We start from the raw sequence: 226,078 nt of genomic DNA, 5'->3' as shown, positions 1-226,078 counted from the left end.
GACGGCTTCCTGCCGGCCCTGCTCGACTGGGCCCGCGCGAACGACGTCGTCTTCATCGCCGACGAGGTCCAGACCGGCTTCGCCCGCACAGGTGCGATGTTCGCGTCCGAGCACTTCGACATCGTGCCCGACCTCATCATCACCGCCAAGGGCATCGCGGGCGGCCTGCCACTCTCCGCCGTCACCGGACGCGCGGAGATCATGGACGCCCCGCACGCCGGCGGCCTCGGCGGCACCTACGGCGGCAACCCACTCGCCTGTGTCGCTGCCCTTGCGGCGATCGAAGCGTACGAGGAGGAGGACCTCGCAGCCTCGGCCCGGGCGATCGAAACCCGTATCGTCGACCGCTTCACCGCGGCACAGGCCTCCGACCCCCGCATCGGTGACATCCGCGGGCGCGGCGCCATGATGGCGGTCGAGTTCGTCGACCCGGCCACCGGCGAGCCCGACGCCGCCCTCACAGCACGCGTCGCGAAGGCCGCCCACCAGGCCGGGGTCGTCGTCCTCACCTGCGGCACCTACGGCAACGTGGTCCGCTTCCTCCCGCCGCTGACCATCCCCCTCGAGCTGCTCGACGAAGGACTCGACGTCGTCCTCGAGGCGCTCGCCGCGAACTGACGCCCCGCCCGCCGGTTCCTGAGCCTGTCGAAGGGCCGCCCTTCGACAGACTCAGGGACCGATGTGGTCGTCCCCGAGCTTGTCGAGGGGCATGCACGCTGAAACACTGTGACCGACAGCACCGACACCACCAAGGAGCTCCACCCATGACCGACGCACGTGAAACCGATCTGCTCGCCAAGGTCCCGAACGGCCTGTTCATCGGAGGCGTCTGGCGCGACGCGACGGAGGGCGCGACGCTCGACGTGAGCGACCCGTCCACCGGCGACGTCATCAAGACGATCGCCGACGCCTCGGTCGCCGACGGCACCGCGGCCCTCGACGCCGCGGTCGCCGCCCAGGACGAGTGGGCGGCGACCGCTCCCCGCACCCGCTCGAACATCCTCCGGAAGGCCTTCGACCTCCTCCAGGAGCGCCGCGAGGAGTTCGCCCTCCTCATGACGCTCGAGATGGGCAAGCCCCTCGCCGAGGCGAACGGCGAGGTCACCTACGGTGGTGAGTTCCTCCGCTGGTTCTCCGAGGAGGCCGTTCGCATCTCCGGACGCTACGGGTCGAACCCCGAGGGCACCGGCATGATGACCGTCTCGCAGCACCCCGTCGGTCCGTGCTTCCTCATCACGCCGTGGAACTTCCCACTCGCGATGGCGACCCGCAAGATCGCCCCGGCGCTCGCCGCCGGCTGCACGGTCGTCGTCAAGCCCGCCGAGCTCACGCCGCTCACGACCCTGTACTTCGTGAAGCTGCTCGAGGACGCCGGGCTCCCCGCCGGCGTCGTGAACGTCATCACCACCTCCAGCTCCTCCGCAGTGTCCGGCCCGATCATCGCCGACCCACGGCTCCGCAAGCTGAGCTTCACGGGCTCGACGGCCGTCGGTCAGAAGCTCATCGAGCAGTCCGCGAAGAACGTCCTCCGCACCTCGATGGAGCTCGGCGGCAACGCCCCGTTCGTCGTGTTCGAGGACGCCGACCTCGACAAGGCCGTGGAGGGCGCGATGGCCGCCAAGTTCCGCAACATCGGACAGGCGTGCACCGCAGCGAACCGCTTCATCGTCCACCGCGACGTCGCGGACGAGTTCGCGAAGCGCGTCACGGACAAGGTCAACGCGTTCCGCATCGGTCGTGGCACCGAGGACGGCGTGACGATCGGCCCGCTCATCGACGACCGCGCGGTCACGAAGGCGAAGACCCTCGTGGGCGACGCCGTCGAGCGCGGCGCCGAGGTCCTCACCGGCGGCGAGGCCGTCGACGGACCGGGCACCTTCTTCCAGCCGACGGTCGTCACCGGCGTCGTGCCGGGGTCCGACATCCTTCGCGAGGAGATCTTCGGCCCGGTCCTCGCGATCGTGCCGTTCGACGACGAGGACGAGGCCGTGCGGCTCGCGAACGACACCGAGTACGGGCTCGTCTCCTACGTGTTCACCACCGACCTCGCCCGCGGACAGCGCATGATCGGCCGCCTGCAGACCGGCATGATGGGCCTCAACGTCGGCGTCATCTCGAACGCCGCAGCACCGTTCGGTGGCATCAAGCAGTCGGGTATCGGACGCGAAGGCGGGCTCGAGGGCATCCACGAGTACCTGTACACGAAGTACACCATGACGCCCATCGGCTGACCGCCTCGGTCGGCACAACGGAAACCGTCGCCGATCGTCGATCCGACCGGCGACCTCGCCATCCCCGGTTCCATCCGACCGCCGGATCCGCCATACTCGACTATCGGCGCCGGTCCCGAGCACCACCCGACACCAGCGCATCACCCCAGTCCCGAGCACCACCCGGTATCGAGAGCACCACCCGGCCCCGAGCACCACCCCGGTCACCCGAGCACCACCCCGGTCCCTGAGCTTGTCGAAGGGCCTCGAACAGGAAGACACCTCATGAGCGCTATCGAACGCGACGTCGTCATCATCGGCGCCGGGGCCTCCGGGCTCACGGCCGCCACGAAGCTCCGCGCGGCGGGCCTGTCCGTCGCCGTCCTCGAGGCGCGTGACCGCGTCGGTGGTCGCCTCTGGACGAACCACATCGACGGAGCCATGCTCGAGCTGGGCGGCCAGTGGGTCTCCCCCGACCAGACCGCGCTGCTCGCCACACTCGAGGAGCTCGGACTCGACACCTACTCCCGCTACCGCGAGGGCGACAGCGTCTACGTCGATGCCGAGGGCGTGCGCACCCGCTTCACGGGCGACATCTTCCCCGTCGCCGAGTCGACCGCGGCCGAGATGGAGCGACTCATCACCCTCCTCGACGAGCTCGTGGAGGAGGTCGGCGTCACCGAGCCGTGGGCGCACGCCCGGGCGAAGGAGTACGACCGCATCTCGTGGAGCGCCTGGCTCGCCGAGCAGACGGACGACGTCGAGGCACGCGACAACATCGCCCTCTTCATCGCCGCCGCGATGCTCACGAAGCCCTCCCACTCCTTCTCGCTCCTGCAGGCGCTGCTCATGGCGGCGTCCGCCGGCAGCTTCACCCACCTCGTCGAGGCCGACTTCATCCTCGACAAGCGCGTCGTCGGCGGCCTGCAGCAGGTTCCGATCAAGCTCGCCGAGGCCCTCGGCGACGACGTCCACCTGTCCTCGCCCGTGCGTCGCCTCGAGTGGTCCGACGCCGGCGTCTCGGCCGAGGCGGACAGCGTGACGGTCAACGCGCGGTACGCGATCGTCGCCGTCCCGCCGAACCTCTACTCCCGCATCGACTTCCAGCCGCCGCTGCCGCGCCTCAGCCACCAGATGCACCAGCACATGTCGCTCGGGCTCGTCATCAAGGTCCACGCCGTGTACGAGACGCCGTTCTGGCGCGAGGACGGCCTCTCGGCGACCGCGTTCAGCCCGTACGAGCTCGTCCACGAGGCCTACGACAACACGAACCACGAGGACCCGCGCGGCACGCTCGTCGGGTTCGTCTCGGACGAGCGCGCCGACGAGGTCTTCAAGCTGAGCGCCGAGGAGCGCCGCGAGCGGATCCTCACCTCGCTGTCCCACTACTACGGCGAGCAGGCCCTCTCCCCCGTCGTCTACTACGAGAGCGACTGGGGCAGCGAGGAGTGGACGCGCGGTGCGTACGCGGCGAGCTTCGACCTCGGCGGTCTCTCGCGCTACGGCGCCATGCAGTCGACGCCGGTGGGCCCGATCTACTGGTCGACGAGCGACCTCGCCGCCGAGGGCTACCAGCACGTCGACGGCGCGATCCGCAAGGGCGCCGACACCGCCGAGGCGATCATCGCCCGCCACCAGGCGTAAGCGTCTCCCGGTTCCTGAGCCTGTCGAAGGGCCTCGGTCCCTGCCCTTCGACAAGCTCAGGAACCGCGTGTCGAACGGCGCTCCGCTCCCCGACCAGAGTCCGCTTCCCGCCCTTGTCGAGCGGGCACCCCCGTCGATACCCTGCACCAACGAAACACCCGCACACCGCCGTGCATCCTGGTCCCGGTCCCTGAGCTTGTCGAAGGGCGCACCCGATCGAAAGCGAACACCAGATGAGATACATCGTTGGCTACACCGATACGCCGGCGGGACGCGACGCGCTCGCGCTCGGCATCCGGATCGCTCGGACCACCGGCGCCCGGCTCGACATCGTCCTCGTGCTCGCGAACGAGGAACGCCCGACGATCACCCCGGCCGATCCCGGCTACGAACGGTTCCTCCGTGAGACGGCCGAACGCTGGCTCGCCGAGGCGCTCGACGCGGTCCCCGCCGACATCACGGCCAAGACGCACCTCGTGTACGACGAGTCGTTCGCGGAGGGCCTCTTGGAGGCCTCCCGCATCCTCGAGGGCGGGCTCATCATCATCGGTGCGGCGCGCGGCGGACTCCTCGGCCGGTTCACGCTCGGCAGCGTCGCGAACACGCTCCTGCACTCGGCGGTCGTCCCGGTCGCCCTCGCTCCGGTCGGCAGTCGCGACCTCCTCGACGCGCAGCCCACCGGCGGCACGGTCAGCCGGATCACCTGCGCGATCGGCACCCGTGCCGGCGCGCACCAGCTGCTCGACGCGGCCATCGTCGTCGCCAAGAACGCGGTCATCCCGCTCCGCCTGGTCTCGCTCGTCGCGCTCGACCAGCCCGAGGGCGCCGAGCACCCCGAGGCGACCGCCCGGGCCGAGTCGCACGCGGCGGAAGTCCTCGCCTACGCGACCGAGCACCTGCCGAAGGACATCGACGTGACCACCGAGATCGCCTCGGGCACCCGCATCGAGGACGCCGTCTCGCACCTCGAGTGGAAGCCCGCGGAGATCGTGCTCGTCGGTTCCAGCCGACTCGCCACCCCGAAGCACCTCTTCCTCGGCTCCACGGCAGCGAAGATGCTGCGGGAGCTCCCCGTACCCATGGTGGTCGTGCCCCGCGACTCCGTGCTGACCCTCGGAGACCCGACATGACTCCTCCCGAAACCACTCCCCCGCGCGACGTCGCCCACCCCGAGACCACCGCGACGGGCGCCCTCTCCAAGAAGGGCCTCGGCGCCGGCACCGTCGGCCTCGTCGGCGCGATCGTCATCGGCATCTCGTGCATCGCCCCGGCGTACACCCTGACCGGTGCCCTCGGTCCGACCGTCGCGGAGGTCGGCACCCACGTGCCGGCCATCTTCCTCGTCGGCTTCATCCCGATGCTGCTCGTCGCCTTCGGCTACCGGGAGCTCAACAGCCGCATGCCGGACTCCGGCACCTCGTTCACCTGGGCGACGCGCGCGTTCGGCCCGTGGGTCGGTTGGATGGCCGGTTGGGGCCTCATCGCCGCGACCATCGTCGTGCTCTCGAACCTCGCGGGCATCGCGGTCGACTTCTTCTACCTGATGCTGTCGCAGATCTTCCAGAACCCCGACATCGCCGGCCTCACGTCGAACCCGTTCATCAACGTCATCACCTGTCTGGCGTTCATGCTCGGGGCGACGCTCATCTCCTACCGCGACATGCAGACGACGCAGAAGCTGCAGTACGTGCTCGTGGGCTTCCAGTTGCTCGTGATGGTGCTGTTCGGCATCGTCGCCTTCGCGCACGTCGCGGGCGGCGACGCGTTCGACGCCCTCCCGATCTCGCTCGACTGGTTCAACCCGTTCGCCGTCGGGTCGTTCAGCGCCTTCGCCGCCGGACTCTCGCTCTCCATCTTCATCTTCTGGGGTTGGGACGTCACGCTGACGATGAGCGAGGAGACGAAGGGGTCGAGCTCGACGCCAGGCAAGGCCGCCACGGCCACGGTCGTCATCATCGTCGTCCTCTACCTGTTCCTGTCGGTCGCGCTCATCAACTACGCGGGCGTCGGCGACGGCGAGTTCGGGCTCGGCAACGAGGACATCCAGGGCAACGTGTTCTTCTCGCTCGCGGGGCCCATCCTCGGTCCGCTCGCGATCCTCGTGTCGATCGCGGTGCTGTCGTCCTCGGCCGCCTCGCTGCAGTCGACGTTCGTCTCCCCCGCGCGGACCCTGCTCGCAATGGGGCACTACGGCGCGCTGTCGCCGAAGTTCTCGAAGGTGCACCCCAAGTTCTTCACGCCCGGCTACGCGACGATCGTCTCGAGTGTCGTCGCGTCGGTGTTCTACGCGGTCATGCGCTTCATCTCCGAGGACGTGCTCTGGGACACGATCACGACCCTCGGCATGATGATCTGCTTCTACTACGGCCTGACGGCGTTCGCGTGCGTCTGGTACTTCCGGAAGCAGTGGTTCTCGAGCGCACGGAACTTCTTCTTCCAGTTCTTCTCCCCGCTCGTCGGCGGTCTCATCCTGGGCGTGCTCTTCTTCACCACGATCATCGAGAGCGCCGACCCCGACTACGGCAGCGGATCGAACATCGGCGGTGTCGGGCTCGTGTTCATCCTCGGCATGATCATCATCGTGGCGGGCATCGTCATCATGCTCATCCAGGCGAAGCTCCGACCGGACTTCTTCCGCAACAAGACGCTCGCCCGCGGCATCGCCGGCGACGCGAACGAAGCGGACGCCGCCCTCCCGGAATGACCCGCTGACCACGACGCCCGTCCGACGCACCTCGTCGGACGGGCGTCGTGCGCTCGGCGCTAGACTGTTCGCATCCCCGCCGCGTCGCAACGAAAGAGACCTCCGTGCCGACCATCGTCGTAGAAGTCATGCCGAAAGCCGAACTGCTGGACCCCCAGGGCAAGGCCGTCGCCGGCGCCCTCGCGCGTCTCGGCAAGAGCGAGTTCACCGATGTCCGCATCGGCAAGCGCTTCGAGCTCACGGTCGACGGCCCCATCACCGACGCCACGCGCGCCACGGTGCAGCAGATCGCCGACGACATCCTCTCGAACGCCGTGATCGAGGACGTCGTGGCCATCCACTACCCCGAGGGCTCCGAGGCATGACGACCCGTATCGGTGTCATCACCTTCCCCGGTTCGCTCGACGACCGCGACGCCCAGCGCGCGGTCCGCATGGCGGGTGCCGAGCCCGTCGCGCTCTGGCACGGCGACCACGACCTCCAGGGTGTCGACGCCGTCATCCTGCCGGGTGGCTTCAGCTACGGCGACTACCTCCGCGCCGGCGCGATCGCCGCAGTCTCGCCGATCATGACCGAGCTGAAGGACGCCGCCGGCAAAGGCATGCCGATCCTCGGGATCTGCAACGGCTTCCAGATGCTCGTCGAGGCGCACCTGCTGCCCGGTGGCCTCATCCGGAACGCCCACCAGCAGTTCATCCGTCGCGACCAGCTGCTCACGGTCGAGAACGCCGACACCGCCTGGACCCACCAGTTCTCGAAGGGGCAGGAGATCACCATCCCGCTCAAGAACGCCGACGGCGGCTACATCGCCGACGCCGAGACCCTGGCACGCGTTGAGGGCGAGGGCCTGGTCGCCTTCCGCTACGCGGGCGTGAACCCGAACGGTTCCCTCGACGACATCGCCGGCCTCACGAACCCGGCCGGCAACGTCGTCGGGCTCATGCCGCACCCCGAGCACGCGATCGAGCCGGGCTTCGGTCCCGACACCCCGCTCGCCATGCGCTCCGGTGTCGACGGTCTCGCCTTCTTCACGAGCGCTGTGCAGGCCCTCCAGGCGGTCTAGCAAACACACGTCGTCTCCACGCCCGTCCCGATCCGTCGGGACGGGCGTGTTGCGTCGGTGGAGGGATCCCGCAGCGCCGCCCAGGTCCCTGAGCGCCGCCCGGTCCCTGAGCCTCAATCCGATCCCTGAGCCCCACCCCGGTCACTGAGCCCCAATCCGGTCACTGAGCCCCAATCCGGTCTCTGAGCCTCAACCCGGTCCCAGAGCGCCAATCCGGTCCCCGAGCCCCAATCCGGTCCCTAAGCCCCAATCCGGTCCCTGAGCCCCAATCCGGTCCCTGAGCTTGTCGAAGGGCGGCCCGCACCACCGGCTACCATCGACACTGGTCGGACCAATCGAGGGGGCAGCATGGCGGAGCCGCTCGAAGCGCTCGTGGCGAGGCTCGTTGAGCTGGCCACGCCGGAGCCCGGCACCACCGCGCGGCGCCTGCCTCCGGAACGCGAGCTCGGCGAGGCACTGCAGATGAGCCGCGGCGCCCTTCGCGAACAGCTCGCGGTCCTCGAACGGCTCGGCTTCCTCCACCGCACCCAGGGTCGGGGCACCTCCATCGACGCTCCGGGCGACGACTTCGTCCGCAGTTGGTTCACCATCTCCCGTCAGCTGGGCTACCTGTCCGACGATCAGTTCGCCCGCTCGCGCATGATGCTGGAGGAGACCGTCGCCGAGGCGGCGGCCGGGCTCGTCACCGACGAAGCGGTCGCGGTGCTGCGCGACGACGTCGACCGCATGATCGCCGCGACGCTCGCCGGGGATCACGATGCGGCGCTCGAGGCCGACGTCGACTTCCACAGCCGACTGAACGCCATCGTCGACGACCCGATCTTCCGACTCATGCACGAGGGCTTCAGTCACGTGCTGCGCGAGACGATCCGGCAGCGTCGACTCCGCGCGATCGAGGTGGAGCAGCCGGACGAGCGTGGCGTCCGGCGGACCGACAGCGTGCACTACGCCGTCGTCGACGCCCTGGCCGCTCGAGACGCCGAGGCCTCCCGACGCGCGATGCGCCGGCACTTCGAGGACTGGTTGCAGCTCGAAACCGACGACGGCGCGAGCTGACGCGTCGCGACCCCGACGCCGTCCGGCAACCTCAGCCGATCCCTGAGCCTGTCGAAGGGCCCGCGGAACACATCCAAACCGGCGCACCCTCCCACTCACCAACCCCGTCGACGAGCAACCCTTCCCCGCTCCCTGAGCTTGTCGAAGGGCCAACGATGGAACCCCGCGAGTCCGGCCACACCCCTCCGGCCTCCGAGTCTGTCGAAGTGCCCACGTCAGCACTTCGACAAGCTCAGTGACCGGAAGAGGTGCATGCGAAAACCCTCCGGTCCCAGAGCACCCCCTCCGGTACCCGAGCAACCCCCTCCGGTCCCTGAAGCACCCCCTCCGGTCCCTGAGCTTGTCGAAGGGCACACGGAGGAACCCTGCGAATCCGGTATGCCCCCTCCGGTCCCTGAGCCTGTCGAAGGGCCCACGAGCAACTTCCACAACCGCTTCGACTCAGCATCTGGAATGTCAGCGGTTCGTGGTGGACTTGTTCCATGACCGAGACCACCTCCGCCGCGATCCGCGCGAGCGACGAGTGCGCCGCGCGGCTGGTGGAGTTCTCGGACGAATACGCGGAGATCCAACGGCTGCGAGCAGCGCTCGATGCACGAGAGGCCCGGCTCCTGGCCCGCTCCGCCGCATACGCGGACGCCTTCGCAGACGTCACGGTCCCGGCGATCTTCCCGCCGGCCGAACGACTGGCCCTGTCGCGCCGCTCCACCTGCGCAGCCCTCGCGATGGCAACCCGAACGCCTGAGCAGACGGTGCAGCGGGCGACGAACGACGCCGAGCGCCTCGTGAATGATGCTCCGGCCGTGCTCGCCTCGCTCGAGGCCGGGCGCATCTCGGCACGGCACGCGCAGACGATCATCGACCAACTCAGTGACGTGCCGACCGCAGGACGGGCGGCGTTCCTCGCTGAGGTACTCCCGGTTGCGGAGGAGACGACCAACGCGAACCTTCGCAGGCGCGCTCGTGTCCTGCGGGAGCGTCTCCACCCCGAATCGATCACCGCCCGAGCGGTTCGCTCCGAAGCTGACCGCCGGGTCGAGTTCGAGCCCGCGGCCGACGGCATGGCGTGGGTGCACTTGTTCACGACGGCGCCCATCGCGCAGGGCATCGTCGAGCGCGTCGAAGCGGCCGCGGCGGAGTCACGTAAGGCGGGCGACACTCGCACCTGCGCTCAGCTGCAGGCGGATGCTCTCGCGGCGCTCGCGCTCACCGGTGTGACCCCGGACGACGTGATGTCGAGCCTGGTGCTTCCGCATCCGATCGAGGTCCAGGAGCACATCAAGCCCACCGTGCAGATCACCGTCCCCGCGCTCACCGTGGCCGGCGTCTCCGACGCACCCGGCATGCTCGACGGCTACGGTCCGATCGACCCCGAGACCGCCGCCCGCATCGCGGTGAACGCGCCAAGCTTCACCCGGATCCTCGTCCAACCCGAAACCGGCGCGATCCTCTCCGTCGGACGCAACCAGTACCGCGTTCCCGCCGACCTGCAGCGCGCAGTGCGCCTCCGGGACGGCACCTGTCGCGCACCAGGCTGCGGCAGACGCGCCCGGGCCTGCGACCTCGACCACTCGGTTGCCTGGGAGGACGGCGGGGCAACGGATGTCGGCAATCTCGCCTGCCTGTGTCGACATCATCACCGGATGAAGCATCTGCCCGGCTGGAACCTCGACCACGGACCCGGTGGCTTCCTCGAGTGGACGACACCCGACGGGAAGCACCATCGAACGGAACCGGATCCCGCACCGTTCTGAACCCCGCCGCAGTCCCTGAGCCTGTCGAAGGGTTCCTCGTGGGCACTTCGACAGGCTCAGTGACCGGGCTGGCCTGTGCTCGCACGCTTTCGGTCCCTGAGCCTGTCGAAGGGCACTCGGGTCGCGCCGCCTCGATGAGCGGGAGAGGTTCACCCGGAACGCTGAGGAGTCCTCGTGGGCACTTCGACAAGCTCAGTGACCGGGCTGGCCTGTGCTCGCACGCTTTCGGTCCCTGAGCCTGTCGAAGGGCACTCGGGTCGCGCCGCCTCGATGAGCGGGAAAGGTTCACCCGGATGGCCCGGTCCCTGAGCCCGTCGAAGGGCAGCTGAGCCGCGCCACCTCGGTCATCGGGCTAGGGTTCCCCGAATCACCCTCGATCGCTGAGCTGCGCCGCAGTGCGCCTGTCGACGGGTCCTCGGGGGCATTTCGACAAGCTCAATGGCCGGAAGGAGCCGCGTACCCCGTGTCGACGGGCAGCCGGGCGCCCACCACCGGGCGCTTGCCCGTGTCGACACCGGCGGCTACGATTGGTCCAACCAATCCACCGGAGGACGCCATGGCATCGACGCCACTGCCCGCACGCACCATCACCTTCGTCGGTATCGGCGCGATCGGCCTGCCGATGGCCACCCAGCTCGCCGCGGCCGGCCACCGGGTCACGGGCGTCGACCCCTTCCCCGCCGCACGGGAACGCGCGGACGCCGCCGGCATCAGCGCGGTCGAGTCGATCACCGAGGCGCCACAGGCCGACACCGTCGTGGTCATGGTCGCGACGCCCGACCAGCTCGCCGAACTCGTCACCCTCGCCCTCGCCGCCACCGATCCCTCCGGCCAGACCTGGATCATCATGAGCACCGTCGGCCCCGCCTCCGTCGTCGAGCAGGCCGCCCGTCTCGAAGCCGCGGGCGCAGCGGTCGTCGACGCACCGGTCACCGGCGGCGTGGCACGCGCCAGCACCGGCGAGCTCACCATGTTCGTATCCGGATCCCCCGCCGCCACCGCGGCCGCAGCGGAGCCGCTCGCCGCCCTCGGCACAGCCAGGCTCGTCGGCGAAGCCATCGGCGACGGCCAGGCGATCAAGGTCGTCAACCAGCACCTCTGCGCGGTGCACATCGCCGCTGCCGCCGAAGCCCTCGCCCTCGCGTCCTCGCTCGGACTCGACCCGGCGGCCGTCCTCCCCCTCGTCGAGTCCGGTGCAGCCGCGTCCTGGATGCTGTCGGACCGCGGACCCCGCATGCTGCAGGACACCGATGCCCCGGTGATGAGCCGCGTCGACATCTTCGTCAAGGACACCGGCCTCGTCGCCGATGCGGCGAGCGCCGCCGGAGCCGCGACCCCCGTCCTCGACGCGGCGCGCGAACGCTTCCTCGCCGCTGCGGCGTCCGGCCTCGGCGCACGCGACGACTCCCGCGTGATCGAGACCTACCAGGATGCCGGCCACCCCCGCCAGGAGACGCGCGCATGAAGACCCTGATCCTCGACGACGGCACGTCGCACCGCCCAGGAGCCCCACGCACGACGCCCCAGCCCCTCGGAGCCGCACGTTCCACCACCCAGGAGCCCCACGCATGAAGACCCTCATCCTCGACGACGACCCCACCGGCACGCAGTCGGCCTCCGGCGTCGACGTCCTGCTGGAGTGGGACGCCGACCTCATCGAGCAGGCCCTCGGCGGAGCCGACGCGGTCTACCTGCTCACCAACACCCGCGCCGTGCGGGAGGACGAGGCCGTCGCGCTCCTGGAACGCACCCGCGAGCAGGCGGCGGAGGCCGGCCGTCGTCTCGGAGAACGCATCCACATCGTCCTCCGAGGTGACTCGACCCTGCGCGGGCACGTGTTCGCCGAGACCGCCGTCTTCACCGGGGACCGCAGCGTCATCGTGTTCGTCCCGGCCTTCCCGGAGGGCGGGCGGACGACCATCGACGGCACCCACTACGTCCGGATCGGTGACGAGACACTGCCGGCCCACGAGACGGAGTACGCCCAGGACCCCGTGTTCCCGTTCCGCTCGGGACACCTGCCGGACTACGTGCGCGAACAGTCCGGGCGGGAGGCCGCCCACTTCGGTCTGGCGGGTCTTCGCGACGGCGCCGCCGAGTTCCGTGCAGCGCTCCGTGACGCCGCTCCCGGAACGGTGCTCCTTCCGGATGCGGAGACGGGAGACGACGTCCGGATCGTCGCGCAGGCCATCACGGCGGCCTGGGCCGACGGATCCGACGTGGTCGTCCGGTCGGCGTCCCCCCTCGCTGCGGCCATCGCGGGCGTCGAGAGCGACGGGCTCCTCCCCTCGCCGCTCGTCGCGGAGCCGGTCGCCGCGCTCCTCGTCTGCGGCTCCCACACCATCGGTGCGACGCGACAGCTTGCGCCCGTCGAGGCGGCGTTCGGCCCCGCCGAGATCGTCCCCACGAGCGACGCCCTCCAGGATGCCGCCGCCACCGGACGGGCCGTGGCGGACGCCGCTCGAGCGCGACTCACCGCGACGGGGTTCGCCGCGATCTCGTCCGAGCGGGAACGGGACGCCTCGCACAACACGCTCGACCACGGCGAGCGGGTGATGATCGCGCTGACGTCGGCGACCGCTGCGCTCCGACGATCGGTGGAGGTCGTCGTGTCGAAGGGCGGCATCACCTCCGCCGAGGTCGCCCGGGTCGGACTCGGCGCCAGACGCGCGCGCGTCCTCGGACAGGTGCTGCCCGGGGTCTCGGTGTGGAGCGTGGTGACACCCGAGGACGAGGAGAAGCTCTACGTGGTCGTCCCGGGGAACGTCGGCGACCCATCGACGCTCGTGGACGTCCTTGCGGCACTCGGCCGGACCGCCTAGCGTCCGAGGATCTCCGACGCGTTGTGGTCGATCCACGCCATCAAGGGCATCAGGTGCTCGTTGAGGTCGCGACCGCGGTCGCTCAGGCTGTACTCGACACGGGGCGGGATCTCGGGGTGTGCGACGCGGACGACGAGGCCGTCCTCCTCGAGCGTGCGGAGTGTCTGGGCCAGCATCTTCTCGCTGATGCCCTGGACCACCCGTCGCAGCTCACCCCAGCGATGGGTGCCGTCGGACAGCGCCAGGAGGACGAGGACGCCCCACTTGCTGGTCACGTGGTCGAGCACCGTGCGCGAGGGGCAGGCGGCAGGCAGGATGCCGTCGGTGAATCCGGGGCGTCTTCCCAGCTGCGTGTCTACGCTTGTCATGGCTCATTCCTTACTTATCGGACAGTAGCTTACCTCAAAGTGGGTACTGCAGATCGGGAAGTAATGTGATCGGAAGCGGGTTCCTCCTCAGCGAACCCCATCGAAAGGACCCTCACATGTCTCTCGTCGTCACCGGAGCCACCGGCCAGCTCGGCCACCTCGTCGTCGAGCACCTGCTCGCCCGCGGCACCGACCCCGCCACCATCGTCGCCACCGGCCGCCGGACCGAGGCGCTCGCCGATCTCGCCGCGCAGGGCGTCCGTACCTCGAAGGTCGACTTCGCCGACCCGGCCACCCTCGACGCCGCCCTCGAGGCCGGCGACACGGTCCTGCTCGTCTCCAGCAGCGAGGTCGGCCAGCGCGTCGCCCAGCACGCCGCGGTCATCGACGCCGCCAAGCGCGCCGGCGTCGCCCGCCTCGTCTACACGAGCGCGCTCCGTGCCGACACCTCCCCGCTGATCCTCGCCCCCGAGCACAAGGCGACCGAGGAGCTCATCCACGCGTCCGGCCTCCCCTTCACCATCCTCCGCAACGGCTGGTACACCGAGAACTACGGCCAGTCCGTCGACCAGGCCAAGGCGACCGGATCGTTCGTCGGGAGCGTCGGCGACGGTCTCGTGTCGAGCGCGTCGCGCACCGACTACGCGGAGGCGGCCGCCGTCGTCCTCACCACCGACGGACACGAGGGCAAGGCCTACGAGCTCGCCGGCGACGTCGCGTGGTCGCACAACGAGCTGGCGCAGGCGATCGGCGAGGTCATCGGCCGCGAGGTCGCGTACCAGGACCTCTCCCCCGAGGACCACCTGAAGGCCCTGCTGGCCGCCGGTCTCGATGAGGGCACCGCGGGATTCGTCGTCGCCCTCGACGGCAACACCCGTGACGGGCTCCTCGCCGACACGAGCGGCGACCTCGGTCGGCTGATCGGGCGTCCGACCACGCCCCTGATCGAAGGACTGCGCACGCTCGTCGCCTAAGCCGCGTCCACACCTCCTGCAATCAGCCGGGCCCGGAGCACATGCTCCGGGCCCGTTCGCGTGCGCTGACGCCACGGCTGGAGGAATCCGTTGCAGAAACGCGATCCGACGCACGAATCCGTCACCTCGATCCGGGTTATGCTCTCGATACCGCTAGCGCGCCGAGGATGACGCGCCGGCCAGACGGCACCACCGACGCTTCGAGCAGGTGATATGACGAGCAACGCGGACACGGTCTTCACCGGAGGCACCGTCTTCCGGAACGCCCTGCTCACGCCGCAGACCGGTGCCGTCGCCGTCTCCGACGGCCGGATCGTCGCTCTCGACGCCGACGCACACGCGGCGATCGGTCCCGACACCGAGATCGTGGACCTCCGAGGCGGTCTGCTGCTCCCCGGCTTCGTCGACGCGCACGTCCATCCGATTGAGGCCGGACTCGAACAGCTCGCGTGCGACCTGTCGGCCGAGCGCACCCCCGAGGAGTACCTCGCCACGATCGCCGCCTACGCCGAGGCCCACCCCGAGCGCCCGTGGATCGTCGGCGGCGGCTGGCAACAAGCCGCCTTCCCCGGCGGCACCCCGCTCGCCGCTGACCTCGACCGGGTGGTGCCGGACCGCCCCGTCTTCCTCCAGAACCGCGACCACCACGGTGCCTGGGTGAACACCGCGGCACTCCGCCTCGCCGGCATCGACCACACCACACCGGACCCCGCCGACGGCCGGATCGAGCGGGACGCGGACGGCACCCCGAACGGCATGCTCCACGAGGGTGCCCGCTCGCTCGTGTCCCGGTTCGTCCCCGTCGACACCGATGAGGACGTCGCGGCCGCCCTCATCGCAGCTCAGCAGACCCTCCACGGCTTCGGCGTCACCGGCTGGCAGGATGCGATCGTCGGCGACTACGGCAGTCACACCGACACGAGCGACGCCTACCTGCAGGCGATGGCGGACGGGTCACTCACCAGCGACGTCGTGGGGGCGCTCTGGTGGGACCGGGATCGTGGACTCGAGCAGATCGACGAACTCATCGCACGCCGCGACGCGATCGCACGCCGCGCCGCAGCCCTCGGGACGACGACCGGGCGCTTCACGGCGGGCACCGTCAAGATCATGCAGGACGGCATCCCCGAGAACCGGACCGCCGCGATGATCGACCCCTACCTCCGCACCTGCCACTGCGGAGACACCGCGCCCGAGCGCGGCATCTCCTTCCTGGAGCCCGCGACCCTCGTCGAGGCGGTCACGAGGCTCGACGCCGCCGGATTCCAGGTCCACTTCCACGCGATCGGCGACCGGGCGGTCCGCGAGTGCCTCGACGCCCTGGAGGCAGCGCGGGAGCGCAACGGCGAGAGCGACAACCGGCACCACATCGCGCACGTGCAGATCGTCCACCCCGACGACCTGCCGCGGTTCGCCCGACTCGGCGTCACGATGAACATGCAGGCGCTCTGGGCCACGTGGGAGCCCCAGATGGTCGAGCTGAACCTGCCCCTGCTCGGCGAGGATCGCGCCTCCTGGCAGTATCCGTTCGGCGATGCGGCACGACTCGGCACCCTGCTCTGCGCCGGATCGGACTGGCCCGTCACGACCCCCGACCCGTGGCAGGCCCTGCATGTGGCCGTCAACCGGACGCTGCCCGTCGACGATCCAGACCACCACCCCGAACCGCTCAACCCGGGACAGTCGCTGACGCTCGGAGCCGCGATCGCCGCGTACACGCACGGGTCCAACCGGATCGACCACCGCGACGACACCGGAGTGATCGAGGTCGGCGCCGTCGCAGACCTCGTCCTCGTCGATCGCGACCCGTTCGCCGGCCCCACCACCGAGATCGCGCACACCAGGACCGTCGGGACCTGGATCGCCGGACGCCGCGTCTTCACCTCCACCACCACATCAACCGAGCAAGGAACCTGACATGAAGAACCGATACCTGCTCCCGGCCGCACTCACGGCCGCCGCCGCGCTGCTGCTCACCGGCTGCGTCAACAACGAGGTCGCCACACCCGACGCCACCGGCTCAGCTGCCGCGGTGACCGTCGACAAGGCCGCCGAGGCACTGCTCCCCGACGACATCCGTCAAGCCGGCAAGCTCATCCTCGGCACCGACGCGACCTACGCGCCCAACGAGTTCAAGGACGCGAACGGCGACCCGATCGGTTGGGAGATCGAGCTCGCCGACGCGATGGCCGGCAAGCTCGGCCTCACCACCGACTACCAGGTGGCGAAGTTCGACAACATCATCCCGAGCATCACCGGTGGCAAGTACGACGTCGGGCTGTCGTCCTTCTTCGACACCAAGGAGCGTCAGCAGCAGGTCGACATGGTCGACTACTTCACGGCCGGGATCCAGTGGGCGACCCTCGCGGGCAAGTCCGTCGACCCCGACAACGCCTGTGGGCTGAAGGTCGCCGTCCAGAACGGCACGACGGAGGCCCTCGACGACGTCCCCGCCAAGTCACAGGCCTGCACGGACGCCGGCAAGCCCGCGATCGAGGCCCTCGGCTACGACACGCAGGACGAGGCGACGGCAGCGGTCACGCTCGGCCGCGCCGACGCGATGACCGCCGACTCCCCGGTCGTGCAGTACGCCGTCCAGCAGAGCGACGGGAAGCTCGAACTCTCCGGTGACGTCTACTCCACGTTCCTCTACGGCATGCCGATCGCCAAGGACCGTGGCGACCTCGGCAAGGCCCTCCAGGCCGCCCTGCAGTCCCTCATGGAGGACGGCACCTACGGCTCGATCCTGAGCAAGTGGGGCGTCGAGTCCGGTGCCATCGACAAGATCGACATCAACGGCGCGACGAGCTGACCGTGAGCGACTCCAGAACCACCGGAACGGCGTCCGCGCCCCCGGTGCCGTTGAAGGTCGTCAAGCTCCGCCATCCGTGGCGGAACGTGTTCGCCGTCATCATCGTGCTGTTGCTCGTCGCCTTCGTGGTCGACGCGGCGACGCGACCGGCGTACGACTGGCCGGCCGTCGGCAAGTACGTCTTCGACCGGCGGATCACCATGGCAGCGCTCATCACGCTGCAGCTGACGGTGTACTCGATGATCGGCGCCATCGTCCTCGGCGTCGTGCTCGCGATCATGAGACTGTCGCCGAACCCGGTGCTCAAAGCCATCGCATGGGGCTTCGTCTGGCTGTTCCGCGGGACGCCGGTCTACGTGCAGCTGGTCTTCTGGGGCCTGCTCGCGACGATCTACCCGACGCTCAACATCGGACTGCCGTTCCTCCCGCCGATCGCGCAGCTGCCGACGGACGCCGCGCTGAACACGTTCTGGATCGCCGTCATCGGGCTGGCGCTCAACGAGGCCGCCTACATGTCGGAGATCGTGCGCGCCGGTCTGCTGTCGGTGGACCGCGGACAGGAGGAGGCGTCGACGGCGCTCGGGATGAGTTGGGCGCAGACGATGCGGCGGGTCATCCTGCCGCAGTCGATGCGGATCATCATCCCGCCGACCGGCAACGAGGTGATCTCGATGCTCAAGACCACCTCGCTCGTGACGGCCGTCCCGTTCACGCAGGAGCTCTACACGAGGTCGCGGGACATCTCGTCCGAGACGTTCAACCCGATCCCGCTGCTCATCGTCGCGTCGCTCTGGTACCTGCTGTTCACCTCGATCCTGATGGTGGGTCAGTACTTCCTGGAGAAGCGGTTCGCGCGCGGGCTCACCAGGATCGACGCGGGGGCACCGGTCACGACCGAGGCCATCCAGGTCCAGGAGGCCGAGGCGCGCGCCAAGCAGAGTCCTGCCGACGGCGAGAGCGGAGAACGACGATGACGATCACGGACACGACCGACATGGTCCGCGCGGAGGGCGTGGTGAAGTCCTTCGGCTCGAACACGGTCCTCAAGGACATCTCGCTCACGGTACGACGCGGCGAGGTGATGTGCCTGGTCGGGCCGTCGGGCTCCGGCAAGTCGACCTTCCTGCGCTGCATCAACCACCTGGAGCGGGTCGACGGCGGACGGTTGCTCGTCGAGGGTGACCTCATCGGCTACCGCGAGCGGGGCGACAAGCTCTACGAGTTGAAGCCCAAGGAGGCGGCGAAGCAGCGGCGCGACATCGGCATGGTGTTCCAGCGGTTCAACCTGTTCCCCCACATGACGGCGCTCGAGAACATCATCGAGGCACCCATGCAGGTGAAAGGCCAACGGCGCGCGGTCGCCGAGCAGCGCGGCCGGGAACTCCTGGACCGGGTCGGTCTGAGCGACAAGGCGGCGGCGTACCCCGGCCACCTGTCAGGCGGTCAGCAGCAGCGGGTCGCGATCGCGCGGGCCCTCGCGATGGACCCGAAGCTCATGCTGTTCGACGAGCCGACCTCGGCACTCGACCCGGAGCTGGTCGGCGAGGTCCTCGACGTCATGAAGGGACTCGCGAAGGACGGCATGACGATGATCGTCGTCACGCACGAGATGGGGTTCGCCCGGGAGGTGGCCGACTCACTCGTGTTCATGGACGGCGGCGTCGTCGTGGAGACGGGAGCACCCCGCGAGGTGCTCGCCAACCCGCAGCACGCCAGGACGCGGGCGTTCCTGTCGAAGGTGTTGTGAGCACGAACGCCGCCCGCTCCCCCAGACTGGGGCGAGCGGGCGGCGTTCCACCCGAGGACGGGCGGGCGAAGGGGCTCAGTGGAGCTTCTTCTGGACTTCCTTCTGGGCCTTCGCCGTGGCCTTCTTCGCGTTCTTCACGGCCTTCTTGCGCGCCTTCTCGACGCGAGGGTCGTTCCAGAACTCTCCTGCGGCGTGCTTGATCTCGCGGTACCGGGTGCGTCCGGCCTTCGCGCCGAGCGTGTAGGCACCGAAGGCGATGAGGCCGACGATGATGAGGAGGATCTTCTTACCCATGGTGTTGCTCCCTCTCCCACGGATCGCCGTGGGGCGTTGATGTGTCCCGATGGTTCATCCCGCGACACAGGCATTCTGCGACGCGCGGCTGCGGATCAGCCGATTCGGACGGGGGCTTGCAATTGCGCCGGCACGTCCGGATCAGTGACGGTCACTGGAGGACGCGCTTCGGCTTGGCGGCGCGGAAGCCGCCACCGACCTCGACGAGGACGGGGAGCTCGACGCCGAGCAGGCGGTCGAGCGACTCCACCGCCGTGCTGACGGTCTCCACCGCTGTGCGGGGCGAGACGCCGCGCCGGCAGGTGACGGCGACCTTGAGCGCCTGCGCCCGGTTCACCTCCCAGGCGGAGACGCGGACGGATGAGAACGCTTCGGTGTCGTCGAGCGCATCGCCGAGCGCGTTGGCCGCGACGTCCGTCTCGAGCACGATGTCGCCGTGCTCGACGGTCGCGCGATGCACGACGCCGGAACGGCCACGACCCTGACGCAGGACGAACGGGATGAGCAGGGCGGCGACGATCACGAGCAGCACGATCCCGACGATCGGGACGAGGACCGGGGCCGTCTGTCCGGCGTCCGCGCCGGGCGCAGCGGCGAACGGGTTCCAGGCGAACCAGCCGTCGATCGTGTCGAGCACCGCGTCACGGTTGTCGCGCCACCAGTCGGCGACGACGGGCACGGTGACGACGGCGAGCGCCGCCGCCCCGATCACGACGAACACGAGTCCGATGAGGAGGATGAGCAGACGGTTCAGTCCGCGGTTGGTGGAGTTCACTGTCCGACCTTCCCGTTGGACGAGATGGAGGTGGTCGCCCGGAGCGACGGCTGCAGGCCGAACGCGTCGAGGTCGGCGGCGACGGCGCGGTCGACCTCGGACCGGTCGACGGGCATGCCGCTGGCGGGGGTGATCCGGATCGCGGCGCTCCGCCGGCCGACGGCCACGGAGGTGCCGTCAGGATGCGTGGCAGCCGTCGTCGAAGCGCGCTGTGCGAGGGCCGACGCGATGACCTCGTCATCGACGACCGCGAGTACGCGCCCGGTCGACAACAGATGGCGGTGACGACGCCCCGGTCCGAGCGCGATCCCGATGAGGACCACCCCGAGCAGGAGCACGAGTGCGCCTGCGACGGCGAGGATGACGGGCTGCGTCGTCGGCAGGCTGGCCGCGGCTCCCGGGATCTCACTCGGGGCGACGAGGAGCGGGCGGACGCCGATGAGGGCGAGCACCGTCTCCACGGCGATCCAGAGCGCGACGAGCACGAGCAGGACCGCGAGGAGGATCGCGGCGGTCGAGCGCGGCGAGTGCAGTTCGCGGCGAGCCAGACGCCGGAGCACCCGCGTCGGGCCGGTGACCGGGGTCGTGGCTGCTGTTGCGGTCATGAGACGCGTCCTTCCTGGTCGATCTCGAGTCCGCTCACGCGGATGGAGACGCGCGAGACGCTCGAACCGGACAACTGCTCGACGCGAGCGGCGATGGCACCGGTGGCGGCCGAGACCCGTTCGACGATGGAGCCCCCTGAACGCTGGAGCGCGTCGGGGGTGGCCGAGACGCGCGCCAGTGGGATCGCGCGCATCGGCGAGGTGACGATGAGCGCGAGTGCACCCCGGTCGTCGGCGAGCTCGACCTTCACGCGTCCCGCCGGGACCCCGAGCGATTCGGCCGCGATGTTCACGGCGACGTGCTCGAGGGCCTTCGCGGTGATCCGCGTCCGGCCCGGCCCGCCGTGCGGGTGCACGACGGGAGCTTCGGCGACCGAGGGGACACCCCGGTCGAGGACGGCGGTGGTCATGACGAGACGCGCTTCCCGCGGACGGCGTCGACGATCGCGTTCAGATCGGTCTGGCCGGTGACGATGCGGGCCACGAGGGCGCCGATCCCCATCGCGACCGCGACGAACACGAACGCCCAGAACCCGAAGGCCACCCAGCTGAGTGCGAGGACGGCGCCGATCAGGATGCCGGTGTTGGTTGCGGTCACTGGACTCGCGCCTCGGCGTTCTGGTCCTCGTCGTCGGACGGGATGAAGACGTCGCTGACGGTCACGTTGACCTCGGTGACCTCCATGCCGACGAACTGCTCGATCGCGCGGATGATGGAGGCACGGACCTCGCTCGCGACGGCCTGCAGGTCGACCGGGTAGTCGGCGACGATCACGACGTCGACGGCGACCTGGGTCTCGCCGACCTCGACGCGGATGCCCTGCGACAGGTCGGAGGAGCCGATGGCGTCGCGGATGGCACCGAAGGCACGGGCTGCGCCACCACCGAGGGCGTGCACGCCGCGGACCTCGCGGGCTGCGATGCCGGCGATCTTCGCGACCACGCCGTTGTCGATGACCGTCTTGCCGTGGGTGTTCGTCTGCGTGGCGGCGTTGTTCTCGCCGACGACACCCTTCGTGACGGTGGGCTTCGGGGAGTTGGTGGTGTTCGACATGGTGTTGCCCTTCCTGGTTCGTCTCGAGCGAGCGGTTGATCGCTTCGTTGGTGATAGGACGCAACCATCGCACCGATCGTCACGGTCGATCTCGAAGCTCGTGAGGAGACCGCGAATCAGGCACCGCACCGTGACGAATCGGCGTCGACCTCCGTCGCCCATCCGAGGATCTGTTCGTCGCCGCGCGCCGCTAAGATTGGTGGGTCCGGCATCCCACCACTTCCTTTGGAGTCCTGCCCTCGTGACGACCACCACCCCCACCAGCTCCGCCGTCGCCGACACCGTCGAGAACGCCGTCGCGACACCGGACCGCGAGCAGCCCTACGGCGCCCTCGGCCTGAAGGCCGACGAGTACGCGAAGATCCGCGAGATCCTCGGCCGTCGTCCCACGAGCGGCGAGCTCGCCATGTACTCGGTCATGTGGAGCGAGCACTGCTCCTACAAGTCCAGCAAGATCTACCTGCGCCAGTTCGGCCAGAAGGTCACCGACGACATGAAGAAGAACCTCATGGTCGGCATGGGCGAGAACGCCGGCGTCATCGACGTCGGCGAGGGGTGGGCCGTGACCTTCAAGGTCGAGAGCCACAACCACCCCTCCTACATCGAGCCCTTCCAGGGTGCGGCCACGGGCGTCGGCGGCATCGTCCGCGACATCATCTCGATGGGTGCCCGACCGGTCGCCATCATGGACCAGCTCCGCTTCGGCGACATCGACCACCCCGACACCGCGCGCGTCGTGCACGGTGTCACCGCCGGCATCTCCTCCTACGGCAACTGCCTGGGCCTGCCGAACATCGGCGGCGAGACCTACTTCGACAAGGTGTACCAGGGCAACCCGCTCGTCAACGCCCTGTCGGTCGGTGTCCTGCGTCACGAGGACCTCCGCCTCGCCAACGCCTCGGGCGTCGGCAACAAGATCGTCCTCTTCGGTGCCCGCACCGGTGGCGACGGCATCGGCGGCGCCTCCATCCTCGCGTCCGACTCCTTCGACGCGAACGGCCCGACGAAGCGTCCGGCCGTCCAGGTCGGCGACCCGTTCGCCGAGAAGGTGCTCATCGAGTGCTGCCTCGAGCTCTACCGCGACAGTCTCGTCGAGGGCATCCAGGACCTCGGTGCCGCCGGCATCTCCTGCGCCACGAGCGAGCTCGCAGCGAACGGCGACGGCGGCATGTTCGTCGAGCTCTCGCACGTGCTGCTGCGCGATCCCTCGCTCACGCCCGAGGAGATCCTCATGTCGGAGTCGCAGGAGCGCATGATGGCCGTCGTCGAGCCGGGCAAGCTCGACGCCTTCCTCGCGGTCACCGACAAGTGGGACGTCGAGACCTCCGTGCTCGGCGAGGTCACCGACACCGGTCGCCTCGTCATCAACTGGCACGGCGAGGAGATCGTCAACGTCGACCCCTCGACCGTCGCGGTCGACGGCCCGGTCTACGAGCGCCCGGTCGCCTACCCCACCTGGATCGACGCCCTGCAGGCCGACTCCGCGTCGGCCCTCCCCCGCACCGACGCCCCTGCCGAGCTGGAGCAGCAGTTCCGCTCACTCCTCGGCTCGGCGAACCTCGCCGACAAGAGTTGGATCACCAACCAGTACGACTACTACGTGATGGGCAACACGGCGCTGTCCTTCCCCGACGACGGCGGCATGATCCGCGTCGACGAGGAGTCCGGCCTCGGCTTCGCCATCGCGACCGACGCGAACGGCCGCTACTGCCAGCTCGACCCGCGCCAGGGCGCGCAGCTCGCGCTCGCGGAGGCCTACCGCAACGTCGCCGTCACCGGTGCCGTCCCGGCCGCCGTCACCGACTGCCTGAACTTCGGCTCGCCGGAGAACCCCGAGGTCATGTGGCAGTTCTCCGAGGCCGTCGCCGGCCTGTCGGACGCCTGCCTCGAGCTCGGCGTGCCGGTCACCGGCGGCAACGTGTCGTTCTACAACCAGACGGGCGACGTCCCGATCTTCCCGACGCCCGTCGTCGGCGTCCTCGGCGTGATCGACGACGTCGCGCGCCGCATCCCGAGCGGATGGCAGGACGAGGGCGACAACCTCTACCTCCTCGGCACCACGTCACTCGAGCTCGACGGCTCCGCCTGGGCCGGGACGATCCACGACCACCTCGGTGGCCTGCCGCCGAAGGTCGACCTCGCCGGCGAGAAGACGCTGGCCGAGCTGCTGCACGCCGCTGCCAAGGAGGGCCTCGTGTCCTCCGCCCACGACCTCTCCGACGGTGGTCTCGCTCAGGCGCTCGCGGAGAGCGTCATGCGCTTCGGTGTCGGTGCCCGGGTCTTCCTCGGTGAGCTGCTCAGCCGCGACGGTGTCGACCTCACGACCGCGCTCTTCTCCGAGTCGACCGGTCGCGTCATCGTGTCCGTGCCGCGCGAGGACGACGTCAAGTTCCAGGGCCTGTGCGAGGGTCGCGGCTACCCGGTGCTGCGCATCGGCGTGACCGACGCCTCCGCCGTGGGCGACGCGACGGAGCCCGCCCTCGAGATCCAGGACGTCCTGACCATCCCGGTCTCCGAACTGCGCCGCGTCTCCAAAAGCGTCCTCCCGGAGCGGTTCGGCCCGGTCATCGGCTGAGCGACCCGCCTGCACACAGCCCCTGCGCCCGACGGTGTGGGGGCTGTGCTGTGTCAGGAGAGGCCAGCGCGGCGCCGACGCGTGAGCTGCATCGAGGTGGCCGCTCCGTCGCCAGAGGATCAGATCGCCGGGTGGGCGGATACCCGAAACCCACCCACCCGACTCACCACCGGGCGCCCAAGCCAGGAACCCGAATGTCCTGACCGGCGTCTCCGGCAGTGGTGTCGCAAGCGACGACTTCAGCATATCAGCATTTGGAATGCTTCACGGAAGCGTCGCGGCCATCCCCCACAGTCGTTCCACGGCCAGTTCCGCAGCGATCGCGTCCCCCTCCGCGACCGCATCCCGGAGGATCGGGAAGTCCACCGCGAGTGACGGCCAATCGAGCCAGTCGGTGTCGGCGGTGACCTCGAGTTGCGGCGACAGCAGCGCGAGTGCGTCGCGAGCGGTCGTGACCAGGATGCGATTCGGGCAGAGGGCGACGAGATGGTCCATGAGCGGCCACGAGAGCTCGGCGTAGGCGACCGGGTCCTGCAAGCCGATCACTCGCGACACCTCGTCCAGCTCGGCGACGAGCGCCGCTCGGTCGGCATCCTCGAGGACGGGCACGGTCACCCGCGTCACGCCACCCAGCAGCGCCCCGAGCGTCTGGAAGAGATGGATCCGCCGATGGCGGGGTCTGCTGGCCGTCGAATCTGCCGACATGCGTCCCACCTTCCTGCCGCTCCGAGGTACGCCGTGCGCGCCAGGATAGCAAGGCTCGGCGCACCCGGCTGCACCTGTGCATCCGGCATGTTCACCAACACATGAGGCACAAAACTATCCAACACACCTTGGATATCGGTATTCTGAACTGGTCATATCCCAGCTCGACGATCGGAGTCCCATGCCTGTTCCCAAAACCGTCGAGACGAGCCCTCGGAAGCTCCTGCGCGACATCGTCTTCGAGCAGCTCCTGACCGCGATCGAAGACGGCACCCTCGAGCCCGGCGAGCGCCTCAACGACGAAGAGCTCGAGAAGTGGCTCGGCGTCTCGAGGACCCCGATCCGCGAAGCGATCAGCAAGCTCGCCGACATCGGACTGGTCGAAACCGCACCGCAGCGGTACACCCGCGTCGCGAAGCCCACCGCCGAGCAGTACGCCGAAGCACTGCGCCTCCTGAACGGCTTCCACGAGCTCAGCGCACGGTGGAGCATCCCGCAGTTCACCGACGAGGACGTCGCGGCGTTCCGCGAACTCGGCGACGCCGTGCTCGCGGACATCGAAGCGCGTGACAAGCACGTCCTCCGGTCGTCCTCCGCCTTCGCCGACTTCATGGTCGAGCGTTCGGGCAACTCGCTGCTGCAGCAGGTCGCCCGTCAGATGAACACCCGGGTGACCTACACCTCGCTGCCGACGATCGACTTCTTCCAGTGGGACATCTTCGCCGCGTACGTCACCGGGCTGGTCGCGGCCGCCGAGGCACGTAGCGCCGAGGAGGCCGAGCGCGTCATGCGCAAGCAGGCCGAGGCCACCGACGCCTTCCTCGAGCAGGTCATCGCCGCCGGTGGAGGACTGCCCGCCGCGAGCTAGCCTGCGAACAGGACCATCGAGCCGCAGATCGTCACAGAGCCGCCTCCCGATCGGGAGGCGGCTCTGCACGTTGTACGGTGGACCGTCGGTCGCGTGACCGCGCATCATCTGGCCACGGACCCGATCGGAGCACTGCAGTGGGGATCCTCCTCTGGCTCTTCGACGCGACGTTCAGGGTCGGCGACCAGGTGGTCCTCTGGCGGGAGGTCGTCGGCAACCTGTTCGGCCTGGCGAGCGCCCTCGGCGGCATGCGTCGCCGCGCCTGGGCCTGGCCCGTCGGCATCATCGGCAACGCGCTCCTCCTGACCGTCTTCCTCGGCGCGGTCTTCCACACGCCGAACCCGACCAACCTCCTGGGGCAGGCGGGCCGCCAGCTCATGTTCATCGTCGTGTCGATCTACGGCTGGGTGCAGTGGCGACGGGTCGAGCGGGTCGAGGCGACGACCGGTCCGGTCGCCGTGATCCGGCCCCGCTGGGCCGGCTGGCGGGTGCGGCTCGTCCTCGTCGGCCTCCTGCTCGGCGGCACGCTGCTCCTGATCCCCGTGTTCCGGGCACTCGGTTCCTACGAGCCGGTCTGGGCCGACGCGTGGATCTTCATGGGCTCCCTGCTCGCGACCTGGGGGATGGCGAAACGCTGGGTGGAGTTCTGGCTCATCTGGGTCGCGGTCGACCTCGTCGGCGTACCGCTCCTGTTCGGCGCCGGGTACTGGGTCTCGGCGTCGATGTACCTGTTCTACGGGGCGTTCACCCTCGCCGGTTTCTTCGTGTGGGCCCGCGGCGAGCGCGTCGCCACGTCGCGCTGAGCTGACGCCTCGGTGCCGGCGTCCGGGCCGCTCGGCGGGAACGTGACGGTCACCACCAGCCCACCCTCCGACCGCGCGGTGAGCTCGAGCGCAGCCCCGTGCACCTCGGCGATGCTCTCCACGATGGCGAGCCCGAGCCCGCGTGACCGCTCCGGACCCCGCGCGACCCGGCCGCCGGCGCGGTAGAACGGTTCGGTGAGCCTCGCGACCACGTCCACCGGGATCGACTCCCCGGAGTTCTCGACCCGGAGGACCACCGCGCCGCCCGCCGGACCGCCCGACCGGCGCACCGAGACCCGCACGAAACCACCGTCGACGTTGTGCCGGACGGCGTTCTGCAGGAGGTTCCCGCACAGCTGGTGCAGCATGGCCTCGTCGCCCCAGACCGCGAGGTCCTGCACCTCGGCCGTGCAGTCGATCCCGCGCGCTCGAGCCGCGGAGGCTGCGGCGACGCTTGCCTCGGAAGCCAGCTCTCCGAGTGCCACGTTCTCACCCCGCAGCTCCGAGTGCTCGAGGTCGGCGAGGTCGAGCACGGCCTCGACGGTCTGGATGCTGCGCGTGTTCGTCTCACGGAGCCGGGCGATGAGTCCCCTGACGGTGTCGTCGTCGAGGTCGTCGCTGGTCGCGGCGACGTCGAGCATCGCCTGGGTCGTCGCGAGCGGGGTCCGCAGCTCGTGCGAGGCGTTCGCCGCGAACCGTTGGTGGGCGCGGAACGATCGGTCGAGCCGCTCGAGCATGTGGTCGAAGGTGTCGGAGAGGTCGGTGATCTCGTCCCGCGGGCCGGCGAGGGCGACCCGATGGTCGAAGGATCCCGTCGCCGCCCGCTGCGCGGCCACGTTGATCGCGTGCAGCGGGCGCAGCAGCCGGCCCGACAGGATCCAGCCACCCCACGCGCTCGCCGCCGCGAGGACGACGAGCACGATGAGCGACCAGACGAGGAGCGTGTTCAGGATGTCGCTCTGGTCCGAGACGACGAGGGCCGCAGTACCGTTCGCCGAGGTCAGCCCCTCGGCCGGCTGGTAGGTGGCCGCCCCGGCGACCTCAGTCGGCGCGGTCGCCCGCCAACGGGTCGCGCCGTCCATGGCCTCGTCGGCCCGCACCGCGGTGATCGCGTACGTCGGGACGTACCGCATGAAGGCGTAGATGAGCGCGAGCATGATCGAGCCGGCGACGGTGAACAGCAGCGCGTACGTCAGCGTCAAGCGCAGACGCACCGTCAAGCGGTTCGGGCGGCTGAGCAACCCCGCTGCGTCGGAACGCGGCATCAGTCGCCCTCGATCCGGTAGCCCGCCCCCGGGACGGTCGTGATCACCCACGGCGAGCCGAGGCGTCGGCGGAGGTTCGAGATGGTCACGCGGATGGTGTTCGTGAACGGGTCGACGTTCTCGTCCCAGGCCTTCTCGAGGAGGGTCTCGGCGCTCACGACCCCGCCGTCGGCGAGCAGCAGCTGCTCGAGGACCGCGAACTCCTTCCGTGACAGCTTCACGTACACGCCGTCGCGGAAGACCTCCCGCCGGAACGGGTCGACTCGCACTCCGGCACGCTCGAGGACCGGAGGGCGCGACTCCGCCGTGCGCCGGGCGAGCGCGCGGAGCCTGGCCACGAGCTCCGGGAACTCGAACGGCTTCACCAGGTAGTCGTCGGCGCCGAGGCCAAGGCCGGACACGGTGTCGTCGAGTCGACGTGCCGCCGTCAGCATCATGACGCGGACACCGGGATGCTCGGCGACCACCGTTCGGCACACCTCGTCGCCGTGGGTGCCCGGCAGGTCCCGGTCGAGGAGCAGGACGTCGTAGTCGTTGATCGTGAGCGCCTCGAGCGCTGCGTCGCCGTCGTGCACGACGTCCGCGGCGATCGCCGCCTGCCGGAGACCGGCTCGGACCGCCTCGGCGAGGTAGACCTCGTCCTCGGCAACCAGGACGCGCATGATGTTCCTCTCGATGGGGTGTGGGGACTCCGGGATCGTACGGACGCTGATCGAGCAACCCCCGAGTGTCGGCTATCTATCGTGCCGTTCGAGACGTTCAGAGAACGTCAACGTTTTCCTTGACGCCCCGACAACGCGCCGCCGAGTGGACTGGTCGTCACCAGTCAGCCCCACCCACTGAGGAGAGCAGATGTCCGACATCACCATCACCCGTTCCGTCCGCCGTCCGGCCGGCAGACTCGCCGCATTCATCGCGATCCCGTTCCTCATCGGATCGTTGGCGGCCTGCAGCTCGGGCTCGCCCGACTCGAGCAGCCAGACCCCGAAGGCGGTGCAATCGTTCGACGACTGGCAGGTCGCCTTCGCCTCCTGCATGCGCGATGAGGGGGTCGACATGCCCGACCCCGAGCAGAACGGCTCTGGCGGTGCGTCCGTGACCCTCGGCGACGGAGACCAGGATGCCTTCCAGGACGCCTCCGCGACCTGCATCGACCGTCTCGGGACGCCTCCAGTACCCACCGGAGGAAACCCCGCGGTCGCCGACGCCTTCGAGCAGCAGCTCGAGATGGCCGAGTGCTTCCGCGAACAGGGATACGAGATGGCCGACCCGGTGGAAGGGCAGGCCATGCAGATCCCCTCCGACGTCACGGAAGAGGTGATGGAAGCCTGCGGTCTCTCGTCCGACTCGAGCGCGCCGCTCGGCTCCACCGACCGATGAGCAACCGACGACGAGGGGTCGTCGTGGCCGTCTGCGTCGGCGCCGTCCTGCTTGCAGGCGGCGCCGCCGCGGCGGTCACGCTGGCACCGACGCAGGGGACGAACCAGGAAGAGCCGGTCAGCAGCATCCGCACCGGCACCGCACCGATCACCGCCGGCGACCTCGCGGGCACGACGCAGGCGAGCGGCACCCTCGACTACGCGGACCAGCGCACCATCGGCGGTGGAGCCGGGATCGTCACGGCGGTGCCCGCTCCCGGCAGCACGGTCTCGCTCGGCGGCACCCTCTACGCCCTCGACAACGTCCCGGTCGTGCTCCTCCACGGACCGCTCCCGACCTGGCGGGCGTTCGAGTCCGGTATGACCGACGGACCGGACGTCCGGCAACTCGAGATGAGCCTCGCGGCCCTCGGCTACTTCGACCGTGAACCGGACGACGAGTTCGCCGCGTCGACCGTGCGTGCCATCGAGCGGTGGCAGAAAGCCCTCGGCGTCGAGGAGACCGGACGCCTGGAGCTCGGATCGGTCGTCTTCATGACGGGCGACGTGCGGATCGCATCGGTCGACGCCGCGGTCGGCACCACCGCCTCGGACAAGATCGTCACCGTCTCGTCCCTCGTGAAGCGCATCGACGTCCCGCTGAAGCTCGCCGATCAGCGGCTCGGCGTCGTCGGGACGAAGGTCGACGTCAACCTCCCCGGCGGACAGCGGACGACCGGCACGGTCACCGATGTCGGCGTCCCCACCGAGTCTGATGCGGACGGACAGAAGAAGGTCACGATCCCGGTCGGCATCACGCTCGACGATCCGGCGGCCGCAGCCGATCTGCAGCGCGCGACCGTGACGGTCGGCTTCCCGACGGAACGACGTGAGAACGTCCTCTCCGTCCCGGTGGAAGCGCTCATCGCGATCGATGACACGACGTTCGGCGTCGAGGTCGTCGAGGGGAACGGGAAGCGCCGTCAGGTCCCGGTCACGACCGGTCTGTTCGCCGATGGTCGGGTCGAGGTCTCAGGCGACGGCATCCGCGAAGGTCTCGACGTCGTGGTGCCGGTGTCATGACCGAGACCATGACGGCATCGTCCGCCGCAGCCGATCGGCCGGCCTGTCCACCGATCATCCACCTCGAGGGCGTCACCCGCGAGTACGGTGAGCCGCCCACGCTCGCGCTCGCGGGTGTCGACCTGACGGTCGAGGAGGGTGAGTTCGTCGCCATCGTCGGACCGAGCGGCTCCGGGAAGTCGACGATGCTCAACCTCATCGGGACCCTCGACCGACCGACCGGTGGGACCGCCCGCATCGCGGGTTCGGACGTCGGACGCCTCTCCGACGCGAAGCTCTCGGCCCTCCGCGCGTACCGCATCGGCTTCGTCTTCCAGCAGTTCCACCTCGCCGACGGCTCGACCACGGTCGACAACGTCGCCGACGGCCTCATCTACGCCGGGGTCCCCCGGGCCGAGCGCCGTCGTCGCGCGGTCGTCGCCCTCGAACGCGTCGGCCTCGGCCACCGTCTCGGTCACCGCCCGACCCAGCTCTCCGGCGGTGAGCGCCAGCGGGTCGCGATCGCACGCGCCGTGGTCGGTGACCCGCCGTTGCTCCTCGCCGACGAACCCACCGGCAACCTGGACTCCGTGTCCGGCGCGAGCATCGTCGAACTGCTGCACGAACTCCACGAGGCCGGCACGACCATCGTCGTGATCACGCACGACGCCGAACTCGCTGCGCGACTCCCCCGCCAGGTGGCGATCCGCGACGGCCGGATCGTGAGCGATTCGGGGCTGGCCGCATGAACGAGGACCACATGAACGCCGACCACGATCGACGGTCGCGGCTCCTCGGTCGCGACGTCCTCCGGCTCGGGACGACGGGTCTGCGGGCACGGCCGACGCGCGCGGTCCTGTCCGCCCTCGGGATCGCGATCGGCATCGCGGCGATGATCGCGGTCGTCGGCATCTCCTCGTCCAGTCAGGCCAAACTGCAGGCGCAGCTCTCCGCTCTCGGGACGAATCTGCTGACCGTCCAACCGGGCCAGAACCTCTTCGGTGAGGCAGCGACCCTGCCCACGAACACCGTCGGCAAGGTGGGACTGGTCGACGGTGTGGAACAGGCCGGCTCCGCCGCAGTGCTGAACGGCGTCCTCGTCTACCGCAGCAGCCTCATCGACCGGGCGTCGAGTGGGGGCCTCGGCGCAGCGGCGGTGACGGAGAGCCTGTTGGACGTCGTGGGCGGTACCCTCGCCACCGGTGAGTGGCTGAACCGGGCGACGGCGAGCTACCCCGCGGTCGTCCTGGGGTCGAAAGCCGCGGAACGGCTGGGTATCGCTACGGTCGGCTCGATGATCCAGCTCGGCGACCAGTACTTCACGGTGGTGGGCATCCTGGATTCGCTCGACCTCGCCCCGGAACTCGACACCACGGTGATGATCGGTGAGACCGTCGCCGCCGAACGCTTCGGGTACGACGGCAAACCGACCACGGTCTACGAACGGTCCTCCGACGAACGCGTCGAGGCCGTCCGCGAGCTCCTCCCCCGCACCGTGAACCCTGCTGCACCCGAGGAGGTCGAGGTCTCCAGGCCGTCGGACGCCCTCGCCGCCAAGCAGGCCGCCGACCAAGCCTTCACCGGTCTCCTCCTCGGACTCGGTTCCGTCGCCCTGCTCGTCGGCGGCATCGGGGTGGCGAACACGATGGTCATCTCGGTCCTGGAACGCCGACGCGAGATCGGCCTTCGTCGCGCCCTCGGGGCCACGCGGGGCCACATCCGGTCCCAGTTCCTCACCGAGGCACTCCTCCTCTCCGCGCTCGGCGGGGTCGCGGGCGCCGCGATCGGTACCGGCGTCACGAGCGTCGTCGCCGCGGTGAACGACTGGCCGACGGCGGTACCCCCGGAGGTGCTGCTCGCGGGCGTCGGCGCGACCCTGGTGATCGGGGCGATCGCCGGCCTCTACCCGGCGATCCGAGCAGCCAGGACGCCACCGACCTCGGCCCTCAGCGGCTGAGTCGGGGCCGCCGCCTGGCTGCTCCGACGCGGGCCCGCTCCAGGAGACCCTGGATCGGGCCCGCGCGGCCGGGTAGCGTGCAGCCCATGGACATCAGACTCGAGAACGTCGGGATCGCGGTCCGCGATCTCGAGGCGACGATCGCCTTCTTCACCGACCTCGGCCTCACCGTACTCGGCCGCGACACGGTGAGCGGCGAGTGGGCCGACACGGCCGTGGGCCTCGACGGCAATCACGCCAGGATCGCGATGTTGCAGACGCCGGACGGTCACGGACGCCTCGAACTCTTCGAGTACCTCCACCCGGACGCGATCGAGACTGAGCCGACACTGCCGAACGAGATCGGCATGCACCGCGTCGCATTCGCCGTCGACGACATCGACGAGGCGCTGGCGATCGCCGCCAGACACGGCTGCTTCCCGCTCCGTGGCGTGGCGGACTATCAGGGCGTCTACAAGCTCAGCTACGTGCGCGGGCCGAGCGGCATCATCGTCATGCTGGCCCAGGCGCTGCAGCCGGATCGATCCGGCGAGTCCGCCTGACGTCAGTCGGTGACCGACTCGGTCAGGGCGCGGACGATGGCCGGGAGCGTGCGCATCGCGAGCTCGCGCGGTGAGCCCTCATCGCCGTCCGGGTCCATGAGCACGGCCGTCTGGATGGCCGACTCGTAGAGGGCGACGACGATGTTCGCGATGTCGGGCGTCGGGATCGTGAACCGGACGTGTGCGAGTCCGGCCGCCTGGTCGAGCCACGCGGCGAGCTGGCGGCCGGCACTCTCCTGGTGCTGGAGGTAGCGGGCTGCGACGTCGGCGTCGCGCATCGCCAGCATCCGGAACTCCGACTGCACGAGGCACCAGCGGCGGTCGTCCGGCTGGAGTTCGAGGAAGGCACGGATCAGGGCCTCGAGCGAGCCCTCGGTGTACCGGCCCGCTGCATCGAGGAGCGACGGGCTGACCGCCTGCAGTCCGGCCTCCAGACGATCGAGTCGGAGCTGGTTCTCGCGTGATTCGAGGGCGAAGAACAACTCCTCCTTCGAATCGAAGTTGGAGTAGAAGGCGCCACGGGTGAAGCCCGCGCGCTCACTGATCTGCTCGACGGACGCCGCGTGGACGCCGAACTCGGCGAAGACCTCGTAGGCGGCGTCGACGAGCCGCTCGCGTGTCCGCTGCCGACGCGCGGACTCGACCGGAGCCTCGTCGCTCGGGGACTCGACCGCTTCGTGCACGCGCATCCTGACACCTTACTGACAGCTCGACCGACTTCTTGCCGATACACCACTGTATCCAATACAGTCGTGTATCGGATACACCGCTGTATCGATCCTGTTCGAATATTTCCGTCGGCTCGCCTGCAAGCAGCGCCGACCTCCCTAGGAGCGACGCGTGTCCTCACTGCTCTACACCCTCGGCCGCTGGGCGTTCGGCGCCCGCAAGCTCGTGCTGATCCTCTGGATCGCCGTGCTCGCCCTCGCGGGTGGCGGCGCGCTGCTCTTCAACCAGGGAACCGACAACGCCTTCTCCATCCCCGGCACGGAGTCGCAGGAGGCGCTCGACTCGCTCGACCACACCTTCCCGCAGGTGGCCGGTGCCTCGGCACAGATCATCGTCGTCGCACCGAAGGGCGACACCGTCGCGGACGCCGGGGTCCGGTCGGCGATCGACGACGCCGTCACCGCCCTGGGCGACATCGGGCAGGTCGAGCAGGCGGTCTCCCCCTTCGACGAGAACGTGACGGGGGCGGTCTCGGAGGATCAGCGGGCGGCGCTCATCTCGATCCAGTTCGACGGCGCGCAGACCGACATCACCGCCGCCACGATCAGCGACGTGGAGGACGCCGAGGCGAGCCTGGCGAAAGCACTCCCGGCCGGCGCGGAGTCCTCTCTCGGCGGGCAGCTCTTCAGCAACAGCCTCCCGACACTGAGTGTCATCGAGCTCGTCGGCGTGGTCGTCGCGCTCGTCGTCCTCATCCTCACCTTCGGCTCCTTCCTCGCCGCGGGTATGCCACTCATCACCGCACTGCTCGGGGTCGGCATCTCGATGGCGCTCATCTTCGTGGCGACGGTCTTCGGGCCGATCTCCTCCACGACGCCGATGCTGGCGCTCATGCTCGGACTCGCCGTCGGGATCGACTACGCGCTGTTCATCATCTCGAGACACCAGGACGGCCTGCGCAGCGGGCTCGACCCGGCCGAATCAGCCGCCCGCGCGACCGCGACGGCCGGTTCCGCCGTCATCTTCGCGGGCCTCACGGTCATCATCGCCCTCCTCGGGCTCGCGGTCGCGAACATCCCGTTCCTCACGACGATGGGTGTCGCCGCGGCTGTCGGTGTCGCGATCGCGGTCGTCATCTCGCTCACCCTCATCCCGGCCATGCTCGGCTTCGCCGGCGAACGCCTCCGGCCCAAGGCGAAGCGGGCCAGGAAGCGCGCGGCGGCCCGGGGCGCTGCCGAGCCGGTCGACGGCCCACAGGACTCGGTCCCCGCGCACCACACCGCGGTCCCTGAGCACCACCACGCGGTCCCTGAGCACCGCACCGCTGCCCCTGAGCACAACACCGCGGTCCCTGAGCCTGTCGAAGGGCACCCCAACCGCTTCTTCCTCGGCTGGGTGCGCGGCGTCACGCGACTCCCCATCGTCACGATCGTCGCCGTCGTCGCCGTCCTGGGCGCCCTCGCCATCCCCGCCCTGTCACTCCGACTCGCGCTCCCCGACGCCGGTTCCCTGCCGGAGGGCGACGGAGCCCGCACGACGTACGACCTCGTCTCCGAGCACTTCGGTGAGGGCTTCAACGGGCCACTCATCGTCACCGGCGGCATCGTCGGCAGTACCGACCCGCTCGGACTCATGGCCGACCTCAAGCAGGAGATCGAGGGACTCGACGGCGTCGCCGCCGTCCCGCTCGCCACCCCCAACGCGACGGCCGACACCGGGATCATCCAGGTCATCCCGAGCGGCAGTCCCGACTCCCAGGCGACGAAGGACCTCGTCGCCGAGATCCGAGGACTGCACCAGTACTTCCAGGACGAGTACGACGTCGACCTCCAGGTCACCGGGTTCACGGCCATCGGGATCGACATCTCCGACCGCCTCGGCGGCGCCCTCCTCCCCTTCGGTCTGATCGTCGTCGGCCTGTCGCTCGTGCTCCTGACGATGGTCTTCCGCTCCATCTGGGTACCGATCAAGGCGACCCTCGGCTACCTGCTGTCGGTAGCCGCGTCGTTCGGCGTCGTGGCCCTCGTCTTCGAGCACGGCGTGTTCGCCGAGGCCCTCCACGTCGCGAGGACCGGTCCGGTGATCAGCTTCATGCCGATCATCCTCATGGGTGTCCTGTTCGGACTCGCGATGGACTACGAGGTCTTCCTCGTCTCCCGGATGCGCGAGGACTTCGTCCATTCGGGACTCGCGAGGCGGTCCGTCGAGACCGGCTTCCTCGGCTCGGCGAAGGTCGTCACCGCCGCCGCCGTCATCATGTTCGCGGTCTTCGCCGCCTTCGTGCCGGAGGGCGACACGAACATCAAGCCGATCGCCCTCGGGCTCGCGGTCGGCGTCTTCGTCGACGCGTTCATCGTGCGCATGACCCTCGTGCCGGCGGTGCTCGCGCTCCTCGGCGACCACGCCTGGTACCTGCCGAAGTGGCTCGACCGCATCCTGCCGTCGTTCGACGTCGAGGGCGAGGGCCTGCAGCGCGAACTCGAGCTGCGCGAGTGGCGCAACGGTGACGAGGTCGCCATCGCCGCCGCCGGGGTCACCCTGGCCGGCGCGGACGGCCCGCTGTACGAGGACGTCGACACGACGGTCGCCGTCGGTGGCGTGCTCGCGGTGCAGGGCGCGCGCCCGGTTTCGGTCACCGCCCTCCTGCTGACGCTGGCCGGTCGCCTCGAACCCGACCACGGTCGACTCAAGGTCGCCGGCCTGGTCCTGCCGGTCCGCGCCGGGGCCGTCCGGTCCCGCGTCGCGTACGTCCGTCTCGACCACGGCGAACCCGTCGGGACGCTCGCTTCGGCGCTGGCCGAACGCCCGGCCGTCATCGTCCTCGATGGGGTCGACACCGTGCCGGACGACGACACGAGACGCGGACTGTACGAGCACCTCCTGACGGCGACCAGAGCCGCGGAACGCTCGCGTCGGCCGCTCACGATCGTCGTCGGCACCGCGGACGCGACCTCGCTCGCCGACGTCCTGCCGACCGCGGCGCCGGAGGTACTCGACCTCGACCGCGCCGCCAACTCCTCAACTCCCACCGCCATCGCTGAATCGAAGGTCGACGCATGAGCACCATCCTGAACCGCCTCGAACGGGCCCGCTCCGGCAAGGGCATCACGGTCGTCTCGATCATCGGCCTCATCCTCGTGCCGCTCGTCATCGCCGGCGGACTCGTCTGGGCGCTGTGGAACCCGGCGGAACGACTCGGTCAGGTGACCGCCGCCATCGTGAACGACGACAAGCCGGTGACCGTCAACGGCCAGACCGTGCCGCTCGGACGCCAGCTCTCCGCGGGCCTCGTCGACGGCGACCAGAAGACCAACTACACCTGGGTCATCACCGACGCGTCCGACGCGAAGGCGGGCCTCGCCGACGGTTCGTACACGGCCGTCGTGACGATCCCGGAGAACTTCTCGAAGGCGGCGACCTCGTTCTCGGGCGACGCCGCCGACGCCGAGCGCGCCCGCCTCGACGTCACGACGAGCGACCGCAGCAAGCTCGTCGACGACGCCATCTCCCAGACGATCACGCAGACCGCGGCCTCGCTCCTCGGTCGGCAGCTCACCACCACCTACCTCGAGAACGTCTACGTCGGGTTCAACACCCTCCACGACCAGCTCGGTGAGGCCGCCGACGGTGCGAAGCAGCTCTCGACGGGCGGACTCTCGCTCGCGCAGGGTGCGCAGCAACTCGCGAACGGCACCACGCAGCTCGCCACGGGCGCGACGCAGTTGTCGTCGGGTGCGACGCAGCTGAGTGACGGGGCCGGGCAGTTGTCGAACGGTCTCTCCGCGCTGTACGCCGGCACACAGCCCGACGCATCGACCGGCAGCCCCGGGCTCGTCCTCGGTGCAGCAAAGCTTGCCGGCGGTGCGAAGGAGCTGGCGGACCGCGTCTCGCAGCTCTCGACCGCCGCAGACGGCACGGCAGCCGCGACCACGCAAGTGGCACAGCAGCTCGCACTGCTCAGCGCCGGATGCGCCGCCTCCGGCGCGTCCGAGACGTACTGCGAGGGAATCGCGCAACTCGCCACGACCAGCGACGTGATCGCGAACGGCGGTTCCCTCGATCCCTCGAACCCATCGGTCGAGTACCCGGGGACCACGGCACTCGCGGCTGGAACCGCGGCGATCGCCTCCGGAGCGCAGGAACTCTCGACCGGTGCGGCGACCTTCTCCGCAAGCCTTCCCACGCTGGTGGACGGCATCGCCACCATCAACGCCGCTGCGGCACAGGTCGCGTCGGGTGCATCCGCCCTCGCCGACGGCGCCGCGCAGTCGGCGACCGGCACGACCCAGCTCGCCGACGCGTCGAACCAGCTTGCTTCGGGCGCCGGAACGTTGTCCGGCGGGATCACCTCGCTCGCGTCCGGGCTGCAGAGCGCGGTCGACAGCCTGCCGACCTACACGAGCTCCGACCGGCAGACGCTCGCGGACGTCGTCGCCGACCCGGTCTCGGCCGGCGATTCGGCGACGGTGTCCTTCGGCACGAACAGCGCTCCCTTCTACGCGGTCCTCGCGCTGTGGCTCGGCGCGCTCGCGAGCTTCCTCGTGCTGCGACCGGTGCCCACGCGGGCGTTCGGATCCACCCGCTCATCGCTGCGGCTCGCGCTCGGTGCCTTCGTGCCGGCGGGGGCGATCGGGATGCTGCAGGGCCTGCTCGTCGCCGTGATCACCGCACCGCTGCTCGACCTCGACGCGGGCGGCTGGCTCGCCTTCGCCGGGATCGCCGTGCTCGCGGGCCTCGTGTTCGCCGCGGCGAACCAAGCCCTCAACGCCCTCTTCGGCGGTGCGGGACGGTTCATCTCGATGATCGTCGCCATCATCGGCCTGGCGACCGGGATCATCGCGACGGTTCCCCAGGTGCTCGACCAGATCCTCACCTTCCTGCCGATCGCACCGGCGCTCGGTGGCCTGCAGGCGATCGCGATCGGCGACACGGGAGCAGCGGCCGGCGTCGTCGGCCTCGTCCTCTGGCTCTTCGGATCGCTCGCAGCGACGACGTTCGCGATCGCCCGGGCGAGGACCACCTCGGTGAAGGCGCTCGTCCCGGCCGTCGCCTGATGCCCGGCGAGAACCCCGCCGGTAAGCTGGGGTGATGAGCAGCAGCGAAGACCGGGAACTGGCCGAATGGGGCGAGCAGCGCAAGCGTCGTCAGCGGCTCATCGCCTGGGTCCTCGTCGTCGCGCTCGTCCTCGGTGGAGGCGGCGCGACCGTCCTCGGCTTCATCTTCAACTAGCCGACCGCCCTCCCTGCCCGGTCGCCAGCGCGGTGCGCTGACGCGAGCGCGCCCCACATGCGCGAGCGCGGGTCTCCGGAGGGTCGCGCTCACGCCCTGGACCCGCGCCCGCGCCGGAACCGAGCATCTCGGGTCAGCGCACCGCGCTGGCGCCGGAACCCGACGTCTCGGGCCAGCGCACCGCGCTGACCGTCGTCAGGGTCGGGCGTCGTGCAGGTCTCGCTGCTTGACGATGCGCTCCGGGTTCGCAGGGCGCATACCGACGATGATCTTGCCCCGCGCGTGCAGCCGCTCGAGATCCTCGAACGCGTCGATGATCAGGTCGAACGGGTAGAACGCCGAGACGACGACCTTCAACGCGTGGTCGGCGGCATACTCCGCGAGGCGTTGCAGCTGCTTCGTGGCGTGCGCGGCGAACTCCTCGTCCGGCTCGAGTGCGGCGAGCTCGATGGCCTTCCGATCCTCGCTCGACCGGTACTTCTCCGGTGGAACACCGAGCTCGAACGCGAGCTCCTGGCCGTCCTGACCGAAGTTGTCGATGAACGCCGTCACACCTTCGGGCGCGAGCTTGCGGATCCGATCCGCCATGCCCTCGCCATAGACGACCGGCTTGACGCCCTGCTCCCGCAGGAAGTCGTGATTGCGCTCACCGCACGTGCCGATGACCCGCACGCCCGCGAACTTCGCCAGCTGCGCCTCGATGTTCCCGACCCCACCGGCCGCCGCCGAGATGACGAGGGTGTCACCCTGCTTGAGGTGCAGCCCGTCGAGCGTCTCGAGCGCCGTCAGCCCAGCGAGGTAGAGCCCGCCGGCCTCCTCCCAACTCACCCGTTTCGGCTTGCGGACGAGGGACGACGCCGGGACGACGACCTGCGTGGCGTGGGCGCCGCGGACGGAGTGTCCGATCACCTCGTCGCCCCGCTTCCAGCCTTCGACGCCGGTCCCGACCTCGCGGATCAGTCCGGCGAAGTCGCTCCCCTGCCCCGTCGGCAGCTCGATCGGCACCGTCTCGGCGAGGTGCCCCTCGCGGACGAACGCCTCGATGTGGTTGATGCCGCTCGCGAGGACGTCGACCACGACCTCGCCCCATCTGGGATGCGGCATCTCGGACTCGATGAACTCGAGTACGTCGGGCCCGCCGTAGCGGGCATAGCGGAGTGACCTCGTCGTCTGCTTCGAACCGAACATGGTTCATCTTCCACCTGCCGGTCGCTAGCCGATCGAACTATCAGCTGGCTTACAGGTTCACCGGACGGCCTCGCATCACGACGCCCGCTCGCCCAGGAATGGGCGAACGGGCGTCGGCTGGCCCATTTTTGGGCGACTGAGACGGGTCAGCCCTTCACCGCTCCAGCGGTCAGGCCCTGCACGATGTACCGGCTCGCGAACGCGAACAGCACCATCGTCGGGATGATCGTCAGCACGGCGGCCGCCGACATGGAGCCCCAGTCGATGTTGTAGCTCGTGATGAAGCCGTTGAGCGCCGTCGGGATCGTCTTGTTCGCGTCGCTGTTGATGAGCGTCACCGAGAGGAACAGCTCGTTCCAACAGTTCACGAAGTTGAAGATGAACGCCGCCACGATCCCGGGCTTCAGCACCGGGACGAGCACCCGGAAGAGCGCGCCGAACCGCGAGCAGCCGTCGATCATGGCCGCCTCCTCGAGGGCGTCGGGGATGTTCTCGAAGAACCCTCGGAGCATGACGGTGCAGAACGGGATGCACACCGCGATGTAGATGAGAATGAGCCCGAACCGGTTGTCGACGAGCTTGAGCTGCGTCATCAGCAGGTACAGCGGGCCGAGCGCGATGAACGACGGGATCATCTGCGTGGCGAGGAACGCCAGCAGGATCGCCCCCTTGCTCCGGAACTCGAACCGCGCCAACACGTATGCCGACAGCATCGAGATGAAGGTCGCCACGACGGCTGCGATCGTCGCCACGATGAGGCTGTTGACGACGTAGGTGCCGAACTGCGCCTTGCTGAACAGGCCGAGGTAGTTCTCGATCGAGAACACCTCCGGCCAGTACGTCAGCGGGTAGGAGAAGATCGCGCCCGGCTTCTTGAACGAGGTGACGACGATCCAGTACAGCGGGAACACCGTGATGACGAGCCACAGCCCGAGGAAGAGGAACTTGACGACCTTCGCGGTCCGTGTCTCCTGGTCGATCATGCCTTCACCTTCTTCTCACGCATGGACAGCAGGTAGAACGCGGTGAACACCAGCAGGATCGCGACGACGATGAGGCCGATCGCGGAGGCCCGGCCGTAGTCGCCGCGCTGGGTGGTCGCGATCATCCAGGTCGTCAGGATGTGGGTCTGGTTCGCCGGACCGCCGCCCGTCATGCCGTAGATGATGTCGGGGAAGTTGAAGATCCAGATGACGCGGAGCAGCACCGTGAGGGCGAGCGTCGTGCGGATGTACGGGATCGTGATCTGGAAGAGCATGCGCGCCTTGCCCGCGCCGTCGAGCGCCGCGGCCTCGAAGAGGTCCTCCGGCACCGACTGCAGGGCGGCGAGGATCATGATCGCGAAGAAGGTGACGCCGTACCAGACGTTCGCGACGATGACGGCGAACATCGCGGTGTTCGGGTCGGCCAGCCACGGGATCGGGGTGTCGATCAGCCCGACCTTCTGGAGCAGGTCGTTGATCACGCCGAACTCGCTGTTGAACATCCAGCGGAACAGGATGCCGATGAGGAAGCCCGAGATGGCCCACGGGAAGAAGATCATCGCCTGGTAGAGACCGCGGAAACGGAACTTCCGGCGCAGCCACAGGGCGATGCCGAAGCCGATGACGAACTGCGGGACGATCGAGGCCACCACCCAGAGCACGGTGTTCGCGACGACCTTGCCGAAGGCCGGGTCGGCGAAGACGGCCAGGAAGTTGGCGAATCCCACCCACGACGTGTCGGTGAGGTTGGCGAGGTTCCAGTTGCGGAACGCCATCTGCGAGCCGGCGATCATCGGGTAGTAGATGAAGATCGCCACGAAGATGAACGCGGGGGCGAGGAAGGCGAGGAGGCCGAAGCCGCGGCGCACCGTGAAGGTGCGCCGCCGACGCCCGCCGGCGGTCCGCGAGGGACCGGCCGGGGGTGTCGGGGTCGCACGCTGCTGCGTGCGACCCGCTTCGTCAGTGGTGGTCGTCATGGACGGTTACTCGCTCTTCCACTTCTCGGTCCAGTACTCGTCCCAGCCCGCGAGGAGCTTCTCCGGCGTCAGCTGGCCGATGAGGACCTGCTGGATCTCCGAGTCGGACTTCTGGATCCATTCGGTCCACCAGGAGGAGCCGCGCGGCTGCGTGACGCTCAGGTAGGTGTCCGGGTTCTCGTTCATCGTGACGTAGCTGGCCCACGGGCCGGTCTTGTAGAAGTCGCTGTCCGCCGCGCTCTTGACGATCGGGACGAGGCTGTTCTCCTGGGCGAAGGTGGTGGCCTGCTTGTCCTCGGAGAGGAACTCGATGAGCTTCGCGGCCTCCGCTTTGTGCTCGCTCGACGCCGCCGTGCCCCAGCCGGCGGTCGCCATGGGCTGCGCAGCCTTGCCGGTCGGACCGGTCAACAGCGGAGCGGTGCTCCACTGCTCGGCCGTGATCGCCTCGGACTGCTCGACGGTCGCGATGACCTCCGGGTCCTGCAGGAGGAACGCGGTCGAACCGTTCGAGAAGCCTTCGACCATCTCGGGGTAGCCCCACGCGACGGACGACGGCGGCGAAGCCTCCTTGAAGAGGTCGAAGTAGGTGTTGACGGCATCGAGCGCCTCCGGTGCGGAGAAGATCGTGTCGCCGTTCGTCAGCTTGAACGCGTTCTCGGTGTCGAGGTCGTCGGCGACGTAGGCCTCGATGGCCGCGACGACGTTGCTGTTCGCGTTGGTGCCGCCACGGAAGGCGTAGCCGAACTGGTTCTTCGAGGGGTCCTGGATCGCCGAGGCCTGCTCGAGGAGGTCGTCCCAGCTCGTCGGGGGCCCGTCGAAACCGGCTTCCTTGATGAGGTCGGTGCGGTAGAACAGGCTCAGCCCGTAGAAGCCGTAGGGCACGTAGTAGACCTTGCCGTCCTCGCCCTTCGCGTACTTCGTCGCGTTGTCGGTGAGGTCGTCCCAGCCCTTCCAGTCCTCGAGCTCGCCGCTCATGTCGTCGAGCCAGCCGTTGGTGGAGAAGGGGCCGACGGTGATGTCGCGGACCTCGAGCACATCGACGCCGGAGCCGGACTGCAGCATCTGGGTGATCTTCTGGTCGGCCTGGTCGGTCGGCGGCGAGATGAGCTCGACCTTGATCTTCGGGTTGTCGGCCTCGAAGTCCGCGATGAGCGACTTCAGGACCTCGGTCCGGGCGGGGTTGGTCAGGCTCTCGACCATCTGCAGGGTGACGGTGCCGTCGCTCGCGCCGCCGGCACAGGCCGACAGGGCGAGGCCGGTGACGACGGACAGGCCGATGGCTGCCGTTGCGCGTGACTTCCTCATGCTCGCTTCTCCTTTGAGTGGTGCTGGTGGGGGTGCTGCGGGGGTGGGTGCTGTGGTGCCGGTGCGGTGCGGTGGTGCTGGTGTGGTGGTGTCGGGTCGGGCGGTTCCGCGCTCAGCTCGTGGCCGCGCGCTCCTCGTCGGCCCATCGCGCGAGCACCGGGACGGCGTGCTCGGCGAAGTGTTCGAAGTCCTCGGGGGTGTTGTAGACGTGGGTGGAGAGTCGGACGTAGCCGATCCCGTCGAGGCTCGTGAACGCGCCCTCGACACCGAGCTCGGCGGAGACGCGGTCGCGGAGGCCGTCGGCGGTCGCGTGGGTCGTCGCGAGTCCGGTCGGGAGCTTGACGAGCCGGAGGGCGTTGACGGGCATGCCCACGTCGACGTGGCTGTCCTCGCCGGTGATGGCGGTCACGGCGTCGGCGACCACCTCGACGGCGTAGTCGGCGAGCTCGGTCAGGTAGTCCCTGGCGGCCGACCAGCCCCACATGTCCTCGATGAACCCGAGCGACGTCGCCGCGGCGAGGTAGCTCGTGACGTCGACCGTGCCCTGGGTGTCGAAGCGCTGCGGGAACGGGTACGGCGAACCCCAGGAGTCGATGAGCGGGTAGAGCTCCTGCGCGAGCGGGCTGCGGGCGACGAGGACGGCGGCACCGCGCGGGGCGCACCCGAACTTGTGCAGGTTGCCGACCCAGAAGTCGCAGTCGAGGTCGCGCATGGGATCGGCGTACAGGCCGGGGACGTGCGCGGCGTCGACGAGCGTGGGGATGCCGGCGGCGCGCGCGGTGGCGGCGATCTGCTGGACCGGCAGGAGTCTCGCGGTCGGCGAGGTGATCTGGTCCATCACGACGAGCGCCGTGCGGTCGCTGAACTCGGCGACGACGGCGTCGTGGGCGGTCTGTGCATCGGCGTCGAGCGGGATGCGGGCGGTCCGGACGGTGCCGCCCCAGCGACGCGCGAGTCGCTCGGCACCCATCGTGACGGCGCCGTAGCCGTGGTCGGTGACGATGATCTCGAGGCCGCGCTGCACGGGGAGGCTGGAGAAGACGACGCTCGCTCCGGCGCTCGCGTTCGGAACCATGGCGAGCTGGTCGACCGAGGCCCCGAGGAAGTCGGCGATCCCGACACGGGCCGCGCCGACCTTGGCCGGGAGGGCCGGGAACCAGGTGAGGGGTGCCGCCTCCATCTCGCGGCGGAGGGCCTGCTGGTGCTCCTGCGCGACGATCGGGACCGCCCCGAAGGACCCGTGGTTGATGTGACGCTTGGTCGGATCCAGCGTCCACCCGGCCGTTGCCGGTCGGCCGTCGCCGAGCGTGAGCGGCGCTGGCCGTGCGATGGTGCGAGTGTCCACAGTGACGTTCCTCCGAGTCGATTATGCAGTGGATTGTCCGATAACCATAGGGGCAACGTTTGATGACTTGGGTTTCTGTCGTGTTACAAGTGATCACCCAGGTCGTTTCGGGATCAACTCATCGGATGACTTGACGTTCGAGCATGGATTCATCAGACGTCTGGCAGCCCTGGGCGGCTCGCGTATCACCGGCGAGTGCCCGCTACGATGGCGGGACTACCCCTGAGGAGGAGCCGCATGTCCGCAGTCGACACCGCGTTCCACGGCCTGCGACACATGATCGCGTCGGGACGGCTCGTGGCGGGGCAGCGGTTCCCGGCCGAGAACGAGCTCTGCGACGAACTCGGCGTGTCCCGCGGGTCCCTGCGTGAGGCCGTCCGCATGCTGGCCGCCCTCGGGATCATCGAGTCGCGGCACGGCTCGGGCACCTACGTGTCGATGCTCCGGCCCGAGGAGATCATCGGCAGCCTGTCGCTCACGGTCGACCTCCTCCCCCTCGACGGTCTCCTGCAGATGTACGAGCTGCGGCGGGTGCTCGAGACCCATGCCACCTCGCAGGCGGCCGCTCGCGCGAGCGATGAGGTGCGCGCCGAACTCGCCGAACTCGTGGAGGCGATGGAACGGACGACCGACCCCGCCGAGTCGAGCGAGCTGGACCACCGGTTCCACGAACTCATCGCGCGGACGGCCGGGAACGCCACGCTGACGGCCCTGCTGCAGGTCTTCCGGTCGCGCTCGCGAGCCTACGACGTCTTCAGCCTCCCCGCCGGCGACGAGCTGCGTCGCGTCAGCAACCGCGGACACCGGGCGATGACCGAGGCGATCCTCTCGCGCGACCCCGTCGGCGCGGCCGGGGCGGCGTCAGCGCACGTCGCGCAGACCGAGGAGTGGTTGCGGGTCCTGCAGCCGCCGGCGACCCCCGCCGACTGAGGTCTGGTTGCGCCAGCGCGGGTCCGGTTGCGCCAGCGCGGTGCACTGACGTCAGCGCGGGTCTGTGGCGCGAGCGCGGGTCTCCGGAGGGGTGCGCTCAGCGCCATGCCCTGCGGTCACCCCGGTTGAGGCGCAGTCACGCGAGCGCACCGCGCTGGGGCCGATTCCCCCGCGCTCTTGCCAGCGCGGTGCGCTGACGCCTGTGGTCACGGGGTCGGGAGGATGGGCGTGCCGATGAGCCGCTCGAGGTCGGTCCAGAGCGCCGCCGCGACGTCCCGGTCGGTCGTGATCGCTGCCGGGGTCTGCCGCACGGCGTCGCCCTTCGTGAGCCACTGGGGACCGTAGAACCAACCGCCGTCGGCCGCTTCGTCGGTGATCGCCCGGAGCGTCGGCTCGGCACCCCGCTGCTTGCTCTGCGCGTAGACGGACTGCAGGGCGTCGGAGAAGCGGCGCCCGCGGGTCGGCTCGTTGACGCCGGGGACGCGACGGTCGAGTCCGTTGACCGAGTAGCCGGGGTGCGCGACGAGTGCCCGGACGGTGCTGTGCGACGCCGCGAGCCGACGGTCGAGCTCGAAGCCGAGCGATGAGAGGGCGATCTTCGACTGGGCGTACGCCTGCCAGCCGCTGTACTCGTCGCGGAGCTGCAGGTCGTCGCCGTGGAACCGGACGAGCAGGGTGGAGAGGCTTCCGAGGAGCACGACGCGCGGCGCGGAATCGTGCGCATCCGCCGTGCGCTGCAACACCGGCAGGGCCTCGGCGAGCAGGGCGGCGTGGCCGACGACGTTCGTCGCGAAGACCAGCTCGATGCCGTCGGACGTCTCCTGCCGCTCCTTCGGCATGTGCACCATGCCGGCGTTCGCGACGAGGGCGTCGAGGCGGTCGAGGTCCGCGAGTCGCTCGCCCGCCGCACGCACCGAGTCGAGCGAGGAGGTGTCGAAGGGGAGGTGACTGAGTCGGGCATCGGGCACCTTCACCCGGATCGCCCGCATCGCCGCCTGCGTCTTGGTCGCACTCCGCGACGCGAGAACGACCTCCGCGCCCGCTCGCGCGAGTCCGAGACTCGTCCAGAAGCCGAGGCCGGCGTTCGCTCCGGTGACGAGGACGACGCGTCCGGTCTGATCGGGCAGGGAGTCGGCGTTCCAGGTCATGGACTCATGATGGCGCAGGACGCTGGACACCGCCCGAAGAAGCGCCACCCCTTGCCCTGGCTCACCCGAGGTGCCAGCGCGGTGCGCCGACGTGACCGCGCGCGAATCGGGCCGAGCGCGGACGAACGGGCCTGACCGCACACGAACGTGCGTGACCGCGGGCCACACGCGTGGGCGCGACCCTCCGGAGACCCGCGCTCACGCCACAGACCCGCGCTCGCGTCAGCGCACCGCGCTGGCGGAACGGAACACGAAGGATCAGTGCTGGTTGGCGAGACGCTCGTGGTGGTGGATGACCTCGGCGACGACGAAGTTGAACCACTTCTCGGCGAAGGCCGGATCGAGGTGCGACTCCTCGGCGAGCGCCCGGAGACGGGTGATCTGCCGCTGTTCGCGAGCCGGGTCGCTCGCAGGCATGTCGTGCTCGGCCTTCAGGCGACCGACCTCCTGGGTGCACTTGAACCGCTCCGCCAGCAGGTGGACGAGTGCCGCGTCGATGTTGTCGATACTGCTCCGCAGGCGGCCCAATCGCTCGGTGGCCGCCTGGGCGTCCGCCGCAGCGGCGCCGGTCGTGGGTTCGGGTTGCTGCTCGGCCTGGCTCATGCGAAAACTCTAGCAACGCGCCGTGGGCCGGAGACGGGTCGCCGGGCGATCCCCCAGCCGGTTCACCGCGGATCCTCGACGAGACATCCCGCCTCGAGGTGCACCCGCGCGTCGGCCTCCGCGACCGCGACCGGATCATGCGTCACCTCCACCACCGTCGCGCCACGGTCGGCCTCCGCCCGGAGCACCTCGCGGATCGCCAGCCCGGCAGCATGGTCGAGGCCGACGGTCGGCTCGTCGAGCAGCAGGAGGTCGGCCTCACGCGCGAGCGCCTGCGCGACGAGGACCCGCTGGCGCTGCCCGCCCGACAGCTCGCCGAAGGAGCGCCCGGCGAGGTGCAGGACGTCGAGGCGGGTGAGGCTCTCGTCGACGATGCGTCGGTCCCGAGCCCCGAGTCGACCCCACCAGCGACGCAGCGTCGGCCAGCGTCCCATCGACGCGACGTCGCGCACCGTGACCGGGAAGCGCTCAGGCACGGCGCTGCGTTGCGGGACGTACGCGGCCGACCGACCGTCGAGGCCGTCGACGCCGCCCGAGGTCGGTCGGTGGAGGCCCGCGATCACCGCGAGCAGCGTGGACTTCCCCGCTCCGTTCGCCCCGGTGACGACGGTGATGGCGGCCGCCCCGACCTCGACTGAGATCCCGTGCAGGACGCGCGCGCCGTCGTACTCGGCCGACACGTCGTGGAGTCGGATGCCGGACCCGACGGGCCGTCCCGACATCGGAGGGCGAGGGGTGCTCGTCGCGGATCGCATGTCTTCACCCTATCAATACTGAGAATCATTTTCATGTAGAGTGCTCGACCATGACCTGGATCACCGAGCCGTTCACCGCGGCCTTCCTCCTGCGCGCCCTCGTCGGCGGTCTGCTGGTGGCGGCCGTCTGCGGTGTCGTCGGCACCTGGGTCGTCCTCCGCGGCCTCGCGTTCCTCGGGGAGGCGATGGCCCACGGCATGCTGCCCGGCGTCGCCACCGCGGCACTCCTCGGCCTGCCGCCGGTCGCCGGCGCGGCCGTCAGCGCGGTCGTCATGACCGCCGGCGTCAGTCTCGTCTCGCGGCGCGGCAGGCTGTCCCACGACACCTCGATCGGTCTCCTCTTCGTCGGCATGCTGGCCCTCGGGGTCATCATCGTGTCGTCGAGCAGATCGTTCGCCACGGACCTCACGGCGATCCTCTTCGGCGACATCCTCGCCATCCGGCCCGCGGACCTGGTGGGCCTCGCCATCGCACTCCTCGTCACCGTGGGCGTCGCGGTCGCATTCCACCGCCCGTTCGTCGCCCTCGCCTTCGACCGCCGGGTCGCCCAGACCATGGATCTCCGGCCGCGACTCGCCCATGCGATGCTCGTCGGCCTCGTGACGCTCGCAGTCGTCGCCTCGTACAGCGCCGTCGGCACCCTGCTCGTCGTGGCGCTCCTCCTCGGGCCGCCCGTCGCCGCGGCCCACTGGGCGCGTCGCATCCCGCTCATCATGCTGCTCGCCACGGGTTTCGGCGGCCTCGCCGTGCTGCTCGGCCTCCTCCTCTCCTGGTACGGCGACACCGCGGCCGGAGCGTCCATCGCCGCCTGCTCGATCCTGCTCGCCACGGTGTCGTGGGGCGCGCGGGCGCTCGTCGGGCGGCTCCGGCGGCCCATCGACCGACACCTCGACCACCCCGACGACCACCTCACCGAACCGACCCACCTGGAAAGCGCACCGTGCACCGACTCCTCCGACCGACCATCCGACCAGGCGGCATCCGCCCGACCGACGACCGGCTCCCCCGCGCCACACGCACCGCGCTCGCTCTCGGCGCCCTCGCACTGACGCTCAGCGCCTGCGCGCCGCAGGGGTCGGCATCACCCACCGCGACGGCCTCGGACGAACCGCGCGGACACGGCTACGTCGAGGGCGCGAGCGAGCTCCCCGAGCCGCAACTGCACCTCGCGACCGCGGACGTCGACGGCACCGTCGAGCTGACCGACCTGCTCAGCGAGGAGCGCACGACGCTCGCCGAGCTCGGCCCGATCTCGGCGCTCACGGGCGACGGGCGGTTCGTCGCCGCGCAGTCCGACCCCGCCGGCACCGTGACGATCATCGACACCGGTGTGTGGACGGTCGACCACGAGGACCACCAGCACTACTACCGCGCCGAGGCGCGGGTCGTCGGCGAGATCGAGGGCGACGGACCAGCGACGATCACCGCCGGTTCGACGACCACCGCCGTGCGGTTCGCCGATTCGGGCGAGACACTCCTCCTCGACACCGCCGCACTCGGCACGGGCGACATCACGCAGTCCGGTCGGATCCGAACCTCGCCTGGTGCTCCCGGAATCACCGTGCCGATCGGCGAGACGGTCGTCGCGACCGACGGGACCGGCAAGCTGCATCTCCATGGCATCGACGGCGACCTCCTCGACCCCTCGTCGGCGTCCGTGACCGCTGCCGACGCCGTGCTCGCCGGGTGCACCGATCCGGCCGGCAGCATCACGACCAACGTCGGCGTCGTCATCGGCTGCGCGGAGGGCGCGCTCCTCGCCGTCGTCGACCGCAGCTCGAGCGGGGCCGACCCGGTCCCCACGTTCGAGGCGATCCCCTATCCGCAGGCTGTCGCCGCCGCCGACCGCGCGACGTCCTTCCACGCGCGTCCCGGCCGTCCGACGGTCGCCGCCGTCGCCGGCACCTCCGGCGCCTGGCTGCTCGACACCCGCGAGCGCAGCTGGGCGCTGCTGCCGACCCCGGCACCCCTGCAGCTGGTCACTGCCGTCGACGACCGCGACCAGCACGTCGTCGGCCTCACGACGACCGGCGACCTCCTCGTCCTCGACGGTGCCACCGGCACCGTGACGGGGACCGCGGCCGCACTCGTCGGTGCAGCCGACCTCGCCACGGGCGTCCAGCTGGAGGTCGACCAGAACCGCGCCTACCTGAACACCCCGGGCACGCGCACCGTCTCCGAGATCGACTACGGCGACGCCGCGCGGATCGCCCGCACCTTCACCTTCGACACGGCACCGGCGTTCCTCGCCGAGACGGGACGCTGACCATGCGAGCGACCATCCCCCGGACGACCGCCCTCCTGCGCACGACCGCCGTCCTCGCGGCCGGCCTCGTGCTCGGAACCGGCCTGACGAGCTGTGCGGCGAGCGCCGACGACCGCCCGCTCGTCGTCGTGACCACGAACATCCTCGGCGACGTCGTCGGTGAACTCGTCGGTGACCAAGCAGAGGTCATGACCCTCATGCCGCCCGACGCCGATCCGCACTCCTTCGAGATCTCCGCGCGGCAGGCGGCGCGCATCACCGGTGCGCAGCTGCTCGTGTCGAACGGCCTGGGACTCGAGGAGGGACTCACCCAGCACCTGGAGACCGCGGCCGACGAGGGGGTGCCGATCGTCGAGGCCGGCTCGCTCGTCGACGTCCTCGAGACCGCGTCGGGCGCGACCGATCCGCACTTCTGGACCGACCCGACGCAGATGACGTCGGTCGTGGACGGGGTCACCGAGGCGTTGCTCGAGGAGATACCCACGCTCGACGCGGCCGAGCTGCAGGCGAACGCCGCCACGTACGCGGCCGAGCTCGAGGCGCTCGACGCCGAGATGGCCGAGGCGTTCGCCGCCATCCCGGCCGAGCAGCGGAAGCTCGTCACCAACCATCATGTGTTCGGGTACCTCGCCGCCCGCTACGACTTCGAGGTCATCGGCGCCGTCATCCCGAGCGGCACCACGCTCGCGGCCCCCAGCGCTTCGGACCTCGACGAACTGTCGACCGCGATCGAGGAGGCCGGCGTCCGGACGATCTTCGCCGACTCCTCGCAACCCGACCGGCTCGTGCAGGTGCTCGCCGACGAGGCGGACGTCGACGTCGCCGTCGTCCCGTTGTTCACCGAGTCGTTGACCGCCGAGTCGGGCGACGCCCCCACCTACCTCACCATGATGCGCGCGAACACCGAGCGCATCGCCACCGGACTCTCGCCCTGAGCGGGCGTCCACGAACCGATAGGAAACCATGCAGCAGCACCACCGCAGTCCCCTGGCATCGCGCCTGAAGCACGGCCGGGTCCCGTTCCTCGCCGTCGGCACCGCCGCGGCCATCCTCCTCACCGGATGCTCGACCGCGAGCGGCTCCGCGCCCGACCCGAGCGCGTCGACCTCCGCCGACCCGCAGAGCCGGATCACCCTGACCTACGACGGCGGCCTCCTCGTCCTCGACGCTGCATCCCTCGAGGTGGTCGGCGACCTCCCCCTCGACGGGTTCAACCGGGTGAACGCCGCCGGCGACGGGCGGCACGTGCTCGTCACCACGACGAAGGGCTTCCAGGTCCTCGACACCGGGACGTGGACGGACGAGGACGGCACCTCGAAGCAGGCCGACCCGGTCCTGACCGACCTCGTCTTCCCCGCCGACACCGCAGGCCACGTCGTCCGTCACGCCGACAAGACCATCCTGTTCGCCGACGGCTCCGGCGACACGACGATCTTCGACAGCGCTGACCTCCTCGAAGCCACCGACGAGCTGCCCGAGACCGAGACGATCCCGTCGGAGGCCGCGCACCACGGAGTCGCCATCGAGCTCGAGGACGGCACCGTGCTGTCCACGATCGGCACCCCGGACGCCCGGACCGGTGTCCGGGTGCTCGACGACTCGCGCACCGAGATCGCCCGCAACGAGCAGTGCCCGTCGGTGCACGGTGAAGGCACCGTCAAGGACGAGGTCGTCGTGTTCGGCTGCAGCGACGGCGTACTCGTCTACGACAGTGGCGTCTTCACGAAGATCCAGGCGCCGGACGCCTACGGGCGCACGGGCAACCAGTACGTCAGCGAGACGTCCTCCATCGCGGTCGGCGACTACAACAGCGACCCCGACGCCGAGGGCTACGACCTCCGCCAGCTCGCGTTCACCGACACGGTCGCGAAGACGACGAAGATCGTCGACCTGCCGGAGGGCGTCGGCTACACCTGGCGCGACGTCGCCCGAGGGCCGAGCGACGAGGTCATCGTGCTCGGCAACGACGGTTCGCTGCACATCCTCGACGAGCAGACGGGTGCCGTCACCGACACCATCGAGGTCATCGACGCCTGGGAGCCGCCGGCCGAGTGGCAGGACGCCCACCCGGCGCTCGTCGTCCAGGACGGTGTCGCCTACGTGACCGACCCGGCGACGAAGTCGATCCACGCCGTGGATCTCGCGTCGGGCGACATCACGACGGGTGAACTGCCCGGCGTCCCGAACGAGATCGCGGTCGTCACGGGCTGACCCGACCTCACCGAGAGCGCCCGTTCCGTCCTCCCCGCGTCATGCAGGGGACGGAACGGGCGCTCCCGTCGTGCGGGCCGGGCGGTCAGACGCGCTCGGGCGCTCGGAGCACCCCGGAGACGACCGGACGGGTCGCGCGAAGGGCCGCCCACACGAGCCCGATGCCACCGGCGAAGCACCCGACGATGACGAGGACCGACAGCGGGGCGAGGATGACACTGATGCTGGCCATCGGCAGGACGAGGAGGACGCCCAGTCCGGCCGAGCCCAGCGCGACCACCCGCAGGGGCAGCATGACCGCGCGACCGCGAGCCCGTTCCATGACGTCCCGCGGCACCCCCAGGCGGTCGAGGCTGACGTACAGGTCTCGCCGGTCGAGGACCGCCGACGCCTGGTTCACCCCGACGGAGCACGCGACCATGAGGAACGACGCGACGAGCGTGATGATCACGCCGGTGCGGATGTCGTCGATGAGGATGGCGCTCTCGCGGTCGAGGTCGGAACCTCCGGCGGCGTCCATGAGCGCCACCCCGGTCCCGGCGACGACGGCGACGAAGCTCGTCATCGCCACGCCACTGACCTGACGCCACGCCGCCTTCGGCGACTCCAGGATCGTGCGGGCAGCGAGGAGCCGCTCCGGTGTCTTGGCACGCTTGGCCGACCCACGGCCGATCACCCCGACGACCCAGGGGCCGATCAACCCGAGCACCCCGACGCCGGCAGCGAACCCCACCCCCAGGACGGCGATCATGACGGCGACCTCCTGCAACCCCGTCACGACGGAGAGCATGCCGTAGGCGACGATCACGACGACGACCCCGACGACGATGCGCAGCCAGTGCACGGTCGGCGCCTGCTGCTTCGTGCGGACGCCGAGCGGGCTCACGTTCACCGCGCGGAGACCGATGGCGGCACTCGCTGCTGCGAGCAGCACGACACCGAGGATCACCGCGGCGATGATCGGGACACCGACCCAGACGCCCTCGACCCCGATCGGGGAACCACCGAACGGGATGAGCCCGACGAGCGGCAGCATGCCGAGGTACAGCAGGATCCCGGCGAACGCACCGAGGAGGGCGACCCCGGCCGACTCGAGGACGGTCATCGCCGTGACCGTGCCGGGTGTCGCGCCGAGGAGTCGGAGGGTGGCGAGTCGGTCGTCGCGGCGCCGGGCGGAGAGCCGCGCGGCCGCCCCGCCGAGCGAGCCGAGCGGGACGAGCAGCAGGGCCAGCGCCAGCACACTGAGCACCTGGTAGATGAAGGCCGTCTCACCGGTCCACCGCCAGAACATCATCGCGCCGCCGAGCACCGTGAGTACGAGAGCGGTGGTCACGGCGAACGCGACCGCCGGGAGCACGATCGTCGCAGGGCTCTGCGCGCCCGGGCGGGCGAGCATCCAGGTGAGACGGACGACGTGACTGCGACCGCTGCCGGCGGGGACCGGGATCCGGGTCGGTGCGACCCCGACTGCGGCGGTCACGGTCGGGCTCCGTTCGGGACGACGCCGGTCGCCTGACCCGGGTGGGCCTGCGGCGGGTACGGCTGCGCAGCGGGCTGGGCGTACGGCTGCGGCGGGAACGGCTGCCCGGCGGGCTGCTGCTGGTACGGGGGCTGCTGCTGGTACGGGAGCTGCTGCGGCGGGTACGGCTGCTGCACCTGCTGCGGCACGGGTGCCTGCCCGGTCGCGAACTGCTGCGGCGGGGTCGGCGCGCCGACCCCGCCCGGCTGCCCGACGATCCGACCGTCGGCCAGGCGGATGGTCCGCGAGCACCGCGCGGCGACCGTCTCGTCGTGCGTCACGAGGACGAGCGTGCGTCCCTGCCCGGTCGTCGCGTGGAGCAGGGCTCCCATGACGTCGGCTGAGGTCCGGGAGTCGAGCGCGCCGGTCGGCTCGTCGGCGAAGACGATGGGGGCACCGGTCACCTGGGCGCGGGCGATCGCGACGCGCTGCGCCTGACCACCGCTCAGTTCGCCGATCCGTCGGGTCTCCATGCCGGCCAGTCCGAGGGCGGCGAGCCACGCCGCCGCGCTCGTTTCAGCGGCGATGCGCGGTGTCCCGCCGAGCATCAGCGCGATGGCGACGTTCTCGACGGCGGTCAGCTCGGGGATGAGCAGGCCCTGCTGGAAGACGAAGCCGAAGGACTCGCGCCGCAGCTGCGACCGGTGCCGTTCGTCGAGCTGGTCGACGCGGACGACGCCCGTCGGGGTGCTGAAGGCGATCGAGCCGGTGTCGGGGGTGACGATCCCGGCGAGCGCATGCATGAGCGTGGTCTTGCCGGAGCCGGAGGCACCCATGATGGCGACCGACTCACCGGGGAGGATGTCGAGGTCGACGCCGGCGAGGGCGACGGTCGGCCCGTACTGTTTCGTGAGTCCGCGTGCGGAGAGGATCGAAGTGTTCATGCTCCCATCGTCGGCGGCAGGTGTCCCTCGGCGCGTCGGCCGGGCGATGCAAGCTCCGCCGCCCGGGTCATCCGCGAGGTGGACCCGGCGTGGACCTCGCGGTCAGTTGCCGCGGCGGCGGTACTGGGCGAAGACCGCCGCGTCGGCTGCCCAGCCCGCACCGAGGAACCGGAGGCCTGTTCCGGCGTCGGTCCCGTCGGTTCCGGCCGCGGGCGCTTGCGTCGGCTCGACCGAGGCGGTGAGGTCGACCCCGGCAGCGCCGGCGGCGACGTGTGCCGTAGCGCTGACGCGCTCGGCGACCACTCCCTGCTCCGCGGCCTCGTCGCGCCGGCTCGGCATCGGCTCCGTCAGCGGGACCGCCCGCAGCGGTGCGGTGACCCGGGTGTGGACGGCGTGCGAACGGGTGATCGATGACATGTTCCCATCGTCCTGAACCCGAGCACCCGGCACATCCCGCAGTCGGGTGATCCTGCAGGGCCCGGTCTCATCCTCCGGTACCACGACAGCTGTCGGGCAAACGGGCGGTGGGCAATACGCTTGCGGCATGACGAGTGCACCCCATCGCCACCAGCCGCTGCGTCCGGCGGCACGTCAGCAGCGGGTCCGGTTCCGCGCCCATCGCCCGGCCGAGGTGACGACCACCGTCAGGACGACCCTCCAGCGCCCATTCGCGATCGGCTTCGTCGGAGCACTCGGTGCCCTCGCGGCCATCCTGCTCGTCCTCACCCTCGGCTCACTGTCGACCATCCTCGTGTCCATCGCCGTCGGCCTCTTCATCGCGCTCGGCCTCGATCCGGTCGTCGTCCGGCTCGAGGCACGCGGCATCAAGCGCCCGTTCGCGATCGCGATCGTCTTCGCCGTCTTCGCCGTCCTGCTCGCGCTCCTCCTGGCCCTCGTCATCCCCGTCGTCACCCGGCAGGCCGTCGAACTCGTGAGCAACGCCCCGACCTTCCTGACCGGCATCCAGGACCAGGAGTGGTTCCGGTCCCTGAGCGACTACCTCGGTCCGGGCGTCGACCTCCAGGGCGCGCTCGACTGGCTCTACGGGGTGGCCGCCGACCCGAAGACGTGGGTCGTCCTGGCCGGCGGCGCCCTCAACCTCGGCGTCGGCATCGCGAACGGCTTCTTCGGCGGCTTCATCGCCCTCGTCCTCGCGCTCTACTTCCTCGCGTCCATGCAGGCGATGAAGAACGCGTTCTACTCCTTGGTGCCCCGTCGCTCCCGGCCGCGCGTCGTGTCGATCACCGACCAGATCACCGCCTCGATCGGCGGATACGTGAGCGGCATGGTGGTGCTGGCCGGGATCAACGCCGTCCTCGGGCTCATCATGATGCTCATCGTCGGGGTGCCGTACGCCGGGATCCTCGCCGTCGTCATCTTCTTCGTGACGCTCATCCCGCTCGTCGGCTCGATCATCGCGACCGTCGTCGTCGCGACCGTCGGGCTGTTCGACTCACCGACGACGGCACTCATCGTCATCGTCTACTACCTGGTCTACATGCAGATCGAGTCGTACGTGCTGACGCCGCGGGTCATGAACAAGGCGGTCGCGGTGCCCGGCGCCCTCGTCGTCATCGGCGCGATGGTGGGTGGTTCGCTCATCGGGCTGCTCGGCGCCCTCGTCTCCATCCCGGTGACGGCGTCGATCCTGCTGATCATCAAGCAGGTCGTCGTGCCACGGCAGAACGCGAAGGCGTAGCGCCCCTCAGGCCGCCTGCACCGGGACGGGACGACCGGCGAAGCGGATGCGGACGGACTCCCCCGCCTCCAGTCGTTCCGTCGCGCCGTGCTGCACCGCGACCAGCGTGCCGTCCGGCAGCTCGACGGTCGTGCGACGCACCGGGCCGAGGAAGCTGGACGTGAGCACGACCGCAGCGGACCCGACCGCGGGCGCCGTCGCGTCGGTGAACACGACGTCCTCAGGCCGGACGAGCGCGACGACGGCCCCGCCCCCCCGCTGCTCGCCGATCACCGGCAGCAGCTGGCCGAGCACCTCGACCCCACCGGGCACGAGTGTGCCGGGGAGCCGGTTGCTCAGGCCGATGAACTCCGCGACGAACGGCGACGACGGCCGCGAGTAGAGCTCCTCCGGCGTCCCGATCTGCTCGATGACACCGGCGCGCATGACGGCGACCCGGTCGGCGACGGCGAGCGCCTCCTCCTGGTCGTGCGTGACGAAGAGGGTCGTGATCTGCAGCTCCGACTGGATCCGACGGATCTCGTCGCGCAGCTGGACGCGCACCTTGGCGTCGAGGGCGCTGAGCGGCTCGTCGAGGAGGAGGACCCGAGGCCGCGTGACCAACGCCCGGGCGAGGGCGACGCGCTGCTGCTGCCCGCCCGAGAGCTGGTGGGCGTAGCGGGCGGCGAGGTGGCCGAGGCCGACGAGGTCGAGGCTCTCGGCGGCACGCGTCCGTCGCTCGGCCGCGGGCACCTTCCGCATGCGCAGGCCGAACTCGACGTTCTCGAGCACCGTGAGGTGTGGGAAGAGCGAGTACGACTGGAACACCATGCCGAGGTCGCGCCGGTTGGTGGGCACGGACACGACGTCGACGCCGTCGATGAGCACGCTTCCCGAGGTGATGTCCTCGAGTCCCGCCAGGCTGCGGAGCGCGGTCGTCTTCCCGCACCCCGACGGCCCCAGCAGCGCGACGAACTCGCCGGGCGCGAGGTCGAGGCTCACGCCGTCGAGGGCGCGGGCACCCGAGCCGTAGTCCTTCACGACGCGATCGAACCGCACCGCTGCGCCGGCCGGGCGTCCGTCTCCGGGCGTCGCTGCGGGTGCCGACTGGTCGATGGTGGTCATGGTGTCTCCCTGATGCGTCGGATCGATCCGACGCGGCCGATGATGAACAGCAGGACGAATGCGAAGGCGAGCGCCAGCAGGGCGAAGGCCACCGCGACGAAGGGGTCGCTCTTCGACACCTGCACGAGCGAGGTCTGCAGCGTGTTGCGTCCGAGGAGCGACGCGATCGTGTACTCACCGAGGACGACGGCGACCGAGATGACCGACGCTGTCAGCACGCCACGACGCAGGTTGGGCAGCAGGACGCGGACGAGGACGGTCCCCCAGCCGGCGCCGAGCGTGCGTGCGGCCTCGGCGAGGGTGCCGACGTCGACCGACTGCAGGTTCGCGGCGATCGCCCGATAGGCGTACGGCAGCACCGTGATCCCGTAGGCGAACGCGAGCGTCCACGGCGCACTGCCGAGGAGCCTGGCCACGACGGAGTAGACCGGTGCGAGTCCGACGACGAGCACGATGGCCGGGACGGTGATCGGGATGATGCAGACGAACTCGAGGACGCGCTGCAGCTTCGGGAAGCGGAGCTTGACGAGGATCATCGTCGGCAGCAGGAGCACCACGACGATCAGGACCGTCACCGCGGCGAGCACGACGGAGTTGCCGATGCCTTGGAAGAGCACCCGGTACTTCCGCGAGTTCTCCGGGTCGAGGATCGCGGCCCAGTGGCCGAGGTCGTGGCCGCCGTCGATCCCGGCGCGCAGGGTGAACTCGACCATCGACAGGATCGGGACGGCGAACACCACCGCGACGACGACGAGGATGATGCGGCTCGTGAGCTTCGACGGCGTGGCCGAGTCGCGGACGGCGCTCATCGCTGCCACCGTTCCGTCCGCGCCTGCAGGGCGGCGTAGGCCGTCATCATGACGACCATCACGACGATCATGCCGATCGCGAGCGAACCGGCGAGGTTCTCGCGGCCGAGGACGGTCTCGCTGATGAGCGCACCGCGGATCTGGAGCGGCACGATCTGCGCCCCCTGGCTGATGAGCGCGGCGGCGGTCGCATAGCTCGAGAACGCGTTCGCGAACAGCAGCAGGAGCGACCCGAGGAAGGAGGGGGCGAGGATCGGCATCGCGATGCGGGTCCAGTAGGTGAAGCGCGTGCCGCCGAGGGTCGCGTTCGCCTCGGACCAGGTGCGCTTCAAGCCCTCCATCGCCGGCATGAAGGTGATGACCATGAGCGGCACCTGGAAGTACAGGTACGGCAGGAGGAGCCCGGGGACCTGGTAGAGCCAGACGCCGTCGGCGAAGAGGTCGACCCCGAGGCGGTCTTTGAGGAACACCGTCACGAGGCCCTGGATGCCGATGGTCGCGATGAAGGCGAAGGCGAGCATGACGCCGCCGAACTGGGCGAGGACACTCGAGGCCGCGTCGACGAAGGTGCGGATGATTCCGTCGGGCCGGACCGCGAGGAGCGCGTAACAGACGAGGGCTCCGATGACGGCTCCGGCGACCGCGGTGACGGCGGAGACCCAGAAGGAGCTGGCGAAGGCCCCGAGGACCGCCGGCTCGGCGAGCGCCGTGAGGTTGTCGAGCGTGAACGCGCCGTCGCCGTCGAAGAAGCCGGTGGCGAGGGCGAGGAACGTCGGGACCGCGAGGAAGAGCAGGGTGTACAGCGCGAACGGCGTCAGGCCGAGGAGCGCCCAGCGCGGACGGCGGCGGGGCCGCGCCGCGGCGGGTTCGGCCGAGGATGCGTCGGTCGGCGGGAGCGAGACGGCGGGGCCGGCGTGTGCCGACCCCGCCTCACTCCGCCGGGTGGCGGAGGCACTCATCAGGAGATCGCTGCCGCCCACTTCTCGGCGAGCAGCGAGGTGGCCTGCTCGGTCTGCTCGGGCGTGAACTGCACGAGGTCGGCGGGCATCTCGCCCACGGCGTCGAGGGCCTTCTGGTCGACGGTGTCGGCCTCGACCATCGCGGCGAGGGTCGACGGGTACGCGCCGGCGGCGAGGTACAGGTTCTGCGCCTCGGGGCTGAAGATGAACTCCTGCCAGAGTCGCGCGGCCGCGGGGTGCGGGGCGTCCACGTTGATGGCCTGGTTGTAGTAGCTGCCGACGGCCGAGCCCGGGAGGACGGTGGTCTTCCAGTTGCGCTGGCCCTCGTTCTCGGTCGCCGCAGCGAGGTTGTTGTAGCTCCAGTCGATCACGACGGGGGTCTCACCCGAGGCGATGGTCGCGGGGGTCGGGTCGAGGGGCAGGAAGTTGCCCGCCTGGTTGAGCTTCTGGAAGAAGTCGACACCAGGCTGGATGTCGTCGGCCGAACCACCGGACTGCAGGGCGGCGAGGTAGACGCCGGCTGCGGCGGCACCGGCCTGGGTCGGGTCGCCGTTCAGCGCGACCTTGCCCGCGAACTCGGAGCCGAGGAGGTCGTCGAGCGACTTCGGTGCCGGGACGGCGTCCGCGTCGTAGCCGATGGAGACGAGGCCGGTGTAGTCGTAGACCCACAGGCCGGTCTTCTCCTTCGAGCCCTCCGGGATGTCGTCCCAGTTGGCGACCTGGTAGGGCGCGAACTGGTCGAGGTTGTCGAGGGCGACGGCGGAGCCGAGGTCGAAGACGTCGGGAGCGGTGTCCTGGCCCTGCTGGTTCTTCGCGGCCGTGATCTCCTCGGCGCTCGAGACGTCGGGGTCGGCCGAGTTGACGGTGATGTCGTACTTGTCCTCGAACGCGGAGATGATCTTCCCGTAGTTCGCCCAGGTGTCGGGGAGGGCGATGACGTTGAGCTGGCCTTCGGCCTTCGCCGCCTCGACGAGCGCGTCCATCCCGCCGAAGTCCTCGGCGGAGGTCGCCTTCTTGGCGTCGACGTCGGAGCCGGCTCCGGTGTCCGCTCCGGCGGAGCATGCGGTGAGCGCGGTCGCTGCGAGCGCGACGATGGCGAGGGCGGTCATACGCCTGGTGTTCACGGTTCCTCCAGTGACGTCGGCGGCCGCCCGTGCTGTCGGGCCGTCGGATACCGCGTCCGTCGTCTGGAGGACAAGCTAGGGTCGCGACGTAGCGCGATCGGGGCCTGCCGGTGTCGCGCAGGTGAACAGTGCCCTTCGACAAGCTCAGGGACCGGGCCGGGGGGGGGGGGCTGAGGGACCGCCCTTCGACAAGCCCAGGGACCGGGCGCCGCGTCAGCCGCGGAGGGCCACGGGGCCGGGGCTCCTGGCGAGGCGCTCCTCGAGACCGGCCCGGACCTCCGGCCACTCCTCGGCGAGCACGGAGAACAGTGCGGTGGTCCGCCACGTGCCGTCGGCCCGCTGCTTGTCGCGGCGGATGAGCCCCTCGAACGTGGCCCCGAGGCGCAGGATCGCGGTGCGTGAGCGCTCATTGCGCTCGTCGGCCTGGATCTTCACCCGGCCGAAGCCTGCGTCGAAGGCGAGTCCGAGGAGCAGCAGCTTCGTCTCGGCGTTGACGGCGGTGCCCCAGACGCGCGGGTCGTACGCGGTCCAACCGAGGTGGGCGGCCTCCCCCGGCTCGTCGAAGTCGCCGAGCGTGGACGTGCCGACGAGGAGCCCGTCGTGTTCGCCGCCGACGAGCCGGATGACGTAGGTGTTGCGCACGCCGGTCGTGAAGTAGCCGTCCGCGAAGGCGTCGAACTCGGCCTGCGTCGTCGGCAACCCCGCAGGTCCGCCGCCGTAGCCGCCGGCGAAGACCTCCGGGTGCGCGATCGCCGTGAACAGCTCCGGATAGTGCGCGCTTTCCAGCGGTTCGAGGCGGATGGTCCGGCCGTCGATGGGACGGGGCTCAGGGCGTCGTGCGGTCACCGTTCCACCGTATCCGGTGGCGGGCGTCGCGCGAGGACCGGTCTCGCGGTCAGGCGAGGATGAGGCAGGTGGGCGAACCGGCGTCGAGCGTCCCGAGGAGCGTCGTCGGGACCCCTGTGCGCTCATCGAGCCGGAAGCTCGCGATGGAGTTCGACAGCTGGTTCGCGACGTGCAGGAAGCGACCCGACTCCCGGTGGTGGCGCGGCATCGTCCCGCCGCACTCGACGTCGGCCACGGCCTCGACCCGCGAACCGTCGCCGGTGACGCGCAAGGTCGCGATGCGGTCGCTCCCGCGGACGCCGACGTGCAGCTGCTCCCGCGAGGCGGCGAGGCTGATCTCGGCACCCGTGTCGCCCTCGGACACGCCCTCCGACGTCGCGACGGTCGCTGCGAGCATGTGCCAGTGCCCGTCCGTTCCGTCGACGCCGAGGGTGAAGACCTCGACCGAGTACTCGGTGATGACGTGGAGGTGCCCGCTCGGGTGGACGACGAGGTGTCGCGGACCCGTGCCGCGCGGGAACACCACGGTGTGGTCGAGCACCAACCGCGATCCACGGAGCTGCCAGATGCGGACCGTGTCGTGGCCGAGGTCGGTGGTCGCGATGCGGCCGTCCGGGAGGAGTGCCGAGGCGTGCGCCCGCGACGGTCGGGACGGCAGCGCCTCGTCGACAGCGGCCTCCAGCGCGAGGAGCGTGAGCGCGTCCTCACCGGCGTCGGCTGACTCCGCCGCGAGCGCGGTGGGTGACGCCCAGGGGTCGACCGACGCCTCGCCGAGACGCGGGTCGCCGGCGAACGCCGCGTTCTCCGCGAGCGGCACCGTCACGACCCGACCGTCGCCGTAGCAACTCGCGATGAGGATGTCGGCACCGGGGACCGTCGCGACGTGGCACACCGAGTCACCGGCTTCGATGGGCTTGCCGAACGGCGCGAGCCCGAACTCTCCGGAGCGTTTGAACGCCTCGACCGCCCCGGTCGACTCGCTCGCCGCGTAGACGATCGGCAGCGTCGGGTGCAGGGTCAGGAACGAGGGCGACTGCGCCTCCGACGACTGCACGAGGCGGAGGGTGCCCGCCTCGTCCTGGCGCAGCAGGCTGATGCCGGCACCGGTGCCGTCGGCCTCCGAGGTGTAGGAACCGAGCAGGAGATAGGGGTTGTCGTCGCTCACCCCCACAGTCTCCCATCTGCGCCGTCGGACACCGGCGCCCGCTCAGGAGATGCGGCGGGCGCGGACGCCGGCCGCGTACTCCTTCGGGGTCATGCCGATCGCCTCACGCACGATCCGGATGAGCGTCGCGCGGGTGATCCCGAGCGCGTTCGCGAGGGTGACCAACGAGAGGTCGGGATCGTCGTCGAGGGTCGCCAGAGCGCGCCGGACCCGCGGGTCGAGCGCACCGGCGTCGCGCTGGGCACGCACCGCCGGCCGAGGCCTGACCTCACCGCTCGTGAGCTCCTCGACCGGTGGCAGCCCGGGCAGGGACGGCTGACTGGATTCGTCCACCATGGCGCGTTCGACGCTCGTCGTTCGCTACTCGGATCAGTCGACGAGGTCGTGACGCACGACGATCGCGTCGCGCCCGGGACCCACGCCGATCGCGGAGATGCGCGAACCGCTCATCGCCTCGAGCGCCAGCACGTAGTCCTGGGCGTTCTTCGGGAGGTCCTCGAAGCGGCGGACACCGGTGATGTCTTCCTGCCAGCCGGGGAACTCCTCGTAGATCGGGACGGCGTGGTGGAAGTCGGTCTGCGAGACCGGCACCTCGTCGACCCGGACGCCGTCGACCTCGTAGGCGACGCACACCGGGATGGTGGCGAGGTCGTCGAGGATGTCGAGCTTCGTCAGGACGAAGTCGGTGACGCCGTTGATGCGCGCCGCGTACCGGGCGATCGGGGCGTCGTACCAGCCGACGCGACGCGGACGACCGGTCGTCGTGCCGAACTCGAAGCCCTTCGAGCGGAGGTAGTCGCCGGACTCGTCGAACAGCTCGGTCGGGAACGGGCCGGCGCCGACGCGGGTCGTGTAGGCCTTGACGATGCCGATGACGCGGTCGAGGCGGTTCGGTGCGACACCGGAGCCGGTCGCGGCACCACCCGAGGTCGCGTTGGAGGAGGTGACGAAGGGATAGGTGCCGTGGTCGACGTCGAGCATCGTGGCCTGGCCACCCTCGAAGAGGACGATCTTGCCGTCGTCGAGCGCCTCGTTCAGCACGAGCGCGGTGTCCGCCACCATCGGGCGGAGTCGCTCGGCGTAGGCGAGGAGGTCGGCCACGATCTCGTCGACCGAGATGGCGCGGCGGTTGAAGACCTTGACCAGCAGGTGGTTCTTCTGGTCGAGGGCGCCCTCGACCTTCTGGCGCAGGATGTTCTCGTCGAAGAGGTCCTGGATGCGGATGCCGACGCGGTTGATCTTGTCGGCGTAGGCCGGGCCGATGCCACGGCCGGTGGTGCCGATCTGACGCTTGCCGAGGAAGCGCTCCGTCACCTTGTCGATGGTGCGGTGGTACTGGGTGATGACGTGCGCGTTGGCGCTCACGAGGAGGCGCGAGACGTCGATGCCGCGGGCCTGGAGTGCCTCGAGCTCGTGGAACAGCACCTCGATGTCGATGACGACACCGTTGGAGATGACGGGGACGACGCCGCTCGTCAGGATGCCGGACGGCAGGAGGTGGAGCGCGTACTTCTCGTCACCGATGACGACCGTGTGCCCCGCGTTGTTGCCGCCGTTGAACTTCACGACGTAGTCGATGCGGTCACCGAGCAGGTCGGTGGCCTTCCCCTTGCCTTCGTCGCCCCACTGGGCGCCGACGATCACGATTGCTGGCATCTGGATGCCGCCCCTTCCGGATTCTCGTGTGCCCGGCGGATCCGCTGGGGAACCACGCCCTGACAGGCCGGACGCCCACCCTCTGCGGGCGGGCGTCTCGTGCACGCACCCCTCCATCGTACCGGAGGAGGGTCACGGGCACCGAGTCCCAGGCTGCGCTCGATACCATGAGGGGATGTTCAGGCCTCGGGCGGCCGTCCTGCCTGCCGATCGCCCTCGACGACCGTCCTCTCGACCGACCGAACGGAACCCATGACCTCCCTGCCGCGCCTCGTCGCCTTCGACCTCGACGACACCCTCGCCCCGTCGAAGTCCGCGCTCGACCCTCGCATGGCCGAACTGTTCGTTGCGCTCCTCGAACGCACCTCGGTGTGCATCATCTCGGGCGGCCAGATCGTGCAGTTCCAGAACCAGGTGCTCGACCGGCTCGGAGCCGCGTCGCCCGAGGCCCTCGGCCGACTGCACCTCATGCCCACCTGCGGCACCCGGTACGACCGCTTCGACGGCACCGCGTGGGTCACCGTCTACAAGCACGACCTCACCGACGACCAGAAGGCCCGCGCCATGGGCGCTCTCGAGACCGAGGCCAAGCGACTCGGCCTCTGGGCCGACGAGACCTGGGGACCGATCCTCGAGGACCGCGGCTCGCAGATCACCTTCTCCGCCCTCGGGCAGGCCGCGCCGGTCGCCGAGAAGACCGCCTGGGACCCCGACGGCGCGAAGAAGGAGTCGCTGCGCGCCGCCGTGCAGGCGCTGCTCCCCGACCTCGAGGTCCGATCCGGCGGCTCGACCTCCGTCGACATCACCATGGCGGGCGTCGACAAGGCGTTCGGCATGACGCGGCTCGCCGAGCACACGGGCATCCCGCTGGAGGAGATGGTCTTCGTCGGCGACCGCCTCGACGAGGGCGGCAACGACTACCCGGTCCTCGCGCTCGGGGTGCCGTCGGTGGCCGTGCACGGCTGGCAGGACACGGCGGCGTACCTGGAATCGCTCGGCCTGTAGGGCGTCGGTCCGGCCCTTCGACAGGCTCAGGAACCGGGGACGCGGCCTGCCCTTCGACAGGCTCAGGGACCGGGGAGGGAGCTCAGGAACCGGGACCGACAGGCTCAGGGACCGGGGAAGGGCTAGTCGGAGCCGAGGATGACGATCGCGGAGGTCGGCGGGGCCGCCGCCGCGACGAGGTACTCGATCTCTTCGGACGCAGTGGGGTCGGCCTCGCGCAGGAAGGTGTCGAGACGCTCGACCTCCTCGGTCTCGCCGATCGCCTTCGCGGAGCGGCGGAGCGCGTAGAGCGAGCGCAGCACCCCGCGGTTCGGCGCGTGCGACCACGGGATCGGGCCCTGACCGCGCCAACCGGCAGCACGGAGCGAGTCCAAGCCGCGGTGATACCCGACCCGTGCGGCCGCGTAGCCGGGGATCGGCGACTGCGGGTCGTGGACCGCGTCGGCGAGGAGTGCCCAGCCGAGCGAGGAGCGGGGGTGGGCCGCGAGGAGGTCCGCCAGCGCCTCGATCGAACCGACGGCCGCGTGGAACTCGGCATCGGTGGCGCTGTCGTCCGGCAGCAGTGTCGGAGGGGTTGCCATCAGATTCTCACCGGTCATCGTTCAACCATAGCTCCGTTCCCCGGGCCCGGCGTGGGAGGAACCTGGCAGCCCTCGCTGAGAGCTCGCCGCATCCACGAACGTCGATATTGCACACCGCTGTGCAAGATAGTACGATCGCTGTCATGACCACCACCCAAGCGCCCGCGAGCGGGTCGCGCGCCCCTCGTCGCGACGCCGCCGAGAACCGCGTCGCGCTGCTCGAAGCCGCCCGCCTGGCGCTCCGCAGCGACCCCGACGCCAGCCTCGAGACCATCGCGGCGGCCGCCGGCCTCACCCGCCGCTCGGTGTACGGACACTTCGCCACGCGCGACGAGCTCGTGAACGCCGTCGTCGTGGCGGGGGCCGAGCGCGTCGCCTCGTCGATCACGGCCGTCCAGGGCGACGACCCGCTCACCACCATCGCGCTCATCGGCGACGTCCTGTGGGCCCAGGTGGACCACGTCCGGATCATGGCGCCGCTCGCCGTCCGCGGGCCGCTCCGCGCCGTCACGGCGGCCGCCCTCGAACCCGTCAGGACCCTCCTCCTCCGCACCGTCGAGGCGGGCGTCGCGGACGGCTCCATCCGCCCCGACATCGACGCAGGCGTGCTCGCCCGACTCGTCGAGAGCACGGCCGTCGGGGTACTCGAGGAGGCGACCCGATCCGGCCTCTCGACGAGCGCCGGCCGCCGACTCGTCATGCTCGCCACCCTCGGGGCGGTCGGTCTGTCGTGGCAGGACGCCACGGCGGTCGCCGACCGCGCCGACACCGAACGACACACCACCGGTATGAACGAGGAGTCCTCCCATGCGCGTTGAACTCGACGGCGTCTCCAAGGGCAAGGGCGGCATCGTCCTCGAGCCGACCTCGCTCTCCTTCCGGACGGGCGAGGCGACCTTCGCCCGCGCCGAGACCGAGCAGCGGCCGACCGTCCTGGGCCTCATCGCCTCCGGCCGGATGAAGCCCGACACCGGGACCGTCCTCGTCGACGGAGCGACCGACCGCAAGACGATGCGCCGCGTGATCGCCCTCATCGACGCCCCCGACGTCTCCGAACCGGCCAGCGGCGTCGCGGTCTCCGGCGTCGTCGCCGAGGAGCTCATGTTCGCCGGCCGGGCGAGCCACCCCTTCGCCGTCGCGCGGCTCCTCGAGTCATTCGACCTCGCGCACCTCGCGAAGCAGCCGATCTCGACCGTCGCGCCGACCGACCGCGTGCGGCTCCTCACCGAGCTCGCGATCCTCCGGGAGGACGTCACCGCGCTCGTCCTCGTGTCCCCCGACCGCCACGGCGGCGACCCGCTCGAGTGGTGGAACCTCGCCCGCAAGCTCGCCGCCCGCGGCTACGGCGTCCTCGTGATCGCCGGCGACGCCTCGGCGACCGCCATCAACGCCACCGCCGACGCCCCGGTGTCCGAGAACGCCACGGACGAACTCGTCCCCCTCTTCCAGCAGGACTGGTCGTGACGCGCCTCATGCGTCACGACCGCCCGGCACTCCCCTCCGTCAGCACCACCCGTCCCCAGAAGGACCTCCTGTGAAGATCTTCACGATGATCCGCGCCGAACTGTCCCGCCTGTGGGCCACGCCCATGTCGCGGCTCGCCCTCGTCGCCCTCATGTGCGTCCCGTTGCTCTACGGCGGCCTGTACCTCTGGGCGAACCAGGACCCGTACGCCAAGCTCGACCAGGTTCCCGTGGCGCTCGTCGTCGAGGACACCGGTGCGCCGGCGACCGACGACACGACCGGCGATGCGACAGGCGAGACGGAGAACTACGGCGACGACATCGCCGACCAGCTCATCGAGGACGGATCGTTCGCCTGGCACGAGGTCAGCGCGGCCGACGCCGCCCGGGGCGTGAACGACGGCACCTTCGACTTCAGCGTCACGATCCCCGCCGACTTCTCGACCTCCCTCACCTCCGCGTCGGGCGACGCCCCGCAGCAGGCGACGGTCCAGCTCACGACGAACGACGCCAACAGCTACCTGGCGACGACGATCGGTGAGCAGGCGGTCAAGCAGATCAAGGCGACCATCGTGCAGACGGTGAACCGCCAGGCCGCCGGCCGGTTCCTCATCGCGCTCGACACGATCAAGACGAAGCTCGTCGACGCAACCTCGGGCGCGACGCAGCTGGCCGACGGCGCACAGCAGGCCTTCGACGGCGCCGGGACCGCCCAGGCCGGTGCGGCGACCCTCGCCTCCGGCACCGCGCAGATCGCCTCGGGGACGGCCAGCCTGCCCGCCCAGACCGACCAGCTGGCCTCGGGCGCCGAGCAGGTGGCGTCCGGGACGTCGACCCTCGCCGGCAAGGGCGACGAGGTCGGCGCGGCCGCCCAGCGACTCGTGGACTCGATCCCCACGGCCCGTGCGCAGATCTCCCAGACCCTCGCGGAGAACGGCTTCACCCCCGAGCAGATCGCCCAGGTGCTGGCACTGCTCGACCCGGTGGCCGCCGACGCCACGACGGCGAACGAGCGCGTCCAGACCGTCGTCTCGCAGGTCGACCAGCTCAACAGCGGTGCCCAGCAGGTCGCCGGGGGCGCCCGGACGCTGAGCGACGCCATGCCCGCGCTCGCCTCGGGGACGCAGCAGGCCGCCGACGGTGCCGCATCGTTGCAGACCGGCCTCACGACCCTGCAGACGGGCCTCGGCACCCTCCGTGACGGCATCGTCACCCTCCGCGACGGTCTGCAGTCCGGCGCGGACGCCATCCCCGCGACCACCGCGGACTCCCGCGAACTCCAGGCCAAGACGATCGCCGATCCGGTCAAACTGACCAACTCCTCGGTGACGAGCGCGGGCACCTACGGGGCAGGACTCGCTCCGTTCTTCGTCAGCCTCGCCGCCTGGATCGGCATCTACGCGCTCTTCCTCATCGTCAAGCCGGTCTCGCGGCGCGCCATCACCGCGCTCCACAGCCCCATCAAGGTGACCGTCGCCGGTTGGCTCACGCCGGGCCTCCTCGGCACGATCCAGATGGTCGCGCTGTTCGGGATCCTCGCCGGCGCCCTGCACTTCGAGGTCCACAACCCGCTCGCGACCTACGGGATGATGGCGCTCGCGTCCCTCACCTTCGCGGCGATCATCCTGACCCTCAACGTGTGGTTCGGCAGCGTCGGGCAGTTCCTCGGCCTCGTGCTCATGGTCGCCCAGCTCGTCACCGCCGGCGGGACGTTCCCGTGGCAGACACTCCCGGCGCCGCTCGCGGCCCTGCATCACGTGCTCCCGATGTCCTACGCGGTCGACGGCATGCGCCAGTTGATGTACGGCGGACGGATGGACGCCGCGCTGCAGGACGCCGGGGTCCTGCTCGCCTGGCTGGCGATCGCGCTGAGCCTCTCGGCGATCGGCGTGACGCGGATGACGCACGCCAGGACGCTCCGCGACCTCCGACCGAGCCTCATCGGCTAGGCACCGGTCGAGCGCGCAGGAGCTCGCGCAGGAGCGTCGTCCTCGGGTGGGACGACGCTCCGGCGCGTGTGGTCCGCCTGCTGCGTGCGACGCCCATTCGGGTCGGGCATCGTTCGACGTCGGCGTCTGAATGCCGCGTCGATCCGGGTTCGGGTCCGCCCGACAGCGTTGCACTCCCTTGAGTGATCGACCGGAGGCGCGATCATGACGCGGAACGCGGCAGATTCTCTGGAACGTCGTCGAGCCACCGGACGGACCGGCCGTCGTCCGTGGCGGAGACCCCGCCGTCGTACCCCGGAAACACCGGAGGCCGCCGGGAGTGGGGGGACTCCCGGCGGCCACCGGTGCGACGGAACGGGCGCGTTCCGTCTGGAACAGCTGAGCGGCGTGGTTCGGGCCACGGCGACCAGCTGCGGGTGCAGCGCGCTGATCAGCTGGAGAGCAGCGACGCCTCCTCGCGCTGTTCGGCGAGCATCCGACGACGGGTCGCGAACGCGGCTCCGGCCCCCCAGATGAGGAGCGACGCGAACAACGCACCGGCCGGAGCGATGAGCTCGCCCGAGCCGGTCTGTGTCGCACTGATCGAGCTCGACGCCTCGTCGACCCGGGCGTCGGCCTGAGCCGGCGCGGCGACGCCGACGATGAGGGCGACCGCGAGGGCTGCGGGGACGGCGAGCGCGGCGATGCCACGGACCTTGGACGGGCGGGTTCCTCGTTCGGGCGAGGCTCCCAGGGCAGAACGGTGCGTCATCTTCGATTCATCCTTCGGGTGACCGCCGATTCGCACCGCACGGATTCGGGTCCGTACGGTGGCCCTCGGTGGCTTCGGGTGCCGGAGGGATTCGGGTTCAGCGGTGGAGTGTTGCTCCGCTAGACAGTATGCCGGGCGGTGTCGGCACTTTGGGGGACCACGGGGTCAATTGAGGGAATCTTGAGGTGTTCCTGAGGTAGGCGCAGACCTGCCGTTGGAAACCACCCGCGGACGGGGGCCAACCCGATCAGGATGCGTCGAAGGAGACGTGCTGCATGACCCAGGCGTGCATCGCGACGGCCGCTGCCGCGGACGCGTTGATCGATCTCGTCGACCCGAACTGGGTGATCTCGAGCACCGCATCGGCCGCGGCGAGCGCCTCCGGTGAGAGCCCCGGCCCCTCCTGTCCGAAGAGGAGGAGGCACCGCTCGGGAAGCCTGAACGTCTCGATCGGAACCGATCCCGGCACGTTGTCGATCGCGATGATCGGCAGCTCGGCCGCCGACGCCCAGGCGACGAGCGCCGCGACGTCGACGTGGTGCTCGACGTGCTGGTAGCGGTCGGTCACCATGGCTCCACGTTTGTTCCAGCGACGGCGTCCGACGATGTGGACGGTGTCGGCGGCGAACGCGTTGGCGGTGCGCACGATCGACCCGATGTTCATGTCGTGCTGCCAGTTCTCGATGGCGACGTGGAACGGGTGGCGGTGGTCGTCGATGTCGGCGACGATGGCCTCCATCGACCAGTACCGGTAGCGGTCGACGACGTTCCGGGTGTCGCCGTCGCGCAGCAGCGCGGGGTCGTACCACGGGTCGTCCGGCCACTCCCCCTGCCACGGACCGACGCCAGCCATCGGGCTCTCGGCCTGATCGGGACCGGCGACCGGGTCGTCCGGGTGGAGCGGGGTCTCTGGCACCAGCCAACCCTACCCGCGCCGTGCCACACTGGAGGTCCGGGCCCGACGCCGCGCCACCCCCGCGGCGCAGCGCTCGCGCAGCCCGCACGGAGCACCTGGAGGAACGCATGTCACGACGCGACGAGGTCGAATGCTGGCTCACCGACATGGACGGCGTGCTCGTCCATGAGAACCACGCCCTCCCTGGTGCCGCTGCGCTCCTGCAGCAGTGGCAGGACCAGCGGACGCCCTTCCTGGTACTCACCAACAACTCGATCTTCACCCCGCGCGACCTGAGCGCCCGACTGCGTGCCTCCGGGCTCGACGTGCCCGAGGAGTTCATCTGGACTTCCGCACTCGCGACGGCCGCCTTCCTGGCCGAGCAGGAGCCGGGCGGCTCGGCGTTCGTCATCGGGGAGGCCGGGATCACCACGGCCATCCACGAGGCCGGCTTCACCATGACGGAGACGAACCCCGACTACGTGGTCGTCGGCGAGACCCGCAACTACTCGTTCGAGGCCATCACGAAGGCGATCCGTCTCATCGCCGGCGGCGCGCGCTTCATCGTGACCAACCCGGACGCGACCGGACCGAGCAAGGACGGCCCGCTTCCGGCGACCGGCGCCATCGCGGCCCTCATCACGAAGGCCACCGGCATGGAGCCGTACGTCGTCGGCAAGCCGAACCCGATGATGTTCCGATCGGCGCTCAACAAGATCGGCGCCCACTCGGAGAACACCGGCATGATCGGCGACCGCATGGACACCGACATCGTCGCGGGCATCGAGGCCGGTCTCCACACGATCCTCGTGCTCACGGGCATCAGCGACGAGGCCGAGATCAACCGCTACCCGTTCCGTCCGAACGAGATCCTGAGTGGCGTCATCGACCTCGTGAAGACCGAGCCCGTCGAGGTCGAGATCTAGGCCCCCCGCCACCACCAGCCACACCGATCCACTCCGCCCCGCCACGCACCGAGGACTTCCATGCGCGCCGTCGTCTACGACCAGTTCACCGCCGAGCCCGAGGTCCGCGACGTCCCGGATCCGGTGCCGTCCGACGCCGGCGTCGTGGTGCGGGTGGAGACCACGGGGCTCTGCCGGAGTGATGCGCACGGCTGGCTCGGGCACGACGACGGCATCGCCCTCCCCCACGTGCCCGGCCATGAACTCGTCGGGCGCATCCACGCCGTCGGCCCCGCCGTCGAGCGGTTCCGCGTGGGCGACCGCGTCACGGTGCCCTTCGTGTGCGCGTGCGGACGCTGCGCCCAGTGCCTCGCGGGGAACGGGCAGGTCTGCCCGAACCAGACGCAGCCGGGCTTCACCCACTGGGGGTCCTACGCGGAGCTCGTCGCCCTGCACGACGCCGACGTCAACCTCATCCCGGTGCCCGAGTCCCTCGACGCCGGCGCCGCCGCCCTCCTCGGGTGCCGCTTCGCGACGGCCTTCCGCGGGCTCGTCCATCGCGCCGAGCTCCGCAGCGGGGAGCGCCTGCTCGTCGTCGGCTGCGGCGGCGTGGGGCTGAGCGCGGCCATGATCGGCGTCGCGCTCGGTGCCGAGGTCATCGCCGTCGACATCGACGCCTCTGCCCTGGCGCGTGCGGCGTCGATCGGCGTCACGCACACGATCGACTCGAGCGGGCTCGACGAGGCCGCCGTCCTCGCTCGCATCGCCGAAGCCGCGCCGGCGGGCGTGCAGGTGTCGGTCGAAGCCCTCGGGCGCGAGTCCACGATGCGCCTCAGCCTCCTCGCGCTGGCACCGATGGGCCGTCAGGTGCAGATCGGGCTGTTCTCGAGCGAACCGACCCTCCCACTGCCGCGCATCATCTCGCAGGAGCTGTCGCTCCACGGCAGCCACGGCATGCCGGCGTCCGACTACTCGGAGCTGCTCGACCTCGTCGCGAGCGGCGCGCTGCGCCCGCAGCACCTCATCGAACACCGCATCGGCCTCGACGAGGCACCGGCAGCACTCGCCGCCCTGGCGTCCGGCGACCGCTCGACGGGCGTGACCGTCATCGACGTCGCCTGACCCGCGTCGGCGTCAGGTGCGTCGTCAGACGGTGTCCGGGGCTCCGGCCATCGACCACCCTGCGGACACGCTCGGCATCGTGGCGTCGGCAGCCGCACCGGCCGCGTTCGCGGCACCGACGAGCGTTCCGAAGTAGAACGCGAGCAGGAGCAGGACCGCTGCACCCAGGCCGACGACCGCCCAGAGCAGCGCCTTCGGGATGCCCTGATCCGCGTGCTCTCCGCGGTATTCGGGGAGATCGCGATCGGGAGCGGACTGCGTGGCCTGAGGCGGCAAGGTGGCGCCGACGATACCCGCAGCCGCGGCCGGGGTCGTGAGCGCGCTCGCGCCGTCGAGTTCCGGGAACGCGACCGTCTCGCCGGGGAGCGCGGCCGGGGCCGTCTGCGGCACGTTCGCGACCGGTCCCTGCGAGGGGACGGCCGCGGCGTGTGCGCCGAAGACGGAGACCGAGGCGGGGATCACGGGTGTGGGCGCGGTGTTCGAGGCGACATCGGGCTCGGCCACCGGGGAGGTGTCCGCAGCGTCGTCGTCGTCTCCGGCAGCGTGGGCCCCGGTTCGTCGTGACCCGCCGGTGTCGTCGTCGGCGTCCGTGCCGTCGACATCGGTACCGTCGGCGGCGACGAGGCCCGGGATGGGGGCGAGCGGGAGATCAGGGTCGGCGATCGCGTCGGCCTGGAGCGACCACCCACCCTCGGCGGCGAAGGCGTCGGCAAGCGACCGTGCCGAGGCCGCCTCGGCCGTGGCGGTGGCGTCTGGCTGATCGGACGGCTCGGACGGCTCGGACGGCTCGGACGGGGCGACCGTGGCCGTGTCGTCGACCTGCTCGGTGTCGGCGGGCGGTGTGGCAGCCGGCCCGCCGTCAGTCGCGGCGCCATCGGCCGAGGCGATCTGGACCGCATCCGTGTCGGGTCCGAGGTCGAACAGCGACTCGAGCCGCAGCTCCTCGCTGACCGGCTCGGGCTCGCCGACCGGCTCAGGGTCGATCGAGACCTCGTCAGCGAGCAGGGCATCCGACGCGGCGGCATCCGTGGTGGGATCGGTCGCACCGTCGGCGACTGCGCCGTCCGGCACGAACGACGGAAGCGGTGTGACGCCCGCTGCAGCGAGTGGGACGGCGTCGAACTCGACGATCTCCTCGTCGAACTCGTCGTCGAGCTCCTCCGGGTCGACGGCGAACACCGGGGTCTCGGGAGCAGGAGTATCGGTGACGGGGGTCGGTGCCGTCTCGAGAGCGGAGTCGGCGTCGAGGTCGGCCGAGGTCTCCGTGTCGTCGGTGTCGTCGCCCGAGCCGAGCCCGGAAGCGACGCCCGCAGCGGTTGCGGCCCCTGCGGCGGCGAGGCCACCGGCCGCGACGGCTGCGTCGAACCCGCCGAGCGACAGCGTCGGGAAGAGGTCGACCGTGTCGTTCGCGGCGGGGACGATCGGTGCGGCGTCCGGCGCGGAGCTGTCGGTCTCGGTCGCGTCGTCGGTCCAGCTGGCGAACTCGTCACCGGGTCCGTCGACGAGCGGGCGACCGAGCGTGACGGCGGCGAGGCCCGGAGCGAAGGGCTGGACGTCGCCGGCGATGAACGCGGCATCGGGCACCTCGCCCTCGAGCGCGAGCTCCGAGGGGGACTCCGCACTCACGGCTGACGACTCGGCGCCCTCCCACTCCACCGGCGGGACCGGGATGGGCTGGGTCGTGGGAGCCGCGTGCACGAGCGGGTCGAGGGCGTCGTTCGGCGCGAGGTCCCACACGAATGGCGCGGTGCCGAAGGGGCTGACCGTGGGCTCGGGTTGCACGCCGTCGAGGGAGATGAGCTCCGTGATGGAGCGCTCGGCCTTCGGAGTCGGCGGGCCGAAGGCTGGTGGGACGTCGGCGGCGTCCGTCGCGTCGTCGTCGACCGACGCATCGTCACGGCCGGGCTCGGCGTCCGTGTCGGCGTCGGGTGTCGGCGCCGGAGGAACCGCTGCTGCTGCGGCTGCGGCACCCGCCAGGGCCGAGAAGCCCGGACCGCCGAGGCTGTCGAACGGCCGCGTCTCATCGAGCGGCTCGGCATCGACGTCGGGGACCGTCTCGGGCCACGGGACGTCGGCTGGTGAGGTCGGCTCCGCTGCGCTCGCGGGCGACGCCGCTGCGACCGTGTCCCAGCGGAACGGCGCCGCGGGGGTGATCGGTTCGGAGGCGACGATGCCGTCGGATGCGGGCTCGGGGTCCGAGTCGGTGGTCGGCTCGACCGGCTCGCTCGCGGACGGGGACGTCGCCTCATCGGTGGCGGCGACGGCGACGGACTCGTCCGCGGTATCGAGCTGCTGGGGCGCCTCGTCGACCGGCTCAGCGTGCGGTTCCTCGGACGCCTGCTCCTCCGGTGCCGCCGGCGCGGCGCCGAACGTCGCACCGAACGGTTCCGTCAACCAGGCCAGCGGATCCGTGCGCGGCGCGGAGGCTTCGGCAGTCGCCGGCTCGGCGGTCCAGACGTCGTCGGTAGCTGCTTCGTCGTCCGGGGCTTCGTCGAGTCCTGAGTCGGCGGGCGCCGAAGCATCGATCGTCGTGTCACGGACCTCGACGGTCTCGCCACCGAGGACGTCGTCGCCGAACGTCTCGGAGAGACTCCAGGAGCCCTCCGGGAGATCGTCGTCGTCCAGCTCGGTGTCGGGCGTCGTCGCGGAGCCTGACGGCACATCGTGGTCCGCGGCGGGCGGCGTCGGCGTCACCGGCGGGGCGGTGGGCAGCAGCGGTGCGGCGGGCGTGCCGCCGGCGGTCGTCGCGGTGGAGGTCGTCGCGGCGGTCTCCTCCGCTTCGACCGCGGCCCAGGCCGCCGGGTCGTCGGCTGCGAGTGCCCGGGCCGTGGGCAGGACGGCCGTCGAGACGTCCTCCGGGGCCACTGGAGCGATGTCGGTGTCGTCGCTGCCACCGAGGCTCCAGGGCTCGTCGTCGACCGGTGGCAGGACGACCGGGTTCGTTGGCGCGGGCCGGAAGGTACCGGCGGGCGCGTGCTGGAGGACGGAGTCGGTGTCGACCGTCAGCTCGTTGCGGGCGGGCGGCACCGGCGATGCCGGGGCGGGGGTCGGTGGAACGACCGGGAGCTCGAGGGCGTTCGGGTGCCGCAGACCCTCCGACCGGGCAGGAGCTTCCTCGGGCAGCGGGTCGGCCGGGGCTGCAGGCGTGGCGGTTGCGGCGGGCTCCGCGCTGGGTGCATCCGGCGTCTGCGGTGCGGGGACCGGTGTCGGGTCGTCGGCCGGGTTCGGTACCTGGCTCTGCCACCAGGCCAGGAGTTCGGCCTCGCTCGCGAACTCACCGGGAGCGGCGGCCGGGGCGGCGGGGGCCTGCTCGGCGGCAACGGGCGTCTGCTCGACGGGAGCGGGCAGCGGCTCGACCGGAGCCGGCGTCGGCTCAGCGGCCGTCGGGGTCGCGGGCGCATCCGGCACGGAGGGCGCGGAGGGCGCGGACCACTGGGGCTCGGCCCGGACCGGCGCGGTCACCGGCGAAGCAGCGGGCTGGGCAGCGGCGTCGCCGACGACCGGGAGGACACGCGTCCGGTCGTCGTCGTCGTCGACGGGCACCGGAGCGACGGCTGCCGACGGCTGCTCGTCGACCGCGTCGGTGTCGGGCTGCGTCTCGATCGCCTCCGTGTCGTCGGCGTCGAGCTGCGAGAGCAGCCAGTCGGTTCCGTCCGCGGGTTCGTCCGGCAGCCCGGCCCCGCCGCGTCCGGTTCCGTCGCCGGACATCAGACGAGTCCCAGGTCTTCCAGGCCGATCGCGGCCAGGTACTGGTAGCCCGCGGCCTCGATGATCTCGCGGGCGCCGGTCGCGCGGTCGACGACGACGGCGACGGCGACCACCTCGGCTCCGACCTTCTCGAGCGCTTCGGCCGCCTTGAGCGGTGACCCACCGGTGGTCGAGGTGTCCTCCAGCACGATCACGCGCTTGCCCTGGAGGTCGGGGCCCTCGACCTGCTTGCCGCGGCCGTGGTCCTTCGGCTCCTTGCGGACGACGAACGCGTCGTAGGTGAGTCCGCGCGCGGCACCCTGGTGCAGGATCGCGGCGGCCACCGGGTCGGCACCCATGGTGAGGCCACCGACCGCGAAGACGTCGGGGACGTCTGCGATGAGGTCGATCATGACCTGCCCGATGAGGGGCGCGACGCGGTGGTCGAGGCTCACCTTGCGGAGGTCGACGTAGTACGTCGCTTTCTTGCCGCTCGTCAGGGTGAAGTCACCGTGGAACACGGCTTCCGCCGAGATGTGGTCAATGAGCTGAGCTCGTGCGTCCGTCACGTCGACGAGTCTACAAGCTGTGACCCCCATCGCCGCAGTCGCCCGGATGGGGGCGGTCCGCATCCCCGACGCAGGAGAGCCCCGGCGTGTCGGGCACGACTCGCCGGGGCTCGGGGACGCCACACCGCCACGTCCTGCGTCGGGGCGGCTGCGTCCGGGGGTCAACGCGCGGTGCCGGAGCCCGGGTCCTCGGGACGATCGGCTGCGAGCAGCTCCGCCTCGGTCGCGCCGCCGTAGCCGTCCGTCTCCGGGTCTCCGTGCAGGCCGCCCGAGACCGCGTACTCCTCCTCCGGCGACATGACGAGCCGGTGGCGACCCCAGACGGCGAAGGCGACCAGCATGACGACGTACACGACGACGATCGCGATGATCGCCGGGAGGAACGTCGGGTTGAGCAGGAAGCCGACGAAGATGAGCGCGGCGATGACGGCCGCGATGACCGCCCCCGGCACACCCCAGGGGCTGCGGTAGGGCCGCTTGGCGTTCGGGAACTTCTTCCGGAGCAGCAGGAACGCGATCATCTGCATGAGGTACGCGAGCACCGCACCCCAGACCGCGATGTTCAGCACGATCGCCCCGGCGACGCCGCCCGATCCGCCGGCCGCGTCGACGATGAGCAACGCGATGAACCCGATGATCGCCCCGGCCACGAGGGCCACCCACGGCGTCTGCCGCTTGCCGGTGAGGGAGAGGAACCGCGGGTAGTACCCGGCGCGGGACAGCGAGTACATGTTGCGACCGTAGGCGAACATGATGCCCTGCAGCGAGGCGAGGAGCCCGATGAGGGCGAAGAGGGCGAGGACCGCCGCCGCACCGTCGCCGACGATGGCCCGGAAGCCGTCGAGCAGGGGCTCGCCCGCCGTACCCGTCGCCTCCGCACCGATCACACCGGTGTTGAGGAACAGCACGAGCAGACCGGTGACGATCAGGGTTCCACGAGCCCAGAACCCGGCCTTCGGGATGTCGCGCACCGGGTTGTGGGACTCCTCCGCCGCGAGCGGCAGCTCCTCGATGCCGAGGAAGAACCACATCGCGAAGGGCAGGGCGAACAGGATGGGGAGGACGCCGTGCGGCAGGAACTCGGTCTGGCCCGCGTCGGGGGCGATGTCGAACAGGTTGGCCCAGGCGAACTGGCCGGAGAAGATCGCCATCGCGGAGAACACGAGCAGGATGCCGATGGAGATGATCGAGACGACGATCGCGAAGCGGAAGGAGATGCTGGCGCCGGCGGAGTTCAGCGCGATGAACGCGACGTACAGGATCGCCCACCACACGGGCGACGGCATGGAGAACCCGAGCAGCTCGCTCGTGATGGCGTCGGCGTAGGAGGCCGAGAAGTACACGATCACGGCCGTGGTCGCGACGTACTCGATGGTCTCCGCGAGGCCGGTCACGAACCCGCCGAGCGGACCCATCGCCGCTCTCGCGAACGAGTAGGCCCCGCCGGTGTGCGGCATCGCCGCGGCCATCTCCCCGATCGAGAAGATCATGCCGTAGTACATCGCGACGAGGATGACGAAGGCGATGAGCATGCCGCCGAACCCGGCGAAGTCGATGCCGAAGTTCCAGCCGGAGAAGTCGCCGGAGATGACCGCCGCGACGGCGAGGCCCCAGAGGCCCCACACCCCGGCGGACCGCTTCAAGCTGCGTTTCTCGAAGTACCCCTCGCCGGCCGCGGTGTAGGTCACCCCGGAGATCTTGCGCGTGTCGTCAGCCATCGATGCGTCCTGTCGCTCGGGTTGCGCGCTCGTCGGGCTCGCACAACGTCCTCAGATTCGGTTGGCCCGACTCTAGGACCTGCAATGGTCGCGTGTACATACCTTTGTGAGGAAATCCGTCTCACAAAAGCTTCGATCCGCCGGAGCTGCTGTGATGTAATGGTCGAGTTCGCGACCTTTCAGTTCTCCATCGAGGCAGAACGCCGACGACGGGTCCCCCGGATCAACGAGGAGCTGCCATGCACCCACGCTCAGGAAACCTGACGCTCGAGGAGCTCACGACGGCCGTCGCCGCGCGCGAGATCGACACCGTGATCCTCGCGTTCACCGACATGCAGGGCCGACTCGTCGGCAAGCGCGTCTCGGCCCGCCTCTTCGTCGAGGACGTCGCCGAGCACGGAGCGGAGTGCTGCAACTACCTGCTCGCGGTCGACGTCGAGATGAACACCGTCGACGGCTACGCGATGTCGAGTTGGGAGCGCGGCTACGGCGACATGGCGATGATCCCCGACTTCTCGACCCTCCGCCGCGTGCCCTGGCTGCCGGGCACGGCCCTCGTCACCGCCGACCTCCAGTGGCTCGACGACGCCCCGGTGGTCGCTTCGCCCCGTCAGATCCTCATCGCCCAGCTCGAGCGGCTCGCCGAACGCGGCCTCGTCCCGTTCGTCGGCACGGAGCTCGAGTTCCTCGTCTTCGACGACACCTTCCGGGAGGCCTGGGCGAAGGACTACACGAAGCTGACCCCCGCCACCGACTACAACATCGACTACGCGATCCTCGCCTCGACCCGCATGGAGCCGTTGCTGCGCGACATCCGCAACGCCATGGACGGCGCCGGCATGTACTGCGAGGGCGTCAAGGGCGAGTGCAACCTCGGGCAGCAGGAGATCGCGTTCCGCTACGACCACGCCCTCGTCACCTGCGACAACCACTCGATCTACAAGAACGGGGCGAAGGAGATCGCCGACGCCCACGGCAAGAGCCTCACGTTCATGGCGAAGTTCGACGAGCGCGAGGGCAACAGCTGCCACATCCACATCAGCCTCCGCGGCGAGGACGGTTCGGCCGTGTTCGCGGACCCCGACGCGCCCGACGGCATGTCGAAGCTCTTCCGGCACTTCCTGGCCGGGCAGCTCGCCGCGATGCGCGAGCTGACGATGTTCTTCGCCCCGAACATCAACTCCTACAAGCGCTACGTCGACGGCAGCTTCGCCCCGACGGCCGTCGCCTGGGGACACGACAACCGCACGTGCTCACTCCGGGTCGTCGGCCGGGGCCTCGGCATGCGCGTCGAGAACCGGGTGCCGGGCGGCGACGTCAACCAGTACCTCGCCGTCGCCGCGCTCATCGCCGCCGGACTGCACGGCATCGAGAACGAACTGGAGCTCGAGGACCCGACCAGCGGCAACGCCTACACGGGCGGTGCGCCCCGCGTCCCGACGTCGCTCCGGGAGGCGGCCGAGCTCTTCTCGCAGTCGACGATCGCCCGCGAGGCCTTCGGCGACGAGGTCGTCGACCACTACCTGAACTTCGCGAAGGTGGAACTCGCCGCCTTCGACGCCGCGGTGACGGACTGGGAGCGGGTGCGCGGCTTTGAACGCCTCTGACCCGAACGTCCCAGCGACCGACCCGCCCGTCTCGAGCGCCCCGCTCATCGGCATCACGACCTACCTCGAACAGGCCCAGACCGGGGTGTGGGACGTCCCGGCGTCCTTCCTCCCGAAGGTGTACCTCGACGCCGTGACGGATGCGGGTGGGATCGCGGTCCTCCTCCCACCCCAGCCGGTCACCCGTGCCGTGGCCGCATCCGTGCTGGCGCGGCTCGACGGCCTCATCGTCTCGGGTGGCGCCGACGTCGACCCCGGCCTGTACGGGCAGGTCGCCCACCCGCGCACGGGTCGGCCACGGACCGACCGGGACGCCTGGGAGGAGGCGCTGCTCACGGCGGCGATCGACGCCGAGCTGCCGTTCCTCGGCATCTGCCGTGGCGCGCAACTGCTGAACGTCGCGCTCGGCGGGACGCTCGTCCAGCACCTCCCCGACCTCGTCGGCGACGACTCCTTCCAGCCCGGCGAGGGCGTCTTCGGGCCGAAGACCGTCGCGATCGACGCCGACTCGCGACTGGCCGCGCTGCTCCGGCAGGACGACGACGAGCTCGACGTGCACGTCTACCACCACCAGTCGATCGACCGCGTCGCCGACGGACTCGTCGTCACCGCCCGCACCGAGGAGGGCGTCATCGAGGCGGTCGAGCTGCCGACGGTCCCCTTCGGTCTCGCCGTGCAGTGGCACCCCGAGGAGGAGACGGCCGACCGGCGTCTCTTCGCCGGGCTCGTGGACGCCGCGCGTCGACACCGCGACGCCGGGACCACCGCAGGACTCAGCACCACACCCGGCACCGAGAGCAGGAGCACCGCACCGTGAGCTACACGATCCTCAATCCGGCGAACGAACACGTCGTCACGACCGTCGAGCACCTCGACCTCGCCGAGACGGACGCCGCCATCGCCCGCGCCGCCGTCGCCCAGCGGTCCTGGGCGGCCGTCAGCCCCGCCGACCGCGCCCAGGCGCTCCGCCGCTTCGCCGCATCGGTCGACGCCGACCGCGAGCACCTCGCGAGCCTCGAGGTCGTCAACTCGGGCCACCCCATCACCCAGGCGCGGTGGGAGGCCGGACACGTCCGCGATGTGCTCGAGTACTACTCGGCGTCACCCGAACGGCTCTTCGGTCAGCAGATCCCCGTCGCCGGCGGCATCGACCTGACCTTCCACGAACCGCTCGGCGTCGTCGGCATCATCACCCCGTGGAACTTCCCGATGACGATCGCCGCCTGGGGGTTCGCGCCGGCGCTCGCGGCGGGGAACGCGGTGGTCCTGAAGCCCGCGGAGTGGACGCCGCTGACGAGCATCCGCCTCGGGGAACTCGCCCTCGAATCCGGCCTGCCCGAGGGCCTGTTCCAGGTGTTGCCTGGCCGCGGGTCGGTCGTCGGCGAGCGCTTCGTCACGAACGAGACCGTCCGGAAGGTCGTCTTCACCGGGTCGACCGCCGTCGGCAAGCGCATCATGGCCGGCGCGGCCGAGCAGGTGAAGCGGGTCACCCTCGAACTCGGCGGCAAGAGCGCCAACATCGTGTTCGCAGACGCCGACCTCGAACGCGCGGCCGCCGCCGCCCCCTACGGCGTCTTCGAGAACGCGGGCCAGGACTGCTGCGCCCGGAGCCGGATCCTCGTCCAACGGAGCGTCTACGAGCGGTTCATGGAGCTGTTGGAGCCGGCCGTGCAGGGTGTGGTCGTCGGCGATCCGAACGACGAGGCCACCGAGATGGGGCCGCTCGTCTCCGCTCCGCACCTGGCCGCCGTGCGCTCGTACGTGCCCGAGGGTGCGCCGGTCGCCTTCACCGGCAGCGCCCCGGACGGCCCGGGGTACTGGTTCGCGCCGACCGTGCTGACGCCCGGCCGCGACGACCGCACCGTCCGGGAGGAGATCTTCGGTCCCGTCGTCGCCGTGCTGCCCTTCGAGGACGAGGCCGACGCCCTCACCCTCGCGAACGACACGGAGTACGGCCTCTCCGGCTCGATCTGGACCCGCGACATCGGCCGTGCGATGCGGGCCGCTCGAGCGGTGGAGTCGGGCAACCTGTCGGTCAACTCCCATTCCTCCGTCCGCTACTCCACCCCCTTCGGCGGGTTCAAGCAGTCGGGTCTCGGGCGCGAGCTCGGTCCCGACGCGCCGCTCGCCTTCACCGAGACGAAGAACGTCTTCCTCGCCGTCGACTGAACGACCCGCACCACCCCGGTCCCTGAGCTTGTCGAAGGGCGGGGCAGAGAGAAAGAGCACCACATGACCATCACCCCCATCGACCTCACCCAGCGGCTCGCCGGGAAGGTCGCCGTGATCACCGGCGGCGCGAGCGGCATCGGCCTCGCCACCGCGAAGCGCTTCGCTGCTGAAGGCGCGACCGTCGTCATCGGCGACCTCGACCCGACGACCGGCCAGGCGGCGGCCGAGCTCGTCGGTGGGCTCTTCGTCCAGGTCGACGTGACCGACCAGGCGCAGGTCGACCACTTGTTCGACACCGCGGCCGAGACCTACGGCTCGGTCGACATCGCCTTCAACAACGCCGGCATCTCCCCACCCGACGACGACTCGATCGAGACGACCGAGCTCCCCGCCTGGGAGCGGGTGCAGGACGTGAACCTCAAGTCGGTCTACCTGTGCTCGCGCGCCGCCATCCGCCACATGGTGCGGCAGGGGAAGGGCTCGATCATCAACACGGCGTCGTTCGTCGCCGTCCTCGGTTCGGCCACCTCGCAGATCTCGTACACGGCGTCCAAGGGCGGAGTGCTCGCGATGAGCCGCGAGCTCGGCGTGCAGTTCGCGCGGCAGGGCATCCGCGTCAACGCCCTCTGCCCGGGTCCCGTCAACACCGCGCTGCTGCAGGAGCTCTTCGCGAAGGATCCGGTGCGCGCGCAGCGGCGACTCGTGCACATCCCCCTCGGTCGGTTCGCGGAGCCCGAGGAGTTGGCCGCCTCCGTCGCCTTCCTCGCGAGCGACGACTCGTCCTTCATCACCGGGTCGACGTTCCTCGTCGACGGCGGCATCTCCTCCGCCTACGTGACACCGGAATGAGCTGACGACATGCCCGGACGGGGGACGCGACCCCGGGGAAATAGACTGATCCGATGAGCGAGACGCGGAAGGGCGACGAGGCGACCGAGGTGCTCAGCGCCGAGCTCCTCCTGCGTCCGGGCCGCGCCGGGAACGCCTTCGAGGAGACCGTCCAGCGGCTCCTGCAGTCCATCCGTCTCGGGCTCATCGAGCCGGGCGGTCGTCTGCCGGCCGAGCGCGAACTCGCGACGATGCAGGGGGTCAGCCGAGACACCGTGCGGGATGCGATCGCCGCGCTCACCGAGGCCGGTTACCTGACCTCGCGGCGTGGGCGCTACGGCGGGACGTTCGTCATGGACGAGCTGCCCGACGACGAAGCGATCAACGCGGCCGACTCCCCCGAGGTCGGCCGGGTCACGATCTCGGCGGCGGAGATCGAGGACACGCTCACGCTCCGCAGCATCCTCGAGGTCGGTGCGGCGCGCGAGGCGGCGCAGTGCAAGCTCTCCGGAGCAGACCGTGAACGCCTGTGGCAGGCGCTCGGAGACTGCCGGGACGCGGCGCCCGCCGACTACCGCCGCCACGACTCCCGTCTCCACCTGCTCATCGCGGAGCTCGTGGGTGCCCCCAGCCTGCTGCCGCTCGTCGCCGAGTCGCGCATGCGGGTCAACGAACTCCTCAACGGCATCCCCCTGCTGGCCGTGAACATCGCGCACTCCGACGAGCAGCACGAGCGCATCGTCAAGGCGATCCTGCGTGGTCACCCCGAGGAGGCGGCGCAGGCGATGGCCGAGCACGTCGCCGGCTCCGAGGCGCTCCTCCGCGGCTTCCTCGCCTGAGCGCCACCCCGGTCCCCGAGCCTGTCGAGGCGGACATGGAACGACCTCCCGGCGACGAGTCGCGAGGAGGTCGGATGCGCCGGTCAAGCCGGCGGGTGCGAGGTCCTAGAAGGACTTCGGGTAGGTGCGGGCCGGGATGGCACGGTAGCCGTCGCGCTTGACGACGACGACCGATCCGACGGCCGCACTCGCAGCGAGGAGGGCGATGATGCCGAGATAGATGGTCATGGTTCTATGAAACGCCCGTTTGTCGTGAAGGACAAGCGAACAATACTGACGTCACTCGGTAGCATCCCTACATGGATGTCCGCCGACTCGACCTGCTCCGCGAACTCGCCGAACGCGGCACCGTGCACGCCGTCGCCGAAGCTACGCATCGCACCCCGTCCGCGGTCTCCCAACAGCTCAAGGTCCTCGAGCGCGAGGCCGGCCTGCCGCTCACCGAACGGCGTGGTCGCGGCCTCGTCCTCACCGACGCCGGCCGAGCACTCGCGGCCAGCGCCACGGACGTCGCCGTCGCGATCGAGCGGGCGACGAGCGTGTGGGACGAGTACCGCAACCGTCCGATCGGCACCGTCACGGTCGCGACCTTCCCCACCTTCGGGCAGATGGTCGTACCCGCCGTGCTCCGCACGCTCGAAGCGGTACCCGGCCTGCGGGTCGTCGTGAGCGACCGAGACCCCGACCTCGAGGACTTCCCCGACCTGGCGGCCGACTTCGACATCGTCATCGCGCAGGCGATCAGCGGCGAGCGCAACTGGGTCCGTCGCGGTCTCCGCATCACGCAGCTGCTCTCCGAGCCGCTCGACGTCGTGCTGCCGGTCGGGCATCGCCTCAGTGGCCAGACCGTCCTGACCCCGGCGGACCTCGCGGACGAGTCCTGGATCGGCGTGCCGGTGGGCTATCCGCTCGACCGCCTGCTCCGCAGCATCGAGGCCGAATCGGGCGGCGAGCTCCGAGTGGTGCAGCGGGTGAGCGACAACCGCATCGCCGAGGCGATGGTCGCGGCGGGCCTCGGTATCGGCCTCCTCCCGCGCTACACGGCCAGCGGTCCGGAGCGCGGCATCGTCCTCCGTCCGCTCGCGGGGCTCGACGCAACGCGTCGGATCGTCGCGCTGTCGCGTCCCGACCGCGCCGAACGGCTGGCGGTGCGGACCGTCCTCGACGCGATCCGCGTGGAGGCGCAGTCGGTCGCCGCTTCGCACACCGCGCCGGAGCCCGAGGAACTCACCACGCCCCGCTGGGTGTGAGCGGGACCGTTCTCAGGAGTCCGTCGGTGCGCCGGTGGCGGCGACGACGGACACACCGCAAGAGTCCTGAGAACGGTCCCGCGGGGACGGTCAGCCCTCGGCCCGACCGGCGCCGCTGCGCTCCCGGCGGTACCGCTGCACGCCGCGCCAGACCGCGATGCCGACGGCGATCACGACGCCTGCGATGACCACCTTCTGCAGGATGCCCGCGTACTCCTCGACGATGTGCCACTGCTCGCCCAGGAAGAACCCGGCGAGCACGAAGATGGTGTTCCAGATGGCGCTGCCCGCGAAGGTGAGCAGGGTGAACCGCAGGACCGGCATGCGTTCGACGCCGGCGGGGACCGAGATGAGGCTCCGGAAGATCGGGAGCATCCGCCCGAAGAACACCGCCTTCGAGCCGTGCTTCTGGAACCAGGCCTCGACGCGGTCGACGTCCTCGACGTGGACGAGCGGGACCCGCTCAGCGAGGCGGCGCATGCGGTCACGTCCGAGGACGGCGCCGATCGCGTAGAGGGCCAGCGCGCCGATCACGGAACCGGCCGTCGTCCAGATGAGGACCTCGACGAGACCGAGCTTGCCCTGACTGGCGGCGAATCCGGCGAGCGGCAGGATGATCTCGCTCGGCAACGGCGGGAAGAGGTTCTCGAGGGCGATGGCGAGCCCGGCTCCCGGACCGCCCAACGTCTCCATGATGTCGACCGCCCAGTCGGCGACCCCTCCGAGGGCACTGTCCCCTCCGGTCGAGGCTGCGGACAGGCTGAACGTGGCGGCGGTGGACGTCGTCATACCCTCGACGCTACGCGACACCCGCTCGCCATCCCTGGGAACCTCCGCTCAATCCCCCACCCGTCGGTTCCACCGAACCGGCCGTTTCTCAGGACCTCTCCGGCGTGGCGACCCTCCCCCGGGGCGACACGCCGGAGGTCTCCTGAGAAAGGAAACCGATAGCGTTGGGGCATGCGCATCGCCACCTGGAACGTCAACTCGATCCGTACCCGCGTCGGCCGCGTGGTCGACTGGCTCGTCCGAGAGGACGTCGACGTCCTCGCCATGCAGGAGCTCAAGTGCAAGCCCGAGCAGTTCCCGATGGAGGCCTTCACGAAGGCCGGCTACCAGGTGGAGCTCCACGGGCTCAGCCAGTGGAACGGCGTCGGCATCGCCAGCCGCCTTCCGATGGAGGACGTGCAGATCGGCTTCCCCGACATGCCGGGCTTCGGCAAGCCACCGGCGAGCCTCGCGCTGGACGGTCCCGGCTTCGACGCCGACGGCCTGCCGCTCGAAGCGCGAGCCATCGGCGCGACGGTCGACGGCGTCCGCCTCTGGAGCCTGTACGTCCCGAACGGCCGCGCGGTCGGCGACCCGCACTACGACTACAAGCTCCGCTGGCTCGCCGCGCTCGAAGCCGACACCCGCTCCTGGCTCGCCGAGAACCCCGAGCTGCCGCTCGCACTCATGGGCGACTGGAACGTCGCGCCGCTCGACTCCGACGTCGGCGACCCGAGCTTCGGCCCGGGCTCGACCCACATCTCGGCACCGGAGCGCGCCGCCCTCGCAGCCTTCGTCGACGCGGGACTCCAGGACACCGTCCGACCGTTCGTCCCCGAGGGCTACACCTTCTGGGACTACAAGCAGCTCCGGTTCCCCCGCAACGAGGGCCTCCGGATCGACTTCATCTACGGCTCACAGGCGTTCGCGGACCACGTCGTCGAGGCGTCGATCCACCGCAACGAGCGCAAGGGCGACAGTCCGAGCGACCACGTTCCCGTCGTCGTCGACCTCGACTTCACCCTCTCCGAGGAAGAGGACGACGACTCGCCGATGATCTTCGGCTGAGCCGGCGCCCCCTCACTCGAGTCCGGTCAGGCGTTCCGACGCCGGCGGGCGAGCAGGAGCGCGAGGGTTCCGAGTGCCACCACGCCACCGCCGAGGACCGCGGGAGCGAGCGACGAGACGCCCGTGTCGGGCAGCCTGGCCGCAGCACCGGCCACCGGTTCGGCCACGACGACGCCGTCGGCGCCGACGGTCACCTGACGCTGCAGGCTGTTCACGCCGGTCGCCGCGTCCCAGGTGCCGACGTTCGCCGTCTGGACGGCGTAGAGCGGGTTCGCCGCGACCGACTCGTGCGTGGCCGGCAGCGACAGCGCCGTGTCGTAGCGACCGGCCGGGACGTCGGCGAGTGACGCCTGAAGTGTGACGGTCTCCCCCGCACCCCAGGTGCGGGCGTCCGAACCGAACGGGACGCGCACCGTGCGCTCGGCGTTCGACAGCACGAGGTACGCGAGCCGGCTGTTGTACGGAGCCGCCCAACCGTCGTTCCGGACCGTGAGCGAGAGCGTGTCGTCCACGACCGAGCTCTCCGTCATCACGAAGCGGTAGCCGAGTCGCTTCGCGGTGGTGTCGAGGTTCTCCCGGCCCCAGGACTGCAGGACGTCCTGGAGGTAGTCCCAGTTCAGGTAGCTGAAGTTGTATCGCTCCATCTCGGCCGAGGCGGTCGCCCACTCCGACCGCGGCGGGTTCACGTTGCAGGTCTCGCCGCCGACCGGCACCCAGTCGCTCTCCTGCGCGAGGTAGTCCTGATCGAGGGAGATCGGGTCGGACAGGTAGGTGCCCCAGTCGTCGGGTGCCGCGAGGAAGCAGTCGTTGTGGTGCCCGATGCGCGAGATGGCGCTGCCGTCGAACGCCTGCGCCTCGGTGATGGCCCCAGCGGTTCCGGACGGCACCCCGAGGATGTTCTGCTTCATGTTCATGGTCCGCACCTGGATGGAGCGGTCAGCTGGAACCGCCTCGAGGAGCGCCTCGACGACTGCGCGACGCTTCGCCCAGTCCTCGTCCGTGAGGACACCGGGGTTCGCCGGGTCCGCGGCGAAGTGGTCCGTGTAGTAGCCCTCACCCCAGAGGCCGACGAAGCCGGCCTGCACGACCGAGATGACGTCGGCGTTGTCCTGGAAGATCGGCGTGAGCTGCTCGATGTGGTTGAGCACGATGTCGAGCGGTGCGTCGCCGTAGGGCGGTGTATAGGGCCAGTCACCGCCCGCCAGGTACGCGAAGCGGGGGATGATCGAGATGCCGGCGGTGCGAGCCGCGTCGAAGTCCGCCTGGACGAGCGCGAGCCAGGCCGGGTCGAGGGTCGGCTCGGCCACGAATCGTTCCATGTAGAAGACGCGGACGAGTTCGGTGATGCCCTCCTCGCGGTAGGCCGCCAGGGTGGCGACGTCGAGCGGCGTGTACCCCGGCCCGCCCTCGGTCCCCTCGGGGTAGTAGTGCGTGTTGTTCGTGTGGTCGAAGCCGCGCTCGGGATTTGCGATGATCGCATCGCTCGGCTCGTAGGCGACCGTGTCGGCCGGGGTCGGGGCAGGTGCTTGCGCCGCAGCGCTCAGCGGTGTGGCGACGACGATGCCGCACGCGGCGAGCACGGCGACGAGACGGAGACGACGGTTCACGGGAACTCCAGCGGGGTCCGGTGGTGCACGGAAGAGGTTGCCCACATCCTGCTGAACCGACACCCGAGGTGCAAGAGAATGCTCGAAACCGACCCGAAGTGATCACTATCGCTTAGCGATTCCCCGTGAACCGCCGACCCGCCGGTACCCGCGCTCCCGCTAGGACCGCGGTGCGCCCCCGCGCTTCCGCTTGTTCGCATCGATGGCGGGACGCTCCGCGACCACCGGCCAGGTGCCCGTGTGCCCCTCGCGTGCGGCCGCAGCGGCGAGGATCCGCGGCTTGGCGGCGAACCATCCGACGATGAGCAGCGGGATGAGCACGACGAGGGAGGCGAGCACCCAGCGGCCGGTCTCCGAGAACCCCATCGTCACGAGGACGAACGCGAGGAACGCCAACGTGAGGTACGACGTGAACGGCGCCCCGAAGAGGCGGAACGACGGCCGCTCGACCTTGCCCTGCTTCGCCCAGCGCTGCAGCTGGATCTGGCAGAGGATGATCGTCGCCCACCCGCCGATGATGCCGATCGCCGAGATCTCGAGCACGATTTCGAACGCCTTCGACGGCACGAGCGCGTTGAGGCCGACACCCAGCAGGGTGAGTGCCGCCGTGAGCAGGATGCCACCGAACGGGACGCCGTTCTTGCTCATCTTGCCGGTGAACGCGGGGGCCGAACCGTTGACGGCCATCGACCGGAGGATGCGGCCGGTCGAGTAAAGCCCCGCGTTGAGGCTCGACAACGCCGCGGTCAGGACCACGAAGTTCATGACCGACGCCGAGATCGCCCCGGCCTGCTCCGACCCGATGTGCGAGAAGAAGGTGACGAACGGGCTCTCGCCGGCCTCGTAGGCCGTGTACGGGAGCAGGAGCGAGAGGAGCAGCACCGAGCCGACGTAGAAGATCGCGATGCGGAAGATGACCGTGTTGACGGCCTTCGGCATGATCTTCTTCGGCTCGGCCGTCTCACCTGCGGCGGTCCCGACGAGTTCGATCGCCGCGTAGGCGAACACCACACCGGAGATCGCGATCATCGGGGCGAACGCCCCGACGGGGAACAGCCCGCCGTTGTCGCCGATGACCGAGAACCCGACCGCACCGATGTCGGTCCGGCCACCGAAGATGATGAAGCAGACGCCGACGATGAGGAAGATCACGAGCGCCGACACCTTGATGAGCGCGAACCAGAACTCCATCTCGCCGAACAGCTTGACGGAGACGAGGTTGAGCGCCAGCACCACCACCAGAGCGGCGAGCGCGAAGACCCACTGCGGGAAGTCCTCGAGCTCCTTCCAGCCGAACAGCTTGCCGAAGGTCTTGATGTAGAGCGCGGCCGCGGTGACGTCGACGATCGAGGTCATCGCCCAGTTGAGGAAGTACAACCACCCCGCGCCGAACGCCATCTTCTCGCCGTAGAACTCCCGGGCGTAGGAGATGAACGAGCCCGAGGACGGACGGTGGAGGACGAGTTCACCGAGGGCGCGCAGGATGAGGAAGGCGAAGAACCCGCAGAGCGCGTACACGAGGATGAGCGCCGGGCCGGAGCTGTTCAGGCGGCCACCCGCACCGAGGAAGAGCCCCGTGCCGATCGCACCGCCGATCGCGATCATCTGGATCTGCCGCGGCTTGAGGGTCTTGTGGTACCCCTCCTCCTCGCTGGAGAAGTCCTGCACGGCGAGCATCTCGTCGCCGACGGTCTCGCGGGATGCGGCCCAGTCTCCGGAACGTTCGTGTCGTGGGGTCGTGCCTTCGGTCATGTCGTCCCATCGGGTCGGGTCCGACGGCGCTCCGCCGGACTGGACGGTGGTATATCTCAGTCGTGCCCGCCCAAGAGTAGTCGCGATCGTTCGGCTTTTCCGGCCATCGCTGTCCATGCTTCGGAGGACAGCGGCGCTTCGGACGGACCGGTTCCCGGGGGTCAGGCGAGCAGGGCGGCGACGACGACGAGGACCGGTACGGAGAGGATCGTCGTCAGCAGGACCGTGTCGCGGGCGAGCGTGACGCCCTGCTCGTACCGGCTGGCGAAGTTGTAGACGTTCTGGGCCGCCGGGAGGGCTGCGAGGACGACCGAGGCGAACAACGGCGTGCCGCTCAGCCCGAAGCCGAAGTGCGCGATGAGGTAGGCGAACCCGGGCATCACGACCGATTTGATCGCCGTCGCCACGAAGATCTCCCGACGTCCGCTGCCGGCCTGCAACGGCCGCATGCCGTGCAGCGACATCCCGAACGCCATGAGGATGAGCGGCACGGCCGCGCCGCCGAGGAGCTCGAACGGAGCCATGACGGGCTCGGGGAGCCGGACGCCGAAGAGGTTGACCACGACGCCGATGATCGACGCGACGATCATCGGGTTGCGGAAGGGTTGCGTCACGATGCCGAGGAAGGAGACGGAGCCGCGCTGTCTGACGTCGAGGATGGTGAGCGCGATCGGGGCGAAGACGAGGAGCTGCAGCAGGATGACCGGGGCGACGTAGCCGGCCTCGCCGAGGACGTAGACCGCCACCGGGATGCCGATGTTGTTGGCGTTGACGTAGCCCGAGCCGAGCGCGCCGATCGTCGCGACCGAGAGGTCCTTGCGGAGCCACACGGCGTTCAGCAGCACGAAGAGCGCGGCGGCCGACAGGGCACTCGCGAGGGCGACCCAGATGAAACTGCTGAACACCTCGTGCAGGTCGGCCGTGGCGAGCACGGTGAACAGCAGCGCCGGGTTGGTGACGAAGAACGCCACCCGGTTGAGCACGTGCCCGGTCGTCGGGCCCCCGACCTCGAGACGCCCGGCGAGGTAGCCGACGAGGATCACGGTGCCGATGATCGCGAACCCCGTCAGCACTCCGCCCATGCCGTCCAGCCTAGGTGCAGCCCGTCCGGCGGCCCGGTCGAGCCGACGGTTGTGGAGCGGGCGGTCGGCGTGGAGAATCTGGGGAGGAGAGCCGGGCACCACCATCGCCCCGCGATCCGCTCCCACCAGGAGCCCGCACCAATCACCCACGAGGAGATCCGACGATGACGTCATTCGACCCGGTCGCGTCCAGCGACGCGATGCACAGCACCACCCTCCCCCACGAACGCCTCTCCATCAGCCGCGGACCGCGCTCCGGGCTGACCATCAGCGTCGCCCTGCACTCCACCGCCATGGGGCCGGCCCTCGGCGGCGCGCGGCTCTGGCGGTACGGGTCCTGGCTCGAGGCCGTCGACGACTCCCTCCGCCTGGCCGCGGGGATGACGATGAAGAACGCGGCCGCCGGTCTCGCGCACGGCGGCGGCAAGTCCGTCATCCACCTGCCCGTCGGCACGACCCTCGACCCCGCGGAGCGCCGCGACGCGATGCTCGACCTCGGCGACGCGGTCGAAGCGCTCGGCGGCGCCTATCGCACCGCGGAGGACGTGGGCACGACCGCCGAGGACATGGCCGTCGTCGCCGAGCGGACCGACCACGTCAGCGGGCTGCCGGCTGACCGCGGTGGCGTCGGCGAACCGAGCGAGGCGACGGCTGCCGGCGTGCACGCGGCCATCACCGCGACGCTCGAGACGGTCTTCGGCACCCCGCTCGTCGCGGGCCACCGGGCGACGATCTCCGGGCTCGGCCAGGTCGGCGGCCGTCTGGCCCGACGGCTCGCGGCCGAGGGTGCTCGCCTCATCGTCACCGACGTCGACCCACGGAAGCGCGCCCTCGCCGAGGAGATCGGCGCCAGCTGGATCGAACCGGGCGACGAGCACCTCGTCGAGACGGACCTCTTCGTGCCGTGCGGCGTCGGCGGCGCCCTGAACGCCCGGGTGATCGGGCAGCTGCGGTGTCGCGCCGTGGTCGGGGCGGCGAACAACCAGCTCGCCTCCCGCGCCGACGCGGTGGCCCTCGAGGAGCGCGGCATCCTGTGGGCGCCGGACTTCGTCGCGAACGCGGGCGGCGTGATCTACCTCGCCATGGCGTCCGAACCGGGCGCCGATGCCGCGGCCATCGAGCAGCGGGTGTCGGCGATCGGGCGGACCGTGCAGTCGATCTACCGGGACGCCGCAGCGGAGGGCGTCACGACGCTCGTCGCCGCCGAACGCCTCGCGATGGCCCGCATCGATGCGGCCGGCGGGATCCTCGCAGCGGTCTGACGACGACGAACGGCCCGTCCACCCGGAGCGGGTGGACGGGCCGTCGATCGCCGGTGTCAGGCGAGGTCGAGGGATCGCGTCAGAGCTTGACGACCATCTTCCCGGTGTTGGCGCCGCGCATGAGCGCGAGGAACGCGTCGAGCGTGTGGTCGAGGCCCTCGTAGACGGTCTCGTCGAAGACGACGTCGCCGTTCTGCAACCAGGCGCCCATCTCACCGGAGAACGCCGGGAAGTGCTGCGTGTAGTTGCCGACGGTGAAGCCCGTGAGGGTCAGCCCGCGGGTCACGATGTTCGACAGGTTGCGCGGGCCCTCGGCACGCTCGGTGTCGTTGATCTGCGAGATGACGCCGCAGAGCGCTGCGCGTCCGCCGTCGTTGAAGGCGTCGATCGCCGCTTCGAGGTGCTCGCCGCCGACGTTGTCGAAGTACACGTCGATGCCGTCGGGTGCCGCGGCAGCGAGCTGCTCGGTGACGGGGCCGTCCTTGTAGTTGAACGCGGCGTCGTAGCCGTACTTCTCCGTCAGCAGGGCGACCTTCTCAGCCGATCCGGCCGAACCGATGACGCGCTTCGCGCCCTTGAGACGGGCGATCTGGCCGACCATCGTGCCGACGGCACCTGCAGCACCGGAGACGAACACCGTGTCGCCCTCCCGGAACTTGGCGACCTCGAGCAGACCGACGTACGCGGTGAGGGCCGTCATGCCGAGGACGCCGAGGTAGGCGGACAGCGGGACGCCGGGGAGCTCAGGCACGACGCGGAACCCGCTGGCGTCCTCCTGGACGAGGTCGCGCCAGCCGAACTGGTGCAGGACGACGTCGCCGACGGAGAAGCCCTCGGCGGCCGACTCGACGACCCGGCCGATGGCGCCGCCGGTCATCGTCTCACCGAGCTGGTACGGCGCGACGTAGGAGCGGGCGTCGTTCATGCGACCGCGCATGTAGGGGTCGACGGAGAGGAAGAGGTTCTGGACCCGGAGCTGGCCGGGCGCGAGCTCCGGGAGTTCGACGGAGACGGTCCGGAAGTCGGACTCGGTCGGCCAGCCGACCGGTCGCGAGACGAGCTGGATCTGGGTGCTGAGCGCGGGGGTGTTCATGTGGTGCCTTTCCTTGGTGCGGTGATTCGGTGGGCGGGCGCAGCACGTCGTCGGGTTGCGGACGGGGTGACGCCTGGGGCGTCGCGGAGGTGTCAGACGGCCAGTGCGATGACGAGCGCGATGAGTCCGAGCAACGGGGTGGTCCCCTGGACGATCGCGGCGCGGGCCTTCGTGCGGTCCGAGGTGATGAGGACGAGCGAGGCGAGGAGCATGGAGCCGGCCGAGGCGAAGACGAGGGCCGCGCCGATGCCGGTCGAGCCGGTGATGAGGAAGACGATGCCGACGATCGTGCCGATCGCGAGGAACAGGTTGTAGAACCCCTGGTTGTACGCCATCCCGCGGGTGGTCTCGGCCTCGAGCTCCGAGGTGCCGAAGGTCTTGCGGGTGGCCGGCTCGGTCCAGCGCAGCGACTCGAGCACGAAGATGTAGACGTGCAGGAGGGCGGCGATGCCGACGAGGACGAGACTGACGACGAGCATGGGACGGGCCTTCCGGGAGATCGGCGTCGAGTCGTCCGGACGGAGCGACATTCTGTACCGATGGGTCTACTATAATAGTAGAACGCTCGGTCCACAACCCCGTCACACGGATGCCGAGCGAGGAGGAGGCACCCATGGGACGCACGCAGGAGTTCGACACCGTCGCCGTCGTCCAGGCGGCGCGCGACGTCTTCTGGGACCGCGGGTACGAGGCGACCTCGCTCGCCGACCTCGAAGCGGCCACCGGCCTGCGGCGGTCGAGCCTCTACCACGCCTTCGACAGCAAGCGCGGACTGTTCGACGCCGCCGTGCAGGACTACCTCGACACCGTCATCCGACCGCGCCTCTCGGTCCTCGCGCGGGCGACGGACGGCAGAGCCGGGCTCACCACCTACTTCTCCGGCGTGCAGACGGTCATCGCGACCCTGCCCGACGACTCACCCCGCCGCGGTTGCCTCCTCCTCAACAGCGCGGCCGGCCTCGCGGCCCACGACGATGCACTGCGCGAGGTCGTCGACGGCTACCGGGCCGAGCTCACCACCGCGGTCTCGGACGCCCTCGCCCTCGCCCGTCCCGAGGCGGACGCGGACGAACTCGCCGCGGCCGCGCGGCAGCTCACCTCGTTGTCGGTCAGCGCGCTGCTGCTCGCCCGGGTCAACCGGGAGGAGGCCGTCGCCATCCTCGACGTCGCCCTCACGCAGGTCGGCAGCTGGTAGTGGACGCATAACACCGGAACCCTCCGGATGTCTCCGGCGGACGCCAATGTGACGCTCTGTTTCGGCGGCCGAGAGCGGTGCATCACCCTCGCGTAGCATGGCGGGCACCCCACCCCTGGAGCCCGAGACCCATGACGAACGCTGCCCCAAGCCCGCTCGCCGCGAGCTCGCCGGTCACCCGCGACGCCGTCCCCGTCGGCTCGGCGGATCGTGCCTCCACGGTCGCGTTCGCCGGGGTCGGCCGCACCTTCGCGAGCGGTGCCGGCAAACGCGCCGACGCCCCGCGGCCCGTGCTGCGCGACGTCACGATCACCGCCGAGGCCGGCGAGGTCGTGGCGATCCTCGGCACGAGCGGCTGCGGCAAGTCCACCCTGCTGCGGATCGCGGCCGGTCTCGACCACCCGACCGCCGGCTCCGTGCTCATCGACGGTACACCCGTCGCCGGCATCGACCCGCGCACGGCCTTCGGCTTCCAGGAGCCTCGACTCCTCCCCTGGCGCACCATCGCGGCGAACGTCGCACTCGGTCTGCCCAAGCGGACACCCGCAGCCGATGGACGTGCCCGCGTCGCCGAGCTGCTCGAACTCGTCGGGCTCGCGGACTTCGCCGAGCACCGCCCACGGGAGGTCTCCGGCGGCATGGCGCAACGCGCCTCACTCGCCAGGGCCCTCGCCCGCCGGCCGGGCGTCCTGCTCCTCGACGAGCCGTTCGGCGCCCTCGACGCCCTCACCCGGCTGAAGATGCAGGACCTGCTGCTCGCCATCCACCTCGCCGCGCCCACCACCATCCTGCTCGTGACGCACGACGTCGACGAGGCCCTCCAGCTCGCCGACCGGGTCATCCTCCTGGGTCGCGAGGAGGGACAGCCCGGTTCGACCATCGCGCAGACCGTGACCGTCCCCGGCAACCGCCCGCGCGACCGCGGGTCAGCAGAGCTCGCCGAACTGCGCGGCCGCCTCCTCGACGGACTCGGCATCGACCGCCACGGTCTCGCCCGCGGCGACCAACGGCTGCCGTCCATCCCGCACTTCCCGTACTGAGCCACCCACCACCTCCGCCGTCATCCCGCACCGATCCACAGCAAGGACCAACGCATGACCTCACGACGCCGCTTCACCACCTCCCGCGCCGGGCGCGTGGCCCTCGTCGCCGCGACCGCCGCCGCAGCACTCCTCCTCAGCGGCTGCGTCGCGGGCGAGAACGCTCCTGCGGCCGGCGGCGACAGCACCGCCGGCACCACCGAGGGCGGCACGCTCAACATCGACTTCGCGACCTACAACCCGCTCTCCCTCATCATCAAGGACCAGGGCTGGCTCGAGGACGCACTCGACGACCAGGACATCACCGTCAACTGGGTCCAGTCGGCCGGCTCCAACAAGGCGAACGAGGCGCTGCGGGCCGACGCGATCGACGTCGGGTCCACCGCCGGGTCCGCCGCGCTCCTGAACCGGGCGAACGGATCGGCCATCCAGGCGATCGACGTCTTCTCGCAGCCCGAGTGGTCGGCGATCGTCGTCGGCCAGGGCTCGACGATCACGGACGTCGCCGAACTCAAGGGCAAGAAGGTCGCCGCGACGAAGGGCACCGACCCCTACTTCTTCCTCCTGCAGGCACTGGAGGAGGCCGGCCTGTCCGCCTCCGACGTCACGATCGAGAACCTCCAGCATGCCGACGGCTGGGCGGCCCTGCAGAACGGCTCCGTCGACGCTTGGGCCGGTCTCGACCCGATCATGGCCGGCGCCGAGGAGGCGGGCGCGAAGCTCATCTACCGCAACGTCGACTTCAACAGCTACGGCATCCTGGCCGCGACCGAGTCCTTCATCGACGAGCGTCCGGACGTCGCGCAGACCGTCGTGAACGCCTATGAGCACGCTCGTGAATGGGCTGCGTCGAACCCCGACGAGACGGCGCAGATCCTCGCGGACGCCGCTGGCCTCGACCTCGCCGTGGCGACGAAGGTGATCACGGAGCGCTCGAACCTCGACGTCGACCCGGCCCCGGGCAAGGCGCAGGAGCAGGTCCTGTCGATCATCGGCCCGATCTTCGTGGAGTCCGGCGACGTGTCGTCGCAGGACAAGGTCGACGACGCCCTGGCCGACCTCTTCAACCCGAGCTTCGTGGACGACGCGGACCCGTCCGCCATCGGCACGAAGTAGTCCGGCACCTTCCCAACCTCGGTCCCTGAGCCTGTCGAAGGGCCCATGACCCCGTCCCGAGAGGAACCCGTGAGCGACCAACCCGGACTCGGCACCCCGACCGCAGGCCTCGCGGGTGCCCAGGCGACCCAGTCCGGCCGCGAAGCGCGCGCCGTCCTCGGGTCCCGCAGGATCGTCGTCGTCCTCGGCGGCTTCCTCGTCCCCGTCGTCATCCTCGGGGCCTGGCAGCTCGTCACCGCGTTCGGCCTCGTCCCGGCCTCGCAACTCCCGGCACCCGCCGAGGTCTGGGCGGCCGGCGTCGATCTCGCGCAGCGCGGCTGGCTGCAGCAGGACGTCGCCATCTCGGTGCAGCGCGTGCTCATCGGGTTCCTCATCGGTGCCGTGCTCGGTCTCGTCCTCGGCGCGGTCGTGGGGCTCTCGCGCCTCGGCGACATCCTGCTGTCGACGACCTTCGCGGCGATCCGCGCCGTCCCGTCGCTCGCGTGGGTACCGCTGCTCATCCTCTGGCTGAAGATCGGTGAGGAGTCGAAGATCACGCTCATCGCGATCGGCGCGTTCTTCCCGGTGTACACGACGGTCTCCGCCGCGCTCCGCCACGTCGACAAGCACCTGGTCGAGGCCGGCCGCGCCTTCGGGCTGAACGGTGTCGCGTTGTTCCGGACGGTGCAGCTGCCCGCCGTGACGCCCTCGGTCGTCTCCGGCCTCCGGCTCGCGCTGGCGCAGTCGTGGCTGTTCCTCGTGGCGGCGGAGCTCATCGCCTCGTCCATGGGACTCGGATTCCGCCTGGTGGACTCGCAGAACAACGGCCGGGTCGACCGCATCTTCTTCGTCATCATCGTGCTCGCGCTGCTCGGCGCGATCACCGATGCGCTCGTCGGTGTCCTCGACCGCTGGATCAAGCGCCGCTGGGGGTAGCGGCCCGCCGAGGCCGACCGTGCAGTTCCCCAGCGCGAACGGCCGAATGTTGCAGCGAAGTCGCTCCTGACGCAAGAAATCCGCACCCCCTCCGCCCCTACGCTCGAAGGAATCGTCACCCACCCCGGGCGACGCCTGCGCACGCGGAAGGAGGTTCACCATGTCGAACGTCGCCACCACCCACACGAAGAGCATCGTCGGAGAGCCGGAGGTCGTCGAAGACGCCGCCGCACTCGTCGGGCACCCGGCCTGGACGGACCTCAAGGCCGCCGCGACTGCGCTGCAGGCCGTCCAGGTGAAGGACGGCTCGATCCCCGAGGCGAGCGACCACGAGTCGGCGGCAGGGCACGTCGCCACGATCGTCGCGAGCGTCCGCACCCTCGCTCCGAACTTCCCGCACGACGCCGAGTACCTCGACGCCCTCGTCGCCGACTTCGACCGCTGGGAGCGCGACGGCTTCGGCGTCCCGGACTTCCTCGACTCGCTCGTCGCCTTCCACCCCGAGCGGCATCGCGTGGACGGCCTGGGACACCTCGTCGTGTTCCCGATGGTCACGCAGAACGGTTCGACCGACCGCCACATCGAGGCCGTGCTCGTCGAGGTCATCTGGCCCGAGTTCATCGCCGCGCTCGAGGCCGGCGACTACACGAACGCGCTCTTCGTGCCGATCCGCTTCCTCGACTTCACGCCGGGTTACGACACGAACTCAGCGGTCCTCTTCCCCGAGACGGTCGCGATGCGCGCGATCCCGGCGTTCACCTGGGGCGCGATCTTCCAGGACCGCGAGGCGGCCCGGTACCGTCGGGTCGTCCGAGCCGCTTCCGAGATCACCAAGCTCGAGCTCCCGGCCGACGCCGCGTCCCTCCTGGACGACCAGCAGCTGGCCGAGGAGACCTTCGTCATGTGGGACCTCATCCACGACCGCACGCACATGCGTGGTGACCTCCCGTTCGACCCGTTCATGATCAAGCAGCGGATGCCGTTCTTCCTGTACTCGCTCGAGGAGCTGCGCTGCGACCTCACGGCGTTCCGCGAATCGGTCCGGCTGGAGCGCGCGCTGACGACCCGCGCGGAGACCGAGACGCTCGACGCGGCGGACGTGGCGATCCTCGAGCACGCGAAGCTCGTCCAGTACGCGATCATCTTCGACCGCATCTTCCGGTTCGCCATCACCGGCTCACGCGTCCGGAACTACGACGGCGTCGGCGGCCAGCTGCTGTTCGCGTGGATGCACCAGCACGGCGTGCTGCACTGGACCGACACCAGGCTCACGATCGACTGGGACGAGGTGCCCGACGTGGTCGTGCGGCTCGGTGAGAGCATCGACGAGCTGTACTGGCGATCGATCGACCGTCCGAAGACCGCGCACTGGCTCGCCGCGTACGAGCTCGTCCGGACGACGCTGACGCCGCACCCCGCGTCGCAGTGGGCGCGTGGGCTGTCCGACGAGATCCTGAGCGGACCGCCGCGCGGGCTCACCGACGCGGTCCTCGACGACGAGTTCCCCCTGTCGATGTTCTATGAGGCGCTCGGCAAGAAGATGGCGGACGTCATCACGTCGACCGCCGGGATCACGGGGCGATCCGCGGCCTGACCCGACCGTGCCGCGGAGGAGCCCGGAGCAGCACTCTCCTGAGTGCCGCTCCGGGCTCTTGTTCGAACGCCGGACCGCCGCGCTCCGTCGCTCGACGGATGTCCCAGGCGGGGCGTCGCGCTAGCGTGGACGGCATGAGCGAGCCCGCCGTCGACCAGCAGGAGGAACGCCCGGTCGACCCCTACGACGCCGAGTGGCGGCGTCCGGCCGCGACGCCGTCGGAACAGCGATCCGACATCATCCTCGCCATCGCGCTCGGCGTCGGCACCCTCCTCAGCCTGACGCTGTACACGATCGCCGGGTTCTACCCCGAGCCCGCACCGATGTGGGCGTCCGTCCTCTGGGCGATCGGCATCACCGCGCCGCTCGCGTTCCGTCGCCGCTTCCCGTGCTCGGTGGCCGTCATCGTCGCCGTCATGTTCATCGTGGGCGGCACGGTGCTCGTACCCGAGGTCCTCTTCACGAACATCGCCCTGTTCCTCGCGATCTACACGGTCGGGGCGTGGGTCCCGAACCGACGCCGAGCTGCGCTCGTCCGCGTGCTCATCATCGTCGCGATGTTCGTCTGGCTGCTCGTCTCCATGTTCATCCAGGCGACCGACCCCGACGCCTTGCCCAGCCTCTCCCGGGTGGGGGTGTTCTCGCCCCTCGTCGCGTTCCTCCTCATCCAGATCCTGACGAACATCCTCTACTTCGGAGCCGCGTACTTCTTCGGCGAGCGCGTGTACCAGTCCTCCCGTGAGCGGGCGGCGCTCGAGCAGCGCACGGCCGAGCTCGAGGCGGAGCGCGCCCGGTCCGCCCGGCAGGCGGTCGCCCTCGAGCGGGTGAGGATCGCGCGCGAGCTGCACGACGTCGTCGCCCACCACGTCTCGGTCATGGGGGTCCAGGCCGGCGCCGCGCGCACCGTGCTCGATGCGGACCCGGCCGCCGCGCGGGATGCACTCACGAACGTCGAGCTCGGCGCTCGGAGCGCGATCGACGAGCTGCGCAAGATGCTCGGCACCCTCCGCGCGCACGGCGAACCGACCGACGAGGAGAGCAGCCCGTCGACCGTCGGCGTCGGCCAGCTGGGTCGGCTCGCCGACGAGTCGACGGCGAACGGGCTGCCGACGAGGTTCGAACTCGTGGGGACACCGGTCGCGATCCCGGCCGTCGTCTCGTTCAACCTGTACCGGATCGCGCAGGAGGCGCTCACGAACGCCCGCAAGTACGGCGGTACCACGGCGACGGCCGAACTCAGGCTCCGCTATCTGGACGACGCGGTCGAACTCGAGGTCACGAACACGGGGACCGTCCCGACGGTGGCCCGACGCGGCGGGCTCGGGCTCATCGGGATGCGGGAGCGCGTGGCGTCGTCCGGTGGCGTCCTCGAGGTCGGGGCACGCGCCCGCGGCGGCTTCCTCGTGCGGGCCGCCATCCCGCTCGGCCGGCCGGGCGACCAGGCGATGGAGCCCGTCGCCGCGTCCATCGCCGACGCCCGCCTCGCCTCCGCCGCCGCAGGACGACCCCAGACCACCACCACGAAGGACCAGGCATGACCGAGCAGCCCACCCGCATCCTCCTCGTCGACGACCAGGAGCTGCTGCGTGCGGGCTTCCGCATCATCCTGGGCTCACAGCCCGGGATCGAGATCGTCGGTGAGGCGTCGGACGGTGCCGAGGCCGTCGCGCTCGCGACGACGCTCGCGCCGGACGTGATCTGCATGGACGTCCAGATGCCGGGCATGGACGGCCTCGAGGCCACCCGTCGGATCGTCGCGGATCCGGACACCAACGCCGCCGTCCTCATCCTCACCACCTTCGACCGCGACGACTACCTGGCCGAGGCGCTCCGTGCCGGCGCGAGCGGGTTCCTCCTGAAGAACTCCTCGCCGGAGGAACTCGTCGCGGCGGTCTCGGTGGTCGCGGGCGGGGAAGCGCTCCTCTCCCCGGCGGTCACGCGCCGGGTCATCGAGGGGTTCACCCGTCAGAGCCCCGTCGTCGAGGACGCCGCGCAGGACCCCGCCGTCCCGGCCGGGCCGACGACCGGCGCCGACTATGAGCAGCTGACGGAGCGCGAGCGCGAGGTCCTGCAGCTGGTCGCCCAGGGCCTGTCCAACCAGGAGATCGCGACCACGCTCTTCGTCGGCGAGGCGACCGTGAAGTCGCACGTCTCGAAGGTCCTGCAGAAGCTCGCCCTCCGTGATCGCATCCAGGCGGTCATCTACACCTACGAGCACGGGCTGGCGTCGCCGCGCAGCTGAGGGTTCGCTCCGTCTCCGCGCAACCCCGTCGGTCGGTCGGATGCGAGGAGTAGCGTGACGACCATGGAATTTCGATACCTCGGCAACAGCGGACTCAAGATCTCAGAGATCATCTTCGGCAACTGGCTGACCCACGCCTCGCAGGTGGAGAACGACGTCGCCACGGCGAGCGTTCGCGCCGCCCTCGACGCCGGCATCACCACCTTCGACACGGCCGACGCCTACGCGAACACGGCGGCTGAGCAGGTGCTCGGCGACGCCCTCAAGGACGAACGACGCGCGAGCCTGGAGATCTTCACCAAGGTCTACTGGCCCACCGGCCCGAAGGGGCACAACGACGTCGGGCTGTCGCGCAAGCACATCATGGAGTCGATCGACGGTTCGCTCACGCGTCTCGGCACCGACTACGTCGACCTGTACCAGGCCCACCGCTACGACAGCGAGACGCCCCTCGAGGAGACGATGCAGGCCTTCGCCGACGTCGTCCGGGCGGGCAAGGCGCTCTACATCGGCGTGAGCGAGTGGAACGCCGAGCAGCTGCGCGCCGGCCATGCCCTGTCCAAGGAGCTGGGCTTCCAGCTCATCTCGAACCAGCCGCAGTACTCGATGCTGTGGCGGGTCATCGAGGAGGAGGTCGTCCCGACCTCGCGCGAACTCGGCATCTCCCAGATCGTCTGGTCGCCGGTGGCGCAGGGCGTCCTCAGCGGCAAGTACCTGCCGGGCGCAGAGCTCCCGCAGGGCAGCCGGGCCACCGACGAGAAGGGCGGCGCCGACACCATCAAGCGCTTCCTCGACGACGAGGTGCTGACGGCCGTCCAGCAGCTGAAGCCCATCGCCGACGAGCTCGACCTCACCATGGCGCAGCTGGCGCTCGCCTGGGTGCTGCACAACGACAACATCGCCGGTGCGATCGTCGGGGCCTCGCGTCCCGAGCAGGTCACCGCGAACGCCGCCGCGGCCGGTGTGAAGCTCGACGACGCGGTCATCGTCCGCATCGACGAGGCCATCGGCTCCGTCGCCGAGACCGACCCCTCGAAGACGGTCTCCCCGGAGTCCCGCCCCGCCTGATCCAGCGCTCGGCTGGTCCACGACGCCCGGTATCCCCCACTCGACGGAGAAGGGGACCGGGCGTCGTCGCGTCAACCCGTCCTACGGCGGATGCCGGTGGCACACCGCGCCGCGTAGCGTGATCGCCATACCGGGAGAACCCGACGCAGGACACTCGGTCCAGCACGCAGATCACAGGAGGCGGCCGATGCTCGAACTCAGCCACATCGACAAGTCGTACGGCGAGCGGAAGGTGCTCGACGACGTGAGCTTCCAGGTCGCGCCCGGCCGCATGACCGGGTTCGTCGGCGGGAACGGCGCCGGCAAGACGACGACGATGCGCATCCTGCTCGGTGTCCTCGCCGCGAACGCCGGAACCGTCACCCTCGACGGCACCCCGCTCACCCCGGAGGACCGCCGCCGGTTCGGCTACATGCCGGAGGAGCGCGGCCTCTACCCGAAGATGCGGGTCGAGGAACAGCTCGTCTACCTGGCCCGCCTCCACGGGTTCACGACCCACGCCGCCAAGCGCAACGCCGGCGAGCTGCTCGAGCGTCTCGGCCTCGGCGAGCGCCGGAACGACGCCCTCGAGAGCCTGTCGCTCGGCAACCAGCAGCGGGCGCAGATCGCCGCGGCGCTCGTGCACGACCCCGACGTCCTCGTCCTCGACGAGCCGTTCTCGGGCCTCGACCCGATGGCCGTCGACGTGGTCGTCGGCGTGCTCAGCGAGTTCGCCGCAGACGGCTCCCCCGTCCTGTTCTCCAGTCACCAGCTCGACATCGTGGAACGCCTCTGCGACGACCTCGTGATCATCGCCGGTGGCAGGATCCGCGCCTCCGGCTCGCGCGAGTCGCTCCGTGAAGCCCACGCCGGCAACCGCTACGAGCTGCTCACCGCGGCCGACACCGGCTGGCTGCGCGAGCGTGCGGGGATCTCCGTCGTCGACTTCGACGGTGGCTACGCCCTCTTCGACGCCGACGACGCCCAGGCGGCGCAGGCCGTGCTCCGTGAGGCACTGACCCACGGTGACGTCACGAGCTTCGCCCCCCTCCGCCCCACCCTCGCCCAGATCTTCAAGGAGGTCATCCAGTGACCACGGCAACCGAGTCCCCGATCCAGCCCGCCGGTCGTCGTCGCTCCGGCCCGGCCTCCCCCAGCCTCGTGCAGAGCATCGGTCTCGTCGCCGAGCGCGAGGTCAAGATGCGTCTGCGCAGCAAGACGTTCCTCATCTCGACAGGCATCCTGCTCCTCGTGATCCTCGCCGGCATCGTCGTCGGCGGGTTCCTCGCGAAGAACACCGCCTCGGAGACCACGAAGATCGCGGTCGTCGGGAACGCGGGTGCGGGACTCGTCGACGGCAAGACCTTCGACGTGACCGAGGCGGCCGACGTCGCCGCAGCTGAAGCCCTGGTGAAGTCGGGTGGTGTGGAGGCGGCGATCGCACCGGCCACCGACGACAACCCCACGGGTGTCCAGGTCATCTTCGACTCCGAGGCCTCCAGCACGCTCATCATGCAGCTGAGCGCGCAGCCGCAGGTCACCATCCTCGATCCCGACGCGGACGGCTCCGCGGGCTTCCTGCTCTACATCGTGTCGCTCGGGTTCGGTCTCGTGTTCTTCGTCTCCGCCACCACCTTCGGGGCGTCGATCGCGCAGAGCGTCGTCGAGGAGAAGCAGACCCGCGTCGTCGAGATCCTCATGTCCGCCATCCCCGTGAAGGCGCTCCTCGCAGGCAAGGTGCTCGGCAACAGCATCCTGGCGTTCGGGCAGATCCTGGCGATCGCGGCGCTGTCGGTGATCGGACTGACCGTGACGGGCCAGACGGAGCTGCTCGCCGGACTCGGGACCCCGGTCGTCTGGTTCGTGGTCTTCTTCGTGCTCGGCTTCATCCTGCTGGCCGCGCTGTTCGCCGCTGCCGGATCGCTGGTCTCGCGTCAAGAGGACATCGGTTCGACGACGACCCCGATTACGATGCTGATCATGATCCCGTACTTCGCCGTCATCTTCTTCAACGACAACCCGGTGGTGATGACGATCATGTCCTACGTGCCGTTCTCGGCAGCCGTGGGCATGCCCGTCCGTCTCTTCGTCGGCTCGGCGCAGTGGTGGGAGCCGATCCTGTCCCTGCTGATCCTCGCGATCACCGCGGCGCTCGTCATCCTCGTCGGCTCGCGGATCTACGAGAACTCGCTGCTGAAAATGGGTGGCCGGGTCAAACTCTCGGAAGCGCTCAAGGCATGAGCGGGCTCGGCGGGATCGACGAGGTCTTCAACCCGGGCGCCTTCGAGGCCAAGCAGTTCCTCGACGCCGAGCAGCGCCTCCCCGCGCCGGCCCCGCTCGCGGGCGATCCGGCGGGCGACATCTACGGCGACGAGCCCATCGTGCTCGACCTCGTGGACGAGGACGAAGAGGACCAGGACGCCCGACTGACGCCCGAGCAGGCCGCCGCGCTGGCGGCCGAGCAGCCGGCTCAGCCCTCCGCCGAGGACGAGCAGCAGGCCGCCGTCGCCTCCTCGATCGCCGTGCACGCGCTCGCCTACGAGCACGCGCTCGCGCAGGAGACCCCGGACGCGGAGCCGGAGCCCGGTGCGCACGCCGACGTCGACGCCGCGATCGACGCCGTGCCCGAGGAGGTCGTCCCCTCCTCCGACGGCCCACGTCACGCCGCCGACTGACCCTGTTTCCCGGTTCACAATTCAGGAGCGCCTCGGCGCGTCCCCGCCGACATGCACGGTGCGGGGGCGCCACGCCCGGGCGCTCCTGAATTGTGAACATGCCCGACGGCGACCCGAGCACGCAGGAAGTCGGCCCGCGATGCACGGAAGCTGCGTGTGGCATGCGCGAGGATGGATCAGTGACCGACTCTCTGCATGACACCAGCATCCGTGGCTTCGCCTCCGACAACTACTCCGGCGTCCACCCCGAGATCCTCGACGCCCTCGCGGCGGCCAACGGCGGCCACCAGATCGCCTACGGCGAGGACGACTACACCCGTCGGCTGCACGAGGTCTTCGCCGATCACTTCGGCCGCGACGTCGCCGTGTTCCCCGTCTTCAACGGCACCGGCGCGAACGTCGTCGGTCTGCAGTCCATGCTCCCGCGCTGGGGTGCCGTCATCTCGGCGTCGACCGCGCACATCAACTCCGACGAGGGCGGTGCGCCGGAGCGGGTCGGTGGCATCAAGCTCCTGACGGTCGACGCCCCCGACGGCAAGCTCACGCCCGACCTCATCGACCGCGAAGCGTGGGGCTGGGGCGACGAGCACCGTGCACAGCCGCTCGTCGTCTCGATCACGCAGACCACCGAGCTCGGCACCCTGTACACGCCCGAGGAGATCCGCGCGATCGCCGACCACGCGCACGGTCACGGCATGAAGCTGCACCTCGACGGCGCCCGCATCGCCAACGCCGCAGCAGCCCTCGGCGTCCCACTGCGCGCGTTCACCGCCGATGCCGGCGTCGACGTGCTGTCCTTCGGTGGGACGAAGAACGGACTCATGTTCGGCGAGGCCATCGTCGTGCTCGAACCGTCGGCATCGGAGGGCCTCGTCTACCTGCGGAAGCTCAACATGCAGCTGGCGTCCAAGATGCGCTTCGGTGCGGCGCAGCTCATCGCCCTGCTCGAGCCGGCGGCCGACGGTGGCGACGGGCTCTGGCTCCGCTCCGCGACCCACGCGAACGCGATGGCCGCGCGCCTCCGCACCTCCCTCGAGGCCCTCATCGCCGTCGGCGAGGCACCGGGACTCGGCTTCAGCCAGCCGACCCAGGCCAACGCGGTGTTCGCGACCCTGCCAGCGGGCGTCCCCGACCGCTTGCGCGAACGCTTCCGCTTCTACGACTGGGACGCCGCGAAGGGCGAGGTGCGCTGGATGTGCTCGTTCGACACCACGGAGGACGACATCGACGCGTTCGTCGCCGCGATCCGCGAGGAACTCGCCCGCGCGTAGCGGCCGGTCACGATGACGTCGGGCCTCTGCGCGTCGACCCCCGATATGGCAAGGTTGGAGATCGGGCTTCCAACCGGATGAGAGAGACGGTCATGCACTATCAGTCGACGCGGGGCCACGATCTGCCCCAGCACTTCTCGGACATCCTCCTCGGCGGGCTCGCCCCGGACGGCGGCCTGTACCTCCCGGCCGAGTACCCGCAGCTGACCGCTGAGGAGCTCGAGTCGTGGCGCGGGCTGTCCTATGCCGACCTCGCGTTCGCCGTGCTGTCGAAGTTCGCCGACGACATCCCCGCCGCCGACCTCCAGGACATCACCCGTCGCACCTACACCGCCGAGGTGTACTCGAACGGCCGCGCCGGCGACGACGCCTCGCTCATCACCCCGCTGCGCACCCTCGGCGAGGAGGGCGGCACCGAGCTGCAGCTCCTCGGCCTCTCGAACGGCCCGACGCTCGCCTTCAAGGACATGGCGATGCAGTTGCTCGGCAACCTCTTCGAGTACACGCTCGCGAAGAGTGGCGACGAGCTCAACATCCTCGGCGCGACGTCCGGCGACACCGGGAGCGCGGCCGAGCACGCCATGCGCGGCAAGACCGGCATCCGGGTCATCATGCTGAGCCCGCACGGCCGCATGAGTAGCTTCCAGCGCGCGCAGATGTTCAGCCTCCAGGACGACAACATCGTGAACCTCGCCGTCGAGGGGAACTTCGACGACTGCCAGGACATCGTGAAGGCCGTCTCGAAGGACGCTCCGTTCAAGGCACTCCACGCCGTCGGTACGGTCAACTCGATCAACTGGGCCCGCGTCGTCGCGCAGGTCGTGTACTACGTGCACGGTTGGCTGCTCGCGACCGACGGTCCGGGCCAGAAGGTGTCGTTCTCGGTGCCGTCCGGCAACTTCGGCAACGTCTGCGCCGGGCACATCGCCCGCTCCATGGGGCTCCCGATCGACCAGCTCGTCGTCGCGACGAACGAGAACGACGTCCTCGACGAGTTCTTCCGCACGGGCGTGTACCGCCCGCGCTCGGCGGCCGAGACGCACCACACCTCCAGCCCGAGCATGGACATCTCGAAGGCGTCGAACTTCGAGCGCTTCCTCTACGACCTCGTCGGTCAGGACGCGACCCGCCTCGGTGAGCTGTTCCGGTCCCTCGACGAGGAGGGCGGGTTCGACCTCTCCGGGACGCCCGAGTTCGAGCGGATCAGCGAGTTCGGCTTCGTCTCCGGTCGCAGCACGCACGCCGACCGCGTCGCCACCATCCGCGACGTGCACGAGCGCTACGGCGTCACGATCGACCCGCACACCGCCGACGGCGTCACGGTCGCCCGCCGCCACCTGCGCGAGGGCGTCCCGATGCTCGTCCTCGAGACCGCGCTGCCGGCGAAGTTCGCCGAGATCGTCCGCGAGGCGCTCGGCGAGGAACCGGAGCGACCGGAGGCGTTCGAGGGCATCGAGGGGCTCGAACAGCGCTTCGAGATCGTGCCGGCCGACGTCGACCGCATCAAGGCGATCATCGTGGAGCACACCGGCCGCTGAGAGGCCCGCCTGCTCGAGCCGCCCGTCTCCCGAGCCACTCCGTTCCCCGAGCCTGTCGAGGGGCGCCGTCACTCCCCGAGGCTCATCGGTTCGACCAGCACGCCGAGTCGCGTCCGCACCCACCACGCGCCCGTCTCGCGGCGTTCGCGGCCCGTTGTGAACCGGTAGCGCCAGACGGTCACGCGGATCCACCGCGGTGGGCCGTCGGGGAACGGGTTCTCGCGCAGCAGCGCGAGGGCCGCCCGGTCACCCTGCAGGAGTCGTTCGAGGTACCGCTCGAACCACGCCGTGTCGCGGACACCGAGGGCCAGGAACCAGAGCAGCCAGTCGAGTCGCAGATGGTACGGTGCGAACTGCGGCGGCCGACGCAACGGGTCACCGGGTTTCCCACGGAACCCGTACTCGCGCCAGCCGGTCTCGTCGCCCAGGTCGGCGGCGTCGGTCCCCTCGACGATCAGCTCGCGGCGCACCTTCGTCACCGTGCCGAACGCGCCGTAGGCGTTGACCAGGTGATAGCGGTTGAAGCTGGCGTTCATCAGCTGGCGACGGGAGAACAGGTTGATCAGCGGGCGGATGCTCAGGAGGACGAGGCCCGCGGTCACGGCGAGGACGAGCAGCGTCCACCAGGGCGGCGACGAGCCTGAGCCGTCCGTCGCAGCACCGCCCGACGACGGCAGCCACGGCAGCGCGGCTCGGAGGCTGGTGTCGGAGACCGCCGCGAATGCGAGGACCACCGTGATCCAGTTGAGCCACGCGAAGTTGCCCGTCACGATGAGCCAGAGCTGACTCAGGATGATGAGACCGGCAGCGATCGAGGCGACCGGTTGTGGCGCGAACAGGAACCACGGCACCCCGAGCTGCACCACGTGGTTGCCGACGACCTCCACGCGGTGCGCCCACCGGGGCAGCCGGTGCGCGTGCCAGCTGAACGGGCCGGGCATGGGCTGCGTCTCGTGGTGGAACTCCATCGCGGTCAGGTCGCGCCACTCGCGCCCGCCGCGGATCTTGATCATCCCGGCACCGAACTCGAGACGGAAGACGAGCCAGCAGAGGAACAGCAGCACCGGGGCGGGCGGCGGCACCTCGCGGGACCCGAGGAAGGCGACGATGAACCCCGCCTCCAGCAGCAGCGTCTCCCAGCCGAAGGCGGTGAACGTCTGGCCGACGTTGACGATCGAGAGGTACCCCGCCCACAGCAGGAGGAAGGCGACCATCGGCACCCAGGGCGGCCCGAGCTGCGGCAGGCCGACGACGAGGGTGGCTGCGACCAGGGTGCCTCCCCAGGCGACGATCAGCAGCAGCCGATCGGAGTAGCGCCAGTGGAAGAGGCTCGGCGACTGCCGGAAACGGACTCGACGGAGGAACGCCGGGACGGGGAGCAGCCCGCGTTCACCGAGCAGCGCCGGGAACTGGTTCACCGTCGACACGAACGCGACGAGGAAGACGGCTGCGACACCGCGTTGCAGGACCTCCCGGGCGAGCAGGGCGTCGGTGGCGTCGAACCAGGTCCAGGTCATCCGCGTCCCCCTCACCGCTCGGCTCCGGCGGGAGGGCCCGAGGCTCCCGCGCCGACAGGATAGATCCGTCGCGCAGGCGACACCAGCCCTGAACACCGGCTCATACACCGACCTACGCTGACGGGCATGACCGACACCACTTCAGGACCAGACGACCAGACCAGCGCCCGGCAGGAGCCGATCAGCCAGGGTGCGGGCGCTCCACTGCTCGGTGAGCCGATCGACGACGGCGCCACCGTCCCGGACGGCACCGACGGACCGCTCGTCACCGACGCCCAGGACGCCCGACCGGACGGCCACGACGGATCGGACCTCGACGACACGGGCGACGAGGTCCCCATCGACCGGCCGACGGACGATCACGCGTTCGATCCGTTCGACGACACGCGGGTCGGCCCGGGCGACGAGGAACTGGCGGACGACATCGACGACGCCGACGACGGCTCCGAGCTGCAGGACGACGGCACGGCGCCGGAGCTGGGCGAACAGCGCAGAGGATAGGCCTCGGACGGGCGGTGGCCAAGCCCCCGCGGGCGGCGCGCGCACCGGCCTACGCTGCCTGCATGACCGATCCCATGGATGCAGCAGCAGCAGATGCCCAGCGCGACGCCCTCGCGCACGGTGGACCCGGCGCCCAGGCGCACGTGCCCGGCGAGGACTCGACCGACAGCTCCGTCGGCGGGGTCGTCCCTGACGGCGACGCGTTCGACCGTTCGGGAGACGACGCGGCCCCCGGCGACGGCGGCCTGAGCAACGCCGGTGACGGCGTCGGTGGCGACGACGTGGTCGGCGACGCCGGCCTCGACGGAGCCGACGACACCGAGGACTCCGTCGAGGACCTGGACGACGCCGACGACCTCGCGGACCGCGCCCCGGTCGGCGACAGCTTCGGCGAAGGCCCGGAGTAGAACGGAGTCGCACCAGGGCGGACGCCGCTCCGGTCACTGAGCAGCGAGGAATCACACCCGGGCGCGCGCCGCTCCGGTCCCCGAGCCTGTCGAAGGGCGCTCAGGGGACGAGGATGAGCTTCCCGCTCGGGTGACCCGACTCGCTCTCGCGGTGCGCATCGGCGGCCTCGGCGAGAGGCCGGACGGTGCCGAGCTCGAAGCTGAAGCGACCCTGCTCGACGAGGGACGCGACCGCCGGGATCGCCTCCGCCCGCCAGGCCTGCTCCTGCGCCGTGAGCGGGAGCGGGTTCCCGCCGGACCACGCCTGGATCCCGAGGTCGGCCGCCTTCGCACCGACGACGATCGTGCCGATGTGCTGCCGGTCCTCGACCAGCTCGAACGAGGTCTCGAGCGCCTCGTCGGTGCCGACGGCGTCGAGCACCCGGTCGACGCCCTGCGGGGCGGCCTCGCGCACGCGCTCGACGAGCCCGGGACCGTAGGTGACGGGGATCGCCCCGAGCTCCCGCAGGCGCGCATGGTTCCCCTCGCTCGCGGTGGCGACGACGGTCGCTCCCCACGCGACGGCGAACTGCACTGCCGCGTGCCCCACCGAGCCCGATCCGCCGTGGATCAGGAGGGTCGTCCCCTCGGTCACGCCGAGCGACCGGAGCGCCTGGTAGGCCGTGCTCACGGGGATGCCGATCGCCGCCGCCTCCTCGAAGGAGATGGCCGCCGGTTTGCGGATGATCTGGTCGGGCGTGACGACGACATGGGTCGCGTACGTCCCGGAGGCGTTGACGACGACGACCTCGTCGCCGATCGACCAGCCCTCGACCCCGTCGCCGACCTCGACGACGACGCCGGCGCCGTCGCTCCCGACGCGTCGGGTGCCGTGCAGCTCGCCGCCGCGGACACCGCTGCGGAGCTTCCAGTCGATCGGGTTCACGCCCGCGGCGCGCACCTCGACGACGAGTTCGCCGTGGCCCGCCTGAGGCGTCGGCACCTCGACGAGCTCGAGGACGTCGGCCGGGCCGAGCTCCTGGTACTGGATGACGGTCGCCATGTCGTTCCCTTCTCGAGACGCGCCGTGCGCGCTCCTGATCGACGTCCGCCGCGCATCGCGACGGCCCTTCGAGGCTACTCCCGACGCTCCTCCCGACGCTCCTCCACAGCCCCTCGGAACCTCCGGACCATGACGCCGCATGACCCGCGGATGGCACCGGCCCCGGCCTCCCGCGTAGCGTTGCAGCATGCCTCCCACTGATGGATCGACGTCCGCAGCGCCCGCCGCCACCATCGCGAACCTCCTCGCCGAGACGCGCAGCTACGCCCCGCCGGCCGACCTCGCCCAGACGGCGAACGTCGGCCCGGAGGAGTGGGCTCGCGCGGCCGCCGACCCGGTGGCGTTCTGGGAGGAGCAGGCCCGACGCCTCGACTGGGTCACCCCGTGGGAGACGGCGCACACCTGGGACCCGGCTCGGCCGGTCGCAGGGTCCGACCCGTCGGACCCCGAGCCCGAACTCACCGTCCCCGCGGCCACCTGGTTCGCCGGGGGAACGCTCAACGTGGCGGTCAACTGCGTCGACCGGCACGTCGACGCCGGACGAGGCGACAAAGTGGCCCTCCACTTCGAGGGAGAGCCGGGCGACCGCCGCTCCATCACCTACGCCGAGTTGCAGCGCGAGGTCGCGAAGGCGGCCAACGCCCTGACGGCACTCGGCATCGGCCAGGGCGACCGCGTCGTCATCTACCTGCCGGTCATCCCCGAGACGGTCATCGCCACCCTCGCCGTCGCCCGCATCGGCGCCATCCACTCCCTCGTGTTCGGTGGGTTCTCGGCCGAGGCGCTGCGCTTCCGGGTGGAGGACACCGAGGCGAAGCTGCTCATCACCACCGACGGCCAGTACCGCCGGGGTGCGGCCGTGCCGGTCAAGCAGAACGCCGACGCCGCCGTCGACGGTGTGCCGTCCGTCGAGCACGTGCTCGTCGTCGCACGCACGGGCGACGAGACGCCGAACGTGCCCTGGACCCCCGGCCGCGACGTCTGGTGGCACGACACCGTGGGTGTCGCCGCCGACACCCACGAGGCCGAGGCGTTCGACGCGGAGAACCCGCTCTTCATCATCTACACGAGCGGCACCACCGGGAAGCCCAAGGGACTCGTCCACACGTCAGGTGGCTACCTCACGCAGGCGTCCTGGACCCACTGGGCGATCTTCGACGCCAAGGACGACGACGTCCACTGGTGCACCGCCGACCTCGCCTGGGTCACCGCGCACACCTATGAGATCTACGGTCCGCTCTCGAACGGGCTCACCCAGGTGATCTACGAGGGCACGCCGAACACCCCGCACCAGGCACGGCACTTCGAGATCATCGAGCGTTACGGCGTGACGACGTACTACACGGCGCCGACGCTCATCCGGACCCTCATGACGTGGTTCCCCGAGGGGCCGCCCGCCGAGTACGACCTCTCGACCCTCCGGCTCCTCGGTACCGTCGGCGAGGCGATCAACCCCGAGGCCTGGATGTGGTTCCGCGAGCGCATCGGGCGCGGCGAGACCCCGGTCGTCGATACCTGGTGGCAGTCGGAGACGGGGTCGGCCGTCATCGCGCCGCTCCCCGGTGCGACCACGATCAAGCCGGGTTCCGGCAGTCGCGCACTCCCCGGCCTGGAGGCGCTGGTCGTCGACGAGGACGGCGAGACGGTGCCGTACGGATCCGGCGGGTATCTGGTCGTCAGCCGCTTCGGGCCGTCGCTCGCGCGCACGGTCTGGGGCAACCCGGAGCGCTACCGCGACTCGTACTGGGCGAAGTACTGGAAGCAGGGCTACTTCTTCTCCGGCGACGGCGCCAAGTGGGACGAGGACGGCGACATCTGGGTCCTCGGGCGCGTCGACGACGTCATCAACGTCTCGGGCCACCGCCTGTCGACCATCGAGATCGAGTCGGCCCTCGTGTCGCATCCCCACGTGGGCGAAGCCGGCGTGGTCGGCGTGCACGACCCGATCACGGGGAGCGCGATCGCCGCGTTCGTCATCCCGTCCTCGCGATCCCACGGTCCGGAGGCCGACGGCGAGGCGTACTGGTTGGAGCGCTCCGCGGCACTCCGCGAGGCACTGCGCTCCCACGTGGCGAACGAGATCGGCCCGATCGCGAAGCCCCGCGACGTCTTCGTGGTCCCGGACCTCCCGAAGACCCGCTCGGGGAAGATCATGCGGCGTCTGCTCGGCGACATCGTCGACCAGCGGCCCCTCGGCGACACGACGTCGCTGCAGGACGAAGCGGCCCCGCACCGGATCGCCGAGATCGTCACTGCTGCACGGACCCTTCAAGCCCGGGAATAGCGCCCCGATCGATGCAGTTGCATCCATCGTCAACGGCGACGCAACCTCTGTCCACTTCCCTTGTTTCGCTTGGAGACCGCATGTCCATCGTCACCCGTACCGCCCAGACCGACGCCCCCATCCTCGACGTCCTCGCCGACCGCTGGAGCCCCCGCGCCTTCGTGAGCGAGCCCGTCGCCGCAGCGAAGATGGCTTCGGCCCTGGAAGCCGCGCGTTGGTCGCCGAGCGCCAACAACGTGCAGCCCTGGCGGTTCATCGTCGGCACCAAGGGCACCGCCACGTTCGACACGATCGCTGAGCAGCTGGTGGCCTTCAACCGCGGTTGGGCCGCTCAGGCCGGCGCGCTCATCGTCGCCGTCGCCGAGACGCTCGACGACGAGGGCAACGAGCGCCCCTGGGCCATCTACGACCTCGGCCAGGCGATGGCGCACCTGAGCATCCAGGCCCACAGCGACGGTCTCTTCGCGCACCAGATGGCCGGCTTCTCCGCCGACGGCATCCGCGAGGCGTTCTCGCTGCCGGATGGCCTCGTGCCGTTCACCGTCACCGCGCTCGGCGAGCTCGGCGAACCCGAGCTCCTGCCCGAGGGCATGCTCCGCGACCGCGAGACCGCTCCGCGTGAGCGCCGTCCCCTCGCCGACCTCGTGATCGTCCAGGAGTAGTCCGCTCGGTTCCTGCACCACCACGCTGCGCAGTCCGGTCCGCCGGGCTGCGCAGTCGTCGTTCGCGGGGCTCATTGTCGTCGTAGCCGGTCCCTGAGCGCCGTCCCCGGTCCCTGCCCTTCGACAGGCTCAGGAACCGCCTGTCGAAGGGCGTGTCCGTCGCGCCGCTACAGCCCCGCGACGAGGTTGATGACGGTCGCCAGGATCACGGAGCCGAAGAGGTACGACAGCAGGGTGTGCTTGAGAACGGTGCGGCGCAGCTCGCTGGACCGCAGCGTCGTGTCGGAGACCTGGTAGGTCATGCCGAGGTCGAACGAGAGGTAGGCGAAGTCGCTGTACTGCGGCGCCTCCTCCTGGTTGAAGTCGATACCGCCCTCCGGCGCCGCGAAGTACATGCGCGCGTACCGCAAGGTGTAGATCGTGTGGATGAGCGCCCAGGAGAGCGCCACGCTCACGACCGCGAACCCGGCGAGCACGCCCTGCTCGACCCCTGAGGACGCCCTCGCCTGCAGGATGACGACACTCAGGGCCACGAGGCTCCCGACACTCGCAAGCACGATGAGCACCTCACTCGTCGTTCGCCCGGGCTCCTCCGAGGTCGCGTGTTCGCGCGTCCGCTCCGGGCCCATCCGCCAGATGCGGATCCAGAGGGAACCGACGAAGACCACACACGTGGTCCCCCAACCGGCGAGGATCGCCCCCGCCCAGAACCAGTTCAGGCCGACGATCACGCCCACGGCGACACCGACGAGGGCGGAGACGGTCAACCGGAGCTTCGCGCCGTGCCGCACCATGATCGTTCCGGACGTCGATGAGCTCACGAGCTGATCGTGGCACCGTCCGTGGAGCGCATGACGCAGGCTCGCGGCCGACGCCGCACCTCACACCGCTTCGACGAACAACTCCTCCAACTCGGCGAAGACGCCGACGGCGAGGCGCTCGAACTGCTCGGCGCTCAGCAGGATCGTCTCGCCCGGGACGAGGCCGGTGAACGACGTCCCCTCGGCGTACTGCAACACGGTCCCCACCGTGAACACCCGGTCGTGGTCGAGGATCGACGCGACGATGAGTTCGAGCTCGTTGAGCGCCCCGGGACCCTTCCCGAGCACCGAGCGCACCCGGTGGACGAACGGCCGGTCGAGCACGAGGGTGAGGCCGGTGAAGAACTCGGGGTCGACCACGGCCAGCGCTGCGGGGTCCGCTCCGGCCTCGGCCAGCGTTTCGCGTCCGGCGACGAGCGCGGCGATCATCGACTTCGCCTCGTCGACCTCTCGCTGTTCGAAGGTCTTGCGTCCCAGCATGGGTGTCTCCTCGGCGTCGCGGATCAGGTGCGCTTCACGCTACTCCCCGGCATGCCCGGATCACAGCAGGCCTCGCGCGTCCGGTGGTCAGGCCTGCTGCCGCTCGCGACGCGGGACGTGGAGCGACACGACGCCGGCGTCGCGGTTGATGCGACGGACCCGCGCCCGCCAGATGAGCGCGAACGCGACGACGAGCACGACCATGGCCGGCACCACGAGCGCCTTGAGCACCGGCAGGCTCGGGAACAGCAGCCCCCAGAGCACGGTGTTGCCGTCCCAGAGGCCGTGCATGACCGCGACGAGCAGGTAGGTCAGGAGTACGCCCACGGTGATCCGGAACCGGCCGTTGCGTGTGGCCGCGAACAGCGCCGCGGCGAACAGCGCCGTCCACAGTGGGTGTCCGACCGGGTCGAAGACGGTCCGGGCGAACGCGGCCCCGGCCGCTTGGAACGCCGGGTGCGAGAGGATCGTCTCGAGTGGTGGCGAACCGGCGGCGAGCTTCTGGGAGGCCTCGACCCCGTCCGCCCACCCTTGCCCGATGTACCAGAGGTTCTCGAGGACGGCGAAGCCGATCCCGACGGCGCCGCCGACGAAGAGCCCGCCGCGGGCGGTCTTCACCGGCAGCCGCCACGCCACGATCACGACGGCGATGATCTTCGCCAGCTCCTCGGCGACCCCGGCGAAGAACAGCCCGATGTCGTGAGGGTTCTCACCGGCATCGGTCGCGGCGACGCCGATGAGGGAGTCGAAGGTGCTGCCGAGCGTGATGGCGATGAAGCCTCCGACCAGGACCGCCCAGAGGAGCGTCGCCGTCGTGACGCCGTCGCCCGGCTGAAGACGTCTGGCCATCATGAGCAGCAATGTCGACGCGGCCAGCCCCGAGCCGAGCAGGATCCACGCGGGGATCACCGCCGGGTTGCCGAGGAGGACGTGCGGCACCAGCAGCAGGAACAGCCAGAGGGCCAGGCCGCCGAAGAAGAACCAGGCGGGGGCGTGCGCGTGACGCCAGAGGGGCACGGCGGTGTCGCTGGTCTCAGGCGTCGTGCTCGGGGCTGCGTGTGACATCGGGTCCTCTCAGGGCGCGCCGACCGGGCCCACCGCGAGGATCACGCTAGTGCGCGGCATCCGTCGCACACCAGGGGGTTCCTCCCCCACTCGGGGGTCGCGGCCAGCGCGGTGCTGTCGCGCGAGCGCGGGGCATACGCGTGAGCGCGCCCCTCCGGAGGGGCGCGCTGACATCGGTGGGTCGCGCTCGGGTCAGCGCACCGCGCTGGCCGCAAGCAGCCGGCTAGGCCGGGACCACCGCTCGCTCGACCGTGAGGCCGTCGCCGTCGCTCGCAAGCCCGACGTGGACGGTGTCGCCGTCGCGGATCGAGCCGTCGAGGATCGCCCGCGCGAGGCGGTCGTCGATCTCCCGCTGCATGAGTCGACGCAGCGGACGCGCGCCGTACATCGGGTCGTATCCGCGCTCCGCGAGCCACGCACGGGCGTCGGGCGTGACGGCGAGGTGGAGCCGACGCTCACCCAGTCGACGCTGCAGGCGGTCGATGTACAGCTCGACGATCTGGCCGAGCTCCGCCTCGCTGAGCGGCTGGAACACGACGATGTCGTCGAGACGGTTGATGAACTCCGGCTTGAACGCCTGGCGCACGAGCTGCTGCACTGCCTCCTCCTTCTGCTCGAGGGAGAGCGAGGCATCCATCAGGTACTGCGAGCCGAGGTTGGAGGTCAGCACGAGGATGACGTTCCGGAAGTCGACGGTGCGCCCCTGTCCATCGGTCAGCCGGCCGTCGTCGAGCACCTGCAGGAGGATGTCGAACACCTCGGGGTGCGCCTTCTCGACCTCGTCGAGCAGCACGACGGAGTACGGGCGTCGACGAACGGCCTCGGTGAGCTGCCCGCCCTGCTCGTAGCCGACGTACCCAGGAGGCGCGCCGACGAGCCGGGAGACCGAGTGCTTCTCGCCGTACTCGGACATGTCGATGCGGACCATGGCCTTCTCGTCGTCGAAGAGGAACTCGGCGAGCGCCTTGGCCAGCTCGGTCTTGCCGACGCCGGTGGGGCCGAGGAACATGAACGAACCGGTCGGGCGGTCGGGGTCGGAGATGCCGGCCCGGGTGCGCCGGACGGCGTCGGACACGGCGGCGACCGCACGGTGCTGCCCGATGAGTCGGCGGGACAGCTCCTGCTCGAGGTGCAGCAGTTTCTCCGTCTCGCCCTGCAACAGGCGACCGACGGGGATGCCGGTCCACGCGGCGATGACAGCGGCGATGTCCTCGGCGGTCACCTGGTCGTTGACCATCCGGGGCTCGCCGTCGGTGTCCTGCTCGGCCGACTCCGCGAGCGCGAGTTCGCGTTCGAGCTGCGGGATGTCGGCGTAGAGGAGCTTGGACGCCTGTTCGAGCTTGCCCTCGCGCTGGGCGCGTTCGGCCTTGCTCCGGGCGGCGTCGAGCTGCTTCTTGAGGTCGCCGACCCGGTTGAGGCTCGCACGCTCGCGCTCCCAGCGCGCCTGCAGCTCGCCGAGCGCGGCCTGGCGGGTCGCGAGGTCCTCCCGGAGGCGGGCGAGGCGCTCCTTGGAGGCGTCGTCCTTCTCCTTCTTCAGGGCGAGCTCCTCGAGCTTCAGGCGGTCGACGCTGCGTCGCAGTTCGTCGATCTCGACGGGTGCCGAGTCGATCTCCATGCGCAGTCGGCTGGCAGCCTCGTCGATGAGGTCGATCGCCTTGTCGGGCAGCTGCCGCGACGTGATGTAGCGGTTGGACAGGGCTGCTGCGGCGACGAGCGCGTTGTCGGCGATGGCCACCTTGTGGTGCGCCTCGTACCGCTCCTTGAGGCCACGGAGGATGGCGACCGTGTCCTCGACGCTCGGCTCACCCACGAACACCTGCTGGAAGCGACGCTCCATGGCGGCGTCCTTCTCGATGAACTCGCGGTACTCGTCGAGCGTGGTCGCGCCGATGAGCCGGAGCTCACCGCGGGCGAGCATGGGCTTCAGCATGTTGGCCGCGGCGACGGACCCCTCGCCGCCACCGGCGCCCATGAGGACGTGGAGCTCGTCGATGAAGGTGATGATCTGTCCGTCGGACTCGTCGATCTCCTTGAGCACCGCCTTGAGGCGCTCCTCGAACTGCCCGCGGTACATGGCACCCGCCACGAGCGCGGAGAGGTCGAGGGAGATGAGCTGCTTGCCCTTGAGGCTCTCGGCGACGTCGCCCGCGACGATGCGCTGGGCGAGGCCTTCGACGACGGCGGTCTTGCCGACGCCGGGCTCGCCGATGAGGACGGGGTTGTTCTTGGTGCGTCGCGTGAGCACCTGGCTCACGCGGCGGATCTCGGCGTCGCGGCCGATGACCGGATCGAGCTTGCCGGAGGCGGCGATCTCGGTCAGGTTGACGCCGTACTGCTCGAGCGCGCTGCGCTGATCCTCTTGCTGAGGCGTCTGGCCTGCTGGCATGGGTACGGTCTCCTGTTCAAAACTTGAGTTGATGTGACTCAAGTTTACCACCGCCACTCTCTGCCGACAAGATGCGATCGGCAGGTGATCTCCAGCGCATCGAAGGGTAGGCTTACCTATCGATGCCTCGCCTCAGTGAACAGACCCCCGACTCGATCTTCATCCTCCTCGCAGCCGTCGTCCGGCGCATCGAGCAGGTGAGCCCGAGCTATCGGCGATTCACGTTCACCGGTCCCGAGGTCCAGCACATCGCGGACAACCGTCACGACCAGCGCATCAAGCTGCTCTTCCCGCTGCCCGACACCGGCTTCGACGAGCTGCCGATGCACGACGACTGGTACCAGGCGTGGCGACTGCTGCCCAACGACAAACGTCACCCGATGCGCACGTACACGATCCGCGAGGTCCGGCCCGAGCTCGCCGAGTTCGACGTCGACATCGCGCTGCACGGCCGCGTCGGCCCCGCGTCCACCTGGGCGATGGACGCGAAGGTCGGCGACGAGCTCGTCGTCAACGTCCCCAACGCCCGCTCAGCGGTACCGGCCGGCGGCATCGACTGGCACGCGCCGGCCACCGTCGACCAGGTGCTCCTCGCCGGCGACGAGACGGCCCTGCCCGGGATCGCCGGGATCCTCGAGCGCCTGCCGAGCACCGCGCGCGGGATCGCCGTCGTCGAGCTGCCGCACGAGGACGACATCGCCGCCCTGTCCACGAAGCCCGACGGGGTCGAGGTCGTCGTCCTCCCCCGCGGCGACCAGCCCGTGGGCACCCTGCTCATCCCCGAGGTCGAGCGCATCGCGAGCCGCCTCGCGCCGAGCGTCGACACCGCCACGATCGCCACGCAGCCGGCACTCGAGGACGTCGACGTCGACACCGAGCTGCTCTGGGAAGCGCCGGTCAACGCGACCGGAGGCCCCGTCCTCGAGAGCGCACCGCTCTACGCGTGGCTCGCCGGAGAGGCGTCGGCGATCAAGACGCTCCGCCGACACCTCGTCTCCGGGTGCGGCGTCGACCGCAAGTCGGTCGCGTTCATGGGCTACTGGCGACACGGCAAGGCCGAAGACAACCGATGAGCCGGTGAGCGCCGACCTCGACAGCCTGCGGCTCCCGACCGCGGCCGCCCGCGCACGAGAGACGTCGACCGGCATCGCCCGATCGACCGCGTCGCGCTGGCTCCTACTCGTCGCCGCGCTCGTCGTGCTCGCCGCCATAGCCGCGGGCAGCCTCTTCATCGGCTCGGGGACGATCAGTGCCGCCGAGGTCTGGCGGGCGCTGTCACAGGGCGGCGACGACACCAACGCGATCCTCGTCACCGGGTTCCGGGTGCCGCGCATGCTCCTGGCCATCGGCGTCGGTGCGGCGCTCGGCCTCGCCGGAGCCATGATGCAGGCCGTCACGCGGAACCCGCTCGCCGACCCCGGCATCCTCGGCGTCAACGCCGGGGCGTACATCGCGGTCGTGCTCGCCGTCGCCATCGCCGGCACCGCCGACCTGAGCTCCTACGTGTGGTGGTCCTTCGCCGGCGCGGGCCTGGCCTCCGTCATCGTGTACGTGATCGGCTCCCGGGGCCGTGCCGGGGCGACCCCGGTCCGCCTCGTGCTCGCCGGCGTCGCGCTCTCCGCCGCGCTCCAGGGGGTGACCTTCGCCATCACGATCCGCAATCCCGACATCTTCGACAAGATCCGCTTCTGGCAGGCCGGCTCGCTGCAGAACCGCCAGATGGACGTGTTCCTCGGGGTGCTGCCGTTCCTCATCGTCGGGGTCGTCCTCGCCCTCGTCGTCTCCCGGTCGCTCAACGCCGTCGCCCTCGGAGACGATCTCGCGACCTCGCTCGGCACGAAGGTGCTCCGGACGCGGGTGCTGTCGGTCGTCGCGATCACCCTGTTGTGCGGCTCGGCCACCGCGGCAGCCGGACCGATCGCCTTCCTCGGACTCATGTCGCCCTACCTCGCCCGGGCCGTCGTCGGACCGGACCAGCGCTGGGTACTGCCGTTCACGATGGTGTTCGCGCCGATCATCTTCCTGCTGTCCGACCTCGTCGGGCGGGTCGCCGTCCCCGGCGAGATGCCGGTCGGGATCGTCACGGCGTTCGTGGGTGCCCCGCTCCTCATCGTGCTCATCCGCCGTTCGAAGGCGCAGGGGCTGTGACCGCGGTCGCCGAGCCGGGTCGGCGCACCGTGAGGGTCGGTCGGGTCAGCTGGGTGGTCCACCGGCGTGAGCTGATCGTCGTCGGCGCTCTGGTCGCCGTCATCGCGGGGGTCGGCGCCTTCGCGCTCACCCAGGGCGAGTACCGCATCCCGCTCGACAAGCTGCTCGCCGCGGTCACCGGTTCCGGCTCGGAGAGCGTCCTGCGCATCGTATTGGAGTGGCGTCTACCGCGAGTGGTGATCGCCGTGGTCGGCGGGATCGCGCTCGGGCTCTCCGGCGCGATCTTCCAGTCCATCACCCGGAACCCACTCGGCAGTCCCGACATCATCGGGTTCAACTCCGGTGCATTCACCGGCGCGCTCATCGTCACCCTCGTCGTCGGCGGGAACTATGCGGCGATGGTCTCCGGGGCGTTGATCGGCGGGCTCGCGACGGCCCTCGTCGTCTACCTCCTCGCGTGGTCCCGGGGCGTCCAGGGGTTCCGGCTCATCGTGATCGGCATCGCGATCAGCGCCGTCCTCAACGCGTTCAACGACTACCTGCAGCTGCGGGCGGACCTCAACGCCGCCATCGCCGCTGCCAGCTGGGGCATGGGTTCGCTCGCCGACCTCGGGTGGCAGGACGTCGTGCCCGTGACGATCGCGGTCGCGGTCCTCGTCCCCATCCTCGCGCTCATGTCCCGCCGACTCGGCATGCTGGAGTTCGGCGACGACATCGCGAGCGCCCTCGGCATCCCGGTCGAACGCACACGGCTGCTGCTGCTCGTGATCGGCGTCGCCCTCACCGCGACCGTCACCGCGGTCGCCGGCCCGATCGTCTTCGTCGCCCTCGCCGCACCCCAACTCGCCCGGCGGCTGACGAGGTCCGCCGGCATCACCCTCGTCCCCTCGGCCGCCATGGGTGCGGCGTTGCTCCTCGTGAGCGACGTCGTGGCTCAGCGGATCATCGCCCCGGCCGCCCTGCCGGTCGGTGCGGTGACCGTGACCCTCGGCGGCATCTACCTCATCGCCCTGCTCATCACGCAGGCGGGAAAGCGCTGACATGAAGACCGACAGCCCCACCACCAGACTCGCCGGAACAGCTCTCCGCGTCGGCTACGACCAGCGGACCATCATCCACGAGCTGGACATCGCGATCCCCGACGACTCGTTCACGGTCATCGTCGGCCCGAACGCCTGCGGCAAGTCGACGCTCCTGCGTGCCCTCGCCCGGCTGCTGAAACCGACGCAGGGACAGGTCGTGCTCGACGGTCAGGAGATCACGCGGTACCCGTCGAAGGAGGTCGCGAAGCGCATCGGGCTGCTGCCGCAGACCTCGATCGCTCCGGACGGCATCTCCGTGATCGACCTCGTGTCGCGTGGCCGATACCCGCACCAGTCGATCCTCCGACGCTGGTCGGCGGCCGATGAGGCGGCGGTGCTCGCGGCGATGGAGGCGACGAACGTCACCGAGCTGTCCGGTCGCCTCGTCGACGAACTGTCCGGCGGCCAGCGCCAGCGCGTGTGGGTGGCGATGGCCCTCGCTCAGGAGACGCCGCTGCTGCTGCTCGACGAGCCGACGACCTTCCTCGACATCACGCATCAGGTGGAGCTGCTCGACCTCTTCACCCGGCTGAACCAGGAGGGTGGCCGCACCCTCGTCGCGGTCCTGCACGACCTCAACCAGGCTGCGCGATACGCGACGCACCTGATCGCGATGCGCGACGGTCACGTGGTCGCGCAGGGTGCGCCGGCGGACATCGTGACGGCCGAACTCGTCGAGGAGGTCTTCGGGCTCCGCTGCCGGATCATCGACGATCCCGAGTCGCACACGCCGCTCGTCATCCCGCTGATGGGCGCGCACTGACCCGTGGTTCTGGCCGGTGTCAGCGCGGTGCGCTGACGCGAGCGCGGGTTTGTCGGCGTGGGCGCGCCCCGCTGACGTGAGCGCGGGTCTCCGGAGGGGTGCGCTCACGCCGGTGGGGCGCGCTCACGAGGTGGACGCGTCCCGGTGTCAGCAGCCGATGGCTGGTTTGCCGGGTCGGCAGGGTTTGTCGACGCCGACGGTCGAGTTGCGCACGATCTGCACCGTGTGCGGTTCTTCGGTCGGGATCGAGAGGGTTCCGACGACGGGAAGCCACCCGCTGTCGCCGATGCGGTATTCGGCGGCGTACTCGACTTCGACGGTGATGGTCTTGGTCCCGACCGTCGTGTAGCGGTGGCTGGTCGGGGTCTTGGAGAACTCGGCCAGTCCGAGGGCAGTCCAGCTGGATCCACCGGTCCGGACGGTCGCACTCTCGCCGTCGCCGTAGTCGAAGGTGAATCCGACGGGGATGAAGTTCACCTCTGCGACCTGGCCGAGGAGGGTGCCGGTGCGGGTGTGGCCGGAAGCAGCTGCGATGACGTTGGTGTGGAGCCCTCGGACACCCCAGGCGGCGGGTTCGGTGGTGACGGTGGGGGCGGTTGGGGCGAAGCTGGCGACGTCGCGGATCGTGACGGGGGCCGCCGGTGCTGCTCCGAGGTCGGTGCCGAGGTCGCCGGGGGTGAAGGTGTAACACTCGTCCGGCCGCATGAGGCTGCAGACCGTCCGCTCACCGTTGGGCCCGTCGGTCACACCGGGCGGCAGCTCCGCCGAGCCGCCTCCTTCGTCGTCGCCTCCGCCCGTTCCGCCGCCGGAACCAACGCCAGTGCCCGGGCGTTCGACGCTGCCACCGATGTCGACCGAACCGTTACCGATGCAAGCGCCCGAAATTGCCCCGCCAGCGTCGCAGCTGGCGGCGACGGCGGCGGACGCCAGCCCGACGCCGCCCACGAGCATGAACCCGATGGCCAGCGCAGTACCTACTCTCCGCATGAGGGCCCCTCCTTGATGACTTCGTGCTTCGCCAGCACGTAGGGACGTTGATCAGCAGCACCCGGAGCAATGTGAACTGCCCAGGTGCGCTTGGCTGGGCGTTCAGGCTTGATGACCGATGCTCCTGCCCCATCCGTTGCTTGCAAGCCAGTCATGTCCACGCAGGCGGATCCGACGATCAGGACGTCCGCTGCGTCAGCTTTCGAGTACCAGTCCCTGATCGTGAACACCTCCAGCGAAGCCGCGCCGGAAAAGGTCCATCCGAGCTCCTGAAGCTTGGACAGGCTCTCGTTCTCGAACGTTCGGAGCTCTCCGGTTGTCACCTCATCGATGCGAGCAGGATCGACTCCGCCGTCTGCGACGACCCGGTTCCACACGCCCAAGTAGCTCTCATAGGCCTCAGTGCCGGCCGCCAGCGCCTGTTCCTCGTTCTCGAAGACCGGCGGCGAACTCTTCGGAGGCGGCGCGGGTTCAGGTCCCGTGCACGCGGTGAGGGCGAGCAGTCCCGCCGTGAGAACGATCGTAGAGACAGAGCGAGAGCGCGAGGTCCGTGGCATCCCTCGACGCTAAGCGCACCCAGACTCCCGCCCAGGGTTATCCACAGAGCAGATATGCCTACACCGACATATGCCGCGCAAGTAGTCCGTGTGCCAGCGCGATGCGCTGACGCGAGCGCACCTCAGGGGACGTGAGCGCGGGTCTCCGGAGGGGTGCGCTCGCGTCAGTGACCCGCGCTCACGTCAGCGCACCGCGCTGGCCGAAGCACAAGCGTTACCGGGACGTGACTTGGGAAGCTTAGGCTTACCTCATACCCCACGTCTTCAACGGAAAGCAGAACATGCGCCGCATGCCCCGCACCCTCACCGCCGTCGCCGCCCTCGCGGTCGCAGGCCTCGCCCTCGCCGGCTGCACCGCCGGGTCCTCCACCGACGACGCCTCCACCGGCACGCTCGGCACCGTCGACACGATGTTCGGCGAGGTGACCGTCCCGGAGCCCGCCGGCGACCTCACCGTCGTCGCCCTCGGCTGGTCCGACGCGGAGATGGCGCTCTCCCTCGGCGTCGTGCCCGTCGGTGTCTACGACTGGCAGTCCTTCGGCGCCGACAACAAGGCCGTCGGCCCGTGGGCCACCGACCTCTTCGGCGACGTGACCCCCGAGATCATCGAGGACAGCGGCGACACCGTCAACTACGAGCAGATCCAGGCGCTCGAACCCGACCTCATCCTCAACACCCGCTCTGCCGGCGACGAGAAGCAGTACGAGCGGCTCTCGGAGATCGCCCCGACCGTCTTCGCGCCCAAGGGGACCGCCGCGTTCGCGACCCCGTGGGACGTCCAGCTCGAGCAGGTCGCCGCCGCGCTCGGCAAGACCCAGGAGGGCGACGCGCTCGTCTCCGCCACGAAGCAGTCGATCAACGAGGCCGCCGACCTCCACCAGGAGTTCGCCGGGCTCACCACCGTCGCCGCGACGAAGTTCGGCGACGCCTACGGCGCTTACCTCGAGGGCGACGGTCGCTTCGACATCCTCGCCGACCTCGGCTTCCAGCAGAACCCGGCGGTCCTCGACCTCGAGGCCTCCGGTTTCTACGCGGCGGTCTCCGCCGAGCAGGTGTCCGCGTTCGACGCCGATGTCGCCGTCCTCCTCCCGATCGGGTTCAGCGCAGCGGACACCACCGCCGACCCGCTGCTCGCGAGCCTCCCCGTGGTGCAGGACGGTCGCGCGATCGTCCTCGACCCCGCCGACGAGCTCACGCAGGCCTACAGCGCGGCGTCCGTGCTGAGCATCCCCGTCGTCCTCGAGCAGCTCGTCCCGAAGCTCGCCGAGGCCGCCGCCAAGGTCGCGAAGTAGGGTCCGGCCCACCAGCACCACAGCAGGAGATCCGCGCGAGAGCCGGACGGAATCGCGTCTTCCGTCCGGCTCTCGCGCTGTTCTCCGGCTCTCACGCTGAGCGCCCCGACGCTCAGGCCGGCCGGGACAGCTTCCGCAACCGCGCGAACCCCAACGCCGCGACAATCACGAGCACCCCCACCAGCAGGACGACGGCCGCACCCGGCGCCACCGGCGCCAGCGCGGTCAACCCACCACCGACGAGGATCGCCAGCAGGACGGCGTCCGACTGCCAGAGCAGGACGTTCAGCGAGGACGCATCGCCGAACGGCGTCGGGACGGGCATGAGCAGCAGGATCGGCAGTGGTCCCTTCGCCGCGTCGAACGTCCGGAGCACGACGATCCACACCGCGAGCAGCGGCCACCACCCGAGCGGCTGGAGGAGCGCCATACCGCCCGGTGCCGCGGAGGCGAGCACCCCGAGCAGGTCACCGATCCCACCGATCACGACCGCGGCCAGCAGCGGGGCGACGGCTCCGGCGAGCACGAGCGAGCGGGGGCTCCGACCGTAGAGCGTGGGCGTCCCCGCGCTCTCGACCCCGTGTCGCACCGCGTCGCACCAGACACCCACCGCGAGGTAGGCGAGCAACGCCGCGGGGACGGCGAGCATCCACCGCACACCGTCCGGGAGCCCGAAGGAGAGACCGACCGACGCGCCGGACGCCGCCAGGACGAGGGAACCGAGGGCGACCCGCCCGGGTGTCCGCCGAGCTCCGACGATCGACCGCCTGAGGACGACGAGCCAGAACGGCCCGGTCATCCGCAGCGGGACACGGCGACCGCTCGTCGGGGAGGCTCGCAGCCCGCCGACGGCACCCGAGGCGTCACCGCTCTGCAGCATCATCCCGACCCGCTGCCAGCGCAGCGCCTGGTCGAGGAGGGGTCCGCTCCGCAGTCCGTCCAGCGCCCTCGGGACGAGCAGGAGGGAGACAGCACCGAGCACGACGAGCGCGACAGCCGGCCACCACGACACCGGCACCCCCACCGACGCGAACCAGCCACCTCCACCACCCCAGGTGAAGAGCCGCGCCCAGTCCCCCGTCGCGAGTGCACCGCCGAGCACCATGGCCTCGATGCCACCGGCCACCGGCGACCAGAGGAGCCCCAGCCATCCCCACGGCGAAAGGAGCAGCATGCCGGGGACGAGGAGACCGAGCACTCCGCCTGCACCGGCGACGATGACGACGGCGGCGACCGTCCGTCGCGAACCGTGCTGACCGAGCAGCCACGCCACCGCGAGGAGCAGGGAGAAGCCCACGGCACCGATCACGAAGGCCACCACGGCGGCGGGCACAGTCGGTCCGGTCATGCCGATCACCGAGGCCGTGTCGGCGGCCACTCCCACCGAGACGGTCGCCCGCTCCCCCGGCACCAGGAGTCGCGACAAGCCGACCACCCCGGCCACGAGGACCGAGAGCCCCGCGAGTGCGAGCGCCGAGGTGACGAAGGGACGACGCAGCGTGAGTCGACGCGGCAGTGGCGAATCGGCGAGGAACTGCACCGCCGCAGGTCTCGGCACGACCGGTCCCCTCGTCCGACCACCGAGCACGACGACGATCGTCGCGATCGCCGAGAGCAGCGCGACCGCCCCGGGCCGGACGGCCGCCACGACGCCCGCGGCATCCGGCTCGATCAGTCCGAGGACAGCGAACCGCACGAGCGGAGCGCCCACGATGAGTGCGACGAGCAGCGCGGCATAGACGACGAACGCGACGTCGGCGACCCGCGGACGCCCGTCGCGCGCGGCGAGCACCGCCCGGCCGGCGCGGAGGATCCGACGGTCGTCGCGCGAGATGCGCCCGGTGCCGGTGCTCACGGGGCTTCGACCGTGATCGCCTCGTCCGCGACCCGTTCGACGAGCCCGGCGTCGTGGCTCGCGAAGACGATCGCCGCCCCGCGCTCCTTCGCGAGCAGGATGCGGTCGGCGACGAGGCCACGCCGCTCGGCGTCGAGGCGCTGCTCCGGTTCGTCGAGCACGAGGACGTCGAAAGGCCGGACGAGCGCCGTCGCCAGGGCGAACAACTGCGACTGACCCGAGGACAGCTCGGTGGCGAAGCGGCGCGCGAGCGTGTCGATGCGCAGGGCCACGAGCAGCTCGTCGGCGGCGTCGTCCGCCGCCTGGCCGGTCACACCCCAGGTCGTCGAGATGTAGCGCAGGTGTTCGCGCAGCGTCAGGTCCGGCGCGTAGGCCGGGGTGCCGATGAGGGCTGAGACGGAGCGACGCACCGTGCGGTCGCGGTCGTCGATGGTCCGGCCTCCGATCGTCGCCGTCCCGCTCGACGGGCGCAGCCGTCCGCTGAGGATCCGCAGCAGGGTCGTCTTGCCCGATCCGTTCCGCCCCCGGACGGCGAGCGCCATCCCCCGCTCGACCCGGATGTCCGTGGGCGCCAGCAGGGTCTCCCCGTCGATCACCGCTCCGACGCCGTCCGCCTCGATCAGCGGCTGCATCGCGGCAACCGACTCCCCCTCGTGTCCCGACATCGTCCCATCCTCGCAGGCGTCCGCCGAGGTGTCCTCCACCGCACGGCGGATCGCGCGGTCGGGCGTGGGGCTCAGCACGCCGGTCGAGGGTGCAGAATGCAGAGCATGGGAATCGTCACCGGGCGCCGGAACGCGCGTCCGCCGAAGCAGCGCCGCGGTGGCGGACCACCCGAGGGCGACGCCTATGACGAGGTCGTGCGGGAGATCCGCGCCGGACGCCTCGACGCCGACGCAGGCGCCGAACGACTGATCGAGCGGCTGACCGACGCGGAGCTCCTCGGTCTGCTCGACGGCGACTCCCCGCGCCGACTCCTCCCGCTGATCCCCGTGCTGCTCCACCGGCGTCCGTTCGTGGCCGGAGCCGTCCCCCGGCTCGGGATCCCGGGGGTCCGGTTCAGTGACGGCGCCCGCGGGGTCGTCATCGGCGAGTCCACCGCGTTCCCCGTGACGATGGCGCGGGCGGCCACCTGGGACCCGGTGCTCGAGGAGCAGGTGGGTGAGGCGATCGGTGCGGAGACGCGGATCCGCGGGGCGAACTACTCGGCGTCCGTCTGCGTCAACCTGCTCCGCCATCCCGCGTGGGGCCGCGCACAGGAGTGCTACGGCGAGGATCCGGTGCTGACGGGCCGGATGGGATCGGCCATGACCCGAGGCGTCCGCGTCCACACGATGGCGTGCGTGAAGCACTTCGCGCTCAACTCCATGGAGGACGAGCGGTTCGAGGTCGACGTCTCGGTGGACGACCACGCACTGCACGAGGTCTACCTGCCGCACTTCAAGGCCGTGATCGACGCCGGCGCGGACTCGGTCATGAGCGCCTACAACCGGGTGCGGGGCGAGTACATGGACGTCAACCGTCCGCTGCTCACCGAGGTGCTGCGGGAGGAGTGGGGCTTCACGGGCTTCGTGACGAGCGACTGGGTCTTCGGGACCCATGACGCGGTCGGCAGCCTGGAAGCCGGGATGGACGTGGAGATGCCGCTCCGCCTGCGACGGGCACACGAGTTGCCCGCCGCCCTGCGGGCAGGCACCCTCCACCACGCCACCGTCCTGCGCTCGGCCCGGCGCATCCTGCGGACGACCCTCCTGCACGCCGCGACCCGCACCGAACCGCAACCCTCGGCGGACGTCGTCGCCGGCTCGGCCCACCGCGCGCTCGCCCGACACGTCGCCGAGGAGTCGATCGTGCTCCTCGCCAACCGCCCGGTCGACGACGGCGTACCACTCCTCCCCCTGTCGGCGACGACCCGTCGGATCGCGGTGGTCGGCCGTCTCGCGGACCGGGCGAACCTCGGCGACCACGGCTCGTCGCGCGTCCGTCCGCCGACCACCGTCTCGCCGCTGCAGGGGCTCCGTGAGGCACTCCCCGACACGCAGATCACGACCACCCCGGCCGGGAACGTGCGGGCCGCGGTCACTGCGGCGGCGGCAGCCGACACGGCCATCGTCGTCGTCGGCTTCGACCAGCACGACGAGGGCGAGTCGGTCGTCACCGGCGGCGTCGACGTCGGCGTCCTCGGGGCGGCCCTGGACTCGGGTCGACTGCGTAGCGCCATCACGGGCGTCGCGCACCTGGCGTCGCGGTTCGTGCGCGGCGGCGATCGCACTTCGCTCCGTCTCCGGCCGTCGGACGAACGCCTCATCCTGGCCGTCGCCGCAGCCAACCCGCGCACGGTCGTCGTGCTCATCGGCGGGAGCGCGATCCTGACCGAGGCCTGGCGCGACCGGGTCCCGGCGCTCGTCCTCGCCTGGTACGGCGGGATGGAGGGCGGTCGAGCGCTCGCCGACGTCCTGACCGGAGTGGTCGAGCCCGGCGGGCGACTGCCGTTCGTGATCCCGACCGATCCCGCACACCTGCCGCCCTTCGACCGCGAGGCGAAGGCCGTCGTGTACGACGACCGCTGGGGACAGCGGCGGTTGGACGAGGAGGGCCACACGCCGGCTTTCCCGTTCGGCTTCGGCCTCGGGTACACGACGATCGACCACCGCCTGCTCGGGCACCGGTTCGACGACACCGGTGGGACCGCCGAGGTCTTTGTGACGAACACCGGTCACCGCGAGGGGTCGACCGTCGTCCAGCTCTACGCCGCCGACACCGCACTCGAGCGACCGGTCGCCCAGCTCCTCGGGTTCCGGAAGGTGACCCTGCAGGCGGGCGAGGAACGCGTCGTCCGGGTCGTCCTCGATCCGACACCGACGCTCGAACGCGACCCGGTCACCCGCCGCTGGTCACCCCGCACCGGCGACTGGGCGCTGCAGGCCGCCCAGCACAGCCCGTCGACCTGGGCGGACGCGACCCCGCTGCGGAACGGTGACAGCGACCTCGACGACGACCCCGCCCGACTGCCGGACACAGCCGGCTGACCCGATCAGCTCGGGCCGGCCGACTCGAGGTCGGCGAGACCCTCGACCCGCACGGCGAGCTCCTCATCCCGTCCGAGGACGGCGCGGAGGAGGCGCTGCGAGTCACGCCGGACGGAGAGCACCGCGTCGTCGCGTCGCAGCACGAGGGTGCCGTACGGCCCGGTGTAGCGCTGCTGCAGGTCGTCCAGCTCACCGGCCCGGAGCAGCGCGACCGTGCTGGACGCCGCCGGGTCGACGAGACGCACGAGGGCCGACTCGCCCTCGAGCTCGCTCGCGACCACCCGCCGGGCGCTCGCGTCGAAGATCGTCTTCTGCGCCGCCCGGGTCACGACGAACGGTCGTGCCGGACCGTCGAGCAGCCGGTCGACGACGTCGCGGGCCGCGTCGGGGCGACCGACCCGTCGGGCCGCGGCCTGCATCCGCGCCAGACGACCCGGCTCGCCGAGGATCCCGTCGATCTTCCACCCGATCGTCGTCGCGGTGTTGCACCGGACGGCGGCACCCTGCTCCATGAGGTAGTCGCCGTTGCGGACCTCCTGCCCGGGGATGGGGTTCACGAGGACCATCGGCAGACCGGCGGCCATGCACTCCGACGCCGACAGTCCTCCGGGCTTGCCGATGAACAGGTCGGCTCGGCGCAGGAGCCGCGGCATCTCGTCGGTGAAGCCGAGCACGGTGTAGCGGTCGTCGCCGGGCGCGATGAGGTCCTCGACACTCCGCCGCAGTGCCTCGTTCCGCCCGCACACGATCGTCGCGGTGAACGGCGACCGCAGGTGCAGCGTCTGTCGGACGACCGCGAGCGCGTAGTCACCGCCGGACGCACCGGCCGAGATGAGCAACATGGGCGGTGCTGCCGGGTCGCGCTCGGCCGGGGTGCTCGGCTGGGCGGCGATGGGGATCCCCGAAGCCACGACGCGGTCGGGCGGGAGACCGAGGGCCGTCAGCTGGACCCGCCCCTCCTCCCGGGCGAGGAAGAGCGCGTGGAAGGCGCTCGTCAACCACAGCCCCTGGAAGTCGTAGTCCGTGGTGACGATCGCGGTCCTGGCGTCGACGGCGCCGCGGAGGATGAGGGAGGCCAGCAACTGGGCCGGGAGGAAGTGGGTGCAGATGATCGCCGTGGGTCTGAAGCGTTTGATCGCGCTGACCACCGGCATCGCGTTCGCCCGCGTCCAGGGGTCGAGCGGGCCGCGACGACGGAACGGTGCGTCGCTGAGGTCGTAGCCCCACTCCACGAGCCAGGGCGTCTCCTCGACGAGCACGAAGTACCCCTTGCCGAGGACATCGCGGTACAGGGAGGTGCTCGCCTGCAGGACGTCCAGCACCTCGACCTCGGTGACGTCGGGACGCCCGGCACACGCCTGTTCCACGGCGGCGGCGGCGCTGTTGTGTCCGGACCCGACCCCGGCCGACAGGATCAGGACGCGTTCGCCGCCATCCGGTCCGGGGTGCTGCTTCGATGTCCTGCGCATGAGCCGATGCTAGCGCGCGGTCTCCGGCGGCAGGGCTGCCTCGTACAGGCTGATGAGGCGGGTGGTCTGCGTCGACTGGCGCAGGGTGCGGGCGAGGCCCGGTGCGACGACCGGTGCGGTTCCCGCCTCGATGTCGGCGACGGCGCGGCGGATCGCTTCGGCGAGCGCCTCGACCCCACCGTCCGTCGGCTGCCACATCGAGTCGGCCGGGAGCTCCGCCGCGATGTTCGGGTCGCTGATGATCGACGGTGTGCCGAGTGCGGCCGCCTCGAACACGGTCATGCCCTGCGTCTCGAACCCGATCGACGTCTGCACGAGGGCGTCGGCGTCGGCGATGGCGCGCAGTGAGTCGGGGTACGAGACACGACCGGCGAAGACGACGTGGTCGGCGAGGTCGTGTTGTGCGACGAACGCCTGGGCCTTCGCGAGCAGGAGTCCGGCCCCGTACAGGCGGAACACCGCGTCGACGTCCGCGAGCCGGACCGCCTCGAGGAACTCCATGAGCCGCTTCTCCTGGCTGAAGCGGCCGATCCACACGAATGACGGCAGCCGGTGCGGCACGTGGAGCGTGGTCGCGCGTTCGTCGAGGATCTCGTCGAGCACCGCGTCGTCGACGCCCGTCGACAGGACCTCGGCGTGGGCGGTCACCCCCTGCTCGCGGAGGACGCGCGCGAAGTGGTGCGACGGCGCGATGACGACGGCCGCACGCTTGGCGAACTCCTGCAGGTAGGACCAGACGCCGGTCGGCAGGGTCGAGAGCCGCGGCCGGAGGACCCGGCGCTGCCACCACGACAGGGCTCCGACGACGAGGCCCGGCGCCGGCATGGTCTGTTCGATGCCGACGTCCATGCGGTTGTGCATGGTGTGGAGGGCCGGGATCCCGTGCCGTTCGGCGTAGCGGTAGGCCGTGAGCGCCTGCCAGAAGTCGGCCTGCACGTGGACGACGTCGACCGGGGGTAGCTCGGCCAGGCGTGCGTCGAGCCAGCGGTCGGTGAGGCGGCCCGGCACGGTCATCGAGTACTCGCGGTCGAGTGTGATGGGGATCGAGGGAGTGTCGAGATAGTGCGGGTCGTCGTCGTGCTCCTGGTGCATCCGCGGCGAGCACACCGTGACGGTGTGCCCCGCGGCCTCCAGGAAGCGCCGCTGCAGCCGGATCGAGACCTGGGCCCCGCCGGACGACTCGGGGTGCTGGTCGCTGAAGACGAGGATGTGCATGGTCACCAAGGCTACCCGTGGCACCGGGGTCGCAGGTGTCCGGCGCCGCGACTCAGGCTTCGTCGAGGACGGCGACAATCGACTCCTGCAGGTACCCGAGCCAGGCGTAGATCGCCATCATGAGCTGCGGATCCTGCTCGTCGTCCGAGCTCGTCGGAGACGGGTCGAACGGCTCCGCGTCGTCCTCCTCGATGCCGAGTCGAGCCGCGATGGTGAGCCGTGTGTCGTTGAGGAACCGCAGCCAGGTCCAGGCCGTCTCGCCCTCGAGGGTCACGGCTGCACCGTCCTCGTGCCCGACCGAGACGTCCGTCGGCTGAGCCGCGTCGGACGCGTCGGCGGTGAGCGCCGCCAGGACGGTCCGCGCCGCGGTCACCTTGCCGCCGACGAGGTCGTCGGCGGTGAAGCGTCGGAACTCCGCGGCGGCCTCGGGGTCGTCGCGGTACCCCTCCGGCACCAGTCTCGCCATGGCGGGGTCGAGCTCCACGGCGGTCGCCAGCCCGGCGCGCGTCGCGTCCTCGAGCATGTCGACGAGCTGGCTCGCCAACTGTTCGAGGATCGAGGTCTCCTGCTCGTCGAGACGGAGCACGACGGGTCCGACGGGCGGACGGACGAAGGCGCTCATGCGTCGGCCTTCGCGAGCGAGGCCCAGAGCCCGTACCCGTGCATGGCCTCGACGTGGCGCTCCATCTCCTCGCGGTTGCCGGTCGCGACGACCGCACGGCCCTCGTGGTGCACGGCGAGCATGAGTCGCTCCGCCTCCTCGTGGGTGTAGCCGAAGTAGCTGCGGAACACGAGCGAGACGTAGGACATGAGGTTCACCGGGTCGTTCCACACGATGGTGACCCACGGCTGCATGGTGAGGGTCGCCTCGTCGACGATCGGCTGGTCGAGGATCTGCGCCATCCTCCAAGCCTCCCACGATGCGTGCCGCAGCGCCTCCCTGCCGGGGTCCGACTCAGGAAGCGGACGGTGCGCCGGCGCGCGGCTGGCGGAGCGGCAAGGTCACGGTGAAGGTGGAGCCGCGGCCCGGGCGGCTGGACACGGTGATCCAGCCATGATGCGCCTCGGTGATGGACTTCACGATCGACAGCCCGAGGCCGACGCCGGGCCGCGCGTCGTCGCGGACCTCCCTGGCCCGGAAGAAACGGTCGAAGAGCTGCCGCTGGGCGTCCGGTGAGATGCCGATGCCGGTGTCCGCGACGTTCACGGTGCAGGTCTCACCGTCCACTGCGACGGTCACGACGACCCGCCCACCTCGCGGGGTGTACTTCACCGCGTTCGACAGCAGGTTGTCGAGGACCTGGCGGAGCCGGCCACCGTCGCCCTCCAGTTCCACGTGCGGCGGGACCTCGGCTCGGACGACGACACCGGCCTCCGACGCCTGCGGCAGGATCGCTCCCACGCTCTGCCGGGCGATGTCGGCGACGTCGGTGAGGGCGATCCGCACCCGCATCTCGGCGTCGCCCGCCGCGAGCAGGTCGCCGATGATCGCGTACAACTGCTCCGCGTTGCGCTGGATCGTCGAGACCTCGCGCTCGAGCCCGAGCTGCCGCAGGTCATGTCCCTCGGTGAGGAGGTCGAGGTAGCCGATGATCGACGTCAACGGGGTGCGGAGTTCGTGGGACACGTCGATGAGGAACGCTTCCCGCAGCGCCACCGCGTTCGCGAGGTCGGTCACGTCGTGACCGACGGTGATGGTGCCGACGAACGTGCCGTCGTCGGTGTGCACCTGTCGCGCGTTCCCGATGATGGCGCGCTGGTCGCCCGGCTCCCCCACCCAGTACAGATCGCCGCGGAAGCTCTCTCCGCGCAGCGCCCGGTTGATGACCTGCTCGTCGGGCCGCAGCCGGGTCTTCCGGTCCGGTCCGTAGACGTGGACGCCGGCGCGGGTCTTGGGGTCGAACCCCGCCAGTCGGGCCTGCTCGTACGTGGCCTCATTCCGGAGCGCCACCGTGCCGTCGGGCCGGAAGAAGGCGACGGCGGCGTCGACGGATTCCGAGACCGTCGTCGCGACGGCCGCAGCTTCCGTCGCCGCGGCGAGCGCGATGCGCGCCCGTCCCTCGTGGGCGCGGAGCTGGCGCGCGGCCAGGTGCACGGTGACGGTCATGATGAGGACCAGGGCCGGCAGGATGCAGATCGCACCCCACCCGCCAGGCGTCGTCGGCCACGCTCCGGCGCGCGCGACCGGCACCAGGGAGACGAAGATCGCTCCGAACACCGGTACGGGCAGTGCCGAGACCCCGAACCCACCCGCGAGCCAGAGCACCGGGATCACGATGAGGAGACCCGACGTCGGCAGGTTCGGCAGGGTGTCGCGGAAGAACCCGACGGCGAGGATGTCGATGGTCGGAACGAGCACGAGCAGGCCACGGAGCTTGCCTGACGGCGGCACGGCGAAGAGCAGGGACGTGGCCGCAGCGGTCAGGGAGAGCCCGATGAGGAAGTCGGGCTCCAGCAGGGTCCAGGTCGAGGTCAGGCCGATGTACAGCCCGAGCATCAGGATCGAGGCGATGAACGCGAACTGCGCACCGGCGAAGAGGTGGTTGGCCCGCGGCAGGGGTGCGGCTGCCGCGGCCGGGACGGAGATGCCGACGGCCGGTGATGCGGGCCGTGGAGCGGCGGCAGGTCGAGCCGGGGCAGGGCGGGCCTGGCCCGCCGGAACGGGACCCGACTGCATGGGGACCGGCCGAGCGCCGCCACGATCACGGAAGCGTGGGTCCTGGGGCTGACGCTGGGCCATGGCTGCTCTCCGGAAGGGGACGAGCGATCACCGGGCTCGGGCCGCTCACTCCCGAACCCTACCCGGTGAGCGCACCGCCTTCAGCAACCGTTGACAGTAGGCGGCTCAGGTCGGGAGACGATCGGGCCGCTTCGGCGGGTACACCCAGGTGACCATCACCACCGAGATCATCATGAGGAGGAACCACGACACCAGCTTGGTGAGCGGGACCAGCTGCCAGCCGTCCTCCTGATTCGGGTACAGCCAAGCGCCCGTGATCGTCCCGATGTTCTCGGCGATCCAGATGAAGCAGGCCACGAGCAGGAACGCCACCAGCACGGGCATGCGGTGCGTCCGACGGAACACGCGGAAGTGCATCATCGTCCGGGCGAACACGACGAGGACGGCCGCGAGCAGCACCCATCGCAGATCCACGATGAAGTGCTGGCTGAAGAAGTTCACGTAGATGCCGGCTGCGATGATCGTCGTGAGCCACACCCGTGGATAGCGGTCGAACCGGAGGTCGAAGAGCCGGTACACGCGCACCATGTACGACCCGACGGCCGCGTACATGAAGCCGGTGTACAAGGGCACGGAGCCGAGGTGCAGGACCCCGCCGCCGTCGTACTCCCACGACCCCACCCCGGTCTTGAACAGCTCCATGCCCGTCCCGACGACGTGGAACAGGACGATCACCCAGAGCTCGCGGCCCGTCTCGAGCCTGGTGACGATCATGACCCCCTGGATGACGATCGCAGCGATGACCAGCGCGTCGTTCCGGGCGAGCCAGACGTCGTCCGGGTACCAGAGGCGGGCGGCGACGATGACCGCGAGCATCGCTGCGCCGAAGATGCACGCCCACGCCTGTTTCGCCCCGAAGACGAGGAACTCGACGGCCTTCGCCCGTGCACCGCCGTCGGGGGCGTCGCGCAGGAGCCGGTTGGCCCGGTCGTCGATCCAGCGCTCGACCGCGGTCAGTTCGTGCTGGTCCACCCGACGTCCGTCGCGACCCGCTCCGTCTGCGGGGGTGGGCGGCTCGGACATCGGGCCAGCATACGGGCACACGCCGCGCCGGACCTGAGACGTCGGGACCGCCCCGACGCGGGCTTCGACGGGCAGCTCCTAGGGTGGATCCATGCCGCAGAACCGCACGATCCGGACCGCCGCCACGGCGTTGCTCGCCATGGCAGCCGTCCTCGGCCTCTCGGGCTGTGGCGACGTGAACGCGGCTTCCGCCGCCGGGCGGGACTTCGAGCACCTCCTGGACGGCGTCCCGGAGGTGGCCGATGTCGACACGACCGGGAGCAACACCCTGCCGTGGAGCGGTACGGCATCGGCGTCGGTGCTCATGGACGACGACGTCACCGACGATCGGCTGAGCGCGATCGTGGACCGCATCGGCGGGTTCCTGAACGAGCAGGCGAAACGGAGCGGCGGAGCGACGTGGGAGGGAGTCGACCTCACCGTCCGTGGGTTCACCCTGTCCGTCCTCGACCGACGAGCCGACAACGCGACCCAGCTGGAGCTGCTCGCGTCACTCGAGGACGAGGGCGTGCCGGGCGGTGAGCTGCAGCTCGCCTCCGCTGGAACCGACGGTGCGCGTGCGTCCTCGCTCTCCCTCGTGGCGCGTCCCGGAGAGGACTTCCTCGACGCCTACGACCTGGCCAGGGCGACCGCCGACGCGACACCCGCCTACGCCGCCGCGGTCGTCAGCGGCCGCAGCGACGACGGTGTCGACCCGGCCGGACCCGACGAGGACGACGCCGACGATGCGGCCCCCGGCTTCCCCAACTGGGACAGGGACGCGCGGTTCTCCATCTCCTCAGGCGTCGACGACGAAGCGACGGTCAGCGGCGACCCTGGCACGACTCGCGCCGCCTACCTGGCCGTCGCCGAGCAGTTCGAGGTCATCGGCGCCACGCTGACCCCGGACACGATCGACCTCCGCATCGCGAGCGTCGACGACGTGGCCGCCGCGACCGCGGTGGCGACGGGTGCGGTTCCGGCGAACGTCGCAGTGGAGATCCAGGGCGGCATCGTCACCTGGGATGACGGCGTCCAGTCGGCGGACATGCTGCCGGTCGTCCAGGCGCTCGGCGCGGTGCCCGGCGTGACCGCGATCGCGGCGTCGAGTGACAGCGTCAGGCTCACCGTCGCAGGCCCGGGCGCCGGGCGCACCGCCCTCGACGTCCTCGACACCCTGCCCGAGGCGTCGGTCGTCGAGTCGCTCGGCATCGACGGCCCCGTCGTGAGCGGTTCCCCTGGAACGTTCTCCGTGCGTGGCGCTCGCGGGGACGCGACCGTGCTGTTCGGCCTGGTCGAGCGGTTGACCGCCATGGGCTCGCTGGCGTCCGCCGAGAGCAGTGTCGGTCGCCTGCAGGTCGAATTCCACGCGGGCGACGACACGACGCTCGGGGCGGCGATCGGCCTGGTCAAGGCGAGCGTCGCTCCGGGAACGTGGACCAGCATCGAGGTCGAGGGTGAGCGGGGGACCTGGTGGTTCGACGCCACGGACACCATCACCATCGACGCTTCCGAGTACGCCGACGCGTCCCCGGAGGAGACCGCGCTCCGCGAGCGCATCGAGCGCCTCTGGAACGCCGCCTGACGGTCACAACTCCTGCAACGCCCGCCCGGACTGTCGAGGACGCCGGTGTCCGAGCGGCCGGTGCCCACAGGACGGTCCAAGCAGCAGGACTTACGGACGCGGCTCGCCGACTGCCCGGGGGCGCGAGACCGTCACCGTGAACTTCTGGTTGCGCGCGAACTGCGTCGTCGGACCGACGAGCCGCTCGAGGGCAGCCCGATAGCCGAGGTGCGAGTTCCACACGACGGCGAGGGTGCCGCCCGGCTGCAGGACGCGCGCGGCCTCGGCGAACAGGTCGTGGGCGACGCCCGTGTGGACGGTGGTCCCGCTGTGGAAGGGCGGGTTCAGGACGATGAGGTCGGCTGACGCGTCCGGCTGCATCGACAGGCCGTCGTCGCGGAGCACCGTGATGCGCTCGGCCAGCCGGCGGTCGGCGTCGTCGTTGGCGGCGATGGTCGCGGTGGTCGAGGCGACGGCTGCAGCGGACTGGTCGGTCGCGATGACCGCGAGCTCGGGCCGGGCGATGGCGAGCGACACCGCGAGGACGCCGGTGCCGCAGCCGAGGTCGATGGCCGTCCGGGCGTCGGGCCCGATCTCCGGCAGCGCCTCCAGCAGGAAGCGGGTGCCGATGTCGAGCTTCGTGCCGGCGAACGCTGCGCCGGCGGCGGCGATGGTCAGGCCGATGTCGGCATGGTGCTCGGTGCGCAGCGCGGTCGAGGCCGTGGTGTCGGCCTCGTCACGCGCTCCCTCGACGGCGGCGGTCACCGGATCGCTCGCACGGAGCACTCGGGACTTCTGCCGGGCGAGGCTCGCGGTGACGGTCGCGAAGCTCCGACCGAGGACCTCGTTCATCGCGGGCGTGAGGTGCTTCACCCGGCCACCGGCCAGGAGACGGACGTCGACGGCGCCCCAGCGGGCCACGGCGGCGGCGATCTCATGCAGGGCTTCGAGGTGCTTCGGGAGTTGGAGGAGGACAAGTGATGCGCCCGTGAACAGCTCCTCGCCGAGCGGCAGGTTGCGGAAGCCGCCGTCGACGCCGAGCCGTTCGGCGTTGGCCGCGAGGGCGCGTTCACCGACGGCGGCGTCCTGGTGGACCCGGACGTCGGTCGCCCCCAGGAGCGCGATGGCCCCGAGGGTGAGCGCCCCGTAGGCGTCGCCGACGACGACGATCTCGCCGGGCGTCGGCACCCGCCCGGCCAGGGCCACGGCCGCTTCGTCGAGCAGGAGCCGGTCGGTCGCGTCGACGGCGAAGAGGTTGGGTGCCTCGTGATCGGGGAACCGGCGCAGCGCGTCGAAGGAGAACTCGGGCATCCCCTCAGCGTAACCGGCCACGCGATACGAGGAACGGCGTCACCGACGGCGCGCGCGCCGAGCCGGCTTCTCCGCCTTCACGGCTCGGAGGACTGCCGGGAAGACGAGGACGCCGAGCCCGGCGGAGACGAGGAGGTTGACGACCGTGGCGATGGCGACGCCCTGGCCGAAGGCGCGGACGGTCTCGAGGCCGCTGGCGTCTTCGGCGCGGACGGACGCGATCGCACCGAACACGATCACGAGGCTGATGACCGCGAAGATGAGCTGCAGCGGGACGGTGGCCCACATGCCCCAGTGCGTGACGGCTCCTGCGCGACGCACGCCGTGACGCCGCAGGATCCGCAGGCTGAGGGCGATGCCGCCGAGGAAGGCGACGACCCCGAGCGCGACGTACCCCCACACCCAGGCGCCGAACGGCGGTGTCAGGAAGAGCAGGATGAAACCGAACACGCGCGAGAAGCCGTCGACCCACTCGGCCTCGCCCGCACCGAGCAGGACGCCGACGAGGATGGGGGCGCCGATCACGACGAGCGTCAGTAGTGGAAGCACGCCCGCGATGACGCCGAAGTACATGAGCGGGTAGGCGGTCAATCCGGTCAGCCGGGCGCCGCGCCGCCTCCGGGCCGTCGCGGGTGCGGTCTGCGCCGGGTCCGGCTTCGTCACCACGGGCTGCGCGCTCATGCCCCAACCCTACGCGGCGCGCAGACATACGACAGCGCACCCGTGGTCGTCATCCACGGGGGGATGACGACCACGAGTGCGCTGTGGTCGGCTACTCGGAGAGCGACGGCCGCCAGACGACGACCTCGGTCCGGCGGCGGGTGCGGGTGCCGCTCCGCATCGGGACGACGCTCCCCTCCATGCCGGCGGCGAACACCCGGTTGCCCGGGGTTCGCAGCAGGGCGTTGGCGAGCGCGTGCTCGAGCTCCCGCACCCGACCCTGGAGCGAGCTGACCTCGTTCTCCAGGGTCAGGATGCGGGAGATGCCCTCGAGGCTGACGCCCTCGGCACTGAGCCTGGACACCTCGCGGAGCTGGGCGATGTCGCGCATCGAGTACCTGCGCGACTTCCCTGCGGTCCGCGTCGGCGACACGAGCCCGAGCCGGTCGTACTGCCGAAGGGTCTGCGGGTGCATGCCGGCGAGCTCGGCAGCCATCGCGATCGCGAAGACCGGCGAATGCTCGTCCATGCTCCCTGCCCTTCCGTGTGCTGTTGGCTACTAGCCCCGAGCCCTGGCGATGAGCTCGTCGCGGGGGTTGTCCTTCGGCTCCAGCTCGTGGAACCGTTCGAGTGCTTCCTTGGCCTCGCCGCCGAGATGGGCCGGGACGACGATCTGCACGACGGCCAGGAGGTCGCCGGTGCCCTTCGTCGTCGCGACACCACGGCCCTTGACGCGCAGGACGCGGCCGCTCGGCGTGCCGGGGGCGACGCGCAGCTTGACGGGGTCGCCGCCGAGCGTCGGAACCTCGATCGTGGCGCCGAGCGCGGCCTCCACGAAGGTGACCGGCACGGTGACGCGGAGGTTCAGGCCGTCGCGTTCGAACACGGGATGCTTGCGGACACTCACGGTGACCACGATATCGCCGGGTTCGCCGCCGTCCGGACTCGGCTGCCCCTTGCCGCGCAGGCGGATCTTCTGTCCATCCGACACACCCGCCGGGATCTTCACCTTGATGGTGCGTCCCTCGGAGGTCTGCAGGGAGATGGTGTCGCCCTGCGTGGCCGTGATGAAGTCGATCGTCGTGTGCGCGGTGATGTCGCGGCCCGGCGTGGGTCCGCCGTAGCCGCGGAAGCCACCTGAGGTCTGGCCGAAGCCACCCTGGCCGAACATGCCGCCGAGGATGTCCTCGTATCCGGGAGGAGCCTGCTGGTAGCTGTAGCTCTGGCGACCGCCACCACCACCGCCCCCACCGAACATCGTCCCGAAGACGTCCTCGAAGCCGCCCTGGCCGCCGCCGGCACCTGGGGCGGTGAAGCGTGCTCCACCGCCCATGGCGCGAACGGCGTCGTACTCCTTGCGCTGCTCGGGGTCGCCGAGCACCGAGTGGGCCTCGCTGATCTCCTTGAACTTCGCCTCGGCCTTCGCATCACCCGGGTTGGAGTCCGGGTGGTACTGCCGGGCGAGCTTCCGGTAGACCTTCTTCAGTTCCGCCGGCGTCACGTCCTTCTTGACGCCGAGGACCTTGTAGAAGTCCTTGTCGAACCAGTCCTGACTCGCCATGGCTAGCTCGCCGGGACCGCGACGACCACCTTCGCGGCGCGCAGCAGGGTGGAGCCCAGGTGGTACCCGGTCTCCACAACGTCGAGGACGGTCTCGCCCTCGGCGCCCGGCGTGGGCTGCTGGAAGATGGCCTCGTGCACGTTGGGGTCGAAGGTCTCGCCGACCGCTCCGAACGGCTTCAGCCCGAGCTTCTCGGCAGCGCCGCGGAGCTTGGCCGCGATCTGCGTGAAGGGGGCGTCGCCCTCGAGGTCGCCGTGCTTGTCTGCGCGGTCGAGGTCGTCGAGCACCGGCAGCAGGACCTTGGCGACCTCGCCGGTGGTGCGCTCGCGCTCCACCTCGCGGCCGGCTTCGGTGCGCTTCCGGTAGTTCGCGTACTCGGCCGTGACGCGCTGCAGGTCGCCGAGGCGTTCTGCAGCGAGCTGCTCGGCCGGGGAGAGGTCGCCGCCCTGCACGGGCTCCTCGGGAGCCGCGTTGAGGATGTCCTCGACGGTCAGCTCGTGGTCGGCGGCCGGTGCGTCGGCGTCGGCGGATTCGGCAGGTGCGCCCGAGGGGGCCGACGCGTCGGCGTCAGCCCCCTCGGTGCCAGGCTGACGAACCTCGCCGGTCTCCGGGTCGTCCCCATGCTTCGCGGCCTGTCCTGAGCCTGTCGAAGGGATGATGGGATCGTCCTGGTTCTGGTTCTGGTTCTCGTCAGTCATGGTTACTTCTTGTCCTTGTCGTCTTCGTCCTCGACGACCTCGGCGTCGACGACGTCCTCATCGGAGGTCGCCTCCTCGGCCGGGGCCTCGGTTCCTGCGGCGGACTCGGAGGCCTGCGCCTGGGCGTAGATCGCCTCGCCGAGCTTGACCTGGCTCTCGTTGAGCTTGTCGAACGCGGTCTTCACCGCGTCCTCGTCCTCACCAGCGAGCGCGCTCTTCAGAGCGTCGACGTCGGCCTGGACGTCGGTCTTGACGTCCTCGGGCAGCTTGTCGTCGTTCTCCTTGATGAGCTTGTCGATCGAGTAGGCGAGCTGCTCGGCGCTGTTGCGGACCTCGGCCTGCTCACGGCGGGCCTTGTCGTCCGCAGCGTGCTCCTCGGCCTCGCGGACCATGCGCTCGATGTCCTCCTTGCCGAGGGACGAGCCACCGGTGATGGTCATCGACTGCTCCTTGCCGGTGCCCTTGTCCTTGGCGGACACGTGCACGATGCCGTTGGCGTCGATGTCGAAGGTGACCTCGACCTGCGGCACACCGCGCGGAGCCGGCGCGATGCCGGTCAGCTCGAAGGTGCCGAGGTTCTTGTTGTCGCGGGTGAACTCGCGCTCACCCTGGAAGACCTGGATCGCGACGGACGGCTGGTTGTCGTCGGCCGTGGTGAAGGTCTCGCTCCGCTTCGTGGGGATCGCGGTGTTGCGCTCGATGAGCTTCGTCATGATGCCACCCTTGGTCTCGATACCGAGCGACAGGGGGGTGACGTCGATGAGCAGCACGTCCTTGCGCTCACCCTTCAGCACGCCGGCCTGGAGGGCTGCGCCGACGGCGACGACCTCGTCAGGGTTGACGCCCTTGTTGGGCTCCTGACCACCGGTGAGCTTCTTGACGAGCTCCGCGACGGCGGGCATACGGGTCGATCCACCGACGAGCACGACGTGCGCGATGTCGGAGACCTTCACGCCGGCCTCGGCGATGACGTCGTTGAACGGCTTGCGGGTGCGCTCGAGCAGGTCCTGCGTGAGCTCCTCGAACTTGGCGCGGGAGAGCGTCTCGTCGAGGTTGGCCGGGCCGTTCTCCGTGAGGGAGAGGTACGGGAGCTGGATCGAGGTCGACATCGAGGAGCTGAGCTCCTTCTTCGCCTGCTCGGCGGCCTCCTTGAGGCGCTGCTTCGCGATCTTGTCGCCCGAGACGTCGACACCGGTCGAGTCCTTGAAGCGCTTGATCAGGTAGTCGACGACGCGCTGGTCCCAGTCGTCTCCACCGAGGCGGTTGTCACCCGAGGTGGAGCGGACCTGGATGGTGGAGAAGTCGTCGTCCTTGCCCACTTCGAGCAGCGAGACGTCGAAGGTACCGCCACCGAGGTCGAAGACGAGGATGAGCTCGTCCTCCTTGCCGCGGTCGAGGCCGTAGGCGAGGGCTGCGGCGGTCGGCTCGTTGATGATGCGGAGCACGTTGAGGCCCGCGACCTCACCGGCCTCCTTCGTGGCCTGACGCTCGGCGTCGTTGAAGTAGGCGGGGACGGTGATGACCGCGTCGGTCACGGTGTCGCCCAGGTACTGCTCGGCGTCGCGCTTCAGCTTCGCGAGGATGCGGGCGGACAGCTCCTGCGGCGTGTACTTCTTGCCGTCGACGTCGAACTTCCAGTCGGTGCCCATGTGGCGCTTGACGCTCGCGATGGTGCGGTCGACGTTGGTGACGGCCTGGCGCTTCGCGGTCTCGCCGACGAGCACCTCGCCGTCCTTGGTGAATGCGACGACGGAGGGGGTGGTGCGGAAGCCCTCGGCGTTGGCGATGACGGTGGGTTCTCCACCTTCGAGGACGGCGACCACCGAGTTGGTGGTACCGAGGTCGATGCCTACTGCACGTGCCATGTGTTGGTTCTCCTTGTGTTGACTGCCGGTTCGGAACTCGTCGACTCGGGCGGCATGCGGATGGCGTCCGGCCGACTCGACGAGCTCGGCACCGAGCTGGTTGATGGGGTGATGCTGGTGTGACGTCGAGACTTGAGCCCCGATGACTCAATGCTACCGAGGCCCGGTTTCGACGTCAAGAAAGTTGAGTCCGCCTGGCTCAACTCCCAGCGGATGGCCAGGGTGACCGCGACCCAGGTGCCCTTCGACAAGCTCGGGGACCAGGACGGGGAACGGTCCGCGAGTGACGACAGGCCCAGAGTCCGGAACGAATCCCGGCCCCTGAGCCTGTCGAAGGGGTAATGCCTACGCGGCGTCCACCAGCACTGCAGCATGCTCGGTGACGACGATCTTCCCGCCGACCGCGTCGACGTGCACGGTCGAGCCGTCGCCGACCCCGCCGCCCACGACGAGCTCGGCGATGCGGTCGTCGACCTCACGCTGGATCAGGCGACGCAGGGGGCGCGCGCCGTACTCCGGCTCGTAGCCGAGCTCCGCGAGGAGCGCGAGCGCCTCAGGCGTCGTCTCGAGTGATGCACCGCGCGCGGCCAACCGTTCGGTCGTGCGGCCGAGCATCAGTCCGACGATCTCCTGCAGCTGCTGCTGGTCGAGCTTGCGGAAGAGGACGATTTCATCGATGCGGTTGAGGAACTCCGGACGCATCGCCTCGCGCAGCTTGCCCATGACCCGGGCCCGCAGCGCCTCCTCGGAACCGAAGCCCGTCGGGTCGTCCGCGCCGCCGGCGACGAAGCCCATCGCACCGGAACGGGATGCGAGGAACTCGGAACCGAGGTTCGAGGTCATGACGACGACCGTGTTGCGGAAGTCGATCGTCCGCCCCTGACCGTCGGTCAGGCGACCGTCGTCGAGCACCTGCAGGAGCAGGTTGAAGACGTCGGGGTGTGCCTTCTCGATCTCGTCGAACAGCACGATCGAGTACGGGTTGCGCCGCACGCGCTCGGTGAGCTGGCCCGCCTCGTCGAACCCGACGTACCCGGGAGGGGCGCCGACGAGTCGCGACACCGTGTGGCGTTCGCCGAACTCACTCATGTCGAAGCGGATCACGGAGTGCTCGTCAGCGAAGAGGGATCCGGCGAGCGCCTTCGCGAGCTCCGTCTTACCGACGCCGGTGGGGCCGAGGAACAGGAAGCTGCCGACGGGTCGGTTCGCATCCCCCATGCCCGTGCGGTTGCGACGGACGGCCTTCGACACCGCGGTCACGGCGTCGTGCTGGCCGACGACGCGGGCGTGCAGTTCGTCCTCGAGACCGGCGAGACGTTCCCGCTCGCCCTCCGTGAGCCGACTGACCGGGATGCCGGTGGCGCGGGACACGACGCCGGCGATCTGGGCCTCGTCGACGACCGCGTCGCGGTCGGTGCGGGCACCGGGTCCGTTGGAGGCGGCGTCGAGCTTCGCCTGCACGGCGGTGATCTCGTCGCGGATGCGCGAGGCCTCCTCGTAGTGCTCGGCCGACACGGCCGCGTTCTTCGACGCCTCGAGTGTCGCGAGCTCCTCGACGAGGGCGCTCACGTCGACCGCCTTCCCGAGCCGCAACCGCAGCCGGGCTCCGGCCTGGTCGACGAGGTCGATGGCCTTGTCGGGCAGGACACGGTCGGGCAGGTACCGGGCCGACAGCTCGACGGCGGCGCGGAGGGCGTCGTCGGTGAAGCGGACGTCGTGGTGCTCCTCGTAGGCCGGACGGAGACCGTCGAGGATGAGGACGGCGTCCTCGATCGACGGCTCGCCGATGCGCACGGGCTGGAAGCGGCGTTCGAGTGCCGGGTCCTTCTCGATCCCGCGGTACTCACGGAGCGTGGTCGCACCGATGAGGTGCAGCTCACCGCGCGCGAGACGCGGCTTGAGCATGTTGCCGGCGTCCATGCCGCCCTCGCCGGAACCTCCGGCGCCGACGACCGTGTGGACCTCGTCGATGAAGACGATCAGCTCGGAGCGGTTGGCTGCGATCTCGTCGAGCAGGCCGGTGAGGCGCTCTTCGAAGTCACCGCGGTACCGGGTTCCGGCGACCATGGCCGGCAGGTCGAGTGAGATGACGCGCTTCCCGCGCAACTGCTCCGGGACGCCGCCGTCGACGATCGCCTGGGCGAGCCCCTCGACGACCGCGGTCTTGCCGACGCCGGCCTCCCCGACGAGCACGGGGTTGTTCTTCGTGCGGCGGGAGAGGATCTCGATGGTCTGCTCGATCTCCTCGGAACGTCCGATGACGGGGTCGAGCGATCCGCCTGCGGCGAGCGCCGTGAGGTCGGTGCCGAAACGGTCGAGCATCGGGGTGTCCGAGTCGAGGTCGTCGGCATCGCGGTCGTCCTGGTCGTCGGTGGCGACACCGGGGTCGCCGACGGTCTGGCGCATGCCCTGGGTCAGCGCCTCCGCCGTGACGCCGGCGCGGGCGAGGACCTCACCGGCAGGCGAGTCCTGGTTGATGACGAGGGCGAAGAAGAGGTGCTCGGGGTCGACGTACGTCGATCCGGCGGCGCGGGCCACCTGGTAGGCGTGGAACAGCGCGCGCTGGGCCGACGGTGTGATGGCCGGGTCCTTGACGCTCGGCGAGGACGCCTGCGGCAGGCGCTGCTCGGCGGCCTTGGCGATGGCCTTCGGGTCGACGCCGAGGCGCGCGACGGCGTCCTTGGCGGGCTCTTCGCTCACGATGACGCGCAGGATGTGCAGCGCGTCGAGCTCGTTCTGGCCGCGCTCGAGCGCGAACCGGCCGGCGCGCTGCAGGATCTCCTGCGTCCGTGCGGTGAGGAAGCGGCTGAGGTCGATGGTCCGCGCCGAACGCGCCTGCTCGCCCTCGAGGTATCGGGCGAGGAAGTCGTCGAACGACGACGATCCGCCGTCTGCTGCTGCGCCGCCCTGGGTGAAGTCTTCGGGCACGTGAACCTCCTGGATTCAAACTTGAGTGTCGTACGCTCAAGTCCAACGCGGGATGCCCAAAGCTATTCCCGGCAACGATCCTCGTCCCAGCGAACCTTCAGCGAGCGAGCCTGTCCACCGCCGCCCGACGATGCTCCAGCGCCGCGGGCAAAGCGAGGGCGGCAGCCAGCACACAGAAGCCTCCAGCGCCGACCGCGAGGCCTGGCGCGACGGCGAGCACCGGGCGCGCCCCCGCTTCGAGGCGACCGAACGCCTCAGCCTCCACCGCTGAGACAGCCGCTGCCGTCAGGAGCCCGAGGAACGTCGCGGTCACGGCATACATGAAGGCTTCGACGACGACGGCTCCGACGATCGAGCGGTGACTGACGCCGCCCACAGCCAGCAGCGCGCGCTCGCGCGCCCGCTCACGAGCAGCCATCACCACGACCGTCGCGGTGCCGGCGATCGCCAGGACGACCGTCGGACCGAGAACGGTCCAGACGCCGGAGTGGTTGATGCCGTGCTCGCCGGCGGGCACAAGCCCGGCCGCCCTCCTGGCGGAATCGGCGGTCTCGAACACGGTGTAGATCGAATTCGCGAGGGCGACCGCGACGTAGAGCGGAACGAGGGAGACGCCTACACGATCCAAGCGGAAGGCGCAGCCACGACGCGCGAGGTACCAAGCCGTCGACCACCGACGTGGGACGATCCATGTCCACGCCGCGAGGAACAGTGCAGCGATCCGCGAGACGTGCAGCGCGATCAGCGGGATGATGAGCAACGACAGGAGCATCGCGAGGCCTACTAGGAGACCGAGCCGACTGGACACGTCGCCGCTAGCCGAACCGACCATTGCGGCCGCCACTGCGAGGACCGCCGCCGACATGACCAGGCTGAGCGTGAGCCTGAACGCGGTCGGGCGACGGCGGACGACTTCCGCGCTCAGGACCGCATCGACCGCCGGTACCCGGAGGATCGAGCCGACACCTTGCAGACCGGCGAGCAACAGGATGCCGATGAGCAGCGCCCAGGTCGACAGGAGCACCAGCGTGCTCGCCGGGGCATCGACGATCGCGGTGACCGCGTTGGCCTGCAGGACCCAGCTGGTGAACCGCGGTGCGACCAATAGGGCCAGCGGCAGCCCGAGCGCTCCACCCACGGTCCCGAGCACGATCAGCTGCGACACAAGGACGCCGGCGATCCGCACTGACGACATCCCCGCGAGCTTCCAGGTCGCGAACGGTCGACGCTGGAGTTGCACCGCCAAGGAGACCGCGCTCGAGGTGATGACGAAGACGGCGACCGAGGCCATCCCGGACATCGGCGTGCTCAGATTCCGGACGATGCGCTGTTCCCGGACGGGCAGCCGATCGGCGACCTCCACGAGCGCTCCCACGCTGACAAGGGGCGCGTTCGCGAGTGCCAGGAACAGGAGCAGGGAGATCCACACCCGCCACTGCTGCAGGAGTGTGCGGAGAACGAGACCGGCCATCGTCATGCTCCCACGGACGTATGGACACTGTCCGCGCGGGCCGTTTCGATGGCGGACCAGAGCGCTGCCGGGGTGGCGGACGTCAGCTCGGCGTGGACAGAACCGTCACAGAGGACCAGCACACGATCCGCCCGCGCAGCAGCATCGAGGTCATGGGTAACCATCACCATCGTGCGTTCGGGACCGAGCGATCCGAACAGGAGGTCGAGCACGACCCGTCCTGACGACGTGTCAAGTGCACCGGTGGGTTCGTCGGCGAAGACCAATTCAGCCTGCGACAGCAACACCCGGCCGATCGCGACGCGCTGCCGTTCACCGCCTGACAGCTCGTCCGGGCGATGCCGGAGGCGCGACGACAGTCCGATGTCTGCGGCGATATCTGCGACCGCCTGACGCCCGGCTGCGCGACCGGCGAAGAGCGCTGGCAACGCGAGATTGTCCCGCACGTTAATGGAGGGGATCAGGTTGTAGTCCTGGAACACGAAGCCGACGGACCGCCGCCGGAATCGGGAACGACCCCACTCGGTCAGGGATGACAGCTCCGTCCCCAACGCCACGACGCTTCCACGTGTCGGCGCTCGGAGACCAGATAGGCAGTGCAAGAGTGTCGACTTCCCGGATCCCGAGGGCCCGACGACCGCCAACGACTCACCGGCGGCTACAGAAAGACTCACCCCCCGCAACACGTGGACCGGTTCGCGGCGATGCAGTGAATAGCCGAAGGAGAGATCGCGTGCTTCCAGGCTCATCGTTGCAGTGTCTTTCGTCGTTCAGGCACGGTGTCTCCACCACCTCAGGTCGGTCGTGAGCATCGGGGCTGCTGCGCTCGATGTCCTCGTGTGCGCAGCAGCCCCCCTCATCAGCCGCCCGCGCACGCGAACAGGCTGGCCGAACTCTCCGGCTGGTTTTCGCCGCAGGCCCACCAGCTCCAGTTGCTGCCTAGCGTTCCGATGCCGCGATGCGCATCACGGCGCTGAAGGTCGAGAACCTTGTTCATGTTCATCACCTCCTCTCCGATCAAGACCGAGCGAACCCTGCGCTCGCTCGAACAGCCCGGGCTGCTGCATCAGCGGCAGCCAGGACAGGTCTCTTTGACGTTGTGCTGTGAGCGCGGCGAGGATACCTGCACTTCCAGTCGCCAAGTCGCTGGACAATCGGAGGTAGTTCTCTCCGGGAAACTGCACCGATCGTCTCCAACACAAGGCGTCGTAAGCGAGAGCGCTTCGTTGGAATTCAGCGCCGTCAGTTGCGATCGGAGCGCGATCAGCCGCGAGCGCTGCGAGTATCCCCGCACGGCCGTTGAAGAGACCAGAGAACGCGTACGTGTGGCTCGCGCAGGCGCGTCGCAGTCCCGCTGTCACAAGCGAGACGTCGTCACCGAGGTCGACCCGGTCCTGCAATTGCGCGATTGCCACAAGAACCCCCGCGCTGCCTCGAGCAAGATACGGAAGTGTTCTCCCGTTCTCCGTGTCCTCAATTCCCACGAGGTCATCAGCGTACGAACGCGTCCGAGAAAGGTCGCGCTCGACTGCTCGGATAGCGAGTCGCATAGCGCCAAAGTCTTCGTGGTGTCGCGCGAGCGTGGACAAGAACAAGGAGATACCCGACCATCCGAACAACAGCCCTGCCCGACGGTCGAGTGCCTCAGATGCGCTGGATTCACCGTCGGAGAACAGCTGTGCCGAAATGCGGGCGGCGCACTCCAGCGCAATCTCGAAGTACTCCGAGTCTTCATACTCGAGCGCTGCGCCGACGGCTGACAGGCCAATCCCTGCGAGTCCGCCGAACAGGTTGAGGCTACGCGTCCTGCCTCGTGCCTGCAATGAGCGATCGATATGGCGCTTCGCCGCATCGTGTGCACCAAGTTCGCTGAGTGCCGCAGCGACGCCCGCAAGGCCGTTGAACAAACCGGGTTTCGTATCGGGAGGTGAGGTATCGGCCGCGGCGACGAGCCATTCAGTGAGGTCTGACGTGATGTCGACATCCGCGCGCGCCAGGGAGAGCAACACTCCGGCAGCCCCGTTCGCAACATTCACCGTTCCGAACGGGTCGGCTTGGGCCACATCGCCAGGAAAGAGTGCGCCGGACGTTGCACGGAGGGACGCCAGAACACCCTGAGCAAGTCGATCACGCGTCACTGGGTCTCCCAGCCGTTCGACGTCCCACACGGATGGCGACTCGGCCGGTGTCAGTTCGACCTGAGTCGTCAAGTCACGCGGCAGTTTGACACAAGCGCGACGGATGATTTCCGCTGCCCTCGAGCCAAACGTCGCCGAGACCATGTCTATAGTCCTGTACCAGTGACCTGGGGCGAGTATCTCGATCGACCTGTTGACCTGAAAGAGGGACGCGGCGATACGTGACACTGCGAACCAGTCAGCTTCTGCAGCGGTGTACCCGTCCGGCGGAGCATAACCCAGCGCGTTGAAGCTCGACCGCGTTCGACTGTTCGGTTGCCGTCCGTCCTCGAGGTCGATGAGGCGAACCGACAGGTCGGCAAGCACAAGGACGTTGCCGGGGTGCAGATCACCAGCAACCGCTCCCTGCTGATGAAGCATCGCAACGCACCGTTCGATCGAACTCATGATGCGATCCACACAATCGACGAAGCGCGACTGCTCATCACTGGCCAGGCGTTCCCGACTGAATGGATAGTTTTTCGCCCCCCATGCACTCAGCGGCTCCCCGGGGACGTGCTCCATCTCGAGAAACCGGTGTTCCCACGCGGTGAACATCCGGATAGGCCGCGGAGCAATCTCAAGATGTGCCACGTGCGACAGCGTTTCGCTCTCGACGTTGAGTCGTTCGACTGCATCGCGTCCGCGCGCGTCTAGGCCAGCAAGAGGCCTTGCTTCTTTCACGATCGAGCGGACGGCCCCTCCACCTGACGACGCCTCGTAGACTCCCCCGCTGTTCGAGAACTTCAGCGGGGTGAGCAAGTCATAGTCATCGAGAGGTGACTGCTCGGCAGGCACCTCACGGAAGATCTTGATGGCGTGTCGCACTTTGTCTGTCATTTGGACCTCGGCAGGCATGTCGAAGTACGGCACGCGAAGGTCGGCGATCAGTCGGAACTCATCGCCGACGAGAGAAAGCACGGGCTCATCGGTTGCATCTGGGACCATCAGGGGCATGAATCCGCCGTAGCGGAGATATAGTGGACCGTCACCGATTCTCACATCGCTCAGGATGAATGGTCCTGGCCGACCACTGAGACACGCGGAGAGGGTGTCAATCAGGCGATCCAGTTGATGAGCATCGCACGGATAGACAGTCACGAACTTTCCGCTCGCAGCCCTGTCCGCGCTCTTCGAGTTTCGTGCCACGAGACCGTCGCGGGTCGGAACGAACTTGAACGACGCGCTCATCGCCACACATACGTCAACTGTGGCCTGCAGTGTCTCAGCGGCCGTGTCAGGAGTTGCGGAGACGTGAATCTTCCAACCCTGAACGGGTAGGTCCAGATCTGGTGGAGCGCACATCTCCCAGCCGCTTTGACGGAAGCGCCGCCAGTCGTTGGGGATACCTTGCGGCTGGAATCCGTCGCCGCGCCGCTGTGCCTTCGCAGACGAGTAGAAGGGCAGCTCCGGATGACTGAACTGGAAATACCGCTGGTCCACGAAGAGTCCTCCCTTGTTTGATATTTCAAATGTAGAGTTTAAGATGGTCGACCGCAAGGGGCTCCCTCCGCGCTACCGCCCGTTCACCACGCGGCACTAGCCTCAGTGCATGAGCACGACTCCCCCAGGTGGCACCGACGACACCGGCCGGACAGGCGGGCACGGCGACGAGGCCCCGCGTCTCGGATCCCGGCCCCGCAACTTCCCGCCACCACCGCTCGTCACCCCCGACGCCGCAGCGGCCACCGTCGACCTCGACACCTCGCAGGTCGCCGCCGTGAAGGCGCAGGCGGGCCGGAAGGGTCGCATCTTCGCGTGGAGCCTGTGGGACTGGGGCTCGGCGTCGTTCAACGCCGTCGTCACCACCTTCGTGTTCACCGTCTATCTGACGAGCGACTCCTTCGGCGAGGAGGCCGCGGTGTCGGCGTCGCTCGGGTGGGCGCTCGCCGCCGCCGGGCTGCTGATCGCGATCCTCGCGCCGGTCGTCGGCCAGCGGTCGGACTCCGCCGGTCGACGGAAGTTCTGGCTCGGCTTCAACACCTACGTCGTCGTCGCGATCACCGCGCTCCTCTTCTTCGTCGCCCCCGATCCGAACTTCCTCTGGCTGGGCCTCGTCCTCCTCGCGGTCGGCAACATCGTGTTCGAGTTCGCCGGCGTCAACTACAACGCGATGCTCGCCCAGGTGTCGACGCCCACCTCCATCGGCAAGGTCTCCGGTCTCGGCTGGGGTATGGGGTACATCGGCGGCATCGTGCTGCTGCTCATCGTGTACTTCGGCTTCATCTCCCCCGAGGTCGGACTCTTCGGCGTCACCGGCGACGACGGCATGGACGTCCGCGTCGCGATGCTCGTCTCCGCGGCGTGGTTCGGGATCTTCGCCCTGCCTGTGCTCTTCGCGGTGCCCGAGTACCACGCGCCACAGGCCGTCGCCAGGCCGCACGTCGGGTTCTTCGCCTCCTACGGCGTCCTCGCCAAGAGCATCGCGGAACTCTGGCGCGACAGCCGACAGACGCTCTATTTCCTGCTCGCGAGCGCCGTGTTCCGCGACGGGCTCGCCGGCGTCTTCACCTTCGGTGGCGTCCTGGCCGCGGGGACCTTCGGCTTCTCACCCGGCGAGGTGATCATCTTCGCGATCGCCGCCAACGTCGTCGCCGGGATCGCGACGATCACGATCGGCCTGCTCGACGACAAGGTGGGGCCGAAACCCGTCATCGTCGCGTCGCTCATCGGCCTCGTCGTCGCGGGAAGCGCCGTGTTCTTCCTCCACGAGGGCGGCGCGACGATCTTCTGGATCTTCGGGCTCATGCTGTGCCTGTTCGTCGGCCCTGCACAGTCGGCGAGCCGCTCGTTCCTGGCGCGCATCATCCCCGAGGGCCGCGAGGGTGAGGTCTTCGGCCTCTACGCCACGACCGGCCGCGCCGTGTCCTTCCTCGCACCGACCGCTTTCGCACTGTTCGTCACGCTTGGCGGGGCGCAGTTCTGGGGGATCCTCGGGATCGTGCTCGTGCTGCTCATCGGCCTCGGACTACTGATCCCGGTGCACGCCAAGCAGGGGCGGCTCAGCTCGCGGGCCTGATGCACGGCTCCACCACTCAGACCGTGGGTCCATCAGCTTGATTTCGTAATTACGATATTTGTACACTTGGGTCATGACGACCATCGACCCCGGGGATCACGAGGCACGTCTCGCGCGTCTCGAAGCCGCCGTGTTCGCCCGACCGGCCGACGACGACACGACCACCGAGCGACCGGACGACGTCGCGTCCGCAGCCGCGACGGGCGATGCCGACGACACCTTCTGGGCGCTCCGCGGGCTCGAACAGCGCACGGCCGAGCTCGAGCACGGGGCGGTCCTCTTCACCGGATCGGTCGTCACCGGCGGTGGACCCGTGCAGTGGCAGTACGCCCGGGCGACCGACGACCTCCTCGCGCTCGGCGACGACCCCGACGCCGTGGAATCAGCAGGCTCCGGTCCACTCGCGACGGCGGCATCGCGACTCGCAGCCATCGGCTCCCCCGTCCGGCTGCAGCTGCTCCTGGCCGTCGCCAACGGCACCTCCGCACTCGCGGACCTCGGCGAACTCGACGGCATCGGGACGACCGGCCAGGTCTACCACCACGTCCGCGTCCTGACGGCCGCCGGCTGGCTGCAACCAGCCGGCCGCGGACGGGTCGCGGTCCCGCCCATGCGACTCGTCCCGCTGCTCGTCGCCGTCGCCGCCATGGAATGACCACCGACCCCAGGAAGGACCCCGCATGACCACCACACCACGCAGCACGTCCCGACCCAGACGGGTCTGGGTCATCGCCGCCGTCAGCACCGCTGTCGCACTCGCGGTCGGGCTCGCCTTCCGGCCAGGGCCCTCGACGCTTCCCCCCGAAGCCACCGGCGACGCCGAACTCGCGGCCACCGTCCGCGAGCTCGCGGGCCCCGACCGCAAGGCCCTGCTGGCCGTCGTCGTCACCCCGGACGGCACCCGCACCGCGACGATCGGCGCCCAGCCGGACACCCGGTTCGAGATCGGGTCGGTGAGCAAGGCCTTCACGGGACTGTTGCTCGCCGACGCGATCGAGCGCGGCGAGGTCACCCCGGAGACCAGGCTCGGTGACCTCCTCGAGCTGGGCGACGCGCCCGCAGCGGACGTGACCCTCGAGCAGCTCGCCACCCACACCTCCGGGCTGCCCCGCCTGCCGATCGACCTCTCGACGATCCTCTCCTCGATGTGGTTCGCGCTCACGACGGCGAACCCCTACGGCGAGGACCTCGACCAGCTGCTCGAGCAGGCGCGGTCCGCATCCCTCGACACCCCGAAGGGTACCTACTCCAACCTCGGCTTCGAACTCCTCGGTGCAGCCCTCGGCTCGGCCGCCGGCACCAGCTACGCCGACCTCCTCGAGGAACGGATCACCGGTCCGATGGGGCTCGACTCGACCAGTCCCGTGAGCGATGCGGCCGACCTCGGCGACCGCGACCTCCTCGGTGAGACCGCCGGCGGACGCACGGCCGCCGCATGGACCGGTACGGCGATCGGGCCCGCCGGTGGCATCCGCTCGGACACGGAGGATCTCGCGCGCTTCGCGGAGCGACTGTCCGACGGCAGCGCGCCGGGCATCGAGGCGCTCGACCCACAAGCGGCGTTCGGCGATCGCGAGATCGGCTGGGCCTGGATCACCGACCGGAAGGCGATCGACGGTGAGGACCTCGTCTGGCACAACGGCGCCACGGGCGGCTTCGCGTCCTTCGTCGGCGTCGTTCCGGCGACCGGCACCACGGTGGTCCTCGTCTCAGCGACCCAGGAATCGGTCGATGCGGCCGGCGTCGCCCTCCTCGAGCAGATCGGAGCAGCACGATGATCGAGATCCTGATCCCCGCCGTCGTCGCCCTCGGCGTCACGTGGATCCTCGCACTCCAGATCGTCCACGCGTGGAGTACGGGACGCTGGGCGGCGACCGAGCGCTACCGACTGGTCGTCGACGCGGTCGACAGCATCGTGATCCTCGCCCTCGTCCGCGCCCTCGCCGCGCCGGTCGGCGTCTGGTCCTGGGCGTGGGTCATCGCAGTCGCGATCGTCGGCTTCGGACTCGCCGGAGCCGCCCTGCGCTGGCGCTCACTCCCCTGGCACGCACCCAAGCCGAAGCGCTCACTCGACGAGCACGGAGCGACGGTCGAGACCGCGGTCGAACCCCGCACCCGCGGTCGGCAGGTCCTGTCGGGGATCTACGCCGTCGTCGGTGCCGCGATCGTCGCGCTCTGCTGGTGAGCGACCGCAGCCCGCGGTCGGGTCAGGCGCCCGGGAGCACGAGGCCCTTCCGCAGGGTGACGTTCCCGTACTTCCTGGTCTCGCCCGTGCGGATGATGAGGAACGCCGTGGCGGCCTCGTCGTAGTAGGCGAACCGGTCGACGAAGCGCACGGCGTCCGCGGTTGTGCCGGCGGCGGCGATGAGTTCCCGCTGGACGTCGAGCACCGTGCCGTCGGCACTCGTCATGAGGTCGAGCACGGGCTCGTCGTCGAGCGGGATCACCGTGCGCACCGCTCGGAGGACCTCCGGCGTCGACAGCGTCGGCAGCACGACGACGCGTTCGCCGAGCCGGGTGGCCGGGAAGTGCGCGTCGGCGATCACCACCGCGTCCGAATGTCCCATCGCGTCCAGGTGCAGCAGCAGTTCGCCGCTCAGCACCGGGTCGATCCCTGTCAGCATGGTGACCTCCTCGTCATGGTTCCGTGTCCATCCGTCTGCCCGATCATGTCAGTCCGTCGACGCCGACCGGCCCACGGGGGTCGAGCCGGTAGACGCGCGTCGCCGTCCCGCCACGCAGTGCATCGCGTTCCGCCGGCGACAACTCGTCGACGAGACCGGACAGCTCGTGCCAGACCGCACCGTACCCGCCGCTCGTGACGGTCATCGGCCAGTCGCCGCCGAGCATCAACCGCTCGGGCCCGAAGCAGGCGAGTGCGGTGTCCCAGGCCCGACGCACGTCGGCCGCCACGAACGGCCGACCGGCTCGATTGAGGCCCGACACCTTGGCGACCACGTTCGGTGACGCCGCCGCCGCGGCCAGCTCGGTCGCCCATCGTTCGAAGGCCTCATCGTCGCGCGGCGGCTTCGCGAGGTGGTCGACGACGATCGTCAGCCCCTCCTCCAGCCGTGCGAGTCCGGTGGCGTCACCGAGCAGCCGAGGGAAGGCGTTCGGGAGGTCGAGCGGAAGCCCCCGGTCCGCGAGGACCGCCGCCAACCGGCGCGCGGGTGCTGCCAGGAGCAGGCCGTCCCGGGGATCGTCGTGCAACAGCTGACGAACGCCGCGGAATCGTGGATGCACGCCCCAACGGTCGAGCAGTTCCTCGGCCCGCTTCGCATCGTCGATCGGTACCCAGCCGACGACGCCGACCACCCAGCTGCAGGTGTCCGATGCGTGGAGCATGGAGATCGTGTCGAGCTCGGTGTCGTCGGCCTGGACGAGGATCGCCGCTTCGACGCCGGCAGCCTGCAGTTCCGCGGCTGCACGCTCCGGCGTGAAGTCCTCGCGAAGTGCCTCGTCAGCCGAAGCGAGCCAGTGATACCCGTCGGCGCGATTCCACAGATGGAGGTGCGCGTCGATCGTCCGCATCAGCCGAGCAGCCCTCTGGTGCGCAGCTCCGTCCAGAAGGTCTCGGGGATCGGCGCCTCGAAGCGCTCCACGTTCTGGATCATCTGCTCCGGCCGCGAGGCGCCGACAGCGACCGTCCGCACGGCGGGGTGGCGGAGCGGGAACTGGAGGGCGGCCGCGGGCAGTTCGACCTCGAAGCGACGACAGATCTCGGCGATGTCGACGGCGCGGTCGAAGACCTCAGGTGGGACGGCACCGTACTCGTATCGTCCGTCACGGTCGGGGACGGCGCGGGCCAGCAGACCGGAGTTGAACACCGAGGCGGCGACCACGCCGACGCCGTGTTCCAGACAGGCGGGCAGCACCTCCTCGCCCGCTGGCTGCTCGGCGAGCGTGTACCGACCGGCGATCATGATGAGATCGGTCAGGCCCGTGCGCACCGCGGCGAGGAGTGCGGCGACGTCCATCGACCCGATCCCGACCGCCCCGACGAGTCCTTCGTCGCGGAGGGCGGCGAGCGCCGGTATCCCCTCGGAGATCCCGGACTCCGGATCGTTGCGTTCCGGGTCGTGGAGGTAGAGCACGTCGACGTGGTCGAGTCCGAGTCGTTCGAGGGACTCGTCGAGCGAGCGACGCACGCCGGCCTCGCTCGCGTCCCACTCGCGCCGCACGGTCGCCGGGACGACGAAGTCGTTGTCCGTGTCGAGCGCACCTTCCCCCCCGGGGTTCGGCACGAGGAGGCGGCCGACCTTGGTGGACAGGACGTACTCGTCGCGAGGCTTCGTCCGGAGGAAGGCGCCGAGCCGGCGCTCGGAGAGACCGAGGCCGTAGTGCGGAGCCGTGTCGTAGAAGCGGACGCCGTGTTCCCAGGCCGCATCGAGGATCGCCCAGGCCTCCTCATCGCCGAGCTCGCGGTAGAGGTTGCCGAGGTTGGCGGCGCCGTACGCGAGCCGCGGGACGAGGAGGTCAGGCACCGGCGCCCCGGAAGGTGAACTCGGCGATCGACGTCGCGAGCATCTCCGAACCGCCGCCGGGGGCGACCGGCGCGCGGTACCGGCCGGCGACGATCTCGACGGGCTCGACGAAGTGCTCGTGCAGGTGGTCGACGAATTCGATCATGCGTCCATCCTCGCTCCCGGACACGGCGATGAAGTCGAACATCGAGAGGTGCTGCACCGCTTCGCACAGCCCGACGCCACCGGCGTGCGGGCAGACCGGGACACCGAACTTCGCGGCCAGGAGGAGGATCGTGATGTTCTCGTTCACGCCGGCGACCCGCGTGGAGTCGATCTGGAGCACCTGGAGGGCGTCGGCCTGCAGGAACTGCTTGAACATGATGCGGTTGGCCATGTGCTCACCGGTCGCGACCGGGATCGGGGCGACCCCGCGCGCGATCGCCGCGTGGCCGAGGATGTCGTCGGGGCTCGTCGGCTCCTCGATCCAGGCGATGTCGTAGGGCGCGAGTCGGGACATCCAGTCGATCGCCTCCGCGACGTCCCATCGCTGGTTGGCGTCGACGGCGATCCGGATGTTGGGCCCCACGGCGTTCCGGGCGATGGCGAGGCGACGGACGTCGTCCTCCACATTCCCGCCGACCTTGAGTTTGACCTGCGCGAATCCGTCCGCGACCGCTTCGCGACACAGGCGGTCGAGCTTCTCGTCGGAGTAGCCGAGCCACCCGGGCGTGGTCGTGTAGGCGGGGTACCCGGCGGCGAGCAGGGCCTCGGTCCTGGCCTCCCGTCCCGGTTCGGCGCGTCGGAGGATCGCGAGGGCGTCGTCCGGGGTGAGGACGTCGCTCAGGTAGCGGAAGTCGACGAGCTCGACGAGTTCCTCCGGCGTCATCGTGGCGAGCAGCCGCCAGAGCGGCAGGCCGGCGCGTTTGGCCTTGAGGTCCCAGAGCGCGTTGACGACGGCGCCGATCGCCATGTGCATGACGCCCTTCTCGGGGCCGAGCCACCGGAGCTGGGAGTCGTAGACGAGTTCGCGCCAGAAGGACCCGAGGGCGTCGAGCACGGGCTCGACCTCCCGACCGAGGAGGTGGTCCCGGAGGGCGTGGATGGCTGCGACCTCGACGTCGTTGCCGCGTCCGATCGTGAAGACGAAGCCGTGGCCCTCGTGGCCGTCGTCCGCGTCCGTCACGAGCCGCAGGTAGGCGGCGGAGTAGTCGGGGTCGGGGTTCATGGCGTCCGAGCCGTCGAGGGTGGTCGAGGTCGGGAACCGGACGTCGTGCGTCTCGAATCCGATGATGGTACTCACGTCGGCATGCTCCTTCGGGCTGGTGCCACCGAGCTTAGACATCCGATGTCTGGGCTGTCAATGCGCTCAGCGTGGACCAAATCACCTGTTGCAACGGCCGGATCGGGCGGTAGAGTTCAGACGTTATCGGCTACGGAGCCGGGTCCGCACGCGGGCACCGGCGGAACCGGAAGGACCAGCATGCGCTTCGCCAGACTCGGCCCCGTGGACGGGGAGACCCCCGTCGTGTTCGCGGGCGACACCGCCTACGACCTCCGATCGATCACCCCCGACATCGACGGAGCGTTCCTCGCCGGCGGCGGCGTCGATCAGGTTCGCGCCGCCCTCGAGTCGGGTGGGCTCCCCGTCCTCGACGGCGCCGACGAGCTCCGGATCGGCGCTCCGATCGCCCGGCCGAGTGCGGTCGTCTGCATCGGGATGAACTACGCAGCGCACGCGGCGGAGTCCGGATCCGCTCCGCCCGAGATCCCGATCATGTTCCTGAAGACGCCGAACACGGTCGTCGGCCCGAACGACGACGTCCGCATCCCGCGCGGCAGCACGAAGACCGATTGGGAGGTCGAGCTGGGCGTCGTCATCGGCGAGCGCACCTCCTACCTCGACAGCCCTGAGGACGCCCTCGGCCGCATCGCCGGCTTCGTCACCGCGAACGACGTGTCGGAGCGCGACTTCCAGATGGCGGCGAGTGGCGGGCAGTGGTCGAAGGGCAAGTGCGCTCCGGGCTTCAACCCGACCGGCCCGTGGCTCGTGACGCCGGACGAGGTCGACGCCGGCGCCCTGCGACTCCGCAGCTGGGTCAACGGCGAACCGCGTCAGGACTCGAGCACGGCCGACCTCATCTTCGACGTCGCCACGGTCATCTGGCACCTGAGCCAATACCTGCAGCTCGAACCCGGCGACCTCGTCCTGACCGGCACACCCGAGGGCGTCGCGCTCTCCGGCCGGTTCCCCTACCTCGCACCGGGCGACGTCTGCGAGGTCGAGATCGAGGGCCTCGGCCGCCAGCGACACCGGTTCGTCGACCCGGTCCCTGGAATCGCGCCGGCGGCGAAGCCAGCCGAGGCACTCGGAGCCCGCGCATGAGCGCCGAAGACACCGGCGAGTTCGACGGGCTCGTCGCGATCGTCACCGGCGGCGCTTCGGGGATCGGCGCCGCGATCGTCGAACGCCTCGCCGCAGCTGGCGCGAGCGTCGCGATCCTCGACCTGAACCCGTCGCCCGACGAGGACTCCGCCACCCGCCTGTCGGTGCGGGCGAACGTCGCCGACGACGCGTCGGTCCGCGCGGCGATCGACGCCGTCGTCGCACGGTTCGGCCGCCTCGACATCATCGTGAACAACGCCGGTATCGGCGCGCAGGGCACCATCGAGTCCAACGACGACGACGAGTGGCACCGCGTCTTCGACATCAACGTGGTCGGCATGGCTCGCGTGACGCGCGCGGCCCTCCCACACCTGCGCGAGTCGCCGTCGGCCGCGATCGTGAACACCGCGTCGATCGCCGCGACGGCGGGACTCCCCCAGCGCGCGCTCTACACGGCGACGAAGGGAGCCGTGCTGTCCTTGACGCGAGCGATGGCCGCCGACCACCTGCGCGAGGGCATCCGGGTCAACTGTGTGAACCCGGGCACGGCCGACACCCCGTGGGTGGGCCGACTGCTCGACAGCGCGCCAGACCCGGCCGCCGAGCGCGCCGCGCTCGAGGCACGCCAGCCGCATGGCCGACTCGTCGCCGCGACCGAGGTCGCCGGTGCAGTCGCCTACCTGGCGAGCCCGCGATCAGGCTCGACGACCGGCACCTCGATCGCCGTCGACGGCGGGATGCAGGAGCTCCGCCTCCGCCCCGAGTAGCGAGAGCGGGGTCCCGACGCCGCCTCACCGTTCACAAGGCAGGAGCGCCCCGGCGGTTCTCCCGCGAGACGGCCATCCCCAGGCCGACACGCCTGACTCCTCCTGAATTGCGAACGGAATGGACCGGACGGGTCCGATCGTGCAGCACTCAGGCGCACGCCGGCGCGTCCGGCCACCGAGGGGATGATCCGGCTCGACTCACCGGGACGCTCCTGAATTGCGAACCCGGGGCCGAGGATCAGGCGGGCGAGCTACCGGTCGGTGTCGGGGCGCGGCCACGCGGCGGCGAAGCGCTCGAGGTACGCGGCGAACTGCGCCACCTCCTCGGGCGCGAATCCCGAGAGCGCGGTCGTGACCGCGTCGCGTCGACCCCGGTGCGCCTCCTGCAGGACCGCGCGGCCGGCGGCGCTCAGCTGCACCACGCTGCGTCGACCGTCGTTCGGGTCGACTGCGCGAGCGACCTCGCCGCGCTTCGTCGCTTCGGCCACGAGCCGGCTCGCGCGGGGCTGGTCGACACCGATCGACTCCGCGAGCGCACTGATCCCCATGCCACCGGCCGCCTCATCACGGGCGAGCGCGTCCAGCATCCGGAACCGAGCAGCCTGTGCGATCGCCTGCTCGCGCGGGTGACGGGCGCCACCGCCGGGAGCCCAGGGCCCACCGAAGCCGGGTCCGAAGCCCGGACCGCGCCCGCGCCCGCGTTCATCCTCAGCGCCGCCGTCGGCGTCGTGCCGATGACCGCCGTGCTCATCGTGGTGGTGATGACCGGGCCCACCGCGCCCACCGCGTCCGCCGAACCGACGGCCTGACTGGTCCCGTCGGATCTGGACGAGGGCCTGCTCGATCATCTCCACCGGGTCGGTTGCTGTGGGTTCGCTGGGCTGCGCTTGACGATCATCGGTCATACATGTCATTATACATTTACATGTAACAGAGCATGCAAATAAGGAGACCACCCATGAACACCCCAACGACTCACCCAGAGCAGTCCACCACCCAGTCCGCCGAGCGCCCGCTCGGCTTCTGGCTCCGCACCGTCGATCACGCGGTCAAGCACTCGATGCACGAGGTGCTCGCCGAGGACGGCCTCGGCCGCCGCAGCTGGCGCACGCTCGAGCTCATCGCCTCCGGCGCCTCGAGCGTCGAGGAGATCGACGCCTCGCTCCCGCCACACCGCCGCGGACCGCGCGGGCCCGAACGGTTCGGCCGCCGCGGCGGGTTCGGCCCCGGTCGCGGCTTCGGTCGCCCCGAGCGCACCGCCGACACGACGGCGGACACCGCATCCGCGGAGCGTCCGCGCGACCACGAGCACGGCCACCCCGCTCACGATCGGGCCTTCGGGCGCGGCCTCGAGTCCGGTGCCGGCTTCGGTCGTGATCACCGTCCCGGCGGCGCACCGTTCGGCCCCGGCCACGGCCACCACCGCGGTCACCGAGGTCCTCGTCGCTCGACCGCGGACATCGTCATGGACTTCGCCGCCCGCGGCTGGGTCATCGTCGACGCCGACGGCATCACCCTGACGGACGCCGGTCGCGAGGCGCACGACGCGCTCCGCACCAAGGTCGACGCGGTCCGCCAGACCGTCGCCGACGCCGTCTCGCCCGAGGACCTCGCGACGACGCGCGCCAGCCTCGAGAGCATCGCCCGAGCCTTCGGCTGGGCCGAGCCTTCGGCGCACGAGCGCGGCCCGCGTGGTCGCTTCGGTCGCGGCCCTCGCAGCGAGCGCTGACCGGCCGCCGGCGTCTTCCGCCCATGCGGACCCCAGCCGAACACCATGCACAGAGCCCCGGGCAGCAACCGCTGCCCGGGGCTCTCTCCGTTCGACCCACCGTCCCGTTCTCAGGACTCCGTCGGGTGTCGCCACTCACACCAGCCCGACACACCGGACATCTCCTGAGTTGGGCACGACCGGACCACACGCGACCCGGGCGCCCCTATCTCAGGACTCCGTCGCGTGTCGCCACCCACACGAGCCCGACACACCGGACAACTCCTGAGTTGGGGACGACCGGACCACACCCGACCCGGGCGCCCCTATCTCAGGACTCCGTCGCGTGTCGCCACCCACACGAGCCCGACACACCGGATGTTTCCTGAGTTGGGGACGGCACCGGGGGCTTCAGCTACTCCGTGAGGCCGTTCGCCTTCGCGACGTTCCCGAGCCACGCGAGGCTCGGCTTCGGCGTGCGCACGAAGGTCTCGCGATCGACGGCGATGAGGCCGAAGGTCGGTCGGAAGCCGCTCGCCCACTCGTAGTTGTCGAGCGCGCTCCAGTGGAGGTACCCCTCGAGCTGGATCCCGTCCTGGATGCAGGCGTGCAGCTCGCGCAGGGCGCCGTCCGTGTAGTCGATCCGACGCGTGTCGTCTGAGGTCGCGATGCCGTTCTCGGTGATCATGATCGGCACCCCGCCCGACAGCTCCCAGGCGCTCCGCACGCCCTCGGCTGCGGCCGGAGGGTAGAACTCCCAACCGGTGAGCGTCGTCTCGACGCCGTCCTCGACGGGCAGCGGACCCTTCGGCCCGATGAACGTGCGCGTGTACGCCTGGACGCCGAGGAAGTCGTCACCGGCGGACTGCTCGAGGTACCAGTCGTCACGCGGGTAGCCGTACTCGCGCAGCATCTCGTCGGAGCCCGGCTCACCGTTCGACCGGAACGCCTGCGTCGCGATGGTCCAGCCTGACTTCAGGCCGGACACCTGCGAGAGCACCTCGCGCGAACGCTTGTGCGACTCGAGAAGCGCGTCCGCCACGAACAGATCAGGGTTCGGCAGGCCGTACGCGACGAGGTTCGCCGCGTCCTCACCACCGGCGAGCATCGCGGCGATGTTCGGCTCGTTGATGGTGCAGACGTGATCGACACCCTCGCCGACGATCGGCAGGGTCAGCTCGGTGTACCGCGCGAAGAGGTCGGCGGCGTCCTTCGCCCGCCAGAACCCGTCGCGCTCGAACCAGCGCGGCACCGTGAAGTGCATGAGCGTGACGACCGGGTTGAGTCCCAGCTCGTGCGCGGTGTCGACCATGCGACGGTAGTGGTCGACCTCGGCACGCGAGACGATGCCGCGCTCGGGCTCGATCCGCGCCCACTCGATGCTGAACCGGTAGGTGTTGAGCCCTGCGTCGGCGAGCAGCTGCATGTCCTCGCGGTAGCGGTGGTAGCTGTCCATCGCGTCGCCCGAGGGCTCGACGATGTTCGTCCCGGCTTCGTGCTCGTGCACCCACCAGTTGCTGTTGATGTTGTTGCCCTCGATCTGGTGGGCAGCGGTGGCGGCGCCCCAGAGGAAGCCGTCGGGGAAGGTCAGCACGGGTGTTGCTCCTGTTTCATGTTGGGGTGTGGCCCTTCGACAAGCTCAGGGACCGGGAGGGGTGGGCGCAGGGACCGGGAGGGGTGGGCGCAGGGACCGGGGAGAACGCAGGGACCGGACGGGCGTCAGCGCTTGGCGCGGGCCGGGTTGGGGACGGCGTCGAGCAGCTGGATCGTGTACGGATCCTGCGGGTGCTGCAGGACGTGCGCGGTCTCGCCTCGTTCGACGACGCGACCCTGGTTGAGGACCATGATGTTGTCGGTCACGAGTCGCGCCGACAGCAGGTCGTGCGTGATGTAGAGCATCGAGACGCCCCACTGCTCGCGCAGGTCCTCGAGCAGTGCGAGCACACCGGCACGCAGCGACACGTCGAGCATCGAGACGGGCTCGTCGGCGATGAGCACCTGCGGGTCGCTCGCGAGCGCCCGGGCGATCACGACGCGCTGCCGCTGTCCACCGGAGAGCTGGTGGGGCAGCTTCGCCGCGAACTGCTCGACGGGCGAGAGGCCCACCGTCTCGAGGAGTTCGAGCACGCGCTTGCGCACCGCGTCACCCTTCAGCCCGGTGAAGTTCACCACCGGCCGGGTGAGCGTGTACTCGACCGTGTGCAGCGGGTTGAGCGCCGCATACGGGTCCTGGAAGATCATCTGCACGTTCTTGTGCAGGTTCCGGATGCCCTTGCGGTTCAGCTGGGCGACGTCCAGGTCACCGAAGCGGACCGCGCCGGAGGTCGGCTTCTCGATGCCCGTGATGAGCTTCGCGATGGTCGACTTGCCGGAGCCCGAGGCCCCGACGAGCGCGAGCGACTGACCGGGTTCGAGCGTGAACGACACGTCGTCGACGGCCGTCACCGCGGACTCACCGCGGCGCGGCGGCGGGTAGACCTTCGAGACGGCGTCGACGATGACCGCCGACTCGGCCGAGCGACCGGCGCGCGACGAGGCCTTGCCGGACTCGGAGCTCGCGCTCGTCGCGGTCGGGACGCTCGTCGTGGTGCCGGACACCGGAGCAGTCCCCCGGTTCGCCCGCGACGGGAAGCCGGGCAGCTCGACGACTGCGGCCCGCGGGTCGGCGTAGTGGCTGAGCAGCATCCGCGTGTACGGGTCCTGCGGACGCTCGAGGATGTCGCGGCTCGGGGCGTCCTCGACGATGCGGCCCTCGTGCATGACGAGCACACGCTGCGTCGCCTCGAGCACGACACCGAGGTCGTGGCTGATGAGGATCGCGGTGAACCCCTCGGCCTGCTGCAGCTCCGTGATCGTGTCCATGATCGCGTGCTGCACGAGGACGTCGAGCGCGGTGGTCGGTTCGTCGAACACCATGAGGCGAGGCTCGAGCGACAGGGCCAGCGCGATGGACACGCGCTGACGCATGCCGCCGGACAGCTCACCGGGGAAACGGGCGAGCACCTGCGGCGTCAGCCCGACCTTGCCGACCAGCTCGGCCATCCGGGCGTCCCAGCGGTCGCGGGAGACGTGCCCGTGCGCCTTGAAGATGTCGACGAAGTGGTTGCGGATCGTGCGGACCGGGTTGAGTGCGTTCATGCCCGACTGCAGCACCATGGCGAACCCGCCCTGACGCTGCTCGCGGAGCGCCTCGTCGCCGAGCTCGCGGATGTCCTTGCCGCCGAAGAGGATCTGCCCGCCGTTGATGCGGGCCGGCGGCTTCTGCAAGCGGGTGGCCGCGAAGCCGAGCGTCGACTTCCCGGAGCCGGACTCGCCGACGAGCCCGATGAACTCACCGGCACCGACGGAGAACGACACGTGGTCGACCGCCTGGACCGGCGCGGCGCCGACGGACTCGTAGACGACGGACAGGTCGCGGACCTCGAGGAGCGCTCCGGTCCCGGCTGCCGGCGCGGATGCGCTCTCGGCCTGGAGGTTGACGGCGTTCATCGTGACTTCCCTTCACGGAGGCGCGGGTTGCTGATCGCGTCGACACCGAAGTTGATGAGGGTGAGGCTCATCGCGAGGAGCGCGATGCAGAGACCGGGGGCGAAGAGGAGGATCCACTGACCGGTGAGCAGGGCGTTGGAGTTCTGCGCCCAGTAGAGGATCGTTCCCCAGCTGACGATCGACGAGTCGCCGAGGCCGAGGAACTCGAGGCCGGCCTCCGCGAGGATCGCACTCGTCGCGGCGCCGAAGAAGCCACCCGCGATGAGGGACGTCATGTTCGGCAGGATCTCGTTGAACACGATGCGGAACGGTCGGTCGCCCGAGAAGCGGGCCGCGGTCACGAAGTCACGCGAACGCAGCGACTGCGTCTGGCTGCGGAGCACGCGGGCACCCCACGCCCACCCGGTGATCACGATGACCGCGACGATCATCACGAGCCCACCGTTCTGGAGGTACGCGGCGATGACGATCATGAGCGGCAGGCCGGGCACCACGAGGAACAGGTTGACGATGAAGTTCACGACCTCGGCGCCGAAGCCCTTGATGTAGCCCCAGCTGAGGCCGATCAGGACCGCGACGATCGTCGACAGGATGCCGGCGATGAAACCGACCGTGACGCTGATCTGCGAGCCGTAGATGAGCTGGCTGAGGACGTCCTCGCCCGCCGCCGTCGTCCCGAACCAGTGCTCGGGGCTCGAGTCGGCGTTCCGGGGGAACCCGTCCTGGCTCGCGCCGTACGGTGCGAGCACCGGGGCGAAGATCGCGACGAGGATGAAGAACGCGAGGATGATGAGCCCGAGGCGGGACTTCCAGTTGGCCCAGAGCGTCGCCGCCGATCGACCGATGAAGGCGAACCTCCGCGGCGGACGGACGGGTGCGTCGGACTGCAGTGTCTTGACGTGCTGTGTGGTGGTCATCGGCGGGTCCTTGGGTCGAGTACGCCGTACAGGATGTCGACGAGGAAGTTGGCGATGAGCACGCTCACGGTGATGAGCAGGAAGAGCGCCTGCATGAGCGGGTAGTCCTGTCCGATCACCGCGTTGAACAGGAGGAAGCCGATGCCCGGGTATCCGAAGACCTGCTCCACGAGGATCGAACCGCCGACCACACCGCCGAGCGCGAGCCCGAAGCCGGTGAGGTTCGGGAGGATCGCGTTGCGGGCCGCGTACTTGATGGCGACCGTGCGACCACGGAGACCGTTCGCCTCGGCGAAGGTCACGTAGTCGTCACCGAGGGTGTTGATCATCGCGTTGCGCATGCCGATGATCCAGCCACCGAGGCTCGTCACGAGGATCGTCAGCGCCGGCAGCACCGCGTGGTACGCGACGTCGACGATGAAGTCCCAGGTGAAGGCAGGCGAAGCCGTCGGGCCGAAGGCACCCGAGGTCGGGAACCAGTGGAGCACGTAGCCGGCGAAGAACAGCAGGAGCAGTGCGGTCCAGAAGTACGGGAACGTGCTGGCGAAGGTGCCGCTCAGCGTCGGCAGGGCGTCGAGCCAGGTGTTCCGCCGCCAGGCCGCGAGCACGCCGATGAGGGTGCCGAGGATGAAGGCGACGATCGTCACGATCCCGAGCAGGATGATCGTGTATGGGAACGCCTGCCAGATGAGCTCACCGACCGACTGCGGGAAGAAGGTGTACGAGACCCCGAAGTCGAGCGTGACGACCTGGTGGAGGTACGTGACGTACTGCTCCCAGAGGTTGCCGCCGGGGACACCGAGTTGGGCCTCGATCGCCGCACGCGTGGCCGCGGAGACCGGGCCGTTCTGCGCGAGCTTCGCGATCGCGGCGTCGGTCGGGGAACCGGGCATGAGCCGCGGCAGGAGGAAGTTCAGCGTGACCGCCGCCCACAGGGTGAGGACGAAGAGGCCGAGTTTGCGCACCATGTACACGGTCACTCACCGTCCTTCCGGAGCTTGAGGTGCGTGAACACGAGGAGCGGGGTCTGGTCGTAGGTCTGCAGCGGTGCGTAGGGGTTGTCCGCATCGGGCCAGCCGGTGAACTTCTTGTCGTTGTAGAGGCCCCAGAGTCCGCCGTAGTACATGCCGATGACCGGGAAGTCGCTGTAGACGATCTGCTGCATCTGGTGACTCAGCCCCAGGCGAGTGGCCTCGTCGGTGGTCTCCTTGTACTGGGCGAGCAGCTGGTCCATCTGCGGGTTGCGGTAGCGACCGAAGTTGCTGGACGTCGTCTCGCCGATCGGCTTCGCGAACTCGCTGTTGAAGCTGTTGTTGAAGCCCTGGAACATGATGCCGTTGCCCATGCCACCCATGGCGACCTCGAAGGCGCCGCTCTGGATCGCCTGCTGGTACCCCGGCGGCTGCGGCTGCTTGATCTGCACGTCGATGCCGAGGGCGCCGAGCTCCTTGCGGACCTCCTGGACCGCGCGGAGCCAGTCCGCGTAGCCGTTGGCGGTCGTGATCGAGAAGCTGAACTGCTTGCCCGCCGCGTCGACGAGCTTGCCACCCTGCTGGGTGTACCCGGCGGCCGCGAAGGCCTCGAGGGCGCCGGCGGTGTCCTGCGTGATCATGCCCTGGTTCGGCAGGGTCGGGTCGAGCTCGTCTTCCTGGTTAGGGAGCATGAGGCTCGACTGGCCGGCTGCACCGAGGTAGCCCTCGGTCGCCGCGTCGGCGATCTTGTCGCGGTCGAGCGCCAGGGCGATGCCGCGACGGACGTCGACGTTGTCGAACGGGGCGACGTCCATGTTGGGCACGAGCCCGATCACGCCTCCCGGCGGGAACCAGAACTTGTTGTGGTCGTTTGCCGCACCCCAGGTGCCTTCGACGTTCGACAGGAACGAGTACGCCCAGTCGAAGCCCTTGGTCACGATGTCGAGTTCGCCGGTGGCCGCGGGGATCACGAGGTGGTTGACCTCGATCTTGTCGGCTTGCCAGTACGTCTCGTTCTTGTCCATCGTGTACTGCTGCGAGGTGTAGTTGCCGAGGACGTAGGGGCCGGTGCCGACCGGGTTCGGGTTCCGCCAGGTGTCGGGGCTCTTGACGTCCTTCCAGATGTGCTCCGGGACGATGAGCGTCTGCGAGACGATGTCGGCCGCGGGGGCGTCGTCGTCGAGCAGGTGCATGATGACGTGCTGGCCCTTCACCTCGATCGTGTCGATGTGCTGCCAGGCGCCCTTCTGGTCGAGCGTCGGGTACTGCTTGATGAGGTCGAAGGTGAACTTGACGTCCTCAGGGGTGAAGGCTTCACCGTCGGACCAGGTGGCGCCGTCGCGGATCGTGTAGTCGATCGTGCGGGCGTCCGGGAGGTCCACCTTCTCGGCGAGCCACGGCGTCTCCTTGCCGTCGAGCACGTTGATGATCACGAGCGGCTCGTAGATGTAGCTCGAGGCCGAGCGCTTGTTCACGAGGTAGGGATTGAAGTTCCGCTCGAGCATCGGGGTGCCCTTGTCGGAGGCCAGCAGCATCGTGTCGGCGGGGATCGAGGGATCCGGCTCGCTCTTGATCTGGATGCTGCAGCCGGAGACGAGCAGGGCCGCCGCGGCGATCATCGCCGCTGCTCCGAGTCGTCTGCGCCTGCGGACCTTGGTCCGCTCGTGCGTCGTGTGCGTCATCGCCACCGTCCTTGCTGAAGTCTGTACCGGTCGAGTGTAAGCGCATACATTGCCCGGCGCAACCCGTGTCGGACATCCGATCCTGTTCGCAATTCAGGAGAGCCTCGGCGCGGAGACCTCGGCGCGGAGACCTCGTGGCGGACGGACGCGCCGCGGCACGCCGCGGGCTTCCTGAATGGTGAACGCGAGGGGAGGCGATGATCAGGACGTGATCGACTCGGAACTCTCGCGGAGGACGACCTCGACGGGGAGTCGGACGGACATCGCGGGCAGCTTCGGTTCGGCGAGGCGACGGGCGAGTGCCTGCACGGAGACCCGGCCGAGCGTCTCCATCGGCTGCCGGACCGTCGTGAGCCGCGGAGCGGACAGGCGGCCGGCGTCGATGCCGTCGAATCCGGTGACGATGAGCTCCTCCGGGACCGCGACCCCGGCGATCCTGGCGGCGTCGATCACACCGAGCGCCATCTGGTCGTTGGCGCACACGACGGCCCGCGGCAGCCCGTCGCGTCGGAACAGCTCCCGACCGACCCGTCGCCCGCCCTCGCGGGTGAAGTCGCCGCGGAGGGTCGGCTCCTCCGGGGCCTCGAGCGACCGGTCGGCGAGGGCCGCGCGGAACCCGCTCCAGCGCTCCGCGTCATCTGGCGAGCCGAGGCTTCCCGCCACGTACTCGAGCTCTCGGGCACCGAGGTCGTCGATGAGGTGCGCCGTGAGCGTGCGCATCCCCTCGGCGTTGCTCACCGAGACGTGATCGAGGTCGTCACCGCGCCTGGGCCCCGCCATCACGACGATCGGGACGTGCCGCGACAAGCGCGCGAGCTCCTCCTCGCTCGCGCTCCCGGCCAACACCATGAGGCCGTCCACCCGACCTGCCATGTCGCGCACGGTCTGCGTCGCCGTGGATCCGCGTCCGACGCCGACGAGCAGTGCGAACCCGCTCCGCCAGGACTCCAGCTCGCAGCCGCGCAGCACCTCGTCGAAGTAGAGGTTGAGCGTCCGTGTGTCGGTCCGCTCCGGGATGTCGCGGACGATGCGCGCTCCCCCGGCCGCCGCCTCGTCACCCTCGAGGGCGATGTCCCCGAGGTCGTCCATCGCGTCGAGCCCCTGGAAGAACAGGCCGATGACGCCGGTGCGGCGCGCGGCGAGTCCTCGTGCGGCCCCACTCGGGACGTACCCGAGTTCACCGACCGAGGCGAGCACGCGGTCTCGCGTGGCCGGTTTCACGTCGTCGGGGCGGCTGAGCACCCGCGAGACCGTCGCGATGGAGACGCCGGCGTGGTGCGCGACGTCGTAGACCGTCGGCGGTTTCGTCATGGGAACGCCTTCCTTCGGCCACCAATGATACGCACGGCATCCTGCCCGCCCGGTCCACCGGCGGCGTGGGATGACGCGCGGACCGCCCTCGTCTTGCGTCACGGGAGCGGCCCACACGAGCCGGGAACCGCAGCCAACCCGAACGTTGCCTGAATTCTCGACGCTTGTCGGCCGGGCGGCCGACGTCCGCTGACAGACTGCGGACATGACCGATCAGCATGCCAAAGCCGTCCTCCTCAACTCCCTCCACGAGCCGGGTTCCCCGCTCATCGTCACCAACGTCTGGGACGCCATCACCGCGAAGGTCGTCTCCGAAGCCCCCGGCGTCGTCGCCCTCGCCTCGGCGAGCCACTCGGTGTCGAACGTCCGCGGGCTCGAAGACGGCGGCGGCCTCGACGTCGATGAGGCGATCGCCGCCGCGAAGATCATCGTGGGCGCCGTCGACCTGCCGGTGACGATCGACTTCGAGAAGGGCTACGCTTCCGACGCGGCCGGAGTTCGCGAGAACGTCCGCCGCCTCATCGTCGAGTCGGGTGCCGTCGGCATCAACCTCGAGGACTCCGTCGGTGCCGCGAAGGCCCCGCAGTTCCCGATCGAGGAGGCCGCGGCCCGCGTCGCCGCCGCTCGCGCCGGAGCAGAAGACGCGGGCATCCCGCTCGTCATCAACGCCCGGGTCGACACCCTCGCAGGCGACCCCGAGGCGTGGGACGAGGCCGTCGCGCGCGCCAACGCCTACCTCGAGGCCGGTGCGGACGTCGTCTTCTTCCTCGGACTCGGCACGGAGGAGCTCGTCGCCAAGGCGATCGAGCAGGTGCACGGACGCATCTCCGTCATCGGCTACCCCGGCGCGGTCCCGCTCAAGCGCCTCGCCGAACTCGGCGTCTCACGCGTCAGCTTCGGCCCGGGCACGCTCGGCCTGACGCTCGCCGCCCTCCAGCGTGCGGCGACCGGCCTCACCGAGCTCGGCGAGTACCCCGAGGACCTCGGCTTCTCCTTCGAGCTCTGAGCCTCGACTGACGACCCGTTCTCAGGAGGATCCGGGCGTGGCGCCAAGTGACCTCGGCGGCGCGCCCGGGGACTCCTGAGACAGGGTCGCGGGTTCCGGTCAGGACGTCAGGAACCAGTACCAGATGATGAGCATCGTGATGAGGAAGCCCGTCAGGAAGTTGAGACGGAGGAACCGCTTCCACCCCGCGTTGGCCCGTTCGGCGTCCTCCTCGCGGAGGTTCCAGAACGGCAGCACACTCGCGGCGTAGGGCAGCGCGAGCAGGCCGGCCAGCGGGATGGGCCACGGGGTCACGAGCATCAGCGCACCGCCGGCCAGGTAGGCGACGAAGGCGAACCGGACGGTCGCCGCCGCGCCGATGACCGTCGCGATCGAGCCGATCCCGCCCTCCCGGTCGGCGATGATGTCCTGCACCGCACCGAAGGCGTGGCTGGCGATCCCCCAGAGGAAGTAGCCGACGAGCAGCGCCCAGAGCGCGGGCGTGAAGACCGCACCGGCGAGGACGAGGCCGTAGACCGCCGGGCTCACGAAGTGCGTGCTCGAGGTGAGCGAATCGATGAACGGCCGCTCCTTGAACCGCAGGCCGGGTGCGCTGTACGCGATGAGCGCGAACACGCTGATCGCGAGGACGAGCCACGACAGCGGCGACCCGATGACGACGAGGTAGACGAGGAACGGGACGTTCGTCACGACCGCCGCGAAGATCGTCAACCGGTGCATCCGGCGGTCCAGGACCGCGCCCTCGACGCCGCCCTTGCGCGGGTTCCGCAGGTCGGACTCGTAATCGAAGACGTCGTTGATGCCGTACATCGCGAGGTTGTACGGGATGAGGAAGTACAGCGTCCCGAGCCAGAACGTGAGGTCGAGTTCACGCGTGGTCAGCAGGTACGCCGCTGCGAACGGGTACGCGGTGTTGATCCACGACAGCGGTCGGGAGGACAGCACGAGCTGGCCGAGTCGGTTCATGCCGGGTCCTCCTGGGACGGGGATGGGGAGACGGGAGCAGGGGTTCGGCGCTCGAGGAGCACCCAGAGCGACGGGAGCAGGACGGCCGCGGCGATGGCGTAGGCGAAGTCCTCGAGGGGCGCGATGCCGATGAAGGCGCCGGAGATGAGTGCGGGGTCGTAGCCGACGAGCCCGATGCCGATCATGATGTTGTCGAACAGCGCGGTCATGAGCAGGAGGACGACGAGCCCACCGCCCACCGCGAGCAGCCAGGTGCCCGCCGACAGACCGGTGGATCGCGGTCCGTTCGCACGGCGTCGATCGAGCCGCACGACCGCGAGCAGGGCGACGACCGCCACGACGGCGAGGAACCATGCGTTGAGGGCCCAGTAGGTCATCGTCCGCTCACCTCGGCGGTACCGGTCGCCCGGCGGGACACCCGGCCGAGCGTGTGTCGCGCCGCACCGAACAGGTTCATCGTGAGGTAGCAGAGCAGCGTCAGGAAGAAGACCTCCTCGATCGGCAGCTCGGGCGCGACCTGCAGCCCGGTCATGAACGAGGTCTCACCGCGGAAGAAGATGCCGGTGCCGATACCGAGCAGGTCCCACACGAGGAAGAACACGACGCCGATCGGCAGGATGATCGCGGCCCGCCGTCGGTCGGCCCAGAAGAACAGCCGGAACCGCCGGTCGAGCATGACCATCCCGGTGATCGAGACGAGCAGCGCCAGCAGGTACAGCAGACCCATCAGCCGGTCGCCTCGGCGCGCGCGCGCAACGGCTCCGCCATCGGGCCGGTGGTGATGTCGCCGCGCATGCGCTTCACGACGAGCTCCGCGCTGATGAGGCACATCGGCAGACCGATGCCCGGGATGGTGGAGCCACCGGTGTAGAACAGGCCGTCGACCTTCTTGCTGACGTTGCCGCTCCGGAACATCGCGCTCTGCGAGAGGATGTGCGCCGGCCCGAGGGCGGTGCCCTTCCAGACGTTGAGGTCGGTCGCGAAGTCGGCCGGGCCGACGTCGCGACGCACCACGATACGCTCGGCGAGGTCGGGGACGCCGGCCCACTCGGCGATCTGCGCGATGGCGGCGTCGCCGATCTCCGCGACCCGGGCGTCTCCACCGCCACCGATGGACGGATCGGCCGGGACCGGGACCAGGATGAACAGGTTCTCGTGGCCGTCGGGTGCGACGCCCGCATCGGTCGCGCTCGGGCGGCAGACGTACAGCGACGCGGGGTCGGGCACGCTCGTCTCCTCGCCGAAGATGCGGCCGAAGTTGTCGCGCCAGTCGGCCGTGAAGAACAGGCTGTGGTGCAGCAGTTCCGGCAGCTCACCGCGGACGCCGAGCATGACGAGCACGGCTCCGGGGCCGGCGGTGCGCTTCTCCCAGTACTCGGCCGGGTAGGTCTGGAGTTCGCGGGGAAGCAGCGTCGTCTCGGTGTGGTGCAGGTCGGCGGCGGACACGACGCGGTCGGCGCGGAGCAGCTGCCGACGACCGTCGGCGTCGAGGTAGTTGACGCCGTCGACCCTGGCGCGGCGGCCGGCGGGCATCGTGGTGATGCCGGTGACCTCGGCGCCCGTGATGATCTCCACACCCTCGGCGCGGGCCAGCTCGGCGATCGTCTCGATGATCCGCGAGAAGCCGCCCTGCGGGTAGAGCACGCCGTCCTCGAGGTCGAGGTAGCTCATGAGGTGGTACATGCTCGGCGCCTCGAAGGGCGAGGAGCCGAGGAACACGGCCGGGTAGCCGAGGATCTGCTGCAACCGGACGTCGGAGACGGTGCGCGCGGCCAGGGTGTCGAGGTCCTCCGTGAGGAGCTTCGCGAGCTTCGGCATCCGGGCGAGGACCTCACGGCTCGCGAGCGTCCGGTACGACTCGAACGTCGTGTACAGGAAGCTCCGGATGGCGATCTCGTACGTCTCCTTCGCGCTGCGGAGGTACTCGTCCATCTTCGCGCCGGCACCGGGCTCCACCGACTCGAACAGGGCGAGGTTGCCGGCCCGGTCGGCGGCGAGGTCGAGGTGCCCGTCGCGGCCCTCCGAGTAGACGCGGTAGGCCGGGTCGAGTCGCCCGAGGTCGAGCTGCTCGGCGGCAGAGGTGCCGAGGAGCCGGTAGAAGTGGTCGAAGACCTCCGGCATGAGGTACCAGCTCGGGCCGGTGTCGAAGGTGAAGCCGTCCTGCTCCCAGGTGCCGGCGCGGCCGCCGAGCACCTCGCGTCGTTCGAGCAGCGTGACCCGCTGGCCGTCGCGGGCGAGGAGGGCTGCGGTGGCGAGACCGCTGATGCCGCCGCCGATGACGACGGTCCGGTTGTGGGAGGTGGTCATGACTGCGAACTCTCGTCGATCGTCGGGATGGAGGCGGTGGTGCCGGTCGTGGCCGGTGTGCGACCGGCGAGCGCGCCGGCGGCGATGCGGAGCTTGACCGGGTCGGGCACCCGGACACGCGTGCGGACGAGCGCCGAGGCCGGCGTCGTCCGGATGCGTCGGGCGAGTTCCGAGAAGAGCTCCTGGGCGAGGGCGACCGCGCGACGGCTCGACTTCGGCAGCCGCCCGAGGACCGCTGCCGAGCGGTCGAGATCGGCTTCGACGTCGTCGAGCAGGCTGTGCTTCTGCGCCTCGGTGAGCTCGTCGACGGCGACACCCGGGAAGTAGCTGCGGCCGAGCTCGTCGTGGTCGGCCGAGAGGTCGCGGAGGAAGTTCACCTTCTGGAAGGCGGCACCGAGACTCCTGGCGCCGACGACGAACGCGGCGCGCTGGGCGTCGTCGACGTCGTGGCCGCGCAGGAAGATCCGCAGGCACATGAGCCCGACGACCTCGGCGGAGCCGTACACGTAGTCGCGGAACGTCTCCGGCGTGTGGACGGTGCGCGAGAGGTCCGCACGCATGGACGCGAAGAACGGACGGGTGAGGTCGGCCTCGATCCCCGCCGACCGCGCCGAGATGGCGAAGGCGTGGACGACGAGGTTGCTGCTGTACCCCGTCTCCATCGCGTCCTCGGTGTCCTGTTCAAGCGCGTCGAGCATGCGGAGGACCCGCTCGGGGTCGAGCCCGGCTGCCGCGGCCACGCCGTCGACGATCTCGTCGGCGATGCGGACGAGTGCGTACACGTTCTCGACGTCCTGGCGGATGTCGCCACCCAGCAGTCTGGCCGCCAGTCCGAAGGACGTGGAGTACCGACGGATGACGATGCTGGCGGTCTCCTGCGCGACCCGGTCGTACAGCTGTCGTGCGTCGCCGACCGCCGAGGCGTCGTCGGCCGGTCGCCCGGTCCCGTCCCCTGCTGCGGTCATCGCGACCGCTCGAGCACAGTGGCGACGATGGGGCGGAGCTCGTCGCGGAGCTGCGCCGGGATGCTCGGCGAAGCCAGCTGCTCCCAGGCGCGGTTGGCGTAGTCACCGGCGAGCAGGGTCGCGTGCTGGCGGGCGCCGGTCGTCGTGAGGACGTCGCGCAGGACGGCGGCACCCTCCTCGTCGAGGTCCGGGTCGCCGAAGAGGTGCTCGACGGCGTGCCACTCGGGCTGCTCCGCCGCGAACGCCACCATGACCGTCAACTTGCCCTCGCGGAGGTCGCCGATCGTCGTCTTACCGGTCGTCTTCGAGTCGCCGAAGACGCCGAGGACGTCGTCGATGATCTGGTAGGCGATACCGATCTGCTGCCCGAACGCTCCGAGCGCGTCGATCGTCGCCTCCGGAGCGCCGGCCAGGACGCCGCCCGACTGCAGGGGCGCCTCGAACGAGTAGTAGGCGGTCTTCAGGCGCTCCATGCGGATGATGTCGTCGACCGTCGGGACGACGCCGCCGACCGTGAAGTCGACGTCGGCGAGCTCGCCGGCCGCCGAGGCGGAGATCGCGTCGTCGAGGATCTCGCGCAGGCGGGTGCGGACCGCGTCGGCGCTCCCGGCGCGGTCGATCAGGCGGTAGGACGCGGACAGGGCGAGGTCGCCGGCGATGACGGCGACGGACATGCCGCGGTGCTCGGCGAGCGGCAGCGGGATGCCCGCGGTCTGCGCGATGTCGCGGTAGCTGCCGGAGACGTTGGGGCTGCCGCGCCGGACGAAGTCGCGGTCGATCACGTCGTCGTGGACGATCAGCGCGGTGTGCAGGAGTTCGTAGGCGGCGGCGACGTGAGCCGCGGCGACGATGTCCGTTCCACCCAGCGCCTCGTAGGCCGTCATGACCATCCGTGGGCGGAACCGCTTGCCGCCGGCCATGCTGCGCTCGATGGTCTCCCAGAGCCGCAGATAGCCGGCGCCGCCGAACGACACCGCCTGCGTCTTCGCCAGTTCGAGGAAACGCTCGAGCGCATCCTCGACCTGATGCTGTTGTCGATAGGGCGCGTCGACGACGTGGTGGGTCTCCATATCACGAGGCTACTTCACGGAGCGGCGAGATTAGTACGCTAGCTGTCCATTCGCGTTCACCCCGATCGTCGGGGAGAATGGACGCATGTCGGTACCCGAAGAACTCGTCGTCCTGCTCGCCGAGGACGGCACCCGCATCGGCACCACGCCGAAGGCGACCGTCCACACGCTGGAGACGCCACTCCACCTCGCGTTCTCCTGCCACGTCATCGGGCCCGACGGTCGGATCCTCGTGACCCGCCGCGCGCTCTCGAAGCTCACGTGGCCGGGCGTCTGGACGAACTCGTTCTGCGGACACCCCGGCCCGGACGAGGACAGCGTGGACGCCGTACTGCGTCGGGCGAGCGCCGAGCTGGGCCTGCCGATCTCCGCGCCGGAACTGGTGCTGCCCGACTTCCGGTATCGCGCCGTCGACGCCTCGGGTGTGGTCGAGTACGAGATCTGCCCGGTCTACGTCGCCTACACGGACGCGACACCCGAGCCGAACCCCGACGAGGTCGTGGAGTGGGCCTGGGCCGAGCCCGAATCACTCCTCGCGTCCGTCGAGCAGGCGCCCTTCGCGTTCAGCCCGTGGCTGACGCTCCAGCTGCCGCTCGTCGTGCCGCTGCTCGCGGAGTCCACGGCCCGCTGAGTCGCCCGGATCTGCGCGGATCGAGCCGGTTTCCGAACAGATTCAGGCGACTGAGCGAGGTCAGGCGCCGCGGAGCGCTTCGACGGCCGCGGCGATCCGCTTGTCGCGCGTCGCATCCGTCTTCGCCAGTGCGACCGGCTCGGCCAGCGCGCGCTGTCGACTGAACGACAGGGCTCCGTAGGCGGCGAGCGCCTGCTCGTCTCCCGCGAGCGCGGTCTCGAGCTCGGGCGGCAGCGGGAACACGCGCGGTGCGTCGTCGACCTCGAGGTCCACGTCGACCTCGTCGCCTCCTGCGACCCCGGCGGCGGCGCGGTTGGCGGCGCTCAATGCGATCAGGTACCGGCCGCCCATCGGCGTGATGGTGCTGCGGTAGGTGGTCGCACCGACGGTGACGACGACGGGCACGCGCTTGCCACGATCCAGGCCCTCGACGACGGCGTCGGGGATGAGGATGCCGGTGTTGTTGCCCTGGAGTTCGATGACGGTGCGGAATCTCATGCGCTCAGTATGGCCCGGGGCCGCCTCGCGGTGAAGACCAGGACGAGGGAGCCGGCGACGACCGCGATCCCGAGCACTTGTCCGAGGCTCAGCGCTTCGCCGAGGACCACGAGGCCTGCCAGTACGGCGACGACGGGACTGAGCAGGCCGAGGAAGGACACTGACCCGACGGGCAGCGCGGCGATGCCACGGAACCACAGGGCGTACGCGAGGGCCGTGCCGACGAGGGAGAGGTAGGCGTACCCGCCGATCGCCGCTGCGTCCGGGGCGGCCGACGGAAGTCCCTCGACGACGAGCAGCACCGGCACGAGGACGAGACCGCCGGCGACGAGCTGCCAGGCGGTCAGCGCGAGGCCGGAGACCGGTGCGCCGCTGCCGGCGTTCGGGTCGAGGTCCGGGTTCGTGCGCCGACGCGCGCCGATCCGGCGGCCGACCTCCGGTCTCCCCCACCGCTTGCTCAGCACCGATCCGAGCGACATCGAGACCGCCCCCGCGAGTGCGGCGACGACGCCGACCGCGTCGAGACGCGCGTCGGCCTGCAGCACGATGAGGGCGACGCCCAGCACCCCGGCGAACCCGGCGACGACGCGACGTACGGTCAACGCCTCCCCCACCAGCAGGCTCGCGAGCACGGCGACGAGCACGGGCCCGATCGCCCCCATGGTCGCGGCGACCCCGCCGGGCAGTCGGTAGGCGGCGAGGAAGAGGAACGCGAAGAAGGCGCCGATGTTGAGCGTGCCGAGCACGAGCGACCGCCACCACCAGCCACCGACCGGCAGGGTTCGCGTGATCGCGAGGAGCAGGAGGCCCGCGGGCAGCGCCCGGAGCACGGCTGCCAACAGCGGTCGTCCCGGCGGGAGCAGTTCGCTCGTGACGAGGTAGGTGGTCCCCCAGCTGATCGGGGCGATGGCGGTGACGGCGGCGATACGGATTTGATTGCTAAGCACTGAGCAAGAATAGCTCAGTGCTAAGTGAATTGCTACGCTGGCTGCATGAGCACGCGCGTCGACGACATCCTGAGCCAGTGGCGGACCGAGCGACCCGATCTCGACGTCTCGCCCATGGCCGTCATCGGACGACTGTCGCGAGCGGCGACGGCGGTCGACGCCCGTCTGTCCTCGACCTTCGCCGAGCACGGTCTCGACAGCGCCTCGTTCGACGTGCTCGCCACCCTGCTCCGCGCCGGCTCACCGCACGAGCTCGCGCCGAAGGACCTCGCCCACTGGTCGATGGTGACGTCGAGCGCGATCGCCCAGCGCGTGAACAAGCTCGTCGAGCGCGGTCTCGTCACGCGCCGTCCGAGCGAGCAGGACGGGCGCGGCACGGTCGTCGCCCTCACCCCGGCCGGCAAGCGCCTCGTCGAAGCGGCTCTGCCCGATCATCTCGCCGCCGAGGAGCGTGTCCTCGACGGCTTCTCCACGGCCGAGCGCGAGCAGCTGGCGTCGTTCCTGGAGCGCCTGGCGCGCACCGACCCCTGAGTGTCGCGGTGGAGACGGATCCGCTCAGGCGATGCGGCGACCCTCGTTGTGCTCCTGCAGCCACCAGGTCACGCCCTCGTCGTCGGACACCCAGCTCTCCCAGGTGTACGAGTCCTCGGTGATGCCGCTGAAGTTCCATCGGATGAGCTTGTCGTCGTTCCGCGTGCCGTCCTGACGGATGCCGTCGGAGCGGTGCGGCGTCGCGACGAGCTGGCAGAACTCGCCGCGCCGTGGCTCGACGTAGTTCACCCGCCAGGCGCCCATCAACCGGTCGTAGACGCGGAGAGCCGTACTGACCGTCTCCCAGCCCGACGGTTCCGCGTCGTTCGCGACGAGCTGGACGTCCTGCACGGCCCGCCCCTCGAGGATGTACGACACGATCCAACGGAAGTCGGACTCGACCCACTCGCCACTCTCGTCGTCGAGGCGCTTCGAGTGGACGTCCCAGGACCCGACGAACTGCCCGAACCGGACCATGCGACGCGGGTAGAGCGGCGTCGGCCCGTCGGCGGTGATCGCGCGGGCGAAGTCGGGTCGCTCTGACGTGCTCATGGCGGGGCCTTTCTGCTGGTCCACCTGCCCGCCCGTCGTCGGGACGCCCGCCTCAGTCCTGCGTCAGCGCTGCGTCTCGCCGACGTCGGTCCGGTGGAAGTTCTGGAAGGAACGGGAGGCGGTGGGTCCACGCTGTCCCTGATACCTGGAACTGTACTCGCTCGAACCGTACGGGCGCTCGGCCGGTGACGTGAGCCGGAAGAAGCACATCTGCCCGATCTTCATCCCCGGCCAGAGCTTGATCGGCAGCGTCGCGACGTTGCTGAGCTCGAGGGTGACGTGGCCCGTGAAGCCCGGGTCGATGAAGCCGGCGGTGGAGTGCGTGAGGAGCCCGAGACGACCGAGCGAGCTCTTGCCCTCGAGGCGTGCGGCGACGTCGTCCGGGAGGGACACCCGCTCGTACGTGGACCCCAGGACGAACTCGCCGGGGTGCAGGATGAACGGCTCGTTCGGCAGCGTCTCGATGAGGCGCGTCAGCTCCGGCTGATCCTCCGCGGGATCGATGAAGGGGTACTTGTGGTTGTCGAAGAGGCGGAAGAAACGATCGAGGCGGACGTCGATGGACGACGGCTGGATCATCTCCGGCGAGTAGGGGTCGAGCGCGATGCGGGAGGCGTCGAGTTCGGCTTTGATGTCACGGTCCGAGAGCAGCACGGTGACAGTGTATCGGCCGGGAGCCCGATGCCTCGGGCCGGTGACGACGCCCGGATTCGCTACGATGCTCGCACGGCGACGACCTCCGCGACCCGGCGGAGACCTGTCGTGCCGCCCCAGCGACCTGGAGGTCTCCGATGACCAGACCGCACGTCCTCGTCCTGCAGCACGTCCCCTGGGAACGACCGGCGGTGCTCGGCGAGGTGCTGACGGCGTCGGGGATCGACTGGACGCTCGACACGATCGTCGAGCGTCGTGAGCTGCCGCCGGCGCGCGAGATCACCGGGTTCGACGGGCTCGTCCTCCTCGGCGGCCCGATGGGCGCGCTCGACGTGGAGGAGCACCCGGGTCTCGGGCTCGAAGCGCAGCTCGTGCGCGATGCGGCGGTGCTCGGCATCCCGGTGTTCGGGGTCTGTCTCGGGCATCAGCTCATCGCGACGGCCCTCGGAGCCACGCTCCACTCGGCGGCCGCGCACGAAGTGGGTGTCGGCGACGTCGAGCTCCTGACCGAGAGCGAACTCGGCATGCGGGGCGAGCGGCTGCCGGTGCTGCACTGGCATGGCGATGTCGTCGAGGCTCCGTATGGAGCGACGGTCCTCGCGTCGTCGCCGTCGACGCCGAACCAGGCGTTCCGGATCGAGGACCGGGTCTTCGCGACGCAGTTCCACCTCGAGGTCGACCCGCCGATGCTCGACCGGTGGCTCGCGGAACCGCTCATGCTCCGCGACCTGCCGTTCATCGCCGGGACCGCGGAGGAGGCGGCCGACCGCCTGCGGTCCGAGGTCGCCGCGGTGGCGGGTCCGATGCGGGAGGCCGGCGAGCGGTTGTTCGGGGCCTTCGCCGACGCGGTGCTCCGTCGGACGAGCGTGGACCCGTCACTGCGGTAGGACTCGGACAGCGCCCGGACACAGCACCCCGGACACAGCGAAGCGGCCGGCCCCCGGAGGGACCGACCGCTTCGCGAACTCGGATTCGAGTCAGAGGGCCTTGCGACCCGTGATCGTCCTGATCAGGAACGCGATGATCGCGATCGCGAGCAGCACGAGGCCGACCCACAGCAGGAAGTTGAGGGACTGGACGAACCCACCGGTGATGGCGAGAACGATGGCAACGACGATGACGATGATGAGCAGGATGTTCATGATGAAGCTCCTTTCGCAGAACTCCGTCCACCGTATGGGGGCCTGACCATTCCGTCCCGGGGGTTGACATCGTCCGAAGTCGTTCCGCTACGCGCGCGGAGCGCCCCTGCGTTGCACACCTCCACCCTCCTGCGTTCCGGTTTGCGCCAGCGCGGTGCGCTGACGCGAGCGCGGGCCACACGCGTGAGCGCGGGTCTCCGGAGGGTCGCGCCCACGCGCACGGGCCGCGCTGAAGCCTGATCCCGGGGGTTCGGACCAGCGCACCGCGCTGGCGCCGGTTCAGCACACCTCGGTCGGCAGCACCGCGCTGACCAGGGATTCCCGAGCTGCGGGTCGCCCCGGCGAGCTCCGCTAGAGGAGCCCCGGCTGGTCGGCGGGGTCGCCGTCGCCGGGCTCGGAGCCCGGGTCGTCCACCGTCGGCGCCGCCATCGGATCATCGCTCTCGGGAGCGTTGTCGGGCAGCGCTCGGGAGATCACCTCCTGTGCGTCGCCGATCGGGTCGTCCATCTCGTCTCGTGGGTCGCTCATGCTGATTCCTTTCCTCGTGTCCCGACGGTAACGCGGGACGCCTCACAGCCACACCCCCTGGCAGAACGGCCCGGTTCATCCTAGGAGCCGAGTGCCCGGGCCCGTCAGACCGGTGTCGATGCCGTCGTCGACGCCGCTTCCGCGAGTCGCTTCGCCGCTGCGAGCACGCGCGCACTCGCGAACGGCTCGACCGTCGGCGCCCCGGCCGCGTCGAACACCTCGATCCCGGAGGCATCGCGGTCGGACCGCGACCAGCCCGGCGACCCGTCTCGGACGAACGCCACGACCGCGCCGTGGATCCGGTCAGCGAGCTCCTGCGGCGCGTGCGGGCCCGCCACCCGGGTGACGTCCGGGTCGTCGAGCACGTCGAAGATGAACGGGACGTCGAGGCAGTGCTCCGCGATCCCGCTCACCGCCGAGCGCCACACGAAGTCGGAGACCCACGTCTCGGCGTCGTCCCGCAGCGCCAGCCAGCGGATGACGCGCTCACGGAACATGACGTCGCTCACGAAGCGCCCCGCGACGAGTCCCGTGCGTTCGCCGGGCTGGGTCGCGACGTACGCCTCGGCGAGCGGTTCCGGCACGCCCATGAGTTCCAGGGCACGCGTCGGCGCCACGGCGTCGAACTGGTCGAGCCGACCGGTGAAGAACCCGGCGAACTCCTCTCGGGTCGCGCTGACGAGCAACGGCTTGTCCGCGCCTCGTCCCGCGATCATGCCGGCTTCGACGGTGTCGACGACCAGCTCGCCGTCGACGACCGGGCCGAGACCGAGGCGGCCGTTCATCGTCGTCATCCCGCGGAGTACGGACTCCGGGTCGGTCGCACCGCCGGAGACGACCTCGAAGCCTTGGGCCTCGATCAGCGTGTCCTCCGGGACGCTTGCGAAGCCGGCCAGGGTCGCGGGCACGCCGAGGTGCTCGGCGAGTCGCCCGGTCAGGGCCTGCGCCTCGTGGAGCGGGACGTCGCCGGGGACTCCGGACACGGAGATCGCCCGCTGGAACAGCGGTTGCGCGGACGGCACCGTGAGCAGGGTCATGACGGACCCGCCGCCGGCGGACTGGCCCGCGATCGTGACCCGCCGCGGGTCGCCGCCGAACGCCGCGATGTTGTCACGCACCCACTCGAGCGCGAGGATCCAGTCGAGGACCCCGCGGTTGGCCGGGGCGTCGGGCAGCCAGCCGAAGCCGTCGAAGCCGAGGCGGTAGGACACCGAGACCGTGACGACGCCGTCGCGGTTGAAGGCCCGACCGTCGTACCAGGGGCTCGCGGGCGACCCGGCGATGAAGCCGCCGCCGTGGATCCACACGAGGACGGGTAGACCGGCACGGTCTGCGGCGGGTGTCGGGTCGGGCGTGAAGACGTTGACGTTGAGCGTCGAGTCGCCGGGGATCGACGGTTCCGGGATGGTCGTGATCTCGGCCAGGGCCTTCCGCTGCGGTGTCGCGCCGTAGGCGGTCGCGTCGAGGACGCCGTCCCAGGGCGCTTTGGGCTCGGGGGCCTGGAACCGTCTCGCTCCGGTCGGCGGCTCTGCGAACGGGATGCCGAGGAAGGCGACCGATCCGTCGGCGCGGCGCGTCCCGCGGACCGCTCCCGAGGTCGTCTGTGCGGTGGGCTGCTCGGGGCTGGAATCGGTCGTCATCGGCGGCTCCTCCGGGTACTCGGCCGCGCGCTCATCCGACGAGCGTCGCGTGGTGATCCGCCCAGTATGCCGCGTCACGCCCGAATCCCGTCCGATGTTCGGACTTCACCCAGCCGATCCACCCGATGCGTCAGCGCGGTGCGCTGACCCGAGCGCGCCCCGGAGCTGTGAGCGCGGGTCTCTGGAGACCCGCGCTCACGTCCGATGCACCGCGCTCACGTCAGCGCACCGCGCTGGCCAACCCGACAGGTGCGGGGTTGGCGAGCGGGGTTACGCGACGATTGCCGCGCGGAGCGCTGCTGCGGAGGCCGCAGGGTCGTCGGCCGAATAGATCGCACCACCGGCGACGGCGACCTGCGCGCCCGCCTGCTGCACCGACGCGATCGTCGACACGTTCACGCCACCGGCGACCGAGAACGGCACGGCGGCCGCTTCACCGTCGGACAGGAGCGTCTGGAAGGTGAAGCCCTCCTCCGCCTGCTCGTCGAGACCGGCGTGCATCTCGACGAACGCGGCGCCGAGAGCGGTGACCTCCTTCGCGCGCTGCACCTTGTCGGCGACCCCGATGAGGTCGACGACGACGGACTTGCCGTGCGCCTTCGCGGCCTTCACGGCGCCGACGATCGTGCTGTCACCGGCGGTCCCGAGGACGGTGACGATGTCCGCACCGGCGGAGAAGGCGATGTCGGCTTCGAGCTCACCGGCGTCCATGGTCTTGAGGTCGGCGAACACGATCTTGTCGGGGTGGGCGTCCTTGACCGCGGTGACGGCACGCAGGCCCTCGCTCTTGATGAGGGGCGTGCCGAGCTCGAGGATGTCGACGTAGGGCGCGACCTTCCCGGCGAGTTCGAGGGCTGCCTCGGTGGTGAGGACGTCCATGGCTACCTGGAGCTTCATGTGGTGCTGCTTTCTGTCGTGATGAGATGCGTCCGACGTCTGCCGGGCGCGTTGGAAGGGATCGGGGTGACTACTCGAGGTTCGCGTGGCGCGGCCACAGCTCCTCGGCGCTGACGCCGTCGGACTGCCAGAGCGCATGGAAGAACGCGTCGCCGAGCAGCATGACCGCCTGCTCGAAGAGGCTCCCCGAGTACTGCACGGAACGCGTGCCGCCGTGGTCGGTCTTCTGCGCGGCGGGGACGACGATCGTCTCGGCGGCCAACTCGGCGAGCGGGGATGCGGGGTCGGTCGTGATGGCGATCACCTGTGCCCCGACGGAGACGGCCGTGTCCGCAGCGCGGACCACACCCGTCGTCGTACCGGAGCCGCTGGCGACGATCAGGACGTCACCCGAGGTGATGGCGGGCGGCGTCGTCTCGCCGACGACGTGCACGGTGAGCCCGAGGTGCATGAGTCGCATCGCGGTCATCCGGAGCGCGAGACCGGAACGACCGGCACCGGACACGAACACGCTGTCCGCCGTTCGCAGGCGGTCGAGTGCGCCGGCGAAGGGAGCCGGATCGGCCTCCAGCAGGCTCGACACGGTGCGATGCAGCTCGGCGTCGATCGCGGCGAGCGCCCCCTGGACCGTCGAGGTCGCAGGCGTCACCGACGTGGATGGAGGGACGGTGGGGTTCGTCATCCCTCCATCCTGGGCGTGATCGGGTAGGTGCACCGCTGCTCGCCCGAACGGTTCCACCTACCCGAACGGGTGGGCCTGGATCGATGGGATAGGGTGCGGACATGAGCGAACGCACTGTCACCTACCCGGTCGAGCTGCTCGACGGCCTGGCCTCCGTCGCATCGAGCTCGCTGCTGCGCATCGCCGGTGCGTTCCGGGAAGTCCTCGAGCCGGTCGTCGCCCATTCCGCGCTCGTGATCTTCACCGAGGACTGCACCGGTCGCCCCCGGAAGAAGGCCGGCGACCCGGCGATCGTCGAGGGCGTCACGATCGCCGAGCTCGACGCGGTCCGACAGCGCACCCCGCGCGGGCCGGTCACCCCGGTGACCGCCGATGCCGGACCACACGCCGACCGGCCGACGTCGGCGGTGATCGCAGGCGCGGAACGTCCGATCGCGGCGTGGTTGGCCGACACCGGCGCCCTCCTCGTCCTGACCGACCCGGAGGGACCGATCGACGACCGGCTCGTCGGCGCCCTCTGGGAGGTCGTCGCGGCCGGTATCCGACAGCAGGTCGCGACGGCGGCCCCAGACTACCTCCGCGACTCGCGGGCCGCGTCGAGCGAGCGGGCCGGCGCCATCGCGGAACTCACCGACGCCCATGCGACGACGCTGGAGTCGATCCTCGCGGTCACCAGGTCGCGGCAGACGTCGCCGGAGGACGCCCGAACGGCCGTGACCGAGATCGCTTCGGCCGCGATGGTCGAGCTGCGGGCGGTGTCCGACCGTGACCGCCAGCTGGCCGAGGAACCGGTCGCGCGCGCCTTCGCCAGACTCCGCGAGGACCTCCGCCCGCTGGCCCGCTTCGGCGGTCCCGAGGTCCAGTTCATCGAGCCGCCCGTCGACGGTCGAGCCCTCCCCGGTGAGGTGGCGCACGCCGGACGGGCGATCGTCCGCGGCACGGTCCTCGCGCTCGTCGAGCAGTCGTCAGTCGGGCGGGTCCGGGTGCAGTGGGACTGCGACGGTAGCAACCTGCTCATCGGGATCCGCGACGACGGCCCCGGCGAGTTGACCGTCGACACCCCGAGCGTGCAGCAGCTCAGCGCTCGGGTCAGCGCCCTCCGCGGCAGTCTCGATGTCCAGGCGACGCCCGGGTGGGGCTCGGAGCTGCACGTGACACTGCCGCTCGATCCGCCGCCCGCGACGCAGACGCGCGCAGACTCGGCCGCCGCGCTGACCGAGCGCGAGTGGAGCGTCGCCGAGCTCGCCGCCGGCGGAGCACGGAACCGGGCGATCGCCGAGACCCTCAGCATCAGCGAGAACACCGTGAAGTTCCACATCGCGAACGTCCTGCGGAAGCTCGGCGTCGCGAGCCGCGTCGAGCTGGCGGCAGCGTTGGCCGCCAGCCGCTGAGCCCGTGCAAGCTCCCTCGCCGCCTACCGCTTCGAGCTCGTACGGCCCGGGTCGCGATCCCGGTCGCCGAACCGTCGTGTGATGAGCGCCCAGCCGAGGATCCAGCTCCCCAACGCCGTGACCAGCCACACCACCAGCGGTGCGAGCACCCAGGCCAGGACACCGCGGATGTGGAGGCCGCCGGGGAGGATCGACGCGAGGAAGAGCGACACGAGCGTCGTCACGAGTCCGATGCCGCCGAGGATCGCCGAGGCGTAGCGCCGCGCGAGGCGGAGGATGAAGGGCCCGAGGACGCCCTGCGCGATCGTGAAGACGACGACGGCGAAGATGAAGCCGCCGAGCGACAGACGGACGCCGGGCACGACCCAGTCGGCGACGAGCAGCCCGATCGCCGAGGACAGCAGACTGACGGCGATGCTGAGCAGGAAGCGGGTCATGTGCCGACCCTAGCGCTGGGTGTCGGCCGCGTCGAGAGCGCGACTGAGGGGAGGCGGATCGTCGCCTGGCGAACGGCCGGACGACGACATGCCTCCCCTCAGGAGTGCCGGGACGGCTCAGTCGAGAGCGAGCACGCGCCCGGTGCCGACCCCCTCGACGGCACGGACGAACGCCAGGCCGACCACGTCGGAGGCGACGGGCGCGAAGCCCGGGAATGCGTCGTGGTAGCCGGTGGCCTCGGCGAGCACCGTGGGGCTGACGGCGTTGATGCGGATGCCGCGCGGGAGTTCCGGGGCGGCACCGATCACGAAGGACTCGACCGCTCCGTTGGCCATCGAGGCCGCCGCCCCCGTCGCGATCGGCTCGCGAGCGAGGATGCCCGTCGTGAGCGTGAAGGAGCCGCCGTCCCGGACGAACGGCGTCCCGATCCGCACGACGTCGAGCTGGCTGAGCACCTTGCCGAGGAAGGCCGCGCGGTAGTCGTCGCGCGTCAACTCCTCGACGGGTTTGAACGGGACCGATCCGACGGCGACGATCACCGCGTCGACCTCGCCAACCCCGGCGAACAGCGCCTCGATCGACGCCTCGTCGGTGGTGTCGACGGCCGGCGCCGTCGAGCGCGACACCGCGATCACCTCGTGACGCTCCGCGAGGGCGTCCTGCGCCGCTCGTCCGACATGTCCACTCGCACCGATCAACAGGATTCTCATGCGGGCGACGCTAGCACCGGCGTCGGACGACGGCACCGGCGCCCGACGCAGGGCACCGTCAGTGGGCGTCGTCCATCCCGGTGACGTGGACGGCGTAGCCGTGGCAGCCGGCGAGCTTCCAGTCGTACGGTTGATCGTCGGGGTTCGTCCCCCACCGGGCCAGGAAGGCGGCGTCGGTCGTCTCGCTCATGACCATGCCGAAGAGTGGATCCAGGATCTTCGATCGGTCGTTCGTCCACGCATACCAGAACCCCTGATCAGCCATGCACTTCGCGATGATCTGCTGCTGTGCCTCCCAGATCCCATTGTTCGCCTCGCCCCACTCGTTGGTCGGCGGGATCACGATGGACGCCGGGTCGGTGGTCGCGTCGTACCAGCCCTCCGGCGTCTGCGAGTAGTCGACGCCGGACGCCGGCGAGACGGGTTCGCCAGCGTCCGGCGTGGCAGTGGGATCCGCGGGCACCACGGGTTCGACGGGCGGGAGTTCGTCGAGCGACGCTGCGGCCTCGGCGACCGCTTCGAAGGACCGCGCGTCGTCAGCGGCCGCCTGGGCGTTCGACACCCCGATGAACACCCCGCCGGCCGCCACCGCGAGCACCCCGCTCATCGCGATGCCGAGCCCGATCCGTCGACGGAGCGTTCCGGGACTCCGGCGGACGGGTGCCGCCTCCTGCGCCGCGTCCGGCCCGTCGTGGATCTCGTTCGCGCTCATGCCGTCTTCCTCTGCGCCGACGTCGCTGCGTCCCGCTCCGTCGTTCGACGGCCCCCCGGCCACCACCACACGGCGGCTCCGATGAACCCGAGTGCAGCACCCACGCCGATCGCCACGCTCATCACCCACCACGGTTCGAGCCCGGCCCCGTGCGAGCTCAGGCGGGACACGATGAGCACGCCGGTCGCGCTGACGCGGTACATGATGTCGCCCGCGAGCACGCCGATGAGGACCGCTGCGGGCGCCAGGAGCCCCGCGCCGAGCCATCGACTGCGTCGCCGCAACGACAGCACGAGCCCGACCATGCCCAGGACCGCGGCGATCGCCACACCGAGCGCGCCCGCCGGCACCTCGACGACGTCGCCGATGACGAGCGCACGGAGGATGCGGACGAGGAGGAACAGTGCCGCTCCGGTGACCAGGACGCCGCCCGTCACCACGAGGGCTGCGAGGACGTCGCCGGCCCGCCGCATGCCGAGCGGCATCGGATCGACGCCGTGGCCCGCACGCAACTGCCCGGAGCGCCACGAGAGGTCATGCGGGATCCCGCGGATGGCCCGCAGCATGATGTCGCGCCGCAGCCGCTGCGGCGTGACGCCCGCCTCCTGGGCCCAGACGGCGTGCTCGTGCAGGTCGGATGCGATCTCGTCGCGCCGCTCCCCGGCGACGTCGGGCGAGAGGTCGCGCGTGTACCACCCGCACCAGTTCAGGACCCGGTGGGCGGCCGCGCGGTACTCCGGCGTCCGGATGGCGGTCATGCGATCGCCCCCTGCGTCCACGCCGCACCCGCCGGCCTCGCCGCGGCGGCCTGCTCACCGGCGATCCTCGCGTGCTCCCGATCCCGGGCCGTCGCTCCTTCGCCCGTGATCCGGTACAACCGTCGGCGGGGGCGACCCTCCGCCTCCGCGATCTCCGGTTCCTCCCAGGTCGCTTCGATCAGGCCGGCGTCCGCCATCCGCGACAGAGCCTTGTAGAGCGTGCCGTGCGCGGTGAGGGCGGCGTCCCCGGCTTCGGCGAGCTGCTTCGCGAGGGCGAACCCGTAGAAGCTCCCCTCGGTCGACTGCAACACGGTGCCGACGTCGAGGATGTCGAGCTCGAGCGGGAAGAGCGTGCCGGGTCGTCTGCGTACCATGGAGCCACTATAGGAAGATAGGTTCCGATACGTCAACTCCGGATCCGCGGACGCATCGGTCGAGGACGACTAGCTCCCGTCGCGGAGGTCCGTCGGGGGCGCTGCACCGAACGCGATCTCGTCGAACCGCGCCTCGCAGGGCGGACCGAGCGGCGCCTGCGAGAGGAACCCGACGCGCACCGGGGCATCGCTGTGCAGACGGAAGACGCGGACGAAGTCCCACGTGACACCGTCGGGCGAGCTGTGGAACGCCCACGCCTCACCGAGGCGACTGACACGCATCCACACGTGGTCGGCCGTGACGTGCGTCGAGTTCACGTCGTCCGACCAGGTGTTCGTCACGACGCTCACCACCATCGCCTGCCCCTGCGGCGACTGCTCGAAGCAGAGCTTGGCCCAGTGCTCGTCGTCGATCCAGAGTGCGAGGGCACCGGCGTCGAAGGTGCTGCGCTCACTCACGACAGCGACCCGCGCCGAGAGCGTGAAGTGTTCGGGTGCGTCGAAGGCGAGCGCCGTGGCACGCAGCTCACGCGGCCCACCGAGCGAGCTGTTGCTCCAGTCGACGCCGGCGGCGGAGGTGAGGGTGAGCGCTCCGGCATCGGCGTCGAACGATGCGATTCCGGGGGTCGAGGTCCAGGCGAGGTCGGGAAGCCCGTCGATGCGGGTCACGTCGGTCTGCATGGTCCGACCCTATCGGGACCGCACGTTCCCCTGAGTCGCCCGGATCTGCTCGGCATCCGGCCGACTCCGTGCAGATCCGGGCAGCTCAGCGAGGCGCCGGGACGTCGACGACGCGTTCCTCCCCGACGGCTACGGCGAGCGAACCGTTGGAGGCCGACGCGACGTCGGCCTGGAGCCGCTCCAGCTCCGCCGGCGGCACCCACAGTTCCAGCTCCGCCTGCGCCCCGTAGGTCTGATCGCCGAGCGTCGCGCCGTGGCTACCGGCCCAATCGCGCAGCAGGTTGTCGTACCGCCCGGCCTCGGCGTGCGGGACGACGAGGGTCGCGCGGGTCAGCGTCTCACGGCGCACGAGCGCGGCGAGGTCGAGCGTCTCCGAGGCCGCCGACGAGTACGCACGGACGAGCCCGCCCGCCCCGAGCTTGACGCCGCCGAAGTACCGCGTGACGACGACCACCACGTCGGTCAGCTCGCGCCGCCGGATGACCTCGAGGATCGGCATCCCCGCCGTGCCGGACGGTTCACCGTCGTCGGACGAGCGGGCCTGGTCGCCGAGCAGCCCGGTGACCATCGCGACGCAGTGGTGTCGCGCGTCCCACGCCTGCTTCTTCGCCCGCGCGATGACCGCTTCGGCGTCCTCCGGCGACGCGACCGGGTGAGCGAGGCCGAGGAAGCGCGACTTCTTGATCACGAGTTCGTGCTCGACCGGCGCGGCGATCGTCGCCGGGTACTGCCGCGCGGTGGTCATCCGTCCGAGCGTACTCGGCCGGTCGATGAGGCCCGTTCGGCCTACGGCCGCAGCACGTCGTCGGCCGGGTGGGCCTGCACGTGCCCACGGACGAAGATCAAGCCGATCACGGCCACGAGCATGATGAGCAGGTTGGCCGGACCGGCGATCGCCAGGAACACGCTCTGACCGGCGGCGGCTCCCGCGTGGTCGATCCCACCGGTCGAGAGGAAGAGCGTCGGGTCGTAGAGTCCGTGGATCAGGATCGGCCAGATGAGGTTGCCGGTCACCCGGAGCGTCAGGTACATGCACACGCCGAATCCGAAGGTGTAGACGACGGTCACGAGCACGGTCGTGACCGGTTGGCCCGACAGGAGGTTGGAGGCGTGCAGCAGGGCGAAGACCAGCGAGGAGACCACCATGACGATCCACTCCGAGCTGCCGGCGTCGCGCAGCATCTTCACGACCAGGCCGCGGGTCAGGATCTCCTCGGCGAACCCGATGAACACCCCGGACAGCATCGCGACAGCGACCACGGAACCCTCGTAGCTCCCGTAGTCGATGCCGAGCAGGCGCAGGACGACCGCGGCGAGGATCACGATCGGTGCGACCCACATCCACCACCGGCCGCGGATGGGCTGCCTTCCGAACAGCTCCCGGAACCATCCGACCGAGAGGACGAAGCCGGCCAGGAGGAGGGAGCCGACGACGAGCGGCAGCATGAGCCCGAAGAACACGCTCTGCGGGGTCGCGAAGACGTCCTCGCCGATCTGCGAGCCGAAGAGCTGCCCGACGACCCATCCGGCACCGAGGTACAGGGCGAGGTAGACGATCGCCAGCAGGAACGCCCGCCCGACACCGCCCTTCGCCCAGAAGTCGTGCCATCCGCTGGTGGTGAGTGTCCGCTGACCGCTGTGCCCGTGACCTCTGTGCTCGCCCATGCGTCGATCCAACCACTCAACCGACCCGACCGTCGCGCGATCGGGGACTTCAGTCGGCGAGCGCCGCCGCGGCGTTGCTCCAGACCGCGTAGAGGACGAAGCCGCCGAGGGCCAGGAGCCCGAGCACCGGTTGCGCGAGGACGATGACCGCCCAGGCGGCCAGGAGGACAAGCGAGAGCAGCGAGGTGCCTGGCCGACGGACGGTCCGGACGGGCCCGCCGAGCAGCTGGGCCCGGAACCGCAGGCCCGGAGCGGCCGCCAGCCCGGCGAACACGCCGAAGGCTGCGAGGACCGCGACCAGCAGCACGACGACGAGCAGCGGCCCGAGCAGCATCGCGAACGGCGTCCCCCACACAGCGACGATGTCGATCACGACGATGAACGTGAGCGCGCACACGAGCGACCACACGGCGAGCGCCGGACGCCAGGTCCGCAGGAGGCCGATCCCGACCTCCCGCAGCGGCCCGGCATCGGCGGCATCGCGCGACCGCTGGAACGCCCAGCAGCCGGCGGCGAAGGCGGGGCCGAGCGGGAGCGAGCACAGCAGCAGGAACGGCCAGCTCGCGAGCGGCTCGGCGACGAGGACGATCGCGGCCGCCAGCGGGAGCGCGCCGATCCCGACGCCGACGCCGACCATGAGGGATCGGTACACGACGCCGAACACCGACTCGAAGGTCTCCCGGCGCGGCTGCAGCAGCCCGCGCACGCCGCCGGCACGGTTGTCCGCACGCCGATCGGTCACCGCGCTCATCCCTTCATCCCGCTCGTCGCGATGCCCTGGATGAAGTAGCGCTGGCCGAGGAGGAAGATCAGCACGATCGGGATGACGGAGACGACGGACCCGGCCATGATGAGCGCGTATTCGGCGTCGTACTGCCCGACGAAGGAGCGCAGACCGAGCTGCACGGTCCAGAGGTCGTTGCTCGTCAGGTAGATGAACGGACCCATGTAGTCGTTCCAGGTGGAGACGAAGGTCAGCAGCGCGAGGCTCGCGAGCGCCGGCTTCGTCAGCGGCAGGATGATCCGCCACCAGATCGCGTACTCGTTGAGGCCGTCGATGCGGGCGGCCTCGCTCAGTTCGTCGGGGATGGTCAGGTAGTACTGCCGCATGAGGAAGACCCCGAAGGCGCCGAACGCCTGCAGCAGGATGATCGAGAGGTGCGTGTTCACGAGGCCGGCGTTCTGCATCATGATGTACTGCGGGATCATGTAGGCCTGCCACGGCACCGCGATCGTCGCGATGTAGGCCACGAACAGCACGTCACGTCCCTTGAAGTGCATCTTCGAGAAGCCGTAGGCGGCGAAGCTCCCGGTGAGCACCTGCAGGATCGTGATGGTGACCGACAGGAACAGCGAGTTCTTGAGGTAGGTCAGCATCGGGATGCGGGTCCAGATGTCGACGTAGTTCTGCCAGACGAACTCGGTGGGGATCCACTGGACGGGGATCGAGAACACCTCGTTGTTCTGCTTGAGCGACGACGAGACCATCCAGAAGAACGGGACGAAGATGATCGCCGTCAGCGCAGCGAGCATGACGTAGATGAGCACGCGGCGCAGCGGCGAGATCGGACCGTGGCGGCGCACCCGGGTGCGCTTGCCTCCAGCACCGGGCAGCACGGGCGGGGTGATGGCGTCGGTGACCTCGGCGATCGCGACCTCCGCCTGCGACGGGACCGTGGACGAGGCACGCGTGGTGGCACTGGTCGACATCAGCGTTCCTTCCTCTGCTGCAGCTTGAACTGGACGACGGTGAAGACGAGCACGATGACGAACAGCACGAGCGAGATCGCCGAGGAGTATCCGAAGCGGTTCTCGGTGATGCCCTCGCGGTAGATGAGCTGCGAGAGGACGAGCGTGGACCGGCCTGGGCCGCCTCCCGTCATGACGACGATGAGGTCGAACACCTTGAAACTCGCTATCGTCACCATGATGAGGACGAAGAACGTCGTCGGACGCAGCGACGGGATCGTGATGTTCCAGAACCGCTGCCAGGCGTTCGCACCGTCGACCTCGGCGGCCTCGTAGTACTCCTGCGGGATCGCCTGGAGCCCCGCGAGGTAGAGCACCATGTAGTAGCCCATGTCGCGCCACACGCTCGTGATGATCACCGCGGGCATCGCCCACGCGGAGCTCGTCGTCCAGCCGGGCGGGTCGGCGACACCGATGAGCTCGAGGAACTGGTTGATCGGGCCGGCGGTGGGGTTGAAGAGCATGTTCCACACGACGGCGACGGCGACGAGCGAGGTGATGTACGGGAAGAACATCGCGGTGCGGAAGAAGCCCAGGCCGCGCAGCTTGCGGTTGAGGAGCAGTGCCAGACCGAGGGACGCGAGGATCGTGAGCGGGATGTGGCCGGCCGCGTAGTAGGCGGTGTTGCCGAGTGCGATCCAGAAGGACTCGTCACGCATCATGCGGGCGAAGTTCGCGAACCCGACCCACTCGGGCGGTGAGTACGAGTCCCACTTCATGAACGCGATGACGAACGCCGCGCACATCGGGATGAGGGTCAGGAGCGCGAAGCCGATGAAGTTCGGCAGGATGAAGCTCCAGCCGACGAGCGCATTCCTGCGGACGCGACTGCTGGAGCGGGTGCGTTGCGGTGGGGCTGCGATCGCCATGACGAGCCTTTCGAGGACGGTGGTGCGGGGTCGGTGGGGACGCGCCGGGCGGACGCGAGGATCGCGGGACCGGGCGTGCCGGCCCCGCGATCGCGGCTAGTCGACGAGGACGTCGTTCTTGACGCGGTCCTGCATCTTCGTGATGGCGTCGTCGACGTCCGACTCGCCGACCATGATGAGGTCGTGCTCCTCGTCGAGGATCGAGCTGACGTCGGAGGAGTACTCGCTCACCGGCATCTCGAGGACGACGTCCTTCGGCTCCTGGAACGCCTTGACCGAGAGGTCGTCGGTCGGGAGGGCCGTGAACGCCGCGGTGACGTCGTCGGACTGGTACGCGGGGACGACACCGATCGCCGCGATGGCCTTCGCACCGGCCTCGCTCGCGGCGAACTCGAGGAAGGTCTTCGCGGCGGCCTGGTGCGTGGAGTTCTTGTTGACGGCGAACGCGGTCGGCGAGCCGAACGTCACCGTCTCCTCACCGGACTCGAGCTGCGGCATCTGCGCGACACCCCAGTCGACGTCGGTCGCGCCCGTCTCGATCGACTGCGCGATGCCCGCGATGTACCAGGTGCCCATCGGCATCATCGCGGCCTTGCCGGTCTCGAACATCGTGCGGTAGCTGATCTGCTGGGTCTTCGCCGTGCCGTAGTCGAGCGCGTAGCCCTTGTCCTGCAGGTCGAGGGTGAGGTCGTACTGGTCCTGCATGAAGCCGTAGTCGCCGCTGATGAGGTCGCCACCGGTCTGGGCTGCGGCGATCGACTGGACGACGGAGCGCCAATAGTGGTTGTACGTGCCGTAGACCTTGGAGTCGCCGTCGCCCGAGGTGAGCTTCGCCGCGATGTCCGCGTACTCGTCCCAGGTGAGGTTGTCGGGGTGCTCGATGCCGGCCGCGTCGAAGATGGCCTTGTTGTAGTACAGCAGCCAGAAGTCCTGGCGGTACGGCGCCGCGTAGTAGGTGTCGTCGAGGGCGAACGGCTCGATCCCGGCGAGCTTGTCCGCGCCGATGTCGTCGACGACGTCGCCCACGTCGACGAGCTGGCCACGGTTCGCGTAGCGCGCGTAATCGGTCACGTTCTTCATGGTGAGGACGTCGGTCTTGTCGCCGCCCGCGAGCATCGTCGTGACCTTGTCGGAGTAGTCGTCGGCGAGGATGTCGACGGGCTCGATCGTGATGTCGGGGTGCTCGGCCTCGAAGGCGTCGAAGAGCGCCTTGAACTCGGGCGTCTGGTCGTAGTTCCAGACCGAGACGCTGAGCGTGACGGGGCCGTCCTCGTCCTGCTGGGCGGAGCCGGCACCTGAGCAGCCGGTGAGGGCGAGGCCGGCTGCTGCGGCGATCGCGGAGATGGTCAGGATGGGTCGCTTCATTGCGGATGCTCCTCGGTGAGTAGTGGTGCTGTCGGTGGTGATGGCGGTGCTGGTGGGACGGGGATGCTGCGGGGTGGAGCGGTCGGTGGGCGTCAGTGCGACGCGGGCAGGTCGAGCGACGTCGTCGCGCCGTCCGGCCAGGTGATGGTGCGGGCGGTGGACCCGGCGACGCCCGCCATCGCCGGGGCGACGACGCCCGGCTGCGTGGCGCCATCCAGGAGGAGCGCGAACGCGTGCCAGTGGTCCGGGCGGACGGGACCGTCGGTCTCGCACCACGGCGTGCCCGAACGGGGTCCGAGCGGGGTGGCGTCGTCGCGGTCCCGGACGCCCGACCGGAGCGCGCCGGTCGGAAGCGGGTCGTGCTCGCTCGGGAGCGCGACGACGACCGAACGCACGCCGTCGGCGACGGCGACCGCCGAGGTCTGGTCGGTGGCGACGGTCAGGTCACGACCACTGACAGTCCACCCGCCGACACGGAGCGCGCCGAGCGGGACCTCGTCGCCGGTGTCCGGGACGACGCGGACGAACCGCACCTCCCAGGGCCCGCGAACGGCCGAGCAGAGGTCGATCCGCGCGCCCGTCCGGGTCCGGTCCGCGGCGTGGCCGTGGCCGTGGTCCGGGCCATCGGCATCGGCGTCGATCCAGCGGGCGGGACCGGAGGACGTCGCCCAACCGGTGGACGATCCGTCGGAGGTCGGCAGGGTCGTCAGCCCACCTCGGGTGAACCCGGAACGGTGACTCGGGACACCCTCGGCGTCCAGGAGCACGACCGACCCGTCGAACGGGTCGCGGGCATCGGCGGAGAGCCCCGGCGCGGTCGCCGTCGAATACCCGAGGCGTGCGTACAGCGGGGCGTCGCGTTGGGCGACGCCGTCGTTCGCGTGGTCCGTCCCGTGGTTGACGACGCGGACGATGCCGTCGGCGGTCGTCCCGCTGACGATCCAGCCCGGGGCGACGATGGTGCGGAGGACGTCGCCCCGCTCGATCGGCAGTGGTTCCTCGGTGGCCGTCCACACCGGGTGGTCGGCCGGGAGCGCGAGCCCGAGCATGCCCTTCGACGCCCAGTAGGGCGAACCTGGGCCGGAGTAGGACTGTGCGAGCTGCCGCCACTCGTGGTGCCAGCCGAGCGTCAGGATCCCGCGGTCGTCGGGGGCGCCAGCGGCGTCGAAGTGCGACACGACTCCACTGGCCGCTCGACGGATGAGTCCCGGCGAGAGCGCGGTGGACCCGGCCATGGCACCGGCCCAGAACGGTGCGGCGGCGGCGAAGCGGTAGATGAGACTCCGCCCCTGGACGAGCGGCGAACCGTTCGCGCCGACGAGTGCGACGGCGTCCTCCAGGTAGCGGTCGAGGTGGGCGTCGTAGCGGTCGAGGCGTGCCTGATGCGGGTGGCCCGGCGCGAGCATCGTGCGCCACAGCACCGGATAGAGGTGGAGCGCCCACCCGGTGTAGTGGTCGTAGGCGCGCGTGCCGCCGTCGGCGAACCAACCGTCCTCGCGGAAGAAACCGTCCGCGATCGCGAGGTCCTCCTCGAGGTCCGCTTCCGAGAACGGGCCACCGACCGTGCGCAGGAACTCCTCGACGACGATGCGGAACCACACCCAGTTGATGGGCGGGTACGGCTGGCCGATGACGGATGCGAGCCAGTCGATCGTCGTGCGCTTGGTCCGGTCGTCGAGACGGTCCCAGAGTTCGGCACGGGTGAGGTGGAGTCCGATCGCGATGGCTGCGGCCTCGACCTTGGCCTGGTCGACCTCGTCCGGCCGCGGCCACCGCTCCGGGGAGTCCGGGTCGGTGCCCGTCGCGAGGCCGGCGGCGTAGCGCTCGACGAGGTCGCCCGTCCGTGCGGGATCACCGGCGATGCGGAAGGCGGCGAGCATGAACGTCCGCGCGAACCCCTCCAGGCCGTCGATGTCGGAGCCGTAGCCGCCTGGCGCACCCGGGAACAGGATGCGGGCACGACCGGGCGAGGTGAAGGGTTCGGCACCGCCGAGCAGCCGGTCCGCGAGGTCCTCCCAGTGCCTGCGCGTCCAGCCGGTCGACGGTGACAGGGTGCGGTCCAGGGCGAGTGTGTCCGACGCCGGGGCGGTCAGGAGCACGACCATCAGGCGCTCACCCCCAGGTCTGCGACCCGGACGGCTTCGCGTGGGTGCTCGCCGTTGAGGAACCGCTCGAGGTCGTCGAGCGCCGCGTCCGTCATGCGCAGCGTCTCCCGGCCGAGGGAGCCCGCGATGTGCGGGGTGATCGAGACGTTCGGGAGGTCGAGCAGCGGCGAGTGCACGGGCAGCGGTTCCGGGTCGGTGACGTCGAGGATCGCGTCGAGGCGTCCGCTCGCGCACTCCGCCGCGAGGGCGTCGGTGTCGAGCAGGCTCCCGCGGGCCGTGTTGATCACCGTGGCGCCGTCCGGGAGCGCCGCGAGCTGGGCAGCCCCGATCATGCGCTTCGTCTCCGGGAGCTCCGGAGCGTGCAGCGAGAGCACGTCGACGTTCGGCAGGAGCTCGTCGAGCGGGACGAGGCGGGCTCCCGCCGCGGCGACGGCCGTGGCGTCGGCGTAGGGGTCGGCGACGAGCACCTCGACCGCGTCGAGCTGCTGGAGCAGGGCGACGACGCGACGGCCGATGCGCGAGAAGCCGACGACGCCGACCCGGCGTCCGAGGTTGGACAGGTTCGTGGTCTCGAGCAGGGTGCGCCACTCGCGACGGTGTGCCCGCGGGTCGCGGGCGAAGACCTGTGCCCGCTTGCCGGCGAGCACGATCGAGGCGAAGGTGAACTCGGCGACCGGGATGGCGTTCGCCTCGGCGGCCGTGGTGACGACGATGCCGCGCTCCCAGACCGCGTCGGTCACGAGCGAGCGGACCGTGCCGGCGCAGTGGAAGACCGCGCGCAGCCGGGGCATGCGGTCGAGCCGCTCCGCCGTGAGCGGCGGGGTGCCCCACGAGGTGATGAGCACTTCGACCTCCGCGAGCTGTGCGGCGAGCGCCGGGTCGTCGAGGTCGCCGGTGGTCTCGTCGTCGCGGACCTCGCACAGCGCGTGGAGCCGGGCCAGACGGGCCTCGTCGAAGAGCGTCGAGAACACGTCGGGCCACATGGCGACCAGGGCTGCGGGGCGCGCGGCGTTCGACATCTGGTGCTCTCCTTCGAGTGGGCCGCGGTTGCATGCGGTTGTCAGGTAGTGAATACTCCAATCCGATCGGAGTCAAAACAGTCGATCACAAACAAACAAGCTCGATCGAAGATGATCATGGAGACGTCGTGCATCCACCCTCGCAGACCGCACCCGCCACACCCGCCACCGATGAGCGACGTCGGTCGCACGGCCCGTTGGTGACGGCGTGGTCACAGCGCCCGGCGACCGCACTCCGGTCCATCGTGCCGGACGGCGACTGGAGCTCGATCGACCGACGGCTGCTCGACTCCTTCATCGCCCAGGCGACGCGCGAGTCCGCGACCGCCGACCGCGCGGCGACGCCCTGGCCCCAGCCGCTCTTCTCGAAATACAGCGCCTATCCGCTGATCGGGGAGCGCCTCTCCTACGAGACGGCGGTCGGTGACCGACTCGCACGCCTCTCCCGCGCCGTGATCCTCGCCGCCGCGTCCGCCGCCGGTGTCGCGGTGGCCGCACCGCACGACCCGCTCGCCGAGGTCGCCGACGGCCTGTGGCTCCTCGCGGAGCAGACGACCTGGTGCTGGGCGGCCCACGACGACGCGTTCCGTCGATTCGGGACGGTCACGCCGTCGCTCGACGAACCGTTCCTCGACCTCGGCGCCGGTGAGGCGGTCGCGGCCGTCGCCTGGGCGATCGCCGTCCTCGGCGACGAGCTCGACGAGCGCTACCCGGGCCTCACCGACCGGCTGCGAGCCGAGGCCGAGCACCGGGTGTTCCAGCCGTTCCTGGACCGCGACGACTGGCACTGGCTCGGCCTCGACGTCGACCCTGACGGCGAGCCGGTCGTCCTCCACAACTGGAACCCCTGGATCCTCGGCAACACGATCGCCGCGGCAGCGGTGCTCTGCAGCCCCGACCGAGCCGAGCTCGTCATCGACCGAGCGGTCGACGGCATCGACCGCTACCTGGCGGGCCTCCCCCGGGACGGCGCGATCGACGAGGGCTGGGAGTACTGGTGGAACGGAGCGGCTCGCGCCCTCGAGGCGGTCGAGACCCTCGATCGTCTCGCCGGAGGTCGCCTCGCGCTCGACGGCCTCGACCTGCTGCCCGAGTCACTCCGCTTCCCACTGCGGATGCAGCTGTCCGCCGACTGGTACGTGAACGTCGCGGATGCCCGAGCACGCGGTGACCGCACGCTCCCGTACGATCTCCTGCATCGCTGGGGACGGCGACTCGAGCTGCCGGACGTCGTCGCGTACGCCACGGCGCATCGCGATCCCGACGCACCCGTCGCCACGGACCGGGCCGGACTCGGACGTCTCGTCCGCGTCTGCCTCGATCGTGAGTGGGCGGTCGCGGACGCCCGGAGCGCGACGCTGCCGCTGCCGGCTTCGGTCGACCTGCCGTCGATCGGCATGAGTCTCGCCCGTGAGCACGACGGGCGATCCGACGGACTCGCGGTCAGCCTCAAGGGCGGCCACAACGACGAGAACCACAACCACAACGACCTGGGGAGCGTGATCGTCGCACTCGACGGCGTCCCCGCGGTCATCGATCCCGGGCGGCCCACCTACGACGCGCGGACCTTCGGCCCGCACCGCTACGACATCTGGTGTATGCGCAGCGACTGGCACAGCGTCCCGGCACCGCGCGGTCTGTTGCAGCAGCATGGACCGGAGTTCGCGGCGCGCGATCGCCGGGGCGGAGACCATGGCGCACAGGCGAGCTGGTCGATGGACCTCGCCGCGGCCTACGGACTGGCGGAGCACGAACACTGGCGCCGGACCGCGACGCTCGACCGCACGGCGTCACGGGTCGTGATCGAGGACGTCTGGACGCTCGACGACCCGGCGGGCACGGCCATCACCCTCATGCTGTGGGGCGACGTGACCGAGGTCGATCAGGCGACCCTCCGCCTCCACCGGCCGGTCGCCGGCGTCCGGGACGTGATGCTCCAGCACGACGCGGATGAGGTCACGATGGAGATCGTCCGACTCGACGACGCGATGATGCGGTCGTCCTGGGGCGAGACGATCACCCGCGTGCGGCTGCTGCCACGTCCCGATGCGGATCGTCTGCTCGTCACCGTGGAGGCCGCACGATGAGCGACGACGACGTCTCCGGCGACCGGGGACCGACGGGCGGCACGGGACCCTCACAGGTCTTCGGCATCGAGCGCCGCGAACGGATCATGGACGAGGTCCGACGCAACGGTTCCGTCGTCGTCCGCGAACTCGCCGTCATCCTCGGCGTCACGGAACTGACGATCCGACGCGACATCACCGCGCTCGCCGACCTCGGGCTCGTCACGCGGGTCCACGGTGGCGCGACCGCCCGGAGCTCCCTCGACCAGACGGTCGCGCGATCGGCCGACGCCGCCGGCCCCGCCAGGTACCGCATCGGCATGGTCGTGCCGTCGCTCAGCTACTACTGGCCACAGATCGTCAACGGTGCCCGCGCCACGGCCGCCCTCAGCCGCTCGCAGCTCGTGCTCCGCGGCTCGTCCTACGACCCGGCCGACCAGCGCCGGCAGATGGCCGCGCTCGTGGAGACGGGTGGGATCCACGGGCTCATCGCCGCACCCGACACCGCGGGCCAGGACGGGTACGCCCTCCTCGCCTGGCTCGATGCGCTGCCGATCCCGGTCGTGCTGGCCGAGCGTCGCGCGCCGTCCTCGCTCGCGCTGCGGTCGCTCGAGTGGGTCACGACGGACCACGAGTTCGGCGCGGTGCTCGCCGTCCGCCACCTGTACGAGCAGGGGCACCGCCGCATCGGCATCGCCGCGGCACGGCACTCCCCCACCTCCGACCACCTGCGGCGCGGCTGGGCCAGGGCGTCCGCGGACCTCGGGCTGGACACGGGACTGACGGTGAACGCCGAGATCGACGACGTCGAGAACGGCGCCAGGGACGCCCGGCTGGGTGCGCTCGTCGACGAATGCCTCGCCACGGGGACCACCGCGCTGTTCGTGCACGCCGATCCGCAGGCGATCCTGCTCGAGCACCACTGCCTCGACCGCGGCGTGCGGATCCCCGAGGACCTCGCGATCGTCGCCTACGACGACGAGGTCGCGGAGAACGGCGAGCCGCCCATCACCGCGCTGCGCCCACCGAAGCAGCACATTGGTCGGATGGCCGTCGAGACGATGGTCGCCCGCCTGTCCGAGGGCCGCCGACGCCCGACGCAGCGCACCCAGGTCCTCCCCGAGCTGCAGGTCCGCGCCTCCTCCCTGACCACCCCGCCCGCCTGAGTCGCCCGGATCTGCGCGAAATCGACGGTATTTCGCGCAGATCCGGGCGACTCAGCGGACCTGTGGAGAACGTGGACGGGGAACCACTCGGTGCAGGCACAGTGAAGGGATGCCCCTTGAGCCTCCGGACGGACCGTTCCTCGTCGGCGACGCGCTCCGCAGCGGGATGACACCCGGCGAACTCCGCAGTCGTCGACTCGAGAAGCCGGGTCACGGCATCCGGTCCACCCGCCCGGTGGAGACGGTCGAGGATCACTGTCGTGCGTTCCTCCACCGCCTGTCCGAGCAGGTCTTCGTCTGTGGTCCGACCGCTGCGCTCCTCCTCGGCCTGCCGCTCCCGTGCCGGCTCTCCACCCCGGAACGCCTCGACCTCGCCGTGGCCGCGCCGGCCCGCGCTCCACACGCCGCCGGGATCGCCGGCCGGTCGGTCACGATCGATGACGAGGACGACGTGATCGTCCAGGGCGGCATCCGGCTGACGAGTCCGGTTCGAACGTGGCTGGACCTTGCCGCGACGCTCCCGCTCGCCGATCTCGTCGCAACAGGCGACCATCTGCTTCGGACGAGTACCGCAGGCCTGGCCGAGTTGGAGGAGGCTGCAGCCCGCTATCCGAGCCGGCGCGGCCGTGGAGCCATCGCCGCCGCACTCCCGCTGCTCGATCACCGCGCGGAATCACCGCCCGAGTCCATCGTCCGCGTCGCGCTGGTGCGCGGCGGCGTCACCGGCTTCGAACCGAACCAGGAGATCCGGGCGGCGAACGGCTCGTTCCTCGCACGCGCCGACCTCTGTCACCGTGCAGCGCGGATCGTCATCGAGTACCAGGGCGACTACCACCGGGTCGAGGTCGACCGGTGGCGCAAGGACCGCGCTCGCTCCAACCGCCTGCGGGCCGCGGGTTGGACGGTCATCGAGCTGACGGCCGACGATCTCCGCGACCTCCGCGCCGTCGTCGCCTCGGTGCGCGCCGCCCTCGCCGGCCGCTGAGTCGCCCGAATCTGCGCGAAAGCGGGCGAATTTCGTGCAGATCCGGGCGACTCAGCGGGCCATCCGCACGCCGCCGAGGACGCGGGCGCTCGTGCGCGCGAGCGTGCGACGCGACAGCAGCCGGGTCGCGAGCGCGGTGAGGTGGTTGCTGCGGCCGGACACGACACTGGGGCCACCGTCAGCCCGGTCGAGCGCGCGGAACGCGGTATCCATGACCTGCGCGCTCGTCTGCTTGCGTCCGACGGCAGCGTCTTCGCTCCCGACGACGTCGAAGAATTCGGTCTTGGTCGGCCCGGGGCTCACGGCGAGCACCCGCAGCCCGGTGCCACGGGCCTCTGCCCAGAGCGCCTCGGTGAAGCTCAGCACGAACGCCTTCGTCGCGCCGTACACAGCCATGCCCGGCGTCGGCTGGTAGGCAGCGGTGCTCGCGACCGTCACCAGGGCGCCGGAGCCCTCGAGCAGCTGCGGCATGAATGCACGCGTGAGCCCGACGAGCGTCCCGACGTTGAGTTGGATCTCTCCCGTCATGCGCTCCGCGTCCGCCTGGTCGAAGGCACCGTGGCTGCCGAACCCGGCGTTGTTGACGAGCGAGGTGATCCGGATGCCGCGGCGATCCAGCTCCTCGTGGAGTGACTCGGCGGCACCCGCGACGCCGAGGTCGGCCGGCACGACCGTGACCTCGACACCCGAGGCGGACCGGAGTTCGGCCGCCAGCGCCTCGAGGCGATCCGCGCGCCTGGCGACGAGCACCAGGTTCGACCCGCGGTTCGCGAACCGTCTGGCGAACTCGACGCCGAGGCCGGAGCTCGCGCCCGTGATGAGTGCGGTGCCACCGCGGAGATCGAGTGTCATGGGGGAATCCTTCAGCTGGCGGTGCACGAATGTTGTCAGTGACATCATTGCCGTGTTCGCTCGTGTTGTCAATGTCAACATGGCGGTAGGCTCGTCTCGTGCCAGCTCAGCCCTATCACCACGGAGACCTCCGCCGGACCCTCCTCGAGGCCGCCGCAGCCAGTCTCGAGACGGACGGCGTCGACGAGCTGTCGCTGCGCCGACTGGCCCGTGACGCCGGCGTCAGCCACGCGGCACCGAGCCGCCATTTCCGCGACAAGCAGGCCCTCCTCGACGCGCTCGCCGAAGACGGTTTCCGTCGCCTCTCCGCGTCGCTCGAGCGGGCGACCGGAGCCGAGGTCACCTCGTCGTCAGGGGCCCGTGAACAGGTCGACGCACTGGCCCGAGCGTATGTCGGCTTCGCGCTCGCTCAGCCGACGCTCCTCTCGCTCATGTTCGGCCTCAAGCACGCGCCCGATGCCCGGGAGGAGCTGCTCGCCGCCGGTCACGCCTCGATGGAGATCGTCGTCCGGGTCGTCACCACCGGGCAGGAGATCCGCGCGATCACCGCCGGCGATCCGCACCACATCGCGCTCGTCGCCTTCGCGACCTTCCACGGCATCGCCGTACTCGCCTCTGGCGGCCTGCTTGACGGCGTCCCGGCCGACGACCTCGTGACGAGCGCCGTCGACCTCTTCTGGCGGGGCCTCACTCCCGAGGCTTGAATCGCCCGGATCTGCACGAAAACGGGCTGATTTCGTGCAGATCCGGGCGACTCAGCGGGTCAGGAGCTCAGCCGACGCCGTTCAGGACCGAGGAGGCGAAGGACGCGGCGCGGACGCTGAGCGTCGCGATGCGCTCCTGGCGGGCCGCCTCCGCGTCGAAACCGACGTAGGCGAGCGGCGGCAGCTTCCGCACGTTGGCCGAGCACTGGAAGTCGGCGCAGACGAGTGTGCCGACGGTGTCGCCGTTCTTGCCTGCCTGACCGGCGCGCTTCGCGCTGTAGAACACGACGTCGTTGCTGAGCGTGATGTCCTGGCACCACGCGCACTGCGGTCTCGTGCGGGGCGTCGCGTCGGCCTGCCGGAGCAGGATGCCGACGGGCTCGCCGTCGACGATCGCGACCACGTACGCGCGTCGCGGCAGCTTCCTGTCGCGCCACCCGAGGAAGTCACGCGCCTCGAAGTCGAGCGTGTCGAGGTCGGCAGGAAGGCTCACGTCACTGACCTCCTTGCGAGATGCGTTGACGAAGGAGGCTCGGATCTGGGATTCGTTCAGGGGGATCATGGGTTCACCGGTTTCGGCTGGGCCGTCGTGGAGACGGCGGAGAGACCCTCCGCGCGTCGGTGCGCTGCGGTGGGTGCGTCAGGGTGCGCGGCCCCGTCGTCGTCGCTCGGACGAGCGCGATGGACGAGGCCGACGTCCTCACCGGGTGGGTGAGGTGGTCGACCGGGTGCGCTGCTCTCTCGGGCCGGCGTTGCGGACGCCGACGACCTCCAGACGCCCGACACGGGGCGGAGCGATGAGCATGGACACACAGGCACTGTATCAAGCGATGGCGCGCTCGCTCCCCTGGTCCGCCCGTTCAGGCTCCCGGCGCGGCAGGATGGACGCATGACCCTCGACGTCGCCCTCCTCCGCACCGCGTTCCCCTCCCTCGCCTCGGGCATCGCCCACTTCGACGGCCCCGGCGGCACCCAGACGCCGCTCGCCGTCGGCCAGGCCATCCTCGACACCCTCACCGGGCCGCTCTCGAACCGAGGGACCTCGGTCGCCTCCGAACGACGGGCTGACGACGCGGTCGTCGCCTTCCGCGCTGCGATGGCGGACCTCCTCGCCGCCGACCCGAGCGGCATCGTCTACGGTCGCAGCGCGACCCAGCTCACCTACGACTTCGCGAAGCACCTGTCCCGCGGCTGGACGGCGGGCGACGAGGTGGTGGTGTCCCGACTGGACCACGACGCGAACGTCCGCCCGTGGGTCCAGGCCGCGGAACGCGCCGGCGCGACGGTGCGCTGGATCGAGCTCGATGCCACGACCGGCGAGCTCGACCTCGAGTCGCTGGACGCGACCCTCGGCGAGCGCACCCGGCTCGTCGCCGTGACCGCAGCGTCGAACCTCCTCGGCACCATCCCGCCGGTGCGGACGATCGCCGACCGGGCGCACGCGGTCGGCGCGCTCGTCTGGGTCGACGGCGTCCACTACACGGCCCACCACGTCGTCGACGTCGAGGCCCTCGGCGCCGACTTCTTCGTCTGCTCGCCGTACAAGTTCTTCGGGCCGCACTGCGGTGTCCTCGCCGCGTCGCCGGCGCTGCTCGAGTCGATCCACCCCGACAAGCTGCTGCCGTCGACGAACGTGGTGCCCGAGCGCTTCGAGTTCGGCACGCTGCCCTACGAGCTCATGGCTGGCGTGACGGCGGCCATTGGCGTGCTCGCGTCGATCGACCCCGGTGAGGCCACGACGCGACGTGACCGTCTCGTCGCCTCAGCCGCAGCCGTCCACCAGCGGGAACTCGCGCTGCGCACCCGTATCGAGGACGAGCTCGCCGACCTCGGCCCGCTCGTCGAGCTGCACTCGCAAGCCGCCGAGCGCACGGCGACGCTGTTCATGACGTTCCCGGGCAGGCGTTCCGCCGACGCGGCCGCGTTCCTCGCCGCTCGCGACGTCCTCGCACCGGCTGGCTCGTTCTACGCGGTCGAGCCGTTCGCGGCGCTGGGCCTCGAGGACGTCGGCGGCCTCCGCGTCGGCGTCGCCCCGTACACCTCGGACGAGGACGTCGACCGCCTGCTCGATGGCATCAGGGCTTTCCTCGCGGGCTGACCGGCTCGCGGGCTGAACGGCTCGCCGGTTGAACGGCTCGCCGTTTGGACGGTTGGCGAGCCGGCCCGGCGACAGCGCCCTCAGGATCGCTTGCCGCTCTCGCGTCGCAGCACGACGAACCCGGCGACCATGACGACCGCACCGAGGACGAGGGTGATGATCCGGAAGAATCCGAAGTCGTCGACACCGAAGATCAGGGGTCCGGCGAAGAGGAACGTGGCGCCGACGAAGTACCAGACGGAGGTCGTCCCGCCGTTCATCGATGTGGGTGGCGGCGTCGACTCGGGCTCCGCCGCGGCGGGACCGTCCTGGGGCACCTCGTCCCCGTGTGGTGCAGGTTCGGGCTGCGTCGATCCGGTCATCATTCGCTCCGATCCGCGTCGCGCTCGGTGGTGTCCACGACGTCGAGCCCCACGCTACGCAGCCCTCGAGCGCCGCGAATCCCCCAGGTGACGGAGATCAGGCCTCGCTGGCGAACATCCGGCCGTCGGGGTCGAGCTTCGTCAGGAGGGCTGCGGAGATCTCGCCGAGCTGCTCGATCTGGGCCGGCGTCAGTGCGTCGAGGACCAGGGACCGCACGTGCTCGACGTGGCCCGGCGCGGCCTGGACGACCTTGTCCCAGCCCGCATCGGTGAGCGTCACGTTCGTCGCCCGTCGATCCTCCGGGCACGGTGTCCGTGCCACGAAGCCCGCCTCCTCCAAGCGCGTCAGCACCCGCGACAAACGAGGCAGCGTCGCGTTCGTCCGGGCCGCGAGCGCCGAGGTGCGCAACGTGCGGCCCGGGGTCTCAGACAGCATCGCGAGCGTGAAGTAGTCGAAGTGCGTCAGGTGCTCGTCCCGCGTGAGCTGGAGGTCGAGCGCGGCCGGCAGGAGCTCGAGCACCGCGGCGAAGCGCACCCAGGAGCGTTGCTCGTCGCCGCTCAGCCATCGTGTCTCGGTCATACCTCCAGCGTAGCAATAGTTGCGCCTACAACTAACCGGTGTTACGTTAGTTGTACCAACAACCAATTGACCCGTGACCAGGCGGCCACGAGAAGGAGCATCGTCATGACGAACGTCACCATCTTCGGAACCGGCAACATGGGCAGCGCCATCGCCGGCGTCCTCGCAGCAGGCGGCGCCTCCGTCGACCACCTCGGATCGGCCGAGACCGGTACGATCACCGGCGACGTCGTCGTCCTCGCGGTCCCCTACCCGGCCCTCGCGACGATCGTCGAGCAGTACGCCGACCAGCTCGCGGGCAAGGTCGTCGTCGACATCACCAACCCACTCGACTTCTCGACCTTCGACGGCCTCACCGTCCCCGCCGGCAGCTCGGCTGCAGCGGAACTGCAGGCGAAGCTCCCGACCTCCCACGTCCTCAAGGCCTTCAACACGAACTTCGCCGCTACCCTCGCCGCGAAGCAGGTCGGCGACGTGGCCACCACGGTCCTCATCGCCGGGGACGACGCCGACGCCAAGGCCGCACTCCAGCAGCTCGTGACCGCCGGTGGCCTCGAGGCCGTCGACGCCGGGTCCCTGAAGCGCGCCCACGAACTCGAGGCGATCGGCTTCCTGCAGCTCACGCTGGCGGCGTCGGAGAAGATCTCCTGGACCGCGGGGTTCGCGCTCGTCAAGTAGTCGTCGGATCGTGATCCGGGAGGAACGATCCTCCCGGATCACGACGGACTGGAGGACGATGGGCGCATGACCTTCCGCGCCCTCGTCCCCGGCCAGCGTTCCAGCGTCCTGCTCGGCGGGCCGCACGATGACGCGCCCGTCCTCCTCTTCGAGACCGACGAACTCCTCATCGAAGCGCCGAACTGGTCCCTCGACGGCCGGACGCTGTACCTCAACGGCAACGGGCGACTCTGGGCGCTCACGATCGACGACCCGACCGCGGGGCTCACGCCGATCGACTTCCACGGCCTCCCCGAGCTCAACAACGACCACGTCCTCGACCCCGACGGCGAACACATACTCCTCTCGGCGATGGACGGTCACATCTACCGCGGTGCCCTCACCGGCGGACCGGTCACGAAGCTCACCGCCGACGACGACCGGTGGCACTTCCTCCACGGCGTCTCACCCGACGGCACGCGGATCGCGTACGTCGAACTCGAAGGCTTCGAGCACCCCGGTCGGCTCGCGATCGCTCCGGCGGTCGAAGGTGGCGGTCCCGTCACCGTCCTCGACACGGGCGACGGCCACCTCGACGGCCCGGAGTGGTCGCCCGACGGCCGGTGGCTGCTCTGCAACACGGAACACTTCGGCACGGCCCCGGGCCATGCCCAGCTCGCGCGGATCCCGGACGGCGGCGGCGAGCTCGAGCAGCTCGTCGTGAGCGACACCATCGACTGGTTCCCGCACCTCTCCCCCGATGCTCGACTGGCCTCGTACATCGCCTTCCCCGCCGGCACGATCGGACACCCCGCCGACCTCGACGTCGAGGTCCGGCTCGTCTCGACCGACGACTGGGCGACCCCGCTCCGCCGCTACCCGTTGTTCGGCGGCCAGGGCACGCTCAACGTGAACAGCTGGGCCCCCGACAGCTCACGGTTCGCCTTCGTCGCCTACCCGATCACGAGCTGAATCGCCCGATTCTGCGCGGTTTCGGCGAAGAATCGCACCGATCCGGGCAACTCAGGGGGCTCGTCGATAGGGTCGGACCGTGACCGATGCCAGCAGCGCCCACTCCCAGACGCTCTCGCGCGGCATCCGGATCCTCGAGGTCCTCGCCGACGCGCGCACTCCGCTTACGATCGACACCCTGAGCGCGACGCTCGGCCTGCACCGCAGCGTCACTTACCGGCTGCTGCGCACGCTCGAAGACCACCGCCTGGTCGTCCGCGACGGTGCCGGACGGATCGCGCTCGGATCGCGCCTGGCAGCCCTCGCCGCCAGCGTCTCGCACGACCTGCAGGCCGCCGCCCTGCCCGAGCTGACGGCGATCGCGAACGAGCTCGGCATGACCTGCTTCCTCACCGTGCTGGACGGCGACGAGATCGTCACCCTCGTCAGCGTCGAGCCACGGCACACGATGGGGTCGATCGCGCAGCGGCCAGGCACCCGGCACCCGGTCGGCGTCGGCGCTCCCGGCAAGGCGATCGCGTCCCGTCTGTCGGAAGCGCAGTGGCCGGACGCCCTCGACGACGATCACCGCGCCGAGCTGGCCGTGGTCCGCGAACAGGGCTGGGCGTCGAGCCACGACGAGGTCATCACCGGTCTCCGCGCCGTCGCGGTCCCACTCTCGGCGCACGGCTCGCCAGCAGCCGCCCTCGCGGTCGTCTACGTCTCGAGCAGCCGCCCCGAGACCGAGATCGCGGCCCGCCTCATCGAGGGCGCCGCGACCATCGTGTCGTCAGTCTGACCGCGGCTACCTCCGCGCGCCGTAGACCTGACCACGGCTCTGCTCGTCCTCCGCCTCGCCACCGAGCGGGATACCCGTGCGGTCGCGCAGGAGGAGGGTCGCCGCGAAGGCGATGACGATCATGCCGGCGATGTAGAACGCGACGCTCGTCGACGACCCCGTGACCTGCACCAGCCAGGTCGCGATCGTCGGCGCGAACGCTCCGCCGAGGATGGCGCCGATCGCGTAGGTGACCGACACACCCGTGTACCGGATCGACGCCGGGAACAGCTCGGCGAAGTACGCCGCCTGCGGCCCGTAGGTGAAGCCGTTGCCGATCGTGAACAGCGCGAGCCCGAGGAACAACAACCACGGGTTGCCGGTGTTCACGAGCGGGAAGAGCACGAAGACGGTGGCCAGGAACGCGACCCAGCCGATGATGTAGGTGTTGCGTCGGCCGATCCGGTCGGACAGCGAACCCGCGAACCAGGTGACGATCAGCCAGACGATGGCCGACCCGGTCACCGCGAGCAGCACCGGCGTCCGCTCCATGCCGACCAGGCCACCGTCGGCGAGCGGCGTCGTCGCGTAGTTCTGGATGTAGCCGCCCGTGGTCATGTAGCCGGCGGCGTTGTTGCCGGCGAAGGTGAGCGCCGCGAGCAGCACGAGCAGCCAGTGGTGACGGAAGAGCTCGATGATCGGGACCCGGCGACGCTCCTTGTTGCGGGCGAGCGCGACGAAGACGGGGCTCTCATCGACCTTCCGGCGCACGACGTAGCCGACGATGATCAGGACGAAGCTCAGCAGGAACGGGATCCGCCAGCCCCACTCGAGGAACGCGGCGCCGGGCGAGATCACGCCCGTCATGAGCGCGAGCATGCCGGAGGCGAGGAGCAGTCCGATCGGGACGCCGATCTGCGGGAACGCACCGAACCGGCCGCGGCGGCCGGTGGGGGCGTGCTCGACGGCCATGAGGACGGCGCCGCCCCACTCCCCGCCGGTCGACAGCCCCTGCAGGATGCGGAGGAACACGAGCAGGGCGGGGGCGATGATCCCGATCTGGTCGTACGTCGGCAGCAGACCGATGAGCGTCGTGGCAGCTCCCATGAGGAAGAGCGTGATGACGAGCATCTTCTTCCGGCCGATGCGGTCGCCGAAGTGCCCGGCGACGAACGCGCCGAGCGGCCGGAACAGGAAGCTGACGCCGACCGTCGCGAACGACAGCAACAGCGCGGCCTGCGGCCCTGCCGGCTGGAAGAAGAGCTGAGAGAAGACGAGACCGGCGGCGCTCGCATAGAGGAAGAAGTCGTACCACTCGACCGTGGTGCCGATGACGGTGGCGAAGGCCACGCGCCGGAGTTCCGCGGGCGTCGTCGCTCGCGCCAGTGATGCGGTTGTCATTGTCTCGAGACCCCTTTGTCCGTCGCGGCCCGTCATTGGACCGCCAGAATGTACACCACATCGTATACAATCGTGGGCACCGCGCAAGAGGCAGTCGATGACGACGCACCGTATCGTGATCGCAGGCCGCAGTCGACGCAGATGAGGACGGGACGCGATGCAGGATCACGAACGACAGGCGATCGCCGACGAGCTGGCGGCGGCGCACGAGGGCCGGAGCGTCATCCCCCTCCTCACCGCCCGGCACCCGGACATGACCGTCGAGGACTCCTACGCCGTGCAGGCGCTGTGGGCCGAACGCCGCATCGCCGCCGGTCGGCGCGTCGTCGGCCACAAGATCGGCCTCACCTCGAAGGCGATGCAGCAGGCCACCGGGATCACCGAACCCGACTACGGCGTCATCCTCGACGACCAGGTCTTCGACTCGGGCGCGACGCTCGACTTCGACGCCTACTCCAACGTCCGCGTGGAGGTCGAGCTGGCCTTCGTCCTCGGTCGCCCGTTGCAGGGACCGCACTGCACGATCTTCGAGGTGCTCGACGCGACCGACCACATCGTCCCGGCGCTCGAGGTCCTCAACTCCCACATCGAACTCGACGGTCGCACGATCGTCGACACCATCGCCGACAACGCGGCACTCGGTGCCATGGTGCTCGGCGGAACGCCCGTCCGCCCCGACGCGATCGATCCGCGATGGGTCTCGGCCCTGCTGTACCGCAACCAGACCATCGAGGAGTCGGGCGTCGCCGGCGCCGTCCTCGGGCACCCGGCACTCGGCGTCGCGTGGCTCGCCGGCAAGCTCGCCCAGCACGGCGGGAGTCTCGCCGCCGGGGAGATCATCCTGTCGGGATCGTTCACGAGACCGATGTGGGTCGAACGGGGCGACACCGTCCACGCCGAATACCAGGGACTGGGAGCCGTGACATGCCGATTCGAATGACCCTGCCGCCGACCTTCGGCGAGCGCCTGCGCACCGCGGATCGCCCCCTCATCGGCATGTGGGTGGTGTCGGGGAGCCCGATCGCGGCGGAGATCGCTGCGGGCAGCGGGCTCGACCTGCTCCTCATCGACGGCGAGCACTCGGCGAACACCCTGGAGAGCATCCAGCTGCAACTGCAGGTGGTGGCCGCCTTCCCGGTGTGTCCGCTGGTGCGGGTGCCGTTCGGCGACGCGGTCGTCATCAAGCAGGTGCTCGACCTCGGGGCGCAGAACCTCATCGTGCCCATGGTGTCGTCGGCCGAGCAGGCGGTGGCGCTCGTGCAGGCCGTGCGGTACCCGCCGCAGGGCGTCCGCGGGGTCGGCAGCGCGCTCGCGAGGTCCTCCCGCTGGAACCGGGTCGACGACTACCTCGCGCAGGCGAACGATTCGGTGTCGCTCACGGTGCAGATCGAGTCGGCGGAGGCCGTCGAGCAGGCGGACGAGATCCTCGCGGTCGACGGCGTGGACGCGGTGTTCGTCGGTCCGGCCGACCTCTCGGCGTCGCTCGGACTGCTCGGCCAGCAGGGGCACCCCACCGTGGTCAGCGCTGTCGAGCGGGTGCTCGATGCCGCCGCCGCCGCCGGGAAGCCGGCCGGCGTGAACGCCTTCGACCCCGTCATGGCCGAGCACTACCTCGACCGCGGGGCGTCCTTCGTCCTCGTCGGTGCGGATGTGTCGCTCCTCGCCCGCGCATCCGAGCAGTTGGCGGAGCGCTTCATCGACGGCCGGAGCGACGCGACCCGCAGCGACGGGTACTGACCCTTTCCGACCGCGTCCGGATCGTATACGATTCTGGATACCGACAACGAGGACGTGTGATGAGTAGCCACCAGGGCATCGAAGGCCTCCCGAACAGCGGGGGCGGCAAGATCATCGCCGTCCACCTCAACTACCCGTCGCGAGCGGCCCAGCGCGGCCGCACGCCGGAGCACCCCTCGTACTTCCTCAAGCCGTGGTCCTCCGTCTCAGGCACGGGCGGCACTATCGAGCGTCCGGCCGGCGCGGAACTGCTCGCCTTCGAGGGCGAGATCGCGATCATCATCGGTACCGCGGCCCGCCGCGTCCGCGTCGAGGACGCCTGGCAGCACGTCTCGGGCGTCACCGCGGCGAACGACTTCGGGCTCTACGACTTCCGCAGTGCCGACAAGGGGTCGAACCTGCGCTCGAAGGGCGGCGACGGCTACACGCCCCTCGGCCCGTCCGTCATCCCCGCCGAGCAGATCGATCCGGCCGCCCTCCGCGTGCGCACCTGGGTCAACGGCGTCGTCGTCCAAGACGACACGAGCGACACGCTGCTCTTCCCCTTCGCCCAGCTCATCGCCGACCTCTCGCAGCTCGCGACGCTCGAGCCCGGCGACGTCATCCTCACCGGCACACCCGCCGGCTCCTCCGTCGTCGTGCCCGGCGACGTCGTCGAGGTCGAGGTCGACGCACCGACCGCACCCGGCACCCCGACGAGCGGTCGACTCGTGACGACGGTCGTCGAGGGCACCGAACCCTTCGGCGGGTTCGGCGCGAAGCCGGCCGTCGACGACCATCAGCGCATCGAGGCCTGGGGGGACGCTGCGGCGGCGGGTCTGCCCTCCGACAAGCTCAGGGACCGGGACGGTCTCGGTGATCGGGTCGCCGAACCGCTCGACCCCGTGGTCGCCGAGCAGCTCGCCTCGGTCACGACGGCGACGCTCAGCGCCAAGCTCCGGGCCCGCGGGTACACCGAGGTCTTCATCGAGGGCGTCCACGCATCGCGACCGGGCACGCGCATGGTCGGCGTGGCCCGCACCCTCCGCTTCGTCGCCTACCGGCCCGACCTCTTCGCCGAGCGTGGGAACGGCTTCAACGCGCAGAAGCGCATCTTCGACACCGTCGAGGCCGGCGAGGTCATCGTGATCGAGGCGCGCGGCGAGCGCGGCACGGGCACCGTCGGCGACGTCCTCGCACTTCGGGCGCAGCAACGGGGAGCGGCCGGGGTCGTCACCGACGGCGGGATCCGCGACGCCGAGCAGGTCGCGGCGTTCGACCTGCCGACCTTCTCGCAGGGTCCGCACCCGTCCGTCCTCGGGCGCCGTCATGTGCCATGGGAGACCGACGTCGCGATCACCTGCGGCGGGGCGACCGTCCTGCCGGGCGACGTGATCGTCGGGGACGGTGACGGCGTCATCGCGATCCCCCGGGCGCTCGCCGCCGAGGTCGCCGCGGAGGCGGTCGTGCAGGAGGCGGAGGACGCCTGGATCGCCGAGCAGGTCCGTGGTGGTGCCGCCGTCGACGGCCTCTTCCCGCTGAACGCCGAGTGGCGGGCGCGATACGAGAGCGAGCAGGGACGATGAGCGGACCACACCCGACGACCGGGCAGGAAGCGTCGCTCAGCAAGTCCGAGCGCGCCTACCGGTTCATCCGCGAGGCCATCGACGAGGGGCGCTTCGTCCCCGGGTACCGGCTGGTGCTCGGACAGATCGCCGGTGAGCTCGACATCAGCGTGGTCCCGGTGCGCGAGGCGATCCGCCGGCTGGAGGCCGAGGGGCTCGTGACGTTCGAGCGCAACGTCGGCGCGCAGGTCGCGATGCTGCACGAGACCGAGTACCTCTTCACGATGCAGACGCTCGCCCTCGTCGAGGGCGCAGCGACCTCGATGAGTGCCGCTTACCTCACCGACGACCATCTGGCCCGCGCTCGAGAGATCAACGAGCGGATGCGCCGCACGCTCGACGACTTCGACCCGCACGCGTTCACGGCGCTGAACCTGGAGTTCCACACCGTCCTCTTCGAGGAGTGCCCGAACCCGCACGTCCTCGACCTCGTCCATCGCGGCTGGCGGCGGCTGACCGCACTCCGCGATTCGACGTTCAGCTTTGTGCCCGGCCGCGCGCGGGAGTCGGTCGCCGAGCATGACGGCATCCTCGAACTCATCGCCGCCGGCGCGCAGCCGCTTGAGATCGAGATTGCCGCCCGTGACCACCGCACCGCGACGCTCGACGCCATGCTCGCGTACCAGGCGGAGCACCAGCCGCCCACGACGGCCCGCCCGCCGTCGTCACCGCCGTCCACCACCGACCGGAGGAACCATCCATGACCCAGCACGTTCCGGCAGCGTTGCCCGACCGTATCCGGCACTTCATCGACGGCGCGTTCGTCGACTCGGTCGACGGCGACACCTTCGACGTCCTCGACCCCGTGTCGAACGAGACCTACGTCCAGGCCGCCGCCGGCAAGCAGGCGGACGTCGACCTCGCCGTCGCCGCCGCCAAGCGCGCTTTCGACGAGGGTCCGTGGCCGCGGCTCCTCCCCCGCGAGCGCAGCCGGATCCTGCACCGGGTCGCCGACGCCGTCGAAGCGCAGGACGCCCGCCTCGCGGAGCTGGAGAGCTTCGACACCGGCCTGCCGATCACGCAGGCGCTCGGTCAGGCGAAGCGCGCCGCCGAGAATTTCCGGTTCTTCGCCGACCTGATCGTCGCCCAGCACGACGACACCTACAAGGTGCCCGGCCGGCAGGTGAACTACGTCAACCGCAAGCCCATCGGCGTCGCGGGGCTCATCACGCCGTGGAACACGCCGTTCATGCTCGAGAGCTGGAAGCTCGCTCCGGCCCTCGCGACCGGCAACACGGTCGTCCTCAAGCCGGCGGAGTTCACCCCGCTCTCGGCGAGCCTGTGGGCGGACATCTTCCGCGACGCGGGCGTGCCCGACGGCGTGTTCAACCTCGTGAACGGGCTCGGTGAGGACGCCGGCGACGCGCTCGTGAAGCACCCGGACGTGCCGCTCATCTCGTTCACCGGCGAGAGCAGCACCGGTCAGCTCATCTTCGCGAACGCCGCGCCGTTCCTGAAGGGGCTCTCGATGGAGCTCGGCGGCAAGTCACCGGCCGTCGTGTTCGCCGACGCCGACCTCGACGACGCCCTCGACGCGACGGTGTTCGGGGTGTTCTCGTTGAACGGTGAGCGCTGCACCGCCGGCAGCCGCATCCTCGTCGAGCGGAGTGTCTACGACGACTTCGTCGAGCGCTACGCCGAGCGTGCCCGCAACATCGTCGTCGGGCACCCGAACGACCCGGCCACCGAGGTCGGCGCGCTCGTGCACCCGGAGCACTACGAGAAGGTCATGGGCTACGTCGAGATCGGCAAGACCGAGGGCCGCCTCGTCGCCGGCGGCGGTCGCCCCGAGGGGTTCCCGACCGGCAACTACGTCGCGCCGACGGTCTTCGCCGACGTCCCGCCGACCGCCCGCATCTTCCAGGAGGAGATCTTCGGGCCGGTCGTCGCAATCACCCCCTTCGACTCCGATGAGGAGGCACTCGCGCTCGCGAACGACACGAAGTACGGGCTCGCCGCCTACATCTGGACGAACGACCTCAAGCGCGCACACAGCTTCTCCCAGAACGTGCAGGCCGGGATGGTGTGGCTGAACTCGAACAACGTGCGCGACCTCCGCACCCCGTTCGGCGGGGTGAAGGCCTCGGGGCTCGGGCACGAGGGCGGCTACCGCTCGATCGACTTCTACACCGACCAGCAGGCGGTGCACATCACGCTGAACCAGGCGCACTCCCCACGCTTCGGGACCGGCGGGCCGCTGCAGGCCGCGCACTGACCGCTCCCGGTCGACCTCCACCCAGCAACCGAGATCAGCAAGGACGCAGATCATGTCGAACCCCATCACCCCGTCGTCGGCCGAGCCCGTCGTGACCGCCACCGACCCGATCCCTGTGCCGGTGAACCGCATCCCGACGCCCGCCGCTACCCCGCCGGACATCCTCCGCTGCGCGTACATGGAGATCGTCGTCACGGATCTCGCCGCGAGCCGGAAGTTCTACGTCGACGTCCTCGACCTCGTGGTCACGGAGGAGGACGAGACGACCGTCTACCTGCGGAGCTTCGAGGAGTTCATCCACCACAACCTCGTGCTGCGGCAGGGGCCGGTGGCGGCGGTCGCGGCGTTCAGCTACCGGGTGCGGAGTCCTGAGGACCTCGACCGCGCGGTCGCCTTCTACACGGAGCTCGGGTGCCGGGTGGAGCGTCGGGCCGAGGGGTATGTGAAGGGCATCGGCGACTCGGTGCGCGTCGAGGATCCGCTCGGGTTCCCCTACGAGTTCTTCTACGACGTGGAGCACGTCGAGCGGTTGGCGTGGCGCTACGACCTGTACACGCCGGGCGCGCTCGTGCGGCTCGACCACTTCAACCAAGTGACGCCCGACGTGCCGCGGGCGGTCGCGTACATGGAGGACCTCGGGTTCCGCGTGACGGAGGACATCCAGGACGAGGCCGGGACGACGTACGCGGCCTGGATGCGCCGGAAGCCGACGGTGCACGACACCGCGATGACGGGTGGCGACGGACCGCGCATGCACCACGTGGCGTTCGCGACGCACGAGAAGCACAACATCATCGCGATCTGCGACAAGCTCGGCGCGCTGCGGATGTCGGACGTCATCGAGCGCGGCCCCGGCCGGCACGGGGTCTCGAACGCGTTCTACCTGTACATCCGCGACCCCGACGGCCACCGGATCGAGATCTACACCCAGGACTACTACACGGGCGACCCCGACAACCCGGTGGTCACGTGGGACGTGCACGACAACCAGCGTCGCGACTGGTGGGGCAACGCCGTCGTGCCGAGTTGGTACACCGACGCATCGCTCGTCCTCGACCTCGACGGCGAGCCGAAGCCGGTCGTCTCTCGAACCGACGATTCCGAACTCGAGGTCACCATCGGTGCCGACGGCTTCTCCTACACCCGCAAGGGCGACGAAGCGCAGGGCTTCAAGCTCGGCAACACGCTCTAGGCCTCGGTTCGTTCGCCCATCTCTGGGCGACGCAGTGTTCGCTGGCCCAAACATGGGCGAACGAACCCTCTCCGGGGACACACGTCCGTGAGAAGGCACGGTCGGTTAGGGTCAGCTCCATGAACGCGGACGACGCTTGTGACTTCTGCACGAACATCACTGAGGGCACGTTCGACGTGGTCGCTCGGGGAACCGGTGTCATCGCTGTCCTCGACCGCCACCCGATCAATCGTGGCCATGTGCTCGTCCTGCCGACACGCCACGCGCCAGACCTCACGGCACTCCATCCCACGGAGATCAGCGAGATGGTTGTCGTCGCGCAGCGCGCGGATCGAGCGATCCGAAACGTCTTCGGAAACGCTGTCGAAGGGACGAATCTGCTGATGTCGAACGGCGCGGCTGCGGACCAGGGCGTCCCCCATGCCCACCTCCACGTCATTCCGCGTGCCACCGGTGACGGCTATGAGTTCCGTGAGGACGCGAGCCGTTATCCACTCGTCCCGCTGGACGCAGCTGAGCGCGCCGCCCTGAGCTCGGAACTCGACTCAACGAACTGATGCACTGAGTTGAGTCGAACGGTCGCACGCTCGCCGCTCATGCGACGATCTGCCTCACTTCGCGGGCTCGATGCTCTGCCACTTCCCTATGCTGGCTGGATGATGAGCCCGGTCGGCTACACCTCGTTCACCGGATCCGCACCCGACGGCGTGTGGGGTGAGGTCACGCAGCTGTTCGTCGCGGCGTTCACCGCCGAGCCGTACAACGAGGACGCGATCGACCTCGCGACCATCCGGCAGTGGGGCCCGGAGCATCTCGGGCACCGCGGCGGACGCCTCGTCATCGCCACGGTCGACGGCCGGGTCGTGGGCTTCGCGCTCGCCCACGGCCTCGATGCCGACCCGGCCTGGCTCGGCATCCTGGCGCAACTGGCCGACTCCAGCAGTACGGCATCGGCTGCGCTCGCGCGGCCGGAGGACGCCGTCGTGGTCCACGAACTCGCCGTCGCGGAGGATCAGCGCGGACGTGGGGTCGCCCGCGGCTGCCTGGCCGCGCTGCTGCAGGACCGGACGGAGACACAGACCTTCATCGGCGTCTACGAGCGCGCGAGCGACGCGGCAGCGATGTACCGCAGCTGGGGACTCAGCGAGCTCGGCCATGTACCGATGCCCGGCGACGCGATCGCCCTCCGCGTCCTGACCGCACCCACAATCGAGCTGGTCTCGCGCCTCCGATCCGCCACCACGGATTCGGCACGGAGGACCCGGCGGACGCTCTGGCTCAGCCCCTGGGAGTGGGGCTGTTGCGGCGGGCCGCTGGAAACCGGCCAACGGGTGACCCTCTCCGTCTGGCCCGTCGACGACGGACAGCGGACCTGGCTGATTGAGGCGATCGGTGCGGACCTCACGGCGCAGATCGACGGTGTCGAGATGCACCACGAGGAGAGTCCCGCGCCGGAGCGCCTGACGGGCAGGCTGGCGAAGCTGTCGAGGGTGTCGATCCCCTCGCGCCTCATCCACACCAAGCGACCACCGCTGCCGCCCGGAGTCTCTTCCACCCCGGCTCGCTTCTTCGGCTCGCCGGACAGCCCGATGATCGCGGCGATGCGACCCTCCGCGTACGTCACCCAACACGAGACCGTCCCCGGACCGCCCGTCGTCGAGGAGACACCGCGGATCCCACTCACGCGCGGGATCGATCACCCCGACGCCCAGGCAGGGGCAGAGGCAGCGGCGGCCGCGGCACGCGCAGCGGCGCAGGCATCAGAGGCTGCCGCTCGAGCGGCGCAGACGACGGACCCGCCACCACCGGGCGAGGTCGAGCCCCGGCTGGTCGGCTATCTCGTCGAGCTCGACCTGGACGCCGACTGAGCCGGACCGGCGTGGCTCAGTCCGCGCGGCGCAGGCCCAGCAGCGTCGCGTCGATCAGGCGTTCGGCGCGCTCCGGGGTCATCCGGTCCGACTGCTCCGCTGCTCGCGCGACCGCGATGCCGTCGAGCACCGCGAGCAGGAGTGCCGCATCGTCCGCGGCCAGGCCGTCTTCCGGGAACGCTGCGACGAGCAGCCGCAGGAGGACCTCCTCGGTGCGGGCCCAGTCAGCGGCGTGGATCGCGCGCACCTCGGTCTCGGTGCTCGCCCGAGCGGCGAAGGCGACCCAGACGATCCCGTCGGTCAGGTCGTCACCCTCGACACAGGCGATCTCACGACAGAAGATCCGAAGTCGTTCCTCTTCGGAGTTCACCGCCTCGAGCCGTGCTGCCACACGCCGACGGAACCGCTCGTTGACCTCGGTCATCGCCGCGACGACCAGTCGGTCCTTCGTCGGGAAGTGATGCTGGACCGCGCCGACGGAGACACCGGCCTCGCTCGCGACCGTGCGGATGGTCAGCGCATCGGCACCGCGCGACGCCATGATCCGCAGCAGTGCATCGAGGATCCGATCCCTGTTCGTGTCCTGCTCGGTCATCGCCTCCGCTTTCGCCATCGCCCACTCGACAGGGTACGGTCTTCACATGACCAATACGAGCGTATTGCCGCCATCATTGCCGACCTCCCGACGCATCGCCGCACTCGACGTGGTCCGCGGACTCGCGATCCTCGGCACGCTCGGCACGAACATCTGGGTGTTCTCGCACCCCTGGGGTCTGCTCGGGATGCTCTCGGCCCCGGTGACGCCGGAGACCGGCCCCGCGGCGGGCACGATCCAGCTCGCCCTCATGGCGCTCACGCAGGGTAAGTTCCTCGCCCTCCTGACCCTGATGTTCGGCGCGGGACTCGCGATCCAGCACGCCACTGCACGCCGACGCGAGCAGCGCTGGCCGGGCCGGTACCTGTGGCGCGCCACCCTGCTCCTCATCGACGGTGCCGTGAACTACGTCCTCATCGCGGAGTTCGACGTCCTCATGGGCTATGCGGTCACCGGCGCCATCGTCGCCTGGCTCCTGCTCACGAGGCCCCGCGCCCAGCGCGCCATGATCGCCGTCTTCGGCGCACTGCACGTCCTCCTCATCAGCGCGATCGTCGCGTTCATCGCCACGACGCCGGCGGTGTCGGGCGACCTCCCGCTCCCCGCCGGACCGAGCCCCTACGCCACGGATTCGTTCCTCGGCCTGGCGGTCTTCCGGCTCGACAACATGGGGGTCTTCCGCGCGGAGCCCGCGCTGATCGGATTCCTCACGCTCGCGATGTTCCTCGCCGGCGCACACCTCTTCCATGCCGGGGTCTTCGGTGAGACCGGTGGTCGACTCCGACGCCGCCTGATGATCATCGGGGCGTGCGCACTGCCGGTCGACCTGCTGCTGGGCATCGCCGGAGGCACCGCGGGGCTCCTCGCCGAACGCTACCTGGCCGCACCCCTCGTGGCGCTCGGGATCCTCGGCGCCACCGTCGAGCTCTGTCGTCGCTTCGGCACCGACGGCTGGATCGCCTCACGCCTCCGCGAACTCGGGAAGGTCGCCTTGAGCGCCTACCTGCTCCAAAACCTCCTCGGTGGCGCGATCTTCTACGGCTGGGGTCTCGGCCTCGCCGAACTCACCGCTCCCTGGCGTGTCGCGGTCACCGTCGCCGCGGTCGTCGTCATCGCCGCGCTCGTGACCGGCTTCGCCCACCTCTGGCTCCGGCGATTCGCGCTCGGCCCCGTCGAGTGGCTCTGGAAACGCGGTGCGGAGCTCGGGACGAAGCAGCCGGAGGGCCGACCCTCGCTACGGTGAGACCATGACCACCGTGCACCTGACCGGCCAGTTGATCTGCGCAACACCGACCGACGTGGCGATCGTCGAGACCCATCTGCCGGAGCATGTCGCACTCACCCGCGCCGAACCGGGGTGCGTGTCATTCGAGGTGACGCCGACGGACGACCCGCTCGTCTGGGACGTCGCCGAGGTCTTCGAGGACGACGAGTCGTTCGCAGCACACCAGGCCCGCGTCGCGTCCAGCGAGTGGGGCCGCGCGACCGCGGGCATCGAACGCCGCTACCAGGTGACCCGGTCGCCAGCGGGCCGGACCGTCATGGAGGTCAGCGACGACGACCTCGCCGACCTCCGCCGCAGACTCCACGACACCCGCTGGCCTGACCGGTGGCCGACCGCCGGTTGGGAAGCCGGCACCGACCAGGACGAGCTGCGGCGACTCGTCACCTACTGGGCGGACGACTTCGACTGGGCGGCACAGCAGCGGGACATCAACGCCCTGCCGTGGCACCGGGCGGAGATCGATGGAGCCACCATCGCCTACCTCCGGTTCGACGCCGAGGCTCCAGGCGGGATCCCGATCGTCCTCACGAACGGCTGGCCGAGCACCGCGCTCGAACTCGTCGAGCTGGCCAGGCGCCTCGCGACGCCGTCCCACTTCGGCGGAGACCCGGCGAGCGCCGTCACCGTCATCGTCCCAGCGCTGCCCGGCCTGCCGTTCTCGCCGCAACGCCCGACCTTCGGCGATCAGACGCACGAGCTGTGGCACACGCTGATGCACGATCACCTCGGCTTCGCCCGGTACGCCGCCCATGGAGGCGACCTCGGGGCCGGGATCACCTCTCGGCTCGCGCAGGCGCATCCAGAGGCGGTCGCCGGCATCCACCTCCTCGCGGTCGCCGCGCCGCTCGAGGTCGACGCCGAGACGCTCACCGAGGAGGAGCA

At 70.2% G+C, this 226,078-nt stretch carries 216 protein-coding genes and 1 pseudogene (2 of these 217 cut by a window edge); 101 read left to right on the top strand and 116 right to left on the bottom strand.

What is annotated here, in order from left to right:
- The 11 genes from gabT to EAO79_RS08030 form a co-directional block, all read left to right on the top strand.
- Positions 1–618: the end of a 4-aminobutyrate--2-oxoglutarate transaminase gene (gene gabT, locus EAO79_RS08085; RefSeq protein WP_124768649.1), read on the top strand. 747 nt of this gene lie to the left of the window's left edge; 618 of the gene's 1,365 nt are visible here — the last part of the coding sequence; its start codon lies off the left edge, out of view; the stop codon is at positions 616–618.
- A gap of 146 nt (positions 619–764) precedes the next feature.
- Positions 765–2,231, top strand: a complete 1,467-nt coding sequence (locus EAO79_RS08080; RefSeq protein ID WP_079705051.1) for an NAD-dependent succinate-semialdehyde dehydrogenase — start codon at positions 765–767, stop codon at positions 2,229–2,231.
- A gap of 264 nt (positions 2,232–2,495) precedes the next feature.
- On the top strand, positions 2,496–3,854 hold the full coding sequence (locus EAO79_RS08075) for an NAD(P)/FAD-dependent oxidoreductase (protein WP_124768648.1): 1,359 nt from the start codon (positions 2,496–2,498) through the stop codon (positions 3,852–3,854).
- 233 nt (positions 3,855–4,087) lie between these two features.
- Entirely contained in the window at positions 4,088–4,984 is an 897-nt protein-coding gene (locus EAO79_RS08070; protein WP_086474644.1) for a universal stress protein, read from the top strand.
- Positions 4,981–6,558, top strand: coding sequence for an APC family permease (locus EAO79_RS08065; RefSeq protein ID WP_079705048.1), 1,578 nt, complete (start codon positions 4,981–4,983; stop codon positions 6,556–6,558). The genes EAO79_RS08070 and EAO79_RS08065 overlap by 4 nt, the downstream gene beginning before the upstream one ends.
- Positions 6,559–6,662: 104 nt before the next feature.
- A complete protein-coding gene (purS, locus tag EAO79_RS08060; RefSeq protein WP_064294182.1) occupies positions 6,663–6,923 on the top strand; it encodes a phosphoribosylformylglycinamidine synthase subunit PurS in 261 nt (86 codons plus the stop codon).
- On the top strand, positions 6,920–7,621 hold the full coding sequence (gene purQ / locus EAO79_RS08055; RefSeq protein WP_064294181.1) for a phosphoribosylformylglycinamidine synthase subunit PurQ: 702 nt from the start codon (positions 6,920–6,922) through the stop codon (positions 7,619–7,621). Before purS ends, purQ begins: the two co-directional genes overlap by 4 nt.
- Positions 7,622–7,969: 348 nt before the next feature.
- A complete protein-coding gene (locus tag EAO79_RS08050) occupies positions 7,970–8,677 on the top strand; it encodes a FadR/GntR family transcriptional regulator (RefSeq protein WP_124768647.1) in 708 nt (235 codons plus the stop codon).
- Positions 8,678–9,159: 482 nt separating this feature from the next.
- On the top strand, positions 9,160–10,431 hold the full coding sequence (locus tag EAO79_RS08040; RefSeq protein WP_124768645.1) for an HNH endonuclease signature motif containing protein: 1,272 nt from the start codon (positions 9,160–9,162) through the stop codon (positions 10,429–10,431).
- A gap of 556 nt (positions 10,432–10,987) precedes the next feature.
- On the top strand, positions 10,988–11,896 hold the full coding sequence (locus EAO79_RS08035) for an NAD(P)-dependent oxidoreductase (protein ID WP_124768644.1): 909 nt from the start codon (positions 10,988–10,990) through the stop codon (positions 11,894–11,896).
- 103 nt (positions 11,897–11,999) lie between these two features.
- Positions 12,000–13,253: a four-carbon acid sugar kinase family protein gene (locus tag EAO79_RS08030; protein WP_124768643.1), complete on the top strand. Its 1,254-nt coding sequence runs from the start codon at positions 12,000–12,002 to the stop codon at positions 13,251–13,253.
- Here the strand turns inward: EAO79_RS08030 and EAO79_RS08025 are convergent.
- A complete protein-coding gene (locus EAO79_RS08025; RefSeq protein WP_064294176.1) occupies positions 13,250–13,621 on the bottom strand; it encodes a helix-turn-helix domain-containing protein in 372 nt (123 codons plus the stop codon). The two genes, EAO79_RS08030 and EAO79_RS08025, sit on opposite strands and share 4 nt — an antisense overlap.
- Positions 13,622–13,737: 116 nt before the next feature.
- On the opposite strand from EAO79_RS08025, the gene EAO79_RS08020 reads away from it, so the two are divergent.
- From EAO79_RS08020 to EAO79_RS08000, 5 genes are all read left to right on the top strand, one after another.
- Positions 13,738–14,595 carry an SDR family oxidoreductase gene (locus EAO79_RS08020; RefSeq protein ID WP_124768642.1) on the top strand — a complete coding sequence of 286 codons (858 nt, stop codon included), beginning with the start codon at positions 13,738–13,740 and terminating at the stop codon, positions 14,593–14,595.
- 213 nt (positions 14,596–14,808) lie between these two features.
- On the top strand, positions 14,809–16,512 hold the full coding sequence (locus tag EAO79_RS08015; RefSeq protein ID WP_124768641.1) for an amidohydrolase: 1,704 nt from the start codon (positions 14,809–14,811) through the stop codon (positions 16,510–16,512).
- Between the two features lies 1 nt (position 16,513).
- A complete protein-coding gene (locus tag EAO79_RS08010) occupies positions 16,514–17,407 on the top strand; it encodes an ABC transporter substrate-binding protein (RefSeq protein WP_192004516.1) in 894 nt (297 codons plus the stop codon).
- 2 nt (positions 17,408–17,409) lie between these two features.
- Complete coding sequence (locus EAO79_RS08005; protein ID WP_079705041.1) at positions 17,410–18,381, top strand: amino acid ABC transporter permease; 972 nt, start codon at positions 17,410–17,412, stop codon at positions 18,379–18,381.
- Positions 18,378–19,154 carry an amino acid ABC transporter ATP-binding protein gene (locus tag EAO79_RS08000; protein WP_274598595.1) on the top strand — a complete coding sequence of 259 codons (777 nt, stop codon included), beginning with the start codon at positions 18,378–18,380 and terminating at the stop codon, positions 19,152–19,154. The genes EAO79_RS08005 and EAO79_RS08000 overlap by 4 nt, the downstream gene beginning before the upstream one ends.
- Before the next feature lie 75 nt (positions 19,155–19,229).
- On the opposite strand, the gene EAO79_RS07995 is transcribed toward EAO79_RS08000, so the two are convergent.
- The 6 genes from EAO79_RS07995 to EAO79_RS07970 form a co-directional block, all read right to left on the bottom strand.
- Entirely contained in the window at positions 19,230–19,448 is a 219-nt protein-coding gene (locus EAO79_RS07995) for a hypothetical protein (protein ID WP_124768640.1), read from the bottom strand.
- 151 nt (positions 19,449–19,599) lie between these two features.
- On the bottom strand, positions 19,600–20,223 hold the full coding sequence (locus EAO79_RS07990) for a hypothetical protein (RefSeq protein WP_124768639.1): 624 nt from the start codon (positions 20,221–20,223) through the stop codon (positions 19,600–19,602).
- A complete protein-coding gene (locus EAO79_RS07985; protein WP_124768638.1) occupies positions 20,220–20,828 on the bottom strand; it encodes a DUF6286 domain-containing protein in 609 nt (202 codons plus the stop codon). Before EAO79_RS07985 ends, EAO79_RS07990 begins: the two co-directional genes overlap by 4 nt.
- Entirely contained in the window at positions 20,825–21,238 is a 414-nt protein-coding gene (locus EAO79_RS07980) for a hypothetical protein (protein ID WP_124768637.1), read from the bottom strand. Before EAO79_RS07980 ends, EAO79_RS07985 begins: the two co-directional genes overlap by 4 nt.
- On the bottom strand, positions 21,235–21,426 hold the full coding sequence (locus EAO79_RS07975) for a DUF2273 domain-containing protein (protein WP_056008790.1): 192 nt from the start codon (positions 21,424–21,426) through the stop codon (positions 21,235–21,237). Before EAO79_RS07975 ends, EAO79_RS07980 begins: the two co-directional genes overlap by 4 nt.
- A complete protein-coding gene (locus EAO79_RS07970; RefSeq protein WP_079001390.1) occupies positions 21,423–21,881 on the bottom strand; it encodes an Asp23/Gls24 family envelope stress response protein in 459 nt (152 codons plus the stop codon). The genes EAO79_RS07975 and EAO79_RS07970 overlap by 4 nt, the downstream gene beginning before the upstream one ends.
- A 241-nt stretch (positions 21,882–22,122) precedes the next feature.
- Between EAO79_RS07970 and purL the strand changes: the two genes are divergently transcribed.
- Entirely contained in the window at positions 22,123–24,456 is a 2,334-nt protein-coding gene (gene purL / locus EAO79_RS07965) for a phosphoribosylformylglycinamidine synthase subunit PurL (RefSeq protein ID WP_079705037.1), read from the top strand.
- A 264-nt stretch (positions 24,457–24,720) separates the two neighbouring features.
- Here purL and EAO79_RS07960 read toward each other — a convergent pair whose 3' ends face one another.
- Positions 24,721–25,161 (bottom strand): FCD domain-containing protein, encoded by a 441-nt coding sequence (locus EAO79_RS07960; RefSeq protein WP_079705036.1) that lies wholly within the window; start codon positions 25,159–25,161, stop codon positions 24,721–24,723.
- 181 nt (positions 25,162–25,342) lie between these two features.
- Here EAO79_RS07960 and EAO79_RS07955 point away from each other — a divergent pair, with 181 nt between their 5' ends.
- On the top strand, positions 25,343–26,029 hold the full coding sequence (locus EAO79_RS07955; protein WP_124768636.1) for a GntR family transcriptional regulator: 687 nt from the start codon (positions 25,343–25,345) through the stop codon (positions 26,027–26,029).
- A gap of 137 nt (positions 26,030–26,166) precedes the next feature.
- The gene (pnuC, locus tag EAO79_RS07950; protein ID WP_079705035.1) at positions 26,167–26,832 is read left to right on the top strand and encodes a nicotinamide riboside transporter PnuC; all 666 of its coding nucleotides are present in this window, start codon (positions 26,167–26,169) and stop codon (positions 26,830–26,832) included.
- Here pnuC and EAO79_RS07945 read toward each other — a convergent pair.
- Positions 26,763–28,097 (bottom strand): cell wall metabolism sensor histidine kinase WalK, encoded by a 1,335-nt coding sequence (locus EAO79_RS07945; protein WP_124768635.1) that lies wholly within the window; start codon positions 28,095–28,097, stop codon positions 26,763–26,765. The two genes, pnuC and EAO79_RS07945, sit on opposite strands and share 70 nt — an antisense overlap.
- On the bottom strand, positions 28,097–28,759 hold the full coding sequence (locus tag EAO79_RS07940; protein ID WP_079705033.1) for a response regulator transcription factor: 663 nt from the start codon (positions 28,757–28,759) through the stop codon (positions 28,097–28,099). Before EAO79_RS07940 ends, EAO79_RS07945 begins: the two co-directional genes overlap by 1 nt.
- A 190-nt stretch (positions 28,760–28,949) precedes the next feature.
- On the opposite strand from EAO79_RS07940, the gene EAO79_RS07935 reads away from it, so the two are divergent.
- The 5 genes from EAO79_RS07935 to EAO79_RS07915 all read left to right on the top strand — a co-directional run bounded on the left by EAO79_RS07935 (position 28,950) and on the right by EAO79_RS07915 (position 33,016).
- Positions 28,950–29,477, top strand: a complete 528-nt coding sequence (locus EAO79_RS07935) for a hypothetical protein (RefSeq protein ID WP_124768634.1) — start codon at positions 28,950–28,952, stop codon at positions 29,475–29,477.
- A complete protein-coding gene (locus EAO79_RS07930; protein WP_124768633.1) occupies positions 29,474–30,538 on the top strand; it encodes a peptidoglycan-binding protein in 1,065 nt (354 codons plus the stop codon). The genes EAO79_RS07935 and EAO79_RS07930 overlap by 4 nt, the downstream gene beginning before the upstream one ends.
- Entirely contained in the window at positions 30,535–31,266 is a 732-nt protein-coding gene (locus tag EAO79_RS07925; RefSeq protein ID WP_240043950.1) for an ABC transporter ATP-binding protein, read from the top strand. The genes EAO79_RS07930 and EAO79_RS07925 overlap by 4 nt, the downstream gene beginning before the upstream one ends.
- Entirely contained in the window at positions 31,263–32,474 is a 1,212-nt protein-coding gene (locus EAO79_RS07920) for an ABC transporter permease (protein ID WP_241161017.1), read from the top strand. Before EAO79_RS07925 ends, EAO79_RS07920 begins: the two co-directional genes overlap by 4 nt.
- An 86-nt stretch (positions 32,475–32,560) precedes the next feature.
- Complete coding sequence (locus tag EAO79_RS07915) at positions 32,561–33,016, top strand: VOC family protein (protein WP_124768632.1); 456 nt, start codon at positions 32,561–32,563, stop codon at positions 33,014–33,016.
- 2 nt (positions 33,017–33,018) lie between these two features.
- Here EAO79_RS07915 and EAO79_RS07910 read toward each other — a convergent pair whose 3' ends face one another.
- Positions 33,019–33,705 (bottom strand): TetR/AcrR family transcriptional regulator, encoded by a 687-nt coding sequence (locus tag EAO79_RS07910; protein WP_124768631.1) that lies wholly within the window; start codon positions 33,703–33,705, stop codon positions 33,019–33,021.
- Between the two features lie 151 nt (positions 33,706–33,856).
- Between EAO79_RS07910 and EAO79_RS07905 the strand changes: the two genes are divergently transcribed.
- Genes EAO79_RS07905 through EAO79_RS19060 form a run of 3 tightly spaced genes read left to right on the top strand, consistent with a single transcriptional unit; the run spans position 33,857 to position 38,914 of the window.
- Positions 33,857–36,745: an MMPL family transporter gene (locus tag EAO79_RS07905; protein ID WP_124768630.1), complete on the top strand. Its 2,889-nt coding sequence runs from the start codon at positions 33,857–33,859 to the stop codon at positions 36,743–36,745.
- Positions 36,742–38,739: a YhgE/Pip domain-containing protein gene (locus tag EAO79_RS07900; protein WP_124768629.1), complete on the top strand. Its 1,998-nt coding sequence runs from the start codon at positions 36,742–36,744 to the stop codon at positions 38,737–38,739. The genes EAO79_RS07905 and EAO79_RS07900 overlap by 4 nt, the downstream gene beginning before the upstream one ends.
- 34 nt (positions 38,740–38,773) lie before the next feature.
- Entirely contained in the window at positions 38,774–38,914 is a 141-nt protein-coding gene (locus tag EAO79_RS19060; protein WP_162852291.1) for a hypothetical protein, read from the top strand.
- A 195-nt stretch (positions 38,915–39,109) separates the two neighbouring features.
- Here the strand turns inward: EAO79_RS19060 and EAO79_RS07895 are convergent, their stop codons facing one another.
- From EAO79_RS07895 to EAO79_RS07875, 5 genes are all read right to left on the bottom strand, one after another.
- Positions 39,110–40,102, bottom strand: a complete 993-nt coding sequence (locus tag EAO79_RS07895) for an NADP-dependent oxidoreductase (protein WP_124768628.1) — start codon at positions 40,100–40,102, stop codon at positions 39,110–39,112.
- A 146-nt stretch (positions 40,103–40,248) separates the two neighbouring features.
- A complete protein-coding gene (locus EAO79_RS07890) occupies positions 40,249–41,085 on the bottom strand; it encodes a carbohydrate ABC transporter permease (RefSeq protein ID WP_085511878.1) in 837 nt (278 codons plus the stop codon).
- Positions 41,082–42,062 (bottom strand): carbohydrate ABC transporter permease, encoded by a 981-nt coding sequence (locus EAO79_RS07885; RefSeq protein ID WP_079705023.1) that lies wholly within the window; start codon positions 42,060–42,062, stop codon positions 41,082–41,084. The genes EAO79_RS07890 and EAO79_RS07885 overlap by 4 nt, the downstream gene beginning before the upstream one ends.
- A gap of 6 nt (positions 42,063–42,068) precedes the next feature.
- Positions 42,069–43,367 carry a sugar ABC transporter substrate-binding protein gene (locus EAO79_RS07880; RefSeq protein WP_064294151.1) on the bottom strand — a complete coding sequence of 433 codons (1,299 nt, stop codon included), beginning with the start codon at positions 43,365–43,367 and terminating at the stop codon, positions 42,069–42,071.
- A gap of 112 nt (positions 43,368–43,479) precedes the next feature.
- Positions 43,480–44,712: an aminotransferase class V-fold PLP-dependent enzyme gene (locus EAO79_RS07875; RefSeq protein WP_124768627.1), complete on the bottom strand. Its 1,233-nt coding sequence runs from the start codon at positions 44,710–44,712 to the stop codon at positions 43,480–43,482.
- A 237-nt stretch (positions 44,713–44,949) separates the two neighbouring features.
- Here EAO79_RS07875 and EAO79_RS07870 point away from each other — a divergent pair, with 237 nt between their 5' ends.
- Positions 44,950–45,642 carry a FadR/GntR family transcriptional regulator gene (locus EAO79_RS07870; RefSeq protein WP_079705021.1) on the top strand — a complete coding sequence of 231 codons (693 nt, stop codon included), beginning with the start codon at positions 44,950–44,952 and terminating at the stop codon, positions 45,640–45,642.
- Positions 45,643–45,848: 206 nt separating this feature from the next.
- Here EAO79_RS07870 and EAO79_RS07865 read toward each other — a convergent pair whose 3' ends face one another.
- The 3 genes from EAO79_RS07865 to aztA all read right to left on the bottom strand — a co-directional run bounded on the left by EAO79_RS07865 (position 45,849) and on the right by aztA (position 48,148).
- Positions 45,849–46,790, bottom strand: coding sequence for an SDR family NAD(P)-dependent oxidoreductase (locus tag EAO79_RS07865; RefSeq protein ID WP_124768626.1), 942 nt, complete (start codon positions 46,788–46,790; stop codon positions 45,849–45,851).
- Between the two features lie 258 nt (positions 46,791–47,048).
- The gene (locus EAO79_RS07860) at positions 47,049–47,393 is read right to left on the bottom strand and encodes a chorismate mutase (RefSeq protein ID WP_064296108.1); all 345 of its coding nucleotides are present in this window, start codon (positions 47,391–47,393) and stop codon (positions 47,049–47,051) included.
- 62 nt (positions 47,394–47,455) lie between these two features.
- Positions 47,456–48,148 (bottom strand): zinc ABC transporter ATP-binding protein AztA, encoded by a 693-nt coding sequence (aztA, locus tag EAO79_RS07855; RefSeq protein ID WP_206428307.1) that lies wholly within the window; start codon positions 48,146–48,148, stop codon positions 47,456–47,458.
- Between the two features lie 50 nt (positions 48,149–48,198).
- On the opposite strand from aztA, the gene aztB reads away from it, so the two are divergent.
- From aztB to aztD, 4 genes are read left to right on the top strand one after another with little or no spacing between them, the layout of a single operon-like run.
- On the top strand, positions 48,199–49,197 hold the full coding sequence (gene aztB / locus EAO79_RS07850) for a zinc ABC transporter permease AztB (protein WP_124768625.1): 999 nt from the start codon (positions 48,199–48,201) through the stop codon (positions 49,195–49,197).
- On the top strand, positions 49,089–50,414 hold the full coding sequence (locus EAO79_RS07845; protein ID WP_241161016.1) for a hypothetical protein: 1,326 nt from the start codon (positions 49,089–49,091) through the stop codon (positions 50,412–50,414). The genes aztB and EAO79_RS07845 overlap by 109 nt, the downstream gene beginning before the upstream one ends.
- A 2-nt stretch (positions 50,415–50,416) precedes the next feature.
- Complete coding sequence (gene aztC, locus EAO79_RS07840) at positions 50,417–51,349, top strand: zinc ABC transporter substrate-binding protein AztC (protein ID WP_124768624.1); 933 nt, start codon at positions 50,417–50,419, stop codon at positions 51,347–51,349.
- A 28-nt stretch (positions 51,350–51,377) separates the two neighbouring features.
- Entirely contained in the window at positions 51,378–52,625 is a 1,248-nt protein-coding gene (gene aztD / locus EAO79_RS07835; RefSeq protein WP_124768623.1) for a zinc metallochaperone AztD, read from the top strand.
- Positions 52,626–52,710: 85 nt separating this feature from the next.
- Here aztD and EAO79_RS07830 read toward each other — a convergent pair whose 3' ends face one another.
- The 3 genes and pseudogenes from EAO79_RS07830 to EAO79_RS07820 form a co-directional block, all read right to left on the bottom strand.
- The gene (locus EAO79_RS07830) at positions 52,711–54,105 is read right to left on the bottom strand and encodes an FtsX-like permease family protein (RefSeq protein WP_241161015.1); all 1,395 of its coding nucleotides are present in this window, start codon (positions 54,103–54,105) and stop codon (positions 52,711–52,713) included.
- Positions 54,106–54,350: 245 nt separating this feature from the next.
- A pseudogene (locus EAO79_RS07825) lies at positions 54,351–55,028 on the bottom strand (ABC transporter ATP-binding protein); the annotation flags it as partial.
- Positions 55,029–55,130: 102 nt separating this feature from the next.
- A complete protein-coding gene (locus tag EAO79_RS07820) occupies positions 55,131–55,445 on the bottom strand; it encodes a hypothetical protein (protein WP_086474678.1) in 315 nt (104 codons plus the stop codon).
- 127 nt (positions 55,446–55,572) lie between these two features.
- Between EAO79_RS07820 and EAO79_RS07815 the strand changes: the two genes are divergently transcribed.
- Positions 55,573–56,727 carry an AI-2E family transporter gene (locus EAO79_RS07815; protein ID WP_124768621.1) on the top strand — a complete coding sequence of 385 codons (1,155 nt, stop codon included), beginning with the start codon at positions 55,573–55,575 and terminating at the stop codon, positions 56,725–56,727.
- 6 nt (positions 56,728–56,733) lie between these two features.
- Here EAO79_RS07815 and EAO79_RS07810 read toward each other — a convergent pair whose 3' ends face one another.
- The 8 genes from EAO79_RS07810 to EAO79_RS07775 form a co-directional block, all read right to left on the bottom strand.
- Positions 56,734–57,831, bottom strand: coding sequence for an ABC transporter ATP-binding protein (locus tag EAO79_RS07810; protein ID WP_124768620.1), 1,098 nt, complete (start codon positions 57,829–57,831; stop codon positions 56,734–56,736).
- On the bottom strand, positions 57,828–58,640 hold the full coding sequence (locus tag EAO79_RS07805) for an ABC transporter permease (RefSeq protein WP_085512186.1): 813 nt from the start codon (positions 58,638–58,640) through the stop codon (positions 57,828–57,830). Before EAO79_RS07805 ends, EAO79_RS07810 begins: the two co-directional genes overlap by 4 nt.
- On the bottom strand, positions 58,637–59,599 hold the full coding sequence (locus EAO79_RS07800) for an ABC transporter permease (protein ID WP_241161014.1): 963 nt from the start codon (positions 59,597–59,599) through the stop codon (positions 58,637–58,639). Before EAO79_RS07800 ends, EAO79_RS07805 begins: the two co-directional genes overlap by 4 nt.
- Complete coding sequence (locus EAO79_RS07795; RefSeq protein WP_086474681.1) at positions 59,599–60,708, bottom strand: ABC transporter substrate-binding protein; 1,110 nt, start codon at positions 60,706–60,708, stop codon at positions 59,599–59,601. The genes EAO79_RS07800 and EAO79_RS07795 overlap by 1 nt, the downstream gene beginning before the upstream one ends.
- Before the next feature lie 228 nt (positions 60,709–60,936).
- Complete coding sequence (locus tag EAO79_RS07790; RefSeq protein WP_124768619.1) at positions 60,937–61,569, bottom strand: GNAT family N-acetyltransferase; 633 nt, start codon at positions 61,567–61,569, stop codon at positions 60,937–60,939.
- Positions 61,570–61,618: 49 nt separating this feature from the next.
- Positions 61,619–62,734 (bottom strand): beta-propeller fold lactonase family protein, encoded by a 1,116-nt coding sequence (locus tag EAO79_RS07785; RefSeq protein ID WP_164486916.1) that lies wholly within the window; start codon positions 62,732–62,734, stop codon positions 61,619–61,621.
- Between the two features lie 42 nt (positions 62,735–62,776).
- Entirely contained in the window at positions 62,777–63,070 is a 294-nt protein-coding gene (locus EAO79_RS07780; protein WP_079705009.1) for a winged helix-turn-helix transcriptional regulator, read from the bottom strand.
- A gap of 33 nt (positions 63,071–63,103) precedes the next feature.
- Positions 63,104–64,390 carry an adenylosuccinate synthase gene (locus EAO79_RS07775; protein ID WP_124768617.1) on the bottom strand — a complete coding sequence of 429 codons (1,287 nt, stop codon included), beginning with the start codon at positions 64,388–64,390 and terminating at the stop codon, positions 63,104–63,106.
- Positions 64,391–64,642: 252 nt separating this feature from the next.
- Between EAO79_RS07775 and EAO79_RS07770 the strand changes: the two genes are divergently transcribed.
- The gene (locus EAO79_RS07770; RefSeq protein WP_064295553.1) at positions 64,643–65,395 is read left to right on the top strand and encodes an HAD-IIB family hydrolase; all 753 of its coding nucleotides are present in this window, start codon (positions 64,643–64,645) and stop codon (positions 65,393–65,395) included.
- A gap of 122 nt (positions 65,396–65,517) precedes the next feature.
- On the opposite strand, the gene EAO79_RS07765 is transcribed toward EAO79_RS07770, so the two are convergent.
- Positions 65,518–65,994 carry a DUF3151 domain-containing protein gene (locus EAO79_RS07765; RefSeq protein WP_064295552.1) on the bottom strand — a complete coding sequence of 159 codons (477 nt, stop codon included), beginning with the start codon at positions 65,992–65,994 and terminating at the stop codon, positions 65,518–65,520.
- A gap of 125 nt (positions 65,995–66,119) precedes the next feature.
- Between EAO79_RS07765 and EAO79_RS07760 the strand changes: the two genes are divergently transcribed.
- From EAO79_RS07760 to EAO79_RS07750, 3 genes are all read left to right on the top strand, one after another.
- A complete protein-coding gene (locus tag EAO79_RS07760) occupies positions 66,120–66,794 on the top strand; it encodes a TetR/AcrR family transcriptional regulator (RefSeq protein ID WP_086473086.1) in 675 nt (224 codons plus the stop codon).
- The gene (locus EAO79_RS07755) at positions 66,784–67,440 is read left to right on the top strand and encodes a hypothetical protein (RefSeq protein ID WP_206428306.1); all 657 of its coding nucleotides are present in this window, start codon (positions 66,784–66,786) and stop codon (positions 67,438–67,440) included. Before EAO79_RS07760 ends, EAO79_RS07755 begins: the two co-directional genes overlap by 11 nt.
- 70 nt (positions 67,441–67,510) lie before the next feature.
- The gene (locus EAO79_RS07750) at positions 67,511–69,388 is read left to right on the top strand and encodes a YhgE/Pip family protein (protein WP_124768616.1); all 1,878 of its coding nucleotides are present in this window, start codon (positions 67,511–67,513) and stop codon (positions 69,386–69,388) included.
- Positions 69,389–69,818: 430 nt separating this feature from the next.
- Here the strand turns inward: EAO79_RS07750 and EAO79_RS07745 are convergent, their stop codons facing one another.
- Positions 69,819–70,139: a hypothetical protein gene (locus EAO79_RS07745; protein WP_079705005.1), complete on the bottom strand. Its 321-nt coding sequence runs from the start codon at positions 70,137–70,139 to the stop codon at positions 69,819–69,821.
- Positions 70,140–70,386: 247 nt separating this feature from the next.
- Positions 70,387–70,992 carry a TrmH family RNA methyltransferase gene (locus tag EAO79_RS07740; protein ID WP_124770109.1) on the bottom strand — a complete coding sequence of 202 codons (606 nt, stop codon included), beginning with the start codon at positions 70,990–70,992 and terminating at the stop codon, positions 70,387–70,389.
- 170 nt (positions 70,993–71,162) lie between these two features.
- Between EAO79_RS07740 and EAO79_RS07735 the strand changes: the two genes are divergently transcribed.
- Both EAO79_RS07735 and EAO79_RS07730 read left to right on the top strand, forming a co-directional pair.
- Entirely contained in the window at positions 71,163–71,960 is a 798-nt protein-coding gene (locus EAO79_RS07735) for an HAD-IIA family hydrolase (protein ID WP_079705004.1), read from the top strand.
- A 60-nt stretch (positions 71,961–72,020) separates the two neighbouring features.
- Positions 72,021–73,061, top strand: a complete 1,041-nt coding sequence (locus EAO79_RS07730) for an alcohol dehydrogenase catalytic domain-containing protein (RefSeq protein WP_124768615.1) — start codon at positions 72,021–72,023, stop codon at positions 73,059–73,061.
- Positions 73,062–73,085: 24 nt separating this feature from the next.
- On the opposite strand, the gene EAO79_RS07725 is transcribed toward EAO79_RS07730, so the two are convergent.
- From EAO79_RS07725 to EAO79_RS07715, 3 genes are all read right to left on the bottom strand, one after another.
- Positions 73,086–76,769 (bottom strand): hypothetical protein, encoded by a 3,684-nt coding sequence (locus tag EAO79_RS07725; RefSeq protein WP_124768614.1) that lies wholly within the window; start codon positions 76,767–76,769, stop codon positions 73,086–73,088.
- The gene (gene pyrE / locus EAO79_RS07720) at positions 76,769–77,317 is read right to left on the bottom strand and encodes an orotate phosphoribosyltransferase (protein WP_175116436.1); all 549 of its coding nucleotides are present in this window, start codon (positions 77,315–77,317) and stop codon (positions 76,769–76,771) included. The genes EAO79_RS07725 and pyrE overlap by 1 nt, the downstream gene beginning before the upstream one ends.
- A 161-nt stretch (positions 77,318–77,478) precedes the next feature.
- A complete protein-coding gene (locus EAO79_RS07715; protein ID WP_079705000.1) occupies positions 77,479–79,035 on the bottom strand; it encodes an amino acid permease in 1,557 nt (518 codons plus the stop codon).
- 239 nt (positions 79,036–79,274) lie between these two features.
- Between EAO79_RS07715 and EAO79_RS07710 the strand changes: the two genes are divergently transcribed.
- The 5 genes from EAO79_RS07710 (at position 79,275) to EAO79_RS07690 (ending at position 84,481) form a co-directional block, all read left to right on the top strand.
- The gene (locus tag EAO79_RS07710; RefSeq protein WP_079704999.1) at positions 79,275–80,642 is read left to right on the top strand and encodes a glutamine synthetase family protein; all 1,368 of its coding nucleotides are present in this window, start codon (positions 79,275–79,277) and stop codon (positions 80,640–80,642) included.
- On the top strand, positions 80,629–81,459 hold the full coding sequence (locus EAO79_RS07705) for a gamma-glutamyl-gamma-aminobutyrate hydrolase family protein (RefSeq protein WP_124768613.1): 831 nt from the start codon (positions 80,629–80,631) through the stop codon (positions 81,457–81,459). The genes EAO79_RS07710 and EAO79_RS07705 overlap by 14 nt, the downstream gene beginning before the upstream one ends.
- Entirely contained in the window at positions 81,456–82,811 is a 1,356-nt protein-coding gene (locus tag EAO79_RS07700) for an aldehyde dehydrogenase (RefSeq protein WP_124768612.1), read from the top strand. The genes EAO79_RS07705 and EAO79_RS07700 overlap by 4 nt, the downstream gene beginning before the upstream one ends.
- A gap of 63 nt (positions 82,812–82,874) precedes the next feature.
- Positions 82,875–83,663 (top strand): 3-oxoacyl-ACP reductase, encoded by a 789-nt coding sequence (locus EAO79_RS07695; RefSeq protein ID WP_194718745.1) that lies wholly within the window; start codon positions 82,875–82,877, stop codon positions 83,661–83,663.
- Between the two features lie 53 nt (positions 83,664–83,716).
- Entirely contained in the window at positions 83,717–84,481 is a 765-nt protein-coding gene (locus EAO79_RS07690) for a FadR/GntR family transcriptional regulator (RefSeq protein ID WP_124768611.1), read from the top strand.
- Positions 84,482–84,586: 105 nt separating this feature from the next.
- Here the strand turns inward: EAO79_RS07690 and EAO79_RS19465 are convergent, their stop codons facing one another.
- Positions 84,587–84,709 (bottom strand): hypothetical protein, encoded by a 123-nt coding sequence (locus EAO79_RS19465; RefSeq protein WP_255376692.1) that lies wholly within the window; start codon positions 84,707–84,709, stop codon positions 84,587–84,589.
- A 71-nt stretch (positions 84,710–84,780) separates the two neighbouring features.
- Between EAO79_RS19465 and EAO79_RS07685 the strand changes: the two genes are divergently transcribed.
- Positions 84,781–85,731, top strand: coding sequence for a LysR family transcriptional regulator (locus EAO79_RS07685; protein ID WP_079704995.1), 951 nt, complete (start codon positions 84,781–84,783; stop codon positions 85,729–85,731).
- 90 nt (positions 85,732–85,821) lie between these two features.
- Here EAO79_RS07685 and EAO79_RS07680 read toward each other — a convergent pair whose 3' ends face one another.
- Positions 85,822–86,520 (bottom strand): DedA family protein, encoded by a 699-nt coding sequence (locus tag EAO79_RS07680; protein ID WP_124768610.1) that lies wholly within the window; start codon positions 86,518–86,520, stop codon positions 85,822–85,824.
- Positions 86,521–86,691: 171 nt separating this feature from the next.
- Between EAO79_RS07680 and EAO79_RS07675 the strand changes: the two genes are divergently transcribed.
- Positions 86,692–87,567: an exodeoxyribonuclease III gene (locus EAO79_RS07675; RefSeq protein ID WP_071262231.1), complete on the top strand. Its 876-nt coding sequence runs from the start codon at positions 86,692–86,694 to the stop codon at positions 87,565–87,567.
- A gap of 26 nt (positions 87,568–87,593) precedes the next feature.
- Here EAO79_RS07675 and EAO79_RS07670 read toward each other — a convergent pair whose 3' ends face one another.
- The 3 genes from EAO79_RS07670 to EAO79_RS07660 all read right to left on the bottom strand — a co-directional run bounded on the left by EAO79_RS07670 (position 87,594) and on the right by EAO79_RS07660 (position 92,008).
- Complete coding sequence (locus tag EAO79_RS07670) at positions 87,594–89,174, bottom strand: DUF4832 domain-containing protein (protein ID WP_124768609.1); 1,581 nt, start codon at positions 89,172–89,174, stop codon at positions 87,594–87,596.
- A 159-nt stretch (positions 89,175–89,333) separates the two neighbouring features.
- Complete coding sequence (locus EAO79_RS07665) at positions 89,334–90,926, bottom strand: amino acid permease (RefSeq protein ID WP_191940438.1); 1,593 nt, start codon at positions 90,924–90,926, stop codon at positions 89,334–89,336.
- A gap of 161 nt (positions 90,927–91,087) precedes the next feature.
- The gene (locus EAO79_RS07660) at positions 91,088–92,008 is read right to left on the bottom strand and encodes an AEC family transporter (protein WP_124768608.1); all 921 of its coding nucleotides are present in this window, start codon (positions 92,006–92,008) and stop codon (positions 91,088–91,090) included.
- A gap of 164 nt (positions 92,009–92,172) precedes the next feature.
- On the opposite strand from EAO79_RS07660, the gene EAO79_RS07655 reads away from it, so the two are divergent.
- The gene (locus tag EAO79_RS07655) at positions 92,173–93,270 is read left to right on the top strand and encodes a Glu/Leu/Phe/Val dehydrogenase family protein (protein WP_229940270.1); all 1,098 of its coding nucleotides are present in this window, start codon (positions 92,173–92,175) and stop codon (positions 93,268–93,270) included.
- A 79-nt stretch (positions 93,271–93,349) separates the two neighbouring features.
- On the opposite strand, the gene EAO79_RS07650 is transcribed toward EAO79_RS07655, so the two are convergent.
- Both EAO79_RS07650 and EAO79_RS07645 read right to left on the bottom strand, forming a co-directional pair.
- Positions 93,350–94,363 carry an NADP-dependent oxidoreductase gene (locus EAO79_RS07650; RefSeq protein ID WP_085511912.1) on the bottom strand — a complete coding sequence of 338 codons (1,014 nt, stop codon included), beginning with the start codon at positions 94,361–94,363 and terminating at the stop codon, positions 93,350–93,352.
- 92 nt (positions 94,364–94,455) lie between these two features.
- On the bottom strand, positions 94,456–94,893 hold the full coding sequence (locus EAO79_RS07645; RefSeq protein WP_371413677.1) for a DUF1304 domain-containing protein: 438 nt from the start codon (positions 94,891–94,893) through the stop codon (positions 94,456–94,458).
- Between the two features lie 83 nt (positions 94,894–94,976).
- Between EAO79_RS07645 and EAO79_RS07640 the strand changes: the two genes are divergently transcribed.
- The 13 genes from EAO79_RS07640 to thrC all read left to right on the top strand — a co-directional run bounded on the left by EAO79_RS07640 (position 94,977) and on the right by thrC (position 108,996).
- Positions 94,977–95,558 (top strand): TetR/AcrR family transcriptional regulator, encoded by a 582-nt coding sequence (locus tag EAO79_RS07640; RefSeq protein ID WP_071262226.1) that lies wholly within the window; start codon positions 94,977–94,979, stop codon positions 95,556–95,558.
- Positions 95,559–95,689: 131 nt separating this feature from the next.
- A complete protein-coding gene (locus EAO79_RS07635) occupies positions 95,690–96,598 on the top strand; it encodes an ABC transporter ATP-binding protein (protein ID WP_124768607.1) in 909 nt (302 codons plus the stop codon).
- 54 nt (positions 96,599–96,652) lie between these two features.
- A complete protein-coding gene (locus EAO79_RS07630) occupies positions 96,653–97,714 on the top strand; it encodes an aliphatic sulfonate ABC transporter substrate-binding protein (RefSeq protein WP_124768606.1) in 1,062 nt (353 codons plus the stop codon).
- Between the two features lie 45 nt (positions 97,715–97,759).
- Entirely contained in the window at positions 97,760–98,629 is an 870-nt protein-coding gene (locus tag EAO79_RS07625) for an ABC transporter permease (protein ID WP_124768605.1), read from the top strand.
- A 160-nt stretch (positions 98,630–98,789) separates the two neighbouring features.
- On the top strand, positions 98,790–100,223 hold the full coding sequence (locus EAO79_RS07620) for a DUF6421 family protein (RefSeq protein ID WP_124768604.1): 1,434 nt from the start codon (positions 98,790–98,792) through the stop codon (positions 100,221–100,223).
- Between the two features lie 134 nt (positions 100,224–100,357).
- Positions 100,358–101,761, top strand: coding sequence for a sensor histidine kinase (locus tag EAO79_RS07615; protein WP_124768603.1), 1,404 nt, complete (start codon positions 100,358–100,360; stop codon positions 101,759–101,761).
- Entirely contained in the window at positions 101,758–102,465 is a 708-nt protein-coding gene (locus EAO79_RS07610; protein ID WP_079704983.1) for a response regulator transcription factor, read from the top strand. Before EAO79_RS07615 ends, EAO79_RS07610 begins: the two co-directional genes overlap by 4 nt.
- 63 nt (positions 102,466–102,528) lie before the next feature.
- Positions 102,529–103,533 carry an aldo/keto reductase family protein gene (locus EAO79_RS07605; RefSeq protein ID WP_124768602.1) on the top strand — a complete coding sequence of 335 codons (1,005 nt, stop codon included), beginning with the start codon at positions 102,529–102,531 and terminating at the stop codon, positions 103,531–103,533.
- Positions 103,534–103,720: 187 nt separating this feature from the next.
- Complete coding sequence (locus EAO79_RS07600) at positions 103,721–104,605, top strand: ABC transporter ATP-binding protein (RefSeq protein ID WP_124768601.1); 885 nt, start codon at positions 103,721–103,723, stop codon at positions 104,603–104,605.
- The gene (locus EAO79_RS07595; RefSeq protein WP_241161013.1) at positions 104,602–105,753 is read left to right on the top strand and encodes an ABC transporter permease; all 1,152 of its coding nucleotides are present in this window, start codon (positions 104,602–104,604) and stop codon (positions 105,751–105,753) included. Before EAO79_RS07600 ends, EAO79_RS07595 begins: the two co-directional genes overlap by 4 nt.
- Positions 105,750–106,187, top strand: coding sequence for a hypothetical protein (locus EAO79_RS07590; protein WP_079704981.1), 438 nt, complete (start codon positions 105,750–105,752; stop codon positions 106,185–106,187). The genes EAO79_RS07595 and EAO79_RS07590 overlap by 4 nt, the downstream gene beginning before the upstream one ends.
- Positions 106,188–106,348: 161 nt before the next feature.
- Positions 106,349–107,458, top strand: a complete 1,110-nt coding sequence (locus EAO79_RS07585) for a low specificity L-threonine aldolase (RefSeq protein WP_206428305.1) — start codon at positions 106,349–106,351, stop codon at positions 107,456–107,458.
- Positions 107,459–107,550: 92 nt separating this feature from the next.
- Positions 107,551–108,996, top strand: a complete 1,446-nt coding sequence (gene thrC / locus EAO79_RS07580) for a threonine synthase (RefSeq protein WP_124768599.1) — start codon at positions 107,551–107,553, stop codon at positions 108,994–108,996.
- A 68-nt stretch (positions 108,997–109,064) separates the two neighbouring features.
- On the opposite strand, the gene EAO79_RS07575 is transcribed toward thrC, so the two are convergent.
- Complete coding sequence (locus tag EAO79_RS07575; protein ID WP_124768598.1) at positions 109,065–110,513, bottom strand: lipase maturation factor family protein; 1,449 nt, start codon at positions 110,511–110,513, stop codon at positions 109,065–109,067.
- Between the two features lie 126 nt (positions 110,514–110,639).
- On the opposite strand from EAO79_RS07575, the gene EAO79_RS07570 reads away from it, so the two are divergent.
- Entirely contained in the window at positions 110,640–111,014 is a 375-nt protein-coding gene (locus EAO79_RS07570; protein WP_124768597.1) for a hypothetical protein, read from the top strand.
- Positions 111,015–111,076: 62 nt separating this feature from the next.
- A complete protein-coding gene (locus EAO79_RS07565) occupies positions 111,077–111,421 on the top strand; it encodes a hypothetical protein (RefSeq protein WP_124768596.1) in 345 nt (114 codons plus the stop codon).
- 100 nt (positions 111,422–111,521) lie between these two features.
- On the opposite strand, the gene EAO79_RS07560 is transcribed toward EAO79_RS07565, so the two are convergent.
- Positions 111,522–112,463 (bottom strand): NADP-dependent oxidoreductase, encoded by a 942-nt coding sequence (locus EAO79_RS07560; RefSeq protein ID WP_124768595.1) that lies wholly within the window; start codon positions 112,461–112,463, stop codon positions 111,522–111,524.
- A 187-nt stretch (positions 112,464–112,650) separates the two neighbouring features.
- On the opposite strand from EAO79_RS07560, the gene acs reads away from it, so the two are divergent.
- On the top strand, positions 112,651–114,747 hold the full coding sequence (acs, locus tag EAO79_RS07555) for an acetate--CoA ligase (RefSeq protein WP_124768594.1): 2,097 nt from the start codon (positions 112,651–112,653) through the stop codon (positions 114,745–114,747).
- Between the two features lie 80 nt (positions 114,748–114,827).
- Positions 114,828–115,409: a nitroreductase family protein gene (locus EAO79_RS07550; RefSeq protein WP_079704973.1), complete on the top strand. Its 582-nt coding sequence runs from the start codon at positions 114,828–114,830 to the stop codon at positions 115,407–115,409.
- A gap of 167 nt (positions 115,410–115,576) precedes the next feature.
- On the opposite strand, the gene EAO79_RS07545 is transcribed toward EAO79_RS07550, so the two are convergent.
- From EAO79_RS07545 to EAO79_RS07530, 4 genes are all read right to left on the bottom strand, one after another.
- Positions 115,577–116,230, bottom strand: coding sequence for a DUF1345 domain-containing protein (locus tag EAO79_RS07545; protein ID WP_229940487.1), 654 nt, complete (start codon positions 116,228–116,230; stop codon positions 115,577–115,579).
- A gap of 60 nt (positions 116,231–116,290) precedes the next feature.
- The gene (locus tag EAO79_RS07540; RefSeq protein WP_124768593.1) at positions 116,291–116,710 is read right to left on the bottom strand and encodes a hypothetical protein; all 420 of its coding nucleotides are present in this window, start codon (positions 116,708–116,710) and stop codon (positions 116,291–116,293) included.
- 87 nt (positions 116,711–116,797) lie between these two features.
- Positions 116,798–117,775: a PrsW family glutamic-type intramembrane protease gene (locus EAO79_RS07535; protein WP_124768592.1), complete on the bottom strand. Its 978-nt coding sequence runs from the start codon at positions 117,773–117,775 to the stop codon at positions 116,798–116,800.
- A gap of 223 nt (positions 117,776–117,998) precedes the next feature.
- The gene (locus tag EAO79_RS07530) at positions 117,999–120,161 is read right to left on the bottom strand and encodes an ATP-dependent Clp protease ATP-binding subunit (RefSeq protein ID WP_121291528.1); all 2,163 of its coding nucleotides are present in this window, start codon (positions 120,159–120,161) and stop codon (positions 117,999–118,001) included.
- A gap of 122 nt (positions 120,162–120,283) precedes the next feature.
- On the opposite strand from EAO79_RS07530, the gene EAO79_RS07525 reads away from it, so the two are divergent.
- The 4 genes from EAO79_RS07525 to EAO79_RS07510 are packed head-to-tail and all read left to right on the top strand — an operon-like array spanning position 120,284 to position 124,154.
- Complete coding sequence (locus EAO79_RS07525) at positions 120,284–121,234, top strand: siderophore-interacting protein (protein WP_124768591.1); 951 nt, start codon at positions 120,284–120,286, stop codon at positions 121,232–121,234.
- Between the two features lie 4 nt (positions 121,235–121,238).
- Positions 121,239–122,309, top strand: a complete 1,071-nt coding sequence (locus EAO79_RS07520) for an iron chelate uptake ABC transporter family permease subunit (protein ID WP_206428304.1) — start codon at positions 121,239–121,241, stop codon at positions 122,307–122,309.
- Positions 122,306–123,349 carry an iron chelate uptake ABC transporter family permease subunit gene (locus EAO79_RS07515; RefSeq protein ID WP_124768590.1) on the top strand — a complete coding sequence of 348 codons (1,044 nt, stop codon included), beginning with the start codon at positions 122,306–122,308 and terminating at the stop codon, positions 123,347–123,349. Before EAO79_RS07520 ends, EAO79_RS07515 begins: the two co-directional genes overlap by 4 nt.
- A gap of 1 nt (position 123,350) precedes the next feature.
- A complete protein-coding gene (locus tag EAO79_RS07510) occupies positions 123,351–124,154 on the top strand; it encodes an ABC transporter ATP-binding protein (RefSeq protein WP_079704966.1) in 804 nt (267 codons plus the stop codon).
- Between the two features lie 147 nt (positions 124,155–124,301).
- Here the strand turns inward: EAO79_RS07510 and EAO79_RS07505 are convergent, their stop codons facing one another.
- Positions 124,302–125,141 carry a hypothetical protein gene (locus EAO79_RS07505; protein ID WP_124768589.1) on the bottom strand — a complete coding sequence of 280 codons (840 nt, stop codon included), beginning with the start codon at positions 125,139–125,141 and terminating at the stop codon, positions 124,302–124,304.
- Positions 125,129–125,698 carry a hypothetical protein gene (locus EAO79_RS07500; protein WP_124768588.1) on the bottom strand — a complete coding sequence of 190 codons (570 nt, stop codon included), beginning with the start codon at positions 125,696–125,698 and terminating at the stop codon, positions 125,129–125,131. The genes EAO79_RS07505 and EAO79_RS07500 overlap by 13 nt, the downstream gene beginning before the upstream one ends.
- 290 nt (positions 125,699–125,988) lie before the next feature.
- Between EAO79_RS07500 and EAO79_RS07495 the strand changes: the two genes are divergently transcribed.
- Positions 125,989–126,990, top strand: coding sequence for an ABC transporter substrate-binding protein (locus EAO79_RS07495; protein WP_197977379.1), 1,002 nt, complete (start codon positions 125,989–125,991; stop codon positions 126,988–126,990).
- 112 nt (positions 126,991–127,102) lie between these two features.
- Here the strand turns inward: EAO79_RS07495 and EAO79_RS07490 are convergent, their stop codons facing one another.
- Positions 127,103–128,845 (bottom strand): hypothetical protein, encoded by a 1,743-nt coding sequence (locus EAO79_RS07490; RefSeq protein ID WP_124768587.1) that lies wholly within the window; start codon positions 128,843–128,845, stop codon positions 127,103–127,105.
- Positions 128,842–129,588, bottom strand: coding sequence for an ABC transporter ATP-binding protein (locus EAO79_RS07485; protein WP_241161012.1), 747 nt, complete (start codon positions 129,586–129,588; stop codon positions 128,842–128,844). The genes EAO79_RS07490 and EAO79_RS07485 overlap by 4 nt, the downstream gene beginning before the upstream one ends.
- A gap of 27 nt (positions 129,589–129,615) precedes the next feature.
- Between EAO79_RS07485 and EAO79_RS07480 the strand changes: the two genes are divergently transcribed.
- Positions 129,616–131,874: a beta-glucosidase gene (locus tag EAO79_RS07480; RefSeq protein WP_124768586.1), complete on the top strand. Its 2,259-nt coding sequence runs from the start codon at positions 129,616–129,618 to the stop codon at positions 131,872–131,874.
- Between the two features lie 5 nt (positions 131,875–131,879).
- On the opposite strand, the gene EAO79_RS07475 is transcribed toward EAO79_RS07480, so the two are convergent.
- The 6 genes from EAO79_RS07475 to EAO79_RS07450 form a co-directional block, all read right to left on the bottom strand.
- Entirely contained in the window at positions 131,880–133,343 is a 1,464-nt protein-coding gene (locus EAO79_RS07475; RefSeq protein WP_124768585.1) for a glycosyltransferase, read from the bottom strand.
- A gap of 9 nt (positions 133,344–133,352) precedes the next feature.
- Positions 133,353–134,558: a glycosyltransferase gene (locus tag EAO79_RS07470; RefSeq protein ID WP_124768584.1), complete on the bottom strand. Its 1,206-nt coding sequence runs from the start codon at positions 134,556–134,558 to the stop codon at positions 133,353–133,355.
- A gap of 52 nt (positions 134,559–134,610) precedes the next feature.
- Positions 134,611–135,180, bottom strand: a complete 570-nt coding sequence (locus tag EAO79_RS07465) for a DUF2017 family protein (RefSeq protein ID WP_124768583.1) — start codon at positions 135,178–135,180, stop codon at positions 134,611–134,613.
- Positions 135,177–135,461, bottom strand: coding sequence for an ATP-dependent Clp protease adapter ClpS (gene clpS, locus EAO79_RS07460; protein WP_056009029.1), 285 nt, complete (start codon positions 135,459–135,461; stop codon positions 135,177–135,179). The genes EAO79_RS07465 and clpS overlap by 4 nt, the downstream gene beginning before the upstream one ends.
- A 52-nt stretch (positions 135,462–135,513) precedes the next feature.
- Positions 135,514–137,235: a cell wall metabolism sensor histidine kinase WalK gene (locus tag EAO79_RS07455; RefSeq protein WP_161578557.1), complete on the bottom strand. Its 1,722-nt coding sequence runs from the start codon at positions 137,233–137,235 to the stop codon at positions 135,514–135,516.
- 168 nt (positions 137,236–137,403) lie between these two features.
- Positions 137,404–138,321, bottom strand: coding sequence for a DUF817 domain-containing protein (locus EAO79_RS07450; RefSeq protein ID WP_124768581.1), 918 nt, complete (start codon positions 138,319–138,321; stop codon positions 137,404–137,406).
- 91 nt (positions 138,322–138,412) lie between these two features.
- Between EAO79_RS07450 and EAO79_RS07445 the strand changes: the two genes are divergently transcribed.
- Complete coding sequence (locus EAO79_RS07445) at positions 138,413–139,885, top strand: hypothetical protein (RefSeq protein ID WP_124768580.1); 1,473 nt, start codon at positions 138,413–138,415, stop codon at positions 139,883–139,885.
- A 90-nt stretch (positions 139,886–139,975) separates the two neighbouring features.
- On the opposite strand, the gene EAO79_RS07440 is transcribed toward EAO79_RS07445, so the two are convergent.
- From EAO79_RS07440 to lanKC, 11 genes are all read right to left on the bottom strand, one after another.
- Positions 139,976–141,175 (bottom strand): methyltransferase, encoded by a 1,200-nt coding sequence (locus EAO79_RS07440; protein WP_124768579.1) that lies wholly within the window; start codon positions 141,173–141,175, stop codon positions 139,976–139,978.
- Between the two features lie 39 nt (positions 141,176–141,214).
- Positions 141,215–141,856 carry a hypothetical protein gene (locus EAO79_RS07435; protein ID WP_079704954.1) on the bottom strand — a complete coding sequence of 214 codons (642 nt, stop codon included), beginning with the start codon at positions 141,854–141,856 and terminating at the stop codon, positions 141,215–141,217.
- A gap of 91 nt (positions 141,857–141,947) precedes the next feature.
- On the bottom strand, positions 141,948–142,364 hold the full coding sequence (locus EAO79_RS07430; RefSeq protein WP_064297156.1) for a heat shock protein transcriptional repressor HspR: 417 nt from the start codon (positions 142,362–142,364) through the stop codon (positions 141,948–141,950).
- A gap of 30 nt (positions 142,365–142,394) precedes the next feature.
- On the bottom strand, positions 142,395–143,396 hold the full coding sequence (locus EAO79_RS07425; protein WP_079704948.1) for a DnaJ C-terminal domain-containing protein: 1,002 nt from the start codon (positions 143,394–143,396) through the stop codon (positions 142,395–142,397).
- Between the two features lie 2 nt (positions 143,397–143,398).
- Positions 143,399–144,094 (bottom strand): nucleotide exchange factor GrpE, encoded by a 696-nt coding sequence (locus EAO79_RS07420; protein ID WP_124768578.1) that lies wholly within the window; start codon positions 144,092–144,094, stop codon positions 143,399–143,401.
- A 2-nt stretch (positions 144,095–144,096) separates the two neighbouring features.
- Positions 144,097–145,959, bottom strand: a complete 1,863-nt coding sequence (dnaK, locus tag EAO79_RS07415) for a molecular chaperone DnaK (RefSeq protein WP_064297153.1) — start codon at positions 145,957–145,959, stop codon at positions 144,097–144,099.
- A gap of 345 nt (positions 145,960–146,304) precedes the next feature.
- Entirely contained in the window at positions 146,305–148,887 is a 2,583-nt protein-coding gene (locus tag EAO79_RS07410) for an ATP-dependent Clp protease ATP-binding subunit (protein ID WP_124768577.1), read from the bottom strand.
- A 97-nt stretch (positions 148,888–148,984) separates the two neighbouring features.
- Complete coding sequence (locus EAO79_RS07405; protein WP_164486915.1) at positions 148,985–150,358, bottom strand: FtsX-like permease family protein; 1,374 nt, start codon at positions 150,356–150,358, stop codon at positions 148,985–148,987.
- A 2-nt stretch (positions 150,359–150,360) separates the two neighbouring features.
- Positions 150,361–151,107, bottom strand: coding sequence for an ABC transporter ATP-binding protein (locus EAO79_RS07400; protein ID WP_124768575.1), 747 nt, complete (start codon positions 151,105–151,107; stop codon positions 150,361–150,363).
- Positions 151,108–151,217: 110 nt separating this feature from the next.
- Positions 151,218–151,355 (bottom strand): hypothetical protein, encoded by a 138-nt coding sequence (locus tag EAO79_RS19055; RefSeq protein ID WP_153303372.1) that lies wholly within the window; start codon positions 151,353–151,355, stop codon positions 151,218–151,220.
- Entirely contained in the window at positions 151,324–153,978 is a 2,655-nt protein-coding gene (gene lanKC, locus EAO79_RS07395) for a class III lanthionine synthetase LanKC (protein WP_124768574.1), read from the bottom strand. The genes EAO79_RS19055 and lanKC overlap by 32 nt, the downstream gene beginning before the upstream one ends.
- 109 nt (positions 153,979–154,087) lie before the next feature.
- Here lanKC and EAO79_RS07390 point away from each other — a divergent pair, with 109 nt between their 5' ends.
- The 4 genes from EAO79_RS07390 (at position 154,088) to EAO79_RS07375 (ending at position 157,739) form a co-directional block, all read left to right on the top strand.
- Positions 154,088–155,554, top strand: a complete 1,467-nt coding sequence (locus EAO79_RS07390; protein ID WP_124768573.1) for an MFS transporter — start codon at positions 154,088–154,090, stop codon at positions 155,552–155,554.
- A 73-nt stretch (positions 155,555–155,627) separates the two neighbouring features.
- Positions 155,628–156,209, top strand: a complete 582-nt coding sequence (locus EAO79_RS07385; RefSeq protein WP_124768572.1) for an ArsR family transcriptional regulator — start codon at positions 155,628–155,630, stop codon at positions 156,207–156,209.
- A gap of 25 nt (positions 156,210–156,234) precedes the next feature.
- Complete coding sequence (locus tag EAO79_RS07380; protein ID WP_124768571.1) at positions 156,235–157,332, top strand: serine hydrolase; 1,098 nt, start codon at positions 156,235–156,237, stop codon at positions 157,330–157,332.
- Positions 157,329–157,739, top strand: a complete 411-nt coding sequence (locus EAO79_RS07375; protein ID WP_124768570.1) for a hypothetical protein — start codon at positions 157,329–157,331, stop codon at positions 157,737–157,739. The genes EAO79_RS07380 and EAO79_RS07375 overlap by 4 nt, the downstream gene beginning before the upstream one ends.
- 22 nt (positions 157,740–157,761) lie before the next feature.
- On the opposite strand, the gene EAO79_RS07370 is transcribed toward EAO79_RS07375, so the two are convergent.
- The 4 genes from EAO79_RS07370 to EAO79_RS07355 are packed head-to-tail and all read right to left on the bottom strand — an operon-like array spanning position 157,762 to position 161,320.
- A complete protein-coding gene (locus EAO79_RS07370) occupies positions 157,762–158,178 on the bottom strand; it encodes an RbsD/FucU family protein (RefSeq protein WP_124768569.1) in 417 nt (138 codons plus the stop codon).
- A 43-nt stretch (positions 158,179–158,221) separates the two neighbouring features.
- Positions 158,222–159,085 (bottom strand): amidohydrolase, encoded by an 864-nt coding sequence (locus EAO79_RS07365; protein ID WP_124768568.1) that lies wholly within the window; start codon positions 159,083–159,085, stop codon positions 158,222–158,224.
- Complete coding sequence (locus tag EAO79_RS07360) at positions 159,085–160,038, bottom strand: aldo/keto reductase (protein WP_124768567.1); 954 nt, start codon at positions 160,036–160,038, stop codon at positions 159,085–159,087. The genes EAO79_RS07365 and EAO79_RS07360 overlap by 1 nt, the downstream gene beginning before the upstream one ends.
- Positions 160,031–161,320 carry an L-fuconate dehydratase gene (locus tag EAO79_RS07355; RefSeq protein ID WP_124768566.1) on the bottom strand — a complete coding sequence of 430 codons (1,290 nt, stop codon included), beginning with the start codon at positions 161,318–161,320 and terminating at the stop codon, positions 160,031–160,033. Before EAO79_RS07355 ends, EAO79_RS07360 begins: the two co-directional genes overlap by 8 nt.
- A gap of 180 nt (positions 161,321–161,500) precedes the next feature.
- Here EAO79_RS07355 and EAO79_RS07350 point away from each other — a divergent pair, with 180 nt between their 5' ends.
- Positions 161,501–162,403: a fumarylacetoacetate hydrolase family protein gene (locus EAO79_RS07350; RefSeq protein WP_124768565.1), complete on the top strand. Its 903-nt coding sequence runs from the start codon at positions 161,501–161,503 to the stop codon at positions 162,401–162,403.
- On the top strand, positions 162,400–163,170 hold the full coding sequence (locus EAO79_RS07345) for an SDR family NAD(P)-dependent oxidoreductase (RefSeq protein WP_124768564.1): 771 nt from the start codon (positions 162,400–162,402) through the stop codon (positions 163,168–163,170). Before EAO79_RS07350 ends, EAO79_RS07345 begins: the two co-directional genes overlap by 4 nt.
- A 251-nt stretch (positions 163,171–163,421) precedes the next feature.
- On the opposite strand, the gene EAO79_RS07340 is transcribed toward EAO79_RS07345, so the two are convergent.
- Positions 163,422–164,075 (bottom strand): MarR family winged helix-turn-helix transcriptional regulator, encoded by a 654-nt coding sequence (locus EAO79_RS07340; RefSeq protein WP_124768563.1) that lies wholly within the window; start codon positions 164,073–164,075, stop codon positions 163,422–163,424.
- Between the two features lie 53 nt (positions 164,076–164,128).
- On the opposite strand from EAO79_RS07340, the gene EAO79_RS07335 reads away from it, so the two are divergent.
- Positions 164,129–164,899 carry a hypothetical protein gene (locus tag EAO79_RS07335; protein ID WP_124768562.1) on the top strand — a complete coding sequence of 257 codons (771 nt, stop codon included), beginning with the start codon at positions 164,129–164,131 and terminating at the stop codon, positions 164,897–164,899.
- Positions 164,900–165,293: 394 nt separating this feature from the next.
- On the opposite strand, the gene EAO79_RS07330 is transcribed toward EAO79_RS07335, so the two are convergent.
- The 6 genes from EAO79_RS07330 to EAO79_RS07305 form a co-directional block, all read right to left on the bottom strand.
- Complete coding sequence (locus tag EAO79_RS07330) at positions 165,294–166,472, bottom strand: glycoside hydrolase family 1 protein (RefSeq protein WP_124768561.1); 1,179 nt, start codon at positions 166,470–166,472, stop codon at positions 165,294–165,296.
- Between the two features lie 125 nt (positions 166,473–166,597).
- Positions 166,598–168,367, bottom strand: a complete 1,770-nt coding sequence (locus EAO79_RS07325) for an ABC transporter ATP-binding protein (protein WP_071261828.1) — start codon at positions 168,365–168,367, stop codon at positions 166,598–166,600.
- The gene (locus tag EAO79_RS07320; RefSeq protein ID WP_124768560.1) at positions 168,364–169,284 is read right to left on the bottom strand and encodes an ABC transporter permease; all 921 of its coding nucleotides are present in this window, start codon (positions 169,282–169,284) and stop codon (positions 168,364–168,366) included. The genes EAO79_RS07325 and EAO79_RS07320 overlap by 4 nt, the downstream gene beginning before the upstream one ends.
- Positions 169,281–170,252, bottom strand: a complete 972-nt coding sequence (locus EAO79_RS07315) for an ABC transporter permease (RefSeq protein WP_085512196.1) — start codon at positions 170,250–170,252, stop codon at positions 169,281–169,283. Before EAO79_RS07315 ends, EAO79_RS07320 begins: the two co-directional genes overlap by 4 nt.
- 8 nt (positions 170,253–170,260) lie before the next feature.
- Entirely contained in the window at positions 170,261–171,937 is a 1,677-nt protein-coding gene (locus tag EAO79_RS07310; protein ID WP_086473023.1) for an ABC transporter substrate-binding protein, read from the bottom strand.
- A gap of 201 nt (positions 171,938–172,138) precedes the next feature.
- The gene (locus EAO79_RS07305) at positions 172,139–173,248 is read right to left on the bottom strand and encodes a LacI family DNA-binding transcriptional regulator (protein WP_121291487.1); all 1,110 of its coding nucleotides are present in this window, start codon (positions 173,246–173,248) and stop codon (positions 172,139–172,141) included.
- A gap of 205 nt (positions 173,249–173,453) precedes the next feature.
- Here EAO79_RS07305 and EAO79_RS07300 point away from each other — a divergent pair, with 205 nt between their 5' ends.
- Entirely contained in the window at positions 173,454–174,254 is an 801-nt protein-coding gene (locus EAO79_RS07300; RefSeq protein ID WP_064297138.1) for an isocitrate lyase/phosphoenolpyruvate mutase family protein, read from the top strand.
- 99 nt (positions 174,255–174,353) lie between these two features.
- Here the strand turns inward: EAO79_RS07300 and EAO79_RS07295 are convergent, their stop codons facing one another.
- From EAO79_RS07295 to EAO79_RS07270, 6 genes are read right to left on the bottom strand one after another with little or no spacing between them, the layout of a single operon-like run.
- A complete protein-coding gene (locus EAO79_RS07295) occupies positions 174,354–175,220 on the bottom strand; it encodes a prenyltransferase (protein WP_079704931.1) in 867 nt (288 codons plus the stop codon).
- Entirely contained in the window at positions 175,217–175,597 is a 381-nt protein-coding gene (locus tag EAO79_RS07290) for a lycopene cyclase (RefSeq protein ID WP_124768559.1), read from the bottom strand. The genes EAO79_RS07295 and EAO79_RS07290 overlap by 4 nt, the downstream gene beginning before the upstream one ends.
- Complete coding sequence (locus EAO79_RS07285; protein ID WP_079704929.1) at positions 175,594–175,947, bottom strand: lycopene cyclase domain-containing protein; 354 nt, start codon at positions 175,945–175,947, stop codon at positions 175,594–175,596. Before EAO79_RS07285 ends, EAO79_RS07290 begins: the two co-directional genes overlap by 4 nt.
- On the bottom strand, positions 175,947–177,527 hold the full coding sequence (gene crtI, locus EAO79_RS07280; protein ID WP_124768558.1) for a phytoene desaturase family protein: 1,581 nt from the start codon (positions 177,525–177,527) through the stop codon (positions 175,947–175,949). Before crtI ends, EAO79_RS07285 begins: the two co-directional genes overlap by 1 nt.
- Positions 177,524–178,492, bottom strand: coding sequence for a squalene/phytoene synthase family protein (locus EAO79_RS07275; protein WP_124768557.1), 969 nt, complete (start codon positions 178,490–178,492; stop codon positions 177,524–177,526). Before EAO79_RS07275 ends, crtI begins: the two co-directional genes overlap by 4 nt.
- Positions 178,489–179,562 carry a polyprenyl synthetase family protein gene (locus EAO79_RS07270; RefSeq protein ID WP_124768556.1) on the bottom strand — a complete coding sequence of 358 codons (1,074 nt, stop codon included), beginning with the start codon at positions 179,560–179,562 and terminating at the stop codon, positions 178,489–178,491. The genes EAO79_RS07275 and EAO79_RS07270 overlap by 4 nt, the downstream gene beginning before the upstream one ends.
- Before the next feature lie 85 nt (positions 179,563–179,647).
- On the opposite strand from EAO79_RS07270, the gene idi reads away from it, so the two are divergent.
- Entirely contained in the window at positions 179,648–180,193 is a 546-nt protein-coding gene (gene idi / locus EAO79_RS07265; RefSeq protein WP_064297132.1) for an isopentenyl-diphosphate Delta-isomerase, read from the top strand.
- Between the two features lie 60 nt (positions 180,194–180,253).
- Here the strand turns inward: idi and EAO79_RS07260 are convergent, their stop codons facing one another.
- Complete coding sequence (locus tag EAO79_RS07260) at positions 180,254–180,691, bottom strand: YdeI/OmpD-associated family protein (RefSeq protein ID WP_124768555.1); 438 nt, start codon at positions 180,689–180,691, stop codon at positions 180,254–180,256.
- Positions 180,688–181,638, bottom strand: coding sequence for an EamA family transporter (locus tag EAO79_RS07255; protein WP_124768554.1), 951 nt, complete (start codon positions 181,636–181,638; stop codon positions 180,688–180,690). The genes EAO79_RS07260 and EAO79_RS07255 overlap by 4 nt, the downstream gene beginning before the upstream one ends.
- A gap of 45 nt (positions 181,639–181,683) precedes the next feature.
- On the opposite strand from EAO79_RS07255, the gene EAO79_RS07250 reads away from it, so the two are divergent.
- Positions 181,684–182,169 (top strand): MarR family winged helix-turn-helix transcriptional regulator, encoded by a 486-nt coding sequence (locus EAO79_RS07250; RefSeq protein WP_124768553.1) that lies wholly within the window; start codon positions 181,684–181,686, stop codon positions 182,167–182,169.
- Between the two features lie 24 nt (positions 182,170–182,193).
- On the opposite strand, the gene EAO79_RS07245 is transcribed toward EAO79_RS07250, so the two are convergent.
- Together EAO79_RS07245 and dcd are read right to left on the bottom strand one after the other, a co-directional pair.
- Entirely contained in the window at positions 182,194–182,721 is a 528-nt protein-coding gene (locus tag EAO79_RS07245; protein ID WP_071261813.1) for a hypothetical protein, read from the bottom strand.
- A gap of 63 nt (positions 182,722–182,784) precedes the next feature.
- Positions 182,785–183,375, bottom strand: coding sequence for a dCTP deaminase (gene dcd, locus EAO79_RS07240; protein WP_056009122.1), 591 nt, complete (start codon positions 183,373–183,375; stop codon positions 182,785–182,787).
- 137 nt (positions 183,376–183,512) lie between these two features.
- On the opposite strand from dcd, the gene EAO79_RS07235 reads away from it, so the two are divergent.
- Positions 183,513–184,262 carry a type 1 glutamine amidotransferase gene (locus EAO79_RS07235; protein ID WP_079704920.1) on the top strand — a complete coding sequence of 250 codons (750 nt, stop codon included), beginning with the start codon at positions 183,513–183,515 and terminating at the stop codon, positions 184,260–184,262.
- Between the two features lie 90 nt (positions 184,263–184,352).
- Here EAO79_RS07235 and EAO79_RS19050 read toward each other — a convergent pair whose 3' ends face one another.
- From EAO79_RS19050 to hxlB, 5 genes are all read right to left on the bottom strand, one after another.
- The gene (locus tag EAO79_RS19050) at positions 184,353–184,517 is read right to left on the bottom strand and encodes a hypothetical protein (RefSeq protein WP_162852292.1); all 165 of its coding nucleotides are present in this window, start codon (positions 184,515–184,517) and stop codon (positions 184,353–184,355) included.
- A gap of 351 nt (positions 184,518–184,868) precedes the next feature.
- The gene (locus EAO79_RS19045; RefSeq protein WP_159877459.1) at positions 184,869–185,045 is read right to left on the bottom strand and encodes a hypothetical protein; all 177 of its coding nucleotides are present in this window, start codon (positions 185,043–185,045) and stop codon (positions 184,869–184,871) included.
- Positions 185,046–185,149: 104 nt separating this feature from the next.
- On the bottom strand, positions 185,150–186,685 hold the full coding sequence (locus EAO79_RS07230) for a carboxylesterase/lipase family protein (protein ID WP_124768552.1): 1,536 nt from the start codon (positions 186,683–186,685) through the stop codon (positions 185,150–185,152).
- A gap of 270 nt (positions 186,686–186,955) precedes the next feature.
- Complete coding sequence (gene hxlA, locus EAO79_RS07225) at positions 186,956–187,582, bottom strand: 3-hexulose-6-phosphate synthase (RefSeq protein ID WP_064297125.1); 627 nt, start codon at positions 187,580–187,582, stop codon at positions 186,956–186,958.
- Positions 187,583–187,652: 70 nt separating this feature from the next.
- Complete coding sequence (gene hxlB / locus EAO79_RS07220; protein WP_124768551.1) at positions 187,653–188,264, bottom strand: 6-phospho-3-hexuloisomerase; 612 nt, start codon at positions 188,262–188,264, stop codon at positions 187,653–187,655.
- Between the two features lie 101 nt (positions 188,265–188,365).
- Here hxlB and EAO79_RS07215 point away from each other — a divergent pair, with 101 nt between their 5' ends.
- Positions 188,366–189,655 carry a LuxR C-terminal-related transcriptional regulator gene (locus EAO79_RS07215; RefSeq protein WP_124768550.1) on the top strand — a complete coding sequence of 430 codons (1,290 nt, stop codon included), beginning with the start codon at positions 188,366–188,368 and terminating at the stop codon, positions 189,653–189,655.
- 23 nt (positions 189,656–189,678) lie between these two features.
- Here EAO79_RS07215 and EAO79_RS07210 read toward each other — a convergent pair whose 3' ends face one another.
- The 14 genes from EAO79_RS07210 to EAO79_RS07145 all read right to left on the bottom strand — a co-directional run bounded on the left by EAO79_RS07210 (position 189,679) and on the right by EAO79_RS07145 (position 202,100).
- Entirely contained in the window at positions 189,679–190,092 is a 414-nt protein-coding gene (locus EAO79_RS07210; protein WP_124768549.1) for a phage holin family protein, read from the bottom strand.
- Positions 190,093–190,209: 117 nt separating this feature from the next.
- Complete coding sequence (locus EAO79_RS07205) at positions 190,210–190,803, bottom strand: short chain dehydrogenase (RefSeq protein WP_124768548.1); 594 nt, start codon at positions 190,801–190,803, stop codon at positions 190,210–190,212.
- Between the two features lie 58 nt (positions 190,804–190,861).
- The gene (locus EAO79_RS07200) at positions 190,862–191,515 is read right to left on the bottom strand and encodes a hypothetical protein (protein ID WP_124768547.1); all 654 of its coding nucleotides are present in this window, start codon (positions 191,513–191,515) and stop codon (positions 190,862–190,864) included.
- Positions 191,512–192,273, bottom strand: coding sequence for a hypothetical protein (locus EAO79_RS07195; protein ID WP_124768546.1), 762 nt, complete (start codon positions 192,271–192,273; stop codon positions 191,512–191,514). Before EAO79_RS07195 ends, EAO79_RS07200 begins: the two co-directional genes overlap by 4 nt.
- A complete protein-coding gene (locus tag EAO79_RS07190) occupies positions 192,270–192,647 on the bottom strand; it encodes a PadR family transcriptional regulator (protein WP_124768545.1) in 378 nt (125 codons plus the stop codon). The genes EAO79_RS07195 and EAO79_RS07190 overlap by 4 nt, the downstream gene beginning before the upstream one ends.
- A 69-nt stretch (positions 192,648–192,716) precedes the next feature.
- Positions 192,717–193,328, bottom strand: coding sequence for a DUF1349 domain-containing protein (locus EAO79_RS07185; protein ID WP_124768544.1), 612 nt, complete (start codon positions 193,326–193,328; stop codon positions 192,717–192,719).
- Positions 193,329–193,413: 85 nt separating this feature from the next.
- A complete protein-coding gene (locus EAO79_RS07180; protein ID WP_124768543.1) occupies positions 193,414–194,073 on the bottom strand; it encodes a YigZ family protein in 660 nt (219 codons plus the stop codon).
- A gap of 41 nt (positions 194,074–194,114) precedes the next feature.
- Positions 194,115–194,993 carry a CPBP family intramembrane glutamic endopeptidase gene (locus EAO79_RS07175; RefSeq protein ID WP_124768542.1) on the bottom strand — a complete coding sequence of 293 codons (879 nt, stop codon included), beginning with the start codon at positions 194,991–194,993 and terminating at the stop codon, positions 194,115–194,117.
- A 49-nt stretch (positions 194,994–195,042) separates the two neighbouring features.
- The gene (locus EAO79_RS07170) at positions 195,043–195,744 is read right to left on the bottom strand and encodes a hypothetical protein (protein WP_124768541.1); all 702 of its coding nucleotides are present in this window, start codon (positions 195,742–195,744) and stop codon (positions 195,043–195,045) included.
- Positions 195,741–196,703 (bottom strand): carbohydrate ABC transporter permease, encoded by a 963-nt coding sequence (locus tag EAO79_RS07165; protein ID WP_079704907.1) that lies wholly within the window; start codon positions 196,701–196,703, stop codon positions 195,741–195,743. The genes EAO79_RS07170 and EAO79_RS07165 overlap by 4 nt, the downstream gene beginning before the upstream one ends.
- Complete coding sequence (locus EAO79_RS07160) at positions 196,703–197,611, bottom strand: carbohydrate ABC transporter permease (protein ID WP_124768540.1); 909 nt, start codon at positions 197,609–197,611, stop codon at positions 196,703–196,705. The genes EAO79_RS07165 and EAO79_RS07160 overlap by 1 nt, the downstream gene beginning before the upstream one ends.
- 96 nt (positions 197,612–197,707) lie before the next feature.
- On the bottom strand, positions 197,708–198,976 hold the full coding sequence (locus EAO79_RS07155) for an ABC transporter substrate-binding protein (protein WP_124768539.1): 1,269 nt from the start codon (positions 198,974–198,976) through the stop codon (positions 197,708–197,710).
- A 92-nt stretch (positions 198,977–199,068) separates the two neighbouring features.
- Complete coding sequence (locus tag EAO79_RS07150) at positions 199,069–201,081, bottom strand: DUF2264 domain-containing protein (protein ID WP_124768538.1); 2,013 nt, start codon at positions 201,079–201,081, stop codon at positions 199,069–199,071.
- Positions 201,081–202,100: a hydroxyacid dehydrogenase gene (locus EAO79_RS07145; RefSeq protein WP_206428303.1), complete on the bottom strand. Its 1,020-nt coding sequence runs from the start codon at positions 202,098–202,100 to the stop codon at positions 201,081–201,083. The genes EAO79_RS07150 and EAO79_RS07145 overlap by 1 nt, the downstream gene beginning before the upstream one ends.
- A 128-nt stretch (positions 202,101–202,228) precedes the next feature.
- Between EAO79_RS07145 and EAO79_RS07140 the strand changes: the two genes are divergently transcribed.
- The 3 genes from EAO79_RS07140 (at position 202,229) to EAO79_RS07130 (ending at position 206,317) form a co-directional block, all read left to right on the top strand.
- A complete protein-coding gene (locus EAO79_RS07140) occupies positions 202,229–204,187 on the top strand; it encodes a heparinase II/III family protein (RefSeq protein ID WP_124768537.1) in 1,959 nt (652 codons plus the stop codon).
- Positions 204,184–205,332 carry a substrate-binding domain-containing protein gene (locus EAO79_RS07135; protein WP_124768536.1) on the top strand — a complete coding sequence of 383 codons (1,149 nt, stop codon included), beginning with the start codon at positions 204,184–204,186 and terminating at the stop codon, positions 205,330–205,332. Before EAO79_RS07140 ends, EAO79_RS07135 begins: the two co-directional genes overlap by 4 nt.
- Before the next feature lie 109 nt (positions 205,333–205,441).
- Positions 205,442–206,317 (top strand): endonuclease domain-containing protein, encoded by an 876-nt coding sequence (locus EAO79_RS07130; RefSeq protein ID WP_124768535.1) that lies wholly within the window; start codon positions 205,442–205,444, stop codon positions 206,315–206,317.
- Positions 206,318–206,368: 51 nt separating this feature from the next.
- Here the strand turns inward: EAO79_RS07130 and EAO79_RS07125 are convergent, their stop codons facing one another.
- Entirely contained in the window at positions 206,369–207,169 is an 801-nt protein-coding gene (locus EAO79_RS07125; protein WP_124768534.1) for an SDR family oxidoreductase, read from the bottom strand.
- 98 nt (positions 207,170–207,267) lie between these two features.
- Between EAO79_RS07125 and EAO79_RS07120 the strand changes: the two genes are divergently transcribed.
- On the top strand, positions 207,268–207,873 hold the full coding sequence (locus tag EAO79_RS07120) for a TetR/AcrR family transcriptional regulator (RefSeq protein ID WP_124768533.1): 606 nt from the start codon (positions 207,268–207,270) through the stop codon (positions 207,871–207,873).
- 67 nt (positions 207,874–207,940) lie between these two features.
- Here the strand turns inward: EAO79_RS07120 and EAO79_RS07115 are convergent, their stop codons facing one another.
- Positions 207,941–208,435 (bottom strand): FBP domain-containing protein, encoded by a 495-nt coding sequence (locus EAO79_RS07115; RefSeq protein WP_124768532.1) that lies wholly within the window; start codon positions 208,433–208,435, stop codon positions 207,941–207,943.
- Positions 208,436–208,762: 327 nt separating this feature from the next.
- On the opposite strand from EAO79_RS07115, the gene EAO79_RS07110 reads away from it, so the two are divergent.
- The gene (locus EAO79_RS07110) at positions 208,763–209,971 is read left to right on the top strand and encodes a cysteine desulfurase-like protein (protein WP_124768531.1); all 1,209 of its coding nucleotides are present in this window, start codon (positions 208,763–208,765) and stop codon (positions 209,969–209,971) included.
- 80 nt (positions 209,972–210,051) lie between these two features.
- Here the strand turns inward: EAO79_RS07110 and EAO79_RS07105 are convergent, their stop codons facing one another.
- Positions 210,052–210,333 carry a hypothetical protein gene (locus tag EAO79_RS07105; protein WP_124768530.1) on the bottom strand — a complete coding sequence of 94 codons (282 nt, stop codon included), beginning with the start codon at positions 210,331–210,333 and terminating at the stop codon, positions 210,052–210,054.
- Between the two features lie 97 nt (positions 210,334–210,430).
- On the bottom strand, positions 210,431–210,913 hold the full coding sequence (locus tag EAO79_RS07100) for a MarR family winged helix-turn-helix transcriptional regulator (RefSeq protein ID WP_079704896.1): 483 nt from the start codon (positions 210,911–210,913) through the stop codon (positions 210,431–210,433).
- Between the two features lie 105 nt (positions 210,914–211,018).
- Between EAO79_RS07100 and EAO79_RS07095 the strand changes: the two genes are divergently transcribed.
- The 3 genes from EAO79_RS07095 to EAO79_RS07085 all read left to right on the top strand — a co-directional run bounded on the left by EAO79_RS07095 (position 211,019) and on the right by EAO79_RS07085 (position 213,320).
- Positions 211,019–211,591 carry an NADPH-dependent F420 reductase gene (locus EAO79_RS07095; RefSeq protein ID WP_124768529.1) on the top strand — a complete coding sequence of 191 codons (573 nt, stop codon included), beginning with the start codon at positions 211,019–211,021 and terminating at the stop codon, positions 211,589–211,591.
- 66 nt (positions 211,592–211,657) lie between these two features.
- A complete protein-coding gene (locus EAO79_RS07090; RefSeq protein ID WP_124768528.1) occupies positions 211,658–212,542 on the top strand; it encodes a PD40 domain-containing protein in 885 nt (294 codons plus the stop codon).
- Positions 212,543–212,621: 79 nt separating this feature from the next.
- Positions 212,622–213,320: an IclR family transcriptional regulator gene (locus EAO79_RS07085; RefSeq protein ID WP_124768527.1), complete on the top strand. Its 699-nt coding sequence runs from the start codon at positions 212,622–212,624 to the stop codon at positions 213,318–213,320.
- 6 nt (positions 213,321–213,326) lie between these two features.
- On the opposite strand, the gene EAO79_RS07080 is transcribed toward EAO79_RS07085, so the two are convergent.
- A complete protein-coding gene (locus EAO79_RS07080) occupies positions 213,327–214,700 on the bottom strand; it encodes an MFS transporter (RefSeq protein ID WP_124768526.1) in 1,374 nt (457 codons plus the stop codon).
- A gap of 157 nt (positions 214,701–214,857) precedes the next feature.
- Between EAO79_RS07080 and EAO79_RS07075 the strand changes: the two genes are divergently transcribed.
- The 8 genes from EAO79_RS07075 to EAO79_RS07040 all read left to right on the top strand — a co-directional run bounded on the left by EAO79_RS07075 (position 214,858) and on the right by EAO79_RS07040 (position 223,316).
- Positions 214,858–215,640: a 2-keto-4-pentenoate hydratase gene (locus tag EAO79_RS07075; protein WP_124768525.1), complete on the top strand. Its 783-nt coding sequence runs from the start codon at positions 214,858–214,860 to the stop codon at positions 215,638–215,640.
- Positions 215,625–216,437: an HpcH/HpaI aldolase/citrate lyase family protein gene (locus EAO79_RS07070; RefSeq protein ID WP_124768524.1), complete on the top strand. Its 813-nt coding sequence runs from the start codon at positions 215,625–215,627 to the stop codon at positions 216,435–216,437. The genes EAO79_RS07075 and EAO79_RS07070 overlap by 16 nt, the downstream gene beginning before the upstream one ends.
- 59 nt (positions 216,438–216,496) lie before the next feature.
- A complete protein-coding gene (locus EAO79_RS07065) occupies positions 216,497–218,002 on the top strand; it encodes a fumarylacetoacetate hydrolase family protein (protein ID WP_124768523.1) in 1,506 nt (501 codons plus the stop codon).
- Positions 217,999–218,745 carry a GntR family transcriptional regulator gene (locus EAO79_RS07060; RefSeq protein WP_124768522.1) on the top strand — a complete coding sequence of 249 codons (747 nt, stop codon included), beginning with the start codon at positions 217,999–218,001 and terminating at the stop codon, positions 218,743–218,745. The genes EAO79_RS07065 and EAO79_RS07060 overlap by 4 nt, the downstream gene beginning before the upstream one ends.
- Complete coding sequence (gene hpaE, locus EAO79_RS07055) at positions 218,742–220,256, top strand: 5-carboxymethyl-2-hydroxymuconate semialdehyde dehydrogenase (RefSeq protein WP_124768521.1); 1,515 nt, start codon at positions 218,742–218,744, stop codon at positions 220,254–220,256. Before EAO79_RS07060 ends, hpaE begins: the two co-directional genes overlap by 4 nt.
- 52 nt (positions 220,257–220,308) lie before the next feature.
- Positions 220,309–221,448, top strand: coding sequence for a 3,4-dihydroxyphenylacetate 2,3-dioxygenase (gene hpaD, locus EAO79_RS07050; protein WP_124768520.1), 1,140 nt, complete (start codon positions 220,309–220,311; stop codon positions 221,446–221,448).
- Between the two features lie 119 nt (positions 221,449–221,567).
- Positions 221,568–222,005 (top strand): HIT family protein, encoded by a 438-nt coding sequence (locus EAO79_RS07045; protein WP_124768519.1) that lies wholly within the window; start codon positions 221,568–221,570, stop codon positions 222,003–222,005.
- Between the two features lie 99 nt (positions 222,006–222,104).
- A complete protein-coding gene (locus EAO79_RS07040) occupies positions 222,105–223,316 on the top strand; it encodes a GNAT family N-acetyltransferase (RefSeq protein ID WP_164486914.1) in 1,212 nt (403 codons plus the stop codon).
- Positions 223,317–223,332: 16 nt separating this feature from the next.
- Here EAO79_RS07040 and EAO79_RS07035 read toward each other — a convergent pair whose 3' ends face one another.
- Positions 223,333–223,911 (bottom strand): TetR/AcrR family transcriptional regulator, encoded by a 579-nt coding sequence (locus tag EAO79_RS07035; RefSeq protein ID WP_202938636.1) that lies wholly within the window; start codon positions 223,909–223,911, stop codon positions 223,333–223,335.
- Positions 223,912–223,957: 46 nt separating this feature from the next.
- Here EAO79_RS07035 and EAO79_RS07030 point away from each other — a divergent pair, with 46 nt between their 5' ends.
- Complete coding sequence (locus EAO79_RS07030; RefSeq protein ID WP_164486913.1) at positions 223,958–225,154, top strand: DUF418 domain-containing protein; 1,197 nt, start codon at positions 223,958–223,960, stop codon at positions 225,152–225,154.
- 4 nt (positions 225,155–225,158) lie between these two features.
- On the top strand, positions 225,159–226,078 hold the 5' portion of the coding sequence (locus tag EAO79_RS07025) for an alpha/beta fold hydrolase (RefSeq protein WP_124768516.1). It continues 478 nt past the right edge of the window; only the first 920 of its 1,398 coding nucleotides appear in the window; the start codon lies at positions 225,159–225,161; its stop codon lies off the right edge, out of view.

The organism is Plantibacter sp. PA-3-X8 (assembly GCF_003856975.1).
GTDB lineage: Bacteria > Actinomycetota > Actinomycetes > Actinomycetales > Microbacteriaceae > Plantibacter > Plantibacter auratus.
This window is presented reverse-complemented; position numbering and strand designations above follow the sequence as displayed.

Bases quoted from the DNA above. Each gene is read 5' to 3' on its own strand.
- EAO79_RS07155 (WP_124768539.1), bottom strand. From the start codon at position 198,976: ATGAAGCGACCCATCCTGACCATCTCCGCGATCGCCGCAGCAGCCGGC.
- EAO79_RS07820 (WP_086474678.1), bottom strand. From the start codon at position 55,445: ATGTCATCGATCACCCGTTCGCACGCCGTCCACACCCGGGTCACCGCA.
- EAO79_RS07095 (WP_124768529.1), top strand. From the start codon at position 211,019: ATGACGAACGTCACCATCTTCGGAACCGGCAACATGGGCAGCGCCATC.
- EAO79_RS07600 (WP_124768601.1), top strand. From the start codon at position 103,721: ATGCTCGAACTCAGCCACATCGACAAGTCGTACGGCGAGCGGAAGGTG.
- EAO79_RS07160 (WP_124768540.1), bottom strand. From the start codon at position 197,611: ATGGCGATCGCAGCCCCACCGCAACGCACCCGCTCCAGCAGTCGCGTC.
- EAO79_RS07375 (WP_124768570.1), top strand. From the start codon at position 157,329: ATGATCGAGATCCTGATCCCCGCCGTCGTCGCCCTCGGCGTCACGTGG.
- EAO79_RS07165 (WP_079704907.1), bottom strand. From the start codon at position 196,703: ATGTCGACCAGTGCCACCACGCGTGCCTCGTCCACGGTCCCGTCGCAG.
- EAO79_RS07450 (WP_124768581.1), bottom strand. From the start codon at position 138,321: ATGTCCGAGCCGCCCACCCCCGCAGACGGAGCGGGTCGCGACGGACGT.
- EAO79_RS07045 (WP_124768519.1), top strand. From the start codon at position 221,568: ATGAACGCGGACGACGCTTGTGACTTCTGCACGAACATCACTGAGGGC.
- EAO79_RS07695 (WP_194718745.1), top strand. From the start codon at position 82,875: ATGACCATCACCCCCATCGACCTCACCCAGCGGCTCGCCGGGAAGGTC.
- EAO79_RS07910 (WP_124768631.1), bottom strand. From the start codon at position 33,705: ATGCGCGTGCACGAAGCGGTCGAGTCCCCGAGCGACGAGGCTCCGGTC.
- EAO79_RS07585 (WP_206428305.1), top strand. From the start codon at position 106,349: ATGCGCGAGGATGGATCAGTGACCGACTCTCTGCATGACACCAGCATC.
- EAO79_RS07445 (WP_124768580.1), top strand. From the start codon at position 138,413: ATGCCGCAGAACCGCACGATCCGGACCGCCGCCACGGCGTTGCTCGCC.
- EAO79_RS08040 (WP_124768645.1), top strand. From the start codon at position 9,160: ATGACCGAGACCACCTCCGCCGCGATCCGCGCGAGCGACGAGTGCGCC.
- aztC (WP_124768624.1), top strand. From the start codon at position 50,417: ATGCGAGCGACCATCCCCCGGACGACCGCCCTCCTGCGCACGACCGCC.
- EAO79_RS07630 (WP_124768606.1), top strand. From the start codon at position 96,653: ATGACCTCACGACGCCGCTTCACCACCTCCCGCGCCGGGCGCGTGGCC.
- EAO79_RS08000 (WP_274598595.1), top strand. From the start codon at position 18,378: ATGACGATCACGGACACGACCGACATGGTCCGCGCGGAGGGCGTGGTG.
- EAO79_RS07815 (WP_124768621.1), top strand. From the start codon at position 55,573: ATGACGAGTGCACCCCATCGCCACCAGCCGCTGCGTCCGGCGGCACGT.
- EAO79_RS07235 (WP_079704920.1), top strand. From the start codon at position 183,513: ATGACCAGACCGCACGTCCTCGTCCTGCAGCACGTCCCCTGGGAACGA.
- EAO79_RS07430 (WP_064297156.1), bottom strand. From the start codon at position 142,364: ATGGACGAGCATTCGCCGGTCTTCGCGATCGCGATGGCTGCCGAGCTC.
- EAO79_RS07420 (WP_124768578.1), bottom strand. From the start codon at position 144,094: ATGACTGACGAGAACCAGAACCAGAACCAGGACGATCCCATCATCCCT.
- EAO79_RS07645 (WP_371413677.1), bottom strand. From the start codon at position 94,893: ATGTCGCTCCGTCCGGACGACTCGACGCCGATCTCCCGGAAGGCCCGT.
- EAO79_RS07080 (WP_124768526.1), bottom strand. From the start codon at position 214,700: ATGACAACCGCATCACTGGCGCGAGCGACGACGCCCGCGGAACTCCGG.
- EAO79_RS19465 (WP_255376692.1), bottom strand. From the start codon at position 84,709: ATGACCATCTATCTCGGCATCATCGCCCTCCTCGCTGCGAGTGCGGCC.
- EAO79_RS07115 (WP_124768532.1), bottom strand. From the start codon at position 208,435: ATGATCCCCCTGAACGAATCCCAGATCCGAGCCTCCTTCGTCAACGCA.
- EAO79_RS19055 (WP_153303372.1), bottom strand. From the start codon at position 151,355: ATGAACAAGGTTCTCGACCTTCAGCGCCGTGATGCGCATCGCGGCATC.
- EAO79_RS07260 (WP_124768555.1), bottom strand. From the start codon at position 180,691: ATGAGATTCCGCACCGTCATCGAACTCCAGGGCAACAACACCGGCATC.
- EAO79_RS07245 (WP_071261813.1), bottom strand. From the start codon at position 182,721: ATGAGCACGTCAGAGCGACCCGACTTCGCCCGCGCGATCACCGCCGAC.
- hxlA (WP_064297125.1), bottom strand. From the start codon at position 187,582: ATGAAGCTCCAGGTAGCCATGGACGTCCTCACCACCGAGGCAGCCCTC.
- EAO79_RS07930 (WP_124768633.1), top strand. From the start codon at position 29,474: ATGAGCAACCGACGACGAGGGGTCGTCGTGGCCGTCTGCGTCGGCGCC.
- EAO79_RS07210 (WP_124768549.1), bottom strand. From the start codon at position 190,092: ATGACCCGCTTCCTGCTCAGCATCGCCGTCAGTCTGCTGTCCTCGGCG.
- EAO79_RS07090 (WP_124768528.1), top strand. From the start codon at position 211,658: ATGACCTTCCGCGCCCTCGTCCCCGGCCAGCGTTCCAGCGTCCTGCTC.
- EAO79_RS08020 (WP_124768642.1), top strand. From the start codon at position 13,738: ATGTCTCTCGTCGTCACCGGAGCCACCGGCCAGCTCGGCCACCTCGTC.
- EAO79_RS07980 (WP_124768637.1), bottom strand. From the start codon at position 21,238: ATGACCACCGCCGTCCTCGACCGGGGTGTCCCCTCGGTCGCCGAAGCT.
- EAO79_RS07295 (WP_079704931.1), bottom strand. From the start codon at position 175,220: ATGAACCGACTCGGCCAGCTCGTGCTGTCCTCCCGACCGCTGTCGTGG.
- hpaE (WP_124768521.1), top strand. From the start codon at position 218,742: ATGACCCAGCACGTTCCGGCAGCGTTGCCCGACCGTATCCGGCACTTC.
- EAO79_RS07035 (WP_202938636.1), bottom strand. From the start codon at position 223,911: ATGACCGAGCAGGACACGAACAGGGATCGGATCCTCGATGCACTGCTG.
- EAO79_RS07805 (WP_085512186.1), bottom strand. From the start codon at position 58,640: ATGAGCGCCGTCCGCGACTCGGCCACGCCGTCGAAGCTCACGAGCCGC.
- EAO79_RS07890 (WP_085511878.1), bottom strand. From the start codon at position 41,085: ATGATCGACCAGGAGACACGGACCGCGAAGGTCGTCAAGTTCCTCTTC.
- EAO79_RS07780 (WP_079705009.1), bottom strand. From the start codon at position 63,070: ATGGTGGACGAATCCAGTCAGCCGTCCCTGCCCGGGCTGCCACCGGTC.
- EAO79_RS07370 (WP_124768569.1), bottom strand. From the start codon at position 158,178: ATGCTGACAGGGATCGACCCGGTGCTGAGCGGCGAACTGCTGCTGCAC.
- EAO79_RS07745 (WP_079705005.1), bottom strand. From the start codon at position 70,139: ATGACGCACCGTTCTGCCCTGGGAGCCTCGCCCGAACGAGGAACCCGC.
- EAO79_RS07385 (WP_124768572.1), top strand. From the start codon at position 155,628: ATGACGACCATCGACCCCGGGGATCACGAGGCACGTCTCGCGCGTCTC.
- EAO79_RS07935 (WP_124768634.1), top strand. From the start codon at position 28,950: ATGTCCGACATCACCATCACCCGTTCCGTCCGCCGTCCGGCCGGCAGA.
- EAO79_RS07180 (WP_124768543.1), bottom strand. From the start codon at position 194,073: ATGACCACCGCGCGGCAGTACCCGGCGACGATCGCCGCGCCGGTCGAG.
- EAO79_RS07635 (WP_124768607.1), top strand. From the start codon at position 95,690: ATGACGAACGCTGCCCCAAGCCCGCTCGCCGCGAGCTCGCCGGTCACC.
- EAO79_RS07505 (WP_124768589.1), bottom strand. From the start codon at position 125,141: ATGCGGAGAGTAGGTACTGCGCTGGCCATCGGGTTCATGCTCGTGGGC.
- clpS (WP_056009029.1), bottom strand. From the start codon at position 135,461: ATGGCGCAGATCCTCGACCAGCCGATCGTCGACGAGGCGACCCTCACC.
- EAO79_RS07130 (WP_124768535.1), top strand. From the start codon at position 205,442: ATGCCCCTTGAGCCTCCGGACGGACCGTTCCTCGTCGGCGACGCGCTC.
- EAO79_RS07710 (WP_079704999.1), top strand. From the start codon at position 79,275: ATGCACCCACGCTCAGGAAACCTGACGCTCGAGGAGCTCACGACGGCC.
- EAO79_RS07690 (WP_124768611.1), top strand. From the start codon at position 83,717: ATGAGCGAGACGCGGAAGGGCGACGAGGCGACCGAGGTGCTCAGCGCC.
- EAO79_RS07270 (WP_124768556.1), bottom strand. From the start codon at position 179,562: ATGGAGACCCACCACGTCGTCGACGCGCCCTATCGACAACAGCATCAG.
- EAO79_RS07455 (WP_161578557.1), bottom strand. From the start codon at position 137,235: ATGCAGTCGGGTCCCGTTCCGGCGGGCCAGGCCCGCCCTGCCCCGGCT.
- EAO79_RS07665 (WP_191940438.1), bottom strand. From the start codon at position 90,926: ATGACCGAAGGCACGACCCCACGACACGAACGTTCCGGAGACTGGGCC.
- EAO79_RS07945 (WP_124768635.1), bottom strand. From the start codon at position 28,097: ATGCCGCGTTCCGACGCAGCGGGGTTGCTCAGCCGCCCGAACCGCTTG.
- EAO79_RS07660 (WP_124768608.1), bottom strand. From the start codon at position 92,008: ATGGGCGGAGTGCTGACGGGGTTCGCGATCATCGGCACCGTGATCCTC.
- EAO79_RS07610 (WP_079704983.1), top strand. From the start codon at position 101,758: ATGACCGAGCAGCCCACCCGCATCCTCCTCGTCGACGACCAGGAGCTG.
- EAO79_RS07675 (WP_071262231.1), top strand. From the start codon at position 86,692: ATGCGCATCGCCACCTGGAACGTCAACTCGATCCGTACCCGCGTCGGC.
- EAO79_RS07885 (WP_079705023.1), bottom strand. From the start codon at position 42,062: ATGACGACCACCACTGACGAAGCGGGTCGCACGCAGCAGCGTGCGACC.
- EAO79_RS07715 (WP_079705000.1), bottom strand. From the start codon at position 79,035: ATGGCTGACGACACGCGCAAGATCTCCGGGGTGACCTACACCGCGGCC.
- EAO79_RS07680 (WP_124768610.1), bottom strand. From the start codon at position 86,520: ATGACGACGTCCACCGCCGCCACGTTCAGCCTGTCCGCAGCCTCGACC.
- EAO79_RS07110 (WP_124768531.1), top strand. From the start codon at position 208,763: ATGACCCTCGACGTCGCCCTCCTCCGCACCGCGTTCCCCTCCCTCGCC.
- thrC (WP_124768599.1), top strand. From the start codon at position 107,551: ATGCACTATCAGTCGACGCGGGGCCACGATCTGCCCCAGCACTTCTCG.
- EAO79_RS07540 (WP_124768593.1), bottom strand. From the start codon at position 116,710: ATGCTGGGACGCAAGACCTTCGAACAGCGAGAGGTCGACGAGGCGAAG.
- EAO79_RS07650 (WP_085511912.1), bottom strand. From the start codon at position 94,363: ATGAACACCCCCGCGCTCAGCACCCAGATCCAGCTCGTCTCGCGACCG.
- EAO79_RS07760 (WP_086473086.1), top strand. From the start codon at position 66,120: ATGACCACCACCCAAGCGCCCGCGAGCGGGTCGCGCGCCCCTCGTCGC.
- EAO79_RS07435 (WP_079704954.1), bottom strand. From the start codon at position 141,856: ATGAGCGCGCAGCCCGTGGTGACGAAGCCGGACCCGGCGCAGACCGCA.
- EAO79_RS19060 (WP_162852291.1), top strand. From the start codon at position 38,774: ATGAGCAGCAGCGAAGACCGGGAACTGGCCGAATGGGGCGAGCAGCGC.
- EAO79_RS07940 (WP_079705033.1), bottom strand. From the start codon at position 28,759: ATGCGCGTCCTGGTTGCCGAGGACGAGGTCTACCTCGCCGAGGCGGTC.
- EAO79_RS07380 (WP_124768571.1), top strand. From the start codon at position 156,235: ATGACCACCACACCACGCAGCACGTCCCGACCCAGACGGGTCTGGGTC.
- EAO79_RS07810 (WP_124768620.1), bottom strand. From the start codon at position 57,831: ATGACCACCATCGACCAGTCGGCACCCGCAGCGACGCCCGGAGACGGA.
- EAO79_RS07565 (WP_124768596.1), top strand. From the start codon at position 111,077: ATGACCGATCCCATGGATGCAGCAGCAGCAGATGCCCAGCGCGACGCC.
- EAO79_RS07740 (WP_124770109.1), bottom strand. From the start codon at position 70,992: ATGGCTGGCGTCGGTCCGTGGCAGGGGGAGTGGCCGGACGACCCGTGG.
- EAO79_RS07560 (WP_124768595.1), bottom strand. From the start codon at position 112,463: ATGGCGACCGTCATCCAGTACCAGGAGCTCGGCCCGGCCGACGTCCTC.
- EAO79_RS07475 (WP_124768585.1), bottom strand. From the start codon at position 133,343: ATGCGCAGGACATCGAAGCAGCACCCCGGACCGGATGGCGGCGAACGC.
- EAO79_RS07800 (WP_241161014.1), bottom strand. From the start codon at position 59,599: ATGAGTGCCTCCGCCACCCGGCGGAGTGAGGCGGGGTCGGCACACGCC.
- EAO79_RS07525 (WP_124768591.1), top strand. From the start codon at position 120,284: ATGCCTCGCCTCAGTGAACAGACCCCCGACTCGATCTTCATCCTCCTC.
- EAO79_RS07145 (WP_206428303.1), bottom strand. From the start codon at position 202,100: ATGTCGAACGCCGCGCGCCCCGCAGCCCTGGTCGCCATGTGGCCCGAC.
- EAO79_RS07065 (WP_124768523.1), top strand. From the start codon at position 216,497: ATGAGTAGCCACCAGGGCATCGAAGGCCTCCCGAACAGCGGGGGCGGC.
- EAO79_RS07620 (WP_124768604.1), top strand. From the start codon at position 98,790: ATGTCGAACGTCGCCACCACCCACACGAAGAGCATCGTCGGAGAGCCG.
- crtI (WP_124768558.1), bottom strand. From the start codon at position 177,527: ATGACCACCTCCCACAACCGGACCGTCGTCATCGGCGGCGGCATCAGC.
- EAO79_RS07465 (WP_124768583.1), bottom strand. From the start codon at position 135,180: ATGAGCGCCTTCGTCCGTCCGCCCGTCGGACCCGTCGTGCTCCGTCTC.
- EAO79_RS07865 (WP_124768626.1), bottom strand. From the start codon at position 46,790: ATGACCTGGAACGCCGACTCCCTGCCCGATCAGACCGGACGCGTCGTC.
- EAO79_RS07305 (WP_121291487.1), bottom strand. From the start codon at position 173,248: ATGACGAAACCGCCGACGGTCTACGACGTCGCGCACCACGCCGGCGTC.
- EAO79_RS07175 (WP_124768542.1), bottom strand. From the start codon at position 194,993: ATGGGCGAGCACAGAGGTCACGGGCACAGCGGTCAGCGGACACTCACC.
- EAO79_RS07575 (WP_124768598.1), bottom strand. From the start codon at position 110,513: ATGACCTGGACCTGGTTCGACGCCACCGACGCCCTGCTCGCCCGGGAG.
- EAO79_RS07190 (WP_124768545.1), bottom strand. From the start codon at position 192,647: ATGGTACGCAGACGACCCGGCACGCTCTTCCCGCTCGAGCTCGACATC.
- EAO79_RS07205 (WP_124768548.1), bottom strand. From the start codon at position 190,803: ATGAGAATCCTGTTGATCGGTGCGAGTGGACATGTCGGACGAGCGGCG.
- EAO79_RS07880 (WP_064294151.1), bottom strand. From the start codon at position 43,367: ATGAGGAAGTCACGCGCAACGGCAGCCATCGGCCTGTCCGTCGTCACC.
- EAO79_RS07275 (WP_124768557.1), bottom strand. From the start codon at position 178,492: ATGACCGCAGCAGGGGACGGGACCGGGCGACCGGCCGACGACGCCTCG.
- EAO79_RS07365 (WP_124768568.1), bottom strand. From the start codon at position 159,085: ATGCGGACGATCGACGCGCACCTCCATCTGTGGAATCGCGCCGACGGG.
- EAO79_RS07730 (WP_124768615.1), top strand. From the start codon at position 72,021: ATGCGCGCCGTCGTCTACGACCAGTTCACCGCCGAGCCCGAGGTCCGC.
- EAO79_RS08035 (WP_124768644.1), top strand. From the start codon at position 10,988: ATGGCATCGACGCCACTGCCCGCACGCACCATCACCTTCGTCGGTATC.
- EAO79_RS07170 (WP_124768541.1), bottom strand. From the start codon at position 195,744: ATGAGCGCGGTGACCGATCGGCGTGCGGACAACCGTGCCGGCGGCGTG.
- EAO79_RS07775 (WP_124768617.1), bottom strand. From the start codon at position 64,390: ATGCCAGCAATCGTGATCGTCGGCGCCCAGTGGGGCGACGAAGGCAAG.
- EAO79_RS07955 (WP_124768636.1), top strand. From the start codon at position 25,343: ATGCCTGTTCCCAAAACCGTCGAGACGAGCCCTCGGAAGCTCCTGCGC.
- EAO79_RS07075 (WP_124768525.1), top strand. From the start codon at position 214,858: ATGCAGGATCACGAACGACAGGCGATCGCCGACGAGCTGGCGGCGGCG.
- EAO79_RS07535 (WP_124768592.1), bottom strand. From the start codon at position 117,775: ATGTCACACGCAGCCCCGAGCACGACGCCTGAGACCAGCGACACCGCC.
- EAO79_RS07300 (WP_064297138.1), top strand. From the start codon at position 173,454: ATGACCGATCAGCATGCCAAAGCCGTCCTCCTCAACTCCCTCCACGAG.
- EAO79_RS07495 (WP_197977379.1), top strand. From the start codon at position 125,989: ATGCCCCGCACCCTCACCGCCGTCGCCGCCCTCGCGGTCGCAGGCCTC.
- EAO79_RS07335 (WP_124768562.1), top strand. From the start codon at position 164,129: ATGAACACCCCAACGACTCACCCAGAGCAGTCCACCACCCAGTCCGCC.
- EAO79_RS08070 (WP_086474644.1), top strand. From the start codon at position 4,088: ATGAGATACATCGTTGGCTACACCGATACGCCGGCGGGACGCGACGCG.
- EAO79_RS07605 (WP_124768602.1), top strand. From the start codon at position 102,529: ATGGAATTTCGATACCTCGGCAACAGCGGACTCAAGATCTCAGAGATC.
- EAO79_RS07570 (WP_124768597.1), top strand. From the start codon at position 110,640: ATGACCGACACCACTTCAGGACCAGACGACCAGACCAGCGCCCGGCAG.
- EAO79_RS07325 (WP_071261828.1), bottom strand. From the start codon at position 168,367: ATGAACGCCGTCAACCTCCAGGCCGAGAGCGCATCCGCGCCGGCAGCC.
- EAO79_RS07310 (WP_086473023.1), bottom strand. From the start codon at position 171,937: ATGACGCACACGACGCACGAGCGGACCAAGGTCCGCAGGCGCAGACGA.
- EAO79_RS07900 (WP_124768629.1), top strand. From the start codon at position 36,742: ATGAGCACCATCCTGAACCGCCTCGAACGGGCCCGCTCCGGCAAGGGC.
- EAO79_RS07895 (WP_124768628.1), bottom strand. From the start codon at position 40,102: ATGTTCGGTTCGAAGCAGACGACGAGGTCACTCCGCTATGCCCGCTAC.
- EAO79_RS07320 (WP_124768560.1), bottom strand. From the start codon at position 169,284: ATGACCACCACACAGCACGTCAAGACACTGCAGTCCGACGCACCCGTC.
- EAO79_RS07995 (WP_124768640.1), bottom strand. From the start codon at position 19,448: ATGGGTAAGAAGATCCTCCTCATCATCGTCGGCCTCATCGCCTTCGGT.
- EAO79_RS07150 (WP_124768538.1), bottom strand. From the start codon at position 201,081: ATGGTCGTGCTCCTGACCGCCCCGGCGTCGGACACACTCGCCCTGGAC.
- EAO79_RS07510 (WP_079704966.1), top strand. From the start codon at position 123,351: ATGAAGACCGACAGCCCCACCACCAGACTCGCCGGAACAGCTCTCCGC.
- EAO79_RS07135 (WP_124768536.1), top strand. From the start codon at position 204,184: ATGAGCGACGACGACGTCTCCGGCGACCGGGGACCGACGGGCGGCACG.
- EAO79_RS07860 (WP_064296108.1), bottom strand. From the start codon at position 47,393: ATGAGCCAGGCCGAGCAGCAACCCGAACCCACGACCGGCGCCGCTGCG.
- EAO79_RS08065 (WP_079705048.1), top strand. From the start codon at position 4,981: ATGACTCCTCCCGAAACCACTCCCCCGCGCGACGTCGCCCACCCCGAG.
- aztA (WP_206428307.1), bottom strand. From the start codon at position 48,148: ATGCGATCCGCGACGAGCACCCCTCGCCCTCCGATGTCGGGACGGCCC.
- EAO79_RS07500 (WP_124768588.1), bottom strand. From the start codon at position 125,698: ATGCCACGGACCTCGCGCTCTCGCTCTGTCTCTACGATCGTTCTCACG.
- EAO79_RS07470 (WP_124768584.1), bottom strand. From the start codon at position 134,558: ATGCACATCCTCGTCTTCAGCGACCAGCACCCCGAGTCGTCCGGCGGG.
- EAO79_RS07870 (WP_079705021.1), top strand. From the start codon at position 44,950: ATGTCCGCAGTCGACACCGCGTTCCACGGCCTGCGACACATGATCGCG.
- EAO79_RS07315 (WP_085512196.1), bottom strand. From the start codon at position 170,252: ATGGTGCGCAAACTCGGCCTCTTCGTCCTCACCCTGTGGGCGGCGGTC.
- EAO79_RS07550 (WP_079704973.1), top strand. From the start codon at position 114,828: ATGTCCATCGTCACCCGTACCGCCCAGACCGACGCCCCCATCCTCGAC.
- EAO79_RS07290 (WP_124768559.1), bottom strand. From the start codon at position 175,597: ATGACCTACTGGGCCCTCAACGCATGGTTCCTCGCCGTCGTGGCGGTC.
- EAO79_RS07230 (WP_124768552.1), bottom strand. From the start codon at position 186,685: ATGACGACCGATTCCAGCCCCGAGCAGCCCACCGCACAGACGACCTCG.
- EAO79_RS07765 (WP_064295552.1), bottom strand. From the start codon at position 65,994: ATGACCGGTGAGAATCTGATGGCAACCCCTCCGACACTGCTGCCGGAC.
- EAO79_RS07590 (WP_079704981.1), top strand. From the start codon at position 105,750: ATGAGCGGGCTCGGCGGGATCGACGAGGTCTTCAACCCGGGCGCCTTC.
- hxlB (WP_124768551.1), bottom strand. From the start codon at position 188,264: ATGACGAACCCCACCGTCCCTCCATCCACGTCGGTGACGCCTGCGACC.
- EAO79_RS07480 (WP_124768586.1), top strand. From the start codon at position 129,616: ATGGGAATCGTCACCGGGCGCCGGAACGCGCGTCCGCCGAAGCAGCGC.
- EAO79_RS07195 (WP_124768546.1), bottom strand. From the start codon at position 192,273: ATGACCGCCATCCGGACGCCGGAGTACCGCGCGGCCGCCCACCGGGTC.
- EAO79_RS07795 (WP_086474681.1), bottom strand. From the start codon at position 60,708: ATGACCGCCCTCGCCATCGTCGCGCTCGCAGCGACCGCGCTCACCGCA.
- EAO79_RS07960 (WP_079705036.1), bottom strand. From the start codon at position 25,161: ATGTCGGCAGATTCGACGGCCAGCAGACCCCGCCATCGGCGGATCCAT.
- EAO79_RS07285 (WP_079704929.1), bottom strand. From the start codon at position 175,947: ATGGGTCTGCTGTACCTGCTGGCGCTGCTCGTCTCGATCACCGGGATG.
- EAO79_RS07530 (WP_121291528.1), bottom strand. From the start codon at position 120,161: ATGCCAGCAGGCCAGACGCCTCAGCAAGAGGATCAGCGCAGCGCGCTC.
- EAO79_RS07985 (WP_124768638.1), bottom strand. From the start codon at position 20,828: ATGACCGCAACAGCAGCCACGACCCCGGTCACCGGCCCGACGCGGGTG.
- EAO79_RS07350 (WP_124768565.1), top strand. From the start codon at position 161,501: ATGCGCTTCGCCAGACTCGGCCCCGTGGACGGGGAGACCCCCGTCGTG.
- EAO79_RS07970 (WP_079001390.1), bottom strand. From the start codon at position 21,881: ATGTCGAACACCACCAACTCCCCGAAGCCCACCGTCACGAAGGGTGTC.
- EAO79_RS07125 (WP_124768534.1), bottom strand. From the start codon at position 207,169: ATGACACTCGATCTCCGCGGTGGCACCGCACTCATCACGGGCGCGAGC.
- EAO79_RS08025 (WP_064294176.1), bottom strand. From the start codon at position 13,621: ATGACAAGCGTAGACACGCAGCTGGGAAGACGCCCCGGATTCACCGAC.
- EAO79_RS08080 (WP_079705051.1), top strand. From the start codon at position 765: ATGACCGACGCACGTGAAACCGATCTGCTCGCCAAGGTCCCGAACGGC.
- EAO79_RS07040 (WP_164486914.1), top strand. From the start codon at position 222,105: ATGATGAGCCCGGTCGGCTACACCTCGTTCACCGGATCCGCACCCGAC.
- EAO79_RS07615 (WP_124768603.1), top strand. From the start codon at position 100,358: ATGAGCGAGCCCGCCGTCGACCAGCAGGAGGAACGCCCGGTCGACCCC.
- EAO79_RS07400 (WP_124768575.1), bottom strand. From the start codon at position 151,107: ATGAGCCTGGAAGCACGCGATCTCTCCTTCGGCTATTCACTGCATCGC.
- EAO79_RS07920 (WP_241161017.1), top strand. From the start codon at position 31,263: ATGAACGAGGACCACATGAACGCCGACCACGATCGACGGTCGCGGCTC.
- EAO79_RS07185 (WP_124768544.1), bottom strand. From the start codon at position 193,328: ATGCAGACCGACGTGACCCGCATCGACGGGCTTCCCGACCTCGCCTGG.
- EAO79_RS07640 (WP_071262226.1), top strand. From the start codon at position 94,977: ATGGGACGCACGCAGGAGTTCGACACCGTCGCCGTCGTCCAGGCGGCG.
- EAO79_RS07725 (WP_124768614.1), bottom strand. From the start codon at position 76,769: ATGTCCGGCGACGGAACCGGACGCGGCGGGGCCGGGCTGCCGGACGAA.
- EAO79_RS07070 (WP_124768524.1), top strand. From the start codon at position 215,625: ATGCCGATTCGAATGACCCTGCCGCCGACCTTCGGCGAGCGCCTGCGC.
- EAO79_RS07345 (WP_124768564.1), top strand. From the start codon at position 162,400: ATGAGCGCCGAAGACACCGGCGAGTTCGACGGGCTCGTCGCGATCGTC.
- EAO79_RS07915 (WP_124768632.1), top strand. From the start codon at position 32,561: ATGGACATCAGACTCGAGAACGTCGGGATCGCGGTCCGCGATCTCGAG.
- EAO79_RS08075 (WP_124768648.1), top strand. From the start codon at position 2,496: ATGAGCGCTATCGAACGCGACGTCGTCATCATCGGCGCCGGGGCCTCC.
- hpaD (WP_124768520.1), top strand. From the start codon at position 220,309: ATGTCGAACCCCATCACCCCGTCGTCGGCCGAGCCCGTCGTGACCGCC.
- EAO79_RS07770 (WP_064295553.1), top strand. From the start codon at position 64,643: ATGACCTCCCTGCCGCGCCTCGTCGCCTTCGACCTCGACGACACCCTC.
- aztD (WP_124768623.1), top strand. From the start codon at position 51,378: ATGCAGCAGCACCACCGCAGTCCCCTGGCATCGCGCCTGAAGCACGGC.
- EAO79_RS19050 (WP_162852292.1), bottom strand. From the start codon at position 184,517: ATGAACATCCTGCTCATCATCGTCATCGTCGTTGCCATCGTTCTCGCC.
- EAO79_RS08050 (WP_124768647.1), top strand. From the start codon at position 7,970: ATGGCGGAGCCGCTCGAAGCGCTCGTGGCGAGGCTCGTTGAGCTGGCC.
- aztB (WP_124768625.1), top strand. From the start codon at position 48,199: ATGACCTGGATCACCGAGCCGTTCACCGCGGCCTTCCTCCTGCGCGCC.
- EAO79_RS07215 (WP_124768550.1), top strand. From the start codon at position 188,366: ATGAGCGAACGCACTGTCACCTACCCGGTCGAGCTGCTCGACGGCCTG.
- EAO79_RS08015 (WP_124768641.1), top strand. From the start codon at position 14,809: ATGACGAGCAACGCGGACACGGTCTTCACCGGAGGCACCGTCTTCCGG.
- purQ (WP_064294181.1), top strand. From the start codon at position 6,920: ATGACGACCCGTATCGGTGTCATCACCTTCCCCGGTTCGCTCGACGAC.
- EAO79_RS07390 (WP_124768573.1), top strand. From the start codon at position 154,088: ATGAGCACGACTCCCCCAGGTGGCACCGACGACACCGGCCGGACAGGC.
- EAO79_RS19045 (WP_159877459.1), bottom strand. From the start codon at position 185,045: ATGAGCGACCCACGAGACGAGATGGACGACCCGATCGGCGACGCACAG.
- acs (WP_124768594.1), top strand. From the start codon at position 112,651: ATGCCTCCCACTGATGGATCGACGTCCGCAGCGCCCGCCGCCACCATC.
- EAO79_RS07440 (WP_124768579.1), bottom strand. From the start codon at position 141,175: ATGCCCGAGTTCTCCTTCGACGCGCTGCGCCGGTTCCCCGATCACGAG.
- EAO79_RS07685 (WP_079704995.1), top strand. From the start codon at position 84,781: ATGGATGTCCGCCGACTCGACCTGCTCCGCGAACTCGCCGAACGCGGC.
- EAO79_RS07625 (WP_124768605.1), top strand. From the start codon at position 97,760: ATGACCCCGTCCCGAGAGGAACCCGTGAGCGACCAACCCGGACTCGGC.
- EAO79_RS07755 (WP_206428306.1), top strand. From the start codon at position 66,784: ATGCGCGTTGAACTCGACGGCGTCTCCAAGGGCAAGGGCGGCATCGTC.
- EAO79_RS07405 (WP_164486915.1), bottom strand. From the start codon at position 150,358: ATGGCCGGTCTCGTTCTCCGCACACTCCTGCAGCAGTGGCGGGTGTGG.
- EAO79_RS07340 (WP_124768563.1), bottom strand. From the start codon at position 164,075: ATGACCGATGATCGTCAAGCGCAGCCCAGCGAACCCACAGCAACCGAC.
- idi (WP_064297132.1), top strand. From the start codon at position 179,648: ATGTCGGTACCCGAAGAACTCGTCGTCCTGCTCGCCGAGGACGGCACC.
- EAO79_RS08010 (WP_192004516.1), top strand. From the start codon at position 16,514: ATGAAGAACCGATACCTGCTCCCGGCCGCACTCACGGCCGCCGCCGCG.
- EAO79_RS07655 (WP_229940270.1), top strand. From the start codon at position 92,173: ATGACGTCATTCGACCCGGTCGCGTCCAGCGACGCGATGCACAGCACC.
- EAO79_RS07425 (WP_079704948.1), bottom strand. From the start codon at position 143,396: ATGGCGAGTCAGGACTGGTTCGACAAGGACTTCTACAAGGTCCTCGGC.
- EAO79_RS07030 (WP_164486913.1), top strand. From the start codon at position 223,958: ATGACCAATACGAGCGTATTGCCGCCATCATTGCCGACCTCCCGACGC.
- dnaK (WP_064297153.1), bottom strand. From the start codon at position 145,959: ATGGCACGTGCAGTAGGCATCGACCTCGGTACCACCAACTCGGTGGTC.
- EAO79_RS07925 (WP_240043950.1), top strand. From the start codon at position 30,535: ATGACCGAGACCATGACGGCATCGTCCGCCGCAGCCGATCGGCCGGCC.
- EAO79_RS07735 (WP_079705004.1), top strand. From the start codon at position 71,163: ATGTCACGACGCGACGAGGTCGAATGCTGGCTCACCGACATGGACGGC.
- EAO79_RS07100 (WP_079704896.1), bottom strand. From the start codon at position 210,913: ATGACCGAGACACGATGGCTGAGCGGCGACGAGCAACGCTCCTGGGTG.
- EAO79_RS07105 (WP_124768530.1), bottom strand. From the start codon at position 210,333: ATGACCGGATCGACGCAGCCCGAACCTGCACCACACGGGGACGAGGTG.
- EAO79_RS07250 (WP_124768553.1), top strand. From the start codon at position 181,684: ATGAGCACGCGCGTCGACGACATCCTGAGCCAGTGGCGGACCGAGCGA.
- EAO79_RS08030 (WP_124768643.1), top strand. From the start codon at position 12,000: ATGAAGACCCTCATCCTCGACGACGACCCCACCGGCACGCAGTCGGCC.
- EAO79_RS07200 (WP_124768547.1), bottom strand. From the start codon at position 191,515: ATGAGCGCGAACGAGATCCACGACGGGCCGGACGCGGCGCAGGAGGCG.
- EAO79_RS07060 (WP_124768522.1), top strand. From the start codon at position 217,999: ATGAGCGGACCACACCCGACGACCGGGCAGGAAGCGTCGCTCAGCAAG.